Annotated in this window: 194 protein-coding genes, 2 tRNA genes, 6 pseudogenes, 1 riboswitch and 1 other annotated feature (2 of these 204 cut by a window edge); of the genes and pseudogenes, 102 read left to right on the top strand and 100 right to left on the bottom strand. The window is 52.4% G+C overall.

Going from position 1 to position 230,686, the window contains the following annotated elements; translation table 11 throughout:
* The 4 genes in view from DAQ1742_RS10605 to DAQ1742_RS10590 are tightly spaced (at most 44 nt apart) and all read left to right on the top strand, a layout consistent with a single transcriptional unit that may run on beyond the window.
* A protein-coding gene (locus tag DAQ1742_RS10605; protein WP_035342189.1) for a MoaD/ThiS family protein crosses the window boundary here: on the top strand, positions 1–242 show its 3' portion. 49 nt of this gene lie to the left of the window's left edge; the window shows 242 of its 291 coding nt (coding positions 50–291); its start codon lies off the left edge, out of view; it ends in the stop codon at positions 240–242.
* Positions 239–1,414, top strand: coding sequence for a molybdopterin-synthase adenylyltransferase MoeB (gene moeB / locus DAQ1742_RS10600; RefSeq protein WP_035342188.1), 1,176 nt, complete (start codon positions 239–241; stop codon positions 1,412–1,414). The genes DAQ1742_RS10605 and moeB overlap by 4 nt, the downstream gene beginning before the upstream one ends.
* Before the next feature lie 44 nt (positions 1,415–1,458).
* Positions 1,459–2,403 carry a family 2A encapsulin nanocompartment shell protein gene (locus tag DAQ1742_RS10595; protein WP_035342187.1) on the top strand — a complete coding sequence of 315 codons (945 nt, stop codon included), beginning with the start codon at positions 1,459–1,461 and terminating at the stop codon, positions 2,401–2,403.
* Positions 2,390–3,895, top strand: a complete 1,506-nt coding sequence (locus DAQ1742_RS10590) for a cysteine desulfurase (protein WP_232046668.1) — start codon at positions 2,390–2,392, stop codon at positions 3,893–3,895. The genes DAQ1742_RS10595 and DAQ1742_RS10590 overlap by 14 nt, the downstream gene beginning before the upstream one ends.
* 292 nt (positions 3,896–4,187) lie before the next feature.
* Here the strand turns inward: DAQ1742_RS10590 and DAQ1742_RS10585 are convergent.
* Positions 4,188–4,277, bottom strand: a tRNA-Ser gene (locus DAQ1742_RS10585).
* 274 nt (positions 4,278–4,551) lie between these two features.
* On the opposite strand from DAQ1742_RS10585, the gene DAQ1742_RS10580 reads away from it, so the two are divergent.
* Together DAQ1742_RS10580 and DAQ1742_RS10575 are read left to right on the top strand one after the other, a co-directional pair.
* Complete coding sequence (locus DAQ1742_RS10580; RefSeq protein WP_035342181.1) at positions 4,552–5,289, top strand: phosphatase; 738 nt, start codon at positions 4,552–4,554, stop codon at positions 5,287–5,289.
* Positions 5,290–5,361: 72 nt separating this feature from the next.
* On the top strand, positions 5,362–5,940 hold the full coding sequence (locus DAQ1742_RS10575; RefSeq protein WP_035342180.1) for a TorD/DmsD family molecular chaperone: 579 nt from the start codon (positions 5,362–5,364) through the stop codon (positions 5,938–5,940).
* 46 nt (positions 5,941–5,986) lie between these two features.
* Here DAQ1742_RS10575 and DAQ1742_RS10570 read toward each other — a convergent pair whose 3' ends face one another.
* The 3 genes from DAQ1742_RS10570 to mdtH all read right to left on the bottom strand — a co-directional run bounded on the left by DAQ1742_RS10570 (position 5,987) and on the right by mdtH (position 8,630).
* On the bottom strand, positions 5,987–6,550 hold the full coding sequence (locus DAQ1742_RS10570) for a lipoprotein (protein WP_035342178.1): 564 nt from the start codon (positions 6,548–6,550) through the stop codon (positions 5,987–5,989).
* Positions 6,551–6,664: 114 nt separating this feature from the next.
* Positions 6,665–7,312, bottom strand: coding sequence for a glutaredoxin 2 (gene grxB, locus DAQ1742_RS10565; protein WP_180706103.1), 648 nt, complete (start codon positions 7,310–7,312; stop codon positions 6,665–6,667).
* Positions 7,313–7,424: 112 nt separating this feature from the next.
* Positions 7,425–8,630: a multidrug efflux MFS transporter MdtH gene (mdtH, locus tag DAQ1742_RS10560; RefSeq protein ID WP_035342176.1), complete on the bottom strand. Its 1,206-nt coding sequence runs from the start codon at positions 8,628–8,630 to the stop codon at positions 7,425–7,427.
* 313 nt (positions 8,631–8,943) lie between these two features.
* Here mdtH and rimJ point away from each other — a divergent pair, with 313 nt between their 5' ends.
* The 3 genes from rimJ to murJ all read left to right on the top strand — a co-directional run bounded on the left by rimJ (position 8,944) and on the right by murJ (position 12,085).
* Positions 8,944–9,528 (top strand): ribosomal protein S5-alanine N-acetyltransferase, encoded by a 585-nt coding sequence (gene rimJ / locus DAQ1742_RS10555; protein WP_035346018.1) that lies wholly within the window; start codon positions 8,944–8,946, stop codon positions 9,526–9,528.
* Between the two features lie 25 nt (positions 9,529–9,553).
* Positions 9,554–10,231, top strand: a complete 678-nt coding sequence (locus tag DAQ1742_RS10550) for a YceH family protein (protein ID WP_035342174.1) — start codon at positions 9,554–9,556, stop codon at positions 10,229–10,231.
* A 318-nt stretch (positions 10,232–10,549) separates the two neighbouring features.
* Positions 10,550–12,085: a murein biosynthesis integral membrane protein MurJ gene (gene murJ, locus DAQ1742_RS10545; RefSeq protein WP_180706102.1), complete on the top strand. Its 1,536-nt coding sequence runs from the start codon at positions 10,550–10,552 to the stop codon at positions 12,083–12,085.
* 158 nt (positions 12,086–12,243) lie between these two features.
* Here murJ and argS read toward each other — a convergent pair whose 3' ends face one another.
* Positions 12,244–13,974: an arginine--tRNA ligase gene (gene argS / locus DAQ1742_RS10540; RefSeq protein WP_067486953.1), complete on the bottom strand. Its 1,731-nt coding sequence runs from the start codon at positions 13,972–13,974 to the stop codon at positions 12,244–12,246.
* A 580-nt stretch (positions 13,975–14,554) separates the two neighbouring features.
* Between argS and DAQ1742_RS10535 the strand changes: the two genes are divergently transcribed.
* The 3 genes from DAQ1742_RS10535 to DAQ1742_RS10525 all read left to right on the top strand — a co-directional run bounded on the left by DAQ1742_RS10535 (position 14,555) and on the right by DAQ1742_RS10525 (position 16,692).
* A complete protein-coding gene (locus DAQ1742_RS10535) occupies positions 14,555–15,127 on the top strand; it encodes a VOC family protein (RefSeq protein ID WP_035342167.1) in 573 nt (190 codons plus the stop codon).
* Positions 15,128–15,411: 284 nt separating this feature from the next.
* On the top strand, positions 15,412–16,197 hold the full coding sequence (cutC, locus tag DAQ1742_RS10530) for a copper homeostasis protein CutC (RefSeq protein ID WP_035342164.1): 786 nt from the start codon (positions 15,412–15,414) through the stop codon (positions 16,195–16,197).
* 237 nt (positions 16,198–16,434) lie between these two features.
* Entirely contained in the window at positions 16,435–16,692 is a 258-nt protein-coding gene (locus DAQ1742_RS10525) for a hypothetical protein (RefSeq protein ID WP_035342160.1), read from the top strand.
* Positions 16,693–16,766: 74 nt separating this feature from the next.
* Here DAQ1742_RS10525 and cmoB read toward each other — a convergent pair whose 3' ends face one another.
* From cmoB to DAQ1742_RS10505, 4 genes are all read right to left on the bottom strand, one after another.
* The gene (cmoB, locus tag DAQ1742_RS10520) at positions 16,767–17,738 is read right to left on the bottom strand and encodes a tRNA 5-methoxyuridine(34)/uridine 5-oxyacetic acid(34) synthase CmoB (RefSeq protein WP_035342157.1); all 972 of its coding nucleotides are present in this window, start codon (positions 17,736–17,738) and stop codon (positions 16,767–16,769) included.
* On the bottom strand, positions 17,735–18,478 hold the full coding sequence (gene cmoA, locus DAQ1742_RS10515; protein ID WP_035342154.1) for a carboxy-S-adenosyl-L-methionine synthase CmoA: 744 nt from the start codon (positions 18,476–18,478) through the stop codon (positions 17,735–17,737). The genes cmoB and cmoA overlap by 4 nt, the downstream gene beginning before the upstream one ends.
* 121 nt (positions 18,479–18,599) lie before the next feature.
* Entirely contained in the window at positions 18,600–18,995 is a 396-nt protein-coding gene (locus DAQ1742_RS10510) for an MAPEG family protein (protein ID WP_035342151.1), read from the bottom strand.
* Between the two features lie 161 nt (positions 18,996–19,156).
* The gene (locus tag DAQ1742_RS10505; protein ID WP_035342149.1) at positions 19,157–19,969 is read right to left on the bottom strand and encodes a DUF72 domain-containing protein; all 813 of its coding nucleotides are present in this window, start codon (positions 19,967–19,969) and stop codon (positions 19,157–19,159) included.
* 364 nt (positions 19,970–20,333) lie between these two features.
* Here DAQ1742_RS10505 and aspS point away from each other — a divergent pair, with 364 nt between their 5' ends.
* From aspS to ruvB, 7 genes are all read left to right on the top strand, one after another.
* Positions 20,334–22,124, top strand: a complete 1,791-nt coding sequence (gene aspS / locus DAQ1742_RS10500) for an aspartate--tRNA ligase (protein WP_035342146.1) — start codon at positions 20,334–20,336, stop codon at positions 22,122–22,124.
* 1 nt (position 22,125) lies between these two features.
* Entirely contained in the window at positions 22,126–22,560 is a 435-nt protein-coding gene (gene nudB / locus DAQ1742_RS10495; RefSeq protein ID WP_035342143.1) for a dihydroneopterin triphosphate diphosphatase, read from the top strand.
* A gap of 90 nt (positions 22,561–22,650) precedes the next feature.
* Positions 22,651–23,394: a YebC/PmpR family DNA-binding transcriptional regulator gene (locus DAQ1742_RS10490; RefSeq protein WP_035342141.1), complete on the top strand. Its 744-nt coding sequence runs from the start codon at positions 22,651–22,653 to the stop codon at positions 23,392–23,394.
* Positions 23,395–23,434: 40 nt separating this feature from the next.
* Positions 23,435–23,956 (top strand): crossover junction endodeoxyribonuclease RuvC, encoded by a 522-nt coding sequence (gene ruvC, locus DAQ1742_RS10485; protein WP_035342138.1) that lies wholly within the window; start codon positions 23,435–23,437, stop codon positions 23,954–23,956.
* 250 nt (positions 23,957–24,206) lie between these two features.
* On the top strand, positions 24,207–25,232 hold the full coding sequence (locus DAQ1742_RS10480) for a HoxN/HupN/NixA family nickel/cobalt transporter (protein ID WP_035342135.1): 1,026 nt from the start codon (positions 24,207–24,209) through the stop codon (positions 25,230–25,232).
* A 208-nt stretch (positions 25,233–25,440) separates the two neighbouring features.
* The gene (ruvA, locus tag DAQ1742_RS10475) at positions 25,441–26,058 is read left to right on the top strand and encodes a Holliday junction branch migration protein RuvA (RefSeq protein WP_035342130.1); all 618 of its coding nucleotides are present in this window, start codon (positions 25,441–25,443) and stop codon (positions 26,056–26,058) included.
* 7 nt (positions 26,059–26,065) lie between these two features.
* Complete coding sequence (gene ruvB, locus DAQ1742_RS10470) at positions 26,066–27,070, top strand: Holliday junction branch migration DNA helicase RuvB (protein ID WP_180706101.1); 1,005 nt, start codon at positions 26,066–26,068, stop codon at positions 27,068–27,070.
* A 48-nt stretch (positions 27,071–27,118) separates the two neighbouring features.
* On the opposite strand, the gene znuB is transcribed toward ruvB, so the two are convergent.
* Both znuB and znuC read right to left on the bottom strand, forming a co-directional pair.
* Positions 27,119–27,904 carry a zinc ABC transporter permease subunit ZnuB gene (gene znuB, locus DAQ1742_RS10465; RefSeq protein WP_035342125.1) on the bottom strand — a complete coding sequence of 262 codons (786 nt, stop codon included), beginning with the start codon at positions 27,902–27,904 and terminating at the stop codon, positions 27,119–27,121.
* On the bottom strand, positions 27,901–28,659 hold the full coding sequence (gene znuC, locus DAQ1742_RS10460) for a zinc ABC transporter ATP-binding protein ZnuC (RefSeq protein ID WP_180706100.1): 759 nt from the start codon (positions 28,657–28,659) through the stop codon (positions 27,901–27,903). The genes znuB and znuC overlap by 4 nt, the downstream gene beginning before the upstream one ends.
* A 75-nt stretch (positions 28,660–28,734) precedes the next feature.
* On the opposite strand from znuC, the gene znuA reads away from it, so the two are divergent.
* From znuA to DAQ1742_RS10440, 4 genes are all read left to right on the top strand, one after another.
* Positions 28,735–29,760 (top strand): zinc ABC transporter substrate-binding protein ZnuA, encoded by a 1,026-nt coding sequence (gene znuA / locus DAQ1742_RS10455; protein ID WP_083961146.1) that lies wholly within the window; start codon positions 28,735–28,737, stop codon positions 29,758–29,760.
* Positions 29,761–29,772: 12 nt separating this feature from the next.
* The gene (mepM, locus tag DAQ1742_RS10450; protein WP_035342117.1) at positions 29,773–31,200 is read left to right on the top strand and encodes a murein DD-endopeptidase MepM; all 1,428 of its coding nucleotides are present in this window, start codon (positions 29,773–29,775) and stop codon (positions 31,198–31,200) included.
* 165 nt (positions 31,201–31,365) lie between these two features.
* Complete coding sequence (gene lpxM / locus DAQ1742_RS10445) at positions 31,366–32,349, top strand: lauroyl-Kdo(2)-lipid IV(A) myristoyltransferase (RefSeq protein ID WP_035342115.1); 984 nt, start codon at positions 31,366–31,368, stop codon at positions 32,347–32,349.
* A 305-nt stretch (positions 32,350–32,654) separates the two neighbouring features.
* Positions 32,655–33,086 (top strand): hypothetical protein, encoded by a 432-nt coding sequence (locus DAQ1742_RS10440; protein WP_051124048.1) that lies wholly within the window; start codon positions 32,655–32,657, stop codon positions 33,084–33,086.
* A 104-nt stretch (positions 33,087–33,190) separates the two neighbouring features.
* Here the strand turns inward: DAQ1742_RS10440 and pyk are convergent, their stop codons facing one another.
* Positions 33,191–34,633, bottom strand: coding sequence for a pyruvate kinase (pyk, locus tag DAQ1742_RS10435; protein ID WP_035342112.1), 1,443 nt, complete (start codon positions 34,631–34,633; stop codon positions 33,191–33,193).
* A 179-nt stretch (positions 34,634–34,812) separates the two neighbouring features.
* The gene (locus DAQ1742_RS10430; protein WP_035342109.1) at positions 34,813–35,682 is read right to left on the bottom strand and encodes a MurR/RpiR family transcriptional regulator; all 870 of its coding nucleotides are present in this window, start codon (positions 35,680–35,682) and stop codon (positions 34,813–34,815) included.
* Between the two features lie 366 nt (positions 35,683–36,048).
* Here DAQ1742_RS10430 and zwf point away from each other — a divergent pair, with 366 nt between their 5' ends.
* Both zwf and DAQ1742_RS10420 read left to right on the top strand, forming a co-directional pair.
* Positions 36,049–37,524, top strand: coding sequence for a glucose-6-phosphate dehydrogenase (gene zwf, locus DAQ1742_RS10425; protein ID WP_035342107.1), 1,476 nt, complete (start codon positions 36,049–36,051; stop codon positions 37,522–37,524).
* Between the two features lie 154 nt (positions 37,525–37,678).
* Positions 37,679–38,320, top strand: coding sequence for a bifunctional 4-hydroxy-2-oxoglutarate aldolase/2-dehydro-3-deoxy-phosphogluconate aldolase (locus tag DAQ1742_RS10420; protein ID WP_035342104.1), 642 nt, complete (start codon positions 37,679–37,681; stop codon positions 38,318–38,320).
* Between the two features lie 167 nt (positions 38,321–38,487).
* On the opposite strand, the gene DAQ1742_RS10415 is transcribed toward DAQ1742_RS10420, so the two are convergent.
* Positions 38,488–38,784: a TM2 domain-containing protein gene (locus DAQ1742_RS10415; RefSeq protein ID WP_035342101.1), complete on the bottom strand. Its 297-nt coding sequence runs from the start codon at positions 38,782–38,784 to the stop codon at positions 38,488–38,490.
* Positions 38,785–39,014: 230 nt separating this feature from the next.
* The gene (gene purT / locus DAQ1742_RS10410) at positions 39,015–40,193 is read right to left on the bottom strand and encodes a formate-dependent phosphoribosylglycinamide formyltransferase (protein WP_035342099.1); all 1,179 of its coding nucleotides are present in this window, start codon (positions 40,191–40,193) and stop codon (positions 39,015–39,017) included.
* A gap of 303 nt (positions 40,194–40,496) precedes the next feature.
* Here purT and DAQ1742_RS10405 point away from each other — a divergent pair, with 303 nt between their 5' ends.
* The gene (locus DAQ1742_RS10405) at positions 40,497–42,521 is read left to right on the top strand and encodes a S9 family peptidase (protein ID WP_035342097.1); all 2,025 of its coding nucleotides are present in this window, start codon (positions 40,497–40,499) and stop codon (positions 42,519–42,521) included.
* Between the two features lie 421 nt (positions 42,522–42,942).
* On the opposite strand, the gene DAQ1742_RS10400 is transcribed toward DAQ1742_RS10405, so the two are convergent.
* Complete coding sequence (locus DAQ1742_RS10400; RefSeq protein WP_035342095.1) at positions 42,943–43,176, bottom strand: DNA polymerase III subunit theta; 234 nt, start codon at positions 43,174–43,176, stop codon at positions 42,943–42,945.
* A 159-nt stretch (positions 43,177–43,335) separates the two neighbouring features.
* Here DAQ1742_RS10400 and copC point away from each other — a divergent pair, with 159 nt between their 5' ends.
* The 5 genes and pseudogenes from copC (at position 43,336) to DAQ1742_RS20875 (ending at position 46,863) form a co-directional block, all read left to right on the top strand.
* Entirely contained in the window at positions 43,336–43,725 is a 390-nt protein-coding gene (gene copC / locus DAQ1742_RS10395) for a copper homeostasis periplasmic binding protein CopC (RefSeq protein WP_035342093.1), read from the top strand.
* On the top strand, positions 43,726–44,607 hold the full coding sequence (gene copD, locus DAQ1742_RS10390) for a copper homeostasis membrane protein CopD (RefSeq protein ID WP_232046438.1): 882 nt from the start codon (positions 43,726–43,728) through the stop codon (positions 44,605–44,607).
* A 206-nt stretch (positions 44,608–44,813) separates the two neighbouring features.
* Positions 44,814–45,323, top strand: coding sequence for a non-heme ferritin (gene ftnA, locus DAQ1742_RS10385; RefSeq protein WP_035342091.1), 510 nt, complete (start codon positions 44,814–44,816; stop codon positions 45,321–45,323).
* A gap of 480 nt (positions 45,324–45,803) precedes the next feature.
* Positions 45,804–46,193 (top strand): DUF7940 domain-containing protein, encoded by a 390-nt coding sequence (locus DAQ1742_RS10380; protein WP_051124047.1) that lies wholly within the window; start codon positions 45,804–45,806, stop codon positions 46,191–46,193.
* Positions 46,190–46,863, top strand: a pseudogene (locus tag DAQ1742_RS20875) (DNA/RNA non-specific endonuclease). Before DAQ1742_RS10380 ends, DAQ1742_RS20875 begins: the two are co-directional and overlap by 4 nt.
* 56 nt (positions 46,864–46,919) lie before the next feature.
* Here the strand turns inward: DAQ1742_RS20875 and DAQ1742_RS10370 are convergent.
* From DAQ1742_RS10370 to yeaG, 3 genes are all read right to left on the bottom strand, one after another.
* Positions 46,920–47,330, bottom strand: a complete 411-nt coding sequence (locus DAQ1742_RS10370; protein WP_035342087.1) for a hemerythrin domain-containing protein — start codon at positions 47,328–47,330, stop codon at positions 46,920–46,922.
* A 249-nt stretch (positions 47,331–47,579) separates the two neighbouring features.
* Positions 47,580–48,857, bottom strand: a complete 1,278-nt coding sequence (locus DAQ1742_RS10365) for a YeaH/YhbH family protein (RefSeq protein ID WP_035346010.1) — start codon at positions 48,855–48,857, stop codon at positions 47,580–47,582.
* Positions 48,858–48,894: 37 nt separating this feature from the next.
* Positions 48,895–50,829, bottom strand: coding sequence for a protein kinase YeaG (gene yeaG, locus DAQ1742_RS10360; protein WP_035342085.1), 1,935 nt, complete (start codon positions 50,827–50,829; stop codon positions 48,895–48,897).
* Between the two features lie 680 nt (positions 50,830–51,509).
* On the opposite strand from yeaG, the gene DAQ1742_RS10355 reads away from it, so the two are divergent.
* Positions 51,510–52,361 (top strand): aldo/keto reductase, encoded by an 852-nt coding sequence (locus tag DAQ1742_RS10355; protein WP_035342083.1) that lies wholly within the window; start codon positions 51,510–51,512, stop codon positions 52,359–52,361.
* An 82-nt stretch (positions 52,362–52,443) separates the two neighbouring features.
* Here DAQ1742_RS10355 and DAQ1742_RS10350 read toward each other — a convergent pair whose 3' ends face one another.
* Positions 52,444–53,316, bottom strand: coding sequence for a D-hexose-6-phosphate mutarotase (locus tag DAQ1742_RS10350; RefSeq protein ID WP_035342081.1), 873 nt, complete (start codon positions 53,314–53,316; stop codon positions 52,444–52,446).
* A gap of 90 nt (positions 53,317–53,406) precedes the next feature.
* Positions 53,407–54,402, bottom strand: a complete 996-nt coding sequence (gene gapA, locus DAQ1742_RS10345) for a glyceraldehyde-3-phosphate dehydrogenase (protein WP_035342079.1) — start codon at positions 54,400–54,402, stop codon at positions 53,407–53,409.
* Between the two features lie 346 nt (positions 54,403–54,748).
* Between gapA and msrB the strand changes: the two genes are divergently transcribed.
* Together msrB and DAQ1742_RS10335 are read left to right on the top strand one after the other, a co-directional pair.
* Positions 54,749–55,165 carry a peptide-methionine (R)-S-oxide reductase MsrB gene (gene msrB / locus DAQ1742_RS10340; RefSeq protein ID WP_035342076.1) on the top strand — a complete coding sequence of 139 codons (417 nt, stop codon included), beginning with the start codon at positions 54,749–54,751 and terminating at the stop codon, positions 55,163–55,165.
* A gap of 64 nt (positions 55,166–55,229) precedes the next feature.
* Positions 55,230–55,511: a YeaC family protein gene (locus DAQ1742_RS10335; protein WP_035342073.1), complete on the top strand. Its 282-nt coding sequence runs from the start codon at positions 55,230–55,232 to the stop codon at positions 55,509–55,511.
* A gap of 70 nt (positions 55,512–55,581) precedes the next feature.
* On the opposite strand, the gene pncA is transcribed toward DAQ1742_RS10335, so the two are convergent.
* The 3 genes from pncA to sppA all read right to left on the bottom strand — a co-directional run bounded on the left by pncA (position 55,582) and on the right by sppA (position 59,301).
* A complete protein-coding gene (gene pncA / locus DAQ1742_RS10330) occupies positions 55,582–56,223 on the bottom strand; it encodes a bifunctional nicotinamidase/pyrazinamidase (protein ID WP_035342070.1) in 642 nt (213 codons plus the stop codon).
* A 69-nt stretch (positions 56,224–56,292) separates the two neighbouring features.
* Positions 56,293–57,312 (bottom strand): asparaginase, encoded by a 1,020-nt coding sequence (gene ansA, locus DAQ1742_RS10325; RefSeq protein ID WP_035342068.1) that lies wholly within the window; start codon positions 57,310–57,312, stop codon positions 56,293–56,295.
* Positions 57,313–57,450: 138 nt separating this feature from the next.
* Complete coding sequence (gene sppA / locus DAQ1742_RS10320) at positions 57,451–59,301, bottom strand: signal peptide peptidase SppA (protein WP_180706098.1); 1,851 nt, start codon at positions 59,299–59,301, stop codon at positions 57,451–57,453.
* A gap of 243 nt (positions 59,302–59,544) precedes the next feature.
* Between sppA and DAQ1742_RS10315 the strand changes: the two genes are divergently transcribed.
* The 3 genes from DAQ1742_RS10315 to DAQ1742_RS10305 all read left to right on the top strand — a co-directional run bounded on the left by DAQ1742_RS10315 (position 59,545) and on the right by DAQ1742_RS10305 (position 62,535).
* Positions 59,545–60,096: an NAD(P)H nitroreductase gene (locus tag DAQ1742_RS10315; RefSeq protein ID WP_035342064.1), complete on the top strand. Its 552-nt coding sequence runs from the start codon at positions 59,545–59,547 to the stop codon at positions 60,094–60,096.
* A gap of 76 nt (positions 60,097–60,172) precedes the next feature.
* On the top strand, positions 60,173–62,089 hold the full coding sequence (locus DAQ1742_RS10310) for a DNA topoisomerase III (RefSeq protein WP_067486950.1): 1,917 nt from the start codon (positions 60,173–60,175) through the stop codon (positions 62,087–62,089).
* Positions 62,090–62,118: 29 nt separating this feature from the next.
* A complete protein-coding gene (locus tag DAQ1742_RS10305) occupies positions 62,119–62,535 on the top strand; it encodes a DUF1496 domain-containing protein (RefSeq protein ID WP_371327845.1) in 417 nt (138 codons plus the stop codon).
* 85 nt (positions 62,536–62,620) lie between these two features.
* On the opposite strand, the pseudogene xthA reads toward DAQ1742_RS10305, so the two are convergent.
* Positions 62,621–63,426 (bottom strand): annotated as a pseudogene (gene xthA, locus DAQ1742_RS10300) (exodeoxyribonuclease III).
* 232 nt (positions 63,427–63,658) lie between these two features.
* Positions 63,659–63,753: riboswitch (glycine riboswitch) on the top strand.
* 21 nt (positions 63,754–63,774) lie between these two features.
* Between xthA and DAQ1742_RS10295 the strand changes: the two are divergent.
* Positions 63,775–64,395 carry a trimeric intracellular cation channel family protein gene (locus DAQ1742_RS10295; protein ID WP_035342051.1) on the top strand — a complete coding sequence of 207 codons (621 nt, stop codon included), beginning with the start codon at positions 63,775–63,777 and terminating at the stop codon, positions 64,393–64,395.
* Between the two features lie 209 nt (positions 64,396–64,604).
* Here the strand turns inward: DAQ1742_RS10295 and DAQ1742_RS10290 are convergent.
* From DAQ1742_RS10290 to DAQ1742_RS10280, 3 genes are all read right to left on the bottom strand, one after another.
* Positions 64,605–64,689, bottom strand: a tRNA-Tyr gene (locus DAQ1742_RS10290).
* A gap of 159 nt (positions 64,690–64,848) precedes the next feature.
* Entirely contained in the window at positions 64,849–65,700 is an 852-nt protein-coding gene (purU, locus tag DAQ1742_RS10285; protein WP_035342049.1) for a formyltetrahydrofolate deformylase, read from the bottom strand.
* Between the two features lie 80 nt (positions 65,701–65,780).
* Positions 65,781–66,248, bottom strand: coding sequence for a YchJ family protein (locus DAQ1742_RS10280; protein ID WP_035346009.1), 468 nt, complete (start codon positions 66,246–66,248; stop codon positions 65,781–65,783).
* A 158-nt stretch (positions 66,249–66,406) separates the two neighbouring features.
* Between DAQ1742_RS10280 and rssA the strand changes: the two genes are divergently transcribed.
* The 3 genes and pseudogenes from rssA (at position 66,407) to galU (ending at position 69,496) form a co-directional block, all read left to right on the top strand.
* Positions 66,407–67,309, top strand: coding sequence for a patatin-like phospholipase RssA (gene rssA / locus DAQ1742_RS10275; RefSeq protein ID WP_035342047.1), 903 nt, complete (start codon positions 66,407–66,409; stop codon positions 67,307–67,309).
* 59 nt (positions 67,310–67,368) lie between these two features.
* A pseudogene (gene rssB, locus DAQ1742_RS10270) lies at positions 67,369–68,384 on the top strand (two-component system response regulator RssB).
* A 200-nt stretch (positions 68,385–68,584) separates the two neighbouring features.
* Positions 68,585–69,496: a UTP--glucose-1-phosphate uridylyltransferase GalU gene (galU, locus tag DAQ1742_RS10265; RefSeq protein ID WP_067486947.1), complete on the top strand. Its 912-nt coding sequence runs from the start codon at positions 68,585–68,587 to the stop codon at positions 69,494–69,496.
* 125 nt (positions 69,497–69,621) lie between these two features.
* On the opposite strand, the gene hns is transcribed toward galU, so the two are convergent.
* Positions 69,622–70,029: a histone-like nucleoid-structuring protein H-NS gene (hns, locus tag DAQ1742_RS10260; RefSeq protein WP_035342042.1), complete on the bottom strand. Its 408-nt coding sequence runs from the start codon at positions 70,027–70,029 to the stop codon at positions 69,622–69,624.
* A 380-nt stretch (positions 70,030–70,409) separates the two neighbouring features.
* Here hns and DAQ1742_RS10255 point away from each other — a divergent pair, with 380 nt between their 5' ends.
* Complete coding sequence (locus DAQ1742_RS10255; RefSeq protein WP_035342041.1) at positions 70,410–71,009, top strand: thymidine kinase; 600 nt, start codon at positions 70,410–70,412, stop codon at positions 71,007–71,009.
* A 591-nt stretch (positions 71,010–71,600) separates the two neighbouring features.
* Here the strand turns inward: DAQ1742_RS10255 and adhE are convergent.
* On the bottom strand, positions 71,601–74,294 hold the full coding sequence (adhE, locus tag DAQ1742_RS10250; protein ID WP_035342039.1) for a bifunctional acetaldehyde-CoA/alcohol dehydrogenase: 2,694 nt from the start codon (positions 74,292–74,294) through the stop codon (positions 71,601–71,603).
* Positions 74,295–74,832: 538 nt separating this feature from the next.
* Here adhE and DAQ1742_RS10245 point away from each other — a divergent pair.
* The 6 genes from DAQ1742_RS10245 to oppF all read left to right on the top strand — a co-directional run bounded on the left by DAQ1742_RS10245 (position 74,833) and on the right by oppF (position 81,994).
* Positions 74,833–75,477 carry a YchE family NAAT transporter gene (locus DAQ1742_RS10245; RefSeq protein ID WP_035342037.1) on the top strand — a complete coding sequence of 215 codons (645 nt, stop codon included), beginning with the start codon at positions 74,833–74,835 and terminating at the stop codon, positions 75,475–75,477.
* 890 nt (positions 75,478–76,367) lie between these two features.
* Entirely contained in the window at positions 76,368–78,011 is a 1,644-nt protein-coding gene (gene oppA / locus DAQ1742_RS10240) for an oligopeptide ABC transporter substrate-binding protein OppA (RefSeq protein WP_035342035.1), read from the top strand.
* 131 nt (positions 78,012–78,142) lie between these two features.
* Positions 78,143–79,066: an oligopeptide ABC transporter permease OppB gene (oppB, locus tag DAQ1742_RS10235; protein WP_180706097.1), complete on the top strand. Its 924-nt coding sequence runs from the start codon at positions 78,143–78,145 to the stop codon at positions 79,064–79,066.
* A gap of 12 nt (positions 79,067–79,078) precedes the next feature.
* On the top strand, positions 79,079–79,987 hold the full coding sequence (gene oppC / locus DAQ1742_RS10230; RefSeq protein WP_035342029.1) for an oligopeptide ABC transporter permease OppC: 909 nt from the start codon (positions 79,079–79,081) through the stop codon (positions 79,985–79,987).
* A 16-nt stretch (positions 79,988–80,003) separates the two neighbouring features.
* On the top strand, positions 80,004–80,993 hold the full coding sequence (oppD, locus tag DAQ1742_RS10225) for an ABC transporter ATP-binding protein (RefSeq protein ID WP_145916184.1): 990 nt from the start codon (positions 80,004–80,006) through the stop codon (positions 80,991–80,993).
* Complete coding sequence (gene oppF / locus DAQ1742_RS10220) at positions 80,990–81,994, top strand: murein tripeptide/oligopeptide ABC transporter ATP binding protein OppF (RefSeq protein WP_035342026.1); 1,005 nt, start codon at positions 80,990–80,992, stop codon at positions 81,992–81,994. The genes oppD and oppF overlap by 4 nt, the downstream gene beginning before the upstream one ends.
* Before the next feature lie 97 nt (positions 81,995–82,091).
* Here the strand turns inward: oppF and DAQ1742_RS10215 are convergent, their stop codons facing one another.
* Positions 82,092–82,415 carry an HI1450 family dsDNA-mimic protein gene (locus DAQ1742_RS10215; protein ID WP_035342023.1) on the bottom strand — a complete coding sequence of 108 codons (324 nt, stop codon included), beginning with the start codon at positions 82,413–82,415 and terminating at the stop codon, positions 82,092–82,094.
* Between the two features lie 53 nt (positions 82,416–82,468).
* Positions 82,469–83,929, bottom strand: a complete 1,461-nt coding sequence (gene cls, locus DAQ1742_RS10210) for a cardiolipin synthase (protein ID WP_035342020.1) — start codon at positions 83,927–83,929, stop codon at positions 82,469–82,471.
* A gap of 334 nt (positions 83,930–84,263) precedes the next feature.
* On the opposite strand from cls, the gene DAQ1742_RS10205 reads away from it, so the two are divergent.
* Positions 84,264–84,440, top strand: coding sequence for a YciY family protein (locus DAQ1742_RS10205; protein ID WP_145916183.1), 177 nt, complete (start codon positions 84,264–84,266; stop codon positions 84,438–84,440).
* Between the two features lie 56 nt (positions 84,441–84,496).
* Here DAQ1742_RS10205 and DAQ1742_RS10200 read toward each other — a convergent pair whose 3' ends face one another.
* Positions 84,497–86,236, bottom strand: a complete 1,740-nt coding sequence (locus DAQ1742_RS10200) for a methyl-accepting chemotaxis protein (RefSeq protein WP_145916242.1) — start codon at positions 86,234–86,236, stop codon at positions 84,497–84,499.
* A 148-nt stretch (positions 86,237–86,384) separates the two neighbouring features.
* Positions 86,385–86,681 carry a YciI family protein gene (locus DAQ1742_RS10195; protein ID WP_035342014.1) on the bottom strand — a complete coding sequence of 99 codons (297 nt, stop codon included), beginning with the start codon at positions 86,679–86,681 and terminating at the stop codon, positions 86,385–86,387.
* Between the two features lie 211 nt (positions 86,682–86,892).
* On the opposite strand from DAQ1742_RS10195, the gene tonB reads away from it, so the two are divergent.
* The gene (tonB, locus tag DAQ1742_RS10190) at positions 86,893–87,645 is read left to right on the top strand and encodes a TonB system transport protein TonB (protein WP_035342011.1); all 753 of its coding nucleotides are present in this window, start codon (positions 86,893–86,895) and stop codon (positions 87,643–87,645) included.
* A 69-nt stretch (positions 87,646–87,714) separates the two neighbouring features.
* Here tonB and yciA read toward each other — a convergent pair whose 3' ends face one another.
* The 4 genes from yciA to DAQ1742_RS10170 all read right to left on the bottom strand — a co-directional run bounded on the left by yciA (position 87,715) and on the right by DAQ1742_RS10170 (position 90,207).
* Positions 87,715–88,140, bottom strand: a complete 426-nt coding sequence (gene yciA / locus DAQ1742_RS10185; protein ID WP_035342008.1) for an acyl-CoA thioester hydrolase YciA — start codon at positions 88,138–88,140, stop codon at positions 87,715–87,717.
* Positions 88,141–88,234: 94 nt separating this feature from the next.
* Entirely contained in the window at positions 88,235–88,795 is a 561-nt protein-coding gene (locus DAQ1742_RS10180; RefSeq protein WP_035342005.1) for a septation protein A, read from the bottom strand.
* A gap of 172 nt (positions 88,796–88,967) precedes the next feature.
* Complete coding sequence (locus tag DAQ1742_RS10175; protein ID WP_035342002.1) at positions 88,968–89,717, bottom strand: YciC family protein; 750 nt, start codon at positions 89,715–89,717, stop codon at positions 88,968–88,970.
* A gap of 127 nt (positions 89,718–89,844) precedes the next feature.
* Positions 89,845–90,207: a YkgJ family cysteine cluster protein gene (locus DAQ1742_RS10170; RefSeq protein WP_071604077.1), complete on the bottom strand. Its 363-nt coding sequence runs from the start codon at positions 90,205–90,207 to the stop codon at positions 89,845–89,847.
* Positions 90,208–90,488: 281 nt separating this feature from the next.
* Between DAQ1742_RS10170 and ompW the strand changes: the two genes are divergently transcribed.
* Positions 90,489–91,118 (top strand): outer membrane protein OmpW, encoded by a 630-nt coding sequence (gene ompW, locus DAQ1742_RS10165; protein ID WP_035342000.1) that lies wholly within the window; start codon positions 90,489–90,491, stop codon positions 91,116–91,118.
* Between the two features lie 76 nt (positions 91,119–91,194).
* On the opposite strand, the gene DAQ1742_RS10160 is transcribed toward ompW, so the two are convergent.
* The 7 genes from DAQ1742_RS10160 to DAQ1742_RS10130 form a co-directional block, all read right to left on the bottom strand.
* Positions 91,195–91,923, bottom strand: a complete 729-nt coding sequence (locus DAQ1742_RS10160) for an oligogalacturonate-specific porin KdgM family protein (RefSeq protein WP_035341997.1) — start codon at positions 91,921–91,923, stop codon at positions 91,195–91,197.
* A gap of 519 nt (positions 91,924–92,442) precedes the next feature.
* Positions 92,443–93,252, bottom strand: a complete 810-nt coding sequence (trpA, locus tag DAQ1742_RS10155; RefSeq protein ID WP_035341994.1) for a tryptophan synthase subunit alpha — start codon at positions 93,250–93,252, stop codon at positions 92,443–92,445.
* Positions 93,252–94,442: a tryptophan synthase subunit beta gene (trpB, locus tag DAQ1742_RS10150; RefSeq protein WP_035341991.1), complete on the bottom strand. Its 1,191-nt coding sequence runs from the start codon at positions 94,440–94,442 to the stop codon at positions 93,252–93,254. The genes trpA and trpB overlap by 1 nt, the downstream gene beginning before the upstream one ends.
* An 18-nt stretch (positions 94,443–94,460) precedes the next feature.
* Positions 94,461–95,846, bottom strand: a complete 1,386-nt coding sequence (gene trpCF, locus DAQ1742_RS10145; protein WP_035341989.1) for a bifunctional indole-3-glycerol-phosphate synthase TrpC/phosphoribosylanthranilate isomerase TrpF — start codon at positions 95,844–95,846, stop codon at positions 94,461–94,463.
* 17 nt (positions 95,847–95,863) lie between these two features.
* Entirely contained in the window at positions 95,864–96,862 is a 999-nt protein-coding gene (gene trpD, locus DAQ1742_RS10140; protein WP_035341986.1) for an anthranilate phosphoribosyltransferase, read from the bottom strand.
* Positions 96,863–96,878: 16 nt separating this feature from the next.
* The gene (locus DAQ1742_RS10135) at positions 96,879–97,457 is read right to left on the bottom strand and encodes a glutamine amidotransferase-related protein (protein ID WP_035341983.1); all 579 of its coding nucleotides are present in this window, start codon (positions 97,455–97,457) and stop codon (positions 96,879–96,881) included.
* Positions 97,457–99,019, bottom strand: coding sequence for an anthranilate synthase component 1 (locus tag DAQ1742_RS10130; protein WP_035341981.1), 1,563 nt, complete (start codon positions 99,017–99,019; stop codon positions 97,457–97,459). Before DAQ1742_RS10130 ends, DAQ1742_RS10135 begins: the two co-directional genes overlap by 1 nt.
* Positions 99,020–99,041: 22 nt before the next feature.
* Positions 99,042–99,139, bottom strand: a sequence feature (Trp leader region).
* Positions 99,140–99,404: 265 nt separating this feature from the next.
* On the opposite strand from DAQ1742_RS10130, the gene rnm reads away from it, so the two are divergent.
* The 3 genes from rnm to rluB all read left to right on the top strand — a co-directional run bounded on the left by rnm (position 99,405) and on the right by rluB (position 102,066).
* Positions 99,405–100,277, top strand: a complete 873-nt coding sequence (rnm, locus tag DAQ1742_RS10125) for an RNase RNM (protein WP_035341975.1) — start codon at positions 99,405–99,407, stop codon at positions 100,275–100,277.
* Positions 100,278–100,393: 116 nt separating this feature from the next.
* Entirely contained in the window at positions 100,394–101,014 is a 621-nt protein-coding gene (locus tag DAQ1742_RS10120; protein WP_035341972.1) for an L-threonylcarbamoyladenylate synthase, read from the top strand.
* Between the two features lie 161 nt (positions 101,015–101,175).
* Positions 101,176–102,066 (top strand): 23S rRNA pseudouridine(2605) synthase RluB, encoded by an 891-nt coding sequence (gene rluB, locus DAQ1742_RS10115; protein WP_035341969.1) that lies wholly within the window; start codon positions 101,176–101,178, stop codon positions 102,064–102,066.
* A gap of 86 nt (positions 102,067–102,152) precedes the next feature.
* On the opposite strand, the gene cobO is transcribed toward rluB, so the two are convergent.
* Positions 102,153–102,743: a cob(I)yrinic acid a,c-diamide adenosyltransferase gene (cobO, locus tag DAQ1742_RS10110; RefSeq protein ID WP_035341967.1), complete on the bottom strand. Its 591-nt coding sequence runs from the start codon at positions 102,741–102,743 to the stop codon at positions 102,153–102,155.
* A 27-nt stretch (positions 102,744–102,770) separates the two neighbouring features.
* Positions 102,771–103,532, bottom strand: a complete 762-nt coding sequence (locus DAQ1742_RS10105; protein ID WP_035346003.1) for a YciK family oxidoreductase — start codon at positions 103,530–103,532, stop codon at positions 102,771–102,773.
* A 279-nt stretch (positions 103,533–103,811) separates the two neighbouring features.
* Here DAQ1742_RS10105 and sohB point away from each other — a divergent pair, with 279 nt between their 5' ends.
* Complete coding sequence (sohB, locus tag DAQ1742_RS10100) at positions 103,812–104,858, top strand: protease SohB (RefSeq protein WP_067487471.1); 1,047 nt, start codon at positions 103,812–103,814, stop codon at positions 104,856–104,858.
* A 105-nt stretch (positions 104,859–104,963) separates the two neighbouring features.
* Here sohB and DAQ1742_RS10095 read toward each other — a convergent pair whose 3' ends face one another.
* A complete protein-coding gene (locus DAQ1742_RS10095) occupies positions 104,964–105,254 on the bottom strand; it encodes a YciN family protein (protein WP_035341965.1) in 291 nt (96 codons plus the stop codon).
* A 441-nt stretch (positions 105,255–105,695) separates the two neighbouring features.
* Here DAQ1742_RS10095 and topA point away from each other — a divergent pair, with 441 nt between their 5' ends.
* Entirely contained in the window at positions 105,696–108,293 is a 2,598-nt protein-coding gene (gene topA / locus DAQ1742_RS10090; RefSeq protein ID WP_035341963.1) for a type I DNA topoisomerase, read from the top strand.
* A gap of 335 nt (positions 108,294–108,628) precedes the next feature.
* The gene (gene cysB / locus DAQ1742_RS10085; protein WP_180706096.1) at positions 108,629–109,603 is read left to right on the top strand and encodes an HTH-type transcriptional regulator CysB; all 975 of its coding nucleotides are present in this window, start codon (positions 108,629–108,631) and stop codon (positions 109,601–109,603) included.
* Positions 109,604–109,713: 110 nt separating this feature from the next.
* Here the strand turns inward: cysB and nth are convergent, their stop codons facing one another.
* From nth to ydgT, 8 genes are all read right to left on the bottom strand, one after another.
* Positions 109,714–110,349, bottom strand: coding sequence for an endonuclease III (nth, locus tag DAQ1742_RS10080; RefSeq protein ID WP_180706095.1), 636 nt, complete (start codon positions 110,347–110,349; stop codon positions 109,714–109,716).
* Positions 110,342–111,046, bottom strand: a complete 705-nt coding sequence (locus DAQ1742_RS10075) for an electron transport complex subunit E (RefSeq protein WP_180706094.1) — start codon at positions 111,044–111,046, stop codon at positions 110,342–110,344. Before DAQ1742_RS10075 ends, nth begins: the two co-directional genes overlap by 8 nt.
* Positions 111,043–111,672, bottom strand: coding sequence for an electron transport complex subunit RsxG (rsxG, locus tag DAQ1742_RS10070; RefSeq protein ID WP_035346001.1), 630 nt, complete (start codon positions 111,670–111,672; stop codon positions 111,043–111,045). Before rsxG ends, DAQ1742_RS10075 begins: the two co-directional genes overlap by 4 nt.
* A gap of 12 nt (positions 111,673–111,684) precedes the next feature.
* Entirely contained in the window at positions 111,685–112,737 is a 1,053-nt protein-coding gene (gene rsxD / locus DAQ1742_RS10065; RefSeq protein ID WP_035341949.1) for an electron transport complex subunit RsxD, read from the bottom strand.
* Positions 112,738–114,894 (bottom strand): electron transport complex subunit RsxC, encoded by a 2,157-nt coding sequence (rsxC, locus tag DAQ1742_RS10060; protein WP_035341946.1) that lies wholly within the window; start codon positions 114,892–114,894, stop codon positions 112,738–112,740.
* Positions 114,887–115,483: an electron transport complex subunit RsxB gene (gene rsxB, locus DAQ1742_RS10055; RefSeq protein WP_035341944.1), complete on the bottom strand. Its 597-nt coding sequence runs from the start codon at positions 115,481–115,483 to the stop codon at positions 114,887–114,889. Before rsxB ends, rsxC begins: the two co-directional genes overlap by 8 nt.
* Positions 115,483–116,064, bottom strand: a complete 582-nt coding sequence (gene rsxA, locus DAQ1742_RS10050) for an electron transport complex subunit RsxA (RefSeq protein WP_035341942.1) — start codon at positions 116,062–116,064, stop codon at positions 115,483–115,485. Before rsxA ends, rsxB begins: the two co-directional genes overlap by 1 nt.
* A gap of 247 nt (positions 116,065–116,311) precedes the next feature.
* Positions 116,312–116,527, bottom strand: a complete 216-nt coding sequence (ydgT, locus tag DAQ1742_RS10045; protein WP_035345999.1) for a transcription modulator YdgT — start codon at positions 116,525–116,527, stop codon at positions 116,312–116,314.
* 651 nt (positions 116,528–117,178) lie between these two features.
* Here ydgT and DAQ1742_RS10040 point away from each other — a divergent pair.
* Positions 117,179–118,891: a polysaccharide lyase family protein gene (locus DAQ1742_RS10040; protein WP_035341940.1), complete on the top strand. Its 1,713-nt coding sequence runs from the start codon at positions 117,179–117,181 to the stop codon at positions 118,889–118,891.
* 110 nt (positions 118,892–119,001) lie between these two features.
* Here DAQ1742_RS10040 and araA read toward each other — a convergent pair whose 3' ends face one another.
* Together araA and DAQ1742_RS10030 are read right to left on the bottom strand one after the other, a co-directional pair.
* Positions 119,002–120,513: an L-arabinose isomerase gene (gene araA / locus DAQ1742_RS10035; RefSeq protein WP_035341938.1), complete on the bottom strand. Its 1,512-nt coding sequence runs from the start codon at positions 120,511–120,513 to the stop codon at positions 119,002–119,004.
* 66 nt (positions 120,514–120,579) lie between these two features.
* Complete coding sequence (locus tag DAQ1742_RS10030; RefSeq protein ID WP_035341936.1) at positions 120,580–122,259, bottom strand: ribulokinase; 1,680 nt, start codon at positions 122,257–122,259, stop codon at positions 120,580–120,582.
* A gap of 382 nt (positions 122,260–122,641) precedes the next feature.
* Here DAQ1742_RS10030 and DAQ1742_RS10025 point away from each other — a divergent pair, with 382 nt between their 5' ends.
* The 7 genes from DAQ1742_RS10025 to DAQ1742_RS09995 all read left to right on the top strand — a co-directional run bounded on the left by DAQ1742_RS10025 (position 122,642) and on the right by DAQ1742_RS09995 (position 130,373).
* A complete protein-coding gene (locus DAQ1742_RS10025) occupies positions 122,642–123,625 on the top strand; it encodes an arabinose ABC transporter substrate-binding protein (RefSeq protein WP_035341934.1) in 984 nt (327 codons plus the stop codon).
* A 76-nt stretch (positions 123,626–123,701) separates the two neighbouring features.
* On the top strand, positions 123,702–125,228 hold the full coding sequence (gene araG / locus DAQ1742_RS10020; RefSeq protein WP_035341932.1) for an L-arabinose ABC transporter ATP-binding protein AraG: 1,527 nt from the start codon (positions 123,702–123,704) through the stop codon (positions 125,226–125,228).
* An 18-nt stretch (positions 125,229–125,246) separates the two neighbouring features.
* Entirely contained in the window at positions 125,247–126,239 is a 993-nt protein-coding gene (gene araH / locus DAQ1742_RS10015) for an L-arabinose ABC transporter permease AraH (protein ID WP_035341930.1), read from the top strand.
* Between the two features lie 70 nt (positions 126,240–126,309).
* Positions 126,310–127,260, top strand: a complete 951-nt coding sequence (gene araC, locus DAQ1742_RS10010; protein WP_051124046.1) for an arabinose operon transcriptional regulator AraC — start codon at positions 126,310–126,312, stop codon at positions 127,258–127,260.
* A gap of 145 nt (positions 127,261–127,405) precedes the next feature.
* The gene (locus tag DAQ1742_RS10005; RefSeq protein WP_035341928.1) at positions 127,406–128,455 is read left to right on the top strand and encodes an oxidoreductase; all 1,050 of its coding nucleotides are present in this window, start codon (positions 127,406–127,408) and stop codon (positions 128,453–128,455) included.
* A 154-nt stretch (positions 128,456–128,609) separates the two neighbouring features.
* A complete protein-coding gene (locus DAQ1742_RS10000) occupies positions 128,610–129,605 on the top strand; it encodes a bile acid:sodium symporter family protein (protein ID WP_035341926.1) in 996 nt (331 codons plus the stop codon).
* A gap of 312 nt (positions 129,606–129,917) precedes the next feature.
* Positions 129,918–130,373: a DUF4440 domain-containing protein gene (locus DAQ1742_RS09995; RefSeq protein ID WP_180706304.1), complete on the top strand. Its 456-nt coding sequence runs from the start codon at positions 129,918–129,920 to the stop codon at positions 130,371–130,373.
* An 89-nt stretch (positions 130,374–130,462) separates the two neighbouring features.
* Here DAQ1742_RS09995 and add read toward each other — a convergent pair whose 3' ends face one another.
* From add to DAQ1742_RS09970, 5 genes and pseudogenes are all read right to left on the bottom strand, one after another.
* A complete protein-coding gene (add, locus tag DAQ1742_RS09990; protein WP_180706303.1) occupies positions 130,463–131,479 on the bottom strand; it encodes an adenosine deaminase in 1,017 nt (338 codons plus the stop codon).
* Between the two features lie 323 nt (positions 131,480–131,802).
* Positions 131,803–133,365 (bottom strand): YdgA family protein, encoded by a 1,563-nt coding sequence (locus DAQ1742_RS09985; protein ID WP_035341919.1) that lies wholly within the window; start codon positions 133,363–133,365, stop codon positions 131,803–131,805.
* 67 nt (positions 133,366–133,432) lie between these two features.
* Positions 133,433–134,593: pseudogene (gene manA, locus DAQ1742_RS09980) on the bottom strand (mannose-6-phosphate isomerase).
* Positions 134,594–134,796: 203 nt separating this feature from the next.
* Positions 134,797–135,723: a DNA replication terminus site-binding protein gene (gene tus, locus DAQ1742_RS09975; protein ID WP_035341913.1), complete on the bottom strand. Its 927-nt coding sequence runs from the start codon at positions 135,721–135,723 to the stop codon at positions 134,797–134,799.
* A gap of 140 nt (positions 135,724–135,863) precedes the next feature.
* On the bottom strand, positions 135,864–137,087 hold the full coding sequence (locus DAQ1742_RS09970; protein ID WP_051124207.1) for an MFS transporter: 1,224 nt from the start codon (positions 137,085–137,087) through the stop codon (positions 135,864–135,866).
* A gap of 151 nt (positions 137,088–137,238) precedes the next feature.
* Between DAQ1742_RS09970 and DAQ1742_RS09965 the strand changes: the two are divergent.
* From DAQ1742_RS09965 to bioD, 3 genes and pseudogenes are all read left to right on the top strand, one after another.
* A pseudogene (locus tag DAQ1742_RS09965) lies at positions 137,239–138,147 on the top strand (LysR family transcriptional regulator).
* 117 nt (positions 138,148–138,264) lie between these two features.
* Complete coding sequence (gene mlc, locus DAQ1742_RS09960; RefSeq protein WP_180706302.1) at positions 138,265–139,482, top strand: sugar metabolism global transcriptional regulator Mlc; 1,218 nt, start codon at positions 138,265–138,267, stop codon at positions 139,480–139,482.
* Between the two features lie 160 nt (positions 139,483–139,642).
* Complete coding sequence (gene bioD, locus DAQ1742_RS09955) at positions 139,643–140,314, top strand: dethiobiotin synthase (protein ID WP_035341904.1); 672 nt, start codon at positions 139,643–139,645, stop codon at positions 140,312–140,314.
* 176 nt (positions 140,315–140,490) lie between these two features.
* On the opposite strand, the gene DAQ1742_RS09950 is transcribed toward bioD, so the two are convergent.
* Both DAQ1742_RS09950 and ydfG read right to left on the bottom strand, forming a co-directional pair.
* On the bottom strand, positions 140,491–140,847 hold the full coding sequence (locus DAQ1742_RS09950; RefSeq protein ID WP_035341901.1) for a DUF1283 family protein: 357 nt from the start codon (positions 140,845–140,847) through the stop codon (positions 140,491–140,493).
* A 390-nt stretch (positions 140,848–141,237) separates the two neighbouring features.
* Complete coding sequence (ydfG, locus tag DAQ1742_RS09945) at positions 141,238–141,987, bottom strand: bifunctional NADP-dependent 3-hydroxy acid dehydrogenase/3-hydroxypropionate dehydrogenase YdfG (protein ID WP_035341898.1); 750 nt, start codon at positions 141,985–141,987, stop codon at positions 141,238–141,240.
* Between the two features lie 396 nt (positions 141,988–142,383).
* On the opposite strand from ydfG, the gene DAQ1742_RS09940 reads away from it, so the two are divergent.
* The 4 genes from DAQ1742_RS09940 to DAQ1742_RS09925 all read left to right on the top strand — a co-directional run bounded on the left by DAQ1742_RS09940 (position 142,384) and on the right by DAQ1742_RS09925 (position 146,903).
* The gene (locus tag DAQ1742_RS09940) at positions 142,384–142,809 is read left to right on the top strand and encodes a GNAT family N-acetyltransferase (RefSeq protein WP_051124045.1); all 426 of its coding nucleotides are present in this window, start codon (positions 142,384–142,386) and stop codon (positions 142,807–142,809) included.
* A gap of 4 nt (positions 142,810–142,813) precedes the next feature.
* Positions 142,814–143,371: a GrpB family protein gene (locus DAQ1742_RS09935; protein WP_051124044.1), complete on the top strand. Its 558-nt coding sequence runs from the start codon at positions 142,814–142,816 to the stop codon at positions 143,369–143,371.
* Between the two features lie 713 nt (positions 143,372–144,084).
* Positions 144,085–144,780, top strand: coding sequence for an expansin EXLX1 family cellulose-binding protein (locus tag DAQ1742_RS09930; protein ID WP_269472546.1), 696 nt, complete (start codon positions 144,085–144,087; stop codon positions 144,778–144,780).
* Between the two features lie 254 nt (positions 144,781–145,034).
* The gene (locus DAQ1742_RS09925) at positions 145,035–146,903 is read left to right on the top strand and encodes a potassium transporter Kup (RefSeq protein ID WP_180706301.1); all 1,869 of its coding nucleotides are present in this window, start codon (positions 145,035–145,037) and stop codon (positions 146,901–146,903) included.
* 219 nt (positions 146,904–147,122) lie between these two features.
* On the opposite strand, the gene DAQ1742_RS09920 is transcribed toward DAQ1742_RS09925, so the two are convergent.
* The 9 genes from DAQ1742_RS09920 to DAQ1742_RS09880 form a co-directional block, all read right to left on the bottom strand.
* Complete coding sequence (locus DAQ1742_RS09920; RefSeq protein WP_083961037.1) at positions 147,123–148,559, bottom strand: serralysin family metalloprotease; 1,437 nt, start codon at positions 148,557–148,559, stop codon at positions 147,123–147,125.
* A 410-nt stretch (positions 148,560–148,969) separates the two neighbouring features.
* A complete protein-coding gene (locus DAQ1742_RS09915; RefSeq protein WP_180706327.1) occupies positions 148,970–150,412 on the bottom strand; it encodes a serralysin family metalloprotease in 1,443 nt (480 codons plus the stop codon).
* A gap of 144 nt (positions 150,413–150,556) precedes the next feature.
* The gene (locus DAQ1742_RS09910; protein ID WP_180706300.1) at positions 150,557–151,999 is read right to left on the bottom strand and encodes a serralysin family metalloprotease; all 1,443 of its coding nucleotides are present in this window, start codon (positions 151,997–151,999) and stop codon (positions 150,557–150,559) included.
* A gap of 193 nt (positions 152,000–152,192) precedes the next feature.
* Positions 152,193–153,563 carry a TolC family outer membrane protein gene (locus tag DAQ1742_RS09905; RefSeq protein WP_180706299.1) on the bottom strand — a complete coding sequence of 457 codons (1,371 nt, stop codon included), beginning with the start codon at positions 153,561–153,563 and terminating at the stop codon, positions 152,193–152,195.
* Positions 153,564–153,575: 12 nt separating this feature from the next.
* A complete protein-coding gene (locus DAQ1742_RS09900) occupies positions 153,576–154,937 on the bottom strand; it encodes an HlyD family type I secretion periplasmic adaptor subunit (RefSeq protein ID WP_083961035.1) in 1,362 nt (453 codons plus the stop codon).
* 12 nt (positions 154,938–154,949) lie between these two features.
* The gene (locus DAQ1742_RS09895; protein ID WP_035341889.1) at positions 154,950–156,677 is read right to left on the bottom strand and encodes a type I secretion system permease/ATPase; all 1,728 of its coding nucleotides are present in this window, start codon (positions 156,675–156,677) and stop codon (positions 154,950–154,952) included.
* Between the two features lie 14 nt (positions 156,678–156,691).
* Positions 156,692–157,054 (bottom strand): protease inhibitor Inh/omp19 family protein, encoded by a 363-nt coding sequence (locus DAQ1742_RS09890; RefSeq protein ID WP_232046627.1) that lies wholly within the window; start codon positions 157,052–157,054, stop codon positions 156,692–156,694.
* Positions 157,055–157,178: 124 nt separating this feature from the next.
* The gene (locus DAQ1742_RS09885) at positions 157,179–158,630 is read right to left on the bottom strand and encodes a serralysin family metalloprotease (protein WP_035341884.1); all 1,452 of its coding nucleotides are present in this window, start codon (positions 158,628–158,630) and stop codon (positions 157,179–157,181) included.
* Between the two features lie 522 nt (positions 158,631–159,152).
* Positions 159,153–160,010 (bottom strand): SDR family oxidoreductase, encoded by an 858-nt coding sequence (locus tag DAQ1742_RS09880; RefSeq protein WP_035341881.1) that lies wholly within the window; start codon positions 160,008–160,010, stop codon positions 159,153–159,155.
* A gap of 464 nt (positions 160,011–160,474) precedes the next feature.
* Between DAQ1742_RS09880 and DAQ1742_RS09875 the strand changes: the two genes are divergently transcribed.
* The 4 genes from DAQ1742_RS09875 to DAQ1742_RS09860 all read left to right on the top strand — a co-directional run bounded on the left by DAQ1742_RS09875 (position 160,475) and on the right by DAQ1742_RS09860 (position 169,464).
* Positions 160,475–161,830, top strand: a complete 1,356-nt coding sequence (locus DAQ1742_RS09875; RefSeq protein WP_035341878.1) for an SrfA family protein — start codon at positions 160,475–160,477, stop codon at positions 161,828–161,830.
* Between the two features lie 2 nt (positions 161,831–161,832).
* Entirely contained in the window at positions 161,833–164,838 is a 3,006-nt protein-coding gene (locus DAQ1742_RS09870; protein WP_035341875.1) for a virulence factor SrfB, read from the top strand.
* Positions 164,835–167,351 carry a putative virulence factor gene (locus DAQ1742_RS09865; protein ID WP_067486944.1) on the top strand — a complete coding sequence of 839 codons (2,517 nt, stop codon included), beginning with the start codon at positions 164,835–164,837 and terminating at the stop codon, positions 167,349–167,351. Before DAQ1742_RS09870 ends, DAQ1742_RS09865 begins: the two co-directional genes overlap by 4 nt.
* A 556-nt stretch (positions 167,352–167,907) precedes the next feature.
* A complete protein-coding gene (locus DAQ1742_RS09860) occupies positions 167,908–169,464 on the top strand; it encodes a ferritin-like domain-containing protein (RefSeq protein ID WP_035341873.1) in 1,557 nt (518 codons plus the stop codon).
* A 53-nt stretch (positions 169,465–169,517) separates the two neighbouring features.
* Here the strand turns inward: DAQ1742_RS09860 and DAQ1742_RS09855 are convergent, their stop codons facing one another.
* Complete coding sequence (locus DAQ1742_RS09855) at positions 169,518–170,399, bottom strand: LysR family transcriptional regulator (RefSeq protein ID WP_035341870.1); 882 nt, start codon at positions 170,397–170,399, stop codon at positions 169,518–169,520.
* 121 nt (positions 170,400–170,520) lie between these two features.
* Between DAQ1742_RS09855 and DAQ1742_RS09850 the strand changes: the two genes are divergently transcribed.
* A complete protein-coding gene (locus DAQ1742_RS09850; protein ID WP_035341867.1) occupies positions 170,521–171,030 on the top strand; it encodes a phenolic acid decarboxylase in 510 nt (169 codons plus the stop codon).
* A gap of 269 nt (positions 171,031–171,299) precedes the next feature.
* On the top strand, positions 171,300–172,577 hold the full coding sequence (locus DAQ1742_RS09845; RefSeq protein ID WP_035345976.1) for a PTS ascorbate transporter subunit IIC: 1,278 nt from the start codon (positions 171,300–171,302) through the stop codon (positions 172,575–172,577).
* 97 nt (positions 172,578–172,674) lie between these two features.
* On the opposite strand, the gene DAQ1742_RS09840 is transcribed toward DAQ1742_RS09845, so the two are convergent.
* Both DAQ1742_RS09840 and DAQ1742_RS09835 read right to left on the bottom strand, forming a co-directional pair.
* Positions 172,675–174,618 carry a methyl-accepting chemotaxis protein gene (locus DAQ1742_RS09840; RefSeq protein ID WP_035341865.1) on the bottom strand — a complete coding sequence of 648 codons (1,944 nt, stop codon included), beginning with the start codon at positions 174,616–174,618 and terminating at the stop codon, positions 172,675–172,677.
* A 287-nt stretch (positions 174,619–174,905) separates the two neighbouring features.
* On the bottom strand, positions 174,906–175,478 hold the full coding sequence (locus DAQ1742_RS09835; RefSeq protein ID WP_067486941.1) for a hypothetical protein: 573 nt from the start codon (positions 175,476–175,478) through the stop codon (positions 174,906–174,908).
* A gap of 260 nt (positions 175,479–175,738) precedes the next feature.
* Here DAQ1742_RS09835 and DAQ1742_RS09830 point away from each other — a divergent pair, with 260 nt between their 5' ends.
* The 10 genes from DAQ1742_RS09830 to uspE all read left to right on the top strand — a co-directional run bounded on the left by DAQ1742_RS09830 (position 175,739) and on the right by uspE (position 186,004).
* Positions 175,739–176,488 carry a MerR family transcriptional regulator gene (locus DAQ1742_RS09830; RefSeq protein WP_067486938.1) on the top strand — a complete coding sequence of 250 codons (750 nt, stop codon included), beginning with the start codon at positions 175,739–175,741 and terminating at the stop codon, positions 176,486–176,488.
* On the top strand, positions 176,485–176,919 hold the full coding sequence (locus tag DAQ1742_RS09825) for a nuclear transport factor 2 family protein (RefSeq protein WP_035341858.1): 435 nt from the start codon (positions 176,485–176,487) through the stop codon (positions 176,917–176,919). The genes DAQ1742_RS09830 and DAQ1742_RS09825 overlap by 4 nt, the downstream gene beginning before the upstream one ends.
* Positions 176,916–177,635 (top strand): SDR family NAD(P)-dependent oxidoreductase, encoded by a 720-nt coding sequence (locus tag DAQ1742_RS09820; protein WP_035341857.1) that lies wholly within the window; start codon positions 176,916–176,918, stop codon positions 177,633–177,635. The genes DAQ1742_RS09825 and DAQ1742_RS09820 overlap by 4 nt, the downstream gene beginning before the upstream one ends.
* The gene (locus DAQ1742_RS09815) at positions 177,632–178,921 is read left to right on the top strand and encodes an NAD(P)/FAD-dependent oxidoreductase (protein WP_035341855.1); all 1,290 of its coding nucleotides are present in this window, start codon (positions 177,632–177,634) and stop codon (positions 178,919–178,921) included. Before DAQ1742_RS09820 ends, DAQ1742_RS09815 begins: the two co-directional genes overlap by 4 nt.
* Positions 178,918–179,709: a DUF1365 domain-containing protein gene (locus DAQ1742_RS09810; RefSeq protein ID WP_035341852.1), complete on the top strand. Its 792-nt coding sequence runs from the start codon at positions 178,918–178,920 to the stop codon at positions 179,707–179,709. The genes DAQ1742_RS09815 and DAQ1742_RS09810 overlap by 4 nt, the downstream gene beginning before the upstream one ends.
* Positions 179,702–180,925, top strand: coding sequence for an SAM-dependent methyltransferase (locus DAQ1742_RS09805; protein ID WP_035341850.1), 1,224 nt, complete (start codon positions 179,702–179,704; stop codon positions 180,923–180,925). The genes DAQ1742_RS09810 and DAQ1742_RS09805 overlap by 8 nt, the downstream gene beginning before the upstream one ends.
* A 322-nt stretch (positions 180,926–181,247) precedes the next feature.
* On the top strand, positions 181,248–183,191 hold the full coding sequence (locus DAQ1742_RS09800) for a methyl-accepting chemotaxis protein (RefSeq protein ID WP_035341848.1): 1,944 nt from the start codon (positions 181,248–181,250) through the stop codon (positions 183,189–183,191).
* 205 nt (positions 183,192–183,396) lie between these two features.
* Positions 183,397–183,909, top strand: a complete 513-nt coding sequence (gene ogt, locus DAQ1742_RS09795; RefSeq protein ID WP_035341846.1) for a methylated-DNA--[protein]-cysteine S-methyltransferase — start codon at positions 183,397–183,399, stop codon at positions 183,907–183,909.
* A gap of 232 nt (positions 183,910–184,141) precedes the next feature.
* Positions 184,142–184,894 (top strand): fumarate/nitrate reduction transcriptional regulator Fnr, encoded by a 753-nt coding sequence (fnr, locus tag DAQ1742_RS09790; protein ID WP_035341844.1) that lies wholly within the window; start codon positions 184,142–184,144, stop codon positions 184,892–184,894.
* 144 nt (positions 184,895–185,038) lie between these two features.
* Complete coding sequence (gene uspE / locus DAQ1742_RS09785) at positions 185,039–186,004, top strand: universal stress protein UspE (RefSeq protein WP_035341842.1); 966 nt, start codon at positions 185,039–185,041, stop codon at positions 186,002–186,004.
* A gap of 89 nt (positions 186,005–186,093) precedes the next feature.
* Here the strand turns inward: uspE and pntB are convergent, their stop codons facing one another.
* Both pntB and pntA read right to left on the bottom strand, forming a co-directional pair.
* On the bottom strand, positions 186,094–187,482 hold the full coding sequence (gene pntB, locus DAQ1742_RS09780; protein ID WP_035341840.1) for a Re/Si-specific NAD(P)(+) transhydrogenase subunit beta: 1,389 nt from the start codon (positions 187,480–187,482) through the stop codon (positions 186,094–186,096).
* Between the two features lie 10 nt (positions 187,483–187,492).
* On the bottom strand, positions 187,493–189,022 hold the full coding sequence (pntA, locus tag DAQ1742_RS09775; protein ID WP_035341838.1) for a Re/Si-specific NAD(P)(+) transhydrogenase subunit alpha: 1,530 nt from the start codon (positions 189,020–189,022) through the stop codon (positions 187,493–187,495).
* Between the two features lie 512 nt (positions 189,023–189,534).
* On the opposite strand from pntA, the gene ydgH reads away from it, so the two are divergent.
* Positions 189,535–190,485, top strand: coding sequence for a DUF1471 family protein YdgH (gene ydgH, locus DAQ1742_RS09770; protein WP_035345974.1), 951 nt, complete (start codon positions 189,535–189,537; stop codon positions 190,483–190,485).
* Positions 190,486–190,593: 108 nt separating this feature from the next.
* On the opposite strand, the gene kdsA is transcribed toward ydgH, so the two are convergent.
* From kdsA to hemA, 5 genes are all read right to left on the bottom strand, one after another.
* Positions 190,594–191,448: a 3-deoxy-8-phosphooctulonate synthase gene (gene kdsA / locus DAQ1742_RS09765; protein WP_180706298.1), complete on the bottom strand. Its 855-nt coding sequence runs from the start codon at positions 191,446–191,448 to the stop codon at positions 190,594–190,596.
* Between the two features lie 70 nt (positions 191,449–191,518).
* A complete protein-coding gene (sirB1, locus tag DAQ1742_RS09760; protein WP_035341833.1) occupies positions 191,519–192,328 on the bottom strand; it encodes an invasion regulator SirB1 in 810 nt (269 codons plus the stop codon).
* Between the two features lie 159 nt (positions 192,329–192,487).
* Positions 192,488–193,351: a peptide chain release factor N(5)-glutamine methyltransferase gene (gene prmC / locus DAQ1742_RS09755; protein WP_035341830.1), complete on the bottom strand. Its 864-nt coding sequence runs from the start codon at positions 193,349–193,351 to the stop codon at positions 192,488–192,490.
* Entirely contained in the window at positions 193,348–194,433 is a 1,086-nt protein-coding gene (gene prfA / locus DAQ1742_RS09750; protein WP_035341827.1) for a peptide chain release factor 1, read from the bottom strand. The genes prmC and prfA overlap by 4 nt, the downstream gene beginning before the upstream one ends.
* A 47-nt stretch (positions 194,434–194,480) precedes the next feature.
* Positions 194,481–195,737 (bottom strand): glutamyl-tRNA reductase, encoded by a 1,257-nt coding sequence (hemA, locus tag DAQ1742_RS09745; protein WP_035341824.1) that lies wholly within the window; start codon positions 195,735–195,737, stop codon positions 194,481–194,483.
* A 208-nt stretch (positions 195,738–195,945) separates the two neighbouring features.
* On the opposite strand from hemA, the gene lolB reads away from it, so the two are divergent.
* The 3 genes from lolB (at position 195,946) to prs (ending at position 198,575) form a co-directional block, all read left to right on the top strand.
* Complete coding sequence (gene lolB / locus DAQ1742_RS09740) at positions 195,946–196,566, top strand: lipoprotein insertase outer membrane protein LolB (RefSeq protein ID WP_035341821.1); 621 nt, start codon at positions 195,946–195,948, stop codon at positions 196,564–196,566.
* Between the two features lie 21 nt (positions 196,567–196,587).
* On the top strand, positions 196,588–197,499 hold the full coding sequence (gene ispE / locus DAQ1742_RS09735; RefSeq protein ID WP_051124042.1) for a 4-(cytidine 5'-diphospho)-2-C-methyl-D-erythritol kinase: 912 nt from the start codon (positions 196,588–196,590) through the stop codon (positions 197,497–197,499).
* A gap of 128 nt (positions 197,500–197,627) precedes the next feature.
* The gene (prs, locus tag DAQ1742_RS09730; RefSeq protein WP_035341818.1) at positions 197,628–198,575 is read left to right on the top strand and encodes a ribose-phosphate diphosphokinase; all 948 of its coding nucleotides are present in this window, start codon (positions 197,628–197,630) and stop codon (positions 198,573–198,575) included.
* A 107-nt stretch (positions 198,576–198,682) separates the two neighbouring features.
* Here prs and ychH read toward each other — a convergent pair whose 3' ends face one another.
* Positions 198,683–198,952 (bottom strand): stress-induced protein YchH, encoded by a 270-nt coding sequence (ychH, locus tag DAQ1742_RS09725; protein ID WP_035341815.1) that lies wholly within the window; start codon positions 198,950–198,952, stop codon positions 198,683–198,685.
* Between the two features lie 388 nt (positions 198,953–199,340).
* On the opposite strand from ychH, the gene pth reads away from it, so the two are divergent.
* The 7 genes from pth (at position 199,341) to DAQ1742_RS09690 (ending at position 206,578) form a co-directional block, all read left to right on the top strand.
* The gene (gene pth / locus DAQ1742_RS09720; protein WP_035341812.1) at positions 199,341–199,928 is read left to right on the top strand and encodes an aminoacyl-tRNA hydrolase; all 588 of its coding nucleotides are present in this window, start codon (positions 199,341–199,343) and stop codon (positions 199,926–199,928) included.
* A gap of 145 nt (positions 199,929–200,073) precedes the next feature.
* Positions 200,074–201,165: a redox-regulated ATPase YchF gene (gene ychF, locus DAQ1742_RS09715; RefSeq protein ID WP_035341809.1), complete on the top strand. Its 1,092-nt coding sequence runs from the start codon at positions 200,074–200,076 to the stop codon at positions 201,163–201,165.
* A 595-nt stretch (positions 201,166–201,760) separates the two neighbouring features.
* Complete coding sequence (locus DAQ1742_RS09710; RefSeq protein WP_035345970.1) at positions 201,761–203,329, top strand: methyl-accepting chemotaxis protein; 1,569 nt, start codon at positions 201,761–201,763, stop codon at positions 203,327–203,329.
* A gap of 366 nt (positions 203,330–203,695) precedes the next feature.
* The gene (locus DAQ1742_RS09705) at positions 203,696–204,025 is read left to right on the top strand and encodes a hypothetical protein (RefSeq protein WP_232046625.1); all 330 of its coding nucleotides are present in this window, start codon (positions 203,696–203,698) and stop codon (positions 204,023–204,025) included.
* A gap of 164 nt (positions 204,026–204,189) precedes the next feature.
* On the top strand, positions 204,190–204,798 hold the full coding sequence (gene gstA, locus DAQ1742_RS09700) for a glutathione transferase GstA (protein ID WP_371327840.1): 609 nt from the start codon (positions 204,190–204,192) through the stop codon (positions 204,796–204,798).
* Positions 204,799–205,256: 458 nt separating this feature from the next.
* Complete coding sequence (locus DAQ1742_RS09695; protein WP_035341804.1) at positions 205,257–205,895, top strand: ribonuclease T2 family protein; 639 nt, start codon at positions 205,257–205,259, stop codon at positions 205,893–205,895.
* Between the two features lie 191 nt (positions 205,896–206,086).
* Positions 206,087–206,578 carry an NUDIX hydrolase gene (locus tag DAQ1742_RS09690; protein WP_035341802.1) on the top strand — a complete coding sequence of 164 codons (492 nt, stop codon included), beginning with the start codon at positions 206,087–206,089 and terminating at the stop codon, positions 206,576–206,578.
* A gap of 43 nt (positions 206,579–206,621) precedes the next feature.
* Here DAQ1742_RS09690 and DAQ1742_RS09685 read toward each other — a convergent pair whose 3' ends face one another.
* Positions 206,622–207,734: an NADH:flavin oxidoreductase gene (locus DAQ1742_RS09685; protein WP_035341800.1), complete on the bottom strand. Its 1,113-nt coding sequence runs from the start codon at positions 207,732–207,734 to the stop codon at positions 206,622–206,624.
* Between the two features lie 100 nt (positions 207,735–207,834).
* Here DAQ1742_RS09685 and DAQ1742_RS09680 point away from each other — a divergent pair, with 100 nt between their 5' ends.
* Positions 207,835–208,257: a winged helix-turn-helix transcriptional regulator gene (locus DAQ1742_RS09680; RefSeq protein ID WP_232046623.1), complete on the top strand. Its 423-nt coding sequence runs from the start codon at positions 207,835–207,837 to the stop codon at positions 208,255–208,257.
* Between the two features lie 13 nt (positions 208,258–208,270).
* On the opposite strand, the gene cueO is transcribed toward DAQ1742_RS09680, so the two are convergent.
* The 6 genes from cueO to cmoM all read right to left on the bottom strand — a co-directional run bounded on the left by cueO (position 208,271) and on the right by cmoM (position 218,846).
* A complete protein-coding gene (gene cueO, locus DAQ1742_RS09675; RefSeq protein ID WP_035341794.1) occupies positions 208,271–209,917 on the bottom strand; it encodes a multicopper oxidase CueO in 1,647 nt (548 codons plus the stop codon).
* 111 nt (positions 209,918–210,028) lie between these two features.
* The gene (locus DAQ1742_RS09670) at positions 210,029–211,342 is read right to left on the bottom strand and encodes an NAD(P)/FAD-dependent oxidoreductase (protein ID WP_035341792.1); all 1,314 of its coding nucleotides are present in this window, start codon (positions 211,340–211,342) and stop codon (positions 210,029–210,031) included.
* A gap of 269 nt (positions 211,343–211,611) precedes the next feature.
* Positions 211,612–216,048, bottom strand: a complete 4,437-nt coding sequence (gene mukB / locus DAQ1742_RS09665) for a chromosome partition protein MukB (RefSeq protein ID WP_035341789.1) — start codon at positions 216,046–216,048, stop codon at positions 211,612–211,614.
* Positions 216,045–216,761 carry a chromosome partition protein MukE gene (gene mukE / locus DAQ1742_RS09660; RefSeq protein ID WP_035341787.1) on the bottom strand — a complete coding sequence of 239 codons (717 nt, stop codon included), beginning with the start codon at positions 216,759–216,761 and terminating at the stop codon, positions 216,045–216,047. Before mukE ends, mukB begins: the two co-directional genes overlap by 4 nt.
* The gene (mukF, locus tag DAQ1742_RS09655) at positions 216,742–218,064 is read right to left on the bottom strand and encodes a chromosome partition protein MukF (protein ID WP_035341784.1); all 1,323 of its coding nucleotides are present in this window, start codon (positions 218,062–218,064) and stop codon (positions 216,742–216,744) included. The genes mukE and mukF overlap by 20 nt, the downstream gene beginning before the upstream one ends.
* Positions 218,061–218,846, bottom strand: coding sequence for a tRNA uridine 5-oxyacetic acid(34) methyltransferase CmoM (gene cmoM, locus DAQ1742_RS09650; RefSeq protein WP_035341782.1), 786 nt, complete (start codon positions 218,844–218,846; stop codon positions 218,061–218,063). The genes mukF and cmoM overlap by 4 nt, the downstream gene beginning before the upstream one ends.
* A gap of 235 nt (positions 218,847–219,081) precedes the next feature.
* Here cmoM and elyC point away from each other — a divergent pair, with 235 nt between their 5' ends.
* Positions 219,082–219,861, top strand: a complete 780-nt coding sequence (gene elyC, locus DAQ1742_RS09645; protein ID WP_035341779.1) for an envelope biogenesis factor ElyC — start codon at positions 219,082–219,084, stop codon at positions 219,859–219,861.
* 24 nt (positions 219,862–219,885) lie between these two features.
* Here elyC and DAQ1742_RS09640 read toward each other — a convergent pair whose 3' ends face one another.
* The 8 genes and pseudogenes from DAQ1742_RS09640 to DAQ1742_RS09605 all read right to left on the bottom strand — a co-directional run bounded on the left by DAQ1742_RS09640 (position 219,886) and on the right by DAQ1742_RS09605 (position 229,724).
* Positions 219,886–220,782 (bottom strand): YcbJ family phosphotransferase, encoded by an 897-nt coding sequence (locus tag DAQ1742_RS09640; RefSeq protein ID WP_035341777.1) that lies wholly within the window; start codon positions 220,780–220,782, stop codon positions 219,886–219,888.
* A 246-nt stretch (positions 220,783–221,028) separates the two neighbouring features.
* On the bottom strand, positions 221,029–222,348 hold the full coding sequence (gene pelN, locus DAQ1742_RS09635) for a pectate lyase PelN (RefSeq protein ID WP_067486935.1): 1,320 nt from the start codon (positions 222,346–222,348) through the stop codon (positions 221,029–221,031).
* A 589-nt stretch (positions 222,349–222,937) separates the two neighbouring features.
* Positions 222,938–223,687: a 3-deoxy-manno-octulosonate cytidylyltransferase gene (kdsB, locus tag DAQ1742_RS09630; protein WP_035341772.1), complete on the bottom strand. Its 750-nt coding sequence runs from the start codon at positions 223,685–223,687 to the stop codon at positions 222,938–222,940.
* On the bottom strand, positions 223,687–223,869 hold the full coding sequence (locus DAQ1742_RS09625) for a Trm112 family protein (protein ID WP_035341770.1): 183 nt from the start codon (positions 223,867–223,869) through the stop codon (positions 223,687–223,689). The genes kdsB and DAQ1742_RS09625 overlap by 1 nt, the downstream gene beginning before the upstream one ends.
* 40 nt (positions 223,870–223,909) lie before the next feature.
* A complete protein-coding gene (lpxK, locus tag DAQ1742_RS09620) occupies positions 223,910–224,920 on the bottom strand; it encodes a tetraacyldisaccharide 4'-kinase (protein WP_180706297.1) in 1,011 nt (336 codons plus the stop codon).
* A 13-nt stretch (positions 224,921–224,933) separates the two neighbouring features.
* Positions 224,934–226,682, bottom strand: coding sequence for a lipid A ABC transporter ATP-binding protein/permease MsbA (gene msbA, locus DAQ1742_RS09615; RefSeq protein ID WP_035341763.1), 1,749 nt, complete (start codon positions 226,680–226,682; stop codon positions 224,934–224,936).
* 37 nt (positions 226,683–226,719) lie between these two features.
* Positions 226,720–228,971 (bottom strand): annotated as a pseudogene (locus DAQ1742_RS09610) (ComEC family protein).
* Positions 228,972–229,385: 414 nt separating this feature from the next.
* On the bottom strand, positions 229,386–229,724 hold the full coding sequence (locus tag DAQ1742_RS09605; RefSeq protein WP_035341759.1) for a DUF496 family protein: 339 nt from the start codon (positions 229,722–229,724) through the stop codon (positions 229,386–229,388).
* 309 nt (positions 229,725–230,033) lie between these two features.
* Between DAQ1742_RS09605 and sbcB the strand changes: the two genes are divergently transcribed.
* Positions 230,034–230,686: the 5' end (the start) of an exodeoxyribonuclease I gene (sbcB, locus tag DAQ1742_RS09600; protein ID WP_232046621.1), read on the top strand. It continues 778 nt past the right edge of the window; 653 of the gene's 1,431 nt are visible here — the first part of the coding sequence; its start codon is at positions 230,034–230,036; the stop codon falls past the right edge of the window.

Raw genomic sequence — 230,686 nt, 5'->3', positions numbered from 1 at the left:
GACAGGGCAAAGTCAGTCTGGAAGGCAGCACTGTCGGCCAACTGGTTGCAGCACTGGCAACGCGTTACCCCGATATTCAGCAGCATCTGTATGACGAGACAGGTGAACTGCGCACGTTTATCAACCTGTATGTGGGCGACACCAATATTAAACACAGTGGTGGTCTGGCAACGCCAATCAATTCGGGCGATGAAGTGTTACTGGTGCCCGCCATTGCCGGTGGTACAGAGGCGATGGTATGAGTACACCGAGCATCATTCCTGACGACCGCCTGGCTACGCTATCTCATGCTGAGATAGCTCGCTACAGCCGCCATTTATTGCTGCCGGAAGTGGGATTAGAGGGACAACAGCGACTGAAAAGCGCGAAGGTGCTGTTGGTTGGCACCGGTGGATTAGGCGCGCCGGTTGCGCTTTATCTGGCCGCAGCAGGCGTTGGCACATTAGGGATTGTGGATTTTGATTTCGTTGAGGTTTCTAACCTGCAACGCCAGATTATTCATACCACTAAAGACATCGATCGCCCGAAAGTGGCTTCAGCCAAAGACAAAATCAAAGCCATCAACCCTGATATTCAGGTTGTGACTTACAACACCTCGCTGAACAGTAAAAATGCGCTCGATATTATTCGGGAGTACGACATTGTTGTTGATGGCACCGATAACTATCCCACCCGATATCTGATCAACGATGCGTGCGTACTGTCAGGCAAACCCACGGTTTATGGTTCCATTTTCCAGTTCGAAGGGCAGGCCAGCGTGTTTTATGCCAAAGCTGGCCCGTGCTACCGCTGCCTGTATCCAGCACCGCCGCCTCCAGGGCTAGTGCCTTCCTGCTCCGAGGGCGGTGTGGTGGGGGTACTGCCCGGCATTGTCGGTACTATTCAGGCCGCCGAGGTGATCAAACTGATTGTTGGCGGTAGCGATAGCCTGATAGGTCGCCTGTTGCTGCTGGATGTGTGGCAGATGAAACAGCGTGAATTGCGGCTGGAGAAAGATCCCGGTTGCCCGGTGTGCGGCGAGCATCCAACTATTCACGAACTGATCGATTATGAGGAGTTTTGCGGCCTTAAACCCTCAAACGAAGAAGTACCTATCGAGAGCGTCACCGCGAAGGAGCTACAGGTGTGGCTGGAATCGGGTAAACCCGTTCAACTGATTGATATCCGTGAGCCTCACGAGCGGGCGATTGTGAAATTTCCTCAGGCTAAGGTGATGCCACTCGGTCAAATCGTGCGACGTATTGATGAATTCGATCCTGCGGTAGAGGCGGTTTTCCTCTGCAAGATTGGGCAGCGCAGTATTTTCGCCATCCGTGCGCTTCAGCGTGCTGGCTATACAGGCCGCGTGTTGAATTTGAAAGATGGTATTAACGCTTGGGCGCGGGAAGTGGATCCCCGTTTGCCTCAGTACTGAGAGTCATCCTCTTTATTTTCGGAAAATAAGACAAAGGTATCATCATGGCAGAACAAAAAATCATTAATGCATTGGGACGCGAAGCCGCTTATCAACTGGCTAACGTCACCAAAACCGCACCGCAATTTGGGGCAATTACGCCACGCTGGGTAAGCCGTTTCCTCGATTATAAAGGGTTGGAGTCTGGCATTTATCGCGTTAACAAAGTGGTGGAGGGGGATACGCCGCTGGATGTGCTGTGCAGCCAGGACCCCACCCGCATTGAGATCCCGAAAGGTTATATTGAATACCAGACACAGCCGCGTGAATATCAGTTGGACTCGATTGCCACCATCGTTAACGTCGATACCAAGATTGCCGATCTCTACAGTTCACCGTTCGATCAGGCGTCAGAACAGATTGCACTGGCGATTGAGAGTCTCAGGGAGCGTCAGGAAAGCCAATTGATCAATAATGATGACTACGGATTATTGAATAATATCGCTGAATCGCAGCGCATTCAGACACGTAACGGACGCCCAACGCCAGATGATCTGGATGAGTTGATCTCCAGGGTGTGGAAAGAACCTTCTTTCTTCCTGGCGCATCCGCGTGCGATTGCCGCATTTCAGCGTGAGGCCACGCGTCGTGGTGTGCCGCCAGTTACCGCTAACCTGCATGGCGGTACCTTTATTTTATGGCGCGGCATCCCGCTGATCCCTTCTGACAAGCTGTTTGTTGACGGTTTAAAGAACCCGAAAGGCAAGGGGGGGAAAACCAATATCCTGCTGATTCGCTCTGGTGAGGCCAAGCGTGGTGTATTGGGGCTTTATCAATCCGGGTTGCCCAACGAGCAATCGCGTGGGCTGTCAGTGCGCTTTCGTGGCATCGATGACAACGGTGTGGCTTCCTACCTGCTCTCACTTTATTGCTCTGCGGCGATTTTGGCGGATGATGCGATCGCCGTGCTGGAGGACGTTGAAGTGGGTGAATACTATGACTATCAATAACCGGACTATCAATAACCGCACTCTGACACCACCGGGCTTGCCCGATGCATGGTCAGGGAATTTGGAGCACCGTCCCTCGGCACGGGATTATGGATTGCCTGATGAGCGCGATCTGTTGGCGCTGTTGGGCAGCGCAACGCCTGTCTCGCGTGATAGTGACCCTGCTTATACGCCGCGCGTAGTGCCTTTGGGCCAAGCGAGTGCGCCATCGGGTGCGCTTGCCGCCGCCACGGCGGGAACATCATCACTCTGGACTCCCGCACCGTTGGCGCGAGTCGGTCAGGTGCCGGTGGAACGTATCCGCGCGGATTTTCCCATTTTATCTGAACAGGTGGACGGCAAACCGCTGGTATGGTTAGACAATGCTGCCACCACACAGCGGCCACGTCAGGTGATTGAGCGTATTAGCCACTATTACCTGCATGAAAACTCTAACGTGCACCGCGCAGCGCACGTCTTGGCTGCCCGCTCCACGGATGCTTATGAAGCATCGCGCGAAAAAATAGCGCGTTTTCTCGGGGCTCCGGGGCCAGAGAACATTGTCTTTGTGCGTGGCACCACGGAAGGCATTAACCTGATTGCGCACAGCTACGTGAAACCGCTGCTGCGCCCGGGGATGGAAATCATCCTCACGCTGCTGGAGCATCACGCCAATATTGTGCCGTGGCAGTTGGTGGCGCAAGAAACGGGGGCGGTTGTCCGTGTCGCACCGGTTGATGAACACGGCCAACTGATCGTCGAGGAGTATGCGCGTCTGTTTAACGACAGAACCCGGTTTGTTTCGGCAACGCATGTTTCTAATGCACTGGGAACGGTGACGCCAATTCAGGAACTGGTGGCGATTGCACACCGCTTTGGGGTGCGTATCGCCATTGACGGCGCGCAATCTGTCTCACATATCCCCGTGAATGTCACGGCGCTGGATGCCGACTTTTTCGTGTTTTCCGGCCATAAGATCTTCGGCCCCACCGGGATCGGCGTGGTGTATGGCAAGCAAGAGGTGTGGGACGAGGCGCAACCCTATCAGGGCGGCGGCAACATGATCGCCGATGTGACGTTTGAACTGACGCGCTATCAACCTGCTCCGAACAAGTTCGAGGCAGGCACCGGTAACATTGCGGATGCCGTGGGGCTGGGGGCCGCTATCGATTATGTGACGACGCTTGGGATCGAAAATATCGCCCAGTACGAACATGCACTGCTGGAATACGGTATCGAAAAGCTGTCGCGCATTCCTGGTTTGACGCTGGTTGGCACCGCAGCGCAGAAGACTAGTGTGCTGTCGTTTGTGTTGGCGGGTCATGAGAATGAGGCCGTCGGGCGTCATCTCAGTCAAGCTGGGATCGCGGTACGCTCAGGGCACCATTGCGCGCAGCCCATTTTGCGTCATTTTGGTCATGAAGGAACCGTAAGACCCTCTCTGGCTTTTTACAATACGCCGCAAGAAATTGATTTTCTGGCAGAGAGCATTACCCAATTGGTTGCGCGCTAGTCTGCGCGCGCGACGTCCCTTTATCCCCCGGCTTAAGTCGGGGATCACTTGTTAGAATGGATATTCTCCGCCAAATAGTGGACAGGTAACGATTCAATCCGGTCAGCTAGCGCCGGTATCGGAAAACCTGCTGATGCAGAGCTTGAGTATGTCTTAAAGCTTTCTTTGCAAGCAGAAGATAAGGCGCAGATTTCAATGCGGCATGCGTGGGGCAGAGACAAAAAAAGTTCGCCTGAGCGAACTTTTATGCGTGGCAAAATCAATATCTAACTGTTTGACTTTACTCTTAAAGTGGCGGTGAGGGAGGGATTCGAACCCTCGATACGTTTTCACGTATACACACTTTCCAGGCGTGCTCCTTCAGCCACTCGGACACCTCACCGGACGTTGCCTGTCAGGGCAACGGGGCGCTACTCTAGGGAAAATTGGGTGCAGCGTCAATACACTTTTTCATAAAAATGCGCGTTTAGCTAAAGTTAGCGCAATTTGCTGTTTTTCTCACCATTTACTGTCTTTTTCGATACCGGGAATATCGATATGGCAACCCGCACGGTGTGTTGTCCGGGGGTTAATTTCTGGTGACGGCGTTGCCTCACTGGCTGCCTCCAGAGAGGATAAATGCTATGCTGCCTTATTAATGCGAGTCAGGAGAAGCCATGTATCCCGTTGATTTACACATGCATACGGTTGCCAGTACGCATGCTTATAGCACCCTGCATGATTATGTGGTGCAAGCGAAAGCCCGCCAGATTCAACTTATTGCGATTACCGATCACGGCCCGGATATGGCTGATGCACCGCATTACTGGCATTTTATCAATATGCGGGTGTGGCCTCGCGCGGTTGACGGTGTAGGTATTTTGCGTGGTATTGAGGCCAATATCAAAAACCGGGCCGGGGATATTGATTGTACCGGCCCGATGCTCGATGGCCTGGATTTGGTGATAGCCGGTTTCCATGAGCCGGTGTTCGCACCGCAAGACAGAGACACCCATACTGAAGCGATGATCGCGGCTATGGCACAGGGTGCCGTGCACATTATCAGTCACCCCGGTAACCCCAAATTTCCCATTGATATTCAGGCTGTTGCTCAGGCCGCTGCAAAATACCAGGTGGCGCTGGAACTGAATAATTCTTCATTTGCCCATTCCCGCAAAGGCAGCGAGGCGAATTGCCTGGCCGTTGCTCAGGCGGTGCGTGATGCGGGCGGGTATCTGGCATTAGGATCGGATTCCCATGTTGCCTGGTCATTAGGGGAATTTCCTCACTGTGAGCGAATTTTGCAGGACGTTGATTTTCCCGAGGATCGCGTGTTGAATGTCAGCCCGCGTCGGGTGCTGGATTTTCTGGAACGGCGCGGTAAACCCGCTATCGCTGAGTTTGCGAATTGGTGACGGTGCTGTTTGGCCCGTCATCGCCCATACCCAAAGGGATGCAGAATATGTCCCTGTTGACAGGTAGATAACATGAATGAATTTTCTATGGTGTGCCGTATTCTCGGCACCCTGTTTAACCGCCCGCCGCAAGACCCGTTGCTGGAGCCGCTGCTGAATCTGATTAGTCAGGGCAAGCTGGCGCAGCAGTGGCCGCTGGCTCAGGATGAACTGATGGCTCGCTGGCAGCGCAGTGTCGATGTTCCGGCGCTTCAGGCCGATTATGATGCGTTGTTTGGTGCCGCTCCGGCAGTACCACCACGGCGTGGCGACTGGCTGGAGGAGGCACCGGAAACCGAGGTACGCACCTTTTTACAACAGCGTGGCATGCCGTTAGGCGAGGGGCCGGCTGACAAGTTCGGTTCATTGCTGCTGGCGGCATCCTGGCTTGAGGATCAGGCTCAGGAAGATGAAACCGCAGCACAGTCGGCGCTGTTTGACGACTATGTGTTGACCTGGAGCGATCGCTTTCTCGGTAAGCTGGAAAGTCATGCCACAACGCCGTTCTATCGGACGCTTGCGATAATTTGTCGTGAAGCGCTGGAGGCAATGCGTGATGAGCTGGCAGAAGCTGATGCTGATGAAGGGAACGATGACGCAGAGTCTGCCTGAATGTCCATACCGGGCAGCATCGCTGCCCTTTGGTTTATCAGCACCGTTAATCCGTCAGCATGATAACTAACTGGCCGGGTTTGACATCAATGCCTTTGGCGAGTTTTCTGGCCAGTGCCTCTTTACTGCTGTGCTCGGGGCTGAGCACATAGGCCGGTTTCTGGTCAAAATAGCCGGTGAGTGACGATCTCAGGTAGGGTATTAGCGTTTGCAATACGGTTTGTAGCGCTTGTGGCTGAACGCTGTAGTCCACCAGCTCCATCTCTTTTAGGTAGATAGCACCGTTTTGCTTATCAAAAACCGGTTGGGCTTTTAGCGTGAGTTTTAGTGCTGCCTGCTGTGAACCCAGCAATGAATGGAGATCGACATTCGCATCGCTACTGAGTGTGACTTTTCCCGGTTCGGTGCGGCCAATCTGACTTGAGAGATGGGTGAGGGTAATTTTTGCATCCATCACGCCCTGCACCCCCAGCGTTTTCTGATAATCATTATGCTGTTGCAGATACTGATTAATTTCCTGCTCGCTCAGGCTGTATTGCGTCAGTGGGCCACAGCCACCAAGTAGCAAGATGCTGAATAAGAGCAACGCGGCCATGACCGGATTTCTCATTGTGCTAACCTCTTGTTTTCATAATGCCCTCAGGATGAGGGCGTCGGCAGGGTGCGATATTTCGGGGGGCGCGCCAATCGGAAAAGACTTAAACCCCGCTGGCGGCGTAGAGGATTACTGCGCCTGCTCCAGCAGCAGGTCTACCTTTGTCTGTCGGGAAAGTGTGTCGCAATAGGTAGCAACGGCGGCAGGCACGTTGACATCTGCCACAATGGTCAGCGAGCGCAACAGCGCGAACAGGTGAATGTCATCCAGCGATAACGTACCGTTACAGGCGTCAGGTGAGGCAATCAGTGAGTCCAGTTGCTGTAAATCGGCTTCCAGTTGGCTTATCAGCTCAGCGCTTTGGGCGAGCAGATCATCGAAACGGGCCAATTTGCCCCTCTTTTTATGGACAAAATAGTGACGGCCGGCGTCGGTTTTGAACTCTTCGAAATCGGCACGCGCAAAGCGCGGGATTAACAGGCGTGGCGCGTAATCATAAACACGGCGGATCCAGGCCTCGATAGCCGGGTTCGTCGGGCCGGTCAGTTGTGGTTTGCCATCCAGCGCATCGATGTATTGCACAATATCCAGGCTTTCCGGCATGTAGCTGCCATCCTCTTTTTGCAGGATTGGCACCATTTTTTGTCCGACCATCGCGATAGGGGTGGCTTCGTCATCGTTAGATAACACCTGTAATTCCACTGGCAGATGTTTCAGGCCGAAAATCATGCGGGCTTTTACACAAAAAGGGCAGTGGTCATAAACAAACAGTTTCATTCTGATTCCTTAACGTCAGGCAATAGCAGGACGTCATTATATCGGGTGGAATTATCTTGCGATAAGCGCAATACGTCTATGTAGCAAATCGCGGTGTGTATCGGGAAACAGGTCAATGCTCGCTCACCATAGCCGGGGCTGAGCGATGCAGGTAAAACTGCCAATAAAGTGCCGCCAGCGTCAACATGCCAATAATACTGAGCATGAACCACGGTAAGGTGGGTTGGCCGAGGGCTTTTCCGGTATCAAACAACCAGCCGCCGCCGCTGTAACCAAGCGCGCCGCCCAGCGCCAGCCCCATACGGCTAAAGCCCATATAGCTGCCCCGTGCCCGGGCATCCGCCAGCGACGCGCCCAGCGTTTCACGCGCGGGTTCGGCAATGATAGAGCCGATATAAAACAGGCCAATCAGCATCAGCAGCGACGACAAACTGTTCATCACTCCCATCGGCAGCAGGCTAATTGTCATGATGAATAAACCAAACATCAGCCGCTGTTCCAGACGGTAGCGTTTTTCACTCCAGCGGGCGATGGGGTAGAGCAGCAGCAAGGAGAGCGAGGCCTCAATGGCATACATCCATTTTACCGCCGACGGACTGCCCGCCAGCTCATTGACCATAATCGGCATCATCAGTAACACCTGAACACCCAGCATAAAATAACCAGTCAGGGTCAGGACATACACCACAAAACGGCGATCGCGCATCACGCGCAGCAACCCTTCACGGATAGGGGTGCGGACAGTAGAAATGCGGTAGGCTGGCAGCAGCAGTGCGTTGAGCAACGCGGCCAGAACGAACACTGCCGCACCGGCCCAGCAGACAACGGAAAAGTTATATTGCATCAGTGCGCTGCCGATAAGCGCACCGATTACGGCTCCGGCGTTATCCTGCATCATCAATAGTGAAAAGAAGCGGCTGCGCTCGTGCGGGCGCGTCAACTTGATGACGATGGCGTTGCGCGGCGGCTCAAACAACGTGCCGCCGAGTGCTGAGAGCACGCAAGAGAGCATCAGAATCAGTGGCGTGGTTGCCAGCGCCATTAACACAAACCCCAGCGCGCGCAACAGCATGCCTGCAACAATCATCGGTTTTGCACCAAAACGGTCTGCAATGGCACCACCGAAAATACCCAATCCTTGCTGGGTCAACTGGCGCAGGCCAAGCGCAATCCCTACGGTGAGGGCCGCCCAGCCCATTTGATCCACAAAGCGGATAGAGATAAGCGGGAAAACGACAAAAAAACCTAAAACCACCAGCATGTTATCCAGCAGCAGAAAATATTTACCCAGGCTGCGTGCCTGTGCCATCAATGACATGTTTCACCACGAGGAATGAAGGAAAGGAAGACAACCTGCCTATTCTCGCGCTGAATCGCTCAGGGTGATAGTGAGTTCACATAATAAATTTTTTTATCGTCCAACTGTTATCTGGCAAGCAGATCGTGAAAAAAATCCGTATGGGCGTGTTGATTGGGCAATAACTCGGCAGTGACGGTTTTACGCTATGGAATTTATGTGGTTATAGTAAGCAGAACAGTAAATTAACCACGGTCATGGCTGCGTGGGTGGTAGCCATGACGTTATGCATAAAATTTATTTATCGAACAACCGTCACCTGAAGGGGGAAGCCATGTTTGGCTATCGTTCAACGACACCCAGAGTCTGCCTGACGACAGACCGGCTGGTGGTCCGTCTGGCGCATGAACGCGATGCCTGGCGTCTGGCTGAGTACTATGCGGAAAACCGTGATTTTTTAAAACCCTGGGAGCCGGTGCGTGATGCCAGCCACTGCTATCCTTCGGGCTGGCAGGCCCGGCTGAGTGTCATTACCGATATGCACAAACAGGGCAGTGCCTACTATTTTCTGCTGCTGGATAAGGATGAAAACGACGTTCGGGGGGTGGCTAATTTCAGTAATGTCCTGCGGGGGTCTTTTCACGCGTGTTATCTCGGTTATTCACTGGGTGAAAAATGGCAGGGGCAAGGTTTGATGTATGAAGCCTTGCAATCGGCGTTGCGTTATATGCAGCGTCAACAGCATATGCATCGTATTATGGCCAACTACATGCCGCACAATCACCGCAGCGGAGATTTGCTGGCCCGCCTTGGTTTTGAAAAAGAGGGCTATGCCAAAAATTATCTGCTTATCGATGGTAAATGGCAGGATCATGTGCTGACTGCCTTAACCAATAATGAATGGACGCCAATGCGCTAATGCTAATTACCGGGAGAGCCGTGCCATGAAATACCTATTCACACCGCAGGAAGCGCGTATTATTGGCTGCTTGCTGGAAAAGCAGGCTACGACACCGGATCAGTATCCGATGTCACTTAATGGCCTGACCAGTGCCTGCAACCAGAAAACCAACCGGGAACCGGTGATGGATTTGAGCGAAAGCGATGTCCAGCAAACGCTTGATTTACTGGTAAAACGGCATTTTTTGCGTACTGTCAGCGGGTTTGGCAACCGGGTGATGAAATACGAACACCGCTTTTGCAATTCTGAATTTGGCGACCTGAAGTTTTCTGCCGCTGAACTGGCACTGGTCACCACACTGCTGCTGCGTGGTGCACAAACGCCGGGGGAATTGCGCACCCGAGCGGCGCGTTTGTACGAGTTTTCGGATGTCACGGATGTTGAGAACGTATTACAGCAATTGCAACAGCGTGAGGATGGGCCCTTTGTGGTGCGTCTGGCCCGTGAACCGGGGAAACGCGAGAGTCGGTTTATGCATTTGTTTAGCGGGGACGTGACGGCAGGAGAGGTCATTGGTAGTGATACGCAAGAGCTGACTCACACGGATGAACGCGTGTCAGCGGAGGCTCTGGTGGCGCGGGTCGCGGCCCTTGAGCTGGAGGTGGCTGAACTGCGGTCGCAACTGGCGGTGCTATCTGCCAGCCCCCCCCATGCTGACTGAAGCCCGAAGCTGATTGCGTCGTCGCACCAGGCTTTGCCTGGGCATGGCTTCGTTAGTGTGGTGATGGTGCCACTGAGAAAATGCTGAAAAAAACAGCGCCTGCAAAGGCGCTGTGTGGCTATTCGCCGGGCAATGGTCTAGGCTGTGCCGCGGCAGCCAGACTCGGGTGACGCTGCGGTATCACATGATGTTATCGCATTAACCCACATTCACTGTGCTGGCGTAAATGTTGCAGGCAGTGGGTATCCGCCCGACCGGGCGATCCTGGGTTTTCCGCCGCTATTATCCTTTCATTTCATTCCTGAGCTGAATAATCGAATGAATCTACTGAAATCACTGGCTGCGGTCAGTTCTATGACGCTGCTTTCCCGGGTGCTGGGATTTATGCGTGATGCGATTGTGGCGCGCGTATTCGGTGCCGGTATGGCAACAGATGCCTTCTTTGTGGCCTTCAAATTGCCCAACTTGCTCCGGCGCATTTTTGCCGAAGGCGCATTTTCTCAGGCGTTCGTTCCTATTCTGGCGGAGTACAAAAACCAGCAGGGTGAAGAGGCAACCCGCACCTTTCTGGCGTATGTCTCAGGGATGTTGACACTGGTGTTAGCGCTGGTGACCGTCGGCGGAATGCTGGCCGCGCCTTGGGTGATTATGGTAACGGCCCCCGGCTTTGCCTCGACGCCGGAGCGCTTTGAGCTGACCTCTGCGCTGTTGCGTATCACGTTTCCTTATATTTTGCTTATCTCGCTGACGTCCATGGTTGGGTCGGTGCTTAATACCTGGAATCGTTTCTCGGTGCCAGCGTTTGCACCGACGCTGCTTAATATCAGTATGATAGGCTTTGCCTTGCTGGGCGCACGCTGGTTCAACCCGCCGGTGATGGCGTTAGGCTGGGCGGTGGTGGTCGGGGGATATTTACAGCTCGGTTATCAGCTTCCTCATCTCAAGAAAATCGGCATGCTGGTACTGCCACGACTTCGCTTTCGCGACCCCAGCGTCAGCCGGGTGATGAAATTGATGGCCCCGGCGATTCTCGGCGTTTCGGTCAGCCAGATTTCGCTTATCATTAACACGATCTTTGCCTCATTTCTCAGCCAGGGCGCGGTGTCGTGGATGTATTACGCCGACCGGCTGATGGAGTTCCCCTCGGGCGTGCTGGGCGTGGCACTCGGCACCATTTTGCTGCCATCACTCTCAAAAAGCGTGGCCAGCGGCGATGCGCAGGAGTATTCCCGCTTGCTGGACTGGGGGTTGCGTTTGTGTTTTCTGCTGGCACTACCGGCAACGGTCGCGCTCGGTTTGCTGGCCAAACCGCTGACGGTGGCATTGTTCCAGTATGGTAAATTCAGCGCATTTGATGCACTGATGACGCAGCGGGCGCTGGTGGCTTACTCCATCGGCCTGATGGGGTTGATTTTGGTGAAAGTGCTGGTGCCGGGTTTCTACGCCCGGCAGGATATTAAAACGCCGGTAAAAATAGCCATGGTTACCCTGACCCTGACCCAATTGATGAACCTGGCGTTTATCGGCCCGTTGCAACATGCGGGGCTGTCACTATCAATCGGGCTGGCCTCGTGTATTAATGCCGGTTTGCTGTTTTGGCAGTTACGCCGTCAACAGCTGTTCGTGCCACAGGCTGGCTGGCGGGTATTTCTGGCGAAACTGATAGCGGCGGTGGTGGTGATGGCACTGGTGCTGATAGCGCTATGCCAGTGGATGCCTGACTGGGACACTGGCAATATGACCATGCGGTTGCTGCGTTTAGCGGTGGTGGTGGTGGCCGGGGCGGGCAGCTATTTCGCGGTGCTGGCGCTGCTGGGGTTTCGTGCGAAAGATTTCTCACGCCGCAGTCTATAGCCAGTCAGGCACCGGGTTAGCGCCAGACGCTCACCGCGGTATTTTTTATTATGCGCGTTCTCAATAAAGACAAAAAAGCCAGCCTGTTATCAGGCTGGCTTTTGACGTTTATGCCGTCCATCAGGTGTGATGGACAATAGTCATCGGGATGTGTGGTATTACATTTTTTCAACCGTCTGAATACCGAGGGTATCCAGGCCGGTTTTCAGGGTTTTGGCCGTCAGCAGTGCCAGTTTCAGGCGGCTTTGCCGTTCATTTTCGCTATCTGCCGTGAGGATAGGGCAGTTTTCGTAAAAACCGGAGAACAGCCCCGCCAGGTCGTACAGATACGCACACATCACATGGGGTGTCCCCTCGCGGCCAACGGTTGTCACCACTTCCTCGAATTGCAGCAAGCGGGTTGCCAGCGCCTGCTCGTGTTCATTTGCCAGCACGACAGGCTGTGTCAGGCTGGCTTCATCCACCCCGGCGCGTTTGAAAATGGAGGCAACACGGGTGTAGGCATACTGCATATAGGGCGCGGTATTGCCTTCGAAGGCCAGCATGTTGTCCCAGTCAAACACGTAGTCGGTGGTGCGGTTTTTCGATAAATCAGCGTATTTGACCGCGCCAATCGACACCACGCGAGCCAGTTGTTCCAGTTCGTCACGCGGCATGTCAGGGTTTTTACCGGCGATCAGCGTCAGTGCTCGCTCGTAGGCTTCATCCAGCAGTTCTGACAGCTTCACGGTACCGCCCGCGCGGGTTTTAAACGGCTTGCCGTCTTTACCCAGCATCATGCCGAACATATGGTGCTCAAGGCTCACCGAATCAGGCACATAACCCGCTTTACGCACGATACTCCAGGCCTGCATCAGGTGCTGGTGCTGGCGTGAATCAATGTAATAGAGAACCCGGTCGGCCCCCAGTGTCTCATAACGGTATTTGGCACAGGCGATGTCTGTGGTGGTGTAGAGGTAGCCGCCATCCTTTTTCTGGATGATGACGCCCATTGCCTCGCCTTCCTTATTCTTGAATTCGTCCAGATACACCACGGTTGCGCCTTCGCTTTCTACCGCCATCCCTTTGGCTTTCAGGTCGGCAACGATGGCGGGCAGCATGGCGTTATAGAGGCTTTCCCCCATCACATCATCGGGTGTCAGTGAGACGTTAAGGCGATCATAACTGTTTTGGTTCTGGCGCATGGTGATGTCCACCAACTGACGCCACAGCGTGCGGCAATACTCATCTCCGCTTTGCAGTTTGACGACATAACCGCGCGCACGCTCGGCAAAGACGGTGTCTTCATCGTAATGCTTTTTAGCTTCGCGGTAGAAGGCTTCCAGATCGGCCAATTCCATTTCGCTGGCATGGCTGTTTTGCATATCTTCGAGCCGGGCAATCAACATGCCGAACTGCGTACCCCAGTCACCCACATGGTTGGCGCGGATAACCTTATGGCCGAGAAATTCGAGGGTACGTACCGACGCATCGCCAATGATGGTTGAACGCAGGTTGCCAACGTGCATCTCTTTGGCCACATTCGGTGCAGAATAATCCACCACGATGGTTTGCGGCACGACAGGGCTCACACCGAGTTTCGGGGCGGTTAATGCCCGTTCTGCCTGCTGAGACAGCCACTGTGAATCAAGAAAAATATTGATAAAACCGGGACCGGCAATCTCTGTTTTGGCGGCAATGCCATCAAGTTGCAACAGCTGCACCACTTGCTCGGCAAGTTGTCGTGGCGACATAGCCAGTTTTTTCGCCACAGCCATAATGCCATTAGCCTGATAATCACCAAATTGCGCTTTTGCCGACTGGCGAACCATGGGTTCACAATCAGCGGGCGCGCCCGCCGCAACCATTGCCTGATGGACTTTTTCTGAAAGAAGAGCCTGAATATTCACCGGTTTACCCTAAATGACGAATCAAGCCTTTCTTTATACCATAATTGCCGCATGTCGTCAGCCCGGAGCCAGTGTGTCAGCCGGTTCACCGTGAGGCTAAAGCAAGCAATACCCCCATGTTTTCAGGTGGAGTCGCGCGCAGTCTGCGATATTGCTGGCGGGTTTTCTGTAACCTGCCAGCCCGATTTTATAAGCAGGTAGTGTTGATAGGTTAGGTATTAAAATTGATGAACTGAAAAAATTAACGCAGAGAATAAGATTGTTATTAAATATTAAATTCGCCATATAAACCGCGGATGGTTTTATTCTCGTCTGTATTTCAGATAAGTCCTTAAGTATTGCTGTTGTGACGTTCTGTTTTTTTATTGTGTTTTAATAATTTGTTTTCAATTGTTTTTTTGTCAATTATGTGAGCGGAGGTGATTTTTGGTGAAATGAAATTTATTGATTTATTGCTCTTGTTAACCAGGAAAAATAACTTTTCTTATTATAGGGTAAAGCGACAGGGCGAGGGGTGGCAGTTAAATATGACTGTGTTAAATTAGCCAGCAGGTATTTTATGCAGACTAAAGAGTGAATAATGACCGTTTTATTACCGGCAACACTTCCCGAATCGCTAATCGATGATCTTTCCCGTTTTGAGCTTGAGCTTGAGCAATTCTCCCGGCAGCTTGAATTAGATCTTGGCCTGTTTGAGGCTGACCATATTTCTCTGCGTTGTCATCAACAGCAAACGGCGGAGCGCTGGCGAGAGGCTCTGCTGTCGTGTGGGGTGTTGTTGTCTGAAAACAGGATAAACGGGCGGCTGATTTGCTTATTTACGCTACATCAGCCATTGGCCGTTGGGCCGTGGCGCATTGACTGCGTAGAACTGCCGTGGCCGGGCGAGCGCTATTATCCTCATGAAGGCTGGGAGCATGTCGAGCTGGTGTTGCCGGGCGATCCGGCAACCTTGCATCCGCGTGCACTGGCGTGCCTGTCGGATGTGGCGCTGACCACGCCAGGGATAAAACTGAAATTCAGCCAGCCGCACGGGGACGGTGAGCGTTTAGCCAACCCGACATTGGCGATAACGAATGGCCGCCTCACCATCAAATTCCATCCTTATCGCATTCAGGATGTTATCGCCAGCGAGCGGGTGCAGGCTGGATGATGGCGAAGCAAACTGTGTGGCGTGTCATATTCCGCGAGCAAATCCTGCGCCTGGTGTGACACGCCTCTCTCCGTAATTCGCGGGGCGGTGCCAGTATTAAGCCGTAACCCGCGATAAAACGTTAATGTAACCGGTAACGCTTGTCAGGTTGCACCTTGAGAGTCTGCCTGCTGCGCCGATGTGAGACATCAGCCAACTGGCAAGGTGGTGTCAGTAGCGAATATCGGTGAGAGTGGAAAACGAAAGTTTCCCATAATGTGAGTGTGTTGTTTAAGGGAGGGGGTATGTCAACACTGGAAGTCTGCTGTTACGGTCTGGATTGTGCGCTGACGGCACAACAGGCGGGCGCAGATAGGGTGGAGCTGTGTGCCGGGCAACGAGAGGGCGGGTTAACACCAGGGTACGGTGTATTACGCCAGGCACGAGACAGCCTCACCATTGCCGTTCATCCGATGGTGCGTCCACGCGGCGGGGATTTTTGCTATAGCCAGCAAGAGTTTTCCTCCATGCTGCATGACATCGATAACATCAAGGAGATGGGGTTTCCCGGGCTGGTGGTTGGGGTGCTCAATGAGGAAGGGCATATTGATTTGGCGCGCATGCGTCAGATTATGTCACGCTGTGACGGGGTGGCGGTGACATTTCACCGCGCATTTGATCTCTGCCTCAACCCTCGGCTGGCACTGGATCAACTGGCGGATCTGGGCGTTGCCCGTATTCTCACTTCCGGGCAACAGCAGAGTGCGGAAAACGGACTCACCTTGCTACGGGAGTTGAACATGTCCAGCCGCGGCCCGATTATTATGGCAGGTGCCGGTGTTCGCTTAACCAATCTACACAAATTTCGCGCCTGCGGTATTCAGGAATTGCACACCTCGGCCGGGCAGTGGCTACCCTCACCAATGCGTTATCGCAAATTAGGGGTAACACTGTGTTCTGAAACGGAAATGGACGAATTTCAGCACTATTGTGTTGATGGCGATGTCGTTGCGGCAATGAAAAGCGCATTGGGTTTAGCGCATACACCGGCGGCGACTAACCGCCCTCCGGTCGCACAGAGAACGTCATAAATGCGACCGCGCAGACGGTTATCGTTTATTTACTTATTTTGCTCACTGATCGTTTGCTTGCTATTTACTGACTCCGGTGGTGATGGCCGGGGTCTTTTTTCCTGATAAGCACCAGACGGTGAAAATGAATGTGATCGGCCGCTGATTAATGTACTGAATAGTGATGTATTTATCGGTTACTCCCTAAACCGGTGATATGCTGCCTGAATACTCCAATTAGCCAAAAGGAATCCTGTTATGCGCGGAATCGTTGTGCATCATGAACATCGTATTGGTTTTGTCGTTATTCGTGATCCTAATGAAGGGTTCATCGTCGCGAAATTACTGGGCGTCTATGAAGTGGAAAGAGGGGATGCAATAACGGGGGATTTTAAAACCGTCGGGAATGCCACGTTGTTTAATGAAACCAGCAATCAGGAGATCAACGTCGAAATTCAGAATACGGATATGACCGAAGAGGCCGCTATCAACCTGATCGTTAAAAACCGTAACTGATGAGGCCGGGCAGTCGTGGGGTGAGCGTCGGCATCGATAGCCTGACAAGCGCGCTCACCCCGCAAGTGTTTTGTTTAGGGTTTCTTCGCCACCAGCACCGCACGTCGTGGAGCCGGGTAGCCTTCAAGGGTTTTTTGTTGACAGTTCGGGTCAAGAAAATCCGCCAATGAGCCGGTGGTCATCCAGTCGGTGCGGCGTTGTTCTTCACCTGTCGTCACGCACTCATCCACAATACGAATATCGACAAAACCGCATTTTTCCAGCCAGCGCGCCAGTGCAGCGGTTGACGGCAGGAAATAGACATTGCGCATTTGTGCATAACGTTCACCCGGTAACAGCACACAGTGCTCATCACCTTCTACGACCAGCGTCTCCAGTACCAGTTCGCCACCACTGACCAATTGGTTCTTTAATTGCCAGAGATGATCAAGCGGAGAGCGGCGGTGATAGAGTACCCCCATCGAGAAAACGGTATCGAATGCGCCGAGTGCCGGTAATTGTTCGATGCCCAGCGGCAACAGGTGAGCGCGCTGATCGCCACCCAGCAGTTTACGCACCGACTCAAACTGGCATAAAAAAAGTTGCATCGGGTCAATGCCCACGGCCAGTCTGGCTCCGGCTCCGACCATACGCCACAGGTGATAACCACTGCCACAACCGACATCCAGAATCAGACGGTCTTGCAACGGGCTGATGTGTGGATACACCCGTTCCCATTTCCAGTCAGAGCGCCATTCGGTATCGATGTGAATGCCATAAAGGGAGAATGGCCCTTTGCGCCAGGGCATCAGGTTGCGCAGCAACCGTTCGATACCGGCCTGATGGCGCGGTGTCAGCGGTGTGTTGAGACTGGCGGTGACGCTGTGAGTCAGGTCAAGTGTATCCGGCGTCAGCAATGGCAAATGCTCAACGGTATTAAACCAGGTTTTAAACTCACCATGCAGTGAGGCCTGTTGCCATTCGTGCAACTGGGCGGGTAGCGTGTTAAGCCAATGGCTCAGCGGGCCTTTGGCGATCAACTGATAAAAATGGCCAAAATCAATCATTGGTCAGACTCCGCTTTCAGTGCCAGCAGTGAACCGAAGTTGAAACACTGGAACCAGACTTCGGCATGGTGAAACCCGGCTTGTTGCAAGCGGGCTTTGTGGGTTTCCACCGAATCGGTGAGCATGACGTTTTCCAGCATGCTGCGTTTCTGGCTGATTTCCAGCTCGCTGTAACCGTTGGCACGTTTAAAGTCCAGGTGCATGTTAAACAACAGCTCACCTATCGATGCATCGGCAAAACTGAACTTTTCAGACAACACCAGTGCTCCACCGGGGCGCAAGCCTTGCCAGATACGTTTTAGCAGCGTCAGGCGCTGGGCGGGTGGGATGAATTGCAGGGTGAAATTGAGCACAACCAGCGAAGCATTGCTGATTTCAATATCCAGAATATCCGCTTCCCGCACCTCAACCGGCGTATCGGCGCGAAACGCATCCAAATGACGCCGGCAGCGGGATACCATTGCCGGGGAATTATCGACAGCAATGATCCGACAGCCAGGAGTGTGAATATGACGGCGCATAGATAAGGTAGCAGCACCCAGTGAACAGCCAAGGTCATAAACCTGGGTATCTGCCTGCACAAAGCGCTCCGCCAGCATGCCTATCATGGAGATAATATTCGAATAGCCAGGAACAGAGCGCTGAATCATGTCGGGAAACACTTCAGCGACGCGTTCATCAAACGTCCAGTCACCCAGATTGGCGATGGGCGCGGAGAAAAGCATATCGCGGTTTGACATAGCAGAAAAACAACATACAGGGAAAGAACAGGCGCGCATTCTAGCAGAAAGATGCGTCAAAGATGTATGCCATAAAAACAGTCAGGAGCGATGCCGTCTTACTGTTTTTATGGCGACCTTATCAGTGCAGCGTAAAAACCAGTTCCCAGGGCAGGTAATACAGGTTAAACGCTATCATCAACAGCAGCGAAACATAGGTTGCCGACATACCCGAACGACGCCAGTTTAGCTCACGGTGGCGCAGCCCGTAGTAGTGACACAGCCGCCCCATCAATAACATCATGCCACACAGATGGATCATGGCATTCATTGCGCCGTTCATCTCCATTAGTACCAGCAGAAGCCCCCCGATGGGGATGTATTCCACGGCGTTACCGTGTACGCGGATGGCCGTTTGCAACTCGTAAAAGCCGCCATCGCCATAAACGACCCGATATTGCATCCGTAGTTTTACGACATCAATCGACAATTTGATTAACAACAATGCGCTGAGCACCACATAGAGTGCGCTTACCATTTTCTACTCCATTGCCTTATCAAAAGCGGCAGACGCGATGACTGCCAGTCTGTTATCGGAATGCCGCACCGGTGGGCGGCATTCCATGTGTTTGGCTTATAGTGTAAGGGAAATTACGCAGATAATGGAGCCAGTTATCGGCATCAGGCCAAATTGGGCGATTAGAACAGAGCCGTTTGCTCAGGCCAGTCCGGGCAGGCCGGCAGCGTATTTACCACTGCCTGAAGGTGTGGCCAGAGGCGTTGCGCCAGTTCCGGGGCGCTGGCAGTACCTGCGGTGTGAATAAACAAATAGGGTGAATGTGCTTGCCAGTCCGCCAGTTTATTTACCCACGGCATGAACCAGCGCAGGTTATCGGCCGGGTCTTCATTGCCGATAAAACGCACTAACGGCGCATCTGCCGTGCGCACCACATGCAGCGGAATTCGGGGCTTTTTACGCTGAGCGTCTCGTATCACCTCGCTGGTCGGTGCGGCGTGGTGTACCGGTCGGCTGTCCATTATCACCCGGTTGAGCCTACGCTGATGCAGGCCCTGATTGAGCCTGAGCTCCTCTTCGCCCTTGGCGAAAAAAAGCGGGTGGCGCACTTCGACGCCGTAACAGAAGCCATGTGGCAGTGAATCGATAAACGACCAGAGCGTGGTCAACTGCTCAGGCCCGAATCCCGAGGGCAACTGCAACCATAACTGACCCAGCCGCGGGGTGAGTGGCTCCAGACAGCGGAAAAATTCGGCAACCTGCGACTGGCAATGTTGCAGGCCGCATTGATGGCTGATGGCCGAGGGAAACTTGAAGCAAAAACGAAACCGGTCATCGGTCATGTCGCGCCAGCGTAATACTGACTCCGCTGAAGGTAGGGCATAAAACGTGGTGTTGCCCTCCACACAATTGAAGTAGCGGGCATAGTCGGCCAAATCGCGCAGGCCCAGCCGGTGCCAGCCAGGGTGTTGCCACTGGGGTAAACCGATATACATAAATCCGTTGCCTTTGATTCGTTGTCAGTAACCGTGTATTTGTGCCCTGAACGCCGTGACACAGACATCCTTTACATGTGACGAGCGCCATGAACATGGCCTGGATGTAACAGGGCTGTAGCATAATACCCTGCAATTGTGCAACTGGCAGGCAAACGGGCGCGAAAAAGCAAAAAAGAGTGTGCGGGCCAGTGCGCAGACCGCTACCATCGTACTTATCGGAAAGGGGAAATTCCTTTATAATGCCCCCCTTTTTTCATTGGACTGTAATCCAGAAAAACCATGCCGACCAGCTCTCTATCCTGTGCTGCCACCTGCGGGTGTGTGAGGCAGGGCCCTGGCGGCGGTGTAAAAGGACATCGTAATGCGTACTGAATATTGCGGGTTGTTGAATGCGTCCCATGTGGGTCGGGAAGTCACGCTGTGCGGTTGGGTGAATCGCCGCCGCGATCTGGGTGGGTTGATTTTTATTGATATGCGTGACCGCGAAGGGCTGGTTCAGGTGTTCTTCGACCCGGACAGACAAGAGGCTTTTACGCTGGCGTCTGAATTGCGTAACGAATTCTGCATTCAACTGACCGGTGTGGTGCGTGCTCGTCCTGATAATCAGATTAATAAAGAGATGGCGACCGGTGAAGTGGAAGTGTTGGCCACCTCGCTGACTATCATTAACCGCTCTGAACCCTTGCCGCTGGATTCCAACCAGAACAACAGCGAAGAAGCGCGGCTGAAATACCGCTACCTTGACCTGCGTCGCCCGGAAATGGCCCAGCGCCTGAAAACCCGAGCCCGCATTACCAGCTTTGTTCGCCGTTTTATGGACAGCCACGGTTTTCTGGATATCGAAACACCGATGCTGACCAAGGCGACGCCGGAAGGGGCGCGTGACTATCTGGTGCCAAGCCGTGTACACAAAGGTAAATTCTATGCGCTGCCACAGTCACCACAGCTGTTTAAGCAGTTGCTGATGATGTCTGGCTTTGATCGCTACTATCAAATTGTTAAATGCTTTCGTGATGAAGATTTGCGTGCCGATCGTCAGCCCGAATTTACCCAGATAGACGTTGAAACCTCTTTCATGACCGCGCCGCAGGTGCGTGAAGTGATGGAAAAAATGGTGCGTGAGCTGTGGCTTGAGGTCAAAGGCGTCGATTTGGGAGACTTCCCCATTATGACCTTTGCTGAAGCGATGCGCCGTTTCGGCTCGGATAAACCCGACCTGCGTAACCCGCTGGAGCTGGTTGACGTCGCTGATGTGCTTAAAGATGTCGATTTCAAAGTATTTTCCGGCCCGGCGAATGATCCGAAAGGCCGTGTTGCGGCGATTCGCGTTCCCGGCGGTGCGCAACTGAGCCGTAAGCAAATAGATGAATACGCCAAATTTATCGAAATCTACGGTGCGAAAGGGCTGGCCTATATCAAGGTTAACGAGAAGGCTAACGGGCTTGAGGGTATCCAGAGTCCGGTGGCCAAGTTCCTGAACGACGGTATTCTGGCCGCCTTGCTGGAACGTACTGCCGCACAAGATGGCGATATTCTGTTCTTCGGCGCGGATAGCGCCAAAGTCGTGACCGATGCGCTGGGTGCGTTGCGCCTGAAGCTGGGGCGTGACCTTAAACTGACCAATGAAAACAGCTGGCAGCCGCTGTGGGTTATCGACTTCCCGATGTTTGAAGAAGACGGTGAGGGTGGGCTGGCTGCGATGCACCATCCGTTTACTGCCCCGCGTGATATGTTGCCTGCTGAACTGGCAGCCAACCCGACAGCCGCTATCGCTAACGCTTACGATATGGTGCTGAACGGCTACGAAGTCGGCGGTGGTTCGGTGCGTATTCACAGTGGTGACATGCAGCAGACGGTATTCCGCATTCTGGGGATCGATGAGCAGCAGCAACGCGAGAAATTTGGTTTTCTGCTGGATGCGTTGAAATTTGGTACGCCGCCGCACGCCGGTCTGGCATTTGGTCTGGATCGTCTGGTCATGTTGTTAACCGGCACCGACAATATTCGTGATGTGATTGCGTTCCCGAAAACCACGGCTGCTGCCTGCCTGATGACGGAAGCGCCGAGCTTTGCCAATCAGGCCGCGCTCGATGAACTGTCCATCGCGGTGGTGGGCAAAGGTAAAGCCGCGCAGGACGCAGAGAATCACTAATATGGACTATAAGCGACCCGTCTCGGTACTGGTGGTCATTTATGCCCGCAATACCGGGCGGGTGCTGATGCTTCAGCGACGCGATGATCCTGATTTCTGGCAGTCAGTCACTGGCAGCCTGGAAGCGGATGAAAGCGCGCGATGTGCCGCACAGCGTGAAGTGAAAGAAGAAGTTAACATCGACATCGCCGCCGAGGCGTTGACGCTGGTTGACTGTCACCGCAGTGTGGAATTCGAGCTTTTTGCTCATTTAAGACGTCGCTATGCCCCTGGCGTGACGCATAATCTGGAGCACTGGTTTTCTCTGGCGCTACCGGATGAACGCCCGGTGGAGATCAGTGAGCATCTGGCTTACCAATGGCTGGATGCCCCTGAGGCAGCTCGGTTGACCAAATCGTGGAGCAACCGGCAGGCGATTGAAGAATTTGTTATTTGACCAGCCTGCCCCTGATGGCTGTCATCTGACCACAGATTTCCTCTGTGGCCCGGTCAAATCAGGGATAACAGGCTTTTTTCGGAGATTTTTATGGCAGGTCATAGTAAGTGGGCCAACACTAAACACCGTAAAGCGGCACAGGATGCCAAACGCGGTAAAATTTTCACCAAGATCATCCGTGAACTGGTTACGGCTGCCCGTTTGGGCGGTGGTGACCCCGGTTCCAACCCTCGCTTGCGTGCCGCCATTGATAAAGCGCTGTCTAACAACATGACACGCGACACGCTAAACCGTGCGATTGCGCGCGGAGTGGGCGGTGATGATGATACCAATATGGAAACCATCATTTATGAAGGTTACGGCCCTGGCGGTACGGCGGTGATGGTGGAGTGTCTGAGTGATAACCGCAACCGTACCGTATCCGAGGTGCGCCATGCGTTTACCAAGTGTGGCGGTAATCTTGGCACGGATGGCTCGGTGTCTTACCTGTTTGCCAAAAAAGGGGTGGTTTCCTATGCGCCCGGGCTTGATGAAGACGCGGTGATGGATGCGGCGCTCGAAGCCGGTGCAGATGATGTGGTGAGCTACGACGATGGCGCGATTGATGTCTTCACGCCGTGGGAAATTTTCGGTCAGGTCAAAGATGCGCTGGATGCAGCCGGTTTTGTCGCCGAAGCAGCGGAAGTTTCCATGATCCCGTCAACCAAAGCCGATATGGATGCAGAAACTGCACCGAAACTGATGCGTTTGATTGACATGCTCGAAGACTGTGATGACGTACAGGAGGTTTACCACAACGGTGAGATCTCCGACGAGGTGGCAGCATTACTGTAATGGCAGTCTTGCCTGTTAGGCCACAGAGTGGGGGCGATAGATGAGTATTATTCTCGGTATCGACCCCGGCTCTCGGGTCACCGGCTATGGCATCGTGCGCCAGCAGGGCAGGCAAATCACCTATCTGGGCAGCGGATGTATTCGCACCGTGGTTGATGACCTACCGACCCGGCTTAAGTTGATTTACGCTGGCGTCAGTGAAATTATCACCCAGTTTCAGCCAGATTATTTTGCTATTGAGCAGGTCTTCATGGCGCGGAATGCGGATTCGGCCCTGAAACTTGGCCAGGCGCGCGGCGCGGCGATTGTCGCGGCGGTGAATCAGTCCCTGCCCGTGTTTGAGTATGCGGCGCGGCAGGTTAAACAGACCGTAGTGGGTACCGGTGCGGCTGAAAAAAGCCAGGTACAGCACATGGTAAAAACATTGCTGAAATTGCCAGCCAGCCCACAGGCGGATGCTGCCGATGCGCTGGCGATTGCCATTACCCATTGCCATTTCAGCCAAAACCTCTCGCGCATCAGTCACGATAAACTGACGCTGGCTCGGGGGCGAATTCGCTGAGTTTTGCCTGAGCGGGCTGATAGCCGTAAAAGGCGACAGCCCGTTTTCTTCGCTGTGATGACATTTTTTGCTTTTCTCCCTATGGTTTTCGGTGAGGGCACCGTCGTTCACCTGACGTGCTCAATGCCATGAGCAACCTTCCTCTCTTTTGATCTGCGATAACATCGCAGTGTATGAAGAATTCATAAAATATCATACTCACAACACTGACCCGACGGCGATGGTCCGCCGGTTTGATAGAGGTATGGATATGCTGTCTTCTCTTGTCAGAGATAACCCGCGTGCCGTGGTGGTGCTGGGGTGTCTGGTGGTAATGAACATTCTGGTGTGGTTGCTGGCCTGGGCGATGTTTCACGACAACGCAACCTTGATGGCAACCAGCCTGCTGGCCTGGTGCTATGGCTTACGTCATGCCGTTGATGCCGATCATATCGCGGCGATTGATAACGTCACGCGCAAAATGATGCAGCAAGGAAAGCGCCCGCTGGGAGTGGGAGGGTGGTTTTCTCTGGGGCATTCCACCATTGTTATTTTAGCCTCACTGGGGCTGGCGGCGACGGCCGCGGCACTGCAAGACGATATGCAGTGGTTTCATGAAGTCGGCAGTGTGATTGGGACGACTGTATCCGCCGGGTTTTTATTACTGATGGCGCTGGTGAATCTGGTTATTTTGCGCGGTGTCTGGCAAACCTTTACGCAATTCAAACAGGGAAAAGGCGTACAGGCACAGGCCGACGTATTGCCTGCATCTGGCCTGATGGGGTGGTTATTTCGCTCGACGTTTCGTCTGGTGAATAAAAGCTGGCATATGTATCTGGTTGGCCTGCTGTTTGGACTGGGGTTTGATACGGCAACCGAAATTGGCGTGCTCGGGATCTCTGCGGCGGGTGCCTCACAGGGGATGTCTATCTGGTCTATCATGATTTTCCCGGCGCTGTTTACCTGTGGCATGGCACTGATCGATACGCTGGATAATGTGTTGATGGTGGGTGCTTATGGCTGGGCGTTCAACAAACCGCAGCGTAAGCTCTACTACAACATGACCATCACAGCGACATCGGTGGTGGTGGCGATGTTTATCGGCGGCATGGAAGCGCTGGGGCTACTGGCGGATAAACTTGATTTGCATACCGGGCTGTGGCAGGCGGTGGACGGCTTTAATGAACAGTTGGGTAACGCCGGGTTCTATGTGGTTGCCTTGTTTATCGCCTGCTGGGTAATCTCTCTGTGCAATTATCGCTGGAAGAACTACGACTCCTTAAGCCTGCCTGGCTGACGTGAGAGGGGCATATAACGCATTAGCCCTGCCAGCGTTCCGTTTTCCCTGCCAGCGTTCCGGCTGGCAGCACCAGACAGCCATCCTGTTGCGTGCTGTAATGGCATCTGCATACATCTGGATATGCATCCAGCTTTTCTGTATCCGCCTGTGGTTTTGTGTTATAAGCTATGGCGGTTCGGTTCAGGCAAAATAAGGAAAACATCGCGTGATTGGTCGTCTTCGAGGCAGCGTTCTGGAAAAGCAGCCGCCGCTGGTATTGATAGAGGCGGGTGGCGTGGGATATGAAGTGCATATGCCGATGACCTGCTTTTATGAACTGCCGGAACAGGGGCAGGAAGCCGTGATTTTTACCCATTTTGTGGTGCGTGAAGATGCGCAACTGCTGTTTGGTTTTAATAATAAGCAGGAGCGTTCACTGTTCCGCGAACTGATTAAAGTCAACGGTGTTGGGCCTAAACTGGCGCTGGCTATTTTATCTGGTATGTCGGCGCAGCAGTTTGTCAGCGCGGTCGAGCGTCAGGAGATTGGTGCGCTGGTCAAATTGCCGGGGGTCGGAAAGAAAACGGCGGAACGTCTGGTAGTGGAAATGAAAGATCGCTTTAAAGGTCTCAATGGCGATTTATTCAATTCGACCAGCGAAATATCCCTGCCGGTCGTGCCAGGTTCCACTGCGCCAGAGGCAGACCCACAGGCCGAGGCCGAGGCTGCATTGGTTGCTCTGGGCTATAAACCGCAGGAGGCCAGCCGGATGATTGGCAAAATAGCTCGCCCGGATGCGGATTGCGAAACCTTGATAAGAGAAGCGCTGCGCGCAGCGCTGTGAGGTAGCCATGATTGAAGCCGATCGTCTGATTTCACCTGTTAACGTGGGCGAAGAAGAGATTTTAGATCGCGCGATTCGCCCAAAGCTGCTGGCGGAATATGTCGGCCAGCCCGTCGTGCGTGAACAGATGGAGATCTTTATTGAGGCGGCCCGTAAGCGTGGCGATGCGTTAGATCATTTATTGATCTTTGGCCCCCGGGGACTCGGCAAGACAACACTGGCGAACATCGTTGCCAATGAACTGGGGGTCAATCTGCGCACGACATCCGGGCCGGTACTGGAGAAGGCAGGCGACCTGGCGGCATTGCTCACCAATCTTGAGCCGCACGATGTGCTGTTTATTGATGAGATCCATCGTTTGTCTCCGGTGGTAGAGGAGGTGCTCTACCCGGCGATGGAAGATTATCAATTGGATATCATGATAGGCGAAGGCCCGGCCGCCCGATCTATCAAGCTCGATTTACCGCCTTTTACCTTAGTCGGCGCGACCACTCGTGCCGGCTCCTTAACCTCACCGCTGCGTGACCGTTTTGGTATTGTGCAGCGTCTGGAATTTTATCAGGTCGCGGATTTGCAGCACATTGTTCAGCGCAGCGCTCACTGCCTGGGGCTGGAGATGATGGAGGAAGGGGCGCTGGAAGTGGCAAGACGCTCGCGCGGTACACCGCGTATCGCTAACCGGCTGTTGCGCCGGGTCAGGGATTTTTCTGAGGTGAAATCAGATGGTGTCATTACCGGTGAGGTTGCCCGTCAGGCACTGGATATGCTGGCGGTAGATAGTGAAGGCTTTGATTATATGGATCGTAAGCTGCTGCTGGCGGTCATTGATAAATTCATGGGGGGCCCGGTTGGTCTGGATAACCTGGCCGCCGCGATTGGCGAAGAGCGGGAAACCATTGAAGATGTACTGGAACCCTACCTTATCCAGCAAGGTTTTTTACAGCGAACGCCGCGCGGGCGTATCGCGACCCAGCATGCGTACCGGCATTTTGGTCTGACGCGAGACGCGTAAAACGAGCCATCGTCGCGCAGACCCGTCACCAGTGCCGGGGGAAACCGGTTATCTCGCCGGTTTCCTCAGCAGACTGATGAGAAACAGCAGCGATGCACACAGCACAACAGACGGGCCAGCAGGTGTGTTGACGCTCGCAGAAAAAGCCAGCCCACCGGTGATTGCCAGAATACCGACTGCCACCGCACGCACCGCCATGTGCTCTGGCGTTCGGGCAAATCGCCTTGCTGTTGCGGCGGGAATGATGAGCAGCGAGGTAATGATCAACGCGCCGACAAACTTCATGGATAAGCCGATAGTGAGCGCGGTAACCAGCATCAGTAGCAGCTTGGTTCTGGCTACAGGGACGCCATCAACGTGCGCCAGCTCTGGGCTGATGGTAATCGAAAGCAACGCACGCCATTGCCAGCAGAGCACTAATACCACGACCACAACACCGGGGCCGATAATCCATAAGTCGTCCTGTGTGACGGCGAGTAAGTCACCGAACAGGTAAGCCATTAAATCCACCCGCACATTGTTCATCAGGCTGACGACCACCAGCCCAAGAGACAGCGCGCTGTGTGCCATAATTCCGAGCAGGGTATCAATGGCTAAACCCGGGCGGCGCTCCAGCCAGACTAATCCACCGGCTAACAGCAAGGTGACGAGGATGACGGCATAAAAGAGGTTGATATTGAGCAGTAACCCCAATGCCACGCCCAGCAATGAGGCATGTGCGAGGGTATCGCCAAAATAGGACATGCGCCGCCATACCACGAATGAGCCTAGCGGGCCTGCGGCTATGGCTAAAAAAACACCGGCTAACCAGCCAGGGAATAACAATTCGATCATGACGGGGGGTTATCCTGTCTTTTTAAAATGATTTTTCCATTCAAATCATGGCGATGATTATGGTGATGGCGGTAAATAGCCAGTTGATCCGCACCGCGTGGCCCAAACATGGCTAAAAATTCGGGGTGCAGAGAGACGGCCTCCGGTGTGCCAGAGCAGCAGATATGCTGGTTAAGGCAGAGCACTTCATCGGTTTTAGCCATCACCAGATGCAGGTCGTGAGAAACCATCAACACGCCGCACTGATATTCTTGCCGTAATTGGTTGATAAGCTCATAGAGCGCGACTTGTCCGTTGACATCCACCCCTTGCGTTGGCTCATCAAGAACCAGTAACTGTGGGCGAGCCAAGATCGCGCGCGCCAGTAACACGCGCTGGGTTTCACCGCCGGAGAGCTTTTGCATCGCTTGTTCTGGCAGATGCCCGGCCTGCACCCGTTTTAGGGCTGGCATAATATCGTGCTTGCTTGACCCCGGGCGCAGTTGCATAAACCGGCTGACGGTGAGTGGCAGCGTCGGGTCCAGGTGCAATTTTTGCGGGACGTAGCCAATGCGCAAACCAGGGCTGCGGATAAGCCTGCCGCTATCGGGGGATTGTAGCCCCAGTACCACACGAACCAGCGTGGATTTTCCCGCGCCATTCGGGCCGAGTAGTGTCAGGATGCGGCCAGCCTGAAGGGTGAGCGAAATATTATTAAGGACAGGTTGATGACCAAACTGAACACACACGTTTTCCAGTGAAACCAGCGTTGACATAGAATTCTGTTTGCAGAGGGTTTGCGACGTTATAATATAACAGGTTTCAATGAATAAATCGACGGATGATTAATGATGTTGCGTATAACTCACTATAAATGGCTACGTTCTATGCTGGCAAGCGGGGTGCTGCTGGCATCACTGCCTCTTTCTCCGATGGCGTCAGCCTCGGTTGTCGCCTCTATTCGTCCTCTGGCCTTTATTGCAGCGGCGATAGCGGATGGTGTGACAGGGACAGACGTTGTCTTGCCCGACGGAGCCTCTCCACATGATTATGCCTTACGCCCTTCTGACGTACAGAAGCTGAAATCTGCCGAGCTGGTTGTCTGGGTTGGCCCGGAAATGGAAGCTTTCTTGCCCAAAACGCTGCAATCGGTACCCGAAAACCGTCAGCTGGCGCTGAGTCTTCAGCCTGCGCTGCAAGCGGCATTGCTACGGGAATCACATCCTGAGCAGCATGAAGAGAAAAATCACACACACCATGATGCGGATCATGACAGTCACGACAATGACGGGCATGATCACGATAATGCGTCAGAAAATCATCAGGATAGTGATGATGACGGGCATCATCATGGCGAATTTAACCTGCATATCTGGTTATCACCACAGATGGCCCAGGCATCTGCCATAGCGATTCATGCGAAGCTGCTGGAACTTATGCCGCAGAATAAAGACAAACTAGATGCAAATCTGCGTAAATTCACTGAGAAACTTGCGCAGGTAGATGAAAATATTGTTAATATGCTGACGCCTGTGCGGGGCAAGGGCTATTTTGTTTTTCACGATGCCTACGGCTACTTTGAGCAGCATTATGGGCTGACGCCATTGGGCCATTTTACTATCAACCCGGCGATAGCGCCCGGCGCACAGCGTTTGAACCAGATACGAACACAATTGGTTGAGCACAAAGCAGTGTGCGTTTTTGCTGAACCACAATTCAGGCCAGCGGTCATTAATGCTGTCGCCAAAGGAACTGACGTGCGCATCGGCGTGCTGGATCCGTTGGGAAGTGACATTGCTGTGGATAAAGACAGCTACGCACGTTTTCTGTCACAGCTGTCTGAGCAATACCTAAGCTGCCTGAAGGAAAAATCATGAGGATAGAAACAAGTGCAGCAGATAGTCCGAACTATCGCTCTGGCGTATAACAGCCTGCCCCGGCCACACCGTGTGATGCTGGGGTCGCTGACCGTTGTCACACTGGCTGCCGCCGTCTGGCGGCCCATGACCTATCCCCCGGTCAATGACGCACCTGTTATCGTAAAAAGTGCGGAAATTGAAAAAACGCCCTTGCAAAATCAGAGTCAGGTGCTTAACCCGCCCGCGAGTGAGCCGCTGGACAGTACCCCGCCATCGCCGGTTGCCAGCGCCAGTGAACAAGCTCGCGTGGAGCCTGCACAAACGGTGGCGATGACAGAGACAAACAGCGAACCGCTCGATCAACCCTCGACGACCGGGGGTATTCCTAAAGATGACCTTGATGATAAGGACGCGGAGGGTGAACACGAGTATGTGGTGTCAGCCGGCGACACGCTCAGTAGCATTTTGACGCAGTATGGTATTGATTTGTCAGACATTACTGCACTTGCTGAACGTAATGCCGCATTACGCAACCTGAAGGTCGGTCAGCAATTGACCTGGACCCTGGACGGTGATGGCGCATTGCAGAGTCTGAGCTGGCAAGTGTCCCGCCGTGAAACCCGCACCTACACCCGAAGCGGTGAGACTTTCCGCGAAGAAATTGAAAATGTGGAGGGCGACTGGCAAAACAAAGTGCTGACAGGCCGCCTGGATGGTAGCTTCGCCAGTAGTGCGCAGGCTGCGGGCCTGACCAGTAGTGAAGCACGCGAGGTTATCCGTGCACTACAGTGGCAGCTCGATTTTCGCAAACTGCGCAAAGATGACAGTTTTGCCGTGTTGATCTCCCGTGAAATTCTTGATGGACGCAGCGAGCAGAGTGAATTACAGGGGGTTCGCTTGCGTACTGGCGGAAAAAATTACTATGCTTTCCGTGCTGAAGACGGCAAGTTCTACGATCGTGAAGGCTCCGGTTTGATGCGAGGGTTTCTGCGCTTCCCTACCATGAAGCAGTTCAAGGTATCGTCCAATTTTAACCCTCGCCGTCTTAACCCTGTAACCGGACGTATTGCACCGCATCGCGGTGTGGATTTTGCCATGCCGGTCGGGACACCGGTGCTGGCTGTTGGCGATGGTGAGGTAGTGGTGGCGGAGCGCGATAGCGAAGCGGGTAATTTTGTCGCCGTTCGTCATGGTCGTCAGTACACCACCCGCTACATGCACATGACGCGCTTACTGGTTAAACCTGGGCAGAAAGTAAAACGGGGCGACCGCATTGGGTTATCCGGTAATACCGGGCGTTCAACGGGCCCGCATCTGCATTATGAGCTCTGGGTGAATCAGCAGGCAGTGAATCCGTTAACAGCCAAGTTGCCGCGCTCTGAAGGGCTGTTGGGCAAAGAGCGGCGCGATTATCTGGCACATGTGAGAGAAGTGTTACCACAGTTACAACTTGACTGAATGCGTTATTGTACATGATAACCTGATGACAGCCGGTAGCCCGCGCCGCCGGCTGTTTTTTTATCTGCGATACGCTTAGCATTCAACCACTGCCGGTGTGACGTGCGTTGCAAAACAGTGACTGGTAGCTATTATTGACCCGATTTTGTAATGAAGAGTTGTTGCATGGAACAAGATAAGAAAGACAAGAAAGCCCGCGCTGAGTTTATCCCGCAGTTTACACTGACATTTTTGCATCCACGCTATTGGGGCATCTGGTTGGTGGTTCTGCTGGCGGCTGTCATTGCTTGTATTCCCGTACGTTTACGTGATCCGGTGCTGGGTTTTCTGGGGAAACGTGTCGGGCGCATTTCTCATGGTGCGAGGCGGCGTGCACGCATTAACCTGTTGTTATGTCTGCCTCAGTTATCAGAAGTTGAGCGTGAGCGTATCATCGACCGCATGTTTGCCACCGCGCCCCAGGCGATGATGATGATGATTGAACTGGCGCTGCGACCTGCGACGAAAATTACTTCGCGTGTGCAATGGCATGGCATGGAGAGGGTTGACGTGCTGCGTGAGCAGAAGCGTAACATCATTTTCATGGTACCGCATGGGTGGGCGGTTGATATCCCGGCTATGTTGATGAGTCAGCAAGGGCAGAAAATGGCTGCGATGATGCATAACCAGAAAAACCCATTGCAGGATTACCTGTGGAACCGGCTGCGTCGCCGTTTTGGCGGCCGCCTGCATACGCGCAATGACGGCATCAAACCGTTTATCAGCTCGGTACGTGACGGCTATTGGGGCTACTATCTGCCCGATCAGGATCATGGGGCGGAACACAGTGAGTTTGTGGACTTTTTTGCCACCTATAAAGCGACCTTACCGGCGATCGGTCGGTTGATGAAAGTCTGCCGTGCCGAAATCGTGCCGTTATTTCCGGTCTATAATGGGGATACATCGCGTCTGGATATTTATATTCGCCCACCGATGAGCGATATTGATGGCGCTGATGACAGCACCATTGCTCGGCGCATGAATGAAGAGGTCGAGCAACTGGTCACACCTAATCCTGAGCAGTACACCTGGATATTAAAATTGCTAAAAACCCGAAAACCGGGCGAAACCGAACCTTATTTACGTGACGATTTGTATCCCCGTCAATAATCTTTATGACTGCGTTATGATGAGGCGAAACCTATCGCCTCATTTTTTGGCATCAAATCACGCTTCTTCTCGTACTCGTCCTTCCCGTAATAACGTCGTATTTCATCATCTGTTTGTTAGTGCGTGAGCTCTAGCATAGCGCTCGTGCTGATGTCTTGCGCAACGTACTATCCAGGCTGGTGAGAGCTACCCATGCAGAATAGCGACTCTGTTTCATCTGTCGTAGTGCGGCTGCCTGATGAATCGGCAGGCTGGAATAGATAACGGTATCTGGTGGGAAGGCATTGTTTCCTGAGGAGTGATTGATGAATAAATCTGTTTTATATCTTTCGGTGATGACAGCGCACCCGCATTACCCTAATGCGCAATACAGTCGCACGCGGTTACCCGATGGTGTTGATGTCGATTATCAGGATGGCAGGGCATCAGTGAGCCAGGCGGGGTTGTCTTATGGCTTTGATACCCGCTTTAGCGATGGGTTAACCAGCACCAGTCGTGCCAACCTGTCAGGCGGTTTTGACACACAGTTTAGTGACGGGATGTACAGTGTCAGCCAGGCTAATTTCTCAGGAGGGCTGGATACGCGCTATAGCGATGGCTCCGTCAGTGTGAGTCGCCGTAATGTGGCCGGTGGCTTCGATGTGCAATATAGCGACGGGCGTTTGCGTACCTGCTATGCCAATCTGTCAGGAGGGATGACATTTCCATCGTCTCCAGTGTCTGGAACCGTTTCGTAATCTGTATTTGCCGATGCAAATAAAAAAGCGGAACGCGATGGGCGCTCCGCTTTCGTGGCTGACAGCAATGACCGTTTGTAACCGGCTACGCTGTCAGTATGAGATTATTCCACGCGTAGTACACGCACGGTATTGGTGGTGCCGACCGTACCCATCACATCACCCTGAGTCACAATCACCAGATCGCCAGACATCAGGAAACCTTTGTCGCGCAGCAGAATAACCGCATCGTTAGCAGCGGCAACGCCGTCAGAATAGCTGGTGAACTGCACCGGAGTCACACCGCGGTAGAGCGCAGTGAGATTCAGGGTATGCTCATGGCGAGACATGGCAAAAATCGGCAAGCCGGAACTGATGCGTGACATCATCAGCGCAGTACGGCCAGACTCGGTCATGGCAATGATCGCCGTCACCCCGTTGAGATGGTTGGCCGTGTACATCGCCGACATTGCTATCGACTCTTCCACGTTGTCGAACTGCACGTCCAGGCGATGTTTAGAGACGTTGATGCTGGGGATTTTTTCTGCGCCCAGACACACTTTTGCCATGGCAGCGACAGTCTCTGCCGGGTATTGCCCGGCGGCAGTTTCAGCAGAAAGCATCACTGCATCTGTACCATCCAGCACGGCGTTAGCGACATCCATCACTTCGGCACGCGTTGGCATCGGGTTGGTTATCATTGACTCCATCATTTGCGTGGCAGTAATGACAGCCCGGTTTAACTGACGAGCACGCCGGATCAGTTTTTTCTGGATCCCCACCAGTTCAGGGTCGCCTATCTCAACACCCAAATCACCACGGGCAACCATCACCACATCGGAGGCGAGAATAATATCATCCATCGCCTCATCAGTTGAAACCGCTTCCGCACGCTCGACCTTGGAAACAATTTTTGCATGGCTGCCAGCTTCACGCGCCAGACGACGGGCATAATGCAGGTCTTCTCCGGTTCGCGGGAATGAGACGGCCAGAAAGTCCACACCGATTTTCGCAGCGGTAATAATGTCGGCTTTATCTTTGTCCGTCAGCGCCTCGGCAGATAAACCACCGCCGAGTTTATTGATGCCTTTGTTATTGGAAAGTGGCCCGCCAACAGTAACTTCGGTAAAAACTTGCATGCCGTCCACGCTCAGCACTTTTAACTGAACCCGGCCATCGTCGAGCAGCAGGATATCACCAGGCACGACATCGTTAGGCAAACCTTTGTAGTCGATACCGACTTTTTCTTTATCACCTTCGCCTTTGCCAAGGTTGGCATCCAGCAGAAACTTATCCCCGATATTCAGGAAGATTTTACCTTCCTTAAACGTTGAAACACGAATCTTGGGCCCCTGGAGATCGCCTAAAATAGCAACATGGCGGCCTAATTTAGCCGCAATTTCACGCACTTTGTCTGCTCGTAGCAGGTGGTCTTCCGGGGAGCCGTGAGAGAAATTCAGGCGTACGACGTTGGCACCCGCAGCAATAATCTTTTCCAGGTTATTGTCGCGGTCGGTAGCGGGCCCGAGTGTGGTAACGATTTTGGTTCTTCTGAGCCGTCTGGACATGTATAACTCCGTTGACTGGTGAAGCGTGTTGTAATGTGGTAAAGCCGCCAGACGAGAGGCGGGTGTCGATTTTTACCCTGCCGCCCGGTACTGCGCGGATGCCGTGCCTGTCATTATGATTGAGTAACAGGGTTTCTGCCCGTCTGACATCATCCTTGTTACCCGATGTTATAGCATAATTAATTAAATGGGTTGCTGAATCGTTCTTCCTTATCAAATCGCGATTCGCGTAATGCGTCCTTGACCCGCTTCAAGTTATCGCGGAATTTTGCGCCGCGCCGCAACGTAAAACCGGTGGCCAGCACATCTATCAGCGTTAGCTGGGCGATGCGTGAAACCATCGGCATATAAACATCGGTATCTTCGGGGACTTCTACCCGCAAAGTGAGCGAGGCTTCGCGTGCCAGCGGTGAGCCGTCTGAGGTAATGGCAATAACGGTAGCATCATTTTCCCGTGCCAGACGAGCCATCTCCACCAGGCTTTTGGTCCGCCCCGTGTGGGAAATCAGCACGACAACATCGCCATCACCGGAGTTCATGCAACTCATGCGCTGCATGACCAGGTCGTCAAAGTACACAACGGGAATATTGAAGCGAAAAAATTTATTCATCGCATCGTGTGCGACAGCGGCGGACGCGCCAAAACCAAAAAAAGAAATTTTGCGCGCCTGAGTCAGCAGATCTACGGCACGGTTAACCGCCTGAATATCCAGACAAGACTTCACATGCTCCAGCCCTGCCATGGTGGATTCAAAAATTTTACTGGTATAAGACTCGACGGAATCGTCTTCTTCGACATTTCGGTTCACATAAGGTGTACCGTTAGCCAGGCTCTGGGCAAGGTGTAATTTGAAATCAGGAAACCCTTTGGTATCCAGACGGCGGCAAAAACGATTGACGGTAGGCTCGCTGACCTCAGCCATACCGGCGAGAGTGGCAATACTGGAGTGGATAGCTGTCTGCGGTGATGCGAGAATCACTTCTGCCACCTTGCGTTCTGATTTGCTCAGCAACTCCAGATGAGACTGGATTTTTTCCAGCATATTCATATGACAACGACCATCTATGGTATTTTTGATTTCAGCCAAAGGTGAAACCAATGCGGATTTGGTGAAATATACTACGAGCCCGCAACGGTTGGCAGAGGCAGGCACATGAAGTCACCGGCTTTTTTTGTCAGAATATGACGTGTGTCTAACTTTCAGAACAGTAACTGGCTGTCAGAAACGATGGAAAATTTCTCTTTTAGGCACAGACCTGGCCCGGTTTCTTGGTCGGCAACCATAGCTTATGAAGCCTTGTGCAGTAAGAAATAGTGAATTGTGTTGTTTTCTTACGGGTTTACTGGGTTGTGTCAAAAAGAGTACATTATTAATGTAATAAAATTACAGCGTCCTGCAATGAGGAGATTGAAAATGGCGGTAACGTCAACAGCCCAGGCGTGTGACCTGGTTATTTTCGGTGCGAAGGGCGACCTGGCGCGCCGTAAATTGCTGCCTTCACTGTATCAACTGGAAAAAGCAGGCCATATTCATCCGCAGACCCGCATTATTGGTGTGGGCCGGGCACAGTGGGACAAAGACGCCTATACCAAGGTTGTGCGTGAAGCGCTGGAAACCTTTCTTAAAGAGCCGCTGGATGAAGCCCTGTGGGCGACGTTGAGTAGCCGGCTCGATTTTTGCAACCTGGATGTAGAAGATGCCGCGGGTTTTGTGCGTCTTGGTGAGATGCTCGATCAACAAAACCGTACCACTATCAATTACTTTGCCATGCCGCCAAGTACATTTGGTGCCATTTGCCGGGGCCTGGGTCTGGCTGGTCTGAATAAAGAGCCGGCGCGGGTGGTGATGGAAAAACCGCTGGGTACGGATCTGGCTTCCTCACGGGTTATCAACAATCAGGTGGCGGAGTATTTCAACGAGTGTCAGGTCTATCGTATTGATCACTACCTCGGTAAAGAAACGGTACTTAACCTGCTGGCGCTGCGTTTTGCCAACTCCTTGTTTGCCAATAACTGGGATAACCGCACCATTGACCACGTACAGATTACTGTGGCTGAGGAAGTCGGGATTGAAGGGCGCTGGGGCTATTTTGATAAAGCCGGTCAGATGCGTGACATGATCCAAAACCACCTGTTGCAAATTCTGACCATGATTGCCATGTCGCCACCGGCAGATCTCAGTACCGATCGTATCCGCGATGAAAAGGTAAAAGTGTTGCGCTCGCTGCGCCGTATCGATCGCTCCAATGTGCATGAGGTGACGGTGCGCGGCCAGTACACCAGCGGATTTGTCCAGGGGCAAAAAGTGCCGGGCTATCTGGAAGAAGAGGGCGCAAACAAAACCAGCAACACCGAAACCTTTGTTGCCATTCGCGTCGATATTGACGACTGGCGCTGGTCTGGTGTGCCGTTTTATCTGAGAACCGGAAAACGCCTGCCGTCAAAATGTTCGGAAGTGGTGGTTTACTTTAAAAATCCGGCACTTAACCTGTTCCATGATTCTTATCAGCAGCTACCACAAAACAAGCTGATTATTCGCCTGCAACCAGATGAAGGCGTCGAAATTCAGATCCTTAACAAGATCCCAGGCCTTGATCACAAGCATCGGTTACAGACCACCAAACTCGATTTGAGTTTTTCAGAAACCTTTAACCAGCAGCATTTGGCGGATGCCTACGAGCGTCTGTTGCTGGAAACCATGCGGGGTATTCAGGCGCTCTTTGTGCGTCGTGATGAAGTCGAGGAGGCCTGGAAGTGGGTGGATTCGATTATGGATGCCTGGGCGATGGACAATGATTCTCCCAAGCCTTATCAGGCCGGAACCTGGGGGCCGGTGGCGTCTGTCGCTATGATCACCCGTGACGGCCGTTCGTGGAACGAAGTCGAGTAAATGGTTTTGCCCCGTAATCCTCCGGGGCAAAGCCGTTGGCATTTTTTGGCTGACGGTGCGGTCGGACGTTCGTGGGTAACTACGGACCCCTGTGGCAGGGGCGCACCCAATCATTAATCAATGCCCAGATGGGCATGACTGGAGATTACCCTTAATGAAAAACTGGAAAACCAGTGCGGAACAGATTTTGACAACCGGTCCGGTTGTTCCTGTGATTGTGATTAACAAACTGGAACACGCGGTGCCGATGGCGAAAGCTCTGGTCGCAGGTGGGGTGCGGGTTCTGGAGTTAACACTGCGTACTGATTGCGCCGTGGAAGCGATTCGCCAGATAGCACAGGAAGTACCGGATGCTATCGTCGGCGCGGGTACAGTGACGAACCCTCAGCAACTGGCTGAAGTGACTGCGGCCGGTGCACAGTTTGCTATCAGCCCTGGCCTGACTGAGCCGTTACTGAAAGCGGCGAACGAAGGTTCTATTCCGTTAATTCCGGGTATTAGCACGGTATCTGAATTGATGCTGGGCATGGATTACGGTTTGCGTGAATTTAAATTCTTCCCGGCTGAAGCGAACGGCGGGGTGAAAGCGCTGCAAGCGATTGCCGGGCCGTTTGGCAAAATCCGTTTCTGCCCGACCGGTGGTATTACGCCGAATAACTACCGCGATTATCTGGCACTGAAAAGCGTGCTGTGTGTGGGTGGCTCCTGGCTGGTGCCCACTGATGCACTGGAAAGCGGTGATTATGATCGTATTACTGCACTGGCGCGTGAAGCGGTGGCAGGGGCAAAAGCCTGATACTGCCGCAACCTTGATGTAACGGGTATACCCACAGGCTCGCTTTGGCGGGCCTGTTTATTGCTGTTCCTGACATCTTGTGGGGATTGGTTTAGCAATAAAAAACGGCTTCTGTTTTTTGAAGCCGCTGAGAGATGTTGTGACAACGTTAATTTGTTTCGCGGTGATTAATTATATTTTCTGGCGAACTCTTCATCACTGTTGCACAGATAAATGATGAATTCGATAAACGCAATAACCGATGGAATAAACGTCCAGCAAAACAGTAAATAAAGAATGCCCTGACCCGGTTTACCCAAATAGAATTTATGCGCGCCAATCCCACCTAAAAAGAAAGCAAACAGCGCAGCAGAAATGCGGCTCTTTTCTCCTTTTACCGACTGCGTTGCACCACAGTGTGGGCAAGCCTTGGCGGTACTGTGCACTTCTTTACCACAACCCCGGCAGAAAACCATCCCAGACATCTACATCACTCCTAATAGTAGTCAATACAGACAAATATTAACGATATTTTATGATTTTCACTACTATTAAGCCTGCGGATAAGATGATTTTTTAACGATTTTAATTAAAAGAGGCATACTCTCCTTATTGTTGAGGATGGCGGTTGCAACCACTGTGCTAATTACTGATTCGGATAAAGCCAAAGTCCCCGACAGAATAAACCTGCCGGGGAATGGCATAATAATCGATGTTAACCGCTGACGTTCACCGCCGCCGCAACGGCTTTCGCCAGTCCAATCGCCGCTTCGGTATCTTGTGCCGTAGCCAGCGCCACGCCCATGCGCCGGCGTCCACAAATGTCAGGCTTACCAAACAAGCGAAGCTGAGTCTGTGGCTGTAGGGCCTGTTCCAGTCCGTGATAACGGACATCATCGCTGTTGAGCTCAGGCAGAATAACGGCTGAAGCCGAAGGGCCGTACTGGCAGATGCGGCCAATCGGCAGGCCGAGAAAAGCGCGAACATGCAGCGCAAACTCAGATAGGTCTTGAGAGATCAATGTCACCATGCCGGTATCGTGCGGGCGTGGTGAAACCTCGCTGAAGATAACCTCATCACCACAGACAAACAGCTCCACACCAAACAGGCCGAACCCGCCTAACGCTTTCACCACTTTTCCGGCAATCTCTTTTGCCCGCTGGAGCGCCAGAGTGCTCATCTGCTGTGGCTGCCAGGATTCGCGGTAATCGCCGTCTTCCTGGCGGTGACCAATCGGGTCGCAAAAATGTAAGCCATCGATGGCATGAATGGTCAACAGGGTGATTTCAAAATCAAACTTTACCAGCCCTTCAACAATGACCTTACCACCACCGGCCCTGCCACCTTCCTGAGCATAGCGCCAGGCTTTTTCCAGCTGTTCGGCCGCGCGAATCAGGCTTTGGCCTTTTCCAGAAGAGCTCATCACTGGTTTGACGATACAGGGGAAACCGAGTTCGTGAGCGGCGAGCTGAAATTCGGCTTCATTTGCCGCGAAGCGGTAGCGGGAAGTGGGGAGTGCCAGCGTTTCTGCCGCCAGCCGACGAATCCCTTCCCGGTTCATGGTTAAACGGGTGGCCTCGGCACAAGGCACGACCTGTTGGCCTTGCTGCTCTAAAGCGACCAGCATGTCCGTGGCGATCGCTTCGATTTCAGGCACGATAAAGTCTGGGCGCTCTTGCTCAACCAGGCTTTTTAGCGCATCGCCATCAAGCATATTGATAACGTGGCTGCGATGGGCTACCTGCATCGCCGGTGCATCGGCGTAGCGATCAACGGCGATCACTTCTATACCCAAACGCTGGCACTCAATCGCGACTTCTTTTCCCAATTCGCCAGAGCCGAGCAACATCACACGAGTGGCTCCGGCACGCAAAGCGGTTCCGATTGTTAACATAACCTGATACCTGATGGTGGTGTAAAAGACGGTTTTATAAACATGACGAAGCAATAAACAAACAGACCCGAAAGCCAGATAAACGGGGGACTGATAGCGCGGCAGTATAAACGAAAACGTTTGCGTTTGGCATCACTCTGCGTACTGATACGCAAAAGTGAGTGAAAATACGTGCAGATCTCGGTGCACGCTGGATTCTGCGAAAAATTCATGACAGGCTGCGCTGACTAGCCACCCTACGGTTTTTTGATTGCGTCTGGCCAGTAGGGGGAACGATGCTGTTGAATGGAAGGAGTTACCAGAATGAAAGCGCCACACGCCGAAAAACGGCCTCACCGCATGACGATGCACGGTGAAACCCGCATCGATAATTATTACTGGCTGCGGGATGATGACCGTAATGCCCCTGCGGTTCTTGACTGGCTGGCGCAGGAAAATCGTTACTGCGAGCAGGTTATGGCTCCGCATGAGGCGCTGCGTCAGACGTTGTATGACGAGATGGTGGCGCGAATTCCTGGCGAGGACGTGTCTGTACCTTATGTCAAACGAGGTTATCGCTATCAGAGCCGCTATGTTCCCGGTAAAGAGTATGCGATTTATCAACGTCAGCCAGAACATCAAACGCAAGAGTGGCAGGTATTACTTGATGCTAATCAGCGCTCACAAGGGAAGACATTTTATCATCTTGGGGCGCTTGGCATCAGCCCGGATAACCGTTTTATGAGTGTGGCCGAGGATGTGCTCTCACGTCGGCAATATGCGGTAACGTTTCTGGATTTAACCACCGATGAGTGGTTGCCTGACCGCCTGGAGAATGTCAGCGCCGACAGTGAGTGGGCCGCAGATTCACGCACACTGTATTATGTCCGCAAACATCCACAGACACTGCTGGCGTATCAGGTTTATCGCCATCGTTTAGGTGATGATCCACAGCAGGATGAACTGGTTTATGAAGAGCTGGATGATGCATTCTACCTGAGTCTGGATAAAACCACGTCAGAGCGCTATATCCTGATTTACCTTGACAGTACCACCAGCAGTGAGGTGCTGCTCCTCGATACTCACGACCCGGCGGCCAAACCGCAGGTTTTTCTGCCTCGCCGAGCCGACCATGAATATCAGGTAGACCATTTTCGCAATGCGTTCTACGTTCGTTCGAATCGGGCGGGTAAGACGTTTGGCTTTTATCAGGCCGCCGGCGATGATGAAAGCACCTGGCAAACACTGATTGCTCCGCGTCCTCATCATGTGTTTGAAGGGTTTGCACTGTTCGATGACTGGTATGTGGCAGAAGAACGTGAACAGGGGCTTACGCAACTTCGCTATGTTCACTGGAATAGCGGTATCTCACATCAGATAGCGTTTAATGACCCGACTTATGTCACCTGGCTGAGTTATAACCCAACGCCACACAGCACGGCGTTGCGTTACGGTTATTCTTCTATGACGACACCCACCACGCTGTATGAACTGGATATGGCAACCGGTGAACAAAAGGTGCTCAAGCAATCAGAAGTCAAAAATTTTGATGCCGGCAATTACTGTAGTGAACGGTTATGGGTAACGGTGCGGGATGGTGAGTCTGTTCCTGTTTCGCTGGTGTATCACAAAGCGAGCGAGCGCGGTAATAACCCCTTGCTGGTTTATGGCTATGGTGCTTATGGCAGCAGTATCGACCCCGAGTTTAGCAGCAGTCGCCTTAGCCTGTTGGATCGTGGTTTTGTTTATGCACTGGTGCACATTCGCGGTGGCGGTGAACTGGGTCAGACATGGCACGATCAAGGGAGACTGCGCAACAAAATGAACAGTTTTACTGACTTCATTGATGTGACGCAGGCGTTACTGACTCGCGGTTATGGCGACCCGAATAGGGTGTTTGCCATGGGCGGAAGTGCGGGTGGGCTTTTGATGGGCGCGGTAGTGAATATGGCTCCGTCACTCTTCAAAGGGGTTGTTGCTCAGGTTCCCTTTGTTGATGTGTTAACGACCATGCTGGATGAGTCTATTCCGCTCACAACAGGGGAATACGATGAGTGGGGGAACCCGAATGATGAGGCTGATTACCATGTTATTCGGCGTTATAGCCCCTATGATGGCGTGACGGCACAAGCGTACCCACACATGCTGGTGACGACTGGCCTACATGATTCTCAGGTGCAATATTGGGAGCCGGCAAAGTGGGTGGCAAAGTTGCGTGAGTTAAAAACGGACGAGAATTTGTTGCTATTGCATACCGATATGGGGGCCGGGCATGGGGGTAAATCCGGTCGGATGGCTCAATTTGATGACATTGCGCAGGAATTTACTTTTTTGATAAGCCTGCTCTGATCGCTCATTACCGGGTGGGCTGCCTGCGGTGTTTGAGCCTTTACGTCGTTGCATAGTGGTGAGGGAACCGTTTTTCGCGGGACAGGTCAGGGGGATATGCGATCACCGGGTGTCAGGAGGCAGAGGGTGATCGCCAGGTATGGATTATCCGCGATGTCTGATTACCGAGCCAAATCAGTAAATTTCAGCCTGAGGTTGCGCTTTTTTGGCTCGTTTTTCTGCCCGTTTTTGCGCCGCAGTTTTGAGCGGTTTTTTCCGGGCGTTTTTCTTGCTGTCCATTCCTTTACTCATTTCATTTGCCTCACTTGGTAAAAGGTAGGGTTGCCTGTTTATTAACCTCCTGTTCAGGCCGTGATGCAAGCGAAAAAAGTATTTTTATGGCAGTGATGCCAGCTCAGGACAAGGAACTCAGACAACAGGGTTATTTATTACCGCTTGGGTCATAAGGCAGGGTAGAGAACTGGTGGGAGATTTCCCGATAATAACGAACCCGCTCACGAAAATAGACACGTAAGTGCGCAGGCTGCTGCCGCTCAACTTCATCAGCGATGACGGGCATGTTATAACGCTCCCGAAAGGCGATACTGGATGCTGCCAGATCCACATTCACTTTTTCCATCTCGTCATAAGGCAGTTCGGCCAGATTGTATCCCATGATTACCTCCTGTTTATTGCGCGACAAAATTAAAACAGAAGTGCGCAATTGGCAAATATTGTTACCTTGTCTGACCTCGACAGGCGACGAGAAGGTTCGTATCCTCGTCGCGGGTTAACCGCTCGCCAATGGGCTATACGACAACACGAGGAATCACACATGCTGAATATCAGGCAGTTTATCACATCAAACATGCGTGTCTTGAAAACGCTGGGTTTAGTGGCCTGCATGGCTTTTTCACAGTCAGTGCTGGCTCATGCCCATCTGAAAAGTCAGACCCCGGCTGCTGATGCTACGGTGGCGGCGTCACTGAGCGCGTTATCATTAACGTTTACTGAAAATATCGAGCCTGCATTTAGTGGGGTGACATTGACGTTAAATGGCCAGACGATTTCAACGGGGAATGCGGTGCTGGATAATGGGCATAAAAATACACTGTTGATATCGCTTGATAAAACGCTTGTCAGCGGGAGTTACCAGGTGAACTGGCATGTGCTCTCTGTTGATGGGCATAAAACCACGGGAAGTTACCGTTTTAATGTCAAATAAATGATGGTGCTGGAGTCGGCATACATTCTGTTTCGGGGCGTACATTTTACCAGTGTGATGCTACTGACTGGCGCGAGCTGTTTTAGTGTGTGGCTGGCTCCTCTCGCTTATCGGCATGTGCTGGTTGCCCGTCTGCGCTTGCTGGTAGCGCTCTGTTGCCTGATGGCATTCATCAGTGCGATGGGGATCTTGTGTGTACAAGTCGGCCTGATGAGTGGGGACTGGCATCGCATTGCCGATACCGAAACATGGTGTGCGATGCTCAGTACCGGCTTTGGCCGGATTTGGCGCTGGCAGCCCGTGTTGGCCTTGATGAGCGGCTATGGTGCAGGCGTATTCCGGCGCAGTTATCCTCGTTGGGTGCTGTTTTGCGGTATGTTGCAACTACTGGCAATGTCATGGGTTGGCCATGCGGCGATGCAAGAAGGCTGGCCTGCATGGTTTCATGGCATCAATCAGATGTTCCATTTATGGGCCGTCGCTTTTTGGGTGGGGGGATTATCGGCCCTGACTACGGTATTAAGGGATGTGAATCAGTGTAAAAACCGTACATTGGCGATAGCAACCATGATGCGTTTTTCTCGCTATGGCCATGTGTCTGTCGCAATGGTTCTCGTGACGGGGGCTATAAATACGGTATTGATTCTCGGCTGGCCCGTCGCAGCAGTTGCATTCTATGGCGCATTACTCACTGTCAAAGTGCTGCTGGTGGCAGTCATGGTGCTATTGGCGCTGGTGAATCGTTATTGGGTTGTACCACGTTTTCGTAAGACGCATACCCGTGCGGCGCGCTATTTTTTGTACATCACGTATAGCGAATTGCTGTTAGCCGTGCTGGTTATTCTGTTCGTCAGTGTGTTTGCAACATTATCGCCGATTTAAAAACCATCGACCTGTAATGAAAATAATTATTAAAAACAGTTAATGGGTTAATTTCGCATAATGAAAAGCATTATCAAAAGCAAATGATAATGCTTTGGCTCTTTGTGATATTTAGCCTGCTTTGGTTAATTTTTTGTTTCGATTGTTGTGCATTAAAGGCATAATGTCGCTCATCATTCACCCGCCAGTAAGAATAGGGAACCGCTATGTTAAAAAAAGAAATGATTCAAAAGTTGAATGAGCAACTTAATCTGGAGTTTTATTCTGCCAATTTATACCTGCAAATGAGTGCCTGGTGTGGTGACAAAGGTTTTGAAGGTGCCTCTGCATTTCTGAAATCGCATTCACGGGAAGAGATGGAGCATATGCAGCGCCTGTTTGATTATCTCGATGATACTGGCAGTTTGCCTGTATTAGGTACAATTGCTGCACCACCGGTTGATTTTGACTCATTGCAAGATGTGTTCAAACTGACCTATGAACATGAGCAGTTGATTACGTCGAAAATTAATGAGCTGGCCCATGCAGCGATAACATTGCAGGATTACTCCACTTTTAATTTTCTACAGTGGTATGTAGCTGAACAACATGAAGAAGAAAAATTGTTCAAATCCATTCTTGATAAGCTGGGGATGGTAAGTGCTCAGGATGGTGGGCTGTTCTTCATCGATCAGGACTTGAAAAAAATGGCGTCTTCTGTCGCGCCTTCCGCCTGATAATCAGCAAACTGCGAGCAAAATTTCACGATCCATTGCTCATTGAAAACCACGTTATTTTGACGTGGTTTTCACGTCTTTTTAGTGTTGTTTTTAGTATGTTTAGGCTGGAATACATATAGAGCAAGCAGGTTTTTTATATTTTCTTCTTTTGCTATACCGTTACTTCTCGCAATAAGATGTCGCGTCTCAGTTTATTTATTTCCCACGCCTAATAAATCCATTTTTTAATTTAATGATGAAGTCGTCATGCTATTGATAATGCCTGATACGCATCCTGTACCTCTGATTGTAATACACGGCCAGCGCATTTTTTTACATTTTCTGATGACTGGTGAATGGTCATTGTCTGGTGAGTGATGACCCAACTGTAATGAGGTGGGGTGACTTGCCATTACACCGGATAATAACGGGCAATCAAGACGCAGAGCGGTGTTGTTACGTCTCGTGCAATCAATGGTCTGTTTATTTGGAGTCATCATGATGATGGAGTTATTGAGTATCGTAGTTTTTGTGCTGGTGAGTGTGCTGCTTGTGTTGTTGTGCCAGCGCTATACCTCGCTGGAGTTTGTCTCTCATGTCCGGCTGATTTTTAAAACCTGGTCTTTTTGGTTGTGCAATACCGCAGCCTCGCTGGGGGCGATTGCACTGGCTTTGCCGGATCAGGTATTACAACTTTGGTCTTCTTTACCGGCAGAGGTCAAAGCAATGCTGCCGCAAAATGTACTGAGTCAAGCCAGTGTTTATTTATTGGTGTTGGGGGTCATTAGTCAGTTTATTCGCCAGCAAAAATTGCTGCTCCCGGTTGTGAAGCCTGGCCTTGTGGGGCCAGAGAGCGGTACACCGCAAGAGGTGACAAAACCGTCATGAGACGTTCTTTATTCCTGCTGATCGTACTGGGATGGTGTTCTCTCGCCGGAGCCGCGCGATCGTTATGCCCTGGGAAATTCATGCACGATACACCACCGGAGGTAAAGTATGACGAAGAACTCTGTTTTACCGAGTTCGCGGTGCTCTACAGTCACCGTTACAAAGCACCGCTAATGTCGGCAGAACGATTAACGGCCGAAAAGGTACGCGCGGCAGAGCAACTCACGCGTCGAGACGCTTTTCATATTGAACCACAACTGCCTGCTGAGGCCCGCTCAATCCCGGATGATTATCAACATTCTGGCTACGATCAAGGGCACATGACCCCGGCAGGCAATATGCCGGACGAGCAGGCACAGTATGAGTCGTTCTCAATGTCGAATATGACCCCCAGTTGCCAGTGCTAAACCGTATTTCCTGGCGACGTATTGAGGCCTCGGTGCGTAAACAGGCGTTGCTGGAGGGTGAGGTATGGGTTGTGACTGGCGCTCTGTTTGGAGAGCAACAGATTGGTAGCGGTGTCTCAGTACCGTTATTGCTATATAAAGCCACCAGTGGAAAATCCGGTCAGTGGGTCTTTGTCGGTAACAACCAGACAGGGGAGGTGACCCTAATGTCGTTGCACGATTTCTCAACCCGTTACGATATTCTCCCTTTTGCCGGTCACTGAAGGCCGGAGGAAGTCTGTCATCAGGTATCCCCGGCGTTAACCGGGGCATCGGGTATTCAGGCGGTGGCGATACGGGGATAAAAATCGTGGTTTTCTCGCTGCATGCGTTCATAAACGCGGCGCAGAACGTGGTTGGCATCCTGACGAAAGGCATCATCATTGCCACATAAGCTGGCAGCCGTGTTCCAGCGTCGAGAGAAGGTGTTATATTCCGCCGCAATGTCTTCCATGTCTTGCTGATAGGCTTGTCCCATCATGGCCAGATCGGGATCGTGGTGCTGTTGTAGCGCAGGGTAGAGTACGCTGTCTTCAGCCGAAAGGTGCAATTTAATAATTGCACTCATCTCGACAATCAGGCGGGCAATATCCTGTGCGTGTAGCGTTACACCCGCTTTGCTGAGATAACGAAGCCGGTCAATGTGGTTGAGAATATCGGTGTGTTGATGTTTGAATTTATCCAGGTTCATGCTGGGTACTCCCTACAGTGGATATCATAAGATGCATTTTAAATGCATCTTATGATAAGTCAATCAATAATCACACGTCATACCGCGACTTACTGGCTGTGCAGTGGGTGATAAATAATCAGGAGCAACCGGGCATTGACGTCATCAGGACAGTGATGAGAGATAAGAGCGGGGAGGAGAAAAACAGCCAGCACAGGAGTCGCTGGCTGTTTGGCTCATCATGGGGCTTAACCGTCGGCTGTTTAACAGTTAACTATCGACAGTCTGTTTGTGAAAGATTTCGCGGAAAACTGGATAAATGTCATCCTGATCCCGAATATGTTGCATGGCAAAATTATCGAATTTCCCCTTCAATGCTTCATACTCTCGCCACAACGTCTGATGTGAACGGCGGGTGATTTCAATGTAGCTATAATAGCGGACAAACGGCAGTAACCGGGTTGCCAGCCACTCCCGGCACAGCGGTGAATCATCGGCCCAGTTGTCTCCATCTGAGGCTTGGGCGGCATAAATGTTCCATTGTGCCGGGTTATAGCGGGCTTTAACCACTTCCTCCATTAATTTCAGGGCGCTGGAGACAATCGTGCCGCCGGTTTCCTGAGAGTAGAAGAATTCCTGCTCATCCACTTCCTTGGCCTGTGTATGGTGGCGGATGTAGACCACCTCGACATTCTTGTATGTCCGGCTCAGGAACAGGTACAACAGAATATAAAAACGCTTGGCAATATCTTTTGTGGCTTGATCCATTGAGCCGGAGACATCCATCAGGCAGAACATCACCGCCTGGCTTGAAGGCTCAGGCCGACGCTCGTAATTTTTGTAGCGCAGGTCGAAGGTGTCAATGAACGGTACCCGAGCAATACGCTGGCGTAGCTCGTTGATTTCCTTACGTAACTTTTCCTCTTCCAGCAACTGCACCGGTTCGGTATTTTCCAGTAATGCCAGTTCCTCCTCGCGCTGATGGAGTTCGCGTCGTTTACCCGCTGTCATCGCCATACGGCGAGCCAGCGAGTTTTGCAATGAACGCACCACACTAATATTGGCCGGGACACCATTTGAGGTGAACCCGGCACGGTGGGTTTTGTATTCATTCAATTGCCGGTGTTCGGTTTTTTTCAGGTTAGGTAGCGCCAGGTCTTCGAACAGTAAATCCAGATATTCATCTTTTGAAATCTGAAAAACGAAGTCATCCTGACCTTCGCCATCCTGACCGGCATCCCCCTGGCCTGAACCGCCACCGCCGCCGCCCCCTTGCGGCCGTTCTATCTTGTCATTTTGCACAAAATGATCGTTACCGGGGTGAACGCGGTGGCGAACGCCACCACGCCCTTGATGGAACATCGGTTCACTGATGTCTGTATTGGGGATCGAGATAGACTCCCCGTTATCGACATCTGTTACTGAACGCTTATTGATGGCCCCGGCAATAGACTGTTTTATCTGCGATTTGTAACGGCGTAAAAAGCGCTGGCGGTTAACCGCGCTTTTATTTTTTCCGTTCAAACGCCGATCAATAAAATAGGCCATGTTTCCCCCAAACGACATTGTCTGTCGATGCGTGGCATCAAGACGACTTCCTTACACGCAGGTACCATTCGCATAACAAACGTACCTGCTTGCGGGTGTAGCCTTTCTCCATCATCCGATCGACAAAATCATCGTGTTTTTTCTGCTCTTCCGTTGACGTTTTGGTGTTAAACGAAATCACCGGCAGTAATTCTTCCGTGTTGGAGAACATTTTCTTCTCAATGACCGTGCGCAACTTCTCGTAACTAGTCCAGTTCGGGTTGCGGCCATTGTTGTTGGCCCGGGCGCGCAGGACGAAATTGACGATTTCGTTACGGAAATCTTTCGGATTGCTGATGCCTGCCGGTTTCTCAATTTTCTCCAGTTCCGCATTCAGTGATTCACGATCAAACAGCTGTCCGGTGTCTGGGTCACGGTATTCCTGATCCTGAATCCAGAAGTCGGCGTAGGTCACATAGCGGTCAAAAATGTTCTGGCCATACTCTGAATAGGATTCAAGGTAAGCGGTCTGGATCTCTTTACCGATGAATTCAGCGTATTTCGGGATCAAATACCCTTTCAGGTGTTCCAGATACTTCTCTGACACATCTTGCGGGAACTGCTCACGTTCGATTTGCTGCTCCAGTACATAGAACAGGTGTACCGGGTTGGCGGCGACTTCGCTGTGGTCAAAATTGAATACCCGCGAGAGGATCTTAAAGGCAAAACGTGTGGAGAGGCCTTTCATGCCTTCGTCAACACCCGAGTAGTCACGGTACTCCTGGTAAGATTTGGCTTTGGGATCGGTATCTTTCAGGCTTTCACCATCATAGACCCGCATTTTTGAGTAAATGCTGGAGTTCTCCGGGTCTTTCAGGCGAGACAGTATCGAGAAGCGCGCCAGCGTTTCCAGCGTACCTGGGGCGCAAGGAGCATGGCTCAATTCACTATTTTTGAGCAGCTTGTCGTAGATTTTGACCTCTTCCGAGACGCGCAGGCAATAGGGCACTTTGACGATGTAAACACGGTCAAGGAAGGCCTCATTGTTTTTATTGTTGCGAAATTGCACCCATTCTGATTCGTTGGAGTGCGCCAGAATAATGCCATTAAACGGCAGGGCTGCAATGCCTTCGGTACCGTTATAGTTACCTTCCTGTGTCGCTGTCAGCAAGGGGTGCAGCACCTTGATTGGTGCCTTGAACATTTCCACAAATTCCATCACGCCCTGGTTGGCACGGCACAGCGCGCCGGAGTAACCGTAGGCATCCGGGTCATTTTGTGCAAAGTGTTCTAGCTTGCGAATATCGACTTTACCGACCAGTGCAGAAATATCCTGATTATTCTCATCACCAGGTTCGGTTTTGGCGATAGCCAACTGCGCCAGAATGGACGGCCAGACTTTGACAACGCGGAATTTGGTGATATCACCGCCAAATTCCTGCAAACGTTTGGCAGCCCAAGGGGACATGATGGTGCCCAGATAGCGGCGAGGGATGTTGTATTCTTTTTCCAGAATGCTGGCGTCTTCCTGTGGGTTAAACAGGCTCAACGGGTGGTCATTGACCGGGCTGCGTTCGCCATTGGCACTTAATACATAAATGGGTACCCGCTGCATCAGCGCTTTGAGCCGTTCTGCCAATGAGGATTTCCCGCCGCCGACCGGGCCTAACAAATAGAGGATCTGTTTCTTCTCTTCAAGCCCCTGCGCGGCATGTTTGAGGTACGAGACTATCTGCTCTATAGCCTCTTCCATACCATAAAACTCTTCGAATGCAGGGTAGCGAGCGATTACCCGGTTGGAAAACAAACGAGACAGACGCGGTTCCTGAGCGGTGTCTACCATGACAGGCTCACCGATGGCCATTAGCAATCTTTCTGCGGCATTCACGTACGCGCTGCGGTCTTGCTGGCAGATAGTAAGGAATTCCTGTAGAGAGAATTCTTCGTCCTTGGCAGCGTCGTAACGCTGACGGTAATGATCAAATATGTTCATAGCGTTGCCCGTCCTTCGTCGATTAACACAGAGTAAGAGAGCGAATGGTATGCATAATGCCTGTGTAATGGGTGGCTCTCTCGGAAGAGGATCTCTTTGACTGAATACAGCAACCCTTATGCCAACTTCATGGTATCTGGGGCAGGGCGGGCAAACCGCACCTGAGCATGTTCAGTTGAAATCCACATCCTTGTTTAAAGCGTAGTTTGCATCCATAAAATTTCCTCTATTCTTGGCTCGTAATTTTAAGATATTTCAATGACTCACTTCGGCGACAACCGGCAAAATGCCCTGCCAGCCCGTGTCAGACGCGGTGTGTCAGTGGGCAGATTAAAGCGTTATAACTTATGTTTCTTTTGCAGTAATGTGATGCAGCGCGGGGTAAAAAGGTGGCATTACCTGCTGTACATTGCTTTGCGGCTGTGACGATATAACAACGCTCTCCGATAGCGTATTTAGCCGATAGTAACGTGGGAACCATCAACGCTCTGGTTAACGTAATGGCATTTCACACCGTGGCTGAGTGGTGTGACATCAGGGCAACGCATGAAGCCGTTGATTTATCACCGCCTATGCACTGCATTTGTCGATATGCCGCATGAAAAAAGTGCAGCCTTGGTGTGTTTGCCCATAAACAGTGCGATAGCTGTTCGTTACACCAGGCAAAGCAGGAGGTGATAATGAGAAAACAGGTGATGTTTACGCATGGCACAACCGTTGCGGCGATAGGCCAGGGAACCTGGTTTATGGGAGAGCATGCTCAACAATGGCGCAATGAGGTGAGGGCATTACAGGCGGGGATTGATCTTGGTATGACGCTGATCGATACCGCTGAAATGTATGCAGATGGCAGGGCAGAGCAGGTTGTTGGTGAGGCGATACGAGGCCGTCGGGAGCGGGTTTATCTGGTATCAAAAGTCTATCCGCATAATGCAGGCGGGGCGCGGGCGATAGCCGCCTGTGAAGGCAGCCTGAAGCGGTTGCAGACCGAACGCATCGATTTATATCTGCTGCACTGGCGCGGCGGTATACCGTTACCAGACACCATTTCAGCGATGGAAACACTCTGCCAGTCAGGGAAAATAGGCCACTGGGGGGTGTCTAATCTGGATATGGCGGATATGGCAGAGCTTTGGGGCTACAGGGGCGCAGAGCAGTGCCAGACCAATCAGGTGTTGTATCATTTAGGGTCAAGAGGGATTGAATACGATCTGCTGCCCTGGTGCCAACAGCGTCATATGCCTGTGATGGCGTATTGCCCGCTGGCTCAGGCCGGACAGCTGAGTCATGACTTAATGAATCACCCGAGTGTCATTGACATCGCCCGGCAACGTGGCCTGATGCCCGCACAGGTGCTGCTGGCATGGGTCATCCGTCAGTCAGGTGTCATTGCCATTCCTAAAGCGAGCTCACTGGCACACGTAGAGCAGAATGCGGCCGCCTTGAGTGTGACGTTGTCACAAGAAGAGATAGCCTGCCTGGACAGGGCATACCCTGCACCACGCAGTAAACAACCACTGGATGTGGTGTAACATGTAACATATTGTGCTGATGGCGGCATGTGTTCGGTGGCATGATGCCGGGTAAGCCGTCATCATGCCACCGGTCAACGCATTACTTGCGCAGGCGAATGACGGTAGATAACCGAGCCGGTGCATGGGTGGTCGCCACAAACGGCTGGCTGACATGTGCGGTTTCGACGCAGACAAACGTTTTGTAGCCATCGTCAGTGATATCGCTGATGGTGCGCGACAGCTCAGCTCCTGGATTCCAGGCGACGACATCGCTGTTATGGCTGTGACGCACTTCAATAGTGCGTTGCAGCGCCGGGTCTTCGATTACGCTGAGGGATAACGGCTGCGTATAAATACGGTCAGTGCGATCGGCGAATGTCAGGTCGCCTTGCTGCGTGCTGACTTTGCCATCATTCACTTTATCGATAAAGTGCTCGCCCAACCCACTGATACGAATTTGGTTGATATCACCAATTTCGAAATAGGTATGCAGCGCGCTGGTGATGCTGTAATCGCCGTGGCATTCCAATTCCATCTGACACTCTTGCGCGCTCAAATGAAAACGGGCCAGCACGGTAAACGCGTTTGGCCAACTGGCGCGGGTTTGCTCGTTATCCCGCAGTGTAAAGGTCAGTGTGATGCCCTGAGCCTGCTCACTGTGGGAGGTGAATTCCCACGCCATCAGGCGTCCAAAACCGTGATTAGGCTGAGCTGCCGGGCCGAACCACGGGAAACAGATGGGCACACCACCGCGAATGGCCACGCCGGTTTCGAAAGGCGTATTGTCACTCAGCCACAGTACCGGTTTTTCCCCTGTCGGCTGCCAGCTCAACAGATGAGCACCTTGCAGTGCAACAGCGGCACGAACCTGGGGGTGATCGACAACAATAATCGGCAGTTGATCTAGCTGGCGCTGGCTCAGGTAAGGGGTGATTGCGTTATCGATGGGAAGCGAATAAATGTTCTCGTTCATGGTGTGATAGTTGCCTTGAGAATCTTCGTTAATACAACCAATAAAAAAGGGCGACCACGTCGCCCTTTCATCTGTCAGCTCATCGCCACATTATTTAGAGATGTGGGCGATCAGATCCAGCACCTTGTTAGAGTAGCCAGTTTCGTTGTCATACCAGGAAACCAGTTTCACGAAGGTGTCGCTCAGTGCGATACCGGCTTTGGCATCAAACACAGAAGTCAGTTTTTCGCCGTTGAAATCGGTGGAAACCACGTCATCTTCGGTGTAGCCCAGCACGCCTTTCAGCTCGCCTTCAGATGCTGCTTTAATGGCTTCACAGATTTCTTTGTAAGTTGCCGGTTTTTCCAGACGTGCAGTCAGGTCAACGACGGAGACGTTCGGAGTCGGAACGCGGAACGCCATACCAGTCAGTTTACCGTTCAGAGCCGGGATAACTTTACCTACAGCTTTAGCTGCACCAGTAGAGGACGGGATGATGTTCTGAGCTGCGCCACGACCGCCGCGCCAGTCTTTGTGAGACGGGCCGTCAACAGTTTTCTGAGTCGCGGTGGTTGCATGAACAGTGGTCATCAGCGCTTCAACGATACCGAATTTGTCGTTGATAACTTTAGCCAGCGGAGCCAGACAGTTGGTAGTACAAGAAGCGTTAGAAACGATTTCCTGACCCGCGTAAGAGGCGTGGTTAACACCCATAACGAACATCGGAGTATCGTCTTTGGACGGGCCAGTCAGAACCACTTTCTTGGCACCAGCCTGAATGTGTTTACGAGCGGTTTCGTCGGTCAGGAAGATGCCGGTTGCTTCAGCAACAACATCAACACCCACGTCATTCCACTTCAGGTTAGCCGGATCTCTCTCAGCAGTAACACGGATGGTTTTACCATTGACAACCAGATGACCGTCTTTCACTTCAACGGTGCCGTTGAAACGACCATGGGTAGAGTCATACTTCAGCATGTATGCCATGTAATCCGCATCCAGCAAATCGTTGATGGCAACGATTTCGATGTCAGAACGTTCCTGTGCAGCGCGGAAAACAATACGGCCAATACGGCCAAACCCGTTGATACCTACTTTGATAGTCATATATTCCACCAGCTATTGGTTTGTGAATAAAAGGTTGGTTGTAAAATTACAAAAACCTTACTGAGCGTCAAGCGGAATCGTGTCAATCATTGCGGTAAGTCAAAACTCCGAACAACAGTTGCGCGATAAACCACTATCAGCCTCATTAAAGAGCCTGACTTAATGATAGGGGGAGGCACTGGCCGGGAAACACCTGTCCGCGACGTAATTGTGATGGTGATCACAATTAAAAATGCCTTCTCTGCACGGGGCCAAGTGTAGGCCAAAATAGGCTGTGGCGGTGTTAACTTTTTGTTAGAATTATGCTTCATCACTCTGGCGAAAATTATGTTTTAGTGAGCATCGGATGACCAACAGTACGCCTTTTAAACCAAACCTGGACGAATTAACCGAGTTACAGCGCTATGTGACACAACAGCGTGGAACGGAAAGCCCTTACACCGGCCGACTACTGCACAACCGTCGTACCGGGGTTTATCACTGTCTGTGTTGCCAGCAGCCGCTATTTTATTCAGATAATAAGTATGATTCAGGCTGTGGTTGGCCCAGTTTTGACCGCCCGGTTTCTGAGGAAGCGATCCGCTATCTGGATGATGATTCTCATCATATGCATCGGGTTGAGATCCGCTGCGGGCACTGTGATGCGCATTTGGGGCATGTGTTTCCCGACGGCCCGCAAGACACCACGGGTGAGCGCTATTGTGTCAATTCCGCGTCGCTGCGTTTTGTCGATGAACAGGACGGCCAGCATATTGATGGTTAATCTCGCTAATTGGATAAATTGACTTGAATCGTTTCAGCTAAAATCTGACTTCAGGCAGGAAAATATGGAACTGAATGATGTGATAAACAGCATGACACCAGAAATTTATCAGCGCCTGACAACGGCGGTTGAGCTCGGGAAATGGCCTGATGGGGTGGCACTGACAACACAGCAGAAAGAAAACGCGTTGCAGATGGTGATGTTATGGCAGGCTCGTCATAACCAGGAGGCAGACCACATGACCATCAATACGCATGGTGAGATTGAAATGAAGAGCAAACAAGAGCTTAAACAACGTTTTGCCAATGACAATCTCAACATTACGATACTGAAACCACAAAACTAAGGTAACCGCGGTTGACATCCGTATTCATCGGGTTGACTAAACGGCGTTGCATTGGTGCATCAATGCGTGCTTAGTGGCGTAAAGAGGCAATAAAGCTTGGCAGGGTAGTGAGCGTTGCCCCGTGCTTGACCATCACATCAAGCGCCTGCTGGCTATCTCTGGGGCGCAGATTGACGCCCCGGCAGCCGTCAACCAGAATCTCGGTCTGGTATTCAAGTTCCAGTGCATCAAGCACGGTAAACTTGACGCAATAATCGGTCGCCAGCCCCATGATACTCAGCCGGGTGATGTTTCTGGCGCGGAGCCAGTCATGTAGTGCTGTGCATGTGCGGTGGTCGTTGTCAAAAAAGGCGCTATAGCTGTCAATATCGTCATAGGTGCCTTTGTGGATAACCGATACGATTGCGTTCCGATCCAGTTCCGGGTGTAAGTCGGCTCCAGGGCTGTTTTGTACACAGTGCACCGGCCACCATACCTGCGGCAGCCCTTCCAGTTCACCCACCTCACCAACCCTGGTGCCTGAATTGATGGCAAAACTACGGTGGCTGGCGGGGTGCCAGTCCTGAATGGCAATGACGGGCACTCCCGCCTGCTGGCAGGCATACATTGCCTGATTGGCTACCGCTACCACCTCATCTCCCCCGGATACTGCCAGGGCACCGCCCGAGCAGAAATCATTTTGAATATCCACCAGCAATAGTGCTCTGTTCATGATGTGCTCTTCTTGATGACGGGTGATGAGGCGCTATGGTTGAAATAATAGGCGATAGCCGCAAAACGATCAGTCCTTATCGCTCAGTTCACCACGCAGATTTTGTTGCATCAGTTGGCGAATTTTCTCCGGCGAGAGATCGTTTCTGCTTAACAGATAATGCAGTTTCGTGAGTGCTGCTTCAACCGTCATATCATATCCGCTGATGACACCGGCTTGCGCCAATGCATTACCGGTCGCGTAACCCTCCATATTGACTCGCCCGGAGATACACTGCGTCAGATTGACGACCACAATGCCACGCGCCGAGGCATGCCGTAACTCTTCAAGTAAGCCGGAACTTTGCGGTGCGTTTCCTACACCATAAGAGCGTAAAATCAAAGCCTTTACCGGCTGGCGCAGGAAGTTACTCACGACATCTGCGGAGATGCCGGGATAAATAGTGACCACGCCGATAGGCTGAGGCGTAATCGGATGCACGATCAACGTATTATCTGTCGTCGTCGGTGAAGCGGGCGTCAGACGGCGAATATGGATCCCGGCCTCGAGCAGCGGCGGATAATTGGGAGAGGCAAACGCATCAAAGCCGTCTGCATGCGCTTTGGTGGTGCGGTTTCCGCGCAGCAGCTTGTTATTAAAGAACAGGCTGACCTCATTGACCGGGTGATTCGCCGCGACATAGAGCGCGTTGAGCAAATTGGTTTGCCCGTCAGAGCGCAATTCTGCCAGTGGAATTTGTGACCCTGTCACAATAACCGGTTTGGACAAGTTCTCCAGCATAAAAGAGAGCGCCGAGGCGGTAAAAGCCATCGTATCGGTACCATGCAGGATAACAAAGCCGTCGTATTGGTCGTAGTGTTGCTGAATGTCGTTAGCAATCGATTGCCAGTCTGACGGTGTCATATCCGAAGAGTCAATTAACGGGGTGTACTCATGGATAGTAAACGCAGGCATTTCCTGACGATGAAATTCCGGCATTTGCGCCAGTTGCTGTTGCAGATGGCCTGAAACCGGAATATAGCCGTGTTCGGAGCGTTGCATACCGATGGTACCGCCGGTATAAGCGACATAAATGGATTTCTTGTGCATGGATAGTTGTGCTGTGCTCTGTTGGTTGGGGCAATCCGCTGATGTTATGAAACACCGTCGACATGGTTAAGCTAAATTATAAGAAGGTTTACCGACTAAAAACAGCCCGGCTTTCACCGGGCTGAGGTGCGGGTGTGATTAGCGCACCAGCGTGCAGTTAAGGCAGAGTGCGTAGCGATTTTGAGGATCGTTTAATGCATCCAGCACCGATGTTTGCGCGTGTACTGTTTGTGCCAGTTGCGCGACCGGTGCAGGTAACATCGCCTGTAATGCGCCAGGCAGCATGGCGTAAACTGAGCTTCTGACCTGACTGAACATGACGTCAAACAGATCTTGCTGCTCGCTAAACCAGCTCAACTGGTAATGATCCAGTTTGGCAAGTTCTGATGCTTTTTTCACGGCGTCATCAAAATCGCCTAGCTGGTCTACCAGTCCGTTCGCTTTGGCATCACTGCCAATCCAGACATGGCCTTGCGCAATTTCATCAATCTCCTGGGGGGTTTTCTTGCGCGCCTGAGCGACCAGTGACACGAAATTTTGGTAACCGCGCTCAATGCTCAGTTGCATCATTTGACTGATTTGTGGTGATAACGCTTTGGTTTGTGACAACTCAGCCAACGGTGACGTCGAGACACCATCAGTATGCACACCAACGCTATCAAGCGTATTTTCAAAGGTGGTGATCACACCAAAAATACCAATTGAGCCTGTCAGCGTGCTGGGGCTTGCGATAATGGTGTTGGCGGGTGTTGAAATCCAGTAACCTCCGGATGCCGCCATTGCCCCCATCGACACGACGACCGGTTTTCCCGCTTCTCGTGCTGCCATGAGCTCTGCGCGGATTCGCTCGGATGCGGTTACGCTGCCGCCGGGGCTATTGACACGCACAATGATCGCTTTCACTTTGGGATCCAGACGGGCATCACGGATTTGTGCCGCGGTGGTATCGCCACCGACATATCCCGGTGTCTCATTGCCATCAACGATGGTTCCGCTGGCGAAGACTACAGCGATTTCATTTTCGTCCGTTACCGGGGCGGAAGGTGTGTAGTGGTAGATACTGGTGAAATTGAAGTGCTTGTTTTTTGCATCCCAGCCAAACGTTTTGCTCAGGGTTTGCTCAATAACCGTGCGGGAAGCTACCTCATCAACCAGCTTATTTTCCAGCGCATAACGGGCGGTATCACCGTCAAGCTGGCGTAGGTTGCTGAGAAGGGTGTCTGCTCCGGGGAAAAGCTGCTGAGGCGTTATCTGGCGATTGGCTGCAACCGTATCGAGATAGTGCTGCCATAATGAGGAGAGCCAGCGGTTGTCAGCCTCACGAGCCGCAGAAGACATATCATCACGGATGAAGGGTTCGACAGCGGACTTATAAGTACCCACGCGGAAGATATGTGTTGAGATGTTCAGGTTATCCAGCAATGTCTTGTAGTAGAGGTTGCTGGTGGCAATACCGTGCAGGTCAACCGTACCCTGAGACGTCAGGTAGATTTTATTGGCAAAGCTGGCCAGATAATATTGCGACTGGGTAAAGTTATCACCAAGCGCAAAAATGGGTTTGCCTGCATCGCGGAATTCACGCAGCGCTTTGCCCAGATATTGCAGCGAAGGCTGGTCCGCACCGACAAAATCCGACAAGTCCATCACCATTCCGGTGATATTGCTGTCATCTTTCGCCTGACGAATGCTGTCAACAATATCAAACAGGGCGTTCTCTTGATGCTTGCTGGCGGAGACACCGAAAAATTCACGGCCAAACTGACGCAATTTATTATTGACGGAGGGTTTGTCTACCACAACCCCCGTCAAGTCGAGCATCAGTGCGCCTTTGGCGGGTTCAGCCGACGAGGGTTTGAACTGGCTGTACATGCCGACACCCACAAGGAGCAGCAACACCAGAAACAGATTGAGGATAAATTCGCGGATAAAATTCAGCAGACGCCATGTCATCCTGAATAACCCACTGAAAGCTCGCCACATTGTGCGCATGTCCACTCCATCAACAGAAAAACGGTTTTTAAACTGTGCGAGTTACACCTCTGACTTGTGATTGCAAACGTCGTGTAAATCACAGCGGTATCCTAATGAGCGCAGCCACAAATGTCAGCTATTTATCTTGCCAGACAGTGGCCTGCTTGAAGGCAACTTGTAACAAATCTTCTACCTGTGCTACCGTTGCGCGCGATCGTCCCGCCTTTATCGACAACAGATTTTCATGACAGGAGAGATGTGATGGATGCTCTGGAATTGCTCTTAAATCGTCGTTCTGCGTCCCGTCTGGCGGCTCCGGCTCCGGCGGGTGATGTGCTGGAAAATATTTTACGTGCGGGTTTGCGGGCCCCTGACCATGGCGCGTTACAGCCGTGGCGTTTCTCCATTATTCAGGATGAGGGGCTGGCGCGTTTTAGTGACCTGCTGGTTAAGGCGTCCTTGCACGACAAACTGGATGACGCGGCGCAGGAAAAAGCGCGTCAGGCACCGTTTCGTGCACCGATGATTATCACGGTTATCGCGCACTGCGAAGACAATCCGAAAGTGCCGCATTGGGAGCAGGTGGTCTCGGCGGGGTGCGCGGTGCAGGCCATGCAGATGGCCGCACTGGCGCAGGGTTTCAATGGCATCTGGCGTAGCGGTGCCTGGACGCATCACCCGCTGGTGCGAGAGGCTTTTGGTTGTCGTGAACGCGATGAAATTGTTGGCTTTCTTTACCTCGGTACACCTCAGCTTAAAGCGTCTGCCGCTGTTACGGCGGTGGATAGCGCAAAATTTGTCAGCTATTTCTAATCTCTGTTTTTATGTGCATCAGGCCGCTCCCTCTGGCAGGGAGGCGGCCTGTTCTGCCTTTGCCTTGCGGTGAAATATGCGATTGTTTATTGCGGAAAAGCCCAGTCTGGCACGCGCCATTGCCGATGTGTTACCGAAACCCCATCAGCGCCATGACGGATTCATCCGTTGTGGCGAACGGGATGTGGTGACGTGGTGTGTCGGCCATTTGCTGGAGCAGGCACAGCCGGATGCCTATGACGCCCGTTATGCGCGCTGGTCGCTGGCGGATTTACCCATCGTGCCGCAGGAGTGGCGTTTACAGCCACGCGCGCAAGTCAGTAAACAGCTCTCGGTCATCAAAACATTACTGGCGAAGGCCGATGAGGTTATTCACGCCGGAGACCCAGACAGAGAAGGGCAGCTGTTGGTTGATGAGGTGCTGAAATATCTGGCGCTGCCGGAAACCAAACGCCAGCAGGCGCGTCGCTGCCTGGTCAATGACCTCAATCCGCAGGCGGTGGAGCGAGCCATCACCCGGCTGCGGGAGAACCGAGAATTCATCCCGCTCAGTGTGTCAGCACTCGCCCGTTCACGCGCCGATTGGTTATACGGTATCAACATGACCCGTGCCTATACCCTGCTTGGGCAACAGGCGGGTTACCAGGGTGTGCTGTCTGTGGGGCGGGTACAGACGCCGGTATTGGGGCTGGTGGTACGCCGCGATGAAGAGATAGCGCACTTTATCCCCCGAGATTATTTCGAAGTGAAGGCGCATGTCCTCACCCCGGCGGGTGAGCGTTTTACCGCGTTGTGGCAACCCAGCGAGTCCTGTGAACCTTATCAGGATGAAGAGGGGCGTTTGCTGCATCGGCCGCTGGCCGAGCATGTGGTTAAACGTATTGAAGGGCAACCGGCCACGGTCACGGCCTATAGCGATAAGCGCGAGTCCGATGTGGCACCGTTGCCGTACTCACTGTCGGTCTTGCAGATTGAAGCGGCCAGACGTTTTGCGCTCAGCGCCCAGCAGGTGCTGGATATCTGTCAGCGACTGTATGAAACCCACAAACTGATAACCTATCCACGATCTGACTGCCGTTACCTGCCAGAGGAGCATTTTGCCGGGCGTCAGGCAGTGCTGGATGCGATAGCCGTGCATCAACCCGGTCTGTTGCCGCAACCGGCGGTTGATTCATCAAGACGTCATCGTTGTTGGGATGACAGCAAAGTTGATGCCCACCACGCAATTATCCCGACAGCTCGCAGTACCCGCACCGTACTCAGTGAGTCAGAAAGCCAGATCTACGGGTTGATTGCCCGGCAGTACCTGATGCAATTTTGCGCCGATGCCGTGTTTCGCAAATGTGTTATCGAGCTGGAGATAGCCGGGGGAAAATTTGTCGCCAGGGCCCGGTTTTTGGCGGAGGCAGGGTGGCGGGCTTTACTCGGTAGCAAGGAGCGCGACGAAGAGAATGAAGGGACGCCATTGCCGGTGGTGGCAAAAAGTGAGGTGTTATTGTGTGAGCGGGGTGAGGTGGTGGCTCGCCAGACTCAGCCGCCCCGGCCGTTTACCGATGCGACACTGCTTTCAGCCATGACCGGTATTGCGCGCTTTGTACAGGATAAAGCGCTGAAGAAAATCCTGCGTGATACCGATGGTCTGGGGACGGAGGCGACGCGCGCGGGTATTATTGAATTGTTGTTTAAACGCGCGTTTTTAGCGAAAAAAGGGCGCTATATTCATGCGACAGAAACCGGTAAAGCGTTGATTCACGCATTACCGCCGATGGCTACCCAGCCAGACATGACGGCGCACTGGGAAGCCACGCTGACACAGATAAGCGAAAAACGGTGTCGTTATCAGGATTTCATGCAACCGTTGACGCAATCATTATATGAGCTGATTCATCAGGCCCGGACCGGTGGTAATATCCATGCTTTTCGCGGGCTGCCACCGGCAAAACCGGCCGGGCGCAAGCGTCGCACCGCGCGTTCAGCCACCAAAAAGGAGTAAGACAGATGAAAGCATTGGGCAGTTTCCTGATGGCAGCCAGTTTGCTGATGTCAACGCTGGCGCTGGCTGCGTCACAAACGACGGTCATCACGCAGGGCAATCCGGTTGTGCTGCCGGGCAGTAACGGCAATGTTAATAGCAATAGCAATAGCAATAGCAATAGCAATAGCAACAGCAACGCAGGGCGCGGTGGCGCAACATCAGGGGCGGTGAGTACCGAGGTGGTGGTGCCGGTGCCACCCCAGGTGGTCTGGGGCGCAGGCAATGGCGCAAATACGACGCACGAGACAGCGCCTCATTGCATGAGTTGCTGTATTTATCAGAACCGGAATTATTCCGAAGGCGCGGTGATTAAGGCCGAAGGGGTATTACTGCAATGTCAGCGCGATAAAGCCAGCCTTGGTACCAATAATCTGCTCTGGCGTATTGTCCGCGACGGGCAGTGACGTAAAGAATAAACCGTGTTATCCCGATAGGCTATTGCGGGGCTGTAGCAGCCCCGCTGTGCCTTCACCCGGCCGTTTCGCCTGATTAGAGCGAGAACTCCGCCCATACCGGCGCATGATCAGACGGCTTTTCCATTGCGCGAATGGTGTAATCAATACCGGTAGCCTGGCAGCGGCTGGCTAATGGTGCACTGGCCATGATCAAGTCGATACGCAGGCCCCGGTTGTCATTAAACCCGGCAGAGCGATAATCAAACCATGAAAAACGATCCTGGCACTCGGGGTGGGCCGCCCGGAACGTATCAACCAACCCCCATTGTTCAAGCCTGGCCAGCCATTCGCGCTCTTCTGGCAAAAATGAACATTTTCCGCTGCGTAACCAGCGTTTGCGGTTCTCTTCGCCAATGCCAATATCCTGATCCGTTGGGCTGATATTCATATCGCCCATCACCAGCACCGGGTGGTCTGCCTGATGGTGCTGCTCAAGGTAGTGCTGCAAGTCCTGGTAAAAGCGGGTTTTAGCCGGGAACTTAACCGGATGGTCACGGCTTTCCCCCTGAGGGAAATAGCCATTCACCACGGTTAAGGTGCCTAATGAGGTGGCGATATCGGCCATGATAATCCGGCGCTGTGCATCCTCCTCGTCATTGGGAAAACCCCGGCGCACCGCGAGGGGTTCGGCTTTGGTCAGCAGCGCGACACCATAATGGCCTTTTTGCCCGTGATAGAAAACGTGGTAGCCAAACTGCTTGACCTCCTCAAGCGGAAACATGTCATCGTGGACTTTGGTTTCTTGTAGGCCAATAACATCGGGCTGATGTTGCTCAATGATTGCGGCCAACTGGTGGGGCGGGCGCGCAGCCCATTGATATTAAAAGAAACAAACTTCATGTTCGCTGCCGTTGTTAACAAAACGTTCCCTGATGGTAGCAGAAAGACGCCGGCGGAGTCACGGCAGGCGGTTGCGCCGCTTTGGGCTGCCATCATTTTCTCTGATGGCTGGTTGATGCACTCAATAATAGCCCGTATACTGCGCCGCTTGCAGGAGAGCGGAATACCGCCGGTTTTCCCGCCGAAGGCGCAAACTCCCATAATCGCTCAGGCTTCCTTACTGCATATTTCTATGACGCCAACTGGAGAGCGGTTGCCAGGCAACCCACCGAAGGGGCAAGCGGTTTAGCCGCGTAAACTCTCAGGTAAAAGGACAGAGGGAGGGGCACAATTCACTGGAGTACGTGAGTGCTGACCTATATCTATCTGATTGCCATTACGGCCGAAGGCATGTCTGGTGCGCTGGCGGCCGGTCGCCGTAACATGGACATTTTCGGTGTCTCAATGATTGCGTTTATCACTGCCCTGGGGGGTGGCACGGTACGCGATATTCTGCTGGGCAATTACCCTATCGTCTGGACACAACATCCTGCCTATATTTATCTCACCATCGGTGCGGGTTTGCTCGCTGTGCTGGCTGCGCGGGTGATGCACCATTTGCATCGGCTGTTTCTGGTGCTGGATGCGATGGGGCTGGTGGCCTTCACCATTATTGGTTGCAAGGTCGCGCTGGAGCTTGCCTATTCCCCCACGGTAGTGGTGATGGCCGGGATCACGACGGGCATTTTTGGTGGTATTTTGCGCGATATATTTTGCAATCGCACGCCGATGGTGTTGCGCAAAGAGCTGTATGCCTGTGTGTCACTGCTGGTGGCATTAATCTATCTGGGGTTGCGAGAGCTGAATGTCAACCACGACCTGAATCAACTGATTGCCTTTTCTGTGGGCTTATCTGTGCGGCTGGCGGCGATTTTCTGGTCGTGGCAGTTACCGGTCTTTAGCTATATGCCGGGGCGCTGGAAAGAGTAACTCACCCAACGCCCATACTATTTATAACGCTATTGCTATCGATCAATGCTATCAGGGGCCGGTGCTCGGGTTTGACGTTGTGCTGGCTACTCTGACCAAAAGCCATCATGAAAGTAAGTCAGTGCATTGGTGTGGATGAGATGATATCTGGATGGGTGTAAACGGGGCTGACTAAGCGTTTTTCTGTGGCGCACAGCGTGCGTTTGAGATGGTGGTGGGGGAAGGATTCGAACCTTCGAAGTCTGTGACGGCAGATTTACAGTCTGCTCCCTTTGGCCGCTCGGGAACCCCACCACTGGCCTGTTGCGCTTTGTTGTGAAAGCGGGCGCATCATATCAAATGCCACGCCGCTGTAAAGGCAGAAAAAACAAAAACAGGCGCGTTTGCCGTTTTTTTATGCCGCCTGCTGCCATTACAGACAACAGGCGGTGAAAACCGCATCAATGCAGACAGTTAGCGCAGAATAATGGTGCGATTACCGTAGACAAAAACGCGCTGTGCCAGAACATGATAGAGTGCCCGGCTGAGGACGTTTTTTTCCACATCACGGCCCGCACGCATCATGTCATCTGCCGTGTAGGTGTGGTCAACATGAATAACGTCCTGCATGATAATCGGGCCTTCATCCAGATTGTCGTTCACGTAGTGCGCCGTCGCACCAATGATTTTCACCCCACGTTCATAAGCCTGATGGTAAGGGCGCGCGCCAATAAAGGCGGGCAGGAACGAATGGTGGATGTTGATAACCCGGTTCGGGTAGTGCTGGACGAATGCGGGTGTCAGTACGCGCATGTATTTTGCGAGGACAACGTAATCGGGCTGGTATTGATTAATTTGCGCGATCATTTTCAGATCGTGTTCTTCACGCGTCATGCCTTCGTGACTGACCAGATGGAATGGAATATCGAAACGTTCGACCAGCGTTTGTAGCGTATCATGGTTGCCAATCACCGCAGCGATTTCGACATCAAGGCCACCGTAAGTGCTTTTCATCAGCAAATCGCCCAGACAATGCGCTTCTTTCGTCACCAGAATGACGACACGACGACGCCCGGCGCTGCTTAACTCCCGCACGGCACCTTCCGGCAATGCGCTGTCTAAGTCTGCCAGCAGGGTGTTGTCATTAAAAATGCCTTCCAGCTCGGTGCGCATAAAAAAGCGCCCGGTGCGGTGATCAACATACTCTGAGTTTTGCACGATGTTCAGTTCGTGCTTGTAGCAGATGTTGGTTATCTTGGCGATAAGCCCTTTTGCGTCAGGGCAGATTGTCCGTAAAATTTTCCGTTGGATAGTCTGGGATTGCATGGGGTTTGGGATCCTGTCCAAAACATAAATCAGATGTTGCCGTAACGCGACAATGCGAACGTCACGTTCATTCAAGGGTGTTAGTGTCCGCAGCACTTTTTGTATTTTTTGCCGGAACCACAAGGACAAGCATCATTCCTGCCGGTTTGCAGGTGAACGCCGTCAACATAGTACCAGCGATCGTGATGGTGAAGGAAGCGCGAACGCTCTCTCATCAGCACCCGCTGTGCGGGCGATGAGGTACTGTGATAGCTGGCGGCAAACTCCACATAGCTTTCATCCGCCGTTTTCCCTGCACTGACTGCCAGCACGTTCAGACCAAGCCAGTGCGTATCGTGACAACTGGCGGCTATTTCATCACGCCAGTTTTCTGCGTGGCAATCCGGGTGCCAGGTGGCAAGCAGGTATTCGACATCCTGCAAGACATATGCGGTGTAACGTGAGCGCATCAATACATCCGGGCGTGCGGCGTTGGCATCACGTCGCAGATAAGGCTGGCAGCACTGAATGTAGGGCTGACCACTGCCACACGGGCAATATTCGGACACAATATCTCCTGCAAAACGGGCAAATAGGTTAATGGCTTGAGGCACCATGGGTAAAACGTGCGCTATGTTACCTAATCGCGTTGAGATGTCGCAATAACCGGGCTGCCTGAGTACAAAGGCGTCAATGTACGCCTAGAATAGACTAACAGGAGGGGCAGATGCGTAAGGTGACAATCGGTCTGGCATTAGGCTCAGGTGCGGCCAAGGGATGGGCGCATATCGGTGTACTGAATGCGCTGGAGGCGCGCGGCATCATCCCTGATGTGGTCGCGGGATGTTCCGTCGGGGCGTTGGTCGGTGCAGCGTACGCCACGCATCGGCTTGACAGCATGACGCGTTGGGTCAATGGATTTAGCTATTGGGATGTTATCCGGCTGATGGATTTTTCCTGGCGGCGAGGCGGATTACTGCGAGGCGATCGTGTTTTCAATCATGTAAAGCATTTGCTACGTACGCAACATATTGAAGAGTGTGCTATCAAGTATGGTGCAGTGGCAACTAACCTGAGCACTGGGCGTGAGCTCTGGCTGACGCAAGGCGATTTGCATCTGGCGATTCGAGCATCCTGTAGTATGCCAGGCCTGCTGGCTCCGGTTGAGTTTAATGGTTACTGGCTGGTTGATGGTGCGGTGGTTAACCCGGTTCCGGTGTCACTGACGCGGGCAATGGGAGCAGATGTTGTTATTGCGGTAGACTTACAGCACGATGCCAGTTTGCAACATCATGACCTGTTATCTGCCAAACCACCCGCCCAGCCTGACAGGGTTGCATCGCCTCACGGTTGGCGCGAGCGCTTGCGTGAACGTTTGTCTGATCATTTTCGCCCTGCCAGTGTAACGCCAACCGCAATGGAGATAATGAGTACCTCCATACAGATATTAGAGAATCGGCTGAAGATGCATCGTATGGCAGGTGATCCACCTGATATATTGATTCAACCCTATTGTCCGCAAATTGCCACGCTGGATTTTCATCGTGCGCGTGAGGCGATAGACGCTGGCAGGTTAGCCGTGGAGAAACAACACGATCTCTTGATGGCGCTGGTTAACAGAGGTGTATAGCATGGTTGCTGATTTTGAATACGTCAATACATGACGACAAGCCGGGCAAGAGGTCATTAATGGCGAATCCACTGACGGAAAAACATATTTTAGTTGTTGAGGATGATGCTGTTTTCCGTTCCGTGCTGACCGGCTATCTGACGTCGCTGGGGCGACCGTCTGCGAGGCAGATAACGGTCAAGAAGGATTAGAGAAAATAGCCCAACGGCCACCAGACCTGATCATTTGTGATCTGAATATGCCGATGATGGGGGGATTTGAGTTCGTCGAACGGTTGCGGTTGCAGGATGCCAGCACGCCAGTGCTAGTCGTCTCGGCGACCAGCCATTTGGCGGATATCGCCCGAATTCTGCGTCTTGGTGTGCAGGATGTGCTCCTTAAACCTATCCACGATTACTCCCGCCTGCGCGAGTCAGTCATGGCCTGTCTGTATCCGACGATGTTTACCTCCGTGGCTGATGAAGTTGAGCAGCTTATGCTTGATTTGGATGCCCTGAATCGGACGCCGGGAGCGGCATTAACGCTGCTCGCACAGTTACAGCCGCCCGTGCAACAGACACTGGCGCAGTGTCGAATCAATTACCGCCAGCTAACGGCGGCAGACCAACCAGGCTTAGTGTTAGACAGTGCAGCGCTGTCTGCTGATGAACTGGCGTTTTATTGCCTTGATGTGACTCAGGCCAGCAATAACCATGGTGTGCTGGCTGCCCTGCTATTACGCTCGTTGTTCAATAACCTGTTGCAAGAGCATCTGGTTCATCAACAGCAGCGTCTTCCCGAATTACCCGTACTGCTTAACCAGGTCAATCAGTTATTACGTCAGGCCAATCTTCAGGGGCGTTTCCCGTTACTGGTCGGGTATTATCACCGCGAACTACAACGCCTGATTTTGATTTCAGCAGGGCTGCACGCGACATTAACTACCAACGGGCAGCATGTTGAGTTAAATAATGGCGTACCGCTTGGCACGATGGAGGCGGCTTATATTAATCAGCTCAGTTACCCGTGTGGTGCATGGGAATGCCTGGTGTGGGGGCAGGGAGGACGTTTACGCTTGATGCTCTCTACAGACTAATCTGATAGCGAGCCATTTCCCGAAACTTCATGCAAGGGGGCGCTATCGTTATTCTCTTTTATTCCCTAGTATGTCGCTGATGATCCTGAGGCTGCTTTCCAGAATGGGCGCGCATCTCGCATTGAACCTGATATACTTTCGCCGTTTTATGCACCGGCCAAATAAAGCTCATTATTTGAACGATATATACGAGGTTGTTTATGTCAACTGTTAATAAAAAAGTAAAAAAAGCGGTCATCCCGGTTGCTGGATTGGGAACGCGCATGTTGCCGGCTACCAAAGCCATTCCCAAAGAAATGCTGCCGTTGGTGGATAAACCGTTAATTCAATATGTAGTTAATGAATGTATTGCCGCCGGTATCAATGAGATTATTTTAGTTACACACTCTTCTAAAAATTCCATTGAAAACCATTTTGATACCAGTTTTGAACTGGAAGCGGTGCTGGAAAAACGCGTTCAGCGCCAGTTATTGCAAGAAGTGCAATCTATTTGCCCGGAGCATGTGACTATTATGCAGGTGCGCCAGGGGTTGGCAAAAGGGCTGGGGCATGCTGTGTTGTGCGCGCATCCGTTAGTCGGGGATGAACCTGTCGCTGTTATTTTGCCTGACGTCATTATTGATGAATATGAATCCGATTTGAAGAAAGACAATTTAAGTGAAATGTTGCAGCGTTTTTATAGTACCGGCCATAGTCAGATAATGGTGGAGCCGGTTGAGAACGTCAGCAGCTACGGTGTGGTTGATTGTAAAGGCGTGGAATTAAAACCCGGTGATAGCGCCCCCATGGTTGGTGTAGTAGAAAAACCGAAAGCTGCTGAAGCGCCTTCTAATTTAGCGGTCGTTGGCCGTTATGTGCTGTCTGCTGAAATCTGGGAGCTGCTGAAGAAAACGCAACCCGGTGCAGGTAATGAAATTCAGTTAACTGATGCAATTGCAATGCTAATGGAAACACAGACTGTTGAGGCGTATCACCTGAAGGGGATCAGTCACGACTGTGGTAATAAGCTCGGATACATGGCTGCATTTGTAGAATATGGTATTCGCCACGATGCATTGGGTGATGATTTCACTCAGTGGCTGAAAGACGCCGTAGAGCAAGAAGCGCATTAATCGAGTTACCCATGCTCATCACAATGGTAAATGAGCATGGGAGCATTTCTTGAGCGTGAATATTGTGTGCAGATAAAAAAAACACCCCAGGAAGGGGTGTTTTTTTACACATGAATCCGCGTAAATTAAAGCAGAAAATCTTCCAGAGCCTTGCCCTGTTCTTCAATCGCTTTCTTAATAACGGCAGGCGTACGGCCCTGGCCTGTCCAGGTTTTCACTTCGCCATTTTCGTCGGTGTATTGGTATTTGGCCGGACGAGCTGCGCGCTTGGCTTTACCAACAACTTTGCTTGCGCCAGCAGACTGTAACAATTCGTTAGGGTCGATGCCGTCAGCAATTAACATTTCACGATACTGCTGTAATTTGCGTGTGCGCTCTTCGATTTCCGCCTGTGCCTGACTTTCTTCTTCGCGGCGTTCATTAACCACGACTTCCAGTTTTTCCAGCATTTCTTCCAGCGTTTCCAGGGTGCATTCTCTGGCCTGGGCGCGCAGGGTACGGATGTTGTTTAGAATCTTAAGTGCTTCGCTCATTGGATTAATCTCGGAATAAATATAATTGGTGACAGTACAGAGATAATAGATTGCTGTTTTATTTTCTGCAATAGGGAAAATTGTCAGGTTGCTAAAATTTAGTAAATTTAAGCGGGTGTCACGAGCTAACTGGCAATATAAACTTTAAACAAGTTCGCTAATACATTCCCCTGACGTGAATCGTCATGCAAATAACCAAGCCTGACTATTGCTGTGTTTCACTGCAATTTTATGGCGATTTTTTATATGGCAAAGCGACAAAGTGTTTCATGATATGAAACAGAAAACGGGTGGCTGGCGTTAAATCTTCGTCACTTCTCGTGCCTATGTTACAATAAATTTAATGATAACTAACCGGCAAACGCCGTCGATGAGGGGCCATGGCGCAGCTTTATTTTTATTATTCCGCGATGAATGCAGGGAAATCCACCGCGTTGCTACAGTCTTCATATAACTATCAGGAACGGGGAATGAGGACGGTTGTATTCACTGCTGAAATAGATAACCGCTCAGGGGTTAGCGGTATCGTCAGTTCCCGTATTGGTTTGTCATCACCTGCTTTATTGTTTAACGAACAAACTGATTTATTCCGTGAAATTGAGCAAGCACATCGCCAGCAAACTATTCACTGTGTGTTAATTGATGAAAGTCAGTTCCTGATTCGTGAACAGGTGTGGGCCTTATGTGACGTTGTTGACCAATTAGACATTCCAGTGCTGTGTTATGGTTTGAGAACCGATTTCAAAGGGGAATTGTTTAGTGGCAGTCATTATTTATTAGCCTGGGCGGATAAACTGATAGAGCTAAAAACGGTGTGTCATTGTGGGCGTAAAGCCAATCATGTTTTACGTCTCAATGCACATGGCAAGCCGATGATTGAAGGGGCTCAGGTAGTTATTGGTGGGAATGAAAGTTATGTTTCGGTATGCCGAAAACATTATAAAATCGCGCTGGGGTTGGCTCGCCCGGAATCAGAATAATTTATCTATAATCTGAAATAATTATTGGTGCAACCGAGAAGGCCTGCCGTGTAGGCTCTTGTGGGTGTGTATTAATCAGAGGGTGGGCTGTGCGGTTTTGCCTGAGTATTTAGGGCATTGTCAGGAAGGAATGGCTATTGGCCAAGTATTCAGTCTGGCTTATTAACGCGGTGCGAAGTAAATAGCGAACAGCTTATCGTATTGTTACGCTGCGCCAGCCCGCCAGTGCGTTGCCTGATACGTTAAGTGCTCAGCGCAGGCCGTGTTTTCAGCCATTAGCCGTGTATCTGGTTTGCAGGCTGACACCACCTGATGGATGCCGCACACACGGGTGAAAACGGCCCCTCATTGCGCGGCGGGTTATTGTCTGTTGGGGGATACAGCCGCGTTGGAAAAGACGGGAATAGCCGCTTTTGCTGCACCTGATGGTATCTGTGCCCAGCTCGCGCTGGTGTCCTGACAGGGCTTTGAGGGGATCACCTACTGAGCGAGCTTTTTATCAGCAGTGCATAATCCGCAATACATAATCAGCAATAAAAAAGCCCGGTGGCAGACACCGGGCTGGCTGAAAGTTTTATGAATCAGCGGTTATCAACTAACGGCTTTTTTTTCTTTCTTTTCGCTTTTTACCGGCGCATTGACGACGGCGGTATCGGCTTTTTTCTCGTTAACCTGATGTTCGACGAACGGGCGACCGTAGAACGAATCCAACAGGATCTGTTTGAGTTCAGCAATGAGCGGATAGCGCGGGTTTGCACCGGTACACTGGTCGTCAAAAGCATCTTCAGACAGTTTATCCACCCGGGCCAGGAAATCGGCTTCCTGCACGCCTGCTTCGCGAATAGAAGCAGGAATACCCAGATCTTTCTTAATCTCATCAAGCCACGCCAGCAATTTTTCAATTTTCTGCGCGGTACGATCACCGGGTGCACCGAGACCCAAATGGTCGGCCACTTCGGCGTAACGACGGCGAGCCTGTGGGCGATCATACTGACTGAATGCCGTTTGCTTGGTCGGGTTGTCGTTAGCGTTATAGCGAATAACGTTGCTGATTAATAATGCATTAGCCAAACCGTGCGGAATATGGAATTCAGAACCCAGTTTATGCGCCATCGAGTGACAAACCCCGAGGAAGGCGTTGGCAAAAGCGATACCGGCAATAGTGGCTGCGTTGTGTACGCGTTCACGGGCTACCGGGTTTTTCGCGCCTTCACGGTAACTGGTGGGCAGGTTCTCTTTTAACAGTTTCAGCGCCTGAAGGGCCTGCCCATCAGAATATTCGTTCGCTAATACAGAAACATACGCTTCCAGTGCGTGGGTGACGGCATCAAGGCCACCGAAGGCGCACAGCGATTTAGGCATATTCATCACCAGATTGGCATCGACAATTGCCATGTCCGGGGTCAGCGCATAGTCGGCCAGCGGGTATTTCTGCCCGGTTGCATCATCAGTTACCACCGCAAACGGTGTCACTTCAGAGCCGGTTCCCGAGGTTGTTGTCACGGCGATAAGTTTCGCTTTCACACCCATTTTCGGGAATTTATGAATACGTTTACGGATATCCATAAACCGCAATGCCAGTTCTTCGAAGTGGGTGTCAGGGTGTTCATACATCACCCACATGATTTTGGCCGCATCCATCGGCGAACCACCGCCGAGCGCGATAATCACATCCGGTTTGAAGGCGTTCATCTGCTCGGCACCCTTGCGCACAATACTGAGTGTCGGGTCGGCTTCGACTTCAAAGAATACATCGGTGTCCAGGCCATGCTGTTTCAGCACCGAAGTAATCTGGTCAACGTAGCCATTATTAAACAAGAAGCGGTCAGTGACGATAAACGCACGTTTTGCACCATCGGTGGCCACTTCTTCCAGTGCGATAGGCAATGAGCCACGACGGAAATAGATGGATTTCGGAAGTTTGTGCCACAGCATGTTTTCTGCTCGCTTAGCCACCGTTTTGCGGTTGATCAGGTGTTTTGGCCCGACGTTTTCGGAGATAGAGTTGCCCCCCCATGAACCGCAACCCAGCGTCAGTGACGGTGCCAGTTTAAAGTTGTACAGATCGCCAATCCCACCCTGAGATGCAGGGGTGTTGATAAGGATACGCGCTGTTTTCATCTTATCGCCGAAATGGTTGACGCGGCGAGGCTGGTTATCTTGATCGGTATACAAGCAAGAGGTGTGGCCAATCCCGCCCATGGCAACCAGTTTTTCTGCTTTGCTGACCGCGTCTTCAAAGTCTTTGGCCCGGTACATTGCAAGGGTTGGCGACAATTTTTCATGAGCGAAAGGTTCGGATTCATCCGCATTAATAACTTCACCAATCAGCACTTTGGTGCTGGCCGGTACGCTGATGCCTGCCATTTCTGCAATTTTGATCGCCGGTTGCCCAACAATCGCTGCATTCAAGGCCCCGTTTTTCAGGATAATAGCCTGAACAGCCTGGAGTTCCTTGCCTTTGAGCAGGTAGCCACCGTGAGTGGAGAAACGCTCACGCATGGCATCGTAGACTTCATCAACCACGATAACCGATTGCTCGGAAGCACAGATAACACCGTTATCAAAGGTTTTAGACATCAGAATTGAGGCAACAGCACGCTTGATATCCGCCGTTTCATCCACCACCACAGGGGTGTTACCGGCCCCCACGCCAATAGCGGGCTTACCGGAACTGTAAGCCGCTTTCACCATACCCGGCCCGCCGGTGGCCAGGATCAGATTAATGTCAGGGTGGTGCATTAGCTGGTTAGATAACTCAACCGAAGGTTCGTCAATCCAGCCGATAATGTCTTTCGGTGCGCCAGCGGCGATGGCGGCCTGTAAAACGATATCTGCCGCTTTGTTGGTGGCATTTTTAGCACGCGGATGCGGAGAAAAAATGATGCCGTTACGGGTTTTCAGGCTGATCAGCGCCTTAAAGATGGCTGTTGAAGTGGGGTTTGTGGTTGGCACAATACCGCAGATAATCCCAATCGGTTCAGCAATAGTGATGGTGCCGAAGGTATCATCGACTGACAACACACCGCAGGTCTGCTCATCTTTGTAGGCGTTATAGATGTACTCGGAAGCAAAGTGGTTTTTGATGACTTTATCTTCGATTATCCCCATGCCAGACTCGGCCACGGCCATTTTCGCCAATGGGATGCGGGCGTCTGCTGCTGCCAGTGCGGCGGCACGGAAGATGCGATCAACCTGTTCCTGACTAAAATTGGCAAATTCCTGCTGCGCTTTTTTAACGCGCTCGACCAAAGCGTTAAGTTCAGCAACGTTTGTTACGGCCATAATGCTCTCCTGTAATGTTAAGCTTTTTCAGTCAATGGTCAGTCCGGCGAATACACAGTATAGATAACGCCTGCCTGATAGCGTGTGTGACAATGACTATCTGGATTTTATCCATTGACTCAAAAGGCTCAGGTCAGCAAGGTGGAAAGACAATCCTGGAAACTTTAGTTTCTCAATAGCCTGTTAACCTATTTTTAATAACAAAACCTTGCCAGTTCGCTGCCTTTCCTGCTATGCCCGCAGAATACGCCTTCGCTGATCTTTTTTTTGTGATCCGGCTCTATAAAACTTAATGCTGACACCATTCAGCATGGTGCTGATGATAACGATTATCGATACCGTGCGATTTGTAAAAAATAAATCACCAACTTATCGGCAAAGCGATGCAAAAATGTGTCGATAACAGCGTAGTGGCCTGAGCGTCACGACATAAAAGGTAAACAAAGGTGCCTTAGGGTTTACTGAAATAGTCCTATGGGCAGGAACGAGCGGTGCGTAGCCGCTGACGTGGGTTGACAATAATTTTCAGGGGTGATGTGTGATTCAGCCAGTTCTCGATTTGTCGGGGTACATTAAGTTCTTTGTCGGGCTGTTTGCGCTGATAAACCCGGTGGGTATCTTGCCTATTTTTATTAGTATGACCAATTATCAGGGGAATGAGGGGAGGGCGAGAACCAACCTGACGGCCAATGTGTCTGTCGTGATTATTCTGTGGGTCGCGCTGTTTTTGGGTGACAGCATCTTACGGTTGTTTGGGATTTCTATCGACTCATTTCGCATTGCCGGTGGCATTCTGATTGTCACCATCGCCATGTCGATGATAAGTGGCAAGCTTGGGGAAGATAAGCAGAACAAACAGGAAAAAACGGAAACGGCGAACCGCGAGAGTATTGGTGTTGTGCCGCTGGCATTGCCCCTGATGGCCGGGCCGGGGGCTATCAGTTCGACAATAGTCTGGAGTTCTCGTTATCACGGTTGGCAGAATTTGCTGGGGCTGTCTGCGGCTATTGCGGTGTTTGCTTTCTGCTGTTGGGTCCTGTTTCGTGCCGCCCCGGCATTAGTGCGTTTGTTGGGGCAAACCGGTATCAATGTTGTGACCCGTATTATGGGGCTGTTGCTGATGTCGCTGGGCATTGAGTTTATTGTGAACGGAATCCGCACATTGTTCCCCGGCTTGATGTAACACCGGTGCTGACTACACTCTTATTTATACCCGCCAGCTTTTCTGATGCTGTCGCGCGAGGCGCGCTCGCGTAACAGCATCAGTGAAAATGACGCAGGCTTTCTTTTGATATAACTTTTTTTTATTTCTCTCATTATGCCTTAGATAAGCTAATGCATCGTGGTCAAGCGGTGCGCCTGGATGCGCCGGTATAATGTCGGATGGCGTTGTTAATTTATTCACACCTGACGCAATGATGATGACAACATCATCATCTTGCTTAAGAAGTGTTTTATCGCGTGCTTATTGCCCATAGCTACGGTTAATTCTTTCATACTGACATCATATTGGACATTCCTCTGTCTTATGGTGATTTGATTAGGAAAGAACCTGCTGGCGGTGCTTTTATATCCATCTTTTTATTAAGGTTATTTTCCGGTGTTATACGCTGGAAAAGAAATTTAAGTAACAGGCTACAAAATCTGTTGGCGAAGCCGGATTCTTCTGATACGTTCGGCATCACGTTATTTTCTGGCGCTGTTATGGATAAGTTAAATTTATTAGAAGCTTATTCAGGTCGTTGCAGAATGAAATAACGTGACATCAGGGAAGAGAGTAAATGGCTACAGGCTGCCGTGTCTGGGACAGGACGACGGCAGTTTTTGGGTTGCCGAAATGTGCTGTTCTTATCTGCGTTGATTTTTACAACACGTTGGCGTGGGCACACTCGCTATATTGGTTTTTCTAATATAAGGGTTGGCCTCAAGGATAAACCGTTTTGCCGCGATTCATCGGCAGACATCACCAGAACCGTTCCTCTGGTAGCGAGGGTGTCTGCTTGTTTGACGCATACGAATAAAGTTATGTGCCTGACTGGGTGCAATAACAGTAAAACAGGAGCAAGGTAAATAATGGTGAACAACACAATTAAAAAAAGACTGGCTATCAGCATTCTCGCTGCAATCACAGCGTCTGCCAGTGTCTCTGCCTGGTCTGCAAATGTACCAGCCGGTGTTCAGTTGGCTGAAAAACAGGAACTGGTGCGCAACAATGGTTCCGAGGTTGCCTCGTTAGACCCGCATAAAATTGAAGGCGTGCCGGAATCTAACATTTCGCGTGACCTGCTCGAAGGTTTGTTAGTTATCAGCCCTGATGGCCATCCGGCACCGGGTGTTGCCGAGAGCTGGGATAATAAAGACTTTAAAGTCTGGACTTTCCATCTGCGTAAAAACGCGAAGTGGTCTAACGGCGATCCGGTGACGGCCAAGGATTTCGTGTATAGCTGGCAGCGTGTGTCTGACCCGAAAACAGCATCTCCCTATGCAAGCTACCTGCAATTTGGCCATATCCTGAATATTGATGATGTTGTCGCCGGTAAAAAAACACCGGACACCCTGGGTGTGAAAGCGCTTGATGACAACACCCTCGAAGTGACCCTGAGCGAGCCGGTTCCTTACTTCTATAAACTGCTGGTGCACCCGTCCACCTTCCCGGTGAACAAAAAAGTCGTTGAACAGTTTGGTGATAAATGGACGCAGCCCGCTAACTGGGTTGGTAACGGTGCCTACAAGCTGAAAGAGTGGATCGTCAACGAGAAGATTGTGCTGGAGCGCAACCCGAATTATTGGGATAACGCTAATACCGTCATCAACAAGGTGACCTATCTGCCTATTTCGTCCGAAGTGACAGACGTGAACCGCTATCGCAGCGGCGAGATAGACATGACGTATAACAACCTGCCTATCGAGTTGTTCCAGAAGCTGAAAAAAGAGATCCCAGGTGAAGTCAAAGCGGATCCGTATCTGTGTACTTACTACTATGAAATCAACGATCAGAAAGCGCCGTTTACCGACCCGCGCGTTCGTCAGGCACTGATTCTGGGTCTGGATCAGGACATTCTGGTGAACAAGGTGAAAGGTCAGGGTGATACCCCGGCATTCGGCTTTACGCCACCGTATATTGACGGGTTGGACGGTAAGCTGACACCGCCGGAGTGGGTGAGCTGGTCGCGTGAAAAACGCAATGCCGAAGCGAAGAAACTGTTGGCTGAAGCTGGTTTCACGGCGGAAAAACCGCTGACGTTTAACCTGCTATACAACACGTCCGATCTGCACAAAAAACTGGCGATTGCGGCGTCTTCCATTTGGAAAAACAACATCGGTGTTGACGCCAAGCTGGAAAATCAGGAATGGAAAACCTTCCTCGATAGCCGCCATCAGGGTACGTATGACGTTGCTCGTGCGGGCTGGTGTGCTGACTATAACGAACCGAGCACCTTCCTGAACATTATGATTTCCAACAGCAGCAGCAACACGTCTCACTACAAGAACGCTGACTTTGACAAGCTGATGGCTAAAGCACTCACAGCGAAAACAGAAGGTGAACGTGCGGCAGCGTATAAAGAAGCTGAGCAACTGCTGGAGAAAGATGCGGCAGTGGTTCCGGTTTACTACTATGCCAATACCCGTCTGGTTAAACCGTATGTGGGTGGTCTGACGGGTAAAGACCCGCTGGATAACATCAACGTTAAAAATCTCTATATTATCAAGCATTAATTAGCAGTATGCCGGGCCGCACGGTAACGTGCGGCCCTGTCGTCTGTGTGATAAATGACCATTGTTTGATAAACACATGTTTAATAAACAATAAAAGAGAACATCTCAGACCGGTTTGATAGGTAAGGTCAATGTTAAAATTTATTTTTCGTCGTTGCCTGGAAGCAATCCCGACCTTGTTCATCCTGATTACGATTTCGTTTTTCATGATGCGGTTGGCTCCGGGAAGTCCGTTTACCGGAGAACGCACTCTTCCGCCTGAAGTTATGGCGAATATTGAGGCCAAGTACCATCTTAATGACCCAATTATCAAGCAGTATGGTAGCTACCTGCTGCAACTGATACAGGGCGATTTTGGGCCGTCTTTCAAATACAAAGATTATTCGGTAAACGATTTGGTTGCGCGGGCGTTCCCGGTTTCTGCCAAATTGGGTGCCGCTGCGTTTTTGCTGGCGATTGTGCTGGGGGTGACCTCTGGCGTGGTGGCTGCGCTGAATCAAAACAGTAAATGGGACTATACCGTCATGGGTTTTGCGATGACGGGGGTGGTTATCCCAAGCAGCTTTGTGGTTGCACCGCTGTTGGTGCTGGTCTTTTCGATTACCTTGCGTTGGTTGCCTGGCGGTGGCTGGAACGGTGGCGCACCGCAGTACATCATTCTGCCGATGGTGGCGCTGTCATTGTCGTATATCGCCAGTATTGCCCGTATCACTCGCGGTTCAATGATAGAAGTGCTGCACTCCAACTTTATTCGCACTGCGCGTGCCAAAGGGCTGCCGCTGCGCCGTATCATTTTACGCCATGCGTTAAAGCCGACCCTGCTGCCTGTGTTGTCGTATATGGGCCCGGCGTTTGTGGGCATTATTACCGGTTCGATGGTCATTGAAACGATTTTTGGTTTGCCCGGTATCGGTCAGTTATTTGTGAATGGCGCGCTTAACCGCGACTATTCCCTGGTGCTCAGTCTTACCATTTTGGTAGGCGCGTTGACCATTCTGTTTAATGCGATCATCGATGTGCTGTATGCGGTCATCGACCCGAAGATCCGTTACTAAGGTAAGACACCGATGTTGTTGAATAAACGTAACCGTGAAGCGCTCGATAGCTTCAGTGAAAAACTCGACGTGGAAGGCCGCAGCCTGTGGCAGGATGCGCGCCGCCGTTTTATGCATAACCGGGCGGCGCTGGCCAGTCTGTTTGTGCTGGTGCTGATTACGCTGTTTGTGATTTTAGGCCCGATATTTGCGCCATTTAACTATGCCGATACCGACTGGAACATGATGTCCAGCGCCCCGGATATGGTTTCCAAACACTATTTTGGTACTGACTCATCAGGGCGAGACCTGCTGGTTCGTGTGGCGATTGGCGGGCGTATTTCACTGATGGTAGGGGTTGCTGCGGCTTTGGTCGCTGTCATCGTTGGTACGTTATACGGTGCGGCGTCTGGTTATCTTGGCGGTAAAGCTGACTCGGTGATGATGCGTTTGCTGGAGATCCTCAACTCGTTCCCGTTCATGTTTTTCGTCATTTTACTGGTCACGCTGTTTGGTCAAAACATTCTGCTTATCTTTGTGGCTATCGGCATGGTGTCCTGGCTTGATATGGCACGTATTGTGCGTGGGCAGACACTGAGCTTAAAACGCAAAGAGTTTATTGAAGCGGCGCTGGTGTGCGGGGTATCGACTCGCAATATTGTGCTGCGCCATATCGTGCCTAACGTGCTGGGCGTGGTGGTGGTGTATGCCTCGTTGCTGGTGCCAAGCATGATCCTGTTTGAATCCTTTTTGAGCTTCCTTGGCCTGGGCACACAGGAGCCACTCAGCAGTTGGGGGGCATTGCTCAATGACGGTGCTAACTCGATGGAAGTCGCCCCGTGGTTGTTGCTCTATCCCGCCGGTTTTCTGGTGGTCACTCTGTTTTGTTTTAACTTTATCGGCGATGGCCTGCGTGATGCCCTCGACCCGAAAGATCGCTAAGGAGGCGCTTCATACCATGATGAATTCGTCACAAAATCGCGAAGCGCTGCTCGGTGTTAAAGATTTGCGCGTCACTTTCGCTACACCGGATGGTGATGTCACCGCCGTTAATGACCTTAACTTCTCGCTCAATGCCGGTGAAACGCTGGGAATTGTTGGTGAGTCTGGCTCTGGTAAATCTCAGACGGCATTTGCCTTGATGGGGTTGCTCGCTTCAAACGGTCGTATTGGTGGGTCAGCCCGTTTTAATGGCCGGGAGATTCTCAACCTGCCGGAGCGTGAGCTTAACCGCTTGCGGGCAGAAGAGATTGCCATGATCTTCCAGGACCCGATGACCTCACTTAACCCGTACATGCGGGTGGGTGAGCAGCTGATGGAAGTGCTGATGCTGCATAAAAAGCTGGGTAAAAGCGAGGCGTTTGAAGAGTCTGTGCGGATGCTTGATGCGGTCAAAATGCCGGAAGCCAGAAAACGTATGCGCATGTTTCCTCATGAATTTTCTGGTGGTATGCGCCAGCGTGTCATGATTGCGATGGCGCTGTTGTGCCGCCCTAAGTTGCTGATTGCCGATGAACCCACAACCGCGCTGGATGTGACGGTACAAGCCCAGATAATGACGTTGCTCAATGAGCTTAAGCGTGAGTTCAATACCGCAATTATCATGATCACCCACGATTTGGGTGTAGTGGCCGGTATTTGTGACAAAGTGCTGGTCATGTATGCCGGGCGCACCATGGAGTATGGCAGTGCGCGCGAGATTTTCTATGAGCCGACCCATCCTTACTCTATCGGCCTGTTAAAAGCGGTTCCCCGTCTGGATGAAGAGAACGAGGCGCTGGCCACCATTGCCGGTAATCCACCTAACTTGCTGCGCTTGCCGAAAGGGTGCCCCTTCCAGCCGCGTTGCCCTTATGCCCAGGATATCTGCCAACAGTCACCTGAACTGACGCCGTTTGGCGAAGGGCGTTTGCGAGCTTGTTTCCGAAGCGTGGGGGAATTAGTATGAGTGAGCTGGAAAACAAAAAAGTGTTGCTGGAGGTGGACGAACTCAAAGTCCACTTCGATATTCGTGATGACAAGCAGTGGTTCTGGCAGCCCGCCAAGAAGCTCAAGGCGGTTGATGGTGTCACGCTGAGGCTATATGAAGGCGAAACACTGGGGGTAGTGGGGGAGTCTGGTTGTGGTAAATCCACGCTGGCTCGTGCCATTATCGGGCTGGTAAAAGCCAGCAGCGGGCGTATTAGCTGGCTGGGCAAAGACCTGCTTGGCTTGAGCGATACGCAGTGGCGTGAAGTGCGCAGCGATATCCAGATGATTTTCCAGGATCCACTCGCTTCGCTTAACCCGCGTATGACTATCGGTGAAATTATTGCTGAGCCGCTTAAGACGTATCAGCCGCAGATGTCGCGTCAGGAAGTGAAAGACCGCGTTAAAGCGATGATGATGAAAGTGGGCCTGTTGCCTAACCTTATCAACCGTTATCCCCATGAGTTTTCAGGCGGGCAGTGTCAGCGAATCGGTATCGCCCGTGCGCTGATTCTGGAGCCGAAGTTGATAATCTGTGATGAACCGGTTTCCGCACTGGATGTGTCGATTCAGGCTCAGGTGGTTAACCTGTTGCAGCAATTGCAGCGCGAAATGGGGCTGTCGCTGATTTTTATCGCCCACGACTTGTCCGTGGTGAAACACATCTCCGATCGGGTGCTGGTAATGTATCTGGGCCATGCGGTAGAACTTGGCACTTATGATGAGCTTTACCATAACCCGCAGCATCCTTATACGCGCGCGTTGATGTCGGCCGTACCAATCCCTGACCCGGATAAAGAACGTAATAAGCAAATCCAACTGCTGGAAGGCGATCTTCCTTCGCCTATCAATCCGCCGGTAGGCTGTGTGTTTTGTACCCGTTGTCCGGTGGTGGGGCCTGAATGCGCCAAAACCCGCCCGGTGCTAGAAGGCAGTTTCCGCCATGCCGTCTCTTGCCTGAAAGTTGATCCGCTGCCATAACACGGGCATAAAAAACGCCCCGAATGGGGCGTTTCAAGTAAGAGTGAGTGCGTTTTTCGCGCTCACTCTCAGCCTGCGATTACCCTTTCCGCAACGATTACTCTTTCCACAAAATGTGGCACTGTTTGTGGTCTTTCTCCCGGCAAATCAGAATGCGGGCGAAGATATCATTAATTTCTTCACCATCTTGTTCCGCGAGGCCAATCACCACTTCGGCGAAAAAGTCTGGATTCAGGTCAGCATCAACATGCTCCTGCCAGTCTGGAGCCGGGTCGTATAACTCTGCACCGCCACGCTCTTCAAATTGCAGGTTAAACAGCAGAATATCAGCCGGGTCGAGATTGTCCGGTGCCAGCTCCAGAAAAATATCATAAGCCTGTTCCAGCGTTTCATCTTCTGTCAGGCGATTATTTAAATCCATACCACATTCCCGTTAATACATAATGGTGTATTAGAACATGAAGGGTGATGTGATTACAGTAACGGGCTGAAAAAGTAAAACAGGCGCTCAACGATTCGCTGCCAGTAAGGACGGGTGAGCCAGTCGCTGGCGTTGAGCAGCCGCGAGCGTGAGATGTAGTCTTCCTGTACACAGGCTAAATCACCGCCAAAACCGTCGTCGTCAATTGCCAGCGTAATTTCGAAGTTCAGCCACAGGCTGCGTATATCCAGATTCACGGTTCCGACCAGGCTGAGTTGCCCGTCAACCAGTACACTCTTGGTATGCAGCAACCCGCCTTCAAACAGGTAAATATTGACACCCGCGGCCAGTAGCTCGCTGAAAAAGGCTTTGCAGGCCCAACCGACCATCACCGAGTCATTTTTGTACGGCACGATGATGCTGACATCTACACCGCGCTGGGCCGCGGTGCAGATGGCATGTAGCAGATCGTCGCTGGGCACAAAATAGGGGGTGGTCATGATTAACTGCTGACGAGCGGAGTAAACCGCGGTTAACAGCGCCTGGTGGATCATCTCTTCAGGATAACCCGGACCGGAGGCTATCACTTGAACCGTGTGCCCGAGCTCTTGCTCAAAGGGCATAATATTGACATCCGGCGGCGGCGGCGGCAGGCGCTGGCCGGTTTCCATTTCCCAATCCTGACTATACACAATCCCCATCGTGGTACTGACCGGGCCTTCAATGCGCACCATCAGGTCAATCCATTGGCCAACACCGGAGCTTTGCTTAAAATAACGCGGGTCGACCATGTTCATGCTGCCGGTATAGGCGATCCGGTTGTCAATCAGCACCATTTTACGGTGCTGGCGCAGGTCCATACGGCGCAAAAACGCCCTTAACAGGTTAACCTGCAAGGCTTCAACAACGCTGATCCCGGCCTCGCGCATCAGGTGTGGATAAGTGCTGTGAAAGAATTGCACACTCCCGGCAGAATCGAGCAAAATTCTGCATTTTACCCCTCGACGGGCGGCAGCCAGCAGCGCAGCCATCACCTGGTCAACCAGCCCGCCTGCCTGCCAGATATAAAACACCATCTCGATATTGTTGCGTGCCAGCTCAATGTCCCGTACCAGCGCTTTGAGGGTATCTTCACATGAGGTGAGCAACTGTAATTGGTTGCCTTTGATACCGCTGATGCCCTGGCGATGCTCACAGAGCTGAAATAATGAACGCGCAACTTCGCTGTTTTCGGTAGCGAAAATACGCCGGTATTGGGTTAATTCGCGTAACCATTGCGCCGTCACCGGCCACATTTTTCGTGCCCGCTCTGCACGCTGGTTACCGAGGTGCAATTCACCAAATAATAAGTAAGCGACGATACCGACCAGAGGCAGAATGTAGATAACCAGTAGCCATGCCATAGCTGAAGGCACCGCCCGTCGCTTCATCAGGATACGCAGTGTAATACTGGCGACCAGCAGCCAGTAGCTAAAAACCAGTAATCCACTCAGTAGGGTATAAAAGGCTGTCATAACAAAATTGTACAGTAACCCGCAGATAAGGTTGTGTTTTGTAACACCGTTTCACTTTGTCAGTCGTTTCGCTTCACCAGTGTATGAGGCGTTTGTTGCCGGGGAAACGCTTTATGTCTGAATTCATTGATTTTGGATACTATAGCGGGTAATACCCCGAAAGGGGGAGGAAATCCGCATAAGGCGCTTGGCGCACAGGGGTAAGGGAATATAATAGGGGCGTTTTTGCTTGCGCCTGTTGTCAGGTTGTCTGCGCGTTAATGTGTTACTGATGCGTGACAACCGCAATGAGGCTGTGGCAGGTTTACTTTCGTTGATGATAAGAGTCGGAGTTATGAAACGCAGCCGCAATGAAGTCAGCCGCTGGCGAATGCAACGCCAGACACAACGGCGTCGCGCGCGCTGGCTTGAAGCCCAGTCGCGTGGTTATCGCCACATTCATCGTGTTCGTTACTTACACCAGAAACAGCAGCGCCGCGCTTTGCTATACGCGGTCGCTTACGAGTGGTGAGTGTTATTCGCCCGGAACCCGCCCAACGGTGTTAGCATCGTTGGGCTTTTTTGTGCTCAACCGGCGGGCGCAATCATCGCGGGCAGGTTGCTGACCGTGCCTGGGCGTATTGAGGCTGCGGCTTTGATAGCCATTCCCGTATTAGCTATCGAGGCCGAGTCGCTGACAGCCTGTGCAGGCTCCTCTTGCGTAGCGGGCAGACGAAACAGCGTAACTGATTGGTTAAGTTGTTCTGCCTGTTGCAGCATTTGCTCACAGGTGGTGGCGGAGGTGGCCACCTGTGTGGCGTTTTGTTTCACGGTGTCATTAAGGGAACTGATGCGATGAGTCACTTCATGAATACTTTGGGTTTGATGATGTGATATTTCATTAATTTCATTAAGAAACGTGCTCGTCTCCCTCGCTGCCTGAATGATTTCCTGTAGGCTTTCATTCAGGCTGTTGACCCGTTTGGCTCCGGTTGCCACGCTGTTGTCCGATTCCCGGATAAGGCCATTGATGTTCTGTGCCGAGTGGCTGCTTTGTGATGCCAGAACGCCTACCTCACGGGCCACCACCGAGAAGCCTTTACCCATTTCGCCTGCGCGTGCGGCCTCGATAGCGGCATTGAGCGAGAGAATATGCGTCTGGAAGGCGACGTTTTCGATAAGCGAGATGACTTCTGTCATTTCACGACTGCGCCCGGAGATATTTTGCATGGCCAGCCTGACGTCATTCATCATGCTTTCACCCTGCTCGGCAATGTGACTGGTTTCTTGGGCATGATGGCTGGCTTGTTGGGTGTAGCGCGTATTGCGCTCAAGGTGCTCGCTCAATTGCACAATATGGTCAGTGGCTATTTTCAACTCTTCAGATTGATGATGTGCCTGCTCAGAAAGCTGGTGGTTGTCCGCGGCAACATGGCTGACTTGTTGCATCATGGTTTCCATACCCTGACGCACCTGAAGAATTAACCTTACCAGTCCGCTTTGCATTTGCATCACGCTGTCGTTTAACACGCTGATTTCGCGGGTAGCCCGCTTTTCCACATCGATGTGATGTGATAAATCACCACCGGCAATCAGGCTCAGGTGTGCGGTAATACGCTTGAGCGGGTGGATAATCACTTTGTTAACCCCCATCCAGACCAGCAGTGAAATTGCCAGTAACAGCCCCAATACCACGATAAACAAGGTGTGTGTGGCATCCAGATTATTCAGCAACTGTTGGGCGTGCTGCTTTTGCTGGGTGTCGTTTTCCTGCAAGTACCGGGCATATTTTTGGGTAAATTGTGTCTGATAGGCTTGAATGGGGACAGCAAAGAAAATATCAATCTGATTGGTTTTTTTTATGCCGTCTGCCAGTTCGAGCAACCCGGTATACAACTGCTGGTAACTGCTTTTGAGGTCGTTGAAGGTGGCATCATGATGGGCATTGGCGGAAAACTGTTCCAGCTTTTGGTAATACGACTGGGCATTTTTTAGTGATGTTTCGGCTTCTGACATCAGGCTATTCCAGCTGCCTACCGAACCGGTTTCTTTATCAAACATCAGGTAGATGCCCGCCCGATTTAGCTTGTCACTGGCATTCATCACCTCCATCCGGGCGTGATCCATCAATGCCTGCTGTTGTTGCAGCGCTTCATTGGCGGCGCTGTCTTGACGTACCTCATGCATGGCCGAGGAGATCATGGCGACGGATAATAACTGGAGCAGGGAAAAGGAACCGATGATTAACAACAAGCCTGAAAGAAAGCTCAGGCGGTAGCGGCGAAACCTGCCGAAAATACCGGCAGGTGCCGGGGTGGATAGTGGCAGGGCGGATGCGGGTATAGACATGGTGGCAGACTCTCTGAAAAGACACTGCCGCCAACATAACATCAGTAAATGACTAAAATATTTCAGATAAACAATAAGGGAATGGCGGCTTTTTCAACTAAAAATACCGCCATAATCGTTTTTTAGCTTAAAACGCTCTGCGGAAAGGTTTGATATTGACCGTCTCGTAAACCCCTGCGCTGACATACGGGTCTTCTTGCGCCCAGTGCTGTGCGGCTAGCTGAGAGGGAAACTCAGCAATCACTACCGAGCCGGTAAACCCGGCGCTGCCTGGGTCTTCACTATCAATTGCGGGTAACGCTCCGGCGGTAAGCAGGCGACCTTGATCGCGCAGGCTTTGTAACCGGGCAAGGTGGGCGGGGCGGGCTGCCAGGCGCTGCTCCAGTGTGCCAGGGACATCGGTAGCATAAATCACATACAACATCATCAACCTCGCTCTGTCGTGCGTTTGCCGACAGCAATAAATAAAGTGGGAGTATCATGATACGCGATGCATATCGTGACGTAATCTGTTGCATACTCAGCGACAGAAAAAACCGCATGGTAATGAGGTGATAGGTGTAATTGAACGGCTGCTATTGAATATGATTGTCATTTGCATTTAAACTTGGGCCGTGAGAGGACATCATATAACTATGCCGCAGAAAACATTTTTTCTTCCCCATCGCTATGCCTGGCCTATGCTGGCATCCGTGGGGTTTCATGGCTCATTGATTGCCGGGTTACTCTTTGCCTCGCTGGATTCGTCAGTCAAACAGCCCCCGATGCCAGAGCCTATTCAGGTGATGATGGTTAACGCTGCACCACAAGAGGTGGCCCCACCGATTGTTGCCGCACCGCCGCCGCCGGTACAGCCAGAGCCGGAACCCGCTACACCGCCTGATGTACAGCCCGAGCCACCGCCTTTACCGGAGCCGGTTGCACTGCCTTTACCCGAGCCGGCACCAAAGCCGAAGCCAAAGCCGAAACCTGAGCCCAAGCCCAAGCCGGTGAAAAAACGGGAAGTGGTGAGAGAAACACCGCCTGATACCCCTGTGTCGCCGTCTGTGGCTGCTGCACCGCCAGCCCCGGCCCTCAGCCCTCAGCCCGCGCCCGTCAGCCAGGCACCGGTACAATCCTCAGGGCCGAAAGCCCTAAGTCGTGTACAACCGGAATATCCGGCGCGTGCTTTTGCGTTACACATCGAAGGGCGGGTCAAAGTACAGTTCGATGTCGATTCTTCCGGGCGCGTTGATAATGTGCGCGTGCTGTCGGCAGAGCCACAAAATATGTTTGAACGTGACATTCGACAGGCGATGCGTAAATGGCGTTATGAAGAGAATAAGCCGGGGAAAGACCTGGTGGTAACGATTATCTTCAGAATTAATGGTGGTGCGGCGATGGAGTAGCGTTAACCACACTGACATCCATCATACCGGTAAAAAAACAGGCACCTTTTTTGGGGTGCCTGTTTTTCATCACGCGGGCTCAGGCGCAAAGTGGCCTTTTCCGTCAGGCAGATCGCGTGGCCTGCCATTCTCATCCACCGCTACATAGGTAAACAAGGCTTCGGTGGCCCGATAACGTTGCCCGATAGGATCGGTGGAGACTTTTTTCACCCACACTTCCACATTAATGGTCATCGAACTCCGTCCGGTACGAACACAGCGGGCGTAACAGCAAACCACATCACCAACCGCCACCGGTTTTAGAAACGTCATACCGTCAACACGTACGGTCACCACACGCCCTTCGGCGATTTCTTTCGCCTGAATTGCGCCGCCGATGTCCATCTGCGACATCAGCCAGCCACCAAAGATATCCCCGTTAGCGTTAGTGTCAGCAGGCATCGCCAGGGTTCTCAGTACCAGTTCGCCATGAGGCAGTGCGTCTTGTTTGCTCATAAAGTCAACGAATCCACTTGTGGGTAGTCAGTCATCAGGCCTGTTCCTGCGCAGTGTTCTTGTCGGAACAGGCTTTGCGTAGTTGTACCGGTGCTTATTTCTTGCTTTCGTTTTCCGTTTTTCCCGGCTCAGCCGGTAAATGACGGTAAATGTAGATGCCACACACCAGAGTAAAAACCAGTGTCAGTCCGGTAAGGCCGAAAACTTTAAAATCAACCCAGACACTTTGCGGCAGCCAGAATGCAATATAAATATTGGCACAGCCACACAGCAGGAAAAACAGTGCCCAGGCGATATTCAGTTTGCCCCATACCCCTTGCGGCAGTACCAGTTCTTTACCCAGCATACGTTGGATAAGCGGTTTTTTCATAACAAACTGACTGAATAATAATGCAATGGCAAACAGCGAATAGATAATCGTCACTTTCCATTTGATGAACTGATCGTTGTGAAACACCAGCGTCAGGGTACCGAATATGGCGACCATCAAGAACGTGACCAGCATCATTTTTTCGATTTTTCGATACAACACCCAGCTCAACAGTAATGCGGCCGCCGTGGCGGCGATGAGCGCCCCGGAAGCGACATAAATGTCGTACAGTTTGTAGCAAACAAAAAAGACGATAAGAGGTATAAAATCAATTAGTTGTTTCATTATTCCAATCCATCACTGACCCGCTAACCCATCATACTGTGAATGATTATCGCGTTTTGCGCGATGAGATTCCCAATTTATCGTAACAATTTGCAGAACATGACCGGTGTTGAGTGCGATCAACGCCCTCACAGGGCGGGGCCATAAAACCCGGCTCCCGCCACCCACCCGGTTAGCGTCTAAGCAGCATATACAGGCGGAAGACATAAACGAGCAACAGGGCGGACAACATGTTGCTGACGCCGTTTAGCATCACGGCCATGACTGTGGGTGACACCGGCAGCCGCGCCAGTAATAGTAATACCACCACTTTTGCCAGCAACCACAACAGCACAGCCGGAGCCGTCTGGCGAAAATGAGCAAACGCCAGTTTGGTGCTGGCGCGCATGGCGGCAAATATCCCGACGCGTTCAGTCACGGCCATCACCGGAGACAGACTGAGTGCCACTGACAGCAAAATACCGGGCACGACCAGCAGCACCATGCCTAGCTGAATCAGCAGAGTACAGACCAGAATCAGCATAAACAGACGGGGTAAGAACGGTAGCGCGGCACTGACAGCGCGCAGGGCACTGGTTTGATAACCGGCCGATACCTGCTGGATTAACATCAACACTCCGCCGGTTAGCAGGGCATTGCCAACCAGGGTAGCCAGTGTTCCGGCGGCAGAGGCTTTCAGCAAGATCATCTGTTGCTCAGGGGAGAGCTGCTGAATGATATCGCTCAGGCTTGGTTGATCAATGGAAGATAAATCGATCTGGCTGCTGCTTAATTGTTGTAACTGTTCTGATCCGGGAGTCAGTAAGTGCCCGAGTACGACAGTTATCAACGCGGTGAGCAACGCTAGCATTAAAATGCTAATGAACTGATTACGCGTAAAATTCAAGGTGTCACGGTATAACCTGCTGGCCGTGATAGGCATGAAAACTCCTTGGCAAAGGTTGACAATAGGGCATGGTCACAGAAAGTGTCTCCCGCTATTGTAACCTGTTCAGCATCACCGTGGCACCCTGACATCACGTCTGATTATCTGGTTATTTTTCCTGCGGTTACCGTTCACGCTCGTGGCTAACCACCGGTGTCAGTGCGGGCAGGCCGTAGGCCGCCCGGGCGCGGTCACACGCCTCGTTACGCTGCCCGTTCTCTCCTGAAGGAGAAAACTCACGGCAAGGGGAAGGGCGACTGGCATAAATCCGACAGTGCACGGCTTGACCAATCTCGCCTTTCAGCGCACAGCACCGTGCAGGTTTTGTGTTGGTGCCAGCCATGCATCGCAGGTGCGGGCTGATGGACTCGGTGAGTGTCACAGGGACAGCCCCAACTCCGTCATCCGCTTCTGACCAGTAAAACGATACCCGAAAATACGCGCAGCACGCGCCACATGTTATGCAAGGGTTAATGGTATGGCTCATGGTTTGATTACCCACCGGCCTCAATCGGCGTTATATCAGCGAAGAAAAAGAAAATTTACGCCGTAATAGCGATGAAGGGCAATTTTTTTGGCAAAGCATGTAAAACACTTTTCGGGTGCTTTTTGATTTGGATCAATTCTTTGTTTTTTATGAACTTAGGGCATTTTGATAAATGCCATAATAGTGAGGAAAACCTGTCAGGATGTGATCTGCGTTCAAACAAAAATACCACTTGATGGGTATAGTTCGCCCGGATATTAACCATACAAAAGGAGTGGATAATGAAAACGTCTTCTTTATTGATGATAGCAGCTGCGATGATTCCTGCTCTGGCACAGGCGCACCAGGCGGGAGATGTGATTTTCCGTGCGGGTACCGCAACCGTTCGCCCGGTTGAAAGTTCAGATGATGTACTGGGCAGTGGCTCTTTTAGCGTGAATAACAATACCCAGTTGGGGTTAACTGCCGGTTATATGTTCACCGATAACATCGGTGTGGAATTATTGGCGGCTACGCCGTTCCAGCATAAAGTCGGATTAGCGGGGCTTGGCAATATTGCCAAGGTAAAACACCTGCCGCCGACGTTAATGGCGCAGTACTACTTCGGCGAAGGTACGGATAAGCTGCGCCCTTACGTTGGTGCGGGCCTGAATTACACCACCTTTTTTGGTGAGAAATTTACCCAAAATCTGGATGGCGCGCTGACCGATCTCAGCCTGAAAAACTCCTGGGGTGTGGCGGCTCAGGCGGGTCTGGATTACAACCTGAATAAAAACTGGCTGCTGAATATGTCCGTGTGGTGGATGGATATTGACACCACCGTGAAATTTAAAGCCAATGGTCAGGATCAGAGCGTGAAAACCCGTCTTGACCCGTGGGTGTTTATGTTTGGTTTTGGCTATAAATTCTGATAGCTACAGCGAAAATAGCAAAAGAAAAGGCGGAACTGATGTTCCGCCTTTTTTATCATCTGCTGATGAAACAGAATTAGAAGTTGTACTGTACACCAACACGGTAGCGAGTCTGGCGGTGATCCGTCGCACCATCTTCAGCTACGTTACCTACTTCAAGATAAGGTTTCCAGTTTTTGTCCCACTTGTAAGACAGCTTCACGTTATGATCGAAATTATCACTGTCTTTATCATAACGATAGTAATTAAAGCCAGCTTTCGTTGTTTTGCCATATTCCAGCTCGTAACCAATAGTGAAGCTTGTCAGGAATGTGTAATCAATATTTCCAGTGAAAACATAACCTGATTCGCTAGTGTCTTTGCCAGCAAGACCAATATTGCTGCTATTGCGCTTAAAATACGGGCGATAACGTAGAGAGACGGTCAGATCATCCATCACATTCGCTTTGGCACGAATATAAGGACGATAGCTAGCGCTGCCCGAGGATGTTACATAAGAAAGGCCAGACTCAAGTGAGTACGTCTTATTAAAGTTGTACAGATAACTTGCGATGATTTCAGTCTCGTTACTTACCTGCTCATGATATGGTTTATTAGGCGTGGTACGGCCAGATGGCTCGCCATTTTTCCATGACGCTTCAGAAGATAAACCAAAACCATTCTCAAAGCGATGAGAAATCAACAGGCGATCTTTATGATCGGCGTTTTTGGTATCTTTCATTTCATGACGGTAATCAAACGTCACCGCCATTGAACTCATACTTACTAAAGACGCCACCATCACTGTCAGAATTTTAAATTTCATCGTCATAACCCTCTCAGAGATCATTTAAGAAATCATTTTTATTTGTTGTTGCACCATGAAACGACGCGGCACATGTGCATTCTTATTTATCTCTGCTTACAAATGTGTGATCGAGAACAGTAAATGCGAAAAAATGAAAAGCAGTTTCATAGTGTGACGGCTGTCATTTACAGCCTCACCAAACTGTGTCTGAGGGAATAAAACGGTGTTTCAATAAAATAATATGATATTCGTTGTCTGAATTCGCCCGTATGAATCACTTTTTTACAAAAATAAATCTATTTAAATGATTTGTTTGTTGAGTTGACGATTCCCATCGTTCTCTTTCATGCTCTTTTTGACCACACATTTGCCACATAGTTGTGAGCAGGTTTTTCATTTTGTGACGTGGCCCCGGTTTTTGATGCATAACGACACCTGGATAATGGCCCGTTAGCGTCGTTGTCGTGGATATGGACTCGCAGGCAATAAAAAAACGCCATCACCAGAGCGGTGATGGCGTTAACGGAAGGGGAAGAATTAGCGGGCGCGGGTGGCTGCTTTCATCTCGCTGACAAACGCCGTCAGCCGGGTGAGCATCTCATCGGGTGTGGTGTGGTATTGCTCAATGATTTTGACGATGGCTGAGCCGGAAATGGCCCCTGCCGCGCCGCAGGCCAGTGCGTCACTCACTTGTCCAGGCTCCGAGATACCGAAACCGAGTAGCGCAGGCGCAGCGTGGTACTCCTGCAATTTCTCCAGCAGGTGGTTGAGCGGTAACTGCGCGCGGGTTTCTGAGCCGGTAACGCCCGCACGCGAGAGCAGATACGTATAGCCACGGCCAAATGAGGCAATTTCACGCAGCAAATCGTCGTTAGCATTGGGCGGGCAGATGAAAATAGGCGCAATACCGTGTTTCATGGCTGCCTGACGGAACGGGGCCGACTCTTCCAGCGGCACGTCAGCGACCAGTACCGAATCAACGCCGGTTTCGGCACAACGCTGGTAAAACGCATCAATCCCGTTGCTGAACACCAGATTGGCATACATCAGCAAACCTATTGGCAGCGAGGGGTATTTCTGGCGCACGCGGGCAAGCAGCTCAAAGCATTGTGCGGGCGTCACTCCGGCGGCAAAGGCGCGCAGGGTGGCATTCTGGATGGTCGGCCCATCGGCCAGCGGATCGGAAAACGGGATGCCCAATTCCAGCGCATCGGCACCGGCGGCCACCAGCGCATCAATAATTTGTAATGACAGTTCAGGGGACGGGTCACCCAGCGTGACAAAGGGGACGAAGGCACCTTCCTGTTTTGCCGACAGTGCCTTAAACAGTGCGTGGTAGCGTTCCATCAGATTTCTCCCCGGGATGTCAAAATATCGTGAACGGTAAAGATGTCTTTATCACCGCGGCCTGACAGGTTAACCACCAGAATTTGCTCTTTTTCAGGGTCAGCCTTAATCATTTTCAGGGCATGGGCCAGAGCGTGAGAGGATTCGAGTGCGGGAATAATCCCCTCATGGCGTGACAGCGCGCGGAAGGCATCCAGCGCTTCGTCATCGGTAATGGAGACATAATCGGCGCGGCCAATGCTGCTAAGGTGTGCATGCTGGGGGCCGACAGAGGGGAAATCAAGCCCGGCCGAAATGGAGTAGGACTCCTCAATCTGGCCATCACCGGTCTGCATCATTGGCGATTTCATACCAAAATAGATGCCGACCCGGCCATGTTTGAGTGGCGCGCCATGATGGCCGGACTTAATACCTAATCCGGCAGGCTCAATGCCAATCAGTTTTACCGCGGGTTCATCAATAAAATCCGCAAACATGCCAATCGCGTTGGAGCCGCCGCCGACGCACGCCAGCACCGCATCAGGCAGGCGGCCTTCCTGTTCTTTTATTTGCGCCTTGGTTTCCTCGCCAATCATGCGCTGGAATTCACGCACGATGGTGGGGTAAGGGTGCGGGCCTGCGGCCGTACCCAGCAGATAATGCGCCTTTTCGTAGCTGCCAGACCAGTCGCGCAGTGCTTCGTTGCAGGCATCTTTTAGCGTGGATGAACCGCTGTGCACCGGGATCACTTCGGCCCCCATCAGGCGCATACGAAATACGTTGGGCGACTGACGCTCTACGTCCTTCGCACCCATGTACACCCGGCATTTTAGCCCCAGCAGCGCGCAGGCCAGCGCCGTGGCAACACCATGCTGGCCGGCACCGGTTTCGGCAATAATTTCACTTTTGCCCATCCGCTTGGCGAGCAGCGCCTGCCCCAGAACCTGATTGGTTTTATGCGCGCCGCCATGCAGCAGATCTTCACGTTTGAGATAGAGCCTGGTACGCGTACCGGCGGTCAGGTTTTGGCAACGGGTGAGCGCCGTCGGTCGGCCAGCATAATTTTTCAACAGGTCACTGAATTGTGCCTGAAAGGCCGGGTCACGCTGCGCACTGACAAAGGCCTCTTCTAACTGACGCAGTGCAGGCATCAGGATTTGTGGCACGTATTGGCCACCAAATTCACCAAAGTAGGGATTAAGTAACGTCATCGTCAAACCTGTCTAATGTTATGCATGAAAGAGGTGGCGCGCCGGTATGGTGCGCAGTGCCTGAAAGACGGCGGCAATTTTTTGCGCGTCTTTTATACCTGGTTGTGATTCAACGCTGGAGTTGACATCCACCCCGGCGCAGCCAAGGCGAGCGGCGAGCGCCACATTGTGCGGTGAGATACCGCCTGCCAGCATCACCTGACTAAGCGTATGGCCTGCCAGCCGTGACCAGTCGAAGGGCTGGCCGCTGCCGCCCTGAGCGTTATCCAGCAACACGCGATCAACGTGCGCCGCCGTGAGAGGCGGCAGCGTGTCGCCGACGCTTTGCGCTTGCCAAATCTGGCACTGCGCAGGCAACTGCTGGCGAAGCGCGGCGATAAATGCGGCATCTTCTTTGCCGTGCAACTGCACCACGGCAAGCCCAAGTGAGGTGACGGTGGCGACAATTTCGTTCGGTGGCGCATCACGAAAGACACCAACATAACGTAACGGCGCGGCGGCCATCACCCGACGCGCCTGTGACGTTGTCACATAACGCGGTGATTGCGGCACGAAAATCAGTCCGCCATAGACCGCGCCAGCCTGATAGGCGGCAGCGGCATCTTCCGGGCGCGTCAGCCCGCAAACTTTGTTGTCGCCGAGAATGACCTGGCGCACGGCCAGCGTCAGATTTTCTTGTTCCATCAGCGAACTGCCAATCAAAAAGCCGTTAGCATACTGGCTCAGTTGCTGAATCTGGGCGTACTGGCTAATGCCGGATTCGCTTATCACCGTCACTTCATCCGAAAGGTCACGCGAGAGCAGACGGGTGCGATTGAGGTCGATGGAGAGATCGCGCAGGTCACGGTTGTTGATCCCGACCACGCGGGCACCGAGCGCAATGGCGCGCTGGCGCTCGTCGTCGTTGCTCACTTCGGTCAATATGCCCATGTTCAGGCTATGGGCGACCTCGGCCAGCGCCCGGTATTGATCATCATTCAGCACCGAAAGCATCAGCAGGATGGCATCGGCCTGGTAGTAACGCGCCAGATAAATCTGGTAGGGGTCGATAATAAAGTCTTTGCACAGCACCGGTTGCGGCACAGCGGCGCTCACGAGTGACAAAAATGCGAAATCACCCTGAAAATATTTCTCATCGGTCAGCACGGAAATGGCAGAAGCATAATCCTGATAAACCTGCGCTATTGCCACCGGGTCGAAATCGGCACGAATCAGCCCTTTGGAGGGCGAGGCCTTTTTACATTCCAGAATAAAGGCGGGTGAGGCCTGTTTTAGCACCTGATAGAACGCACGGTGACTGGGCACCACCTGCGGCAGAAAGCTGTCGAGCGGCTGCTGCTGCTGTCGTTCGGCAATCCATTGTGCTTTATCGCGCACAATTCTGGTCAATACGGTTTCCTGCATGTTGTCCTGTCCTTTCTTTAACCTCTGGCAGCGAGATCCAGCACACGCTGATAAGCCTGCCCGCTATGAATGCTATCCAGCGCCTGTCGGGCATTGTGCCGCAGGTCTTCCTGCCCGAATAATTTCATCAGCAAGGCGACGTTGGCCGCGACGGCTGCCTCGTGTGCGCGTTCGCCTTTACCCTGAAGCAAGCGTGCCAGAATGTCACGATTTTCTTCCGGCGTGCCGCCTTGTAAATCACGCAGCGCGAAGGTGTCCAGCCCGAAATCCTGTGGCGTTAACTGATAAGTCTCAATGTCGCCGTCTCGCAGTTCGGCAACCGTGGTGGGTGCATGAATAGCCACTTCATCCATGCCGCCGCCGTGCACGACCGCCGCGCGCTGATACCCCAGCACATGCAATGTTTTGGCAATCGGCTCAACCAGCGCCGGGTGATAAACGCCAATCAGTGCCAGCGGCGGGCGAGCCGGGTTGATTAAAGGCCCAAGCACATTGAATACCGTGCGCGTTTTGAGCTGCTGGCGTACCGGCATGGCATGGCGAAAGCCGGTGTGGTATTGCGGCGCGAACAAAAAGCACACCCCGAGCGAGTCCAGCGCCTGACGTGAGGTTTCCGGTGTCATATCCAGTTTGATACCGAAGGCGGATAACAAATCAGACGAGCCGGAGCGGCTGGAAACGCTGCGGTTGCCGTGTTTGGCGACTTTCAAACCGCAGGCGGCGGCAACAAAGGCGCTGGCGGTGGAAATATTGATGCTGTTGGTGCCATCTCCGCCGGTGCCGACGATATCGGCAAACGGGTAATCCGGGCGAGGAAAGGCTTTAGCATCGTCTAACAGCGCGCGTGCCGCACCCGCGATTTCATCCGGGTGTTCGCCCCGCACCTTCATGCTGATAAGGGCCGCGGCCAGTTGGGTGGGCTCAAGTTGCCCCTGAATGATAGTGGCAAACAGCTGCTGGCTTTCTGCCTGCGTGAGCACCTCGGCACGGTAGAGCTTTTCAAGAATCGGTTGCATGTTTTTTCTCCCGTGTTTAAGCCAGTGCCCAGTCGAGCGTTTGATTTAGCAAACGCGCACCCTGCGTGGTCAGAATCGATTCGGGGTGGAACTGAAACCCGCAAACGCGGTGTTTCTCATGGCGAACGGCCATCACCATACCGTTAAAGCGGGCATTCACCACCAGCTCGTCAGGGATATTGCTGCCCACCAGCGAGTGATAGCGCGCCACCGGCAGTGGATTAGGCAGGCCGGTGAACATGGCGCTGGCATCGTGTTCAATGCTGGAGGCTTTACCGTGCAGAATTTCACCCGCCTGGCCGACATGGCCGCCGTAAGCTTCCACAATCGCCTGATGACCAAGGCAAATACCGATAATCGGCAACTGGCCGCGCAGGCGTTGCAGTAACACCGGCATACAGCCTGCTTCTGATGGGGTGCCGGGGCCGGGGGAGAGCATCAGTACCGGTTTTTCCATCTGCCGTAAGCGGCTGATGATGACATCGGCCGGTAATTGATTACGGTACACGACCACCTGATGACCGCTGGCGCGCAGTTGATCGACCAGGTTGTAGGTAAAGGAGTCGATATTATCGAGTAACAGGATATCCGCCATCAGAACACCTCCCGGGCGTGATGCGCACTGGCAATCGCGCGCAGCACCGCGCGGGCTTTATTTCGGGTTTCATCGGCTTCAGCCTGTGGCTGGGAGTCCAGCACCACACCGGCTCCGGCCTGCACGGTGGCGATGCCGTCTTCAACATAGGCCGAGCGAATGACAATACAGGTATCCAGATCGCCGCGAGCGGTGAAGTAACCCACTGCACCACCGTAGCTGCCTCGGCGGGTTTTCTCGCTTTCGGCGATAAGCTGCATGGCGCGCACTTTCGGTGCGCCGCTCAGTGTGCCCATGTTCATGCAGGCGCAATAGGCGTGCAGCACATCGAGGTCGGCGCGCAGAGTCCCGACCACGCGGGAAACCAGATGCATCACAAACGAGTAGCGATCGACTTTGGTCAGGTCAGCAACGTAACGGCTGCCGGGCTCGCAAATCCGCGCCAGATCGTTACGCGCCAGATCTACCAGCATCAGATGTTCTGCCAGCTCTTTGTGATCGGTGCGCATTTCCAGCTCAATGCGGCTGTCAAGATCGCGGTCCAGTGAGCCATCAGCATGGCGGCCGCGCGGGCGAGTCCCGGCTATCGGGTAAATTTCTATCTGGCGAGTCGCCGCATCGTACTTGAGGGAGCTTTCGGGTGAGGCTCCAAACAGCGTGAAGTCCTTATCTTGCATGTAGAACATGTAAGGGCTGGGGTTGCTGTCTTTAAGCGTTTGGTAGGCTGCCAGCGGCGAGGGGCAGGGTAATGAGAAGCGCCGCGAGGGCACAACCTGAAAAATCTCACCGATACGAATGGCTTGCTGCATCTGGCTGACGACTGCACCGTAGTCTTCATCACTTTGATTACAGGTGAGCGTCATGGTGTCGAGCGTCTGGTGCGGCAGCGCGGGCGCTGGCTGGGTTAACTGGTATTGCAACTGTTCAAGGCGCTGTTGCAGGCGCTGACGCTCTGCGTCGTCGGGTGTAAACAGGCTCGCCTGCAAATGGGTGCAGCGTTGTTGGTGGTCAACCACCAGCAGCGTTTCGGCCAGATAAAAACAGTAATCCGGGCAGCGCTGTTGTTGCGTGAGGGGCGGCAGGCTTTCAAAACCCGCCACCAGATCGTAGGCAAACAGCCCGCCCAGAAACATCGCTTCACGCTCGTTTGCCGGGCAGACGACCAGCTTCAAAAGCTGGCGCAGCGCATCAAACACGGATAATGCCTGTAAGCGCGTATCTTCGTCTTGCATGATGTCGGTGGCAGGAAATGTCAGCTCACGGCCGTTTGGGCGCGCATCTACCTGTACGGTGGCAGGCAGCGCCTTGTCCAGCAGCGGCAGCAGCGATGCGCCATTGGCGGTCAGGGCATCGATGGAAACCTGTTGGCCCAGCGCGGTTATGCGCAGTGCGCTATCGACAATCAGCAGGCTTTGCAGGTTTTGCTTGCTGTCAATTTCCGCTGATTCCAGCAACAAGGTGGCCGGGCGGTTAGCGCACAACTGATGAAACATCGCGCTGGGGTCGTTGCGGTATTGCGCATCGGCCTTGAGCAGTTCGAGCTCGGGTTGTGGTGTTTGCATGATATTTACTCGTATTTTGTCCATAAAAAAGCCCGCTACAGCGGGCTTTAGGATAAGCATGTCAGAAAATGGCTATGCACATCACTTCGCCCGTTACAGGGAGAAGCGCCACCAACCTGTCTCTTTTTTCTGTGTCAGGAGCATGATGATTTGCATGGCTATTTTCCTTACTGGCTTCAGTATCTGAACTTGTGTACTAGTTAACTGGAACGCGGAAGGGAAGTCAACAATATTTCATACAAGGCGAGTGATTTCTTCTCTCACCAAACAAAACAATGCAGGAAGACTCGTATAGCGGTTGGCCGCCCGCGTTCTGTTTTCCCTTTTCGCCGGGTTGATGGCATCATGCCGCGCTGACATTCATCACCCTGCATGAGAAATCACCGTGTCTGACATTTCACTGCCATTACCGGCTTGTACTTTATATGACTTGCACAGCCATACCACTGCTTCGGATGGTTTACTGTCGCCGACAGCACTGGTTCAACGTGCGGTGGCGATGGGCGTTAACGTACTGGCGATTACCGATCACGACACGGTCGCGGGGCTTGAAGAGGCCCGGAGCACCATTGCCCGCGATGCGCTCGCGCTACGGCTGGTTGCGGGGGTTGAAATCTCCACGCTGTGGGAAAACCATGAGATTCACATTGTCGGTTTGGGATGCGATTGCCAGCACCCGGCGTTGACGTCACTGCTGCTGACACAAATGCACTATCGCTGGCAACGTGCCGAACTTATCGCACAGCGGCTTGATAAATCGCAGGTTCCCGGTGCGCTGGCCGGGGCATTAAGGCTGGCGCAGGGCGGGATGATAACCCGGGGGCATTTTGCCCGTTATCTGGTTGAACAGGGCAAAGCACAAACGGTGGCACAGGTGTTTAAAAAATACCTGGCGAAAGGGAAAATCGGCTATGTGCCGCCGCAGTGGTGTACAATACCCGACGCCGTGAATGCGATTCGCCAGTCAGACGGTGTGGCGGTACTGGCCCACCCGGGGCGTTACGATTTAAGCGCCAAATGGCTCAGGCGTTTGCTTGGGGTGTTTGCCGAGTGTGGCGGAGAGGCGATGGAAGTCGCCCAGTGTCAGCAGGCACCGGATGAGCGTTCACAACTGGCGCGTTATGCGCAGGACTACCAGTTATTGGCCTCACAAGGGTCTGATTTTCACCAACCTTGTGCCTGGATTGAATTAGGGCGCAAGCTGTGGCTGCCGGGCGGTGTCGAGCCGGTCTGGCAGCATCCGGCGCTGGCAGGCTAAACCACCGCAGTGAAAGGCAACGGTTAAATAATGCTGTTCAATGCTGTTAGAACAGAGCCCGCTGGCGTTACGCGCCGCCAATGTGCGGTGTGTTTTCATGAGGCAGAGGATGTAGCATGAGTCAGTTTTTCTATATTCACCCGCAGAATCCACAACCACGCTTGATAACCCAGAGTGTGGAGATCCTCAATAAAGGCGGGGTGATTGTCTATCCGACGGATTCCGGGTATGCGTTGGGGTGTAAGCTGGAAGATAAGTCAGCGATGGAGCGCATCTGCCGCATTCGTCAGCTCGATCAAAACCACCATTTTACGCTGATGTGCCGCGATCTGTCGGAGCTGTCGTCCTATGCCTATGTCGATAACACGGCGTTTCGGCTGATGAAAAACAATACGCCGGGTAATTACACCTTCATTCTCAAAGCCACCAAAGAGGTTCCGCGTCGGTTGATGAATGACAAACGCAAAACCATTGGTATGCGTGTGCCATCCAACCCGATAGCCCTGGCTTTGCTGGCCGCGCTCAATGAGCCGCTGATGTCCACTACTTTGATGCTGCCGGGCAATGATTTTGCGGAGTCTGACCCGGAAGAAATTCAGGATCGCCTTGGCAAACTGGTCGATCTGGTGATTCACGGTGGTTTTCTTGGCCAGCAGCCGACAACCGTTATCGATTTAACCGAATCGGCACCGGTGGTGGTGCGCGAAGGCACCGGTGATGTGACCCCGTTTCTGTAACGTAACATTTGGCATACAAATAGCCCGGTTCGGGCTATAATGCGCGACAGCGTTGTAACTGCTTATTTTTAGATAGATTTATTTTAAGATGAGTTGGCGTGATTTCCAGTCACGCTGGCATCCTACCGACGCCTGGGAAGGCGACACTCAGAGGCTGCTCGATGAGCGAAAAATTGCAAAAAGTGCTGGCGCGTGCAGGTCACGGTTCTCGCCGCGAAATTGAAAGTATGATTGAAGCCGGGCGCATCAGCGTTGACGGTAAAATAGCGACACTGGGTGACCGCGTTGAAGTGACCCGTGCGACCAAAATCCGTATCGACGGCCATGTGGTTTCGGTGCGTGAAAGCGAAGAAAATGTCTGTCGCGTATTAATGTATTACAAACCCGAAGGTGAATTGTGCACCCGCAGCGACCCGGAAGGGCGGCCAACGGTCTTTGACCGATTGCCGCGCATTCAGGGTTCACGCTGGGTTGCTGTTGGGCGACTGGATGTGAACACCTCCGGATTATTACTGTTCACCACCGATGGTGAGCTGGCTAACCGCCTGATGCACCCAAGCCGTGAGGTGGAACGCGAGTATGCGGTACGCGTGTTTGGTGAAGTTGGCGATGATAAAGTTCGCCAGCTCAGCAAAGGGGTGCAACTGGAAGATGGCCCTGCCGCTTTCCGTTCCATTCGCTATCAGGGCGGCGAAGGGCTTAACCAGTGGTATAACGTCACGCTTACTGAGGGCCGTAATCGTGAAGTGCGCCGCCTGTGGGAAGCGGTTGAGGTGCAGGTTAGCCGCCTTATCCGGGTACGTTACGGTGATATCCACCTGCCGAAAGGTCTGCCGCGTGGCGGCTGGATGGAAATGAACCTGACGGATGTGAACTACCTGCGTGAGCTGGTGCAACTGTCACCGGAGACGGTGAGTAAATTGCCGGTCGAACGTGAACGTCGCCGTGTGAAGGCCAATCAAATCCGCCGTGCGGTTAAACGCCACAGCCAGGTTGGGGCGACCCATCGCCCGGCGGCTGGCCGCCGCAGCGCGCCAAAACGTAACGGTTAAACCGCGGTAATTGCAGGCATGATGGCCTGTTGCCTGATGGTTGTGACGCAAACCCTCACAGTAGTGAGGGTTTTTTTATGGGTCTTTTACCAGTCAATACCTTGCTGTGCCTGAATTCCGGCATCAAAGGCATGTTTTTGCGCCCGCATTTCCGTCACGGTATCGGCCAGTTCCAGTAAATCACGATGGCAACCCCGGCCAGTAATAATCACGCTCTGGTGCGCCGGACGTTGTTTTAATGCATCAATAACGGCCTGACGCGGCAAATAATCGTAACTTATCATATAGGTCAGTTCATCGAGCACGACGAGATCCAGCGTCGGGTCTGCCAGCATACGTAATCCGTGTTGCCAGACGAGTGATGCCGCCTCGGTATCGGTTTGGCGGCTCTGGGTTTCCCAGGTAAAGCCGGTAGCCATAACCTGAAATTCCACACCGTGCTGTTGTAACAGGGCTTTCTCGCCGTTCGGCCACTCCCCTTTAATAAATTGGATGACGCCTGCGCGTAATCCGTGGCCGACGGCGCGCGTGACGGTGCCGAAGGCGGCCGTGGTTTTGCCTTTGCCATTGCCGGTAAAGACCATCAGGATCCCGCGCTGCTCGGTAGCCGCCGCGATACGGGCATCGACGTGCTCTTTGAGGCGCTGCTGGCGCTGTTGGTGGCGATCGTCACTCATTACTGTTATCTCCCTAAAACGTGCGGGTTAGACGGCTGGGCCGGGTTTGCGACCCGGCTGGGCATCAAAGCTCATCCCCGTTTTGCGACGGCTGTCATCCCCCATCAAGTAGAGGTAGAGCGGCATGATATCAGCCGGAGTTTTAAGCTTTGCCGGGTCTTCATCGGGAAAGGCCGCAGCCCGCATGGCGGTGCGAGTGCCGCCGGGATTGATGCAGTTAACCCGCAGGTTGCGCTGGCGATACTCTTCAGCCAGCACTTGCATCATACCCTCGGTTGCAAATTTCGATACCGAGTAAGCGCCCCAGTTGGCGCGACCCTGGCGGCCTACGCTGGAACTGGTGAACACCAGTGACGGGCTGGCCGACTTGAGTAATAGCGGCAGCAAAACCTGTGTCAGCATAAAGGTGGCATTGACGTTCACCTGCATCACCTGATGCCAGTGCTGTGGCAATTGTTCAGCCATTGGCCGCACATCGCCCAGTAAGCCTGCGTTGTGCAGTACGCCGTCAAGGTGCGGCAGCGTGTGCTCAATCTGTCTGGCCAGTTGGGCAAAATCCTCCTGGCTGGCCGTCAGCATGTCACAGGGGATTATCAGGCTTTGAGTCCCCCCCGTTTGCAGGATGCGCTGCGCCACCTCGTGCAGCTTGCTTTCGGTTCGGCCTAATAACACCAGTTGTGCGCCGTATCGTGCGTAGGTCAGCGCGGCTTCGCGGCCGATACCGTCACCGGCACCGGTGACCAGAATAATGCGGTGTTGTAGCAGGTCATGTTTAGGTTGGTAGTGCAAAATGGAGTCCTCTGGCTGTATGGCTGGCATGAAAAATGGCGCAGGGAAAAACCACCATCACAGGGTTATGCCTGAAACAATAGGTGTTTTCAATCAGAGGCTCCGGCTTTCTCACAGATGTTGCGGGAAAAAGCAGCGGAAAGTTCAATTTCTGTATGAAGATCATCGCCATCGCGTTCGTCATACGTTAGCTTAGTGAACTGACGGCGCGCGCCGTAGCCGTAGTCGTTGTTGAAGAATCAACGTTATATCTCACATTAGTCAATGAAGGCGGTATTTGTGGAATTACTTTCTCAGTATGGTTTATTCCTGGCCAAAGTCGTCACCCTTGTCGTTGCCATTGGCGCGCTGGTGGTGCTGACCGTCGGGATGACGCAGCGTAAACGCCACCGTAAAGGCGAGTTGCAGGTAATTAATCTGGGCGAACAATACCGTGAAATGCGGCAGGAGATACAGTCTGCTGCAATGAATGATGCGGTGCGCAGCCTGCTGGAGAAAAAACAGAAAAAAGAAGAGAAAGAAACCGCCAAACAGGAAAAAAAACGCGCGAAGCGTGGCGAAGAAAAATCAGCCAAACCATGCCTGTATGTGCTCGATTTTAACGGCAGTATGGATGCGGGAGAGGTGAGTTCTCTGCGTGAGGAAGTTTCGGCCGTCCTCGCTGTCGCGCGCCCGGAAGATGAAGTGCTGCTTCGGCTCGAAAGCCCCGGTGGCGTGGTACATGGCTATGGTTTGGCGGCCTCGCAGCTTCAGCGTTTTCGCCAGCGTGGCATTCGTCTGACCGTCGCGGTAGATAAAGTCGCGGCCAGCGGCGGTTATATGATGGCCTGTGTCGCTGACCGTATTGTGTCTGCGCCTTTTGCCATTGTCGGGTCAATCGGCGTAGTGGCGCAGATCCCGAACTTTAACCGCTTGCTGAAAAGCAAAGAGATTGACGTGGAGTTGCACACCGCCGGGCAATATAAACGGACATTGACGTTGTTTGGTGAAAATACCGACGAAGGCCGGGAGAAGTTTCGTGAAGAGTTAAATGAAACCCATCAGCTATTTAAGCAGTTTGTCAGTGACATGCGGCCTTCGCTCGATATCGAGTCTGTTGCCACCGGAGAGCATTGGTTCGGTTTACAGGCAAAAGAGATGGGGTTGGTGGATGCAATTGGAACCAGCGACGATTTGCTGATTGCGGAAATGGAAACCCACGAGGTGCTGGCCGTGCGTTATACCCGCCGTAAACGTCTGATGGACAGGCTAACGGGGAGCGCCGGTGATGCGCTGGAACGGGTGATGTTGCGCTGGTGGCAGCGTGGTCATCATCCGTTACCATGATGTTCCGTGCATGTCAGTGACAAAAAGCCCGTTTCGACGGGCTTTTTTGTGCCTTCAGGATGATGATGCGGCGCATGGCGTGAATGCCAGGCCTGACTGGCGTGATTAATCAATCAGTTGGTACTTCTCTGATAACACATGCGCGAGGTGTTTGAACATGTTGAATACTGCCGTGGTTTTCACGGTGGGCAGCCCGTCTTTATCGAGAAAATAGTCGCCGCGAAAGACCAGTACGTCATTTTTTTGCACGACATCATCGGCCATCATACCTGCGAGATACGCTTCATGACTTTTGATTAACGCGTTGGCTTCCAGCAGCAGCGCATGGCGTGTAATCGGTTTTTTTTCTGTGTTGATGTCTGTCACATGGTCTTGTGAAGGGGTTGACTCAGGCATGGTTTTTTTCTCCGGAAAATACCCTTTGAGTGGTGGGGGCTATTGTAGCGCTGTCGATGAAAATATCGCAAACCCACTGATTTTCAGCGTCGTTAAATCCTGATGGCTGAATGGCATAGGCTGGCGAAAACCGGTTTTACATGCTAATTAGGTTGCGTGGTGTTATTTATCAGGTAGAGTGTGGGATTTTGCATCGTCAAGCGAAATAAATGCGTTGCGCCGAGTGCCAATAGCGGGTTAGATGTGATGTGGCAGCGCAAGAATAATTCTGGATTATCATAGGGTTGCAACGTGGTGAGTCGTGCGGAGCACCGAGGAACCACGACAGACATAATGATTTTCCTGCAACCATGATGATTCAGGCAGCAGCGGCTGGAAAAGCAGAACAAGTTGCTAAAAATTTCTTCTTTTTTCAAAGAATTCAGTAGGTAACAATATATTATGGGTAAAGCTCTCGTTATCGTCGAGTCCCCGGCTAAAGCCAAAACGATTAACAAGTACCTTGGCAATGACTACGTGGTGAAATCCAGCGTGGGGCATGTGCGTGACTTGCCCACCAGTGGTTCGGCTGCCGTGAGCAAGAAAAGCGATGCCAGTGGGGAGAAACCCAAAAAAGCGGTTAAAAAAGATGAGCGCACCGCGCTGGTAAACCGCATGGGGGTTGACCCGTACCATGACTGGCAGGCGCACTATGAGATTTTGCCGGGGAAAGAAAAGGTTGTCTCTGAGCTCAAAGCGCTGGCAGAAAGTGCCGATCATGTTTATCTCGCAACCGACCTTGACCGCGAAGGGGAAGCCATTGCCTGGCACCTGCGGGAAATTATCGGTGGTGATGAAACGCGTTTTAGTCGTGTGGTGTTCAATGAGATAACCAAGAATGCCATTCGTCAGGCATTTGAACACCCAGGTGAACTGAACATTAGCCGTGTCAATGCGCAGCAGGCGCGTCGATTTATGGATCGCGTCGTGGGGTATATGGTTTCCCCGCTGCTGTGGAAAAAAATAGCGCGCGGCCTGTCTGCTGGCCGGGTGCAGTCGGTTGCCGTGCGTTTGGTGGTGGAGCGCGAACGCGAAATTAAGGCGTTTGTGCCACAAGAGTATTGGGAATTGCATGCGGATTTGCAGGCGGGCGATGTGCCCTTGCAGATGCAAGTCACTCACCACCTTGGCAAGCCATTTCGCCCGGTCAATGAGGCGCAAACTCAGGCGGCGCTCAGCCTGCTTTCGCAGGCCGGTTATGCCGTCACCGAGCGAGAAGATAAACCCACCAGCAGCAAACCGGGCGCGCCTTTTATTACCTCCACCTTGCAGCAGGCTGCCAGTACGCGCCTGGGCTTTGGTGTGAAGAAAACCATGATGATGGCGCAACGGTTGTATGAAGCGGGCCATATTACCTACATGCGTACTGACTCCACCAACCTGAGTCAGGATGCGCTCAGTATGGCGCGTGACTATATCCAGAGCGAATTCGGCAACCGCTATTTACCGCAAGAGCCTAACATTTACACCAGTAAAGAAAACTCTCAGGAAGCACATGAAGCCATTCGTCCATCGGATGTGAAGGTGCTGGCTGAGGGGCTTAAAGACATGGAAGCGGATGCCCAGAAGCTGTATCAGCTTATCTGGCGTCAGTTCGTGGCCTGCCAGATGACACCCGCACAGTATGATTCGACCACCCTGGTGGTCAGTGCCGCTGACTACCAATTGCGTGCCAAAGGTCGCACCTTGCGTTTTGATGGCTGGACGCGCGTGATGCCGGCGTTGCGCAAAAGCGATGAAGACCGCACGCTGCCAGCCATTGAGATTGGCCAGGTGATGGTGCTGGATAAATTGCTTCCCAGCCAGCATTTTACCAAACCGCCTGCGCGCTACAGCGAAGCGTCACTGGTAAAAGAGCTGGAAAAACGGGGTATTGGTCGTCCGTCTACTTATGCTGCAATCATTTCCACCGTGCAGGATCGTGGTTATGTTCGGGTGGAGAATCGCCGTTTCTATGCAGAGAAAATGGGCGAAATTGTTACCGACCGTCTGGAGGACAATTTCCGCGAGCTGATGAATTATGATTTCACCGCTCGGATGGAAAACAGTCTGGATTTGGTGGCGAATAATCAGGCGGAGTGGAAAGCCGTGCTGGATGAGTTTTTCGCTGAGTTCAGCCAGCAACTGGAAACCGCCGGGCTGGATCCTGAGGCCGGTGGCATGAAGCCAAATCAGATGATACTCACCAGTATCGATTGCCCGACCTGTGGCCGAAAAATGGGGATCCGTACGGCCAGTACCGGGGTTTTTCTTGGTTGCTCAGGTTATGCACTGTCGCCGAAAGAGCGCTGCAAAACCACCATTAACCTGATCCCGGAAGCGGAAGTGCTGAATGTGCTGGAAGGCGATGAGGCAGAAACCAACGCGCTGCTTGCCCGTCGTCGTTGCGCCAAATGTGGGACGGCGATGGACAGCTACCTGATCGATAACCAGCGTAAATTGCATGTGTGTGGTAACAACCCATCCTGCGATGGTTATGAAATCGAGCAGGGCGAATTTCGTCTGAAAGGGTATGACGGCCCGGTGGTGGAGTGCGAAAAATGCGGCTCCGATATGCACCTGAAAATGGGGCGCTTTGGTAAGTACATGGCCTGTACCCTTGAGAGCTGTGGCAATACCCGTAAAATTTTGCGCAATGGCGAGGTGGCTCCACCGAAAGAAGATCCGGTGCCATTACCGGAATTACCGTGCGAAAAATCAGAGGCGTATTTTGTGCTACGTGATGGTGCCGCAGGCGTTTTTCTGGCTGCGAACACTTTCCCCAAATCGCGTGAAACCCGTGCACCGCTGGTGGAAGAGCTGGTGCGTTTTCAAGACCGGCTGCCAGAGAAATTGCGTTATCTGGCGCAGGCTCCGGTGAGTGACCCGGCGGGCAATAAAACGCTGGTGCGTTTTAGCCGAAAAACCAAGCAGCAGTACATCTCTTCGGAAAAAGAGGGGAAAGCGACGGGCTGGTCTGCGTTTTATGTTGACGGTAAATGGGTTGAAAGTGAGCGTTAATTGCGCCGGAATTGATTGAAAGCGCGGTTTTTTAGTGTGATCGCGGTTAAATTACTGAAAGCCAGCCTGCAAAGGCTGGCTTTTTTGATCGCTGTACCATGAATATCGCCCGTATCCGGCCGATAAAGAGAAAGGAAATAAAAAGCCCGTTTTTCAGTATCGCTAAGGTCTAAATCGGTTGGTTGAGTGGTTATAAAAAATATTTTTTTATGATTAAATGGCATTTATGGCGAAAGTTCAGGGTTATAGCCTTAAGCCAGTGCCTTCTTGTCAATGCAGATAACGTCAACAACAGCGATGCCGCGCGCATGACATCTTACGGAATGGGATAACTTATGAAATTGCAACAGCTTCGTTACATTGTTGAAGTTGTTAATCACAATCTGAACGTATCTTCTACCGCCGAAGGGCTGTATACCTCGCAGCCGGGGATCAGTAAACAGGTGCGGATGTTGGAAGACGAACTGGGCATACAGATTTTTGCCCGTAGTGGTAAACATTTAACTCAGGTCACACCGCCGGGTCAGGAGATTATTCGTATCGCCAGAGAGGTGCTCTCCAAGGTTGATGCCATCAAAGCGGTGGCCGGAGAGCATACTTACCCGGATAAAGGTTCTTTGTATGTCGCGACTACCCATACGCAGGCGCGTTATGCACTGCCTGAGGTGATTCGCGGGTTTATCGAGCGCTATCCGCGTGTCTCTTTGCATATGCATCAGGGCTCACCGACACAAATTGCAGAAGCGGTTGCCAAAGGGTCGGCAGATTTTGCCATTGCTACCGAGGCACTGCATTTGTACGAAGACCTGATCATGCTGCCGTGTTATCACTGGAATCGTGCTGTGGTAGTGAAGCCCGATCATCCGCTGGCAGGTAAAAAGCACATCAGTATTGAAGAGCTGGCCGCGTATCCCATTGTAACCTATACCTTTGGGTTCACTGGTCGCTCTGAGCTGGATACGGCATTCAACCGCGCCGGGCTGACACCGCGCATCGTGTTTACGGCGACCGATGCCGATGTGATCAAAACCTACGTGCGGTTAGGGCTGGGCGTCGGGGTGATTGCCAGTATGGCGGTGGAACCGGCCAGTGATCCTGATCTGGTTGCTATCGGTGCCGATAATCTGTTCAGTTACAGTACCACCAAGATAGGTTTTCGCCGCAGTACCTTCCTGCGCAGTTACATGTATGACTTTATTCACCGTTTTGCTCCGCATTTGACCCGCGATGTTGTCGATACCGCGATTGCGCTGCGCTCGAATGAAGAAATTGAGGCGATGTTTAAAGATGTAACACTACCAATTAAGTGATACTGGCATTCAAATCGCCGCTGAGGTAAACGTCACCATCGATACGCTAAGGGCGGGGGAAACCCCGCCCTTAGCGTATGTGGTAGATGACATTACCGGCAGATGAGACGTTAAATATCTACCTTTTCTTTGAACTCGCACAGGTCTTCAATCAGGCAGGCTCCGCAGCGTGGTTTACGGGCAACACAGGTGTAGCGACCATGCAGAATGAGCCAGTGGTGGCAGTCAATTTTAAATTCGGCCGGCACCGATTTCAGCAGTTTCTCCTCCACCTGTTCTACCGTTTTACCGGGTGCAAAGCCGGTGCGATTACAGACGCGGAAAATATGGGTATCGACGGCGATAGTCGGCCAACCGAAGGCGGTATTGAGCACCACATTGGCTGTTTTACGCCCGACGCCCGGTAACGCTTCCAGCGCGGCACGATCTTCCGGTACACATCCCTGATGTTTATCGAGCAGGATCCGACACGTCTTGATGATGTTTTCCCGCTTTGCTGTTAAAAAGGCGATGGTTTTGATATAACTTTTAACGCCTTCAACGCCCAGAGCCAGCAGAGTCTCGGGGGTGTTAGCGACAGGATAAAGCCTGGCGGTGGCTTTATTGACGCTGACATCGGTTGCCTGTGCAGAGAGCAGCACCGAAATCAGTAACTCAAATGGTGAACTGAACACCAGCTCTGTCGTCGGGTGTGGGTTGTTTTCCCGCAGGCGGCGTAAAATAGCGGTACGCTTTTCTTTATTCATGAGGCTGCACCGCAGAGTGAGGCGAATAGGGTAAGGCGGTGCGCACAGTACGGGTACGCCGCTGCCTGAGCCGTTCATCAATAAGATGTTTTATCGCCAGCAGCAGGCCAAGCCCGATAAATGCGCCCGGTGGCAGGATCATCAAGAGGAAAGGGGAATCCATCTGGATGATTTCAACGCGCAGCACGCGTGCCCAACTGCCCAGCAGCAGGTCGGCTCCATCAAACAGCGTGCCGTTACCCAGTATCTCTCGCATGGCACCGAGCACAAACAGCGCGCTGGTGGCACCTAACCCCATAAACAGGCCATCCAGTGTGGAGGGCAGAACCGGGTTCTTTGAGGCGAAAGCTTCCGCCCGGCCAATCACAATACAGTTTGTCACAATCAGTGGAATAAAAATCCCCAGTGATTGATAGAGGCCATAGGCATAGGCGTTGATCAACATCTGTACGATAGTGACCACGGATGCTATCAGCATGACGTAAATCGGAATGCGGATTTCCCCGGGCACCCAGCGGCGCAGTGCCGAGACGGCAAAGTTGGTGCAGGCTAACACCAGGGTGGTAGCCCAGCCCAACCCGAGCGCGTTGGTTGCCGTGGAGGTGATCGCCAGTAATGGACACAGGCCCAGCAACTGCACCAGCGCCGAGTTGTTTTTCCACAATCCTTGTATTATCAGTTCTTTGGTCTGACTCATGACTTGTCTCCACACGGTTGCAGGTGTGATAACTGTGGTGGCAGCGTGTGTAGCCACAATGCGCCGCGTTTTACCGCATTGACCACGGCCCGTGGTGTGATAGTTGCCCCGGTAAACTGGTCGAACTGGCCCCCGTCTTTTTTCACCGCCCAGCGACTGTCATTCGGCCCCTGCACGGTTTTACCACTAAAATGGCGTATCCATTCAGAAATGCGAATGTCGATTTTGTCGCCCAGCCCCGGCGTTTCATGATGTTCGGTCACCCGCACGCCCAGCACATTGCCCTGAAAATCTGCGCCAATCAGCAGGTGTATGGCACCGGAGTAGCCGTCGGGGGCGGTGCTTTCCAGCGCGGCTGCGACAGGTTCACCATCGCGGCGGGCGATATAAACCCGATGTGTGGAGGCGGAGCCTAATGCCGCATCGGTTATCTGATAGCATTCCCCCAGTAAGTCGTTGGTGTAACGGTCGGCAGGCAGCACTTGTGCCAGCAATGCGCGTTGCTGGGTAATGACCTGCTGGGCGATGGTGTGTTCCGTCAGCGCGTTGACCAGCGCGGTCAGGCCGGTGGTGATGGCAGCAAATAGCGCCAGCGTGGTCGCGTGGCGGCGCATGGTAGTCAGCAACATAACCTGTCCTTAAGCGTGCCCATAAGCGCGTGGCTTGGTGAAATAATCAATCAGCGGCACCGTGATGTTGGCCAGCAAAACGGCAAAAGCCACCCCGTCGGGATAGCCGCCATAGGTTCGGATAAGCCATACCAGTAAACCTATCAGGGCACCGAAAATCAGCCGGCCTTTTGGAGTGGTTGAGGCGGTGACCGGATCGGTGGCGATAAAAAATGCCCCCAGCATGGTGGCACCGGAGAACAGATGCAGCAGCGGTGGTGCGCTGATTTCGGGGTGGAAAAACACCCCAGCCTGTGAACTTAAGGCCAAAACCAGCAAGAAACTGAGCGGGATCTGCCAGTGAATGACCCGCACCAGCAGCATCAACACCCCACCGGCTAAAAAGCCGAGGTTGACCCACTGCCAGCCTGCGCCACTGTGCATGTTTGTGAATAATGACGATGGCACCAGCGCCTCGGCCGGGTGCCCGCTGCGTAACCCGGTTTTAAAGGCATCCAGCGGTGTTGCCTGGCTGATGCCGTCCACGGCCTGAAGCATCTGCTGCACAGGCTGGCCGCTACTGCCATGGCCGGTAAAAATAGCCATGAGAGCCTCGCTGAAACCGAATGGGGCAGCCTGTAGCCCGGTGGCGGGCAACCAACTGGTCATCTGCACCGGAAACGAGATAAGCAACACCACGTAACCTATCATGGCCGGGTTAAACGGGTTCTGGCCGAGGCCACCGTACACCTGTTTGGCAACAATAATCGCAAACAGTGTGCCGAGCACCACCATCCACCAGGGTGTCAGCGGCGGCAGGCTCACGCCAAGCAGGACGGCGGTGAGCAGGGCGGAATTATCTTGCAGGGTTTCCAGCACCGGACGCTTTCTCAGTGACAGTGTCACGGATTCGGCGATAAGTGCGGTGATACATGCCAGCGCAATTTGAATGAGGTTGCCATAACCAAAAAACCAGGCCTGTGCGGCGATGCCTGGCACGCAGGCAAACAGCACCCATCGCATGATGGTGCGTGTTGACTGGCGATTATGGGTGAACGGTGAGGGTGCGATTCTAAAAGCCATTTAATCCTCTTGCGCTGCCAGTGCAGCGGCAGCCTTGCGTGCTTTAACCCGGGCAATCGCTTCAGCCACAGCGGCTTTGCGCGGGTCAGTGATGGGATGAGGCTCGGCCTCGCTCAATGCTGGCGATGTGTTAGCGTCAGCAACAGGTGTGTTAGCCTCATCCACCGTTGTGCTGCCTGCCGCGGGAGCGGGTATGGCAGACAAGGACATCGCGCCGTCAGGCTGTGACGGTGTCACGTTATCACTCAGCCCTGATTGCGCCGCCTTGCGTGCTTTCACCCGGGCGATAGCGGCAGCAACCGCCGCCTGACGAGGGTCTGCCTGCTGGCTGACCGGTGCTGTCGGCGCGCGGTGGCTCGCGGTTGTTGCCGCGTCGTGCGCTTCATGCCTGCGGGCTTTTGCGCGCGCAATCGCGGCCGCCACGGCGGCTTTACGCGGGTCTTGTGCGGTTGCAGCCTCGTCGTGCGTGGGCGGCGTGCTGTGCGTTAACGCCATGCCTGCCTGATTATCCCCGGCGCTGTGTGCTTTTTCTGCCTGATGCTGACGGGCCTGTGCTTTGCGGGCTTCACGGGCGGCGATGACAGCCCGGTTATCTGGCAACTGGCCGCCCTCAATGCGCAGTTCAGGCGGGATGGCTCCGGCCTGCTTGTGGCGCACGCGTTCAAGTGCTGCCATCACGGCGGCCTTGTCCGAGCCGGACACCGTTGCCGCCGCCTGCTGATGACGTAACTGGCGCGCCTGTTTTTCCTGCTCAAGCCTTGCCTGACGGGCATCAAAACGCGCTTTGGCCTGTGCGGCTTTCTGCGCTTCTCTGTCTAATGCCTGAATTTCAGCTTTTTCCTGACGGTAATACTGTACTAACGGAATATTGCTGGGGCAGACGTAAGCACAGGCTCCGCACTCAATACAATCAAACAGATGGTGCTGGCGGGCTTTTTCGTGCTCATCGCCACGGCTGAACCAGTAAAGCTGTTGCGGTAACAACCCCGCCGGGCAGGCATCTGCACATTTCCCGCAGCGAATACACGCCTGTTCTTCATCCGGCGGCTGAATTTCATCACGCGCCGGGGCCAAAATACAGTTGCTGGTTTTAATCACCGGCACATCGAGCGCAGGCAGGCTAAACCCCATCAGTGGCCCGCCCATCACGACCATTGGCTGGGTGGTCGTGACATGATAACCGGCGTGGCGCAGTAAATGTCGCACCGGTGTGCCCAGCCGTGCCCAGACATTACCCGGATTGCGCAGTGCATCACCGGTGAGCGTCACCACACGTTCGGTGAGTGGCTCACCGTTGATGACCGCGCGCTTAATGGCATACGCCGTACCGACGTTCTGCATCAGTACGCCGATGGCGGCGGAGTGTTTTCCGAACGGCACTTCTTTGCCCGTCAGGATTTTCGTGAGCTGTTTAGCCCCGCCAGAGGGATACTTGGTTGGGATCACCCGCATGGCGATACGTGGAAAATCGCCCAGGACCTGACGCAATGCCGCGATAGCCTCGGGTTTGTTATCCTCAATGCCCAGCAGAATGCGTTTGGGTTGCAGCAGGCTATCGAGAATATCAATACCTTGTGCTATCTCTTGTGCGCACTCTTGCATCAGGCGGTCATCCGCGGTGATGTAGGGTTCGCATTCGGCGGCATTAATTATCAGCGTTTCAATGCGCTGTAATCCGCCTTGTAATTTGGCAGCGGTTGGAAAACCGGCCCCACCCAGGCCTGCAATACCGGCCTGATGCAGATGTGCCAGCAGTTGTGACGGCGAGCATTGTCGGTAATCATCAAGGGGCTGGCGTTCACACCAACTGTCCTGACCATCAGGCATCAGGATGATGCTCAGCTCCGTTAAGCCCGAGGGGTGATTGCTAAGATGATGGCGGATAGCATGAACCGTGCCGGACGTCGGCGCGTGTACGGGCAACATTTTGCCTGTACCACGGGTCAGCGGCTGGCCGCGCAAGACCCGATCGCCGACGTTAACGCACACGTCGCCTTGTGGCCCAATATGTTGTTTGAGCGGAATAATAAAGTAATCCGGCAGCGGAACCTGACGCAGCGGTATCCGGCTGGACTGGGTTTTCATTTCCGGGGGGTGGATCCCGCCTTTAAAGTCCCAGATTCTGTCTTTTCTGAAGGCGGCGAACAGCTTAAACATGGTTGTTTATCACCGGATTAGGGTATTGCGACTGAATAACATGAACCGGAATGGCGTCGAGGTTCCATTTCCAGTGAGTCGGGGTCGGCGCTATCGGCCTTAAGTCGATACAATCTGTTGGGCATGGCGGCACGCACAGATTACAGCCGGTGCATAGGTCATGGATAACGGTATGTACCGCACGGGTGCTACCGACAATCGCATCGACCGGGCAGGCCTGAATACACTTGGTACAGCCAATACAATTGCTTTCGTCAATCCAGGCAACCTGCGCTAACGGCTGGGCTGGCGCATCCTCAGAAAGCGGCTGTGGTTCTATGTTCAGGCATTCGGCCAGTTTTAGCATCAGCGCTTCACCACCGGGCACACACTTATTGATCTGCTCACCGTTTAGCGCGATGGCTTGTGCATAAGGGCGACACCCTGGGTAGCCGCATTGACCGCACTGGCTTTGTGGCAGCATGGCATCGATTTGCTCGGCTACCGGATCATCCTGAACCTCAAAACGGCGTGACGCGAAGCCCAGAATGAGCCCGGCAACGCTCGCCAGCGCGCTAAGTGCAACAATCGCTATCCAGATAACGGTCATCAGAATCTCACCAATCCGGTAAAGCCCATAAAGGCCAACGACATCAATCCGGCGGTCACCAGTGCGATGGAGGCCCCGCGAAACGGTACGGGCACATCCGCGACGGCAAGGCGCTCGCGTAAGGCGGCAAACAGTACCAGCACCAGTGAGAACCCGGCAGCGGCGCTAAAGCCATAAACGGTCGCTTGCAGGAAGTTATGCGATTGGTTCACGCTCAGTAAAGCGACCCCGAGTACAGCGCAGTTGGTGGTTATCAACGGTAGATAAATTCCCAGCAGCCGGTAGAGTACCGGGCTGGTTTTACGCACAGCCAACTCGGTGAACTGGACGACCACAGCAAACACCAGGATAAAAGCCAGTGTTCTGAGGTAGGGCAGGTTAAACGGCAACAACACATAGGCGTTGACCAGCCAGGAAAATACCGACCCGACCGTCATTACAAACGTCGTGGCAAACCCCATGCCGATGGCCGCTTCCAGTTTTTTGGACACACCCATAAAAGGGCACAGGCCAAGGAATTTCACCAAAACAAAATTGTTGACCAGAATGGTGCCAACAAACAACAAAACATATTCGCTCATGACAGTGCCTACAAAACAAAACCGACGCATTATCCGGCATTGTCTGTCATTCGACAACTTACCCAATGTAGGGATATTGCGTGGCAGCGTCCTGCGTGGGGTAAAATGGCATAAAAAAACAGCGTGCCTGGTGATATCCGTATCAGGCAGTGCTGTTTCAGGAGGGGATATGTGACCTGTTGCACGGATGCTTATTTACGCCGAGTCAGCATGCCGTTTGACAGCATCAGGCGATAATGCGGGCAGGCTAAATGACAAAATGCCAGACGGTTTTTGGCACCCGCCCCACATCAAACAGCTTCCCGCCGGCGGCTAATTCAGCCCGGCGATGATCGGCTGCACGGTACATATTGATAATCTCATGGTTGTCAGTCAGAGAATAATTGAGATGGTCGAACAATTTCTCCAGACTGTCAGCCGTATTGACCTTTCTGAATTTTAATAAATATTCGTAGACGCTCATTCGTAAAAAATCAGCAATAAAGTGAAAAAGGGTTTCAGTATATTCTTCGTGATACATCTGTCCAGTGTTGAATTTAAAAAACGGGGGGTATTAACGTGCTATTGAATAAAAATAGCATGACTCTCCTCAAATCAGGTGCGGCAACGGGTATCGTGATTATATTGCCGGGAGAATTAACCTGTTTTACCTGCTAATGATAGGGTAATTAATTAGAGTCCATATAATTTTACCGACGCAATATCCCATATTGTGCCGAGACGATACGCTATTTACAGCCAGCGCATGATGATGAGCCGGGCGAGCGGCTGCAAAAAATAGCGGGTGCAGGTTTACTGCTGTTCGCAATCTGCTCAGACGTTTACCCCTATTAACTGAAAATGCGAACAGCGCCACGGTGTTCTTTGTTTTTCTGCCATGAAATCGCCAGCAGGGGCAATGGCGAAAAGGTGTTGTCCGGTGCGACTGAGCAAAATGGGGGTACGCCCAGCGGGCGCAAGGCATATCAGGAAAGACACTGGTGTGGTATCTGAACAGTATGCCATTGATTTTGCGGGCGGGCTGATGCCTGTGGTAACGGGTAGCCAGAAGCTTGCCGTATTGCGCTGTAGCAGGCCTGCAAACTGAATAATAAAGGTGAATAAGGGAAACCATATGCAAGGCAGATTACATCTTATCGCATTCGGTATGTTGTGCTCTTCGCTGGCACAGGCCGCGACCTCAGCGGATGTCAGTATGGCGCTTTCCGGTATGAAAGCCCAGTTGGATAATGGCCTGGTGTCAGTGGCAATTGGTAGCGATGGCAGCATTGGGACATTGTCGAATGGTAGCCAAAATCTTATTGATAAAGCCAATGCCCAGGTCAATGCGCTGGGAAAAAGCAGTACCGGCTATCTGGACTATTATTCTGGTGCATTTTTGAAATTTAAACCGCAACAGGTTTCTGTTATTGAAAACACTAAAGACACTGCACACATTGCGTATATCGATAATGAAACCAGTGCCCTCAGTCTGGAATATCATTTTATCATCAGACGTGGCGTCAGTGGTGTTTACAGCTATGCCGTTGCACGTAATGGCACGAGCGCTAACCTGACTGTGAGTGAATTGCGTGGCGTCTACCGTTTTAATCCCTTCTTGTTAGATAATATCTCTAACGGTATTCGTAGCACCAAGCCCTATCTTTATTCTCAACTCGATAAGTTTGAGAAAATTCAGGATGAAACCTGGAAGTTACCGGATGGCAGTTATTATTCCAAATACGACTTTTCCAGTTATCTGCGTAAAACCCCGGTCTGGGGCGTGTACGGTAACAACATTGGTGCATGGATTGTGCCGGGAAGTTCGGAGTTCTTTTCAGGCGATGACACCAAACAGGACTTGATGGTGCATCAGGACGGTCTGGCAATCATGTATATGACCGGCTCGCATTTTGGCACCCCTGATTTGATAGCGCCTCCCGGCTGGCAGAAGCTCTACGGCCCGTGGCTGTTGTATGTCAATGCGGGCACCGAAGATCAGATGTACCGTGATGCACTGGCGCGCAGCCAGCAGGAAAAAGCCGACTGGCCTTATAACTGGGTGAATGACACGCGCTTCCCGGTTGACAGGGTTAGCGTCAGCGGGCGTATCAATACCACGCAGCCGATGAACCTTACGCTCACTTCGTCGTTGAACGAGCCTTCAGAGGTACAAACGCTGGGCTATGCCTTTACCACCAATACGGATTCGCAGGGTAACTTCCGTTTCGACAAAGTGCGCAAAGGCAAATATACCCTGACCATTTATGCCAATGGCGGTGCGCGCCCCGGCGTGCTGTATAGCGATGTGGTGGATGTGAGCGCCAATACGGTGGTGCCTGCGATTGCATTGTCGCAGGCTGCGCCGCTGGTGTGGTCTATCGGTAATAGCGACCGTCTGGCAGGGGAATTCAGGTTTGGCGATAAGCTACGTAATTACCACTGGCAGAATGATGTGCCCGCCAGCCTGACTTACACCATTGGCCAGTCAAGCCCATCACAAGACTGGTATTACGCCCAGACTAACCCCGGTGACTGGAATGTGAGCTATGTTGACCGGGCTGATGGCAGCGCTCGGGTACTGAATGTGGCGTTTGCTGCCGCCAGTAACCGGGGCATGACAAACCCGACAACGCCGTCATTATCGGTACTGGTTAATGGTACCAAAGTGAAAGACATCCAGTATGACAATGACAAAGCGATATATCGCGGGGCGTTAAATAGCGGCAAATACCACTATGAACGCATTGCGATTGACGGTGGGCTGCTGCGTGATGGCGCGAATACCATTACGTTCCGGCTGAACGGTGGCACCTTTATGTATGATGTTGTTACGCTGACGAAGTAGCGGGCGGTGCAGAACATCCCACCGAAACCTGGACCAGTACAGCCGGGTTTCGGTGGGTTTTTTATGCCTGTCTGAATGGTGTTTACATCCTTGCCTTTAACGCATTGCTTTTACCCCTGGGCCTGGTTAAGGCGGTAGTACAGGGCATTCCAGCGCAGGCTGTCGCGGAATTCGGGCAGCGTGGTGCGCGAGTCAATCACGGACAGTTCAATGTTGTGCAACTCGGCGTACAAACGCAGATAATCCACATCCAGCGCCTGACTAAATACCGTGTGATGGGCACCACCGGCCACTATCCACGCTTCTGCGGCCACTTCCAGTGACGGTTGGGCGTGCCATACGGCCCTGGCGACCGGCAATCTGGGCAGGGGATGGGGCGGCGCGACGGTATCAACCTGATTGACCAGCAGACGAAAACGATCGCCGAGATCGATAAGGCTGGCATTTATCGCCGGGCCTGCTGGCGCTGAAAAAATCAGCCTTGCAGGGTCGGCCTTGCCGCCAATGCCCAGATACTGCACATCCAGCAACGGTTTGTTTTCGCTGGCGATGCTGGGGCAGACTTCCAGCATGTGCGCCCCCAGCACCAGCGGTGTGCCGGGGGAAAAATGGTAGGTGTAATCTTCCATAAACGAGGTGCCGCCGGGCAACCCTTGAGCCATGACTTTCATGCAGCGCAGCAGCGCGGCGGTTTTCCAGTCACCTTCGGCACCAAATCCGTAGCCTTGCTGCATCAGGCGTTGTACCGCGATGCCGGGCAGTTGTTTCAGGCCATGAAGGTTTTCGAAATTGGTGGTGAAGGCATGAAAGCTGCCCTGTTGCAGAAAACGTTTCAGACCCAGCTCAATGCGGGCTGCATCCAGCAGGTTTTGGCGTTTGGGCCCATGCAGTTTAACGGCATCGCTTAACTGATAACTCGCTTCGTACTCTTCAATCAGGGTATCGACCTCGCCATGGCTGATATCGTCTATCACCCCGGCCAGGTCACCAGGCCCCCAGGCGCTCACCGAGTAACCAAACTGGATTTGTGCCGCGACCTTATCCCCTTCCGTCACCGCGACTTCACGCATGTTGTCACCAAAGCGGGCGATTTTCAGCTGGCGGCTTTCCTGGCGTGCAGCGGCAACGCGCATCCATTTGGCAATGCGCGCCTGCGCGTTGCTATCCTGCCAGTGGCCCGCCACCACCTGATGCGCCAGACGCATACGTGCGCCAATGAAACCAAACTCCCGGCCACCGTGAGCGGTCTGGTTCAGGTTCATGAAATCCATATCCATGCTGTCCCACGGGATCTCGGCATTAAACTGGGTATGAAACTGTAAGAGCGGTTTATTCAGAATACTCAGGCCGCCAATCCACATTTTGGCCGGAGAGAAGGTGTGCAGCCAGGTCAGCAGGCCAATGCACTGTTCCTGATTGTTGGCATCACGGCACAGTGCGGTAATTTCATCCGGGGTCTTGACCAGCGGTTTGAGAACCAGCCGCACCGGCAGGCTGGCATCACGGTTAAGCCCGTTGACCACCTTTTCGGCGTTTTCTTTCACCTGACGCAAGGTTTCCGGGCCATACAGATGCTGGCTGCCAATCACAAACCAGACTTCAAGTGACGTAAAGTGTTCCATGATAACTCCTGTTTGGGTTCCCAAAAGGGATGTCAATAGAGTGACGGGGCTGACTCGTGATTAACCTCAGCGCGTACTGATGGGTGTGTAGGCGGTCTGCGCCAGTTGGCTCCACTGCTGATAACGCTGATACAGCAACTGATAACGGGCGACGCGTATCGGGTCAGGCAGCAGGGTGCGTTCAACCCCACAGGCCATATGCCGTTGTGCGCCAGGGATATCCGGGTGAATGTTGGCCGCGACCGCGGCGAAAATCGCCGCCCCCAGCGCACAGCACTGATCGGAGGCGGCGATATGCAGCGGGCGGTTCATGACATCGCTGCACACCTGCATAATGGTGGGCGATTTTCGCGCAATACCTCCCAGCGCCAGTAAGTTGTCTACCGGGATCTGCTGCGATTCAAAGCAGGCCATGATGGCGCGCGCGCCAAATGCGGTGGCGGCAATCAGCCCACCGAAAAGTGCCGGTGCATCAGTACCGAGATTGAGATCGGTTATCACCCCTTTCAGGCGCTGATCGGCGTAGGGAGTGCGGCGGCCATTGAACCAATCGAGCACCACGGGTAAGTGTTCCAGGGAAGGGGCGTCAGCCCAGGCTTGCGTTAACTGCGCCAGTAACTGTGATTGCAATTGATCCAGTGCGGTTGACCACTCGGGGTGCTCGCGGGCAGCCAGCTTGAGCGGCCATCCCAGCACCCGGCCAAACCAGGCATAGATATCGCCAAATGCAGACTGCCCGGCTTCCAGACCGATATAGCCAGGAATGACACTGCCATCAACCTGACCGCAGATCCCGGCAATCGTCTGGTTGCCAACCCGCTCGGCCTCCGCTATCAGGATGTCGCAGGTGGAGGTGCCGATGACTTTAACCAGCGTGTAGGGTTGTGCGCCGGCCCCGACTGCGCCCATATGGCAGTCAAAAGCACCGCCAGACACCGTCACCGTTGCAGGCAGGCCAAGACGGTGTGCCCATTCTGCGGTTATCTTTCCAACCGGGACGTCGGCCGTCCAGGTTTCGGTAAATAAGGGCGCGTGCAGCCGGTGTGTCAGGCAAGGGTCAAGCGCGTGTAAGAATGCCTGCGCAGGCAGGCCGCCCCAGTCCGGGTGCCAGAGGGATTTATGGCCTGCGCTGCATCGCCCCCGGCGAAGGGCATCAGGCGCGGTGGTGCCGCTCAGTAAGGCGGGTACCCAGTCACATAACTCTACCCATGAAACCGCGCACTGACAGACGGCCGCATCATGGCGGCTGATATGGAGAATTTTGGCCCAAAACCATTCTGAAGAGTAAACCCCGCCGCTGTAACGCGTGTAATCGGGGAACTGGCCGCTGTGACACAACCGGTTAATCGCTTCGGCTTCTTCAATCGCGGTGTGGTCTTTCCAGAGAATAAACATGGCATTCGGGTTGTCGGCAAACTCGGGGCGTAATGCCAGTATCTGGCCGCGTTCATCAATGGGCGCGGGGGTTGAGCCGGTGCTGTCAACGCCGATCCCCACTATCTGCTGGCGCTGTTTGTCACTCAGTCGCATTGTCACCGCCTGAATGGCACGCTCCATCGACTCAATATAATCGAGCGGGTGGTGGCGAAACTGATTGCTGGATGGATAGCAATAAAGACCTTGCTGCCAGCGCGAATAGTAGACCACCTCTGTGTCCAATTCCTGACCGGTAAAGCAATCCACCGCCAGTGCACGGACGGAATCGCTGCCAAAGTCAAGACCGAGCGTAATGGCATCCGCACGCATCGTCGCTGCTCCTGTTAGTTATAGGGATAACGCTGTTTACGATAGACAGCACGAAAACGGGCGGTGAGGAGCGATTGGCTGGAAGTATGCATTTTTCTGTCGCTCTTCTGGGTTTTGTGATGCGGCTCAAAGGTTAACGGCAGGTTAAATTTGCTGAATCTATGCACGAATTGGCTGTAGTTTGTGAATGTGATAGCGCTCTCTCTTCGTGGTGAAAATACCCGCTACAACTTACGCGTCTGACCGGGCCGGAAGATGGAGTTTTTCTAACTTATTGTTTTTCCATTTATCCCCGAAGTGACTGTGTGCCTAATGCGTTATACACACAGGAGGGCAAGCCCGGTTGCCAGCGTGTTAACGACAATCATCAGCGGAGAAGACCATGCATAAATTCACTCGGGTTATGGCGGCGATAGGCCTGGCTGCCGTTATGTCACAATCCGCTATCGCGGAAAGCATGAAACTGGGCTTTTTAGTCAAACAGCCGGAAGAGCCGTGGTTTCAGACAGAGTGGCGATTTGCCGACAAAGCCGGTAAGGATTTGGGATTTGAGGTAATGAAAATTGCCGTACCGGACGGTGAGAAAACCCTCAATGCCATTGATAGTCTGGCGGCCAGTGGCGCGAAAGGGTTTGTGATTTGTACGCCCGACCCGAAATTGGGGCCAGCGATTGTGGCTAAAGCACGCAGCTATAACCTGAAAGTGATTGCCGTGGATGACCAGTTTATTAATGCCAAGGGGCAACCGATGGACAGCGTGCCGCTGGTGATGATGGCCGCCACCAAGATTGGTGAGCGTCAGGGGCAGGAGTTATGGAAAGAGATGCAAAAGCGCGGCTGGAAAGGGCAAGACACCGCGGTGATGGCGATTACGGCCAATGAGCTTGATACCGCGCGCCGTCGTACCAGTGGGTCGATAGCGGCACTGAAAGCCGCCGGTTTCCCTGAACAACAGATCTACCAGGTGCCGACCAAATCCAATGACATCCCCGGCGCATTTGATGCGGCCAACGCGCTGTTAGTGCAGCACCCTGGCGTGAAGAACTGGCTGGTGGTTGGCATGAACGATAACACCGTACTCGGGGGCGTGCGGGCAACCGAAGGTCAGGGTTTTAAGGCCATCAGCGTGATTGGCATTGGCATTAATGGCGTGGATGCAGTCAGTGAGTTGTCGAAGGCGCAACCGACCGGCTTCTATGGCTCACTGCTGCCAAGCCCGGATGTCCACGGCTACAAAAGTATTCAGATGCTGCATGACTGGGTGACTAAAGGTGTAGAGCCGCAAGCATTTACTGAGGTGACCGACGTGGTTCTGATTACACGCGATAACTTCAAAGTCGAATTACAGAAAAAAGGCCTGATGTAATGTGCCCGCCCGGCTTCCCTGAGCGTTGAAAAGCCTCGGGTGGAGACGGCCCGTGCAGACCACTGAGGATGCTGAAATGACTGAACAGTCACCGTATTTATCTTTCCGGGGTATTAGCAAAGTTTTTCCTGGCGTCACCGCGCTCGATGACATCAGTTTTGACTGCCATGCCGGACAAATCCATGCGTTGATGGGCGAGAACGGCGCGGGGAAATCCACATTATTAAAAATTCTGAGTGGCAACTACACGCCGTCGCAGGGCGAGATTCAGATTAAGGGGCAACCCGTGCGTTTTGACAGCACCCTGGGCGCACTGAACGCGGGCGTGGCGATTATCTATCAAGAGTTGCATTTGGTCGCGGAAATGACGGTGGCAGAGAATATCTATCTGGGGCAACTGCCACACAAAGGCGGGCTGGTAAACCGCTCGTTGCTGCGCTACGAGGCGGGTTTACAACTGGCGCATTTGGGGCTGGATATCGACCCGGACACCCCGCTTAAATACTTGTCTATCGGTCAGTGGCAGATGGTGGAAATCGCTAAAGCGCTGGCGCGTAACGCCAAAATTATTGCCTTTGACGAACCGACCAGCTCGCTGTCGGCACGGGAAATTGAGCAGTTATTTCGGGTTATCCGTGAATTACGTGAGCAAGGGCGGGTGATTTTGTATGTGTCGCACCGTATGGAGGAGATTTTCGCCCTCAGTGATGCCATCACGGTGTTCAAAGATGGGCGCTACGTAACAACCTTTACCGATATGCAACAGGTGGATAATGCACAACTGGTTCAGGCGATGGTGGGGCGTAACCTGGGCGATGTGTATGGCTATCAACCGCGAGCGTTGGGGGAGCCGCGTCTAACGTTGCAGCAGGTGAAAGCCATTGGTGTCAGGGAGCCGGTGTCGCTGTCTGTGCGGCGCGGTGAAATTGTCGGGCTGTTTGGTCTGGTGGGAGCCGGGCGCAGCGAATTGATGAAGGCGCTGTTTGGCGCGACCGGTATTACCGCCGGAAACGTGCTGCTTGATGGTAAGCCATTACGGGTGCGAACGCCCGCCGATGCCATTCGTCAGGGCATGATGCTGTGCCCGGAAGACCGCAAAGCTGATGGCATTATCCCGGTGCACTCGGTGCGCGATAACATCAATATCAGCGCCCGGCGTAAGCATGTCCGGTATGGTTTTCTGATTAATGAAGCCTGGGAGCAGGAGAACGCCGGGCACCATATTGCTGCGTTGAATATCAAAACCCCGTCGGCGCAGCAACTCATCATGAACTTATCCGGTGGTAACCAGCAGAAGGCTATTCTTGGTCGCTGGCTGTCTGAGGAGATGAAGGTCATCCTGCTTGATGAGCCGACGAGAGGGATAGATGTGGGGGCCAAACATGAGATTTATCATGTGATCTATGCGCTGGCGCACCAGGGGATCGCGGTGCTGTTTGCCTCCAGCGACCTGCCTGAAGTGCTGGGGCTGGCCGATCGTATTGTCGTGATGCGCGAGGGCGCGATTTCCGGTGAACTGTTGCACGATGAGGCCAGCGAGCAGAGCGTCCTGAGTCTGGCGATGTTAAAAACCACGACCACCACTGAACACGCGGTTGCCTGACCGCCAAGGAGTCGATGAATGTCTACAGTTACTTCCCCTTCCCGGTTGGCTAAACATAAACATCCGGGGTTTCGTTTATCCCGTATCTGGGATAACTACGGCATGCTGGTGGTATTTGCCGCGTTGTTTCTGGCCTGTGCACTGTTCGTGCCGAATTTTGCCACCTTTGTGAACATGAAAGGGCTGGGGCTTGCGATTTCCATGTCCGGTATGGTGGCCTGCGGTATGCTGTTTTGCCTGGCCTCCGGTGATTTTGATTTATCGGTCGCCTCGGTGATTGCCTGTGCTGGTGTGACTACGGCTGTGGTGATTAACCTGAGTGCAAGCCTGTGGCTTGGCGTTGGAGCCGGTTTATTACTGGGCGTGGCATTTGGTCTGCTCAATGGTTTTGTTATTGCCCGACTGAAAATAAATGCCCTCATCACCACGCTTGCCACCATGCAAATTGTACGTGGGCTGGCCTACATCATTTCTGATGGCAAGGCGGTCGGCATAGAGGACGAGCGATTTTTTACCCTGGGTTACGCGAACTGGTTCGGCTTGCCTGCGCCTATCTGGCTGACGGTATTTTGCATGATAGTCTTCGGATTACTGCTCAACAGAACAACCTTTGGCCGTAACACGCTGGCCATTGGTGGCAACGAAGAGGCTGCCCGGCTTGCCGGGGTGCCGGTAGTGCGCACCAAGATTATCATTTTTGGCTTATCCGGCCTGGTTTCCGCAGCGGCGGGGGTCATTCTGGCTTCCCGCATGACCAGTGGCCAGCCCATGACCTCAATGGGTTATGAGCTGATCGTCATTTCTGCCTGTGTTTTGGGCGGAGTTTCACTGAAAGGCGGTATTGGCAAGATATCTTATGTGGTGGCGGGGGTATTGATTTTAGGAACGGTGGAAAATGCCATGAATTTACTCAATATTTCGCCGTTTGCGCAGTATGTGGTGCGCGGTCTTATTCTGCTGGCCGCCGTGATTTTTGACCGCTACAAACAACTGGCAAAGAAAACGGCCTGATGCCCTGGCGGGTAAGGCAGGACAGACGAACATCCCTTTTGGGAAAGGCGAGTCCCTTTCTGGAGGACGTATGTATCACCGCATGTCGCATGAATCACAGCCGAATCCGCTATTGCCCGGTTATGCGTTTAACGCCTATCTGGTCGCTGGCCTTACCCCGATTCTGGCCGGAGGGCCGCTGGATTTTTTTATCGACAGACCTGATGGCATGAAGGGGTATATCATCAACCTGACCATCAAAGGGCAAGGAAAAGTGCTGGATGGCGATGAGACTTTTTTCTGTCATTCCGGCGATCTGCTGCTGTTTCCTCCGCGCTCGCGCCACTATTATGGTCGCGCCCCCGGCAGTGACTGCTGGTATCACCGTTGGGTTTATTTCCGCCCTCGTGCCTATTGGGCCGACTGGCTTGAATGGCACAGCAAAGAGCATGATGTCGGGCGCTTACATCTGGCAAGCCCCGACCTGCTTCAGGAGTTTGATGCGCTGTTTGCCTCGATTGAACAGACTCACCTCTCGGGTCGGCGCTTTGCCGAAGAGCTGGCAATGAACTTGCTTGAGCGCCTGCTCTTACGTGCGATGGAAGAAGATCCCCAAAGTCCGCAGCGCATCATGGATCCGAGAATTATCGAGGCGTGCCAGTTCATTACCGGTAATCTTGCCGGGGAATTACGTATTGATGAGGTGGCGCGGCATGTCTGCCTGTCACCGTCCCGGCTGGCGCACCTGTTCCGTGATCAGGTGGGGGTGAATATTTTGCGCTGGCGCGAAGACCAGCGGGTGATCCGTGCCAAATTGTTGCTGCAAACGACGCAGGAATCGATAGCCGCCGTTGGCCGGGTAGTGGGCTATGACGACCAGCTTTATTTCTCGCGTGTATTTCGCAAGCGGGTCGGCGTGAGTCCGAGCGATTTTCGTCGTCGCAACAGCGAAATTCATCATCCGGTGTTGCCGCCGTCCAGCACACCGGAGGTGGCTCATCGTGCGCGGCATTCGCCTCATCTCTGGCGTGTAACGCGCTGATTGTGCAGGCGACCCGTCAATCGCTGTTTTCCCGGTGCTATACTAAAGGAATATGTTGCACACTTATTAATTCGGTGCAGCTTAATTCCAACAGGAGAATACTCTGTCCTGACCCAGGGCCGCGTATCAATGAGGGGAAATAAGTATGGCGGATACCATCCGTGTTGGTTTGCTGGGTTACGGGTATGCCAGCAAAACGTTTCATGCGCCACTGATTAGCGCCACCTCCGGCATGAAGCTGGCAGCGGTTTCCAGCAGTGACGCGACCAAGGTGCAGGCTGACTGGCCATCAATGAGAGTGACCCCGGACGCGCAAACGTTGTTTGACGACCCATCGATTGACTTAATCGTTATCCCCACACCGAATGATACCCATTTCCCGCTGGCCAGGCAGGCACTGGCTGCCGGTAAACATGTGGTGGTGGATAAACCTTTTACCGTGACGTTGTCACAAGCGCGTGATTTACAGCAGCAGGCCGAACAGCGCGGTAAGCTGCTGTCTGTTTTTCATAACCGCCGCTGGGATAGCGATTTCCTGACCCTCAAACAACTGCTGAAAACCGGTGTGTTAGGCGAGGTGGTGTATCTGGAGTCGCATTTTGATCGCTACCGGCCACAGGTTCGCCAGCGCTGGCGCGAAGAAGGCGGCGAAGGCAGCGGTATCTGGTTTGATTTGGCTCCACACCTTATTGACCAGGCATTACAACTGTTTGGCCCGCCGGTGGCGATCCAGGCTGATTTGGCGCAACTGCGCCCAGGCAGTAAAGCCACGGACTATTTTCATGCCACGCTTATTTATCCTCAGCGTCGTGTTGTCTTGCATGCCTCGATGCTGGCGGCGGCACAAAGCGCCCGCTATACCGTGCATGGTACTCAGGGCAGTTATGTGAAATTCGGGCTTGACCCACAAGAAGCGCGGTTGAAAAGCGGTGAGAAACCACAAGATCACCGCGACTGGGGGCTGGATAGCAGCGACGGCGTGTTAACACTGCATCATGAAGGTGAGCTGGCGCAGCAGACGGTGCCGACGATTCCCGGCCATTATCAGTCCTATTACGCCGGAATACGTGAGGCTTTGCTGGGGCGTGCGGAGAATCCGGTGCCCGTCGCTCAGGCCATTAGTGTCATGGAACTCATTGAACTGGGCGTAACTTCTCACGTACAGAAAAAAGCGATGACACTGAAGAGTGGCTGATCGGCTTTCGTCATGATTTGTGACGTAAAACTCGGTCTGTCCGGCGGTTTTCTGCCTTGCAATATGCAGGCGTATTGCCGATAGTGGGGCATGATGTCAGCAGGCGATCTTAGGGTCGCCTGTATTTTTTTATGTCTGAGGATACCAACACGCTATGGCATGGTTACAACGCTTGAAGATTGATAAATTTTTGCTGGTTTTGGTTTCGGTGGTTATTACCGCCTCGCTCTTTCCGTGTGAGGGGGTGGTCAAAGTCTTTTTTGAGAACCTGACGACGGCAGCGATTGCATTACTGTTTTTTATGCATGGCGCTAAGTTATCGCGTGAAGCGATTACCGCCGGTATGAGTCACTGGCGATTGCATCTGGTGGTGTTTGCCAGCACCTTTGTGCTGTTTCCGCTGCTCGGTGTCGGCATGGCGTTTTTGTCGCCTCAGGTGCTGACGCCGGGCTTATATCTCGGTTTTCTGTATTTGTGTGCGCTGCCGGCCACTGTTCAGTCGGCGATTGCGTTTACGTCTATGGCGCGGGGCAACGTTGCTGCGGCGATGTGTAGTGCCTCTGCATCCAGTATTCTTGGGGTGTTTCTGTCACCGGTACTGGTCGGGCTGCTGATGCATACCCAGGGCGGCCAGACCGACACGCTGCATGCCATCGGGTCTATCATCATGCAATTAATGGTGCCGTTTGTGATTGGGCATCTGTCGCGACCGCTGATTGGTCGCTGGGTAGATAAACACCGTAAACTGATTAATATCACCGACCGGTCATCGATTCTGTTGGTGGTCTACGTTGCTTTTAGTGAAGCGGTGGTGCAGGGCATTTGGCACCAGATTAATGGCTGGTCACTGCTGGCGGTGGTCATTTGCTCTCTGGTGTTGCTGGCGGTGGTGCTGGTGTGTACCACGTTTGCGGCTCGCAAACTCGGGTTCAGCACTGCTGATGAGATTACCATCGTGTTTTGTGGCTCGAAAAAGAGCCTGGCCAACGGTATTCCGATGGCCAATGTGCTGTTCCCGGCGGCAGCGGTTGGCGCGATGGTGCTGCCGTTGATGATTTTTCACCAGATTCAGTTGATGGTGTGTGCCACGCTGGCGCAGCGTTATGCCAAGCGAACCGAGCCTGAAGCGCTACAGAAGGATGTTGTGTAAAACGTGGCGGCATCGTGCACTGAAACTCAAGGGTGTCTAAAGTATCGCGTGCTAAAAAAGTGTATGAAAGCCGTGCAGCACGCGATGGAATGAGATATAAAAAAGCGTTTCAAAAAAATGATGACATTGGTAGAAACGATTACAGTTATAGTTTCATATTGTTATGATTTTAATTTGAAATGATTTATGATGGTTATCATCGGTGAGACAAGTGCGAGAGCACCAATACCGTTCTGGCGAGCGGCTGAGGCTGTCGCCTTGCGCTTACGATGTTAGGGAAAGGTTAATCAATCATTGTGCATGAGGGATAGAATGTATAAAAAGTTATTGTTATCGCTGGGTTTACTCGTCGCGGCTGGCACGTCTTCGGCTTATGCTGCTGACACGCAAACCTGCGTCAAGACCGATGAGAAAACCATTGCCAGTCTGTTTGATCGCTGGAATCAGTCTCTTCAGACGGGGGAGGCTAAAAAGGTCAACGCGAATTACGCAACCGATGCGGTACTGTTGCCTACGCTGTCTGACCAGATACGCACCAATGATGCGGAACGTATTGATTACTTCGAACATTTCCTGCTGAAAAACCGGTTGGTAAAATTGATAAATCGGGTGATTAAGATCGGCTGTAACGAGGCGCTGGATATCGGTAACTACACCTTTACTTTCGGCGACAAATCACAGGCCAAAGCCCGTTACACTTATACCTATGCGTTTAAAAACGGCCAGTGGCTCATCACCAGTCATCACTCCTCCGTACAGCCGAAATAAAACAGTAGACGGACTATGCACTTAGCATATTGAAAGACCAAAGCGGGCTCACATGAGCCCGCTTTTGCTATCTGCCGTTATCCGTGAGTCTATTTGGCGTCGCGTTGTTGTACCTGCTGGCGCAACTGCTGTTTTTCCTGTTCGGAAATGAAAGCCATGCGCAGACCGTTTTCCTGGGCCTGACGAATCTCTTGCGGTGTCAGACCGGCCAGCGGTGCGGCGACCTCATACTCATGGCGAATGTCGATGCCCTGAACGGCAGGATCATCAGTGTTAATGGTTGCCGGAATACCATGATGTAAAAAGTGTACCAGTGGGTGTTCATCGAGCGATTTTACCGTACTGGTTTGCAGGTTTGATGTCAGACACGATTCAATGCCAATCTGATGTTCGGCCATGTATTCCATCAGTGAAGGATCGACAATGGCGGCAACGCCGTGCCCAATACGCTCTGCACCCAATTGCTGAATCGCGTGCCAGATACTTTCCGGCCCGGCGGCTTCGCCGGCATGGGCGGTAATGCGCCAGCCTGCATCACGCGCACGGCTGAAGTGGCCGGTAAACAGTTCCGCCGGGAAAGCCGAGCTCGTCACCCGCAAGGTCGATAGCGGTAATCGCACTTTTTTGTGTAATAATGCGTCAAGCTCTTCCTGACAGGCTTCAGTGCCAAATGTACGGCTCATTATCCCTATCAGTCGTACCATGACCCGGTGCGAGTGGTCGCGGCAGGCGCTGGTGATACCGTCGATAACGGCTTCTACCACACCTGCCATCGGTAACCGATGACCCTGCGCCATGTAGTAAGGTGAAAAGCGCAGTTCGGTATAGTCCAGCCCTGCACGAATGGCGTCCTCCACATTCTCATAGGCGACCCGGCGACAGGCATCCAGAGACCCTAGTACGGCAACTCCCCAGTCCAGTTTTTGTAAGAAACTGAGTAAATCCGGTTCGTTGTCCATGATTTGGACATGGGGTAGCAACGAGGCCAAATCCTGTCCTGGCAGGGCGATATTGAATTGGCGACCCAATTCAAGAATGGTCTGAGGGCGGATATTGCCATCAAGATGGCGGTGGATATCCGTCAGCGGAATGTGCGGATCAATCATGTTCTACCCGTTTCTTTGCAAAGTAACTGTAAGTTCAAGCCATGTTCCTCATTATCGATGCGTATTTTTGCCCGCAAAAACGGGCGACTCACCCTACGGGGAACCTCGCCTGATTAGCGTAACGCGCAGTATAAAAATAAATGTCGGTGTTTTGCCATTGATAGCCAAAAGAAAGTTGAAGATTTCCGCAAAGACAGTGCAGGCCGCCGCCACCTGACTGACGGTGACACCGGTTTTGCGCCGATAACGCTGAACCCGGAATAAAAAAAACCGGGCGAACAGTGCCCGGTTGTGAGGTTTTATATGACGCGCTCATCCCGCCATTATGGGCTTACTGATGGGTCGGACTGAGTATCCACCGGGCCTGATGGTGCATCGTCGTCTTCTTCGGGCGCACTTTCACTGTGCTGATTAATCAGCGGCGCGACAAAGTTACTGAGCGGAATTTTTTGATCGTTGAACGTCACCACGCCATCGCTGTAGTGAAGCAGGCTGGTTATGGCGTTATCTTTAGTCACCGTCAATTGGCTCATCTGACCGATGTTTGCCATCAACTGGGCCTGCTGACGAGCCATTTGGGCTGTCTGTTTTTTCTCTTCATCTGATGAGGCCTTAGGAGCGACCTGCACAATCGCTTCGCTTATCATCTCCAGCGGTACATTCAGGCGCGCGTCCAGACTTTTTACCGACTGGCGAATCAGGGCTTCTTCATCTGACAGGTTACTGGTTGGCTGACTGCCTTTTTGCAGCGGATCGGTTAGATCCAACGCTAATGTAAACGTGCTTTCTCCTTTGGCGTTTTTCCAGCTTAATGGCGCGACCTTGATGCTCGGGTTACCTTTGAGCAACAGCGGCAGGGAGCGCAGCACCAGTGCACTCATCTGCTGCTCATAGGCAGAGGTGCCCAGCTCTTTGTCCTGTAACATCGTCCGCAAGGTTTTTCTATATTGCGTCATAAACTGGCGCGCGCCATTGCCATCCAGACCGGCAAAGTTGACATTCAGATTCAGCGACCCCAGGTTCTGCTCGCCGTAGACTATTGACCCCAGCGCGATGGCCATCTGACCTGCCAGGTTGTTGTCATCTTCACTGCTGTGATTAGTAAGGGAGAAATCGTTTAACGTCAGGTTATTGCCATTGGGTATATCCATCACCAGTTTTTTCAGCGTCAGTTTGGCATCACCCACTTCCAGCTCAAACTTGCCTTTGCGGGTATCGCTGTTGATGCCCAGATCCTGCAAGACAATTTTTTCAGCAGGCCGCTGTGTGTTGGCTTTTTCCACCGACAGATTACTGATGTTACCCACCAGCCTGGCTTCCCGCAGATCAACGGCCATATCAAGCTGTAACTGGGTACCGCTAAAGGCAATTTTCATCTCATCGGCTGTTTGAGACGCTATCGGTGGCAGTGTGAACGTTGAGTGTGTGTCACCACTGTAATCGATACGACTGTCGACGATGATAAACGGCTTGTTGTTAGTTAATGCAAACAATGACTTAACAGACTCGGTATTCGTCATTTCAGCATGAACGGCAGCCATCGCAGGTTTCAGGCTAAATGACGAACCACTCATAGGCAGCGGGCCGTGGAATAGGGTGGTGTTAAAGACAATCTCATCATTTCCGCTCAGAATATGCTGTGATGCGCTGGTGACGTCTGGCTCAATAACCAATGTTATCTGGCTGCTGAAAACATGACGCTGATAGTCGCGAAACACCACTTTAATACCGGACTGCGGATAGGCATTTTTCAGTTGTGTGTTCAGGTTGTTAGTTGCCTCCTCGATATGCTGTTCAATCTGCTTACCGGTGTACCAGGAAGCGCCAACAAAAGCAGCTGCGAGCGCGATCACAACGCCTGCGGCGATGACGGTTTTTTTTGCCACGTTATATATCCTTGTTGATTAACGATTTCTGCATGACACACCAAACATAGATAACTGCTATGAATGTTTATAAAGGCCGGTTGTAAACCCGGGCCACCTTGCCGTTCCCCTGAATCTTTATCGATGATTCGCAGGCCGGAATAAAACAGGACTCACCCGCAAACAGGCTGAGTTGTTGTTGACCTTGCTCTAACAATACGTGTCCTTCAACGCAAAAGAGAATAGTGGCACTTTGCTCAGACACCCTGTGCGGTGTGCCATCAAGATGGTGCAATGAAAAGGCAAAGTCATCGACCGGGATAGGGAAATGGTACTCATCGTCGATGCGGGCCGGAGACGTCAATATTGATGCCGCCGGTGTGGCCTCAAAACGGACATTTGCCAGCAGTTCGGGAATATCGATGTGCTTAGGCGTTAGTCCTGCACGCAGCACGTTGTCTGAATTCGCCATCACTTCCAGCGCACTACCATGGAGGTAAGCATGTGGTGTCTCTGCCCGCAAGAACATGGCTTCACCGGGGCGCAGTGTGACTACATTGAGCAAAAGTGGTGAGAACAGGCCGCCATCATCCGGGTAATAGCGGGCAATAAACCGGATAGTCTCCCACGGCTCGCCCTGAGATGTTTGTGTGACATGTTTTAGCTGCGCTAATGCCTGGGCTTTCTGCGCACCTGTCATGCTGAGCAGGCTGGCAAACAGGGTCGCCAGTGTCTGGCCCTGTGGCTGGTGCAAAAAAGCGGCTATTGCGGGGTGGGCGTCACCAAGTGGTTGCAACAGTGCCGCAATAGCGCTGAACTCCCTAAAGCCGTTCATGGCCAGATACCAGCTCGGGCTTGTGGTTAGCATCTTTATAGTTGCGTTCTGGTGCATCAAGGCTAATACCGGCTGCATTTTCACGGGCAAACCCAGCCTGAGCCGACGCTTTATTCGGGTGCACCTGAATTGAAAGCGGCTGTTCGGCACATAACACTTTGAAGAGAAAAGGCAGTTCACCAAAACGCGTGGCGATGGTCGCCCCCAGCATGCCGGGTTTATCCTGTGCGATGACATCGCGCAGATTACGGGCTTGTCCGTGTGCATCCAGTAAAAAAGAGCTGCTTTAGGGTGTGCGCCCATCCACAGTTCAGCCATCGGCAAGTTATCTGGATTTTCAATGCCATAGCGTTCCGTCAGCGCTGAGCGGCTGCCCCAGGCATAATGCTGCACACTGTTGCGCATTTTTTGCATGATGTTTGCTCGTTACCTAACAACAGGTTAGTTTTTTAGTAAATAAGGGTACGACCCGTACAATGATGACATCATTGTGCAACGGCACGCCATGTTAGTGCTTTATATGCCATGATTCCAGACGCAGAAAAATCACCATGCCTCTGAAAATCACCCGTATGCCGTTTACGTGTGTAACATGATGATGGCTTACTGGCTGTTTGTCAGATGTTGTCATCGGTATACAGGTGCAGCCTGGGAATCAACAGCCTTAATGGTGTTGCCTTGGGTCGATGCCGATGCTGAATATTTTCAGCATCATAATCACTGAGGTAGCCCATTACCGGCACGGTATCCTGATGGCATAACACCAGCAGCGGAGAAGGGCAGGGATATTGCACCTGTTTTTGCTGTTCCGGATACCAGACGCGGGCTATCGGTTGTACCTTTACCGGGCGTTTTATTTTCAATGAGGCCTGCTCTGGCAGGCGTTTTACGTCGCGAATTTCCTGCTCAAGCAAAAAGGCCCACTGTTCCTTGCTATAAGGAGCCTGGCTACGTCCTGCTCGCAGACTTTTCTCCAGTTTTGCCAGTAATGCCTCGCGCGTCATGTTTTTAATGATATTTTTATTAGCCCAGCCAAAACGAACGGAAGCGGGATCGCAAAGCAAGGTGATCGTGCGATAAGCACTCAGTGTAATCAGCCCTTTTAGATGTGTGTGAACGAAATCGAAACGTTGCTCTGGTTCCAGGCCTGATTCTACCGTTACGATATGCTCCAGCTCTTTTTTCAGCGAATTGATCAGTTCTACTCGTTCACGCGCCTGATGATACTGCGTTGTCGATACCTGAAAACACAGCACGCCAGGCAGGCGAATAGCGGCTTTACTGCTAACTGATTCGGCATGATGGTGAATAAACAAATGTCGAAAATGCGCTAACCCTTTATCCCTGGCATCTTGGCCTGAATAGGGCGTTACCGTAATTTGTGTGACGGGCATGTGTTCTTTGCCTTTCTCCACGGGCGGCAACCTGAACACATGCCCGCCCACAAAGGGAAGCTGTTGGAAACATTGCTCCAGCTGTGCCAATTGCTGCTCCAGTAAATTAAAGCAGTGGTTCATTCGGGCAATTAAATCATACGCTGCCATTTTCCAACCTTTTTAGTTACAACATACAATAAAGTATAACCCATCAGCTCGGTGAAACAAAGGTGTTAAATCGTGTCAGGCAGGAAAGCAGGAGGGTTACCAGCCAATAGCTGGTAACAGAACGCACTGTGGCAGGGGAGTTAATTCTTTAATGCTTTTAGCTTGATACCCAACCATAACGCCAGCAGTAACAGGCTGGATAAAAATAAGACTATGCCCGTCCAGCCATAGTGATACCAAAAGAAACCACCCAACGTACCCGCCAGACTTGAGCCGAGGTAATAGCAAAACAGGTACTGTGACGAGGCTTGTCCTTTTGCCCGCTGGGCGCGGATGCCTATCCAGCTACTGGCAACAGAATGGGCCGCAAAAAAACCGGCGGTGAATAACATCATCCCAACCAGTATCACCATCAGCGGGCTGAATGACGTGAGTAGCAGGCCGCATAACATAAGCGTAATACTGCCAAGCAGTACCGGGCCTCTGCCAAAACGAGCGGTCATGGCGCCTGCCCGAGGAGAAGCGTAACTGCCGGTTAAAAACACAACGGACAGTAACCCCACCACAGTTTGGCTCAACTGATAAGGGCCTGCCAGCAGGCGATAACCGATATAGTTGAACAGTGTGACGAAGGTGCCCATCAACAAAAAACCTTCAGCAAACAGCAGTGGCAACCCAGCATCATGCCAGTGTAGCCGTGCGTTAAGCCAAAGTATCTTCGGTCGCAGCGAGCCGGCGCGAAAATGGCAAGAGTCTGGCAGAATACGCCAGAATATCAGTGACGCGAGTAGCGCGACGCTGCCGATACAGGCGATGGCCACACGCCAGCCGAAAAAATCCGTCATGACCCCGGTCAGCAGGCGGCCACTCATACCACCAATCGAATTTCCACTGATGTATAACCCCATCGAAAATGCCACGACACTGGGGTGCATCTCTTCGCTCAGGTAGGTCATCGCCACCGCGGCGACGCCACTGAGAGCCAGCCCCGTTAGCGCTCTCATGGCTAACAGGCCTTGCCAGTTCGTCATCGTGCAGGCGATCAGCGTGCAAACGGAAGCCAGCAACAGAGACACCACCATTACATTTTTACGACCGATAGTATCTGATAGTGGCCCGGTGAAAAGCAGCCCCGCAGCCATGGTGATGGTTGACACCGAAAGTGACAGGCTACTGCTCGCCGGTGAAGTACCAAATGCTTGCGACAACACCGGCAGTATCGGTTGTACACAATACAATAATGCAAAGGTCGCCAGCCCGGCAGAGAACAGAGCCAGCGTTATTTGTATGAATTGCGGAGTGCCCCGGGTGACAAAAGGGGGTTTATGGCCAGAAGGTGCTGAGTGGGTTGTAACATCATCCATGACAGAGGCAGCCAGTTCACGGGCAGACAGCGGGGTACTCAAAATCAATCCTTATCCGGAAAATACGGCAATAGCATCAGTGCGCGCATCATAGAATTGAGATAATTGTTTTGTATAATATATTAATAAACAGGATTGATATTTTTAAAGTATGAATATTGAGCTCAGACACTTACGCTATTTTATTGCCGTTGCAGAAGAACTTCATTTTGGCCGGGCCGCCGAAAAACTGCATATCTCCCAGCCTCCGTTAAGCCAGCAGATACAGATTCTGGAAGAGCAGCTCGGTGCACAACTGCTTGAGCGCAATAACCGCAATGTACGGCTCACACAAGCCGGTGCTCAATTTCTAAAAGAAGCCTGGGCCATCATCCATCAGGTTAATCAGGCAGCAGAGCGTGCCGGCGTATCCAGCGGGGGAAATCGGGGAGTTGAACATCGGTTTTACCTCGTCTGCACCCTTTGTAAAGCCCGTGTCGCGTGGCCTGTTACAATTTCGTCAGCGTTATCCCGACGTTCATATCCAGATGCTGGAGATCAACACCAAACAGCAAATTGCCCCTTGCTTGATGGCAAACTGGATTTAGGTGTGATGCGAAACAACCCATTGCCAGATATGCTGCATCACCAATTGCTGTTGCATGAACCTATGGTGGCGGTTGTGCATGAAGAGCACCCGCTGGCAAGCGCCCCGGCCGGGCGAATCAGTATTCAGCACCTGGCACAAGAGCCGTTCGTTTTTTTTGCCCGTGAGGTGGGCACCGCATTGTACGATGAGGTGCTGACATTGCTGAAAAAGTACGGCATCACGCCTTATATCACTCAAGAGGTGGGTGAAGCGATGACCATTATTGGTCTCGTTTCTGCCGGGCTGGGTGTCTCGCTGCTGCCGGCCTCATTCTGTCGAATCCGGGTCGATGGGGTGAAATACCTGTCATTACAGCAGGACGATGCTATCAGTGAAATGTGGGTTTCCCATCGGCAGCGGCCATTGAATACCGCCGCACAGACACTGATTACCTTGATGCTGGCAAGTTCGACGAAAAATATGTGCGTTTAATCACACGCTGAATCAAATAATTGACGACCATTAGTAAAAGCTCCACCATATCCTCAGTTTTTTATTTTACAGCGTGAAAAATACCCAGTTACGCTTAATTGCAGGAGCCGTTTCAGAGTGATTTCCAGTGGTCAGCCGGGACACATCGATCAGATTAAACAGATGAATGCCGGGGGCGTTTATCGGCTGATTGATGAATATGGCCCCATCTCCCGCATCGAATTATCCAAACAAGCCCAGCTTGCCCCTGCCAGTATTACCAAGATTGTGCGTGAGTTGATGGAAGCCCATCTGGTCAAGGAAACCGAATATCAAGATATGGGGAGCCGTGGACGCCCGGCAATAGGCCTGGTACTGGATACTGAAGCCTGGCACTTCCTTTCAGTCCGTATCAGTCATTTGATGATGACATTGGCGTTGCGCGATCTGAGCGGATGCCTGGTCGTGGAAGAGTCCGTTTCTTTACCTCGTGAACACCCGCAACCGCTACTTGATAGGATTTTAAACGAAATAGACCATTTTTTTATCCGCCACCAGCGTGTACTCGAGCGTCTGACAGCGATCGCCATTACCTCACCTGGGATAGTGGATTCTGCCACCGGCGTTATTCACCGCATGCCATTTTATGATGTAGAAGAGATGGCAATAGGCCCTGCGCTGGAACTGGGCACTGGCGTGCCGGTTTATTTACAACATGATATCTGTGCGTGGACGATGGCCGAACGGCTATTTGGCGCTTCGCGTGGATGCCAGAACGCGATTCAAATCGTTATTGACCATAACGTAGGGGCAGGGGTTATCACCGGAGGGCGGATGCTGCACGCGGGTAGTCGCACGCTGGTTGAAATTGGCCATACGCAGGTTGACCCTTATGGTAAGCGCTGTTATTGCGGCAATCACGGGTGTCTGGAAACCGTTGCCAGCATTGACAGCATACTGGAGCTGGCACAACAGCGTCTGAAAGGCTCAATGAGTTCACGGCTCCATGGTTCCCCGTTAACGGTGGAATCCCTGTGTGAGGCTGCGCTGAATAATGACCCACTGGCAAACGATATTATTGTTGATGTCGGTAATAATGTAGGCCGTATTGCCGCTATTATGGTCAATCTGTTCAATCCCGATAAAATTCTCATCGGTTCCCCGTTAAATCAGGCGGCTGATATTTTATATCCGGCTATTATTGATTGCATTCGCCGTCAGGCATTGCCTGCATATAGTCATAACCTACAGGTCATTTCCACCCACTTTTATAACCAAGGTACCGTGCCAGGTGCGGCCTTAATCAAAGATGCGCTGTATAGCGGTGCGCTATTGGTCAAGCTGCTACAAGGTTGATGCATACCGATGACAGGGCCATGCCCGCCCTGTCGCCACTGACCGACAAAACCTTGCGCTAACGCAAGCCGCATTCTCAGGCCATCCCCTAGACTTTATGCTTCATAAGTAAGTTTTTGAGGTTTGTCTTTCAGGTGGTACCTGCCGGAGTGGTGTTTTCATGTTAAAGCGTATGTTTGTTACAGGAACAGATACGGCTGTGGGTAAAACCGTGGTATCGAAGGCGTTATTACAAGCGCTGACGAACACGGGTAAAACGGTGGTCGGTTATAAACCTGTTGCCAAAGGCAGTGTGGAGACAGAAGAAGGGTTACGTAATAAAGATGCGTTAATTCTGTTAGAAGCGTCGTCAGTCGCGCTGCGTTATGAACAAGTCAATCCGGTTGCGTTACCGGAAGATGAAATCAGTGCCAGTGAGCTGAAAATCAACTACTGTGCGATGACGGAAGGGCTGAACGAGCTCAACACACTGGCAGATATCGTGATTGTCGAGGGAAGTGGCGGCTGGCGTACACTGATGAATGACATGCGCACTTACTCCGAATGGGTAGTGCAAGAGCAGTTACCGGTTGTATTGGTAGTAGGTATCAAACTGGGTTGCATCAGCCATGCATTACTGACTGCGCAAGCAGTTATTAACGATGGGTTGCCGCTGGTAGGTTGGGTGGCTAACCGCATCAACCCCGGCCTTGCTAATTATGCTGAAATTATCCATGCGTTGCGTGAAAAAATTCCCGCGCCGCAATTAGGTGAGTTGCCATACCTGCCAAGAGCGGAGCAACGGGACTTATCACATTATATTGACTTATCTGCCATTGCGGCCTCGGTTTGATGGGCCGTCTGTTCCCCTCGCTGGCAGGTCTGTTTCTGCATCAGCAGTTTTGACGAGCATTCTCCATCAGTCCGGGCGGTAATAACGTCTCTGCGACTGAAAAACATCTGATTTCTTGTCTCTCGTGATTACGGTGCCGGACAAGGCACCGTAATCACATTTAATAATCAAAATGATTACGGTGTTACCTGACGACCAGTACGGCGGTCAAGACAGCGAGAGGAGCTGGCTTCCCAATAAGCATTGAAGTTGGAGCTGGCTTTACATTTCTCTTCCATCGCTTCGGCCATATCGGCTTTGTCGAAATCTCTGTCTGCTTTATCTACGCGTTTTTCAAGATGCTTATTGATCTTGTTACGCAAGGCACGCTTTTCATTCCAGTCTTCACTGCTTTCGCGTGCCGCTTCTTTTGACAATACGCTGTTGCCATTATCAATGATGATGTGCTGTGCAGCCTGTGCTGAGTGCAATACGCTCAGGCTAAACAATGACGAAGTAATGAGAAGAAATAATTTCCGTGTTTTTTTCTGCATGTTTCACCCAGACTGGAATATCACGATTAGTACATAGTACAAAACTTTCGCTGCGAAAGACTTACGCATATCCCTCATTCAACAAGAGGCAGGCATCTCCGATGCTCCGGGTTTATCTCAACCAGGTGGTTAAACCGGGGCAGATAGCGGAGCGGATTCACCTTACCGACATCGAATGATGAATACATAAAGTACGCCAGAGTCATGGCAGCCCTATAAAAATCCACTGCAACTATACATTGGCTCGTACCGTGAAACTATAACCGACTTAATATGTTCAGGAAAAGCCAACTTAGCTGCATTTTGTCTCCCAAATACCGCATGTTGCCGATGCGTTAACAAAAGCCCAGAATACACAGCAGAAAACAAGGCTAAATGTGTTAAGCCCATTCATTCATCACGGTTAACTTTCAGGCCACCATAGGTTTGATTAACCGGCATCATTTCCAGCGTGTTGATATTGACTCGAGCGGGAAGGGTGGCGACCCAGAACACCGCCTCAGCCACATCTTCTGCCGTTAACGGATCCGCTTTGTCATATGTCTGGGTGACCTTAGTCTCATCCCCTTTGAAACGTACAGAAGAAAACTCGGTGCCACCCACTAACCCCGGCTCAATATTAGTAACACGCACTTTCGTGCCAGAAAGGTCGGCGCGTAAACCTAAACTAAACTGGCGAACAAAAGCTTTGCTGGCACCATAAACATTTCCGCCCATATACGGCCAGCTACCGGCAGTAGAGCCGATATTAATAATGTGGCCAACATTGCGTTTTACCATATCGGGTAATAATGCATGGGTCATAAACACCAATCCTTTATTGTTGGTGTCAATCATGGTTTCCCATTCATCAACACTGGCTCTGTGGGCGGGCTCCAGGCCCAAAGCTAAACCAGCATTATTAACCAGAACATCAATATCACGCCATTCAGCGGGCAAAGCGGCCATCACCTGTTCCACTGCCAGACGATCGCGAACATCCAGCCGCAGTGGCAGTAATGCGGCACCGAACTCGGCTTTGAGTTCATCCAGCCGCTCCTGACGACGACCGCTGGCGATAACTTTGTGGCCCTCCTGAATAAAGCGTCGGGTGATAGTTTCGCCGAATCCCGCTGTAGCACCGGTGACAAAAATAATCATATTTTTTTCCTCATTGATTTGACTGCATATTCTGAACGCATCAGGTTCCTTGACATCATCTCAGGCGGGCAAGTGCGACAATCATCGCAGCATAGCGCAACTTTGGGGCTGGCTCTATGTCTTATCTGTTTTTTTCGTTATGCTTCACTTGAAAATTCATTATGTTGCAGCATTTTCAATATGTTCTGGAAAGGGTGTGGCGATCTTAAAAATAGGGAAGGGGATTGCAGTCAGCACTGGAATAACAGCAATGCTATTTATATCCAGTACCCGTATTTATGAGTGGTGAGGTTGAATCTAATGATACCCAGACAAGGCAACGCAAAAAATGAGCAGTGCAGGTTTGCTAATCCATCTTTTATTCGGCTTTCAATAGCCAATGAAGATGAGTTATGTATGATGGAGCGTTTAAGTCATCATAATATGATTGAGTATTATCAACAGCATGCACTTTTTTGGGACTCGGAACGCCACCATGAGATATTAACAACGAATGACACCACCACGATTTATTACAACGATGAGATTATCGGTTTCTTTTGTCTGAAAACTGATATCAACGCATCATTTTGCTGGATAAAAGATTTACAGCTTTATCCAGAATGGCGCAATTACGGCATAGGTAAATGGGTACTGGAAACGATTGAGTCGACATGTCGGCAACAACATCTATGCTGGCTTCGACTTTGTGTTTTTATTAATAGCCCGGCATTGGCTCTATATTATCGTCATGGTTTTGTTCTGGTTGATGAAAATACAGGCATTCTCAGGCTGGAAAAACAATTGTCTTCATCTTGCCCCGTCAATCGACAGGAGAAATAGTAATATGGCATTGACCAGTAAAATCACAGCATATAACGCACGGTGGCCAGAAATGTTTCTTGCTGAATGTCAACGCCTTGAAAAGGGGTTTGGTGGTGCACTGATTGCTTTTTATCATGTTGGCAGCACCGCCGTTCCCGGCCTTGCGGCCAAGCCAGAAATTGATCTGCTGGCAGAGATAACGCCACAGCATTGTGAATCTCGTATTGATGATTATTTAATACGTCATGGATATGTCAGAGGAAGAGATTTATCGCCAGGGCATCGCTTTTATAAACGAGATTATAACGGCATACGAACGCATAAAATCCATGTTTGTATTCGCGGGCATGAACAGATTGCCGCGATGCTACAATTTCGCGATGCGCTGATAGCCCATGAGGAGATCAGAAATGCTTACCAGGCACTGAAATTGAAACTAGAGTCTGAAAATAAGCATGGCATAAAAGAATATCTGAAAGAAAAGAAACCTTTCATTGCTAACGTATTGGCTGGCATCTTCGTTTACAACGAATCCGGTCATGATGATGAACGCCATCAGCTCATAGGTGATGACAAATGACAAGCCGAGCCATTCGGGATGTGTCGGTACTGACCAACTATGTGGCCAGCCCGGATACCAGAATCTGTCTGACCTTACCTTGGTTCGCATAATGTATATTATGTTAAATTAAATGTGCGGGTAAAATATCAGCTTGTGGAGACAACATGAACTTCAGAGACAATCAGCCCTACCCGGGGGCCAAACCATGCAACGAGATTTGCTGACACACTGCGTGCTTTCGGTCAGCCTGGCCTCGTCGGACGCGACCAATGTTCCTGCCGAGAATGATATATCGATCGCGCTGTTTTCACCGGGCACTCGAGATTGTGGTCATCTACTTCCCGCCAAACGACGGTGGCGCACTTGTTTTACACTGTTTTGTTGAACATCCATGCAAAATGTGCAAAAAAAATCTCGCGACGTTGATTCCGCTAAGTACCTGTCATTACCTGGTTAATTTTCATCCATTTGCTGTGGTTTCTTATTTTTAACCAGACAGATCATCTTGTTAGATGATTTTGGATTCTTATATCCATCCTAAAAGGATGTAATTAGTTTTTTATTATGCGGTTTATTTTTCTTTTTACAGAAAGAAATACTCTATTTTCTTCTTTGACATTTTTTTACTGTTCATTTATAAAAAAATACACGTTTAGCGTTAAACATTTAATGCTTAAGCGTTTAAACACATTGGGATGCATTCACAACAAATAATATATAAGGATATAATTATGATGAAATTAAAGACTGCTCTATTAGTATCTTCTGTATTATTAGCACCGCTGAGCCAAAGTGCTCATGCAGCCTGGCAACTCGGTGATATTTGCTACGGCTATGCAACAGCAACAGGCTCAGGATATTCAGGAGGTGCTGTATTGCTGGACCCGATTCCAGCCGATATGGAAATCACAGCACTGAACCCCGCACAGCTCAACTATAAAGGCGTTAAAGCTGCATTGGCCGGTGCTTATCTGAAAGTCACCGGCCCTAAAGGCAGCACGATTGTTTATGTCACGGACCTTTATCCTGAAGGAGGCAATTGCGCACTGGACTTGTCATTTAATGCATTCAAGAAAATTGGCAATCTGCAAGATGGCAAAATCAATATTCAGTGGGAATTGGTTAAGGGGCCTGTTACCGGGAATGTTGTCTACCGCGTTAAAGAGGGTTCTAACCCATACTGGGCCGCAGTACAGATTAGAAATGTTAAGTACCCTATTCTCTCACTGAGATATTTACGTGATGGGAAATGGATAAGCCCGCCGAAAACAGATTACAACCACTTTATTCTGGAGAATTTAGGTAAAAACTATACACCTATCGAATTCACCGACGTGAAAGGCAATATATTAAGCGATACGTTGCCGCCAATGCCTGATAACACATCCTCTGCCTATCTGATTACTGGCAAGGTGCAGTTACCGTAAGAATAGTGACAGAGCATTAGTAGTAAATGCTGAATAAATGATGTTAATGCTATAAATAACGGGGGTTATCTTAATAGATAACCCCCGTTTTTATCTCTGCTAATTGTCAAGGCCGGGTTCGTCATTCTCATGGAAATAAGATTCGTTATGTGTTAAGCAGAAATATCGATGGCATCACGTCTGAAATAACATAACCGTCTACACTGTCATTGCACGGCATTTTTCTTATCCTACACTCTCACCGGGATGTGCATATGACTCCTACACCGCAAGACAAATCGCCTGGCTTAATGGCGATCTCCGCATTAGGTATTGTGTTTGGCGATATTGGTACCAGCCCGCTTTATACTTTCAACACGGTCATACAATTAGCCGGAGGCAGTGCCCAGCCCGAGACCGTACTGGGGTTGTTGTCACTATTGTTCTGGACACTAATTATAGTGACATCAATAAAATATGCGTTATTTGCAATGCGTATTGATAATCGAGGTGAAGGTGGCGTACTGGCCCTGATGTCACTGCTTTTGAATAATCAATCCAAACGCCAGACATGGATCATTGCAACGGGTTTGCTGGGCGCGGCGTTCATCTACGGTGATGGGGCAATTACCCCTGCTATCTCGGTGCTATCCGCGCTTGAAGGGCTTGGGCTGGTTGTCCCTGAAACGACAGATTATATATTGCCTCTGACGCTGGTTATCTTGATCGTTATCTTTGCCATTCAACCGCTTGGCACCGCAAGAATCAGTCAATTTTTCGCCCCCGTGATGCTTATCTGGTTTCTGACGCTGGCTGTGCTCGGTATACGAAGTATTGTGCATTATCCTGCGGTGCTGTTAGCGATTAATCCCTTCTATGCATTAGAGTTTTTTGTTACTCACGGCCATGTTGGCTTACTGATTTTAGGTGGCGTGTTCTTGTGTGTGACGGGTGCTGAAGCCTTGTATGCCGATATGGGGCATTTTGGACGCAAGCCGATTTGGATTGCCTGGTATGCTATGGCACTTCCTTGCCTGTTATTAAATTATGCAGGCCAGGCGGCATTTATTCTTTCAGGATCTGATGCCACTACCAACATTTTTTATCGCTTATGTCCACCTGCATGGCAAATGCCACTGATTGTGCTGGCGACGCTGGCCACCATTATCGCCAGTCAGGCTATCATTTCCGGGGCTTTCTCGATGACGCGACAGGCGATTCAGCTCGGCTGGTTGCCCAGAATGAAAATCACCAGACTGGCGGAACAAAGCTATGGCCAGATCTATCTGGGCACGGTGAACTGGCTATTGATGGCTGTCACTATCAGCCTGGTGGTGTTCTTTCAGTCCTCCGAACGCCTGGCAGCCGCCTACGGTATCGCTGTGTCTATCACCATGCTGATGACCACACTCTTATTGTATGTCGCCATGCGCAAAATTTGGCACTGGAGTAAGTTAACCAGCCTTGGTGTGACGGGGTTATTCATCATTATCGATGCCGGATTTTGTTTTGCGAATATGCTTAAATTTTTTGAAGGTGGTTATGTTCCGCTGCTACTGGCGTTGCTGGTTTTCTGCATTATGTTTATCTGGCGGCGTGGTGTAACGCGTGTTTCTCAGAGTGTGGCGGACAAGGCATTATCTGTAGAGGAGTTTCTTCAGTCGTTGCCACAAAAAGGCATTTCTCGGGTACCTGGCGTCGCCGTATTTCTCACCCGGGTTCAGGATGTTGCACCGCCGGTGATGCGCTGGCACGTTAAACGCAACCAGGCACTGCATGATAAAATCATCTCACTGACAATTCAGGTTCTTGATGTCCCGAGAGTCCGCCATGAAGATAAACTTTCACTGACGGAAAAACATCCGGGCTTTTGGCAAGGTGTTGCTTATTATGGGTTTATGGAAAAACCGGACATCCCTGCCCTGCTTCAAAGTGTGCCGCCTTTGCGTCAATGTACGGATCATGAAGCCGTCACGTACTACATTGGCCATGAGTCGATCGTCGCGAAAAACGGAACAGATGCGCTGCCTCGCTGGCAATCCTATCTGTTTGCCTGGATGATGCGAAACAGCCTGCACGTTACAGAGTATTATCAACTACCGGGCAATCAGGTCATTGAGATAGGCCGCAGAATAGCTATATAACAACGAGTTAATTACCCGCTACCGCGATAAATCAGGGACGGGAAAACAGTCACCCCGTCCCTGATGACGCGTGTATTCCCCTGATTGAAAGTGACTAAGTGATTGTTTCAGGCAGACGTCTTCTTTTATCTTAATAAGTATGTTGTAACTAAATTGGTTGGCAAAAAGGGGGCACTGCATCATGCCCCGCTGTGTTCACGACAATGCCGGTTGCGTTAATTACACAACAAAGTCGGCAGTCTGAGAAACCTGACCAACAATTTTCACCAGAAACTCTGGCGAGGTATTGTTATCAAGATTGAGATACAGGTTGCTGACATTTGATGCAGAATCCCAGTTAAGTAACACTTCACCACCAGAACCGCTGAACTGATTGACAAAGTGCAAGTTATTACCGGTATTCAGTGCTGACAGGTCGATTTTATCAATGCCAGACTGGAAATCGCGGATCCAGTCTGGTGCGGCGACTTTAGAATCAGAAACAGCGGTATAGACAAAGGTGTCTCGGCCTGTGCCACCATAGAGCTGATCCGCTCCGGCTCCACCGTACAGAACGTCATCACCGGCTCCGCCGCGCAAGATGTTATCGGCACTATTACCGATCAACACATCATTACCTGCGCCACCAATGGCATTTTCGATGGTAACACCGTGAGCAATAGAAATATTGCCTTTAAGCCCCCCGACGTCGGACAATGAACCTTCGGTCAGGTTAATGCGCTGATTGGTGCTATAACCCGAGAAATCAAAGGTGTCATTGCCACCGGCATCCCACACTGAAAAAATCAGCGCTTTGCTACTGCTGGTTGCTGTGTAGAAATCTCTGTCTGTATTGGAGTTAAATCCATAGGTTGTATCACCGGTACGGGTGGTCAGATTGGCACCGTAAAGGCGTTGGATCGCGGCGATATCATCCAACAGTGGGCCGGCGGCATAATGGCCTTTGAAGTCACCACCGGTATTTTTTTCACTCCAGTAACTCATGACGCTGAACTGGCGGGTATCTTCTGCATAGGTGACATTGTTGTAAGTTGGATTACCCTGACCTGCATTGTAGTCACCGGGATGGCTTAACCCGAGCGCGTGCCCAATTTCATGGGTGAGTGTCTGGCGACCATACTCCATCGTATCAGGGCTACGAATGTTATCCACATTGTAGTTATACCAGGTTGTACCTGATGCACTGTCACTTCCCGGCAGATAAGCATATGCCTGAGTGCTGTTATCAAGGCGGCCGCTGGAATCACGGGTGTAATTGCCAAACGTTATATTGGCTGACTGATTACCCGTCACCTCTGTGAGCTTGATATTGGCCACATCCGCCCAAGACTGTAATGACAGCTTCGCCTGTGCAACCTGTGCCGCATTGAATTTGACAAACCCGGTGTCGCCATCCGGTGTGGACTTGGCAGACTGGAGAAATTTAAATGTCAGATTGGCTGATTTGCCAAAAACACTCGTCCCATTCCAGCTAGCGTTCTCCCGGGTAATTTGTACGCCCGCATCATCAATTGAATAAGATGGTTTGCCATTAATTGTCAATCCATTGCCACGCTCATGATAATGCAGAAGGCCATATATGGAATCATAGCTACTGCTGGTTGCCGATAAGGCATGCACAGCATCATCATCACGAGACGACAAATTCTTCTCCATAACACCCTCACTAATATAGATAATTTAAATAAACCATCGCCATTAAGTAACAGGTAAATAAGTCCCTATCATTTTAATGACATTCACGTTAGAACATAGCCAGAAGTATTTATCCAAAGAAAGAACAAATATGGCCTTACATCTGAATGGCACCTGAATCAGTGCTACCTATTTATATAAGACACTGTAATGTTTTTGTAAAGAATCAAAGTGGTTATTTTATGAAAAATAAAATAATAATTACTGGAGAGGTGAAATAGTTCATTTGCAGCATAAGTTATACAGATAGAACAAAAGGGATTTTTTCTATTATTCAGCCCATAAAGCAACTGTCCTATTTAAAACAGATCAATAAATGAAATAATAAACAGGGCAGATAAACTGCCCTGAGTAATAATCAAGAGAAACAATTACACAATAACATCAGCCTGCGTTGCCTGGCCGACAATACGCACCAGAAAATCAACCGAACTGTGGCCCGCTTCATGCAACCACAGATTGGTGATACTGTTGGCGGCATCCCACTGCAACAGCACTTCCTGACCTTTGCCGGTAAACTGATCTTGTACAAAGCTCAGTTGCCCCTCGTTTCTGAAGGCTGACAGGTCAATTTTGTCCACGCCTTTCTGGAAATCGTTTATCCAGTCATACGCGCTTACCGTCGAGTCCTGGCCGCTGGCATAGACAAACGTATCGCGTCCGGCTCCACCGGTCAGGGTGTCCGCACCGCCACTGCCGTACAGCACATCGTTCCCGGCACCGCCTTGCAACACATTATTGCCACTGTTGCCCACGAGAATGTCATTGCCCGACCCGCCAATGGCATTTTCAATGGTCACACCCTGTGCAATGGACACGTTGCCCTTAAGTCCCCCCACATCGGAGAAAGAGCCTTCATTCAGGTTAATACGCTGATTGGTGCTATAACCGGAGAAATCAAAGGTGTCGTTGCCGCCCGCATCCCACACCGAAAAAATCAGTGCCTTGCTACTGTCTGTCGCGGTATAGAAATCTCGGCCGGTGTTTGAGTGGAAACCATAGACACTATCGCCGGTACGGGTGGTCAGATTGGCTCCGTATAAACGCTGAATCGCCGCAATATCATCAATCATCGGCGCACCGCCATAATGCCCCAGATAATCGGCACCGGTTTCATTTTCACCCCAATAACTCATGATGCTGAACTGATAGCTGTCTTCAGCATAGACGGCATTGTTATAGCTTGGCGTGCCTTCACCCGCATTATATTCCCCAGGATGGGCCAACCCTAAAGCATGCCCAATTTCATGCGTAAAGGTTTGACGGCCATATTCTTCTGTGCCCGGATGAACCACGTTCGATTGATTGTAGTTATACCAGGTACTTCCCTGACCGAAACCACCCGGATAATAAGCATACGCCTGCGTGCCGTAATCCAAATTACCATTAGCATCACGCGTATAATTACCAAAAGTAATATTCGCTGATTTATTTCCCGTCACTTCAGTGAATGAAAGGTTAGCAACATCTGACCACGATTGCAGCGCAAGCTTTGCCTGCTCAATCTGCTCGGTATTAAATTTAACAAAACCTTTATCACCCGCCGGTGTTGACGTAGCGGATTGCAGGAATTTAAACGTCAGATTGGCTGATTTGCCAAGAACATTTTCCCCATTCCAGGTGGTATTCTCCCGGCTAATTTGCACAGCGGCCTGATCAATCGAATACGATGTTTTTCCATTTATTGTTAATCCATTGCCTCGGTCGTGATAATGCAACAGATCATAAACAGAATTATACGCATTGCTCGTCCCTGAAGAAGCCGCTAAAGCTTGTTGTGCGTCAGCCTGACGTAAAGACAGATTTTTTCCCATAAAATCCTCAGTAATCATGATGGATAGCCTTGTCATTCATCAGCCGGGCGAAATACTCCCTGCCAGAATGACACCAGCATAACAATATTTTTCGAAATACCATGTTGGACCCGTTAAAAACGCGCCCGCTATTTGTGCCGTTATTTAGGCGATAATATCAGCCTGCGTTGCCTGGCCGACAATGCGCACCAGAAAATCAACCGAACTGTGGCCCGCTTCATGCAACCACAGATTGGTGATACTGTTGGCGGCATCCCACTGCAACAGCACTTCCTGACCTTTGCCGGTAAACTGATCTTGTACAAAGCTCAGTTGCCCCTCGTTTCTGAAGGCTGACAGGTCAATTTTGTCCACGCCTTTCTGGAAATCGTTTATCCAGTCATACGCGCTTACCGTCGAGTCCTGGCCGCTGGCATAGACAAACGTATCGCATCCGGCTCCACCGGTCAGGGTGTCCGCACCGCCACTGCCGTACAGCACATCGTTCCCGGCACCGCCTTGCAACACATTATTGCCACTGTTGCCCACGAGAATGTCATTGCCCGACCCGCCAATGGCATTTTCAATGGTCACACCCTGTGCAATGGACACGTTGCCCTTAAGTCCCCCCACATCGGAGAAAGAGCCTTCATTCAGGTTAATACGCTGATTGGTGCTATAACCGGAGAAATCAAAGGTGTCGTTGCCGCCCGCATCCCACACCGAAAAAATCAGTGCCTTGCTACTGTCTGTCGCGGTATAGAAATCTCGGCCGGTGTTTGAGTGGAAACCATAGACACTATCGCCGGTACGGGTGGTCAGATTGGCTCCGTATAACTTCTGGATCGCGGCGATATCATCCATCAGCGGCCCGGCGGAGTAATGCCCTTTAAAGTCACCACCGGTATTTTCTACATCCCAGTAACTCATGATGCTGAATTGACGGGAGTCTTCAGCATAAGCCGCACTATTTTTATAGCTGATATTCACTTCACCGGCATTGTATTCTGCCGGATGGCTCAGCCCGAGAGCATGGCCGATTTCATGGGTAAATGTCTGGCGGCCATAGTCCTCGGTATCAGGATTACGCACAGTAGACTGGTTATAGTTAAACCAGGCACTGCCGGATACCGGATGCTGACCGGGATAGGCCGCATAAGCCTGGGTATCGGTGTTTAAACTCCCGTCAGCATTACGCGTGTAGTTCGCAAAGGTGATGTTGGCTTTTTGCGTCGGGCTGACTTCAGTGAACGTCAGGTTCGCCACATCGGCCCATGATTGTAATGACAGTTTGGCCTGCTGGATCTGTACAGGCGTAAACTTCACCGGCCCGGTATGGCCATTGGGTGTTGATGTAAAGGTATTGAGAAACGAGTACGTCAGGTTAGCGCCCTTACCAAAAACATTATCACCGTTCCAGGTGGTATGTGGCCGGGTTAACCCCTCTTCAACCGCTTTGTCCGTACTGTAGGATGGTTTCCCATTGACCGTCCCTCCATCACCACGTTGATGGTAATACCAGAAGTCGTACACATCCGCATAACCGGTGTAATTTCCCGGCGTAGCGGCGGCAGAGGTACTCAACGAAACTTTATCGTTTTGTTGCATATTACTTCTTCCATAAAGTCTGACAATCTACTGTCAGAATGCCTTTTTCATCATTCATACCCCGAAAAATACGTAATATCGTTCAGGAGAATGACCACCACTCCTCTGCCCTGTTGCGCAGAGGAAATCTTGTAACAATAACGAGCGGCCAACGCATTACCGGTCATCACCCAACCGGAGCGGCACAAAAAAGCTAATGAACGTTACGATTGGCTTGATGATTAGCCGACACCTCTGGCTGAAACCATGCTGCCAGTTGAATCATGTCTTGCTCGCTTAAGGTACCGGCGGTGTAACGCAAGTTGAGCCAGGCTTGTAACCAGCGATATTTCACCTCTGCCAGTTCACGGCGGGCGTTATACCACTCCTGCTCTGCCATCAGCACATCCAGATTGATGCGGCTCCCCCCGGAAACACTCTGCCGCGTGGCGCGAATAGCTTCTTCCGCCGCCGCCACACTCATCTGCCAGGCTTTAATTTTTGCAGAACCATTGAGGCACAAATTGAACTGACGCCGCAGCTCAGCAAAGGTTTGCCGGGTTTGGTTATCCAGCTCGGCCTGACTCTGCTGATATTCCGCCGCCGCCTGACGCATTGATGCAGACACCCGCCCACCGGAGTACAACGGCACCCGCACCTGTAACCCGACGGTTTGGGTATCATATTTCTGGTTATAGTTATATTCCGACTCAGACAGGCTGCTGCGCGTTGAGGCAACCAGATCCAGCGATGGCAAATGCCCGGCACGGTTGCGCTCAATTTCGTAACGGCTGTATTCCACGCTCTCACGCTGTACCGCCAGTTTGGCGTTATGCCTGACAGCCAGTTCCCGCCATTGTGGCAACGCGCGGTTTTCCGTGACATTGTCCGGTAATGTATCCAGTACCAGTGGCGACAACGCCTGAACCTGCAATGGTTGCCCGGTCATGTTTTCCAATACTGTCATCGCCGCATCCAGCGTATCTTGCTGCTCAATACGCTGTGCCTCAATCACCGTGTAACGTGCCTCGGTTTCCCGCAGGTCGGTTTGTGTGCCTTCACCTGCCGCCAGCAAGCGACGATTCAGCGCCAGTTGTTCCTGATAGGCACGCCGCTGAGACTCCAGCAGCGTCAACTTTTCCTGCGCCAGTAGCGCCTCACTCCATGCTTGATACAGCCGTACCATCAAATCCTGACTGCGATCGCGAAAGCGCTGATCGGACATCAGTTTGCGGGTAATCCCCTGCTGGTAACGCGCCCATGCCGCATAGTCCAGCAGCGGCTGGCGCAAGGTGAGTGTTGAGACATAGTTGTCATAATTACGTTTTGTGGTGTTATCCGTCGTGCGATCGCGCTGAGTCACTTTTGAGTGGCTATAGTTTGCGCCATAGTTGTATTGCACCGAGGGCAATAAACCGGCTCGTCCTATTGCCACTTCTTCCTGACCCGCATCACGCTCAAAACCGGCAGCGCGCAGCTGTGCATCGTTACGTAATGCCATCTCCCAGGCATCCAGCAACCCCACCGCGCCGGCATCGGTTGCACACAGACCGACTATCACCAGTAATAACGCCTTCCTTCGCATCGTTTCTTTCCGTTACTCTTCTGTTAGCGCCAGATGCATACGATCCATCAGCGGTTTAAACAGGTAATTGATAAACGAACGTTCACCAGTACGTACAAAACCTTGCACTGGCATACCCGGCTTAATCTCGAGCCCATGCAATGAGCGCTTGCCCTCATCACTCACCTGAATACGCAGACTGTAATAAGGCGTTCCCTCTTTTTCATCCACCAGACGGTCGGCTGACAACAGCGTCACAGTGCCGGGTACGCGGGGCGTCGTGCTCTGGTTAAACGCCGTGAACTGCAACTCCACTGGCAGACCAGCCCTGACTTTATCGACCATTTCTACCGGAATACGTCCATCCACCAGAAGCGGCTGATCATCTGGCACAATATCCATCATCACCTGTCCAGCCCCGACCACTCCGCCCTCGGTGAACACTTTCATATTCACCACCGTACCGGAAACCGGCGCTCGAACCTGAATGTTGGCCAGAGTAAAATCGGCTTTTTCACGCTGGCTTACTATCTCACTAAGCCGCGCCTGCACATCTGACAATTCGCTATTCACTTCCTTGTCATACTCTTGCTGACGCTGGGCAATGCGCAGTTTCTGCTGCTGAATATCACGGCGAGTACGGCCCAGCTCGCCACTGGTTTGTGCTATTTCGCCACTGACCTGGGCAAACAGACGCTCGGTTTCCAGCATTTTGTTACGCGGAACATAATTATCCGCTGCCAGTGGCCGTAAGCCGTCTAACTGCTGGCTTAACGCGGCCTGCTGCGACTGCTTGCTCCCCATCACTTTTTGCAGTGCATTCAACGAGTTTTCCATGCCTTCGATATTGGCAAGGAGGCCATCTGTTTCCAGCTTTAATGCCTGCTGGCGACTTTTTAATAACGCACCCTGCAAAGTAATAATCGCTGCCATTTCAGGACGATAACGAGCCTGAACCAGTCGAGAGGTTTCCACCAGCGAGGGCTGATGACGCTGTTCTGCCAGTAACCGCGCCTCCCGGGCGATGAGTTGATCATATTGCGCACCCAGCCCTTCACTGGTCGTGCGGGCATCAACGGCATTGAGCGTCAGCAACACCTGCCCAGCCGTGACACTGTCACCCTCTTTGACCTGTATATGATCAACAATGCCACCTTGCATATGCTGGATAACTTTACGGTTACCTGACACCACGACGTTGCCCTGTACCGCGACCCCTTTATCCAGCGGGGCCAGCAATGACCACAGCAAAAAGCCGCCAAATCCGGCGATGACCAGCCACCAGCCTAAGCGCAGCGCACGAGCCTCATCACGGTTGGCATGCTGGTGTATCAGGCTGTCATCCCAGTCATCCACCACCTGGGTGGGTTGTTTTGTTACATCCATGCTTGTCATTCACACGCCTCATCATTGTGGCATTACAGCCGACGGTTTCATCTGAGCCTGATTCGCTGCGGTGCGCGGTTGTAATTCGGCCAGAACATCCCGCGCCAGCCCCATACGTTGCTGATTTCCTTGATTGAGGATCAGGATCTTCTGTGCCAGCGTCGTCAGAGCCGGTCGATGCGTGATAAGTACAATGGTGGCTCCGCGCTTTTGCATCGCAACCAGCGCCCGCGTTAATGCCTGATCACCCTCGCTGTCAAGGCTGGCATTCGGTTCATCGAGCACCATCAGGCAAGGGTCGCCATACATCGCACGGGCCAGCCCAATGCGCTGACGCTGACCGCCAGACAAACCACTGCCCCCCTCACCCAGTTCAGTGTCATAGCCATTTGGCAATGACAGAATAAGCTCGTGTACCCCTGCAAGCCGGGCAGCAGTGACCACTTTCTCTGGGTCCGTCTGACCAAAGCGAGAAATGTTTTCCGCCAGCGTTCCCTTAAACAGTTGCACATCTTGTGGCAAATAACCGATGGCCGGGCCAAATACGCTCTTATCTACCTGATTCAGGTCGGCACCGTCTAATCGCACCTTACCTTGTGACGGAGACTGAGCGGCGACCAGCAAACGCGCCAGCGACGATTTTCCTGAACCGGATGCCCCCAGGATAACCAGCGTTTCACCGGCCTGTAGCGTAAAGTGGATATTCTGTAAACGGGTATGGCCTTGAGGGGTGCGCAACGACACTTGCTCGACGCTGAGCTGGCCTGCTGGCGGGGGTAATGTCATGGATGCCGACTGAGGTGGATAAGCAATCAGTAATTTAGTCAGACGTTGCCAGGCCGTTTTGGCACTGCTCCACTGTTTCCAGACGGCAATCAATTGATCAATCGGGCTTAATACCCTGCCGACAAGAATCGACCCTGCAATCATCATCCCCGGCGTAACCTTGCCTTCAATAGCCAGCAACGCTCCCAGCCCCAGCACAAGCGATTGCAGTGCAATACGGCTATATTTCGATGCACCGCCAACTGCGGCGGCTCGTTCGCTCGCCAAATTCTGCAATGAGATAAACCGGTAATGGCTTGCCAGCCAGCGACGCCGCAAATTACCTAACATCCCCATCGCTTCAATCACATCGGCATTACGTAGCTGCGCATCTGCCAGATGTGTCGCCTGCTGTGACTGTTGGTTGGCTTGCGCCAGAGGTTCGGATGTCAATCGCTGATTGAGCCAGGTCAATGCGACCAGAACGACGGTTCCGCCCAATGCCAGCATACCAAGCCAGGGATGGAGCAAGAACAGCACCAGCAGGAAGAACGGAAACCAAGGGACATCAAAGAAAGCGAACAGCGCATTGCCGGTAATAAATTGCCGCAATACGGTCAGATCGGTCAGCGCCAACCCGGCGCGGCTGTCCCCCGCATCCAGATTGCGCGCAAAAGCGGCATTAAAAACATCCTGATTCAGTGCCAGATCGATACGGGTTCCCAGCCTGACCACCAACAGGCTACGCACCCACTCCAGCCCGCCCATAAATGCGCACAACCCTACCATCAAGACGGTCAGCATCAGTAATGTCATCCCATTACCTGATGCCAATACGCGGTCATAGACTTGCAACATGTATATCGAGGGTGCCAGCATTAGCAGGTTAATAATGGCGCTGAACACACCGACACTCCAAAAGCTGCGGCGAAACTGCCGCAGTACACCAAAAAGAGAGCGCTCTCGCTCAGAGGACGTATTCACGGCAGTTTACTCCCTCAGATTTTCTTCTTGAGCGTACGAAGGCTGCCATCGGCCAGCCGATACTCATAACTCGCCTGCTGACGGCTAAAAAAGGCGACGGCCGAACCGTCTTGCTGCGTCAAGGTCAACCCATCCGGCGTTGGACGCCACCCTTGCGGTACGCCAGGTAACAGATGGCGGACACACTCGGCATCAGCCGTCAGTTGCCAGGTTGTGCCGTCAAGCACCGCTGTTTTCAGTTGCAGCTCGCACTGCTTTTCACCGCTACTCAACACCCACAGGCCGCTCAACTCTGCGGCCTGTGGTAATCTCAGGCTGCTTGCCATACATCCTCCACCCAGCACACTAAATAGTGCGATAAGAATAAAATTTCTCATGATATTTTCATCATACCGATGTCAATAAGAGCACTTAAACCAAATAAAAATAACAGCAGGCATTTTTCATATAAACAATGCCTGCTGTTACTGGCCAAAAGAATTTAGGCTTCGCAAATAACGTTTAAACGATAAAATCCGATGTTTGTAATGGACTGCCAACTACCTCAATCATAAAATCAGCATTTTCATGCCCATTTAAATGCAGCCACACATTGGTTTGATGCGCTTGCTCATTCCAGCTCAACAGCACTTCATTTTGATTGCCGGAAAACTGGTTAACAAAGCTAAGGGGATGATTTTTATTAAATGCCGACAAATCAATTCTATCCTCGCCTCGCTGAAAATCAGTAATAATATCAGGAGATGAATATAACGAATCATTATCAAATGCATAAACAAAAATATCTTTCCCTTTCCCACCCGTCAAGATATCAGCGCCACCATCACCAAAAATCACATCGTTACCTGCACCACCGTCAATACGATTATTGGATACGTTACCGACAATAACATCATTACCAGAACCACCGATAGCGTTTTCAATCACGGCTCCGGCAGCAATCGAGACATTGCCTTTTAAACCACCAACATCAGAAAATGTGGTACTAATCAGACTAATTCTCTGATTATCACTGTAGCCTGAAAAATCAAACGTATCATTACCACCCGCATCCCATACGGAAAATACTAGCGGCGTTTTAGCATCGGTTGCAGTATAAAAATCGCGCCCGCTATTGGAGTGAAAACCATATACCGTATCGCCGGTGCGTGTACTCAGATTGGCACCATACAATTTTTGAATAGCAGCAATATCATCCAGCAAAGGGGCGGCGGCATGGTAGCCGTGGAAATCACCGCCGGTATTACCCTCATTCCAATAACTCATAATACTGAATTGGCGCGTATCCTCTGCATAGGTAACATCTTTATAGCCGGGGTTACCATCTGAGGCATCATAATTGCCGGGGTGAAATAATCCGAGGGTGTGACCGATTTCGTGCGCTAATGTATTTCGACCAAATTCATTAATATCAGGGCGTTGATTATCTGCCTGGTTGTAATTAAACCAGGCTGAACCTGCCCATTTTTCATTACCAGGATAAAAACCAAATGCCTGGCTATTATTATCCACTGCGCCAGTACCGGTGCGCGTGTAATTACCAAACTGGATAGTTGCATGCTGAGAGTCAGAGACTTCCTGAAACGTGACATTCGCAACATCCGCCCAGGTCTGTAATGCAAGTTTTGCATACTGCATCTGTGCATCATTAAATTTAACAAACCCTGTAAACCTAGCGACGCCATTTTCTTCTTTTGGCATATCCGCATCAGAGACATTCTGAAGGAATGAGTACGTTAATGCAGCAGGTTTGCCAAAAACCTTATCGCCGTTCCAGGTAAAATTACCACGGGTTATTTGATCGCGCGCTTGCTCAAGCGTATAAGACGGCTTATCGCCGATGTCACCGTTACCACGAGTATGGTAATTCCATAACTGATAAACATCCGCAATGCCAGTATAGCTATCTGCCGTTCCTGACGGGGAGACAACCTTTCTTGCTGATAAAGCCATATTATTTCCTCCATGAATACATTCCTCTACATCAGATGATTATCACAAAGCGTCATCATCTATTGATGTAATAAATTGACCAGACACATGGAAGGTACTTTCCATGCGAGATATACCCTGTGAATAAAATAAGCGCTGCTACTGATTCACTCATTTTGAAAGCAGAGTCTCTGGCAACACTGACAGGTTAGTAAAATAGAAATAAAATGACAAGATTCCGTCAGGAAAATTGATTTTTCATTACAACAACGCGCTTTATTACAAAAAAAGGCCAGAGAATACACGGTACTAACGCATACAAACAGAATAAAAAATGGCGCACCCGGGAAACCCAGGTGCGCCATTTTATGCGCCGAGAGACACTGACAAGAAAAATCCCATCAGGCAGCGTTGGTAGCAGGTACTCGGGTAACCCTGCTGCGCTTCATCCCCCCGGTGAACAACGGCTGTCAAACAATAACAACATTAAAATGTCATGCAGCCCGGCCACGGTGTTAGCGAATAATTCGCTGTAATCAATAATTACAGTGATGAAAGCGTGTCACGAATAACGTCAGCATAAGGTGTTGCCGAGCGCCCTAACAGGTTGACCAGGTCATCGCCACGCGCGAATAACCCGCCTTTCTGTGCACCCGCATCAGAATCTGCCAGCATCTCAGCCAGCCCGGCAGGTAATCCTGCGTTCTTTAAGGCCGCAGCAAACTCATCCTCAGACAGGTTTACGTATTGCACGGCCTTACCGCTCTGCTGTGCGATTTGCGCAGTAAATTCGGCCAGCGTATAGCTGTCGTCCCCGGCCAGTTCGTAAATTTTTCCGTCCTGACCGTGTAATTGCAGCACGGTGGCGGCCGCGAGGGCATAATCCTGACGCGCTGCCGAGGCAATACGGCCCTCGCCAGCCGCACCAATAAATGCACCATGTGCTAACGCCGGTGCGATACTGGCAGCGTAATTTTCGGTATACCAGCCATTACGTAAAATCACATGGGGAATGGCGGAGGCCTTCAATGCCGCTTCCGTGGCACGGTGTTCGCCCGCAAGCCCCAGTGGCGAGGTATCCGCATGCAACAGGCTGGTATAGGCAATCAGGCCAACCGCGGCCTGCTTTGCCGCAGCAATAACGGCGTTATGCTGCGCTTCCCGACGACCGACTTCACTTGATGAGATCAGCAGCAGTTTGTCTACCCCGTTCAGGGCGCTGACCAACGATTGCGGCTGATCATAGTCAAAGTAGCGCACATGTATGCCACGCGCGGCCAAATCACCGGCTTTTGCCGGATCACGAACCAGCGCGATAATCTGTTCTGCAGGAACAGATTGCACCAGCGAATCAATCACCAAACGCCCCAACTGCCCGGTTGCCCCTGTAATCGCAAACATCTCTGACTCCTGTTAACTTCAGTAAAAAAAGAGGCGAAAAAACATCTATCGCACCGTATTTGTGAAAAATAGCGTACACCTCACTGACTTCCTGGCTCATCGATGGTGAAGTGAGGTTCAGGTTTGCCAGCATAAGACCAAAGCTAACTTTTAGTAAGTACTAACAAAAATGTTAGTATGAAAATAGTTATCAATCCTTCAGAAAAAAGAAAACCGCATTTCTGGCATCGCGTTCAGTCCGCCATGACTGAACGGACGGTGCAGCCGCATGGACTCAAGCGGTTTTTTAATGTTTCAGTCCATCGCATAGTTATGCGATATTGCTCACCGGGTAAGCTGATGAGGCAAATATTTGTCATATTTGTCACTTCTTTATGTATTTGATTGGTGATCATCAGAATTATAATTGCAGAATAGAACAGCATTTTCTGCTTTGACGGTTTATCACAAAGGGTCTTTTTGGCGTGGCAAAATTATTTTTACGCAGTGGAAATTTAGACGATTTTCTTGCGTTGGGAGAAAACGGCCAGCCCGTTTATGCCTCGGCGCTGCAATTACGGGAAACACTGCGCCTTCGCCAACAGCAGCACATTGCTGACTGTCTGGCTATTCCCCAACCCAATGACGAGGGCGACCGCATTGACTGGTATGCCCCCTTTACCGGCAAGATAACATCCTGGATGGCCGCCAGTGACGAACAGCGCACGGCTGCACTGACGCTACTGGAACAATACCTTGCCACAGTGGATGCTATCAGTGAGCGCGCTCGCCAGTCAGATAAACCGGCGCAAAAACTGTTCGGCGTCTTGCTCTCAAAGGCGTTCCAGTTTCCCGGTTCTAATCATGTCTATTTAGTGGATGATAAACCGGTTGTCACATTCTGGGGGTTCGTCAGCCTGGGGAAAAAATCCCGCAGTGATGTGCTGGAATGCCTGCGCCCCGCTGAACCAGCCATCATCCCTGAGCCGGTTGCCGAACCGCTGCCGGTGGTGACAACGCAGGACATCGAACCGGAACCGGAACCGGAACCGCCTGTACCACCGGCACCTCCTGTGGTCCCCGTAGTCAATGATGCCCCCGCCGCCCCCGTTGGCACCCCACCCGTGAGCGCCAGCCGCTGGACACGCTTTTGGTGGGTTGCACCAGGTGCCGCCTTGTTGGTCACGCTGGTATTTCAGATTCGCAGTTGTGTCTCCAAACCTGACACCATGCCTTCTGCGGCCGTTACGGCGATCAAACCGGAAAAACGCGTCCTTGGGCCCTCGGAGCCTTCAACGTCCGACGCGCTGCCACAGCCGAATTTGCCATTAAATGTTGCGACGTTGTTGCCTGGCGCAGCGTCTGCCGTTGAACCGGTACCGGCAACGCAGGAAAATCACGCTGCACCTGCAACGTTAGCGCCGACTCCGCCCGCCGCACTCATCCCGGCACCAAAAGGTGCGCTGGTTATGCCAGCCGACGCGGTGAAAATTGGCTCGGTACGCTTCCTTGATGGTAACTGGCAAGCGACCTTGCAGGCGAAAAACCCGCTGACCGGCACGCCGCCGGTGTTCCACTATCAGATTAAAGGCGGTAAAGGCCATGTGCGCTTTACCTATAGCGAAGGCGTTGTTTGCCAGGCCGAAGTCGAAGCGGGTCTGCATCAGTCAGGTAATTTGGCTATCAACAGCCGCTACCGTGCGCGTTGCAGCGATGGTTCCCGCTACCCGATGCCGGAAATCATCTGTACCCGACAGGAAGCGAGCGAAGCCGCTGAATGTAATGGCCGTTACGACGCCGAGACGGTGTTACCGATGACGATTAAGCGTGAGAGCAAATAACCATGCTGGCAACCCTGACTGACTATAAACAACACATTACGCTTATCCAAAATAGCGGTATTCAGTTTCTTGATTTTGCGCTAAAGCTGCCGCCGTCCCGGGCGAGTTTTGCCAACCGGTTCGTGCGTAAAAGTGCCAATGGGCCGCTGTTACGGCTGACCTTTAATGAAAATAACGGCAAATACGCCCTTCCCAATGCCACACAAGTGCTGCCGGAAGCGGTGAACCCAGAATCCAGTTACACACTGGAACAGTCTTTACGGCTGTTGAATAAAGTGTGGTTACCCGTACCGTTCTTTCGCTTTAATCCGCCAAGGACGTTTATGGGCGGGCCGAATAACTGGGCGCGGGTGCAACTGCTTGAACTTGAGCAACCGGACGACGACGGCCACACTCACCGGCTTTGCCTGGCTTTTGACACCCGGGTGTATGCCGAAAATCAGGACGTAGATTTACTGGCCCCCTGTGAAACCGATATTCATAGCGGCCGGTTGTTCACCCTCGCGCACCACAATGAGGAGCTCGAAGAGTTTCTCGACCAAACCTGGGTCGATGGCTGGCTGCGCGAGATATTTTCACAACAGGCGTTGTTGGTAGAAAACCGCAAGCCCCGGGATATTCGCCAGAATCTGCGTGAGTTTGAGTATCAGGCGCACTACCTGAATCTGCTGGATATCATGGTGACATTGCTGGATATCCCCGAAATTCGCCTGACCAGTAGCACCTTGCAGGAGCCAGCCATCAACGTGGATTTGATCCTTGATGTCGGCAACTCACATACCGCCGGTATCCTGGTTGAAGATCATGCGGATGAAAGCAACGGGCTTAAACAAACCTACGAGTTGCAAATCCGTGACCTCAGTCAACCACACTATCTGTATAACGAGCTATTTGACAGCCGGGTGGAGTTTGCCCAGGCGCATTTCGGCAAGCAGAGTTTCTCATTCGAAAGTGGTCGTGACGATGCTTTTATCTGGCCGTCAATCATTCGCGTCGGGCGTGAGGCCAGCCGCCTGGCGCTCCAGCGTCAGGGCACCGATGGCTCCAGCGGCATTTCCAGCCCACGCCGTTATCTGTGGGACGAAGAGCCTTACGGGCCGGGCTGGCGTTTTAGCCAGACGATGAATAGCCGCCAGCCAGAACCCCTGGCGACGGCAATGCCACTGACCATGTTAGTCAATGATGAAGGTCAGCCGTTGTTCAGCCTCCCCCTTGATGAGAGGCTACCAGTCTTTGACCCGCACTATAGCCGCAGCTCTGTGATGACATTTATGCTCGCGGAGTTGCTGGCGCAAGCGCTGATGCAAATGAACAGCGCCGCACAACGATTGAAGATGATCCACACCCACGCACCGCGCCAGTTGCGTAACATTATTCTGACGCTGCCCTCGGCCATGCCAAAACCTGAACGTGAAATTTTCCGTCGCCGCATGATTGAAGCCATCGGGCTGGTGTGGAAAGCGATGGGCTGGCATCCGATGGACGACGATTTTCTCACCATTGATGGCAAGCGTAAGAGCTGCGTGCCGGTTCCTGATGTGCAAATGGAATGGGATGAAGCCACCTGTGGCCAGATGGTGTATCTCTATAACGAAGCACAGGTGAATTTCGGTGGCCGGGCAGAAGCGTTTTTTGCCAGCATGGCCCGCCCGGATAAAGAACTGGCTGATGACGAACAACCGGGCAAGACACTGCGTATCGCCTCCATTGATATCGGCGGTGGCACCACTGACCTTGCCATCACACAATACTGGCTGGATGACGGCGTGGGCAGCAATGTCAAAATTATTCCGCGGCTGCTGTTCCGCGAAGGGTTCAAGGTCGCGGGCGATGATATTTTGCTGGATGTTATTCAGCTGTATATTTTGCCTGCCTTGCAGGCGGCGCTGAAAAAAGCAGGTGTCACCAGCCCGGATGGTGTGATGACCCGGCTGTTTGGCAGCGAAGGACGGATGGATGGGCAACTGACGTTGCGCCAGCAGGTCACATTACAAATTTTTATCCCGATGGGTCAGGCGGTGCTGGAAGCCTATGAACAGTTCGACCCGCTGGATCTGAATGCAGAGATAGACACCCTGTTTGGCGAGCTTTTGGAGCAAGAGCCCACCCGCAAAGTGCTGGAGTATGTCAACAGCGAAATTCAGCGCGAGCTGCCGGATGAAGAAACGCCGTTTGATATTCTGCAAGTGCCGCTCATTCTGCGCCTGAGCAAACTGCACAGCGAATTTCTCGCCAATCGCATGAGCATCACCCAACACCTGCGCCTGATGTCTGAGGTGGTTTCGTTGTATGCCTGTGACATTCTGTTGCTCACCGGTCGCCCTTCGCGTTTCCCTGGCATTCAGGCGCTCTTTCGCCACCTGCAACCGCTGCCGATTAACCGCATGATGTCACTCGATGGCTACCACACCAGTGACTGGTATCCGTTTAATAAGCGCGGGCGTATCGAAAACCCAAAATCCACCGCAGCCGTCGGGGCAATGCTGTGCCTGCTGGCACTGGATTTACGCTTGCCAGGATTCTATTTCAAAGCCGGGGATTTTGAGCCTTACTCCACGGTGCGCTATCTGGGTATGCTGGATAATGGCAACACCTTGACCACTGATAATGTCTACTACAACGACATCGATCTTGATGATGCCGATTTTACCCTCGATACCCAGCCGGGGTTTGAAGTCCGCGGCTCGCTGTGTCTCGGCTTTCGCCAGTTGGATAACGAACGCTGGCCTGCATCACCGCTTTATTCACTCTCGATTGTTGACCCGGAACTGGCGCGTAAGGTCGCGGGGGATAGCGTACTACGGGTTCGCCTAAAAGTGGTGCCCGGTGAGGAGTGTATCAGCGCAGGTAACGTGACACCTGAGCGATTTGAAATAGCCGAAGCCGTACTGGGCTCAGGGCTCACCCTGTCACCCAATCAGTTGCGGTTAAAACTCAATACCTTGTCCAGCACGGTATCTGGCATCGCCCATTACTGGATCGATAGCGGGAGCGTCTTTAAGAAATGAAACCATTAACGCCCAAACAGTTATCGAGCCGTCTCAATCGTCAGGTGCAATCGGTTTCTCAGGGGATCGATCAGGCGATTGGCTGGGTGGAAGAAACCCGGCGCACTGTGCCGCGGCTGGAGATGGAAGCCGAGCGGCTGATTGTGAAGCTGCGCCGCTGCCGCAACAAGGCTCGGGGCTTGTCAGAATCCGCCCTGAAAGAGATTGCCATCGGCATGTTCGGGCTGGCGCAGAGTGGCAAGAGCTATTTGCTGACCTCACTGGCCGCGGGAGAAAATGGCCGAGTCGAAACCTCCGTCGGCGGGGTCACGCTCGACTACCAAAAAAATATCAACCCGGACAATCAACCGGCGGCGTTTGTTACCCGCTTTACCCGCCAGACTGAAGGCAAAAACACGCCTAATCCGATACACCTGCTGTTGTTAAACGAAGCGGATATCGCCCGTATTCTGGCTTATGCCTTTATTCTTGAAGGCAGCGCCAGCGCGCAGGCGACGGCCACGCTTCCTGAGCTTGATGAGCAACATATTACCGATCATCTCAAAACACTCTCGTTGCATCGCCAGCAAGAGCCGGTACCCGGTTTAAACGGTGACGATGTTGTGGCGCTGTGGGACTACCTGGTACGCCACGATGCGAGACGACAAAAACCGCTGGAGCGTAAGTTCTGGCCACTGGCCGTTGAACTGGCCCCTCATCTTAGCCTGGACGACCGCGCCAATCTGTTTTCCATCTTATGGGGGGAACAAGCAGACTATACGGCGCTCTATCGCCACTTTGCCCATACGCTGGCACACCTCAGTGGCGCGCACAAAGTGCTGGCACCGATAAGCCTGCTGGTTGACGATGCGCTGTTACCCGACAGTGGCCTGTTCAACACCCATTTGTTTGAACGGCTTAATAGCCCCTCAGACCTGAGTACCCAGGTTCGTCCAATGGTCAATGGCCGGGCAGCCAAAGGGGTGGAACTGTCGATGGCAGAAATGATTATGCTGGTAGCAGAAATCCAGATACCACTGTTATCACCGCCGAAAGAGACACTGTTTGAACAGGTGGACGTGCTGGATTTCCCGGGGTTCAGTCTCTATGAAGACGCGCCGCTTTTCCCTGATGAAGATAGCCCAGACCGGCCACTGCGCATCAAGCCGCATCCGCTCTCTCGCGCACTGCTGCGCGCCAAACGCGCCTATCTGCTGGAGCGTTACACGGATAATCAGGAGATGAGCCTGCTGATGGTCTGCACGGCCGCCGCCAGTAAAGCGGATGTGCGCCATGTAGGCCGGGCGCTGGAACACTGGGTGCGCCATACCCAGGGCGAGAACCCGCACGTTCGCAGCCGCCGCAAGCCGGGGCTTATCTGGGCTGTCACCCGTCATGACCGCCGCTTCACCCACGGACAGAATCATGATGAAGCGGTACAGCGCTATGTCGGCACACCGGGTGATGCCTGGGGTACGATGCTGGCGATGGACAAACGGGGGATCAACCGCATGGCGGCCTGGCTGGAGGCGGAGGTTCGCCGGGACGTGAAGCTCGGCCGCGTCGGTGAGCAACTCAATGAACTACAGCGCGAGCTGTCTGATAACCTGCTGGGCAGTTGGTATCAACCTGCCGGGGCAGATGATCCTGCCCGTAAGCAGCGTATCGCCGAATCGATGCTAAAAGCATTGCAAACCCGAACCGGCGTACACGGCGAACTGCTGGAGCGCCTGCTGCCCTCGCGCGATGAGTTGCGCCATTTGTATCTGCAACAACAGGTTCAGTCACCTCGCGCTTTTACGCCCTATCAAGACACCCAGGATAGCGTGGTTCCACTGGCCAGCTATGAGCCCTTTGGCGTCGGACTGGATATCGACCTGTTTAGTCATGACAGTGAACCGCAGGAAGCGCCGTCGTCGCCTCTTCCTGAGCCAGATGACGCTGAGGTGGCAGAAAACCACAGCTATGAATCGGAATTTGCGCGTCACGTTTATCACTACTGGGTTAATCACTTGCGTAACCTGCCGGATAACGTCGCGGTTATCGAGTTACTGGGCATCAATCGACCGACCATCGAAATGCTGGCCGAAGAGTTAATTACCGCCAGCATCCGCCTGCGCATTGAAGATGATTTGCAGACTATGCTGGTCGATTCCGGGCAACTTGGGCTTAACCGGGAAAGCAAGGCTGACCGTCAAGTCTCACGCGTCCTTAATGTGCTGGGCGATTTTGTCGCCTGGCTGGGCTTCCAGCAAATGGCAGAAAGCCTGCGGCCAGACAGCCGCGTCAATAAAGGCCAGAAAATTTTTGTCAAACCGGAAAAACAGGTCGCAAATTTCGGCTCGACGCGGCGGCTGACAAAACTGTCGGCGACGCCGGTGAATAATACCGCCTACTATATCTACGACTGGCTGATTGGTCTTAACGAGCTTATCATCCAAAACGCCGGTTATGCCGCCGGACGTGATATCAAGCCTAAACAGCGTGAGAAACTGGGCACGATACTGGCACTTATCAAACCCGCGGAACATTGACTGAGAGTGAGGGCAGAGTCCAAACGCTGCCCTCACTAAACGTCAACTTTACACAATGCATTCCTCATGCTGTATTCAACGCTCAATCAACGGATAAACCAGGAATCTTGCAAAAAAGCGCTTCTCACGTCATAGTTTCTCACTGGGTTAGCACTGCCGTACCCGGTTTTTATTGCCTGTTTTTTCCTTAATATTCGCCCGGTTTAAAACAACATTGTCTACGCTAAATAAGGTACGCAGGCTAACCTACCTTTCTTCACCCCCTGACCGGCAAGATAACCGCCTTCTCAGGGAGGATTCATAAGTCTCACTATCGGGTCGGCACGGAAAAACAAGGCGACGTCAGCACGTCTGGCAAGCACGATCAGCCACCGTTTTCTTCACCTGACAAATGCAAACAGTTGTTGTCAAACTGAACAGAATGTGTGCCAGTACACGTTAAACACGAAAAAAACGCTACAAAAGATGATGATATTCAAGATTCATGCTAGGAATAATGTATAAGACTGATTACAGGCTTCGTCGCTGCTGAAACTGACTAAGACGGAATAACACCATGAACTTAAACCAACAAAATATACAGCAAGACCTGGAAAAAACGTTCAGGGAACAAGGTTATGTCAAACTCACCAGCCATAAAGATCTGGCGCATGAACTGGATGACATTCGTGACTTATTGCAAAAGGCAATGGTGCTGGAACATGCGGTTATTCCCCCTTACCTGACCATGCTCTACACCATTAACGATGATATTGACCCGCGCGTTCCCGAGGTGATTCACTCTGTGGTGGTAGAGGAAATGCTGCACTTTGTGCTGGCAGGCAATTTGCTTAATGCCGTTGGCGGCACACCGGAAATAAGCAGCCCAAATTTTCTGCCAGACTACCCGGCGGCGTTACCTTTCGGTATTGAAGACCTGGAAATTCAGTTACACCCTTTCTCTCAGCACGCCATTCATCAGGCCATGCAGATAGAACACCCCAAGTATGTTCGCCCGGAAGTGGTCGCCAGTCATGTCTGTAGTGACATGTCGATTGGCGAATACTATATCTACATTGAATCACGCCTGCGGGCAGCCGTAGAGTCCTTTGGCGAGAAAGCCGTATTCTGTGGCGACCCGACCCGGCAAATAGTCACTGAGCAATTCTGCCACGGCTCCTATGGTGAGCTGCACCCGATAACCGATCTGGACACCGCAGTGAAAGCGCTGCGCCAGATTTGCGACCAGGGCGAAGGTTCACCGCATAACATCTGGCAAGGCGATGAAAATGACGTTCCACACTACTACCGTTTCAATGAAATTTATTGCGAGCGGATGTACACCCACGGCGATACCATCGCCAGCGGGCCAACCGGCGACCCGCTGAATATCGAGTGGGACAAAGCGGTACGCACTCACAGTGCCGCCAAAATCACCGATTACCCTGAAGGGGAGCTACGCAAAGCCATTACCCGCTTTAACCGCCGTTATTGCGAGGTGCTGGAAAACCTGGAACTGGCGCTCAGTGGTCGCCCGCTGAAACTGACGCCGGCCATCATGGCGATGGGCTCGCTACGTGAAGATTTCCGCGCCATTGTCGATCACCCTTTCCCCGGTGACAGTGCTTACCATGCGGCCCCCACCTTTGAATACACCCCGCCGCCGCCGCCACGCTTCCAGGCCAAAAGCCAGGCCGTTACATTCTCCAATAATCAAACGACGCTGGAGAAGCTGGGTCAGGCTTACGCCGCAGGCGACCTGCAAATGGCGCTGGCTTGCCTGAGCGAACAGCTGGTCTGGGACATGACCGGCCCGGTCGATGTGCCTTATACCGGGGTGTTCTACGGTCACGAAGGGTTCACCCGGTTCTGGTCACTGATGAGCCAGACGGTAGAGTTCAGTAGTGAAGTGGTGGAGAAAGTGTTCTTCAGTGATAATCAGGCAATGGCTTACGGCAGCCAGCAAGGGATCACCCGCTCTACCCGCGTGCCTTACAGTTATGACTGGGCTATCCGGTATGAATTTACCGAAGATCACCGCATCCGCCTGATGCGCAACTACTTTAACCCGATGAAGATTCAGGCAGCACTGGCAGCAACACCGCCGAAACCACGCTCATTCATCAATAAATAAATCAAGATATCCTGTATTCACCCAACACAGCACCGCCGAATGGCGGTGCTGTGTTAGGCAAGGGAGGCGTGTGTCAGCAGGTTAACCAGCATTGCCACAATGGCGTCACCGGTCTGATTTTCTTCGTCCACCACCAGATAAAGTGGCGTAAAACGCCGCCCGCCTTGTGCCAGTGACAGTGGTTTTAGTTCACCGCTATCAAGCCAGGAGAGGATGCGAGGCTCCGGTAACCAGCCGTACCCCACCCCATGCATGACCGCCTCAATCGCCGCTTCGACGGTGGTAAACGTCCAGTTCTCGGCGCTGGCAGGCTTTCGCTGGCTATCGTTTTGCTGTTGCCGGTCAAGAATTTCAATCAACGGATAATTTTTTAAATCCTGATACGACAAGGGCGAGGCTAACTGGTGCAGCGGATGATCTGCCCGCGCAACGGCAACAAACGCCATTTCCATCAATAGCCGCCCCTGATTTAACCCATCCCACGGGTGAGAAAGCAGCCAGATATCTGCCTGTCTGTCCAGCCGTTGCGCCTGACTTTCACTGCGCAACACTTCGGTCAGATGGACTTGTGTGTGGGGATAATGATGCTGAAATTCGCGCAACGCGGCAAAAAGAACCGATTTAGGAAACACGCTGTCAACAATCAAATCAATTCTGGCCCGGCCACCGCGTTTTAACACCGCCGCGCGTACTTCCAGTGCCTGAAAAGCCTTCAGCAACGGTGCGGCCTGCGTCAGTAATTGTTGACCGGGCGCAGTCAGCGTGGTCTTACGCCCCGCAGGCTCCAGCAGAGCGACGCCCAGCCGCTCTTGCATCAGCGAGAGCTGATAACTCACCGAGGATTGACTGCGGTTAAATGCCTCGGCAGCGGCGGCAAACCCACCCAACTCAACCACCGCTTGCAGCAGCATCCATTGTTCCAGCGTGGTTTTCATATCACCGTCTCCATAGTCGCGTTAAATGATTTAATTTTTAAATCAATTCATGCCAAAAACTGCGTTATTCATCAATTTAATCCCTGTTTATACTGTATTCAACAAACAAAAAGGAGAAAATATGAACAGTTTCGATAAACACGACCTCAGCGGTTTCGTTGGCAAACATCTGGTTTACACCTACGATAACGGCTGGAATTATGAGCTGTATGTCAAAAATGACCATACGCTGGATTACCGCATCCACAGCGGTATTGTCGGTAATCGTTGGGTGAAAGATCAGCGGGTATTTATCGCCCGTGTGGCACGCGAAGTGTATAAAATTTCATGGACTGAACCAACGGGTACGGATGTCAGCCTGATTATCAATCTGACCGATCGTATTTTCCATGGCACTATCTTTTTCCCACGCTGGGTAATCAATAACCCGGAAAAAACCGTCTGCTTCCAAAACGAGCATATTCCGCTGATGGAGTCCTACCGTGCCACAGGCCCGGCTTACCCCACGGAGGTGATTGACGAATTCGCCACCATTACATTAGTGCGCGCATGCGGTGAGAACGACGACACGGTGATCAACTGCGCCGCCAGCGAACTGCCAGAGAACTTTCCTGACAACCTGAAAGCCTAAGCCCTCAAACCGGCAATACCTCACCGACAGCGCGAATGACTGCCCTGTCGGTTTTTTATACGTGCTACGGCCATTCCTTTCCCTCTCACCACATGCTATTGCGGCGCATATCGCCTCTCTGTCTGCCAAAAATTACGTGTTGTATTCTCGGCGAAAGTTAACTGGAACGATATTTTAAAAAATGTGAAAATATATTACACCCGGTACGTCACCACCGTAGTACCGGGAATGGACGCCCTTTTACAGACGCATCGCAAATGGATGAAAAAATGGATATTTTACTCAGCCTGGTCAAGACACCATCAGTTATTATCGCCATCGTGGCATTCCTTGGTTTACTGTTTCAACGCGCTCCGCTTTCCCGCCTGATAACCGGCACTTTTCTGTCTTTCATCGGTTTTACCATGATAAAGATAGGCGGAGGCATTCTGATGAAAGTGCTCACAGCATTCAGCACACTGTTTTCTCATGCGTTTCATATTACGGGGGTAGTTCCCAGTAATGAGGCGATAATGGCCGCAACCCTCGACAAAGTGGGGGCTACCGCCGCGCTCATTTTGCTGTTTGCCATGCTGTTAAATATTCTGCTGGCGCGGTTCACCCGCTTAAAATACATTTACCTGTCGCTGCATCTGGTGCTGTTTATGGCCTTCGCGTTTACCGCGGTACTGATGCCCTTTCACTTTACCCACACCACTATTGTGGCCGTCTCTTCACTGCTCATTGGTTTATACATGGCGGCATCGCCCTATATTCTGAGCCGCTTTAGCCGCCAAATCATCGGTTCAAATGAGTATGCCATCTCCCATGCGGCCATTTCATCGTATGTGCTGGGATCGTATCTGGGTAAATGGTTTGGCAATAAAGCGAATGACACCGAACAGCTGGCGCTCAGTCAGCGCATTGATTTTCTGCGCGAACCGAACGTCGCCACACTGTTAACCATGCTGGTATTGCTGCTGCTGTCTTGCCTGTTCGCAACGCGGCCACAAATCAGCGAAGCCATGGTGATGGTGTATGGCGCAGGTGCGGCGGATAAAAACGCGGTGATTTTCATTTTGGAGCAATCCGCCACCTTTGCCTGTGGGCTCTATTTAGCTAAAGCCGGCGTCAATTTATTCACTGCTGAAATAGTACCGGCATTCAAGGGGTTCGCTAACGTATTTGCCCCGGGCGCAGTGCCCGCTGTGGATGTCATGGTGCTGTTTACCAAAGCGCCTAACGCAACCTTGATAGGGTTTCTGGTGAGCTTTTGCGTGGAGCTGGTGTGCATTTTGCTGTTCCCGCTGGCTGGCCTGCCGATTATTGTGCCCGGTATTATGGCCAGTTTTATTACCGGCGGCGCGGCGGCCATTTTCGGTAATGCGACCGGGGGCGTCCGGGGTGCCATCATCGCCAGCAGCCTCAATGGCCTGCTCTTGTGTGTGCTGCCTGCCTTGACGCTGCCGCTGTTTTCCCACCTGGGCGCACAGGGCGTTACCTTTGCCGACCCTGACTTCACACTGCCCTCTCTTGTTCTGGACTGGCTCCTCCGGCTGTTCCAGTAACCCTGACTCGAGGGTAAAAACCGGCGGCATCTGCTGCCGGTTTGCTATTCAGACACTCGCCAGTCACACGGCAACTGCGCGTTGCCTGAAGCCCGGTTTAAAACGATGACCAGTTATCTTTATCTTGCCGATGAGTGATGGTGTGAGTCTGCGCTAGCGATGCAGGTCGGGCCGTGGATGCCACGCGATGCGATGCGGCGGCGGATCCGGCTTCATCCTGTTGGGATAAGCGGAAGACCGCCACCCGTTGCGAGAGCATCGCGGCCTCTTCCTCCAGAGCCTGTGCGGCTGCCGAGGACTGTTGCACCATCGCCGCATTCTGTTGCGTGGTGGTGTCCATCTCTGCCACGGCAGCACCAATCTGGCTAATCCCGCGGCTCTGCTCATCAGACGCGGAGGCGATTTCCCCCATGATATCGTGCACCCGTTTCACCGATGTCATCAGCTCATCCATCGCATTGCCCGCATCCGAGACAAATACAGTGCCGGTATTGACCCGGTTCGCTGACTCCGAAATCAGGCTCTCTATCTCTTTGGCCGCCTGGGCGCTGCGCTGTGCCAAATTACGGACTTCACCGGCAACGACCGCAAAGCCACGCCCCTGTTCACCGGCACGCGCCGCTTCAACGGCCGCGTTGAGCGCCAGAATATTGGTCTGAAAGGCAATGCCGTTAATGACGGTAGTAATGTCGGAAATCTTTTTCGAACTGCCAGAAATCTCTGTCATCGTCTGAATAACTTTATGAATAATCTCGCCACCGCGATCGGCATTGGCAGAGGCCTGCTCGGCAATGTGACGGGCATGACGGGCATTTTCCGCGTTGTTTTTCACCGTCGATGTCAGTTGCTCAATACTGGCAGCCGTTTGCACAATCGCCGAGGACTGTTGTTCTGTACGCGAGGAGAGATCATGATTGCCAGTTGCAATTTGTGAGGCTGCACTGGCCACGCTATAGACACTGTGGCGAATATCGGCAATCAACTGACGCAACCGGTCTGTCATCACCATCATCGCTTGCGTCAGTTGCCCCAATTCATCATGCCGCGCGACCTCCACTGTGGTGGTCAAGTCGCCCCCGGCAATCTGCTCTGCCAGTTTCAGATTGGCAATCAGCGGGCGGGTTATCTGGCGAGTGACCGACCAGGCAATCAGCAAGCCCAACACCATTGCCGCCAGGCCAAAAATAACGGTCTGCACCACGGCATCATTAATCACCACGTTGTTACGCGCGGCAATTTTATTGAGTACAACCGTGATATCACTAATGAGCTTATCGCCGGTTGCCCTGAGCGCCGAATCCGCACTCCTTAACTGTGTGATGCTGTCGTTATATTTCACACTGTTCTGGTTATAGCGCTCAATTCGGCTACCCAGTTCACTGATACGGCTGCGCTCTTGCAGCGGAAACTGCGCATTCAGGTCATCAAACGCTTTTTTCGCCGCCGCATACGCCTCTTGCATCGCCTTGAAGGCCGCTTCACTGTTTTCTTTCTGTAACTGGTGGGCGCTGTCAACCAGTTGCAGGTAACGTACGCTGGTTTGATGATACTGCCGTAATAGCGCCGGATCGCTTAGGGTGTCATAAAACGCCTCATCCAGCCCGTCCAGTGGCGCAAGCGCCGCTTGTTCACGCACGACCGCACTGACTGACTGCGCGCTGGTCTTAATGCGCTCTAACTGATTGGTATAGTCAGTAAAATCCTGAGTGACCTTGTCAAGATCTTGCTGATAATCAGCATCCCAGCCGAGTGCTTTGGCTTTGTCATTAAGCTGACGCGCTTGATCAAGGTACTTATTCAGGTTGGTCAGATTGTCATTACTGAGCGTATAGGTGAATTTTATCCGGGCTATCCGGGTGAGATCGATAAAATCCCCCATGTCGTTCATGATGTCACTTTTTATGTACAAATCCCGAATAGTAAAAAAGCGAACCGAACTGAATACGGATGCCAGCATCACCAGCAGCAGTACAATGCCAAATCCACCATACAGTTTGTGAGCTATCTTGAGATTTTTCACGTAATGTCCAAACACACTCATCCTTGCATCTCCAACAGGTGAAACAAACGGCAACACAACGAAGCCTACTGTTGGCTTATCGGATAGAAATGCGTTTCTTTTAGCAAAGCAAGGTGATCTGAATCACACATTAACCAATATTATGCTTAATTTAGATCATTGATGATTTTTTTCATTCAAATTAAGGCAAAAAAAACCGGCAAACAATGCCGGGAGTACGCGCCGCGGGACGACCACACCCCAACTGCGTGTGATGAGTCAGCGTCGGTTAGCCCTGTGGTCGTCAACGCGTAGTGGTCAATGCAATGTTATTTGCCTGCCAGCAGGCTTTTACCAATCGCCAGTACCATGTCAGCCTGACGCTGCTGGGCGGGTGCAAACTGCTTGTTATCCACCAGGGTGACCGGTTGAATCTCCACCACGCGACCTTTCACCACTGCGGCACACAGCGAATGCACCACCTGATCGTTTAGCAATGTGAGCAGGCAGCGAAACTTCGGCGAACCGTCCGCCACCAGCTCTTTTTTCTCCGGGCGAATACGCTGGCGTAACATCTCTTTTTCTGAACTGGCTATCACCGCATCCAGGTCACTGTCACTGCTGGCAACCGAGACTTTGTCGGTTGAAGAAGGCAACGTATAAATCGTCACCAGCGCCTTGCGCCGGGTCGCGGTATCCACATATTCGGCCTGAACCGAGTGCGCCTTGGCATCAGCTTCCACTCCACGGCGCTTTAAGCCATCGACTGCAGGGGGCAACGCATCTGCCAGTTGCTGAGAGGTATAACCGGCAATTAAATCCGGGTTCTGGTCTGCCAGCCCCGCCAGCGGCATTGCCAGCAACAAACCACATAACCCCCGTTTTATCATGCTATTAGCCATTTTTCTGTTCTCCTGATCCACGCATTATTCTGATGTTATTCCATCCCCTCTTAACACTATACCCTAAATCCCCCAAATGTCAGGGAAACGCCAAGCGTATGAATTTTAAGGTGCAATAATGCACACCCCCGGCTAATCCCCGGCGGTTTTTCCCCGATGACTTCGCGATAACGGCAAAGCTGTACAAAAATTAAAATTTGTATAACTTTGTACAATTGACTAAGGTTTAATCGGTAACACCACCGAAGGTACAACACGTTATGGCCACTTACAGTATCAGTGAATTTTCAGCCCGCTGCGGCGTTAACGCAGTCACATTGCGCGCCTGGCAGCGACGCTACGGACTGTTAAGCCCTAAACGTACCGAAGGCGGCCATCGCCTTTATGATGATGCCGACTTGCTGGAAGTGGGCGTTATTCTCTCGTGGATCAAAAGAGGCGTGCCGATAGGTCAGATTAAACGCCTGCTGGAGGGGCAGTCCGTCAATATGGGGCGCGGCAATACCGATTTGCAGGATATCTTGCTGGCGTCGTTACAGGCAGGAGAGCTGTCACGCCTGCGCAACCTGCTTTATGACGCCGGGCGCGAATACCCGCGAGAGTATCTGGTTGATCAGATACTGCGCCCGCTGCGTGCGCGGCTGACCAGCAGCCAGGAAACGATTCAGACACTTCACCACCTGCTTGACAGTGTCATTATCAGCTATAGCGCATTTTGCCTTGAAGGTGCACGCAAGCGTGCCGGTCAGGATACTATCATCGCAGGCTGGCAACTTCAGGACACCACCGAGATTTGGCTCGAGGCATTGCGCCGCACGCCCTCCTCGCTGCGCTGTAGCGTCATCCCCCAATCGCTGACCTGCCCCAGGCCAGAATTGGTATCCGGTTGCCATTGGCTGCTGGTCAATGCGCAACCCCTTTCCCCCGGCCAGCATCGTCAGCATCAACAGTGGCTTGACGATGGCCGGCATATTGAGCTTGTCATTCTGAGCCAGCGGGAGGCCGCATGACCACCACGCCCCATGCTCTGCAAAGGATTATCGGGTTTTATCGCCAGCTTGATATCTGCACGCCCGCACAACTGGCGGATTTCTATCATCAGGATGTGGTGTTGCACGACCCGCTAGGTGAACACCGCGGTCTGGTGCAACTTTGCGATTACTTTAATGGTTTAGTGAAACGCACCCGCTATTGCCACTTTGACGTACACCACATTCTCAGTGATGACCAGCACGCTACCTTATTGTGGCGAATGGACTATGCTCACCCTCGCTTGCGGCGCGGGGCTGCGCTGACGCTGCAAGGGTGCTCATGGCTGGAATTTAAGCACGAACGGGTGTGTTTTCAGCACGATTTCTACGACATGGGCGCATTGCTGTACGAACAGCTGCCGCTTCTCAGGCAGGGTATCCACTTTCTGAAAACGAGGCTCGCCCCATGAAACGCGTTCTGATTACCGGTGCCAGCTCCGGCATTGGCAAACAACTGGCGGGCGATTACGCTGACGACGGCTGGGAGGTCATAGCCTGTGGCCGTAACGCTCAGGCGCTGGCCACGCTCGACTCACCGGGGCGTCAAATTCACACCCGGGTTTTTGATGTCAGCCAGTTAGCGCAAACCCGCCATTATTTGGCCGAGACACCGTGCGATCTGGTGATCCTCAATGCCGGAACCTGCGAATACCTTGAGCACGGCCAGATAGAGGTCGATAAGATAACGCGCGTGTTCGCCACCAATCTGTTCGGGCCGGTCTATTGTCTCGAGACTCTGTTGCCCCAGCTACAGGCCGGTGCACGTATTGTTGTCATCGGCTCTCTCGCCGGGTTGGTCGCACTACCACGAGCGCAAGCCTATGGAGCTTCTAAAGCCGCACTGGCGTATTTCACCCAAAGCCTGCGCCTTGATCTGCACGTTCGCGGTATCGGCGTCACGCTGGTGATGCCAGGGTTTGTCGATACGCCGCTCACTCAACGCAACGACTTCCCGATGCCCATGCAAGTCAGCGTACAGGCCGCCTCACGCGCCATTCGCCGCGGTATCGCGGCCGGACGTGACGACATTCGCTTTCCTGCGGTGTTTGCCTGGTTGCTCGGTATGGTTGCCCGGCTACCACTATCACTACAACAACGTATTACACAACGACTGGTGAGACCATGAAGATAGCCATTATCGGCAGTGGTATTGCAGGGATGACCTGCGCCTGGAAACTGGCGGATCAACATCAGGTCACGCTATTTGAAGCTAACGACTATCTCGGCGGGCACACGGCGACGGTTGATGTCCCGCTCGACGGGCGTACCTACGCTATCGACACCGGCTTCATTGTCTATAACGACCGCACCTATCCGCGGTTTATCAGCCTGCTGAATGAACTCAATCTGCAAGGCCAAAAAACACAAATGAGCTTTTCCGTTCACAATCAGGCCAGTGGCCTTGAGTACAATGGACATACGCTCTCTTCACTGTTTGCCCAAAAACGCAACTGGTTCAACCCCCGATTCTGGCGCTTATTATCGGATATTTTGCGCTTTAACCGCTGCTGCAAACGCTACCTGACAAAACGCCCGGACAACGACCTGACATTAGGTGATTTGCTGGTGCATGAAAAATTTAACGATTATTTTGCCCGTCACTATATTTTACCCATGGGGGCCGCCATTTGGTCTGCATCTATGGCCGACATGCGCCGCTTCTCTCTGCGGCTGTTTCTGCGTTTTTTTAATCACCACGGTTTACTTGATATCACCCGTCGCCCGCAGTGGTATGTGATACCCGGCGGCTCACGCGAATACATCCGCCGAATGCAACAGCAGTTAAATAGCCGCATGACGTTTTTGTGCAGAACCCCTGTCGTGGGTGTGTGGCGCTCACCGGTCGCGGTGCGCGTGTTATCGGCTCGGGGCAGTGAGTTTTTTGACGAGGTCATCTTCGCATGTCATGCCGATCAGGCACTGTCCTTACTTAAGGATGCCACCCCAACCGAGCGGCACATTTTGAGCCATCTGCCTTATCAGGCAAACGAGGTGGTGTTGCACACCGACACAAGCTGGCTGCCGTGTCGGCGCAAAGCATGGGCGAGCTGGAATTACCGCCTTGCTGGCGCTAGCCTGGAAGAGGAACAAACTCACGCATGTGTGACCTATAACATGAACATCCTGCAAGGATTACCGGCATCGACTCCCCATACCTTTTGCGTCACCCTTAACCCGAGCAGACCAATCGATGAGCAACAGGTACTGCGCCGCTTTACCTATCATCACCCGGTATTTAGCCCTGAAAGCCTGATGGCGCAGCGGCGGCGGCGTGAAATCAGTGGCCGCCACCATACCTGGTACTGTGGTGCTTACTGGTATAACGGCTTTCATGAGGATGGGGTTCGCAGCGCGCTGGATGTCGTCACCACGCTGAACAAACGACTTACCGGCGGCACGGAGGTGGCATGAACAGCGCGCTCTACACCGGCTGGTTACGCCATCGCCGCTTTTCGCCCAAAGCCCATGACTTTACCTATCCAATTTTCATGCTACTGCTCGACCTTGACGAGCTGGCACTCTTGAAAACGGTAGGGATTGCCTCACGCCGCGCCGCATTGGCTTCTTTCCAGCCGGATGATTATCTGGACGGTGGTGATCTCCGGCAGGCAGCACTGCGGCGCTTAACGGCACTGACCGGCGAAACGCTGCACGGTAAAGTCTATTTACTCTGTCAGTTACGCTATTGCGGATTCCATTTCAACCCGGTCAATTTTTACTACTGCCATGATGAGGCAGGCCAGCTCCGCTGGTTGCTGGCCGAGGTACGCAACACACCGTGGAATGAACGCCATGTGTATGCCATCCCCGCAGACCACCCCGAACCCCAGGCCAAATGTTTTCACGTCTCACCGTTTAACCCGCTGGAGATGGATTACCACTGGCAGTTTACCGCGCCGGGTGCCTCGCTCAGGGTTCACATTGAAAATCATCACCGTATCAAGTCATCGTTGGCCAGCGACGGCACTGCCGCATCGCCCCTGACAACCGCCCGGCCGGATCACGCAAAAGTGCTGGATGCCACATTACAATTGCGGCGCGTCATGCTGACACGCCGCTCACTCTACCAGCACATACGCCGTCTGCCGATGATGACGCTGAAAACCGCGCTGGCCATTTACTGGCAGGCGCTGCGCCTGTGGCTCAAGAAGGTTCCTGTTTACGCGCATCCATCTTCCAAGAGAAAACACCATGAATAACCCGGCTTACCCACTCAAACAGCGACGCCAGCGCACAGTATCGCCTGCCCGTCGCATCATGTTTCGCCTGCTCAGCCAGCTCAGGGATGTCTACCTGCAACTTGATGACGCCGATGGAACTCAGCATGCATTTGGTCATCCTCATGCCACCTTGCAGGCCCAGGTTACGGTGCATAACCCGGTCTTTTATCGTCAATGCCTGCTCGGCGGCGGAATAGGTGCGGCAGAAAGCTATCTCGATGGAGCCTGGAGCACCCCAGACCTGACCGCAACGCTGTTGGCACTGGCTAGAAACAGCGCGGTTATCGCGGCACTGGAATCCCGTTTCTCGCTGCTGTTATTGCCCTTTCAGCAAGTTCGGCATCTTTTGCACCGGAACACCCGTCATCAGGCCCGCCGCAATATCGCCGCACACTACGACCTGGGTAATGCGTTTTATCAACGTTTTCTCGACCCAAGCATGCTCTACTCCAGCGCACTGTATAGCGACCCAAATGCGACGCTTGAGCAGGCGCAGCAGGCAAAACTGCGCCGGTTGTGCGAGCAGTTACAACTCAACGAACATGACCATCTGCTCGAAATTGGCAGCGGCTGGGGCGAAATGGCACTCTTTGCCGCCCGCGAATATGGCTGTCGTGTCACGACCACAACCGTGTCAAACGCACAGTATGAGTATACCTGCGAGCGTGTGCGGCAGGCAGGGCTTGATGACCGCATCACCGTATTGTGTCAGGATTACCGCGACCTGAGCGGGCAGTACGACAAAATCGTCTCGATTGAAATGATTGAAGCTGTCGGCAAGGCTTTTTTACCGGTCTTTTTTCAGCACTGCCAGCAGCGGCTCAAGCCCGGAGGCCGCCTCGCGCTACAGGCTATCACTATCAGCGATCAGCGCTATGCGCGCTACAGCCGGCGCGTGGACTTCATTCAGCGCTACATTTTCCCCGGTGGTTTTCTGCCCTCAATCACCGTATTAAACAACACCATGACCCGCCATACCCGCCTGGTAACGCGCAATTTGCATGATATGGGGCTGGACTATGCCCGCACCCTGCATGAATGGCGCACGCGTTTTCTACAGCATTGGGCCGAGATAGCGCCGCTGGGCTTTGATGAACGTTTTAGGCGCTTATGGCTATTCTACCTGTGCTATTGCGAAGCCGGCTTTATGGCCCGCACCATCAGCACGGTACAGATAACCGCCGAGTGCCCGTGAATGCGCATTAAACGTGACATTGTCACCTAAACCATTTGGCATGCTGCGCTTAACAGGCATCTCAGTCACAGTGTGATGCCTGACAGAGCCAGACAAGTATGCCGTTTTGACTTTACATCTCTTAAATAATGTCTAAGTGTAATTAGTTGTTTCACCCCGCCCCTTTCAGCCCGTATAACCCTGTGATCCTGTACACGAAAATGAATTTACTGACTGATATCACGCTTCCCGGTGATCGTGATCACCTTACGGTGGCATGGCTTCTCGTAGGATGAAGAAACATATCTCATTAATTAATTTAACCATAGGATGTGGAGATATCATGTCATCTTTTCTGAGCCGTCTCTCAATTCCGGGTTTAAAGAAATCGCGCCCCGCTCGCGGCGTCTATCGGTGTGATGCTTTGCCTTCTTCGCTGTCACAACTGGGATTACCGTCCGCCCCTGGGCTACTGATGGTGTTCGTTCCCCCTCATGCCGACTTCGCCGCGGTCAATCGAGCCTGGCAACGTTTCTCCGCCCCTTATCGCAGTGTGATTACCTTGTCATCGACCGGTGCGCTTTGCAGCCAGCGCGGTCAATCCACCTACTGTGACATGGAAGGCCCGCAAGGAAGCTGGTTGTGGTTGCCACAGTCGCTGATTGCACGCCATGAAGTGCACATGGTTGACCTGCACATGCATGACAAACCCAACGCTCGCGTCAGAATTGATGCCATTCGCCGTGAGCTGGAGCGAATGAACGTCAGTATGCCGCTGTCATCCGAGAACACTTTTGCGCTGATTTATTGTGATGGCCTGGCGGCTTCGGAGGGGTTTTTAATGCAGGCCTGGTACGCCTGTCGGCGCTTTCCCTGTCTGGCGATTGGGGGTGCCGCCGGTGGGAAGCTGGACTTCAGCGGCACCTATATCAGTGCCGACAACAACGTGCTACAGGGAAAAGCAGTCATCGTGTTTTGCCAAATGGCTCCGGGCAAATCCTTTGCGCCATTCAAGAGCCAGAATTTCGCCCCCACCAAACAGAGCTGGCTGGTTGCAGAGGCCGACCCTGTCGCCCGTACGGTAAAATCGGTTTTTGACGCCCACGGCAACGAGCAACCGCTAATTGAGGCGATTGCCGCCTGCCTGCGATGCTCTCCAGAGCAAATCAGCCAGCATCTGGTCGGCAAAACCTTCGCCGTCAAAGTCAATGACGAATACTTTGTGCGCTCGGTGGCCGCTATCAAGCAAGACAGAATCGCGTTTTTCTGCGATCTTGAATTTGGCGATCGGTTATACCTGATGGAATCGACCGATTTCATCGCCACCACAGAGCGCGACTGGCAGCAATTTGTCTCACAGCACGGCAAGCCGGAACTGGTCTTACTCAATGACTGCGTACTGCGCCGTGCGGGCAATACTCGCCTGAACGAAGCGCAATTCTTCGCGCAGATCCCGGCAGCAGGCTTCTCAAGCTTTGGCGAAATTCTTGGCGTTCCTATCAATCAAACGCTCTCTGCGCTGGCTTTTTTTAGCCATGATGTCAAGGCCATGTCTCATTTCCCGGTGGATTACGCCGCCTACGCGGGCCATTATGCCCAACGCGCGTTGCGTCGCTGGGAAGCCTTGCACGATATTCAGTCAACGGTGGTCAAGCAGGTTGTGGAATATGAGCAGGCCCTGGCTCCGCTTCTGACAGCCATGCCTCAACTGGAGCAGGCAACCTTGCGGCAAAGTGACACACTTGATGTGGCGCAAACCAGCATCCGGGCAATCAGTGACTCGGCAGCCAAAACCCAGGAAGCTCAGGGGCGGCTTGAAACTGGCCTGAACGATCTGGAGCGTATCTCGATTGGCATCACGCATATCACCAGCGGTATCAATGCCATTGCAGATAAAACCAACCTGCTGGCACTCAACGCCGCCGTTGAAGCTGCACGCGCGGGTGAAGCGGGCCGGGGGTTTGCTGTCGTGGCCGAAGAAGTGCGCAAGCTCGCCAGTTCCTCAAAAGAGCAGGTTGATGCCACCACCCACAGCATTCGGGAGGCTGTCGATACCATTGCGCATATTCGCTCAATTGCACAGCAAACCGTCACCACCACTCAGCAAATGGCGGAAAAAAGTATCTCGGCGGCGAACCAAATCGCCAGCATGAGTGCCGAAACCGACCGCGATCGCGCCAATATGACGGCAAATCTCACTAACCTCAAAGATCTTGCTAAAGGTATGGATGCCATGCAGGACGCCGTAAACCAGCTCACGGTACTGCAAAAACTGACCTCATCCTGATGGCCCTCCCCCGGCAGTAAGGCGCAAAAATGCGCCTTACTGCTTCTGCACGACAAAATTCATACCGTTTTCATGTGACAGCCAATACGCTTCGGGCGACAATGCCCGACCGTGTTGAGACGCATTTGCCATGCGTGCCCTACGGTTTTGAACCCAGGCGCAACGCCCTCTGATAAAACCGGCATACCGGACAGGATGTGAAAACATGCAGATATTTTTATTCGATACACTGCCTACCCCTATTGGTGAGTTATTACTGATTACCGATGAGCGTTATCATCTTCGGGCGGTTGAGTGGCGTGAATATGAAGAAGATTTATTTCTCTCGCTGAATAGACGTTACCACGACGATCCTTTTACGTTGAAAACCTGTAGTAATCCGGGTGGTCTGAGTGACAAACTGCGGGCCTATTTTGAGGGGGATTTACACATTATTGATAATCTCCCCGTCGCCGCCAGAGGTACCGATTTTCAACAACGCGTCTGGCAGGCTCTGCGAACATTACCCTGTGGCACCACCACAACCTATGGTGAACTGGCTCATCGCCTTGGTAAGCCTACCGCATCACGGGCTATCGGGATGGCTAATGGAGCCAATCCGGTCAGCATCGTGGTGCCTTGTCATCGAGTGATTGGCGCAGGGGGTGCCCTGACCGGTTATGCCGGTGGCATTGAACGCAAAAAATGGTTGTTGCGCCATGAAGGGTATTCAGCCTGACGACATTTATTCACTAACCGTGATTACGCTTTAGTGGCTATTTTCTTCTTGAAACATAATACCCATCGACGGGTTGCAACGACGTGAGGAAAAACATCAGGCGACTTAATCGCATGGAAAAAATATTAATAAGCTCACTATTTAATAGTCAGTTCTAAAGATAGCGGATCTTATCAGACCCAATAAAAGCTGTTAAAATTGACCGACATCAATTATCGCCTGAGTAAAGTCTATGATTCCTGAAAAGCGAATAATCCGACGCATTCAGTCTGGCGGTTGCGCCATTCATTGTCAGGATTGCAGCATCAGCCAGCTCTGTATTCCTTTCACACTTAATGAGCATGAGCTTGATCAGCTCGACAATATCATTGAAAGGAAAAAACCTATCCAGAAAGGGCAGGCGTTGTTCAAGGCGGGGGATGAGCTGAAATCACTGTACGCCATCCGCTCAGGCACCATCAAAAGTTACACCATCACCGAGCAGGGTGATGAGCAGATAACCGGTTTCCATCTGGCAGGCGATTTGGTCGGGTTTGATGCCATCGGTGGTGCACAGCATCCCAGTTTCGCCCAGGCGCTCGAAACCTCTATGGTGTGTGAAATCCCGTTTGAAACGCTCGACGACCTCTCTGGCAAAATGCCCAATCTGCGCCAGCAAATGATGCGACTGATGAGCGGAGAGATCCGTGGCGATCAGGATATGATCCTGCTGCTGTCGAAGAAAAATGCCGAAGAGCGTCTGGCGGCGTTTATCTACAATTTGTCTCGCCGGTTTGCGCAGCGCGGTTTCTCTCCGCGCGAATTCCGCCTCACCATGACCCGTGGCGACATAGGCAACTATCTCGGCCTCACGGTGGAAACCATCAGCCGCCTGTTAGGGCGCTTTCAAAAAAGTGGCATGCTGGCGGTAAAAGGCAAATATATTACCATTGAGAATACGGATGCTCTGGCCGAACTGGCAGGTTCATCACGCACCAAAGTGTAATACCTCCACACACTTTTACTTTCCCCGCCGGATCAATGATTACGCTAAATTGTTGTTCCGGCACTCATCACCTGTTGTTCAAAGCGATTTCCATGCGTTACTCTTAACGGGCAGGCTGCGGACTGACAGCCAACAGGAGGCGCTATGGCGAAGTATCAGAATTTACTGGTCGCTATTGACCCAAATCAGGACGACCAACCCGCACTACGGCGGGCGGTTTATCTGGTTCAGCGGCTGGGAGGCAGAATCAAGGCGTTTCTGCCTATCTACGACTTTTCCTATGAAATGACCACCCTGCTCTCTCCCGATGAAAGAACCGAGATGAGGCAACGCGTTATTGCCCAACGAACCGAATGGATTACGGAACAGTGCAAGTATTACCTTGATGCAGGTGTTGCCATTGAAATCAAAGTGGTCTGGCACAACAAACCTTATGAAGCCATTATTCAGGAAGTCGTTGCCGGTCAGCACGATTTGTTGCTCAAGATGGCACATCAGCACGACAGGCTGGAAGCGGTTATCTTCACCCCGACCGACTGGCAATTACTGCGCAAGTGCCCCTGCCCGGTTTGGATGGTCAAAGACCAGCCCTGGCCGCAAAATGGCCGTGCGCTGGTCGCCGTTAATCTGGCCAGTGAAGACCCGTACCACGACCCACTCAACATTAAGCTGGTGTCAGAAACACTGGCGCTGGCACGTCAGGTTGACCAAACCGAAGTACATCTGGTTGGGGCCTATCCTGTCACGCCAATTAATATCGCCATTGAATTGCCCGATTTTGACCCCGGTGTCTATAACGGTGCCATTCGGGGCCAGCACCTGCTGGCGATGAAATCACTGCGACAGAAATTTGGCCTGGATGAACGGCTGACCCATGTGGAAAAAGGCCTGCCAGAGGATGTTATCCCCGATCTGGCAGAACATCTGCAAGCGGGTGTGGTGGTGCTAGGTTCGCTGGGGCGTACCGGTTTGTCCGCTGCCTTCATTGGTAATACCGTTGAACATGTTATCGACCACCTGAAGTGCGATTTGCTGGCAATTAAGCCCGATGATTTTGTTGCCTCGCTAACGCTACAGAGCGAAGCCGATACGAAAGCGGATGATGCCTGAGTGTACCTTATACACCACCGTCAATAATACGGGGGCCAAAAGGCCCCCGTTGATTTATTGCGTCTTATCGTTATGCCGTCCAGCCGCGGTTACAGCGCTTTCAGGATTGCCTCAACACTTTCTTTGGCATCGCCAAACAGCATCTGAGTATTCTCTTTAAAGAACAAGGGGTTCTGTACACCAGCATAACCGGTATTCATCGAACGCTTAAAGACTATCACGTTCTGCGCTTTCCACACTTCCAATACCGGCATTCCGGCAATCGGGCTATGCGGGTCTTCCTGCGCAGCCGGGTTAACCGTGTCATTCGCGCCAATCACCAGCACCGTATCGGTATCAGAAAAATCATCATTGATTTCATCCATTTCCAGCACCACGTCATACGGCACTTTGGCTTCTGCCAGCAACACGTTCATGTGCCCCGGCAAACGCCCCGCCACCGGATGAATACCAAAGCGGACGTTGATCCCGCGCGCGCGCAGCTTGGCGGTAATGTCATGCACCGGATACTGCGCCTGAGCAACCGCCATACCGTACCCCGGAGTGATGATAACCGAGCTTGAATTTTTCAGCAGTTCAGCCACTTCTTCAGCCGAGGTTTCACGGTGCTCGCCCACTTCCTCATCTGCTCCCGACGATGAACCGTCAGTGCCAAACCCACCGGCAATTACACTGATAAACGAACGGTTCATCGCTTTACACATAATGTAAGAGAGGATTGCCCCCGATGACCCGACCAGTGCACCGGTAACAATCAACAGATCGTTACTCAGCATAAAGCCTGCGGCAGCAGCGGCCCAGCCAGAATAGGAGTTGAGCATCGAAACCACAACCGGCATATCGGCTCCGCCAATTGATGCGACCAGATGCCAGCCAAAGGCCAGAGCAATCAGCGTCATCAGCAGCAGTGCAAACACCTGCATCCCGGCGCTGTGGGCTTTGACAAACACCAGCAGTAGCAGAAATGACAGCACTAATGCAGCCAGATTCATCTTGTGACGATTAGGTAACATCAGCGGTTTGGATGACATCACGCCACGCAGCTTACCAAATGCGACTATCGAGCCTGTGAACGTCACCGCACCGATAAAAATGCCCAGAAACACTTCGGTCAGGTGAATGTTTTCCATCACCCGATCGGTTATCTCACCCTCGCCAATAAAGCTATTAAACCCAACTAAAACAGCCGCAAACCCGACAAAACTGTGCAGGATTGCCACCAGTTCTGGCATTTCGGTCATTTCAACTTTACGCGCCAGGTGGATGCCGATGGCCCCACCAATGACCATCGCAGCGATAATCCAGCCTACGTTACCGGCATTCGGCCCGAGGATGGTGGCTAATAGCGCAATCGCCATCCCGCTGATACCGAAAATGTTCCCCTGACGTGAGGTTTCATGTTTGGATAAGCCAGCCAGGCTGAAAATAAATAAAATTGCGGCAACAATATACGCTGCCGTCACTAATCCTCCAGACATCAGCTACCCCTTAATTTTTGCGGAACATTTTCAGCATGCGCTGAGTGACGGTGAATCCGCCGAAAATATTAATACTGGCAATCAACACGGCAATGAACGAGAAAAATGACACCCATCCGCCATGCCCAATCTGCAACAACGCCCCTACAACGATAATGCCGGAAATCGCATTGGTAACAGACATCAAGGGGGTATGTAGCGCATGACTCACGTTCCACACCACGTAATACCCCACCACGCATGACAACGCAAAAACAGTGAAGTGTGACAGGAACTCTTTCGGTGCCACATTCGCCAGCCAGCCAAACAGCACAATCGCAAGTGCGATAAAAATAACCTTCCGCCACGGCGATACCGGCTGACTTTCCGGTTTTGCCACACTGGCGGCCGGTTTAGCCTGCTGAGGCTGGGCTGATACCTGAATGGGCGGCGCAGGCCAGGTAATGTCACCATCACGAATAACGGTAACGCCACGAATCACCGTATCGTCAAAATCGATATTGATCTGGCCATCCTTCTCTTTGCACAGTAATTTCAGCAAGTTAACCAGGTTGGTCCCATAAAGCTGTGACGATTGGGTCGGCAGGCGGCTGGGTAAATCGGTATAACCGATAATTTTCACACCATTGTCTGTGACCGTAACCTGGTCTGCCACCGTCAGCTCACAGTTACCACCGGTTTGCGCGGCCAGGTCAACAATCACACTGCCAGGCTTCATGCTGCGTACCATCTCAGCGGTAATCAGCTTCGGTGCTGGTTTTCCGGGGATGAGTGCCGTAGTAACAATAATGTCAACATCTTTGGCCTGTGCAGCAAACAGTGCCATTTCTGCCTTGATAAAGGCTTCTGACATCACTTTGGCGTAGCCATCTCCGCTGCCCGCTTCTTCCTCGAACGCCAGCTCAAGGAACTCTGCGCCCATGCTCTTCACCTGCTCTTTAACTTCCGGGCGGGTGTCAAACGCGCGCACGATAGCCCCGAGGCTACCTGCGGCACCAATGGCTGCAAGACCTGCAACACCGGCCCCGATAATCAGTACTTTAGCAGGCGGCACTTTCCCGGCAGCCGTTATCTGACCGGTAAAGAAACGGCCAAACTCATGAGCCGCTTCAACAATCGCCCGATATCCGGCGATATTCGCCATTGAACTCAAGGCATCCATCGATTGTGCGCGGGAAATACGTGGTACTGCATCCATGGCCAACACCGTAACCTGCCTTGCCGCCAGAGCATCGAGCAATGTCGGATTCTGGGCAGGCCAGATAAAGCTGATAACGGTGCTGCCCGCTCGGGTCAGCGCCACTTCATCATCCAGCGGCGCATTGACTTTGAGCACAATATCACTCTGCCAGACCGCCGAGGTATCGAGAATGGTCGCCCCCGCCTGTTCATAGGCAGCGTCGTCAAAACTGGCTAGTTTGCCAGCGCCACTTTCAATGCCGACCTCGAATCCCAGTTTCAGCAGCTGCTCCACCGTTTTTGGCGTGGCTGCGACACGGGCTTCATTGGCCAACCTCTCTCTTGGTACACCAATACGCATTATGAATCCCTTTTCGTTGTCACGAAGGTTTTATATTTGAACTATATCAATCACTTGAAAGAACTTACCGCGTTATCCAGCACCCATGGCAACCGTAGCAAGTTCATTTATAACCTACTTAAAATGGAATTAATGATCCACTGTTAAAACCATTAAGTTCTAAAAGCAGCGTGATGACCGTTCCTCATAGCAATTTTTGGTTAAAAATTGCCGCTAAAGTTATTTTTTTTAGCATTATTGCCACCACAATATTTCGGCGTACTTCACAAAAAGTCAGTGTTAATGCTTTGTTAAAGTCAGTGATCTTGATAAATATCGTTTATGAAATGAATTTCAGTATTAATGGTTATTATCTTCACTTTTCTTTTCCCGTTGCCAGCTTGCCCTCGCCTTACAGGATTTAACTTAAAATGCAGAGGCATAACACCAGTTTCCATGCCATAATCAGCGGCTACTACAGAAAACGGCTTGGTACGTATTTACCCGAACTGCGTCAGGTGAAAGGATTTTTTATGAAGCTGAAGACCCGCGTTGTTGCCTCCACTCTTTTATCAATAGTCGCGTTTTCATCGCAGGCTGCACAGGAATTGACGCCTGAAAAAGCGCAGTCTCTACAGCCTTTTGAGCGTATGACTTTTTTAGGCCGCTATGACGCGATTTATGAAGCGGCTGCCGATGCCTCTAAAAAAGCCGATGCGCGTGGTGCCGCGGCGTTTTACATCCAGAGCACCTCGGAAGTGAATGGTGGTCGCTGGCAAGTCACGGTCGATCTCTACAAAAAAGATGCGCCAGCGGCAGTGAAAGACACGTCATACCGTAGATTCAGCGGCGTTAAAGAGCTGCCCAAAGACGAAGCGGTGCGGCTGGAGCCATATGACACCGTAACCGTGACCGGCTCTTTTGGTAATCAGCCCGAAGTCAATGAAGCGATTGGTAAAGCGGCAAAAGCAAAAGCAGCAGATGCGTTTTTTATCGCCCGCCAGGTGGACATCAACTCCAGCGGTGCCACGCAATCTATTACTGCGTTTGTGTACAAGAAAGACGCTCCCAAGCGTCAGGTGCAAAGCCCGGATGCCATCCCGGCTAACTCAGAAGCCGGTAAAGCAGCGCTGGCCGCTGGCGGAGAGGCTGCTGCAAAAGTGGAAATTCCAGGGATAGCCACCTCTTCAAGCCTGAGTGATAAAGTGGGGAATTTCTTCCAGACCCAGTCCTCCACTGTTGGCTCACGTTACACTGTCACGATGGCCGACGGCACCACTATTCAGGAGCTGAATAACGCGACCGCTGCACAAATGGCACCGTTTGACGCCATTACGTTGCGTGGCAGCTTTAACAGCCCGACCGATATTTCAGAAGCCGTTGCTAAACAGGCTTACAAGAAAGGGGCCAAGTTCTACCACATTACCAGAGAGTGGCAGGAAAAAGGCGACCACTACACCATTGGTGCAGATTTATACAAGTAATACCCGCAACCCGCGTGATTGCAATGAGTACAAAAAAACCGCCATTAACCGGCGGTTTTTTTATTCATCCCCCTCAGTCACTGTACTGAGTGATAAGGGGTACTATCATCAACAACGGGTATCGAGCTCGGGAAAGCTTTTCACCAGTTCATCAATCGCTTTCATCTGCACCAGGAAAGGTTCCAGCTTATCAAGCGGCAGTGCAGAAGGGCCATCGCATTTGGCACTGTTCGGCTCTGGATGCGCTTCAATAAACAAACCCGCTATCCCTACCGCCATACCAGCACGGGCTAATTCTGCAACCTGTGCACGACGACCACCGGATGCGGCACCAAACGGATCGCGGCATTGCAGGGCATGCGTGACGTCAAAAATGACCGGCGCACCCTGTGACACCTGTTTCATGACGTTAAAACCGAGCATATCGACAACCAGATTGTCATAGCCAAAGTTACTGCCGCGATCGCATAAAATTGACCTGCTCGTTGCCCCTTCGCGGAATTTGTCCACGATATTGCCAACCTGGCCCGGGCTGATGAACTGCGGTTTTTTGATATTGATGACAGCCCCTGTCTTCGCCATGGCTTCAACCAGATCGGTCTGGCGGGCAAGGAACGCGGGTAGCTGAATCACATCCACCACTTCAGACACCGGCTGAGCCTGCTGCGGCTCATGCACATCGGTAATGATCTTGACGCCAAACGTCTGTTTTAGCTCCTGAAAAATCTTCATCCCCTCTTCCAGCCCCGGCCCACGGTAGGAGTGGATAGACGAACGGTTGGCTTTGTCGAAGGAGGCTTTGAAAACATAAGGGATGCCCAATTTTTGTGTCACAGTGACATAATGCTCGCAAATTCGCATCGCCAGTTCGCGAGACTCAAGCACATTCATGCCACCAAACAACACAAACGGCAGATGGTTGGCAACCGGGATATCCCCGATGTTAACCACTTTATTGCTCATAAATTTACCTTATTGTCGGATAAATCAGATGACTGGGTCACGCGCCCCAATCTCATGCCGCACCATCCATCTAGTGCAGCACAATCTGTTTTTGCTCAATGGAGTGGATCTGAACCTTAATCATTTCACTGACCGGGTCTTCCGGGCACTGTTCAACGAAGTAGCTCAAATCAGAGAGTGCGATATGATCGCAATCCAGTTGCGCATAAATCAAACCACGATCGCGGATTTCATACGGATCTTCCGGGTCAAACTGCAATATGGCTTCGCAGGCCCGGAGCGCCAGCTCCATCTGTTTTTCTTCCATCAACGCAATTTTAAGCGTGTCGAGCAGCTTGCGGACTATCATCACGTTTTCGGCTTCATCCAGGTCACTGTCCATCAGCCTTGCCGATAAACCGAGATTCCCCTTCAGCCAGACTTCCAGCACATGCTCACTGAGGGTATCGCCGTTGAGCGGGTTAATCAGCCACATCTCATCATCGAGCCAGTCGGCGCGCAAGATCAACTGAGTCGGGAAAATCACGGGCATTAATGGCAGCTCAAGTTGATGAGCGATATGCAAAAAGATGATCCCGAGCGAAACCGGCATTCCCTGACGTGTCGCCAGCACTTTATCCAGCCATAACACATCAGACAACCGATAGACACCGTTGGCCCCGCCAAATCCCCAGGTACGGAAAAACAGTTCAATCAGCTGTTCCAGTTGCTGATCCTGGTGCAGATCGCTCGAAATGCTCGCTCGCGCTTCATCAACTAATCGTTGCAGATGCTGTTTGACATCCTGGGTGGCAAAATCACGGCGTATTGACTGGGAAACCAGCATCACCCCTTCACTTAGCGGTGACTGGTTAAATTCAAAATCGGCAATAGAACTCATAGTGATTCCATCAGCAAAAATAACATCGGCAGCGAGCCTGAATACGTGCCAGTCTGCCTGCACTCATCTGCGTATGCGGTCTGTCAGGCGAGTCAGATAATAATGCCAAACCCGCGCGTCGTCAGCAGTCACATTAATCCAGACGAAGGATAAATAGCGCTAATCATGGCTAACGTGATCCGGCGCAAGACGCTGAGGCCATTGTCCCAGTGTCACCCGCTCATTGCCACCATAATCACGCTGGGTTTGAATGGCCTCAAATCCGGCGAGTTGCAACAGTTCGCGCACGGCTGCCCCCTGCTGCCAGCCGTGCTCCAGCAGCAGCCAGCCTGCGGGTAACAGAAACGTACCTGCCTGTTGCGTAATCGTACGCAAATCGGCCAATCCCTGATCGTCGGCAATCAAGGCACTGGACGGCTCAAATCGCACATCGCCACAGGATAAATGCGGGTCACGTTCATCGATATAGGGGGGGTTGCTGACAATCAGTGAGAATTGCTGACCACGTAATGCGCAGAACCAGTCGCTGGGCAAAAACCGGGCATTGCGGATATTCAACCGCTCAGCATTATGCTGCGCCAGTGCCACTGCATCAGGCTGAAAATCAACCCCCGTCAGTTGGCAGTCCGGGCGTTCGTGCGCAATCGCCAGCGCAATAGCTCCGGTACCCGTCCCTAAATCCAGCACGTTTGCGGCATACGCAGGCAGGCGCAACAACGCCTGTTCCACCAGACACTCGGTGTCTGGCCGCGGGATAAGCGTTACCGGTGACACCGCCAGCGGCAGTGACCAAAACTCTCTTATACCGGTCAGATACGCAATCGGTTCCCCGTTGATACGGCGGGATAGCAGGATCTCGGCTTGCTGCAATTCGCTCACACCGAGTGGCGTTTCACCAAACGCCAGCAAGAAGGTACGGCTCTTGCCCGTTACCTGGCCCAGTAAAATTTCCGCATCACGCTTTGGGCTGTCACTGCCTTGCAAACGGCTCACCGCCTGTTGCAGCCACTCCTGATAACTCATTGATCCTGCTCGGCCAGAGCCGCCAGCTGATCGGCCTGATACTCCTGCACAATCGGCTGAATCAGCATATCCAACTTACCTTCAATCGCTTCATCCAGCCGGTAGAGCGTTAGGTTAATGCGGTGATCGGTCACTCGGCCCTGGGGAAAATTGTAGGTACGAATACGGTCAGAACGATCGCCACTGCCTAACAGATTGCGTCGGGTTGAAGCCTCTTCCTGATGGCGTTTTTGCATTTCAGCCGCACGGATACGGGCCGCCAATACCGACAATGCTTTCGCCTTGTTTTTGTGCTGGGAACGTTCATCCTGACACTCCACCACAATGCCGGTCGGCAAATGGGTAATACGGATGGCCGAATCCGTGGTGTTAACATGCTGACCACCCGCCCCAGACGAGCGGAAAGTATCGATTTTCAGATCGCCGGGGTTGATATCCGGTAATTCAGCCTCTGGCACTTCCGGCATCACCGCAACCGTACATGCTGAGGTGTGAATGCGCCCCTGAGATTCCGTGGCAGGCACACGCTGCACCCGATGACCACCTGACTCAAACTTAAGCTGGCCATAGGCTCCGTCACCCACGACCTTGGCAATCATCTCTTTGTAACCACCGTGCTCACCGTCACTGGCGCTCATGACCTCAATTTTCCAGCGGCGGGACTCAGCGTAACGGCTGTACATACGAAATAAATCACCCGCAAACAGCGCTGCTTCATCACCACCGGTACCGGCACGAATTTCAAGGAAGCACCCACGCTCATCGTCCGGGTCTTTTGGTAACAGCAGAACCTGTAACTGTTGTTCCAGCTCATCACTGGCGGCTCTGGCGGCTTTTAGCTCTTCTTGCGCCATGTCGCGCATTTCAGGGTCATCCAGCATCAGCGTAGCAGTTTCAAGATCGTCTTGAGTCTGCTGCCAGCGCCGAAAGCACTGGGTAATATCAGTCAGTTGCGCATACTCGCGAGATAGCGCCCGAAAGCGGTCCATATCAGCAATAACACTGGGCTCTCCCAGTAACGCCTGTACCTCTTCATGGCGCTCTTGTAACGCTTCCAGTTTAGCAACAATAGAAGGCTTCATGCGGGCAGTTCAATCCTGTAGTGAATCATTAAGGGGGAAGAAGGATGCTAGTTCAGGCCGAGGCTGTCACGTAAAATCTGCAAACGTTCCAGATCGCCGTCACGCGCGGCTTGCTGTAGCGCGCGGGTGGGTGAGTGAATCAGTCGATTCGTCAGTCGATGAGTCAGTTCCTGCACAATGGCCTCAACATCGCCACCGTTACGTATTGCCGCCACCGCTTTGGCCGTCATCTCCTCGCGCAGGCTGTCAGCCTGGTCACGATAATCACGAATAGTATCGACCACCGACTGGGCCCGCAGCCACGCCATAAATTCCGAGCACTCTTGCTCAACAATCGATTCCGCCTGCACGGCAGCCGCTTTTCGCTGAGCCAGGTTATGCGCAATAATCGCCTGTAGATCGTCAACACTGTAGAGATAAATATTCGGCAAACGCCCGACTTCAGGTTCAATATCACGCGGCACGGCGATATCAACCATCAGCATAGGCTGGTTGCGCCGGGCCTTCATGGTACGTTCCATCATCCCTTTACCGATGATAGGCAAGGTACTGGCGGTAGAACTGATGACAATATCTGCCTGCGGCAGGCTGGCATCCAGTTCAGCCAGCGTAATGACTTCCGCCCCTACCTCATCTGCCAGCGCCTGGGCTCGCTCACGGGTACGGTTGGCTATCACCATGCGTTTCACGCGATGTTCTCGCAAGTGGCGAGACACCAGCTCAATGGTCTCTCCGGCACCAACCAGCAACACACTCACATCGGACAAGGATTCAAAAATCTGGCGCGCCAGCGTACAGGCGGCAAAGGCCACCGACACTGCGCTGGCTCCGATATCCGTTTCAGTGCGTACCCGTTTGGCTACGGTGAACGATTTTTGGAACAACCGTTCCAGATCGCCAGACAGCGAACGCTCACGCTGCGAATCGGCAAACGCTTTTTTTACCTGACCCAGAATTTGAGGCTCACCCAGAACCAGCGAATCCAGACCGCTGGCAACGCGCATCAGGTGGCTGACGGCCGCATTGTCTTCATGCCAGTAGAGGTTTTTACGAATTTCATCAGGATGTAGCTGATGATAGTCACATAACCAGGCTATCAACTGCTCATGACGATTTTCCTGCTCGTCCACACTCAGGTAGAGTTCGGTACGGTTGCAGGTGGATAACACCACGCCGCCCTGCACCAAGGGTTGCTGTAACAGACTGTGCAGCGCCTGCCCCTGCTGTTCTGGCGAAAACGCCACGCGTTCCCTCAGCGACACAGGAGCGGTTTTATGATTGATGCCAAGCGCGAGCAGGGTCATGATTCGCAGAGTAATCCCGGTGTTAGTATGGGTTTCATCTGATGGGCATTCTACTTCAAGCCTGCGTGCAATAAAAGTAACCCCGGTAGACCCTCTTCACACCCTTATCGCCTTATCCTGGATACATCAAGGATTGACGCTGCCGCCCAACCCCGTTAGCGTGACGCCTTGTTTGCCCCCATGATGCCTGAAACAGGATTTTTTCAACATGCTCAAAAACCCCGCCCGAGCCTTGCGATTACTGCCTTTAGCAAGCGTGTTACTGACAGCCTGTACCCTGACACAGCCCACTGCACCCGGCCAAAAAGCCACCTCGCCACAGTGGCTGGCTCACGAGCAAAACGTACAAAATCTGAGTCATTACCAGACCCGTGGTTCATTTGCCTATATTTCTGATAGGAAAAAGCTTTATGCGCGTTTCTTTTGGCAGCAGCCCTCGCCACAGCGCTATCGGTTGCTGTTAAGCAACCCGCTTGGTGGCACCGAGCTGGAATTACAGGCGAGCCCCGATCTGGTGCAAATTACCGATAATCAAGGTAAACGCTACATGGGTAAGAACGCCCAACTGATGGTACAACAGCTCACCGGCATGGCTATCCCGCTCGATAACCTGCGTCAATGGATGCTGGGGCTACCCGGTAATGCGCAGGACTTCGAGCTCGATGAGAATGCACGGTTACGCCATGTTAATTACCAGCAAGGTGACCAGCACTGGAGCGTTGACTATTTCTCATACACTGACGACCCGCTACCGTTGCCACAGAGCCTGGAACTGACACAGGGCGAACAGCGCATCAAACTGAAAATGGATAACTGGACAACCCAATAACGGCGGCGAATACCGAGAATCATGATAGCGAGAACACCGATAGCGATATCAGACGCTGATATCGCAACGTCCTCTACCGTTTGGCCCTCACCGGCCAAACTTAACCTGTTTTTATATATCACGGGCCGCCGCGCCGACGGCTACCACAACCTGCAAACGCTGTTTCAGTTTCTGGATTATGGTGACACTGTCACGTTAACTCTGCGCCAGGATAACCAGATAGTGCTACAAACCCCACTGCCTGATGTACCTGATGACAATAATCTGGCCGTGCGGGCAGCGCGCTTATTGCAACAACATTGTCAGCAAGCAGGTTTGCCGTTCAGCGGCACCGATATCGCCATCGAAAAATGCTTACCGATGGGCGGCGGGCTTGGCGGTGGTTCATCAAACGCAGCGACGGTACTGGTCGCACTCAATCATCTTTGGGGCAGCCAGGTATCGGTCAAGGCATTGGCCGCATTGGGGTTAACCCTCGGTGCCGATGTGCCGGTGTTTATCCACGGCCATTCGGCCTTTGCCGAAGGGGTTGGCGAGCAACTCGTGCCCGCTTACCCGCCAGAAAAATGGTATCTGGTGGTTCACCCGGGTGTCCATATTCCTACCCCGCTTATCTTTGCCGACCCAGATTTAACGCGAGATACCCCAATAAGGCCACTGTCACACTTATTGACACAAACTTTCCGCAATGATTGTGAGTCTGTCGCAAGAAAACGTTTTCGTAAGGTTGAACAGCTACTTTTATGGCTGTTAGAATACGCACCGGCGCGCCTGACCGGCACTGGCGCTTGCGTGTTCGCCGAGTTCGACACCGAGCACGCCGCCCGTCAGGTGCTAAACCGGGTCCCGGAAGGACAGTTCGGCTTTGTGGCTCGAGGTGTGAATGTTTCTCCGCTGCAACAATGCCTTTCCGGGCAATTTAAGGGTTGCTAAAAAACCACTACCCACCGTGGTGTTTTAACGATCTTTTTCATACACCCGTATGTATATTCTGTTTGCGGTACAACACACGGCTTCCGCAGGCAGAATATTTCTCTGGACGCAAGCTTGAGGTTCTTCTCGTGCCTGATATGAAGCTTTTTGCTGGTAACGCAATACCGGAACTAGCACAACGTATTGCCAACCGTTTGTACACCAGTCTGGGCGATGCTGCCGTAGGTCGTTTTAGTGACGGCGAAGTCAGCGTACAAATCAACGAAAATGTACGCGGTGGTGATATTTTCATCATCCAATCTACCTGTGCTCCCACCAATGATAATCTGATGGAGCTGGTGGTCATGGTTGATGCCCTGCGCCGCGCTTCCGCAGGACGTATTACTGCTGTTATTCCCTACTTTGGCTACGCCCGACAGGACCGCCGTGTGCGCTCCGCCCGTGTGCCAATCACGGCCAAAGTCGTGGCGGATTTTCTCTCCAGCGTCGGCGTTGACCGTGTGCTGACGGTCGATCTGCATGCTGAACAGATTCAGGGCTTCTTTGATGTCCCGGTAGATAACGTGTTTGGTAGCCCGATTCTGCTTGAAGATATGTTACAGCAGAATCTGGATAACCCGATTGTGGTTTCCCCGGATATCGGTGGCGTGGTACGTGCCCGCGCGATTGCCAAGTTACTCAATGACACCGACATGGCGATTATCGACAAGCGTCGCCCGCGTGCCAATGTTTCTCAGGTCATGCACATCATTGGGGACGTTGCTGGCCGCGACTGTATTCTGGTTGATGATATGATTGATACCGGTGGCACGTTGTGTAAAGCGGCAGAGGCGCTAAAAGAGCGTGGCGCAAAACGTGTGTTTGCTTACGCCACCCACCCGATTTTCTCTGGCAACGCTTACGAGAACATCAAGAACTCGGTCATTGATGAAGTGATTGTCTGCGATACTATTCCGCTGTCGGAAAACATTAAATCCCTGCCGAACGTACGTACCCTGACGCTCTCGGGCATGCTGGCTGAGGCGATTCGTCGCATCAGTAACGAAGAATCCATTTCTGCTATGTTTGAGCATTAATTCTTCACAGAAACGAGCATCCCACGCCACCACGGTCAATCCCCTGGTGGCGTATTTTTATCTATCACCACCTGCACCACAGGTTTTTTATTTTTACCACGACACCGTTATGGATGGCGCTCACGGCGACAACGCTTATCAAAATGCTTCAGCCACCAATAGCGATCGGTCACGGACTCGCGTCCCCCGATGCGCGCCCCCGCCAGCCACAAAATTGCGCCCATAAAAATCGCAATTAACTCAACACTTTGTGCTGACCCTGGCAAGTTCAGCTCCGGCAATTGATTGGCTATTGAATACGCGATACCCGCTATCATCAGCACCATACCAAGCCCCATTAACGCATTACCAATGCGCATGGCATTTCTACGTTTCATCATTCACCTCCTGAAATTTCCCGTGAAAATACAGCGCTATCGCGTCTGCACCACACCTGCTGTTTCTCGCCGTACGAAGCAGGCTCATCCCCGGAATTGTCAAAGGTACTGATTTGTTTTACATACTATTTTATACGCCTGCGCCGCCCTGTTAGCAGCTGATTCACCGACCACCGACAGGCTTAATGATGACTAACAGTATAACCAGCCTGTTGCTATGGCTATGCGGGTAGGATCACATGTTGGTGATCAACCGCCCCTGCGTTAAACTAGCGCCCTTAAAAAATGTGTCCTGGCAGGCCGATACCTGTGTGTCACGCCTGTTAACCCCAATAATTCGAGTAAGCGGGAATCATCCGGCGCTCTGCCTTGTGAGTCGTATGAAATAATGAGTGGTATAAAACTGATTGTGGGGCTGGCCAATCCCGGCGCTGAATATGCGGCAACCCGCCACAATGCGGGTGCCTGGTACGTTGACCAGTTAGTCGAAAACTACCGACAGACCCTGAAGGAAGAGAGCAAGTTTTTTGGCTATACCGCACGGTTATCTCTGGGTGGCAACGATGTGCGACTGCTGGTACCCACCACATTTATGAACCTGAGCGGCAAAGCAGTGGCCGCCATGGCCTCTTTCTACCGTATTGAGCCTGATGAAATTCTGGTCGCACACGATGAGCTGGACCTGCCACCGGGCGTTGCCAAACTCAAACTCGGCGGGGGTCACGGTGGGCACAACGGGTTGAAAGACATCGTCAGTAAGCTCGGCAACAACCCCAATTTCCACCGTTTGCGTATCGGCATCGGCCATCCCGGCGACAAAAATAAAGTCGTCGGCTTTGTGCTTGGCAAACCACCGGCCAGTGAGCAAGGGCTTATCGACCAAGCCATTGACGAATCACTGCGCTGTACCGATATCTTGATAAAAGAAGATATGATCAAAGCCATGAACCGGTTACATGCCTTTAAGGCGTCATAGCCGTGATGCACTCTGATCGAGTTCGTCCACTATTGTGTGTATAATTGGCCTCAGGGCTATTTTTTCCATTCTGACAGGTGTTTTTGCAAACATGATGCTTTGCAAGCATCACCTGATGATTCGTGATTTCTAAGGTGACATAAACATGGGATTCAAATGCGGTATCGTTGGGCTGCCTAACGTGGGGAAATCTACGCTGTTCAACGCGCTGACCAAAGCCGGTATCGAAGCGGCCAACTTTCCGTTTTGTACTATCGAACCGAATACCGGTGTGGTTCCCATGCCGGACCTGCGCCTTGACCAGTTAGCCGAGATAGTGAAACCGCAGCGCACCGTTCCTACCACCATGGAATTTGTGGATATTGCCGGCCTGGTGAAAGGGGCTTCTAAAGGTGAGGGCTTAGGCAACCAGTTTTTGACCAACATCCGCGAAACTGAGGCGATTGGTCATGTGGTGCGCTGTTTCGAAAATGACAACATCATTCACGTCTCTGGAAAAGTTAACCCCGCTGACGATATTGATACCATTAACACCGAGTTGGCATTAGCGGACCTAGACACCTGTGAACGTGCGTTGCACCGGGTACAGAAGAAAGCCAAGGGCGGCGACAAAGACGCTAAAGTTGAGCAAGCTGCACTGGAAAAATGCCTGCCTCAGCTGGAAAAAGCGGGCATGTTGCGTGCGTTGGATCTCAGCGCAGAAGAAAAGGCCGCTATCCGCTACCTGAGCTTCCTTACGCTGAAACCGACCATGTACATTGCCAACGTTAATGAAGACGGCTTCGAGAACAACCCCTATCTGGATCAGGTGCGTGAGATCGCAGCGAAAGAAGGCTCTGTTGTTGTGCCCGTCTGCGCGGCTGTAGAATCTGACATTGCCGAACTCGATGATGAAGAGCGCGACGAATTCATGGCCGAGTTGGGTCTTGAAGAGCCTGGGCTAAACCGTGTCATTCGTGCCGGTTATACGCTGCTGAACCTGCAAACCTACTTTACGGCGGGTGTAAAAGAAGTCCGTGCCTGGACTATTCCCGTTGGAGCCACAGCCCCACAAGCCGCAGGGAAAATTCACACAGACTTCGAAAAAGGGTTTATTCGCGCGCAAACCATCGCCTTTGATGATTTCATCACCTACAAAGGTGAACAGGGTGCCAAAGAAGCCGGTAAAATGCGCTCAGAAGGCAAAGAATATATCGTTAAAGATGGCGATATTATGAACTTCTTGTTCAACGTCTAAATAAAATTTGTTGTCTCATGAGGTTTCATGAATATCTCATGTAGATCACAAAACCCTCTAAAATCCACGCAATGGCGTGGATTTTTCGTTTTATAGCGCCTCAGATTATATCGTGGGAACACAGCCAAAATAGAGTGCAGCAGCCCGTATAATTAAGCCTCCGGCTTCATTTCAGGCGGGCATAATAACGGTGTAAGAAACAGACAAAACATCGCTTCATGGCGTTGCTCCAGCTACAACAAACTCAGCTAATTAATTACCCACACGGCAATAACTGCTTGATTAATTAGCCGATTAAGGCGGTCGGGAAATTTTTAACGTAAGCCTGCTTATTATTACATGCAGAAAAAATAATTATAGCGGGCGTTGTCGTTGAGCATCATCGCCAATTGTCGGCCAAAGCGTTTTACTCGTTACGTGATATTCTCATACCGTAATTAAGAACAAGAAAATATCCATATTACTTTCAGATTGTTGTTGTTTTTCTATAATTCACGATAAGCATGAGCAGGTGGGCGAGTCATACTCATCTCGCTGGTTACGAATTCGGGCGAAGTTTCACTCTCTTTCGGGACATTACTTGGATGAGGTTCCCATGAAATCAATCAAATCTATACTGCTATTATTGCTGCTTGTCGGTCTCGCTTCTGTAATCACGCAAGGTGCTGTCAACTGGTGGTCTGGACAACAGATGCTCGCACAGGCCAACAAAATCTTCACAGCCAAGGACATCACCGCCGATATTCTGCCTCCCCCGCTGTACCTTATTGAAGCTCGTCTGACCTTATCACAAGGGCTGGATGGCTCTTTATCACCAGATGCAGCAACAAGAACGTTCGATAAACTTGCACAGGACTACGCAGCACGCGTTGAATACTGGCGCAAGGCGCAAACTTTCGGTATTGAGAAGTACCTTTTGGGCGAACAACACGATGCCGCGCTGAAATTCCTGGAAGCCGCGCGCCATAACGTACTGCAACCCTTGGTGGCAGGGAATATGGAGACAGCACGCGCTGGCTTGCCTGGCGTGCAGAAGCTCTATGAAGCTCACCGTGCCGCGGTGGACAAAACCGTTGAGGTTTCCAATGCCTTCGCTGAAAAGAACATGGCAGCCTTTAATGCTATCGAGACATCAAACTCTACAGCCAGTATGGGCGTTCTGGTCGGCGCGCTATGCGCGTGTGTGGCGCTCTACGTCGGTGCCCGCCGTCGTCTGCTCACCGCGGTCTCTTCACCTTTGTTGAATGCCTGCGAGGCCGCACAGAAGATTGCCGAAGGCGACTTAACGTGCACTATCCAGGTGCATGGCCGCGACGAAGCCAAATTGATGCTCAGGGCATTGGCAGACATGAAGAATAGTCTCCAGAGCATTGTCGCTATGGTACGCGACAGCTCCGACTCTATATTCACCGATTCAACGTTGATGTCCGCCGATTATGCCGATCTCAGCAAGCGCACAGAAGAGCAGGCCTCCAGATTGCAACAAACCACAGCGTCAATGATACAGATTCGCTCGGCAGTACAAAAGAATGCCGAGACAGCCGAGCAAGCCACTATGCTGGCATCGTCAACGAGTCAAGCGGTGCAACAAGGTGGTGCCGTGATGCACCAGGTCATTTCAACCATGCAAGACATCACTACCAGCGCCCATAAGATAACTGACATTATTGCAATAATTGACGGCATTGCCTTCCAGACTAACATCCTTGCCCTGAATGCTGCGGTTGAAGCCGCACGGGCCGGTGAACAGGGCCGAGGCTTTGCGGTTGTCGCAGGTGAAGTCCGCTCACTGGCACAACGCAGCGCCGAGGCGGCAAAAGAGATAAAAACGTTGATTAGCGCCAGCATAGAGAAAGTTGAAAACGGTTCGCGGCAAGTCGAAAATGCCGGAGCCTCGATGGAGGGCATAGTAGAACAGGTACACAAAGTCTCCGATTTCATAACAGACATCAGTTCCACAGCGAAGGAGCAGGTTTCCTCCATTGGCCACATCGCTGATGCCGTCGGGCAACTCGACCTGGTGACACAGCAAAACGCATCTCTGGTTGAAAAAGGCGTCTCTACCTCTAAAAACCTCACCTACCAGTCACAATTGCTTGCAGAACTCGTGGGCAGATTCCGGGCGGAAAACGATGTTACGCAAGCGAGCCTAACCACTTTGTAGTATACCGCCATCGCACGCAAACCATCCCCACCCCATCCTCCCTGGCGTGGATGGGGTGGGGTTATATGCTTAATAGCAGAGTTATCTACATTCACTCATAACGAAGCCTTGTTGTTCTTTCATGATCATGTGCTGAAAACGGATGTGATGAAGCGCAAAGCAGGGACCGTCACCCGGTGGGGTGAACGGGGTGGGCTGCGCCCCACAGCAGGGCACATGCCCTGCCCGTCGTCTGATTACACGTAAAGAAAATACACTACGAGGATCGAGAATATTGTGTGCAAGAATTGTGAGTTTTATCCTTGGGTCAATCTGACTCAAAGACAAGATATTAATGCGTATTCTGACGACATGCACGGCGTCTATATGATTGCACATAGCGATGTTGAACCCGGCGAGAACAAAGTCAGCAACGACGCTATTATTTATATTGGTGAAACCACCTCACAAACGCTTATCCGTCGCATTAATCAGTTCGCGGTTTCAGCCTTTAATGAGAAACCCGGTCACTCCGGCGGTAATACTTTTCGCCATAAGCACTATAATACCGTCCCTCAAAACCATCTTTGGATTTCTGTTTGCCCCATTGAGTACAGAGATACCTATACATCAGCGTATATAAAATATCTTGAGCGTAAACTACTTTGGGAGTTTGTTTTTACCCACGGTAAATTACCTGAGTGTAATAAAAAATAGGGATGAAGGATGCTGGCGCTCATTTTTTGTCATTTATTTTCTCACGGACAGCACAAGGCGATTAACGCTAATGCACTGAATTATGGTAATTTATTAGCATCGGTGACACGATTGGGACGCACCGTTTTCTATTATTGAACATCTAAATGGATAGCTGAATTATTATGATAACACTTTATTACACCCCCGGTTCCTGTTCGATGGCATCGCATATTATTCTGCGCGAGTCAGAGCTGCCTTTTACCGCCATACCGGTAAACCTTGCCACGCACACGTTAGAAGATGGCAGTGATTATTATCGTATTTCCCCTTCCGGGCAGGTGCCGTTATTGATTCTGGAAGACGGCACGCTGTTAAGTGAGGGGGTAGCCATTCTGCAATATCTGGCAGACCGGGTTCCGGCGAAAGCTCTGGCACCGGAAAATGGAACATTAGGACGTTATCAATTACAGGAAGCGCTTAACCATATTAGCAGCGAGTTGCATAAAACGTTTTCCCCGCTGTTTCGCCCGACCACACATGAAAGCACGCAAGCTACCGCCCGTGAGCGTTTGCGCACATTATTTAGCCGAATCAATCAGCGCCTGAGCAGTCACCCCTGGTACTGTGGTGACACCTTTAGTGTGGCAGATGCCTACCTGTTCACCGTGACGCGTTGGGCCGCTTACGTGAACGTTGATTTGTCCGATTTAAGTGCACTGAATGCCTATATGGCGCGCGTTGCCGAGCGCCCGGCAGTCAAAGCCACACTGCTTGCAGAAAACCGCCACTGATTGCCCTCTCCCTGCGGTGCCCCCTGGCAGCGGGGAGTGTTGTCAACGCAACGCCCCTTATTTTGTCCGTCAGTTTCCATCCGCTCTCCACCGCATAATGACTGGAGCAGATTTCAGTCCCCGTGCGGATTTATTTTGCCCGCCGGTTAGCGTTGTCATTATTTTTATATCGATTAATCACATAACGACAGCAAATTAATGTCTGACAAAAATTGACATTCGACGGATTTATATCCTAAATACATCTCATCGTTCCCTCTCATTGTGTTTTGATGCTGGTTGCCAGTAAGTCTGTTGTCATGCTTTCGCCAACAGAACATTACTCTATTCACAGCAAAACACCGGGCACTCAATATCGAATACGGGCTTGCCCGTTTGCGTCAACATGATGGTTTCCCTTATGTCAGGTGTAAAAAATATCAACCTGAAACACAGAAAATAAGACAGGAGCAAATGAGATGAAAAAGATCTATTCACTGCTTGCCGGGTTCGCTCTGGCTATCAGTATGTTAAGTAGCCCGGCAACACAGGCCAAAGGCACCGCCGGTGTTTTTGATTATTACTTACTGACGTTATCCTGGTCCCCCACGTTCTGCCTGACACATGCCAGCAATGAACAGTGTACAAAAGGCTATGGATTTGTACTGCACGGCTTATGGCCGCAATACACCAGTGGTGGCTGGCCTGAGAGTTGCCCGCCAATCGCTACCCTAAACGCACAACAGCGTAAATACGGTAATACCCTGTTCCCGACCGATGCATTACTGACCCACGAATGGGAAAAACACGGCACTTGCAGTGGACTTGGCGCGACAGGATATTTGCAAGCCGCTGATAAGGCAGTGACCAGCGTGAAGATCCCGCCAAGCTTCCAGGCTCCAGCCAGCCCGCTTCAGATGACCGCAGACCAAATTCTGACCACTTTCCGTCAGAGTAACCCGTCGATTCCCAAAGATGGCATTGTGGCTATCTGTAGTGGTCCGGAGCTCTCTGAGGTGCGGGTGTGTCTTGATAAAAACCTGAATTTTCAATCCTGTGCAAAATCGGTTAAATCACAATGCCGTGACGGCAATATCCGCATACCTAACGTACGCTGATACCGTTTTCTCCTCCTCTCAAGCCTGCGCAAGCAGGCTTTTCTAAACCAATCCTCTCTGCACCCGCGTTTTCGCTTCTTTTGTAAAGATTCCTATTGAATTCATTGCGCATGTGAAATATCACTGTCATCAACGAACTTTAGCATGGCCGGCCGGACATGCCTTAATTCACTCAATGCAGGTATAACAACATGTTTTTGTTTTCGCCTCAGGACAGCACTTACACCCGCATGCTGTGCCAGTTTGAATTTCAGGCCAAGCAAGAGGGCATCACCCGACAGACCATGGCGGCGGCCGTCGTTTTTCAGGGCGGTATACTGCTGGTACGTCGCAGCGCCAGCGATCCACGGTTACCCGGACATTGGGAGATTCCAGGCGGTGGCAGAGAGCCTTGTGATCATAATCTGCTGGCTACGTTAATGCGGGAACTACAGGAAGAAACCAGCCTGCGGTTGCGTTATATCCGGCACTATCTGGGCTTTTTTGATTATCAGACGCCAGATAACGAGAAAATACGTCAGTGGAATTTTCTCGTTGATGTCATGCAAGAAGAGATAAAACTGAATGCGGATGAGCACGACGCATGGCAGATAATCCGCCACACTTCCGACATTCCGGCTGACTGGCTTATCAGTGAGGAGAGCCGCTTTGTGGTGAATGCGGCTCTCCGTATGCTGTCATAGCGTTGGCTGCCCGATAACTCAGGCAGCACGCACGGCAGGCCGTTTACACTAACTGGCCAAGTGACGCGGCATCAAACCCATTCAGGCTATCGAGCTCCTGACGGTGAACTTTGGCCGCCCATTGCGGATCGGTTATCAGTGCCCGGCCAACGGCTATCAAATCAAACTCGTCGCGCTCCATACGCTCAAGTAACTTATCAAGCCCGGCCGGGCTTGAGCCTTTACCCGCAAACGCACTGAAGAATTCATCCGACAACCCAACAGACCCGACGCTAATCGTGGCGGCTCCGGTAACTTTTTTCGCCCAACCGGCAAAGTTCAGTCCACTTTCGCCATCGATCTCTGGAAATTCCGCTTCCCAGAATCGGCGCTGTGAGCAGTGCAGTACATCCACACCGGCTTCGACCAGCGGTGCCAGCCAATCTTCCAGCGCCAGCGGCGTGGGAGCGAGACGGGCACTGTAATCCTGCTGTTTCCACTGGCTGACGCGTAAAATCAGCGGGAAGTCAGGGCCAACGGCCGCTCGTACACTTTTGACCACCTCAGCGGCAAAATGCGCACGCTGTTTAATAGTGGCTCCGCCAAACAGGTCGGTGCGCTGGTTAGTTTCTCCCCAGAAGAACTGATCGATCAGATAGCCGTGTGCGCCATGCAACTCCAGCGTATCGAACCCCAGCCGTCTGGCATCTGCCGCCGCACGCGCAAACGCCGCGATGGTGTCAGCGATGTCCTCTTCAGTCATCGCATGACCGCGCGCATTATCCGGTGCGACTAAACCTGACGGGCTTTCAATGTAGTCCGGTTGCCATTCGACGCCCTGCAATGGCACTGAACCCACATGCCATATTTGCGGCCCCATTTTGCCACCAGTGGAATGCACGTCATTAATCACCTTCTGCCAGCCGTTAAGTGCCGCCTCGCCATGAAACAGCGGAATACCGGGGTGGTTGCGCGCCCCCGAACGTTCAACAACCGTTCCTTCTGACAAAATAAGCCCTACTTCGCCTTCGGCACGACGGCGATAATAAGCGGCAATATCTTCACCAGGAATGCCTTGTGGGGCAAAGGTACGGGTCATCGGTGCCATCACGATGCGGTTTTTCAATTCCAGCGTTTTAAGTTTGAACGGACGAAACAGAACATCAACATTGGCCATATACGTCATCTCCTTGGGCATGAACCCGTGATGGTATACAATGTAAACCAAGTGTCAATCAGGCACATCAATGCTACCAGGTAGCCTTAAGGATACTGCCATGCTGAAATCTTGCTCTGCGCCCTTTTCTCATGCCAACTGCCCTAGCCGGTTTTTACTCGAACAGATCGCCGATAAATGGTCAGTGCTGGTGCTCGGCGCTCTGTGCGCAAAACCGCTGCGTTTTAACGAAATCAAACGCAGTCTCGAAGGTATTACCCAAAAAGCCCTGACGCAATGCCTGAGGAAGCTGGAGCGTAATGGTATTGTCGCACGCCGGGTACTGACCCTCTCGCCGATAGCGGTGGAATATCACATCACACCGCTCGGCCACACCCTCAAAGAGCCGTTTCAGGCGCTCTACCGCTGGACGGTGGAATACTTACCGGAGGTGGCGAAGGCGCGCGAAGCCTTTGATAACCGTCAGGAAGAACCCTTGCTGCCTGCAATAGCCGACACGCGCGTGCGAGATGCCGCCTGCTGAGGCTCATCAGGCGTTAAGACACCGTAAATGCCATCATCATGCCAGTGTCTTCGTGCTCGAGCAGATGGCAATGCGCCATGAATGCCCGCTCGCGCGGAGCCAGATGGTTAAACTGCACTAACACCTCGCTGTCTGCACCTTCGACATGCACGATGTCTTTCCAGCCACGGCGGTGCGGCGCAGGGGGTTTACCGTTCTCTGACAAAATACGAAACCGGGTGCCGTGAATATGGAACGGGTGCAGCATCATGTCGCCCTGCCCGGAAATGCGCCAGATTTCCGGCTCACCGCGTTTAACATCAAACATTGGCTGCCCCATCTGGAATGCCGCGTTATTGATTCGATTGCCTGACATGAGTAATGGCTCAGGCTGGCTCGGGTTGCCATGTGTCATTTGCCCATGATCCATCGGTGCGCCGCTGTGGTTATCCGCCATCTCGCCATGCTGCATACCGCTGTGGTTCATACTGCTGTGATCCATGCTCTGATGCGTCATTGCCATGTTGCCATGCGACATGTTCATACCCGCCATCGCCTGCATGCCGTAACGTTGCATCAACGCCTGCATCCCTAACCTGTCGAGTTGCGGGTCCATCGATAATTGCAATTGCCGGGTTTTCAGACCGGTTGTGGCAGGCAGTGCCGGTAACGTCGCCAATGTGGTCGGTAGCGCGCCCGCTGTAGGCGACAGCGTGGGTTGAATGCGCAGTAGCGGCAGCGGTTTATCAAACGGCGGTAGCATCATGCCCATTTGGGTAACCGGCAATGCTACCAGATCAAAGGCGTTGCCATCACGGGCATCCACCATCACCTCAAAGCGCTCGCCCATCAGAATGGTCAGGCTGGTCAGTGCAACCGGCTCGGCTAACAGCCCGCCATCACTGCCAATCACATACAGTGTGCGGCCATCGCTGGCTGCCATGTTCAGCGAACGGGCGTTACAGCCGTTAAGCAGTCGCAGCCGTAGCCATCCACGCGGGGCCTGATGCTGCGGGTAACGCACACCATTGGTCAGCATCAGCTCGCCAAACCAGCCCACCGCCGCTGACATCACATCGAGTTGATAGTCAATCTGGCCATCGCTGCCCAGATGTTTGTCTTGCAAAATCACCGGAATATCATCAACACCCCACTGTGAAGGCAGCGGCAGCGCCCGGCTGGCAGCATCCTGAATCAGGATAAGCCCGCCAAGACCCATCGCCACCTGCCGTCCGGTCACGCCGTGAGTGTGGGGATGAAACCATGCGGTGGCGGCCGGTTGCTCCACGCGAAACGAGGTTGTCCAGCGCGCGCCCGGCTCAATCAGCGCCTGCGGGCCGCCGTCTGCCTCCCCCGGCACCTCCAGCCCATGCCAGTGCAACGTGGCAGCTTCAGCCAAGGTATTGGTGACCGTGACCGTGACCGACTGCCCTTGCTCTAATTGCAGCGCAGGCCCAAGGAAGCCGCCGTTAATACCCCAGGTGGTGGTCGGTGCGTTCTCCACCCAGCGCATGCTGCCTGTCTGTAATGTCAACGCGATGTTCCCGCTGGCATCTGGCACCAGACGCGGCGGGATCGGTAAGGCAGGCTGCATGCCCGCCCAAGAGAAGGAACTCCACCAGGGAAAGACACTGGCAGAGCCCAATATGGCGGCCAGCTTGATAAATTCTCGACGCTGCATTTCTCTCTCCTGTACATGAAACCACGGTGTGCAGAAAAGAGCGTGCACCTTCCAGTAACGGGAAGGTCAAGCCATTGTGTGACTCAACGACCTCATTGCCAAATTTACCCCTCAATATTCATGGCGGCCCAGCCAGCGTTCTTTAAGAATGCTGGCGCGAATGCCCATATCCAGCAACGGGCGCGGCGGGATCCTGTTCGGTTTACCAAGGGACTGCATCTCGGTTATCAGGGCGTTATCCACGCCGCACGCCAAATCCGCCAGGGTGCTGCCCGCCACCGTTTGCTTGGAAATGCCCGCGCCGTTGCATCCCACCGCCGCATACAGGTTATCGGCAAATTTCCCCCATCCCGGTGCGCCATTGCGCGTCACGCCAATCATGCCAGACCAACTGTGGGCAATGGGTAGGTCAGCCAGTTGTGGAAAGCGCGACAGAAAAAGAGCCTGATGCTGACGCGTGATGTCGGCCGTTAAACGAGACGTGACGGTGTAACCTGGCGCATAGGTCACATGCTGGCGAATCAGAAAGCGACCGTCGCGCGTGTAACGCAACGTCGCGCCCGCAATCGCATTGGCAGGCGTCATGCCCCACGGGTCAAGCTCGCCGATACGCTGCTGCTGTTCCGGCGTCAGCGGCTCAGTTAAGGTCGCAAACGTTGACAGCCCGACAACCTGATGGGCAAACATCGGCAACTGCCGGGCGCAGCCGTTGGTTGCCACCATCACCTGACGCGCACTGACTTCCCCATAAGGGGTTGTAACCCGAATGGGCTGACCGGGATGAATGGCCAGCGCAGGGGTGTCTTCATAGAGCGTCACGTTATCCGGCAGGTTATCCGCCAGCCCACGCACCAGCGCCGCCGGATTCAGCAACACACAGTGGGGCGTATAGATAGCGGCGTGATAGTAGGGTGTGCCTAACTTGCGGGCCAGCGCCTGACCCTGCAACAACTGGTACGGCTCAGACAACGCCTCTAATTCATGGGCATAATGCGCCAGCAGATCCTGACGTTCAGGACGCACAATACAGTGGTATTTGCCCTGCTGCTGCCAGTCGCACGCAATACCGTAACGGTCGATGAGGGTTTGCAGTTGCTCAAGGCCGGTGTGCAACAAGCGCCGGTAATTGGCAGCCTTCTCCAGTTCAGCCGTTGAGCTGCCAATATTGTGCGGCAGGTCGATGGCAAACCCGGAATTACGGGCCGACGCGCTGTTATCCACGTCGCGGGCATCCAGCACCACCACCTGTTCATGCGGCCGGTTTTCCGCCACCCGGCGTGCAAATGCCAAACCGGCATACCCCGCACCGATGATTAACCAATCCACCGTGATTTTCCGGCGTAATGCAGGCCGGGCCGCGCGCGGCGGTAACATCGCTGACCAGCCATTGATATTGGCGTCCAGCGGTAATGCGTTGATGTTCACGTTTTTCTTCCTGTTACTGATACAACCATGCCCGACAGCGGCGCAGTGACCCGCCCACCCCGGCACCAACGGTTTTCACCATAAAAATCGGGCTGTTTCACACAGCCCGAACACGTTTTACTGCTCACAGTGTACCGCTGTAACCGCGCCGGGTGTTATGTCGACATCCGCGAGCACACCCGATGGCGCTGAAAAAAGCCATTAGCAAAAAAATGCGCCATACCGGGAACGTATGGCGCAGGGATAAAACAAACCGTGCGGGCGGGAAATTACGGCGTCGGCAGGCTTTCCTGAGGTTCGCTGGCAAAACCGCGCAGCCCGACCACATGCACATGCTCGTGGTTTTGATACACCTTACGCACCAGTTTATAGGTGGTGCCTTTTTCCGGGCTGATGTTCTCCGGTGCGGCAATAATTAACTGCATTTCCAGTCGTTCGCACAGCTCGAATAGCGTGGCGATGGATTTGGCATCCAGACGCGCCGCTTCATCAAGGAACAGCAGGCGGCAAGGCGAGATGTCTTTACCGCGCAGGCGGCGCGACTCCTCTTCCCAGCTTTGCACCACCATCACCAGAATCGACATCCCGGTACCGATGGCCTCACCGGTAGACAGCGCCCCGCTCTCGGCGCGCAGCCAGCCGTCAGCCCCGCGGTTCACCTCCACTTCCATCTCCAGATAGTTGCGGTAATCCAGCAACTCTTCACCGATGGTTTGTGGCGTGCGCTGGCCCATGTCGATTTCCGGGTTCAGGCGCTGATACAGCTTCGCCAGCGCTTCCGAGAATGTCAGGCGATGGCTGTTAAACAGATCCTGATGCAGCTCTTGCTGCTCAGACAACACATTCAGCAAGGTGGTGTGCGTTTCACGCACATTGACATTGAGCCGCACACTTTTCACCTGCCCAAACGCCACCGCCTGTAGCCCCTGATTGAGCATGCGAATGCGGTTCTGTTCACGTTGAATGGTCTTGCGGATGATATTCGCCACGCTGCGCGAACTGATGGCCAGCGTTTTCTCGCGCGCGGTCAGTTCTTCCGTCAGGCGGTTAAGTTCGATTTCCATCTGCTCGATGGCTTCCACCGGGTCATCGGTACGGATAATATCCTGACGAATACGCTCACGCAGATGCTGGTAGACGGCGATATAGAACTGCACCTTGCGCTCAGGCCGTTTCGGATCTTCAGACAGGCGCAGCACATCACGCAAATGTTCGTTATCCGCCACCGCCTGGCGCAACGCGCCGAGCGCTTTATCCGACATCGAGCGCAGTTCATCACCGCTCAGGTAGGCCAGTTCGCGGCGGTGTAAACGGCGCTCGACGCCATTATCTTTCACCAGCCGCATCACAGCGCACCAGCCCGCTTTCGCACTGACGACCTGCTCACGCATCACCACATAATCACGTTCAAGCTTGCGCAGTTTTTTCTGCAAGCCGTCCATTTCCGCTTCACAGAACGTTATCTGTTTTTCCAACTGATGCCGACGAGAGCGGTTAGCGCTCAGCGCCGCGTGCAGCTCATCGCGGCGGCTACGGGCACGCACTTCGGCATCCGCATCGGCGCGCACGCCAATATCGGACAACTCCTGCGTCAGCTCTTTGAGCATGTCACTTTTCGCATCATAGGCACTTTTGAGCGATGCCTGTAACTGGCTGTATTGTGTCAGTTGCGCCTGCTGCTGGCGTAACTGCTCGCGCGCCCGGCTGCGCTCTTGCTCGGCCTGCTCCAGCCGCTGGCGCAGCTTATCGTTAAGCGAGGCATTGGCATTGAGCATACCGGCGGAGTCGGTATAGCTGAAATGCGCCCGGCGCTGCACCACTTCTGTCAGGGAAAATGCCTGCTGCTTGGCGCTACGCTGGGCCACCTGCGCCTGGGTGTAGTCTTCGCGCAGTTGCTCATGCTGTTGCGGATCGTTTTGCAAAGCGGCCAGCAACGGCTCGAGTTTCGCCAGCGATGCGCCATGCTGTTGAATAAAGCGCGCCGCATCCTGCGCGGTTTCATACTCTTCACGCAGCCCATCCAGCCGGTCGGCCAGTTCGTCGTCACACAGCAAACCGATACGCGGAATTAAGCGATGTAACAACCCGCTCTGCGCTTTCGCCTGTTCATACTGCTGACGCTGGTGCTGGTTTTCATTATCAAAATTGCTGATTGCGCGCTCAAGCTCGCTGCGCCGCACACTGAGCGCTCGAATTTCCGCTTCCGGGTCGGTATCGAACGCAACCGCCAGATGGCTGCCAATAAAGCGGCTGAACGCCTGATGCAGGCGCTGAATTTTCTGCACGTCGAAAGACAACGTGGCGTATTGCTCCGCCAGTTGCTCCCGCTCCTCGCGCAGGCTTTCCAGGCGCTGCTCGCGCGCGGCGCGGCCAAACAGCGGCACCTCAGGGAAGCGGGAATAGCGCCACTGACGCTCGGCGGTTTTCACTAACACCGCTTTTTCCAGCTCGTCAACATCGAACACGCTGTCATCAAATGATTGCGGATCGCCTTCGATCAGGTAGAGATCTTCCGGGCACTCTTCGAGTCCGGCAAGCTGATCGCGCACCAGCGACAGATCGGACACCACGATGGCGTGACGGGAGGGGCCGTAGAGTGCGGAAAAGTAAGGTGCATCATCCAGGGTGACATCGTCATAAATTTCGGACAACAGCACACCGCCAAAGCGCTCTGCCAGTGCATTCAGGCGCGCATCTTCCGCCCCGCCCGGCTGGCTGAGCCGTTCAATTTGCGCCTCGACATGCTGTTTGCGCTGCGCGAGGCTGTCGCGCTCCACCGTGGCTTCACGCTCACGCTCCAGCAACTGCTGCATGAACTCGGTCACATGCTGGCTATCGCTAAACGACTCACCGCTTTGTTCACTCAGTTGCGTCAGTGTCTCTTGCGCCGCCAGCCACGCCGGAGCACGCGCGGTCAACTGCGCGATACGCTGCTGGATGTGCTCTTGTTCCTGACGCAACGCCAGGCGTTTTTCCCCGGCCTGAGCGACCACGTCAGATAACGCCTCAATGCGGGCTTCCAGCTCTTGCTGCAAGGCTTCCAGCGTATCTGGCGCATAGTCCTGCCCGGTACGTTTACCAAACTCCTGCAATAACCGCCCGGCATCCTGCTGTTCGCGCCGACGCTGCTCAAGCTCCGCAAGGCGCGCACGCAGCGGTGCGACCTGCTCGGCCTGATAACGCTGAGAAGCGTTGTCGCGCAGCAACTCACGCGCCACGTCCCAGGCTTCATGGCGACTCACCGTACCGGCAATGCGGCAGACCAACTGGTAGGCTTGTTCAAACTGATTACTGGCGGCATCGGCCACGCTGAGCTTCTGCTCCAGTTGCAGCAATAACTCGGTCGCTTCCTGCTCTTTGGCCTGAAAGCTCTCCAGCCACTCATCGGCATTCTCGGGCGTCAGGTCTGGCAACTGGCACAGTGCGCGGGCGCGCTCCAGCGCCTGCTGTGCCTGGCTGTACTGAATGGCGCGGGTTTGCTGCACATCCAGCGCCTGCTGGTAGTCTGCCAGTTGGCTTTTTAGTTCATCGACTTCCTGCTCAGCGGCTTCGGTGCGCGCTTCATTTTCAGCCAGTTGTTCCCGCGCTTCGGCCACCACCTCGTTTTGTTCTTCCAGCCGGTAATTCAGTTCTTCAAGGTCATCCTGATAACGGGTGATTTTCTCTTGCTGGCGCATAGCGGTCTGCACCAGATTGAGGTGATCGCTGGCAGCCTGATAATCGGTTTCTAAGTCCTGTTCAGCTCCGCTGTGCTCTTGCAGCTCACGCGCCATATCGACATGGCGGGTTTGCTCGGTTATCAGTTGTTTCCGGCTGGCAAACAGCTCACGGCGCAGCGCCAGTGCGCCATCGAGGTGGATGCGGCGCTCATTGGCATGGCGCATGTAATCCGCTGCCACGTAAGACGTGGCTTCAGAAATCAGGTGCTTGAATAAGTCACGATCAGACTGGGTGACGCGAATGGCTTCCAGCGTCATGCGGTTCTCACGCAGGGCAGCTTCCATGTCCTGAAACGCTTTACGCACCCCGCTGTTTTCCGGCAACAAATAATCCCGCAGCGAGCGGGTAATGGCGCTGGAGATCCCGCCATACAGCGAGGCTTCTATCAAACGGTAGAACTTGCTGCGATCTGACGCTGAGCGCAAACGGCGCGGCACCACGCCGAGATCAAACATCAGCGAGTGGTAGTCAGTAATGGAGTTGAACTGTTTGAACTGCACCCCTTCATACTCATCCAGCCGGTCTTTCACGTCCTGTAGCGACAACACGCGCGCCTGACGTTCGCCCACGGTCTGTGTCAATATCTGTGTGGGTGAAATCGCCACCGGCAGGCCCTGGATGGTAAAGGGTTTGATATCCACCTTGCGATCGCGCCCGGCCACCTGTTGCAAGCGCACCCCCACCAACACACGCTGATGGCGCGAATTGACCACATCCAGCACCGAATAACAGACCCCTGCGCGCAATTTACCGTGCAGGCCTTTATCACGCGACCCGCTGGTGGCTCCGGCTTCGGTGGTATTACGGAAGTGCAGCAGGGTGAGATCAGGGATAAGCGCCGTAATAAACGCAGCCATGGTGGTGGACTTACCCGCGCCATTGCCGCCGGATAACGTCGTCACCAGTTCATCCAGATCAAAGGTGCGGGCAAAAAAGCCGTTCCAGTTGACCAACGTCAGCGAGCGAAATTTTCCGCGTTCAATCATTCCTGTTCATCCTCAACTCGTGGCTCATCACCCTGGGCATTATCGTCACCGTCATCCAGCGACAGGCGGCTATCCACCGGCATGGCTTCGCCATCGCGGATCATGCGCAACTGGGCTTCGCGTGGGTCATCGCCACTGCGGACATCGGCACCAAAGCGAAACACCGCTTCGGTAATGCGAAACTTACTGCTGTCTGCCCCCATGAAGTAGATCATGCCAAGGCGGCGCAGCCGGTTAAGTGAGGTGCGTACTTTTTCGTGCAGTTTCTGCCGGTCAAGATCTGAGCCGGTGGAACGCTGATTGACCAGTTTCAGCAGTTTGTTTTCATCAGCCAGACTGACGAGCTCTTCATACAACTCTTGCTGGCTGAAAATGCCCTCGTGTGCCAGCCGCTCCGGGCTGAGGTAGAGATAGCAGAGCACTTTCCCCACCATCATATCCAGCTCGGACAACACCGAGCGCGGGATAAGGGTAGTTGAGCGCGGGCGCAGGTAAAAGAACCCTTCCGGCGCACGGATAAGCTCAACGTGGTAGCGGGCATAGAACTGCTCCAGTTCGTCCTGAAAATCCATCAGGAAGACGTGGTTTTCCAGTTCTTCAACACCAACATGACGACCGGCGCGCAACTGACTGTCCAGCGCCGGAAACAGCGGGCTGGATAACGCGCTCACCAGTCGGGTGGAAACCGTTTGATCAATATTTATCGATGACATGGGCCTGTACCTTGGCTCCGTACTCATTGATTGCCTGCCACAGCGCAGGCAATCCGGTGAAATCAGCTTCGGCTACACCCAGGCGAACCGCCTGGTCAACCACAATGCGGGCGATGTCAAAATGCTGCGCGCGCGGATAGTGTGTCAAATACTCGCGCACCACATCACCCAGATTAAGCGGGATCTGTTGCTGTTTATATTTTTGTAGCGCGAGCTCAACCATCGCCGCAATTTGCTCACGAATTTCGCTAAACGCCTCGTACTCCAGCTCCGGCGGCAACTCGCCGGTGACTTCCTCAGAGCGCAACGTCAGTTCTTCATCTCGCATATCCAGCAGGCGATCGGCATTGGCGTAGGTCAGCGTCCAGGGCTTGTCGAAATAGCCCTGCACAGACTGGCGCAAACGCTGGGCAAATACCCGGTTTTTGTCCATATCGATAGCAGTACGGATAAACTTATGTACATGGCGGTCATAGCCAATCCACAGATCAATACTCTGCTGGCCCCAACTGATAATGCGGTCAAGCTTGGCTTGCAAATCAAAGACCAGATTATCGACAAATGACAATGAAGCCTGGCCAAGCGTGGCATCCTGAATGCGCAGCAGGCTGGTTTGCAGTTTATCGCCCGCCGCTTCCAGCGTATCTTGCAGCTCGCGCAGCGTTTCTGAGGTTTCCCCCAGCAGTTTTTCACAGTTGGAAATCGCGGCCCGCCAGTCCTGATTAAGCAAAGAGGCAATATCGTCTTTCACGCCTTGCTGCTGTTCATCCATCACGCGCTGTGACAGGTCGATACTGTCGAAAATTTCCGCCACGGAATACTTCAGCGGCGCAAATACGTTACGGTGCCAGTGCACCTCATCGCCCCCTTCCTGCGCCGCTTCGGCGGCACGGCCCAGTTCCTGGGCGACAATCGATAACTGCATCGACAAACGTAGCGCGGAGAACTCACGCTGGCGAATATAGTAGTCGGTAATCCCCATGCCGAGCGGCGTCAGACGATAGATGGCATTGCCTTCAGCCAGTTCACTGGTGAAGCGGTTAAGCAACCGCTGGCGCACCAGATCGTTAATGGCGTTATTGGCACGAACCGGGATCGTTTCATGGGTTTGCTCAAACCCTTTGCTGACGTGACGAAAGGCATCCACCAGTTCCCCTTCGCTTATCTCACCGTCCATGCGCTCACCATTTAGGGTGGCGATAGCCAGTAAAAACGCCAGCCGCTCGGTAGGCAGGGTAATGGCGAAGTCGTTTTTTCTTGCCCAGGCAACCAGTTCGGGTACGGTCTGAGAAACATCACTCATAGTGCATCCTTCAACGGAGGTTTATGCGCCATCACATGGATATAGCGCCCCAGACTGACAAAAGGCTCTTGTCGGCAATAGCGCTGTTCCAGCGCCAGTAACGCATCAAAGTCGTCAGTCTGTTGTTGCTTGTTCTGCAAGTAGTCATGAAATACCCGCACGCCGGTTTTACCGCTGAGCTGTAAGCCTAACTGCTCCAGCCATTGGTAAACGTGTGACGGGTTAAGCGGATTATCGGGCGAGAGCGAGCGGCGTTTACGCTTAGGCATTCCGGCAGCAACATAGGCAAAATTCCCCAGCACCATGTTACGCATGACAAGCGCCTGATGGTTGTAGAACATCAGCGATAACGCACCACCCGGTGTTAATTGGTCATTGAGTCTCGTCAATGCCTGTAGCGGGTCAGCAACCCACTCCAGCACCGCATGAAACAGCACTAAATCAACCGGTTGTGTCAGGTGCGTGCCGATATCCTGCACGGCACAATGCACGAATTGCATATTCGCGGCCACACCGGCGGCCTGTGCGGCCTGTGCGGCTCTTGCCAGCATTTCATCAGACAGATCGCACAACACCACCTGATGACCGAGTGCCGCCAGACGGCGCGACATTGGCCCTTCCCCGCCCCCGGCATCCAGAATGCGCAGTGCGCGTGCCGGCAAACGGGTCAGCAGTGTTTCCAAATCCTGCCACAACACCGCCTGGCGCAAGCGACCCTTGGTGGTGCCGTAGATATTACGGGCAAATTTATCGGCGATATCGTTAAAATTACGATCCTGCATTCCACGGTTCCGCATAAAGGATGACAGCACGTTTTATCTCTGTAACACCCTGTGCCAGTTACCCTATTGCCGTACTGGTTGCAGTGAGAGTGACTGCAACACAGCAACGGTTCGCTATAACCAACTGGTTTTTGTTTGAACCTGCCATTTTGGCACAGGCTGGCCTAGAATAAATGGTCAGTTCACCCTATTTTCGCCCGTATGGCGCTTTTTCACTCAAACCGGACGCTATTTTATGCTGTTTGCCCTCAAAAAATACATCGGAAGTCTGCTAATGCCGTTGCCGTTACTGCTGCTGCTGATGGGAGGCGCACTGGCGCTGTTGTGGTTTTCTCGCTGGCAAAAAACAGCACGGCTCGTGTTAACTGGCAGTTGGCTGGCGCTATTACTGCTGAGTCTGCAACCGGTAGCTGACCGGCTGTTATTGCCGCTGGAATCTCGCTACCCGGCCTGGACACCCGCGTTTCCCCGAGTGAATTACATCGTGGTACTTGGTGGCGGCTACACCTTCAACCCTGACTGGCCACCCAGCGCAAACCTCATCAACAACAGCCTGGCCAGAGTGACGGAGGGCGTCAGATTATGGCACGCCAACCCCGGCTCGAAGCTGATTTTTACCGGCGCAGCGGCGCAAGGCAACCTGGTGACCAGCGCCAGTGTCGCAGCACGGGTCGCGCAGAGTCTCGGTGTTCCGGCGCAGGACATTCTACGGGTAGACAGCGCGCGCGATACCGAAGAAGAAGCCGCAGGCACGCAGGCATTAGTAGGGAACGCGCCCTTTTTGCTGGTCACCTCCGCCAGCCACCTGCCGCGTGCGATCCGCTTTTTTCAGGCGCGGGGCTTAACACCCATTGCGGCCCCTGCCAATCAATTGGCCATCATCTCGGCGCTCAATCCCTGGGAGCGGCTTTTCCCCTCGCCGCTCTATCTTTCACACAGTGAGCGCGCCTGGTATGAAGGACTCGGGCTGCTTTGGCAGCGCCTCAAAGGGAACACCGCGACGCCGGATGCCTGACGGGCGGCAACCAAACCACGCCAGCTACTCCAGCCAGGGTTGCAATTCACGAATAGCGGTATCAAACACGCAGCGATCGAGCTGACCGGTATGAATGTAACGGGAAACCGCCGCCCACAAGGTGTATAGCCAGCGACGCCCGACGAAGGATTCCGCCAGCGGTGCCTGGTTGAGGTAGCGGAAGAACAGTTGTTCAGACATGCCCGGCTCTTCACACAAGCGAAACAGATCGTACTCTCGCGGGGCCCATAGCATCATGCCGGGATTGATCATCGCCAGCAGTTGATCGGTACGCGAGTCTTTGAGCATGCTGCGTAGCGTCAGATTGCCATGCACCAGGACACAATCATCATCGAAATCGGCAAACAGCGATGTCAGGCTTTGGCGAGAGCGGTATAACACCGTGCGATCCTGCTGCGTTAACTGGGCAGCATTGACATTCATCAAGGTGGCCCACAACACTTCCAGCCGTTGGCGATACCATTCCGGCCAGGTGTTTTCCTGTGTACTATCAACCGTACCCACACAGCCGTGGCTGTCAATGCGGTGCCAGGCCAGCAGGCTTTCGACAATTTGATCCTGCAATAAACCCCAGCGCCCCGGCGAGCGTGAAGGCGCTTCCACCGATACCCCGCGCAGGCGTTCAATCAGCAAAAGCTCTTTATACGGTGGCTGATGTGTCATCACCATGCCATATACCGTAGGCAGCCGAACTTCCCCTTCCCGCGCCAGCATGGTCAGCTTATAGGCTTCTTGCGCTGCAATCCCCTGACAGATATAGCTTTTTGCCAGTAATGGTATCGCGTTGCCCGACCGATCATATAAGGCATACAGGTGGGCATACGGTTGCTCGCTGATCCTCTCAAGGCGGCTGATAGATTCTCCCAGCACCGTACTCAATTCGGTTTTTAGCAGTTCCATAAGTAGTGGACTCTCGCAGTTGCAGGCGGCATCGCACCTATGATGCGAGCAGGGCAGGATAATTTCTTCAATACAGATCAAAGAAAGCAGGATAGGTGCGGTGGTATCCGGGGTACACCCTGGCAGAACAGGCAAGACCACGGAGAATAACCCAGATACCCCGCGCCAGTATTTTCAGGCGCGGGGTATCTGGAGAATAAAGCTACGACTCTCGCCACACAGATAGCGCAGCATCAGTCATCGCGGTTATTTCAGTTCAAAGGCTCCCAGGTCTGGGGCCGCCCCTTTGTACGCGATTTTCACATCGCCACCTTTGTCCACCATCCAGCTGTCTGCGGCCAGATGCAGGCTTTTCAGCACCGGCAAGCTACCATCCGCCTGACGCGCCGCATCCCACCCGGTTGTGGATACCCCCTGGAACTCGGCATCAGCAATCACGTTGTTAAAGTTCCACGAGTTATAGCGCATGTTTGCGCCATCGGTATATTGCAGCGACTGCGATTTAGCTGCATAAGAGATGTTATTACGCAACGTCCCCAGCGATACCGCATTACCGCTGGCATCAATACCGCGCATACTGAAATTGACCGCATTCTGGAATGACGTGTTGTTAAAGAAATCATTCGCTACCGGATGGTGATTGGCGTAGAAACCCGCGGCTTTATTCAGGAAAGCGACCGAATTACGCACCACATGTTTCGGCGCGTTACTCACATATAGCGCACCATATCCACCGGCCTTAAAGCCATTACCGTTACCGGCTGCCAGTGAGGTGGTCGTCCCCGGCAAATAGCCGTGAGACCAGGCCCATGAATTCTCAATAGTCACTGCGGAATAGGCATTGATAAGATCAAAACCATCATCCGAATTAGACCAGGCCCGGCATCCGCTGAAAATATTACCTGGCATATTCGCAGCGATATGTGCGCCAAATCCATCGCCACTCTGGCCTGCGCCATTAGACGTTAGCGGGTCGTAATTGTGGTGAGAGTCGCTATTTAATACCGTGTTATAGGCCCCGTTTTTCAAGAACAGGCCCGTTCCCATAATGTGGTGGATATTAAGCTGTTCAAACAGGTTATTACTGCCGTTAATCCACACGCCCCAGGACTCATGGTTTTTATTGTTATTTTGCGGCACACCGGTAATTTCCAATCCTTTCAGCGTGACCCAACTTGCCACAACGTTAAACCCTTTAACGCGACAGTCATCTTTCATCTGGCTGAAATCGAATACCGGTTTTTCACCTGTATAAGCGACGTATTCAATACGCTTGCCAGACGTTCCGCTTTTGTTAAGCGTAATCGCATTCACAATATCCGTCTGGCTGGCACAGCTGTTTAACCCGGCACGAAAACTATAGGTTCCACCTCGAATCCATAGACGGTCACCGGGAGAAAGCGTTTGTTGTGCACGGTCAAATGTCTTCCAGGGTGCGGCTTTACTGCCATTTGCCGAGTCACTGCCATTGGGTGCCAGATAGTACTCAGCGGCCAGGCTCTGTGCAGCAGTGCCCGCCAGCAGGCAGCCAATTAATACCGGTAAAAACGTTTTTTTTACTTTCATTGTGTCGCTCCATCCTTAGCAAATAAAAGTCTGTAGATTTATCCTTTCCATATATTCCGTTGCGGATAAACGGTATTTTCCCCATCGCACATTGATGTCATTGCTCAGGGTATCGCAACACAGTCACTGTACCATTGACCTGATTAACAGCGTTTGAAACAGCGAATACGGACAAAGACCGAAAAATAATAAGCCATGATGACTATTTATGCATCCTGATAGGCTATTTTTCGCGTCATTGCGCACAAACTTATTAGCTAAGCTATACCATTTTATGAATAACAATATCGAGAAGTGATTAAGACAAGGATAATGATACGATAGATATTGTGTCAGCATCTGACGCAATACATACGGTTGCCCGACATATTCAGCCCACCAAACTGAGATGCGTTAACCCGCGTTACCCACACTCCGTCGCGCAATGGCAGCGAATCGATGTCACGTCCAGGCAATAAAAAAGCGTCTTGCCAACAACAGCCAAGACGCTTAATGACAACTGCGCGAATCATCACGTTTACCACAGGCTCGTCCCTTACATCGAGACAGGGCTTTACCACTGCCATCGTAGAGGCAAGCCTGCGCGGCATTACACCGCCATCATTACCCTGACTCGCGCCAAATCTTCCGGGGTATCCACGCCGACGCTGGGCACTTCTTTCGCTACCGCAACATGGATCTTCTCGCCGTACCACAGCACTCGCAATTGCTCGAGCATTTCGATTTTTTCTAGCTCACTGGGAGCCCAACTGACGTAGCGACGAATAAAACCGGCACGATAAGCGTAAATGCCAATATGGCGCAGGAAGTGATTTCCGATAGTTTCGCAAGATTGCGCAAAACGATCTCGCTCCCAGGGGATGGTGGCACGGGAAAAATAGAGCGCATAACCTTGCGCATCCGTGACCACTTTCACCGCATTGGGGTTGAACGCCTCTTCGCTGCCGGTTATCGGGACGGCCAGTGTCGCCATCCCTGCGACACTACCGGCCAGATTGTCCGCCACCTGGCGGATAATCACCGGCGGTATCAGCGGCTCGTCACCCTGCACGTTGACGACAATCTCTTCATCAGCAAAGCCGTAATGCTCGATGACCTCAGCCAGACGCTCTGTGCCGGAACTGTGTTCAGGGCGCGTCATGCAGACCTCGCCGCCAGCCTGCTCAATGGCTCGCGCAACATCCGCATGATCGGTGGCCACAATCACCCGACTCGCACCCGATTCTCGTGCACGCTCCATGACGTGCACCACCATCGGTTTACCATGAATATCCGCCAGCGGTTTTCCCGGCAACCGGGTTGACGCATAGCGGGCTGGAATAATTGCGGTAAAGGTCATTATTGCGCGATCTCATCGGGTGTCAGTGTACGAGCTTCGTTCTCCAGCAGCACAGGAATGCCGTCTCTGACCGGGTAAGCCAGCCCTTCAGCCTTACAAATCAGCTCTTGTTTCTCCTGGTCAAAAACCAGTTTTCCGTTACATACCGGACATGCCACGATTTCAAGCAAACGATGATCCATGCTTCCTCCATCAACAAGTGATTCGAAAAACGGCCTTTTATTAGCCTTTTACCTGATTCACTTTGCGATATTTATCAATAAGTTGTATTGCTTTTTGCAACAATAGCCGGGATGCCGGTTCAGGTAGCTGAGCATCAACCGGCAAATACCACCAGTTGGCACAGGCAAACGCGCGACATTTCACCGCATCTTTCTCCGTCATAATCAGCGGCTGATGAAGACCCGTCGTCAGCGCTTGCAATTGCCGGGGCTGCCAGTGCTGATGATCGGCAAAAGCCACTTCTTGCACCACGGTTGCCCCCAGAGCCCGCAGGGTGGCAAAGAAACGTGGCGGGTGGCCAATCCCAGCCATGGCCACCAGCGGCGGCAGTGCAGACACCAAACGACGTTCCCCCGTCAGCAGGTTAACCGCCTCACGGGCAACCAGTTGCATTGCGATTTCACCAGCCTCGGCCTGCCCACCGTTGGTAATTACCGCATCAACCGTTTTCAGGCGTGATACCCTCTCGCGCAGTGGCCCGGCAGGCAACCACCATCCGTTACCAAATCGCCGCACACCATCAACCACGACCAGTTCCATATCCCGGCACAGCGCGTAGTGTTGCAGCCCATCATCGGTTATCACGATATCCAGCGGCTGGCGCGCAAGTAACGCGTCTATCGCATCCCGACGGTCGGGGGCAACGGCGACAGCCGCACCCGTTCGCTGAAAAATCAGCACCGGCTCATCCCCAGCCTGTTGTGCCGTTACCTGAGGCGTGACACATAAAGGATACCGCCTGACTTTCCCGCCATAACCTCGGGAAACCACGCCCACACGATAACCCTGCTGTTGCAGCCGCTCAACCAACCAGATAACCATTGGCGTTTTGCCGTTACCGCCAGCGGTCAGGTTCCCCACCACCACAACCGGTACCGGGGCACGCCAGGCATGGCGAAAGCCACAGCGATAGCTCATGCGGATAAGGTAGCTTATTGCGCCATAAAGCATCGAGAAAGGCACCAACAGCCAATAGAGTCGCGAGCGCCCTGACCAGATACGTTCAATCATGTGTCAGGCTCAGTCACGCGCCAAACTGTAGCTTGTGTAGCTGAGCATACGCACCGTTACGTGCCAGCAGGTCGTCATGCTGCCCACGTTCAATAATTTGCCCATCCTCAACGACCAGGATTTCATCGGCTTTCTCAATGGTGGAGAGACGATGCGCTATCACCAGCGCGGTGCGGTTTTTCTGCAACTCATCCAGCGCAGCCTGAATCGCGCGCTCCGATTCGGTATCCAATGCTGATGTCGCCTCATCCAGTAACAGGATCGGACAATCACGCAACAACGCACGGGCAATCGCAATACGCTGACGTTGACCGCCAGATAACAGCACACCATTTTCACCGATTATCGTGTCCATACCCTGGTCAAGCTTACTGATGAAATCCATGGCATGGGCCATTTTTGCCGCCCGTTCAATGTCTTCGCGGCTGTAACTATCGCCACAGGCATAAGCAATATTATTGGCAATGGTATCGTTGAACAGATGCACGTTTTGCGAAACCAGCGCCACCTGGCTGCGCAACGATGCCAGCGTATACTCGCGCAGGTCATGTCCATCAACCAAAATGCCACCGGACTGAATGTCATAAAAGCGGGTAATTAAATTGGCGATGGTGGATTTACCCGAACCTGAGCGCCCCACTAACGCGACCGTTTTCCCCGGTGGTATGTGCAGATTAATGTCCTGCAAGGCCAGTGTTTCTTTACCTGGGTAGGCAAAATTCACGTTCTGGAAAACAATATCGCCTTTCGCCTGTTGCAATATGCGAGTACCGGTATCTTTTTCCTGCTCCAGATCCAAAATAGTAAACAGTGTCTGGCAGGCGGCCATCCCTCGCTGAAACTGAGAATTGACGTTGGTGAGCGATTTGAGTGGGCGCATCAGCGTAAACATGGATGAAAACACCACGGTAATTGTCCCTGCGGTTAGCGTTTCCATTACCGATGGGAAGCTTGCTGCATACAACACAAACGCCAGTGCCAGCGACGCTATCAACTGCACGATCGGATCAGAAATCGACGAGGCAGATACCATCTTCATGCCTTGCTGACGCATGCGATTGCTGACTTCCTCAAAACGTTCAATTTCAACTTTCTGCCCGCCAAAAATCAGCACTTCTTTATGGCCTTTCAGCATTTGCTCTGCGCTTGTCGTTACCAGTCCCATGGTATTCTGCATGTTTTTACTGATACTACGAAAACGCTTTGACACGACCCGCATACTGTAAGCAACAATCGGTGCAATCAGAACCAGAATCAGCGATAGCTGCCAGCTGTACCAAAACATCAGGACGAACAGCCCCAGAATCGACGCACCTTCTCTGACCACCGTCACAAGGGCATTGGATGAAGAGGACGCTACCTGCTCGGAATCATACGTAATGCGTGACAACAGTGTTCCGGTTGATTGCTGGTCAAAGAAAGAGACGGGCATCCCCATAATATGGCTGAATAAACGGCGACGCATGTTCATCACCACCTTGCCCGAAACCCAAGCCACACAATAACTTGAGACGTAGCTGGAGAGACCTCGCATAATCATCAGCCCGATGATAGCCAGCGGCATCCAGACCAAAACACTGCGATCGGCTTTGCCAAAGCCATCGTCCAATAAGGGTTTAAGCAGCGACAGCATCAATGTATCACCGGCGGCGTTAACCACCAGAGCCACCGCTGCAACGGCCAGCCCGGCTTTATAAGGGGAGATCATCGGCCATAGGCGACGAAATGTCTGCCAGGTGGAGAGATCTTTATCATTCATCATGCAATAAACCTGAGCTTTTGATAAACAGCCGCATATATTACTCGTTATCCTCACCTGCGCCAAACCACCGATGATACCAGCGGGGGATATTTCCCCCCTGTAGCGCAATATTTGTATGTCATCGCCGAAAAAACGCACACTTAACTGACCGCTATGGGCAGTATCGAACCATGGATACCCCATTTGGCGATAACGCCGGACAACGCGCTGGGCCGGTAAGCGCCACGGGTTATAGCGCGAGTTAGACGATAATACCCATCTAGCCCCTACCGCACGCACAAATGGGGCCGATGATGAAGTATTACTACCGTGATGAGGCACTTGCAAAATATCGGCTGCCAGCGCATGACGCTGGGTTTTCAACAATATGGCCTCATCCTCTTGCTCCAAATCCCCCGTTAGCAATACACGATAGCGTCCATCGTCTATGCGGATAACACAGGAATCGTGGTTGCCTGCATTCACCACCCGTGCAGGCGGCCATAACACATGGAATGTCAGGCCTTGCCAACGCCAGTGTTCACCCTGCACACAGAGTCGATGACCAGCTTCTTGCTGAGAACTATAGACCGGGATCTGCGGATAGAGGCGCTGTAACGTCATTAGCCCGCCACGATGATCAAGATGACTATGACTGAGGGCAATACCTTGCAACTCTAGTCCACGCCACGTTAAGTAAGGCAGGATATCGCGGCTGGCACTCTCACCACCTTCCCAGCCAGGGCCGGTATCATAAAGCCAGGCTTTGCCGTTTTTCTCAATGACTACAGCCAGACCGTGCCCGACATCCAGCATATCCACTCGCCACGCAGGCGCGGGTGGTTTCGGGCGCAGCATCATTATCAGTATCAATGCCAGCACACTCAGTGGGTATATCCGCCACCAGCTAAAACGCCAGACAATCACCATCATCCATCCGGCGATACTGAAGCTGACGATTGCTTGACCTAAAGGCAACCACCACGACGGCAACATCAGCAGCGGAGTAAAGACTAAAACCAGCGATTTGTCAGCCAGCCACCATAGACCCTGTGTAACCAGGGGAATCCACATCAGCGACAAGGCTATCAAGACTAACGGGGTCGTAACCAGTGATACCAACGGCACAGCCCAGAGATTTGCAGGCAATGCACTCAGGCTAATCCCCTGGAATAACAGAATCTGTAATGGCATCAGCAACAGCATAATACCAACCTGCGCATGTAATCCTCGTAACCAAAACCAGCGCTTAAGGCGCTGCACAGATTCAGACAGAGGCACCCACTGATACCAAAAGATAAGAGAAGCAACGGCTAAGGCCGATAACCAAAAACTGTCAGACAACACGCTGAGTGGGTCAAAAACAAGCACTAACGCCACACACCACAACCACACCTGCCAGGATGACACTGACAGGCTACTTAAGCGCAACAGCGTCCAGCATGATAGTGCCAATGCAGCCCTCACGGCTGGCGGATTACCTCCGGCAAGCCACGTATATCCCCAGGCACACATCACCCCACACCATTGGGGGAAACGGTGGTTGATCCAGTGCACAGGTAGCAAGCTTTGTCCTACCCTTGCGACCCCCCACCCCAACAGCGCGGCCAGTGCAATATGCAGCCCTGAGATAGCCATCAGATGTAATGTTCCCGTCTGGCGTAACACCTCCAGCACGCTCGCCTCAACAACCGCCATTTCACCTACGGCCAGCGCCAGTATGATTGCACGCCACGGTAATAATCGGGTTTGCTGTTCGGCCTGCGTCACCAGAGACTGGCGCAACCCACATACCAATGATAAGGGCTCGGCAGACACCACACGAGCAGTCAGTGGTTGCGCTTTCGCCACAGCCCAGCGCTGGCGATCAAAACTCCCTTCATTTAATCGGCTATGCACCGGACGCAAATTCAAGCGCAATATCCACTCCTGCCCGCCACACCAGTTTTCCATCACAGGCGTGAGCTCCACACGCGCAAACATCGGCGGAAAGACCCAATGCCCGTTGATCTTCGACAAGCGCACAACCACATACCCGGAATCAGCCTGACGAAAACGCACGCTATCAATACGTACCTGAGCCATCACCGTATGTTGAGTCAGATGGTCTATCTGATTCAACATCTCCCGAGCGTGATATAGGCTCCAAAGCACGCTCAAGGTAATAAGAGCGGGCAGAGCAAAACGTGTTCGGATGAGCCCTAGCAAAGGCATCGCCCACAGGAACATGCTTTTTTCCGGCACAATGGGAACAACCAACAGCACAAGCGGCCCGGTTCCCACAATGACCGCCAGTTGATTGAGTGAAATTCTGATAGCCGACTCCTTCCCTGTTCACAATGTATTCCCATGTAATGACTTGTGCTCAAACACTCTGCCAGCACACCACGGCCAGCGCGAGGCATGGATAACAGCCAAGGAATCAGCCTCGCAAAAAAAAGCTGTACAACCATAAATCAATATTAAAAGTGCGCAGCCACTCGCATTGATAACCGAAAAGAGAAGAGGAGGATTGACGAATACCCGGCACAGGCCGGATGGTATCTCTCAGAAAATAGCGTTAATACACGGTGATCGGTAGGCGGAGCCAGACAATAGGCAGTGGCTGTAAGACCAACTGCGAGCTGTTATTGATTTAGACGGGGAGAGACTGAAATGATTGAACAGACTGAACGTTCAAGGAAAAAACACATCAGGGCCGGCAAGGCCCTGATGATAGACACATTATTTCGTTTCGACCGGCGCTTTAATTTCACCCATTTCTTTAATACGGCGTGACAGTTCGCGACGCTCTTTTGAGAGCTCGGCATTTTTGATGATGTACTCATCGACGCGATCTTCATAGTCACCGCGCATATTGGCAATAATATTCTGGATATCCTCAATGGACATGCCCGGTTTAATGTATTCGCTCAGGTTATCTAACAGCAGCACGCGCTTCTGGTTATCGCGGACTTTCTTTTCATTATCCGTGATTTCACGCTGCAACTTGTTCTTACGACGGAACATACGCACAAATTCCAGTACATCCTGGAAGCATGGCTTAGTGTTACCTTTATCCATTTCTCTACCCTTCATTAACTGTCAAAATTCGTTATGCGCAAATTGCCTGTGTTAACCATACCGCTTAGCCACCCCGACGACAAGGGCGTTTTCCCCGATTTCAAGTGCAACTGTTGCCTTTATGTGCACCACGTCACTGCGTGGCGCGGCTGGAACCTGACTCGATTCAACACCCTGAAGGGGCAAGGGCATCAGCGATTCCAGCTTCTGCCAGAAAGCCGGATGGTTTACCATGGCTGTCTTGCATTATTTGCCAGCATCCGTTACCAAAACCGTGCCTTATCTGATTTCAGGCCACAGAGAGAAACCGTGCATCATTCACACACCGAACCCAGTTTTTTTATTCACGACTATGAAACCTTTGGTACGCATCCGGCCAAAGATCGCCCCGCACAGTTCGCTGGTGTTCGCACCGATTTAAATTTCAACGTGATAGGCGAACCGGAAGTGTTTTATTGTCAACCTTCCGATGATTACCTGCCCGACCCGCAAGCAGTGATGATAACCGGCATAACCCGCCAGATAGCCAGTGCGCGCGGCGTTCGTGAAGCTGAGTTCGCCCGCCGGATACACGACCTCTTCAGTGTGCCCGGCACTTGCATTATGGGGTATAACAATATTCGGTTTGATGACGAAGTTAGTCGCAACCTGTTTTACCGTAACTTCTTCGATCCTTATGCCTATAGCTGGCAACATGGCAATTCACGCTGGGACTTGCTGGATATGCTGCGTGCCTGTTACGCGCTGCGTCCGCAAGGCATTATCTGGCCTGAGAATGATGAAGGTTTCCCAAGCTTCAGACTCGAACACTTGACCCGTGCGAATAATATCGAGCACACACACGCTCATGATGCGATGTCAGACGTGTACGCCACAATAGCCATGGCACGCCTGCTTAAACACGCCCAGCCTAAATTGTTCGATTATCTCTATCAGTTGCGGAACAAAAATAAGGTTAATAC

Origin of the sequence: Dickeya aquatica, from assembly GCF_900095885.1 — a bacterium.
GTDB classification, from domain to species: domain Bacteria; phylum Pseudomonadota; class Gammaproteobacteria; order Enterobacterales; family Enterobacteriaceae; genus Dickeya; species Dickeya aquatica.
Note: the sequence above shows the minus strand (reverse complement) of the source record. Positions and strands in the feature narration are given on the sequence as shown.

Excerpts from the sequence above, each read along its gene's own strand:
- moeB (WP_035342188.1), top strand. The coding sequence starts at position 239 with ATGAGTACACCGAGCATCATTCCTGACGACCGCCTGGCTACGCTATCT.
- DAQ1742_RS10595 (WP_035342187.1), top strand. The coding sequence starts at position 1,459 with ATGGCAGAACAAAAAATCATTAATGCATTGGGACGCGAAGCCGCTTAT.
- DAQ1742_RS10590 (WP_232046668.1), top strand. The coding sequence starts at position 2,390 with ATGACTATCAATAACCGGACTATCAATAACCGCACTCTGACACCACCG.
- DAQ1742_RS10580 (WP_035342181.1), top strand. The coding sequence starts at position 4,552 with ATGTATCCCGTTGATTTACACATGCATACGGTTGCCAGTACGCATGCT.
- DAQ1742_RS10575 (WP_035342180.1), top strand. The coding sequence starts at position 5,362 with ATGAATGAATTTTCTATGGTGTGCCGTATTCTCGGCACCCTGTTTAAC.
- DAQ1742_RS10570 (WP_035342178.1), bottom strand. The coding sequence starts at position 6,550 with ATGAGAAATCCGGTCATGGCCGCGTTGCTCTTATTCAGCATCTTGCTA.
- grxB (WP_180706103.1), bottom strand. The coding sequence starts at position 7,312 with ATGAAACTGTTTGTTTATGACCACTGCCCTTTTTGTGTAAAAGCCCGC.
- mdtH (WP_035342176.1), bottom strand. The coding sequence starts at position 8,630 with ATGTCATTGATGGCACAGGCACGCAGCCTGGGTAAATATTTTCTGCTG.
- rimJ (WP_035346018.1), top strand. The coding sequence starts at position 8,944 with ATGTTTGGCTATCGTTCAACGACACCCAGAGTCTGCCTGACGACAGAC.
- DAQ1742_RS10550 (WP_035342174.1), top strand. The coding sequence starts at position 9,554 with ATGAAATACCTATTCACACCGCAGGAAGCGCGTATTATTGGCTGCTTG.
- murJ (WP_180706102.1), top strand. The coding sequence starts at position 10,550 with ATGAATCTACTGAAATCACTGGCTGCGGTCAGTTCTATGACGCTGCTT.
- DAQ1742_RS10535 (WP_035342167.1), top strand. The coding sequence starts at position 14,555 with ATGACCGTTTTATTACCGGCAACACTTCCCGAATCGCTAATCGATGAT.
- cutC (WP_035342164.1), top strand. The coding sequence starts at position 15,412 with ATGTCAACACTGGAAGTCTGCTGTTACGGTCTGGATTGTGCGCTGACG.
- DAQ1742_RS10525 (WP_035342160.1), top strand. The coding sequence starts at position 16,435 with ATGCGCGGAATCGTTGTGCATCATGAACATCGTATTGGTTTTGTCGTT.
- cmoB (WP_035342157.1), bottom strand. The coding sequence starts at position 17,738 with ATGATTGATTTTGGCCATTTTTATCAGTTGATCGCCAAAGGCCCGCTG.
- cmoA (WP_035342154.1), bottom strand. The coding sequence starts at position 18,478 with ATGTCAAACCGCGATATGCTTTTCTCCGCGCCCATCGCCAATCTGGGT.
- DAQ1742_RS10510 (WP_035342151.1), bottom strand. The coding sequence starts at position 18,995 with ATGGTAAGCGCACTCTATGTGGTGCTCAGCGCATTGTTGTTAATCAAA.
- DAQ1742_RS10505 (WP_035342149.1), bottom strand. The coding sequence starts at position 19,969 with ATGTATATCGGTTTACCCCAGTGGCAACACCCTGGCTGGCACCGGCTG.
- aspS (WP_035342146.1), top strand. The coding sequence starts at position 20,334 with ATGCGTACTGAATATTGCGGGTTGTTGAATGCGTCCCATGTGGGTCGG.
- nudB (WP_035342143.1), top strand. The coding sequence starts at position 22,126 with ATGGACTATAAGCGACCCGTCTCGGTACTGGTGGTCATTTATGCCCGC.
- DAQ1742_RS10490 (WP_035342141.1), top strand. The coding sequence starts at position 22,651 with ATGGCAGGTCATAGTAAGTGGGCCAACACTAAACACCGTAAAGCGGCA.
- ruvC (WP_035342138.1), top strand. The coding sequence starts at position 23,435 with ATGAGTATTATTCTCGGTATCGACCCCGGCTCTCGGGTCACCGGCTAT.
- DAQ1742_RS10480 (WP_035342135.1), top strand. The coding sequence starts at position 24,207 with ATGCTGTCTTCTCTTGTCAGAGATAACCCGCGTGCCGTGGTGGTGCTG.
- ruvB (WP_180706101.1), top strand. The coding sequence starts at position 26,066 with ATGATTGAAGCCGATCGTCTGATTTCACCTGTTAACGTGGGCGAAGAA.
- znuB (WP_035342125.1), bottom strand. The coding sequence starts at position 27,904 with ATGATCGAATTGTTATTCCCTGGCTGGTTAGCCGGTGTTTTTTTAGCC.
- znuC (WP_180706100.1), bottom strand. The coding sequence starts at position 28,659 with ATGTCAACGCTGGTTTCACTGGAAAACGTGTGTGTTCAGTTTGGTCAT.
- znuA (WP_083961146.1), top strand. The coding sequence starts at position 28,735 with ATGTTGCGTATAACTCACTATAAATGGCTACGTTCTATGCTGGCAAGC.
- lpxM (WP_035342115.1), top strand. The coding sequence starts at position 31,366 with ATGGAACAAGATAAGAAAGACAAGAAAGCCCGCGCTGAGTTTATCCCG.
- DAQ1742_RS10440 (WP_051124048.1), top strand. The coding sequence starts at position 32,655 with ATGAATAAATCTGTTTTATATCTTTCGGTGATGACAGCGCACCCGCAT.
- pyk (WP_035342112.1), bottom strand. The coding sequence starts at position 34,633 with ATGTCCAGACGGCTCAGAAGAACCAAAATCGTTACCACACTCGGGCCC.
- DAQ1742_RS10430 (WP_035342109.1), bottom strand. The coding sequence starts at position 35,682 with ATGAATATGCTGGAAAAAATCCAGTCTCATCTGGAGTTGCTGAGCAAA.
- zwf (WP_035342107.1), top strand. The coding sequence starts at position 36,049 with ATGGCGGTAACGTCAACAGCCCAGGCGTGTGACCTGGTTATTTTCGGT.
- DAQ1742_RS10420 (WP_035342104.1), top strand. The coding sequence starts at position 37,679 with ATGAAAAACTGGAAAACCAGTGCGGAACAGATTTTGACAACCGGTCCG.
- DAQ1742_RS10415 (WP_035342101.1), bottom strand. The coding sequence starts at position 38,784 with ATGTCTGGGATGGTTTTCTGCCGGGGTTGTGGTAAAGAAGTGCACAGT.
- purT (WP_035342099.1), bottom strand. The coding sequence starts at position 40,193 with ATGTTAACAATCGGAACCGCTTTGCGTGCCGGAGCCACTCGTGTGATG.
- DAQ1742_RS10405 (WP_035342097.1), top strand. The coding sequence starts at position 40,497 with ATGAAAGCGCCACACGCCGAAAAACGGCCTCACCGCATGACGATGCAC.
- DAQ1742_RS10400 (WP_035342095.1), bottom strand. The coding sequence starts at position 43,176 with ATGGGATACAATCTGGCCGAACTGCCTTATGACGAGATGGAAAAAGTG.
- copC (WP_035342093.1), top strand. The coding sequence starts at position 43,336 with ATGCTGAATATCAGGCAGTTTATCACATCAAACATGCGTGTCTTGAAA.
- copD (WP_232046438.1), top strand. The coding sequence starts at position 43,726 with ATGATGGTGCTGGAGTCGGCATACATTCTGTTTCGGGGCGTACATTTT.
- ftnA (WP_035342091.1), top strand. The coding sequence starts at position 44,814 with ATGTTAAAAAAAGAAATGATTCAAAAGTTGAATGAGCAACTTAATCTG.
- DAQ1742_RS10380 (WP_051124047.1), top strand. The coding sequence starts at position 45,804 with ATGATGATGGAGTTATTGAGTATCGTAGTTTTTGTGCTGGTGAGTGTG.
- DAQ1742_RS10370 (WP_035342087.1), bottom strand. The coding sequence starts at position 47,330 with ATGAACCTGGATAAATTCAAACATCAACACACCGATATTCTCAACCAC.
- DAQ1742_RS10365 (WP_035346010.1), bottom strand. The coding sequence starts at position 48,857 with ATGGCCTATTTTATTGATCGGCGTTTGAACGGAAAAAATAAAAGCGCG.
- yeaG (WP_035342085.1), bottom strand. The coding sequence starts at position 50,829 with ATGAACATATTTGATCATTACCGTCAGCGTTACGACGCTGCCAAGGAC.
- DAQ1742_RS10355 (WP_035342083.1), top strand. The coding sequence starts at position 51,510 with ATGAGAAAACAGGTGATGTTTACGCATGGCACAACCGTTGCGGCGATA.
- DAQ1742_RS10350 (WP_035342081.1), bottom strand. The coding sequence starts at position 53,316 with ATGAACGAGAACATTTATTCGCTTCCCATCGATAACGCAATCACCCCT.
- gapA (WP_035342079.1), bottom strand. The coding sequence starts at position 54,402 with ATGACTATCAAAGTAGGTATCAACGGGTTTGGCCGTATTGGCCGTATT.
- msrB (WP_035342076.1), top strand. The coding sequence starts at position 54,749 with ATGACCAACAGTACGCCTTTTAAACCAAACCTGGACGAATTAACCGAG.
- DAQ1742_RS10335 (WP_035342073.1), top strand. The coding sequence starts at position 55,230 with ATGGAACTGAATGATGTGATAAACAGCATGACACCAGAAATTTATCAG.
- pncA (WP_035342070.1), bottom strand. The coding sequence starts at position 56,223 with ATGAACAGAGCACTATTGCTGGTGGATATTCAAAATGATTTCTGCTCG.
- ansA (WP_035342068.1), bottom strand. The coding sequence starts at position 57,312 with ATGCACAAGAAATCCATTTATGTCGCTTATACCGGCGGTACCATCGGT.
- sppA (WP_180706098.1), bottom strand. The coding sequence starts at position 59,301 with ATGCGCACAATGTGGCGAGCTTTCAGTGGGTTATTCAGGATGACATGG.
- DAQ1742_RS10315 (WP_035342064.1), top strand. The coding sequence starts at position 59,545 with ATGGATGCTCTGGAATTGCTCTTAAATCGTCGTTCTGCGTCCCGTCTG.
- DAQ1742_RS10310 (WP_067486950.1), top strand. The coding sequence starts at position 60,173 with ATGCGATTGTTTATTGCGGAAAAGCCCAGTCTGGCACGCGCCATTGCC.
- DAQ1742_RS10305 (WP_371327845.1), top strand. The coding sequence starts at position 62,119 with ATGGCAGCCAGTTTGCTGATGTCAACGCTGGCGCTGGCTGCGTCACAA.
- purU (WP_035342049.1), bottom strand. The coding sequence starts at position 65,700 with ATGCAATCCCAGACTATCCAACGGAAAATTTTACGGACAATCTGCCCT.
- rssA (WP_035342047.1), top strand. The coding sequence starts at position 66,407 with ATGCGTAAGGTGACAATCGGTCTGGCATTAGGCTCAGGTGCGGCCAAG.
- galU (WP_067486947.1), top strand. The coding sequence starts at position 68,585 with ATGTCAACTGTTAATAAAAAAGTAAAAAAAGCGGTCATCCCGGTTGCT.
- hns (WP_035342042.1), bottom strand. The coding sequence starts at position 70,029 with ATGAGCGAAGCACTTAAGATTCTAAACAACATCCGTACCCTGCGCGCC.
- DAQ1742_RS10255 (WP_035342041.1), top strand. The coding sequence starts at position 70,410 with ATGGCGCAGCTTTATTTTTATTATTCCGCGATGAATGCAGGGAAATCC.
- adhE (WP_035342039.1), bottom strand. The coding sequence starts at position 74,294 with ATGGCCGTAACAAACGTTGCTGAACTTAACGCTTTGGTCGAGCGCGTT.
- oppA (WP_035342035.1), top strand. The coding sequence starts at position 76,368 with ATGGTGAACAACACAATTAAAAAAAGACTGGCTATCAGCATTCTCGCT.
- oppB (WP_180706097.1), top strand. The coding sequence starts at position 78,143 with ATGTTAAAATTTATTTTTCGTCGTTGCCTGGAAGCAATCCCGACCTTG.
- oppC (WP_035342029.1), top strand. The coding sequence starts at position 79,079 with ATGTTGTTGAATAAACGTAACCGTGAAGCGCTCGATAGCTTCAGTGAA.
- oppD (WP_145916184.1), top strand. The coding sequence starts at position 80,004 with ATGATGAATTCGTCACAAAATCGCGAAGCGCTGCTCGGTGTTAAAGAT.
- oppF (WP_035342026.1), top strand. The coding sequence starts at position 80,990 with ATGAGTGAGCTGGAAAACAAAAAAGTGTTGCTGGAGGTGGACGAACTC.
- DAQ1742_RS10215 (WP_035342023.1), bottom strand. The coding sequence starts at position 82,415 with ATGGATTTAAATAATCGCCTGACAGAAGATGAAACGCTGGAACAGGCT.
- cls (WP_035342020.1), bottom strand. The coding sequence starts at position 83,929 with ATGACAGCCTTTTATACCCTACTGAGTGGATTACTGGTTTTTAGCTAC.
- DAQ1742_RS10205 (WP_145916183.1), top strand. The coding sequence starts at position 84,264 with ATGAAACGCAGCCGCAATGAAGTCAGCCGCTGGCGAATGCAACGCCAG.
- DAQ1742_RS10195 (WP_035342014.1), bottom strand. The coding sequence starts at position 86,681 with ATGTTGTATGTGATTTATGCTACCGATGTCCCTGGCACACTGGAGCAG.
- tonB (WP_035342011.1), top strand. The coding sequence starts at position 86,893 with ATGCCGCAGAAAACATTTTTTCTTCCCCATCGCTATGCCTGGCCTATG.
- yciA (WP_035342008.1), bottom strand. The coding sequence starts at position 88,140 with ATGAGCAAACAAGACGCACTGCCTCATGGCGAACTGGTACTGAGAACC.
- DAQ1742_RS10180 (WP_035342005.1), bottom strand. The coding sequence starts at position 88,795 with ATGAAACAACTAATTGATTTTATACCTCTTATCGTCTTTTTTGTTTGC.
- DAQ1742_RS10175 (WP_035342002.1), bottom strand. The coding sequence starts at position 89,717 with ATGCCTATCACGGCCAGCAGGTTATACCGTGACACCTTGAATTTTACG.
- DAQ1742_RS10170 (WP_071604077.1), bottom strand. The coding sequence starts at position 90,207 with ATGAGCCATACCATTAACCCTTGCATAACATGTGGCGCGTGCTGCGCG.
- ompW (WP_035342000.1), top strand. The coding sequence starts at position 90,489 with ATGAAAACGTCTTCTTTATTGATGATAGCAGCTGCGATGATTCCTGCT.
- DAQ1742_RS10160 (WP_035341997.1), bottom strand. The coding sequence starts at position 91,923 with ATGAAATTTAAAATTCTGACAGTGATGGTGGCGTCTTTAGTAAGTATG.
- trpA (WP_035341994.1), bottom strand. The coding sequence starts at position 93,252 with ATGGAACGCTACCACGCACTGTTTAAGGCACTGTCGGCAAAACAGGAA.
- trpB (WP_035341991.1), bottom strand. The coding sequence starts at position 94,442 with ATGACGTTACTTAATCCCTACTTTGGTGAATTTGGTGGCCAATACGTG.
- trpCF (WP_035341989.1), bottom strand. The coding sequence starts at position 95,846 with ATGCAGGAAACCGTATTGACCAGAATTGTGCGCGATAAAGCACAATGG.
- trpD (WP_035341986.1), bottom strand. The coding sequence starts at position 96,862 with ATGCAACCGATTCTTGAAAAGCTCTACCGTGCCGAGGTGCTCACGCAG.
- DAQ1742_RS10135 (WP_035341983.1), bottom strand. The coding sequence starts at position 97,457 with ATGGCGGATATCCTGTTACTCGATAATATCGACTCCTTTACCTACAAC.
- DAQ1742_RS10130 (WP_035341981.1), bottom strand. The coding sequence starts at position 99,019 with ATGCAAACACCACAACCCGAGCTCGAACTGCTCAAGGCCGATGCGCAA.
- DAQ1742_RS10120 (WP_035341972.1), top strand. The coding sequence starts at position 100,394 with ATGAGTCAGTTTTTCTATATTCACCCGCAGAATCCACAACCACGCTTG.
- rluB (WP_035341969.1), top strand. The coding sequence starts at position 101,176 with ATGAGCGAAAAATTGCAAAAAGTGCTGGCGCGTGCAGGTCACGGTTCT.
- cobO (WP_035341967.1), bottom strand. The coding sequence starts at position 102,743 with ATGAGTGACGATCGCCACCAACAGCGCCAGCAGCGCCTCAAAGAGCAC.
- DAQ1742_RS10095 (WP_035341965.1), bottom strand. The coding sequence starts at position 105,254 with ATGCCTGAGTCAACCCCTTCACAAGACCATGTGACAGACATCAACACA.
- topA (WP_035341963.1), top strand. The coding sequence starts at position 105,696 with ATGGGTAAAGCTCTCGTTATCGTCGAGTCCCCGGCTAAAGCCAAAACG.
- cysB (WP_180706096.1), top strand. The coding sequence starts at position 108,629 with ATGAAATTGCAACAGCTTCGTTACATTGTTGAAGTTGTTAATCACAAT.
- nth (WP_180706095.1), bottom strand. The coding sequence starts at position 110,349 with ATGAATAAAGAAAAGCGTACCGCTATTTTACGCCGCCTGCGGGAAAAC.
- DAQ1742_RS10075 (WP_180706094.1), bottom strand. The coding sequence starts at position 111,046 with ATGAGTCAGACCAAAGAACTGATAATACAAGGATTGTGGAAAAACAAC.
- rsxD (WP_035341949.1), bottom strand. The coding sequence starts at position 112,737 with ATGGCTTTTAGAATCGCACCCTCACCGTTCACCCATAATCGCCAGTCA.
- rsxC (WP_035341946.1), bottom strand. The coding sequence starts at position 114,894 with ATGTTTAAGCTGTTCGCCGCCTTCAGAAAAGACAGAATCTGGGACTTT.
- rsxB (WP_035341944.1), bottom strand. The coding sequence starts at position 115,483 with ATGACCGTTATCTGGATAGCGATTGTTGCACTTAGCGCGCTGGCGAGC.
- rsxA (WP_035341942.1), bottom strand. The coding sequence starts at position 116,064 with ATGAGCGAATATGTTTTGTTGTTTGTTGGCACCATTCTGGTCAACAAT.
- ydgT (WP_035345999.1), bottom strand. The coding sequence starts at position 116,527 with ATGAGCGTCTACGAATATTTATTAAAATTCAGAAAGGTCAATACGGCT.
- DAQ1742_RS10040 (WP_035341940.1), top strand. The coding sequence starts at position 117,179 with ATGCAAGGCAGATTACATCTTATCGCATTCGGTATGTTGTGCTCTTCG.
- araA (WP_035341938.1), bottom strand. The coding sequence starts at position 120,513 with ATGGAACACTTTACGTCACTTGAAGTCTGGTTTGTGATTGGCAGCCAG.
- DAQ1742_RS10030 (WP_035341936.1), bottom strand. The coding sequence starts at position 122,259 with ATGCGTGCGGATGCCATTACGCTCGGTCTTGACTTTGGCAGCGATTCC.
- DAQ1742_RS10025 (WP_035341934.1), top strand. The coding sequence starts at position 122,642 with ATGCATAAATTCACTCGGGTTATGGCGGCGATAGGCCTGGCTGCCGTT.
- araG (WP_035341932.1), top strand. The coding sequence starts at position 123,702 with ATGACTGAACAGTCACCGTATTTATCTTTCCGGGGTATTAGCAAAGTT.
- araH (WP_035341930.1), top strand. The coding sequence starts at position 125,247 with ATGTCTACAGTTACTTCCCCTTCCCGGTTGGCTAAACATAAACATCCG.
- araC (WP_051124046.1), top strand. The coding sequence starts at position 126,310 with ATGTATCACCGCATGTCGCATGAATCACAGCCGAATCCGCTATTGCCC.
- DAQ1742_RS10005 (WP_035341928.1), top strand. The coding sequence starts at position 127,406 with ATGGCGGATACCATCCGTGTTGGTTTGCTGGGTTACGGGTATGCCAGC.
- DAQ1742_RS10000 (WP_035341926.1), top strand. The coding sequence starts at position 128,610 with ATGGCATGGTTACAACGCTTGAAGATTGATAAATTTTTGCTGGTTTTG.
- DAQ1742_RS09995 (WP_180706304.1), top strand. The coding sequence starts at position 129,918 with ATGTATAAAAAGTTATTGTTATCGCTGGGTTTACTCGTCGCGGCTGGC.
- add (WP_180706303.1), bottom strand. The coding sequence starts at position 131,479 with ATGATTGATCCGCACATTCCGCTGACGGATATCCACCGCCATCTTGAT.
- tus (WP_035341913.1), bottom strand. The coding sequence starts at position 135,723 with ATGGCAGCGTATGATTTAATTGCCCGAATGAACCACTGCTTTAATTTA.
- DAQ1742_RS09970 (WP_051124207.1), bottom strand. The coding sequence starts at position 137,087 with ATGGATGATGTTACAACCCACTCAGCACCTTCTGGCCATAAACCCCCT.
- bioD (WP_035341904.1), top strand. The coding sequence starts at position 139,643 with ATGTTAAAGCGTATGTTTGTTACAGGAACAGATACGGCTGTGGGTAAA.
- DAQ1742_RS09950 (WP_035341901.1), bottom strand. The coding sequence starts at position 140,847 with ATGCAGAAAAAAACACGGAAATTATTTCTTCTCATTACTTCGTCATTG.
- ydfG (WP_035341898.1), bottom strand. The coding sequence starts at position 141,987 with ATGATTATTTTTGTCACCGGTGCTACAGCGGGATTCGGCGAAACTATC.
- DAQ1742_RS09940 (WP_051124045.1), top strand. The coding sequence starts at position 142,384 with ATGATGGAGCGTTTAAGTCATCATAATATGATTGAGTATTATCAACAG.
- DAQ1742_RS09935 (WP_051124044.1), top strand. The coding sequence starts at position 142,814 with ATGGCATTGACCAGTAAAATCACAGCATATAACGCACGGTGGCCAGAA.
- DAQ1742_RS09930 (WP_269472546.1), top strand. The coding sequence starts at position 144,085 with ATGATGAAATTAAAGACTGCTCTATTAGTATCTTCTGTATTATTAGCA.
- DAQ1742_RS09925 (WP_180706301.1), top strand. The coding sequence starts at position 145,035 with ATGACTCCTACACCGCAAGACAAATCGCCTGGCTTAATGGCGATCTCC.
- DAQ1742_RS09920 (WP_083961037.1), bottom strand. The coding sequence starts at position 148,559 with ATGGAGAAGAATTTGTCGTCTCGTGATGATGATGCTGTGCATGCCTTA.
- DAQ1742_RS09915 (WP_180706327.1), bottom strand. The coding sequence starts at position 150,412 with ATGGGAAAAAATCTGTCTTTACGTCAGGCTGACGCACAACAAGCTTTA.
- DAQ1742_RS09910 (WP_180706300.1), bottom strand. The coding sequence starts at position 151,999 with ATGCAACAAAACGATAAAGTTTCGTTGAGTACCTCTGCCGCCGCTACG.
- DAQ1742_RS09905 (WP_180706299.1), bottom strand. The coding sequence starts at position 153,563 with ATGCGAAGGAAGGCGTTATTACTGGTGATAGTCGGTCTGTGTGCAACC.
- DAQ1742_RS09900 (WP_083961035.1), bottom strand. The coding sequence starts at position 154,937 with ATGACAAGCATGGATGTAACAAAACAACCCACCCAGGTGGTGGATGAC.
- DAQ1742_RS09890 (WP_232046627.1), bottom strand. The coding sequence starts at position 157,054 with ATGAGAAATTTTATTCTTATCGCACTATTTAGTGTGCTGGGTGGAGGA.
- DAQ1742_RS09885 (WP_035341884.1), bottom strand. The coding sequence starts at position 158,630 with ATGGCTTTATCAGCAAGAAAGGTTGTCTCCCCGTCAGGAACGGCAGAT.
- DAQ1742_RS09880 (WP_035341881.1), bottom strand. The coding sequence starts at position 160,010 with ATGTTTGCGATTACAGGGGCAACCGGGCAGTTGGGGCGTTTGGTGATT.
- DAQ1742_RS09870 (WP_035341875.1), top strand. The coding sequence starts at position 161,833 with ATGCTGGCAACCCTGACTGACTATAAACAACACATTACGCTTATCCAA.
- DAQ1742_RS09865 (WP_067486944.1), top strand. The coding sequence starts at position 164,835 with ATGAAACCATTAACGCCCAAACAGTTATCGAGCCGTCTCAATCGTCAG.
- DAQ1742_RS09860 (WP_035341873.1), top strand. The coding sequence starts at position 167,908 with ATGAACTTAAACCAACAAAATATACAGCAAGACCTGGAAAAAACGTTC.
- DAQ1742_RS09855 (WP_035341870.1), bottom strand. The coding sequence starts at position 170,399 with ATGAAAACCACGCTGGAACAATGGATGCTGCTGCAAGCGGTGGTTGAG.
- DAQ1742_RS09850 (WP_035341867.1), top strand. The coding sequence starts at position 170,521 with ATGAACAGTTTCGATAAACACGACCTCAGCGGTTTCGTTGGCAAACAT.
- DAQ1742_RS09845 (WP_035345976.1), top strand. The coding sequence starts at position 171,300 with ATGGATATTTTACTCAGCCTGGTCAAGACACCATCAGTTATTATCGCC.
- DAQ1742_RS09840 (WP_035341865.1), bottom strand. The coding sequence starts at position 174,618 with ATGAGTGTGTTTGGACATTACGTGAAAAATCTCAAGATAGCTCACAAA.
- DAQ1742_RS09835 (WP_067486941.1), bottom strand. The coding sequence starts at position 175,478 with ATGGCTAATAGCATGATAAAACGGGGGTTATGTGGTTTGTTGCTGGCA.
- DAQ1742_RS09830 (WP_067486938.1), top strand. The coding sequence starts at position 175,739 with ATGGCCACTTACAGTATCAGTGAATTTTCAGCCCGCTGCGGCGTTAAC.
- DAQ1742_RS09825 (WP_035341858.1), top strand. The coding sequence starts at position 176,485 with ATGACCACCACGCCCCATGCTCTGCAAAGGATTATCGGGTTTTATCGC.
- DAQ1742_RS09820 (WP_035341857.1), top strand. The coding sequence starts at position 176,916 with ATGAAACGCGTTCTGATTACCGGTGCCAGCTCCGGCATTGGCAAACAA.
- DAQ1742_RS09815 (WP_035341855.1), top strand. The coding sequence starts at position 177,632 with ATGAAGATAGCCATTATCGGCAGTGGTATTGCAGGGATGACCTGCGCC.
- DAQ1742_RS09810 (WP_035341852.1), top strand. The coding sequence starts at position 178,918 with ATGAACAGCGCGCTCTACACCGGCTGGTTACGCCATCGCCGCTTTTCG.
- DAQ1742_RS09805 (WP_035341850.1), top strand. The coding sequence starts at position 179,702 with ATGAATAACCCGGCTTACCCACTCAAACAGCGACGCCAGCGCACAGTA.
- DAQ1742_RS09800 (WP_035341848.1), top strand. The coding sequence starts at position 181,248 with ATGTCATCTTTTCTGAGCCGTCTCTCAATTCCGGGTTTAAAGAAATCG.
- ogt (WP_035341846.1), top strand. The coding sequence starts at position 183,397 with ATGCAGATATTTTTATTCGATACACTGCCTACCCCTATTGGTGAGTTA.
- fnr (WP_035341844.1), top strand. The coding sequence starts at position 184,142 with ATGATTCCTGAAAAGCGAATAATCCGACGCATTCAGTCTGGCGGTTGC.
- uspE (WP_035341842.1), top strand. The coding sequence starts at position 185,039 with ATGGCGAAGTATCAGAATTTACTGGTCGCTATTGACCCAAATCAGGAC.
- pntB (WP_035341840.1), bottom strand. The coding sequence starts at position 187,482 with ATGTCTGGAGGATTAGTGACGGCAGCGTATATTGTTGCCGCAATTTTA.
- pntA (WP_035341838.1), bottom strand. The coding sequence starts at position 189,022 with ATGCGTATTGGTGTACCAAGAGAGAGGTTGGCCAATGAAGCCCGTGTC.
- ydgH (WP_035345974.1), top strand. The coding sequence starts at position 189,535 with ATGAAGCTGAAGACCCGCGTTGTTGCCTCCACTCTTTTATCAATAGTC.
- kdsA (WP_180706298.1), bottom strand. The coding sequence starts at position 191,448 with ATGAGCAATAAAGTGGTTAACATCGGGGATATCCCGGTTGCCAACCAT.
- sirB1 (WP_035341833.1), bottom strand. The coding sequence starts at position 192,328 with ATGAGTTCTATTGCCGATTTTGAATTTAACCAGTCACCGCTAAGTGAA.
- prmC (WP_035341830.1), bottom strand. The coding sequence starts at position 193,351 with ATGAGTTATCAGGAGTGGCTGCAACAGGCGGTGAGCCGTTTGCAAGGC.
- prfA (WP_035341827.1), bottom strand. The coding sequence starts at position 194,433 with ATGAAGCCTTCTATTGTTGCTAAACTGGAAGCGTTACAAGAGCGCCAT.
- hemA (WP_035341824.1), bottom strand. The coding sequence starts at position 195,737 with ATGACCCTGCTCGCGCTTGGCATCAATCATAAAACCGCTCCTGTGTCG.
- lolB (WP_035341821.1), top strand. The coding sequence starts at position 195,946 with ATGCTCAAAAACCCCGCCCGAGCCTTGCGATTACTGCCTTTAGCAAGC.
- ispE (WP_051124042.1), top strand. The coding sequence starts at position 196,588 with ATGATAGCGAGAACACCGATAGCGATATCAGACGCTGATATCGCAACG.
- ychH (WP_035341815.1), bottom strand. The coding sequence starts at position 198,952 with ATGAAACGTAGAAATGCCATGCGCATTGGTAATGCGTTAATGGGGCTT.
- pth (WP_035341812.1), top strand. The coding sequence starts at position 199,341 with ATGAGTGGTATAAAACTGATTGTGGGGCTGGCCAATCCCGGCGCTGAA.
- ychF (WP_035341809.1), top strand. The coding sequence starts at position 200,074 with ATGGGATTCAAATGCGGTATCGTTGGGCTGCCTAACGTGGGGAAATCT.
- DAQ1742_RS09710 (WP_035345970.1), top strand. The coding sequence starts at position 201,761 with ATGAAATCAATCAAATCTATACTGCTATTATTGCTGCTTGTCGGTCTC.
- DAQ1742_RS09705 (WP_232046625.1), top strand. The coding sequence starts at position 203,696 with ATGATTGCACATAGCGATGTTGAACCCGGCGAGAACAAAGTCAGCAAC.
- gstA (WP_371327840.1), top strand. The coding sequence starts at position 204,190 with ATGATAACACTTTATTACACCCCCGGTTCCTGTTCGATGGCATCGCAT.
- DAQ1742_RS09695 (WP_035341804.1), top strand. The coding sequence starts at position 205,257 with ATGAAAAAGATCTATTCACTGCTTGCCGGGTTCGCTCTGGCTATCAGT.
- DAQ1742_RS09690 (WP_035341802.1), top strand. The coding sequence starts at position 206,087 with ATGTTTTTGTTTTCGCCTCAGGACAGCACTTACACCCGCATGCTGTGC.
- DAQ1742_RS09685 (WP_035341800.1), bottom strand. The coding sequence starts at position 207,734 with ATGGCCAATGTTGATGTTCTGTTTCGTCCGTTCAAACTTAAAACGCTG.
- DAQ1742_RS09680 (WP_232046623.1), top strand. The coding sequence starts at position 207,835 with ATGCTGAAATCTTGCTCTGCGCCCTTTTCTCATGCCAACTGCCCTAGC.
- cueO (WP_035341794.1), bottom strand. The coding sequence starts at position 209,917 with ATGCAGCGTCGAGAATTTATCAAGCTGGCCGCCATATTGGGCTCTGCC.
- mukB (WP_035341789.1), bottom strand. The coding sequence starts at position 216,048 with ATGATTGAACGCGGAAAATTTCGCTCGCTGACGTTGGTCAACTGGAAC.
- mukE (WP_035341787.1), bottom strand. The coding sequence starts at position 216,761 with ATGTCATCGATAAATATTGATCAAACGGTTTCCACCCGACTGGTGAGC.
- mukF (WP_035341784.1), bottom strand. The coding sequence starts at position 218,064 with ATGAGTGATGTTTCTCAGACCGTACCCGAACTGGTTGCCTGGGCAAGA.
- cmoM (WP_035341782.1), bottom strand. The coding sequence starts at position 218,846 with ATGCAGGATCGTAATTTTAACGATATCGCCGATAAATTTGCCCGTAAT.
- elyC (WP_035341779.1), top strand. The coding sequence starts at position 219,082 with ATGCTGTTTGCCCTCAAAAAATACATCGGAAGTCTGCTAATGCCGTTG.
- DAQ1742_RS09640 (WP_035341777.1), bottom strand. The coding sequence starts at position 220,782 with ATGGAACTGCTAAAAACCGAATTGAGTACGGTGCTGGGAGAATCTATC.
- pelN (WP_067486935.1), bottom strand. The coding sequence starts at position 222,348 with ATGAAAGTAAAAAAAACGTTTTTACCGGTATTAATTGGCTGCCTGCTG.
- kdsB (WP_035341772.1), bottom strand. The coding sequence starts at position 223,687 with ATGACCTTTACCGCAATTATTCCAGCCCGCTATGCGTCAACCCGGTTG.
- DAQ1742_RS09625 (WP_035341770.1), bottom strand. The coding sequence starts at position 223,869 with ATGGATCATCGTTTGCTTGAAATCGTGGCATGTCCGGTATGTAACGGA.
- lpxK (WP_180706297.1), bottom strand. The coding sequence starts at position 224,920 with ATGATTGAACGTATCTGGTCAGGGCGCTCGCGACTCTATTGGCTGTTG.
- msbA (WP_035341763.1), bottom strand. The coding sequence starts at position 226,682 with ATGATGAATGATAAAGATCTCTCCACCTGGCAGACATTTCGTCGCCTA.
- DAQ1742_RS09605 (WP_035341759.1), bottom strand. The coding sequence starts at position 229,724 with ATGGATAAAGGTAACACTAAGCCATGCTTCCAGGATGTACTGGAATTT.